This window comes from Tepidibacillus sp. LV47, assembly GCF_048381575.1.
Taxonomy (GTDB): domain Bacteria; phylum Bacillota; class Bacilli; order Tepidibacillales; family Tepidibacillaceae; genus Tepidibacillus.
The window spans coordinates 345,781-576,466 of record NZ_JBLWIF010000001.1; the positions used below are offsets into that span (position 1 = coordinate 345,781).

Genomic DNA, 230,686 nt, shown 5'->3' on the forward strand with positions numbered 1-230,686 from the left:
TTCCGTGTAAGTAATAATCATGCAATCCGTTGCTAATGAAATAATAGGTTCTGTACTTACTTTAAATTGCATAGTTTGGCACCTCCACATTGGTTTCTCTCTCTTCAAAAATATTATATAATTTTTAAATTCCAATTAAAACGTTTTCTTATCTAAAATATCCAAAATTTGAATTTATAGAATTTTCAGTAAAGTTTAGATATACTCCTTTTTTGAAATGCGAAGAAGGTTATGGTATATTGTGCTTAAATGAAAGGAGGGACAAGATGGAATTTCGAGGTTTTACTTCCGAAGATTTTGATGTTTTTACTATAAATGGTCTAGAACCAAGAATGGATGCGATTAAAAGTCGTATCCGGCCAAAATTAGAATTCATTGGAAAAGAATTAACGACTTACTTAAGTATATTAACCGCGGAAGAAATTTATTACCATGTTGCAAAACATGCAAGAAGAACAGTAAATCCTCCTGCAGATACTTGGGTGGCTTGGTCCGCAAATAAAAGAGGATATAAAGCAGAACCTCATTTTCAAGTAGGTTTGTGGCAAACTCACCTCTTCGTCTGGTTCGCAATGATATATGAAGCACCAAATAAAGAAGCATTTGGCAGTCGTCTAAAAGAACATGCAGATGAAATTATACGGATCATTCCCAAAAATTTCGTCTGGTCTTTAGACCATACAGAGCCTGATGTCATTCCTCATCAAGACGTTGATGTAAAGTACTTAATGAAGATGGCAGAACGTCTTGAAAAGGTGAAAAAAGCGGAAATTCTTTGTGGAATCAATATTGACCGAAACGATCCCATCTTGCAAAATGAAAAGCAATTAATGAAGAAAATTGAACAAACATTTGAGAAGGTACTCCCTTTATATCGGTTAGCAAAATCTAAATCATAAAAGAAGTCCACTGGGCTTCTTTTATGATTTTTCTTTAAGAAAGGTTAAATTTCATTTTCCTTTTTTGATTTTTTCTCCACCGATAGTAGATCAGTAAATAATAAATAAAAAAGTAGCTCACAAATGCAACAATTATTCCATTTACAGTACTGCCAATAAAAAATGCTATCCCATTCTCTTTGATCCCATCGATCGTGAAAAAGTGAGAAACTCCTACTGAAACTTGTTCATTAACCATTCTTTTTGTAATGATATTCCCTACAAAATAATTCCAATAGAGGAAGAATAACATAATGAATTTTCCCACAATATAACCAATCATCGCAGATGCAAAACTAGCTCTGAATATTTTCGAAAATGGATATAACAGGAAAAAAGCGATCCCTAAAGTTGGAAGAGTCAAAAATTCAAGAAATGTACCAATCGCATACCCACGAGCAATAATCGACGGGGCGCTTTTCATTCTTAACAACTTCAAATATTGTAATTTTAATTTCCGATATATACTCCCTTTTTTGTAACTCTTAGCTGCCACGTTTTATTCCCCTAAGTTTTTTTATTCTATTATAACGAAATGCAGCTCGCGGATTCAATCTAACTTTTTTCATTCATATCAATATGATAAGAGTATCGGGATTCAATCTTTTTCATACGATTTAAAATAGATCATTTTGTAAAAAGGGTGATTTTTATGGACAGTATTCATTTTCGATTGGCAGAATTAAAGGATTTAACATTAATATGTGAACTTTACCATATTAAACCCGGCCAAAAAAATTATAAACAAATCTTTGATTGGATTGAACAACAGTTAGGGATCTTTCATGTGGCAGAGTTAAACTCAAAAATTGTTGGCGGTGTAGCCATTCGTTTTCCTCAAAAAAATGAAGCTTGGTTATCCCACAAATTCATTGATTCAACGATTCGAAACAGCGGGATTGGTACGAAAATGGCCCTTTATGAAGAGAATTATGCCAAAAAAAATGGAGCAAAAATATTAAGACTCGCTACGAGAATAGATAATTATCCTGTTCATTGGATGATCGGTGAAAAACTAAAGTATCATCAATTATCAAGATGGCTGCGCCTAAGAAAATTAACACCAAAACCTCTTCTAAATTCTCAAGGGAAAAGGTATTTTCAAGTACTTCAATCTCCTATTTTATCTTGGAATCATGATATAGACGATTTAAAAAAATATATCGAACACCATATCGATTATTTTTCATCTGATAAACTCGTGCCCTTTGAAAAAGATTTAACAATCTATACTTCATTGAATATAGAAGATCAATCAACATTAAAAACTTTTAAAAACGTCACCATTTTAGAAGAAAATAAAATAAAAGGGACGGCACTCTACCATATACACCCATCCACAAACGAAGTCATTATCTATCAAATTTATTCGAATCAAAGAGCTTACACCTATTATCTGATCTATCATCTTCTTCAATTCGCCGCAAAGAATAAACTATATTTTTCGTTATTAGCAGCAAAACCAACCTATCCAATCGTGCCTATATTAAAAGAATGGACAAAAAAAACGAATAATGTGAGGTTTAAACCTGAGTGGCTTGTTTTGGGCAAAGTTTTAACCAATGATTAATTTTTATTTTTGTTGCAAAAAAGGAATCGGATCTATTCCCTTTTCTTTTAGAAATTTTTGGATAATGATCCGCTGAACAGGCCAATAATCTTCTTCTATTTGTTGCATGATTTCCCCAGCTATATGAAGGATTAAAAATTTAGGGATATGAAGAAATGATCCTCTCTCCATTAATCGGGCAATTAGAAATAATTCACTGAAATACTTTCCTTCTGACAAATAATCCATTGGCCATTTCGTTTGTTTTAACAGATCGACCCGATACATGCATGGTGTTGGAACACTTTTGTTCTGAAACAAACTTTGCAAATCAGTTATAGGATGATAAGTCTCATTTTTTATAAATTGAAAAATGGGTGACGATTGAAAGATTTTTTTATCTCCAAACGCTCCTGCTAATGGAGTTCCCGTTTCTTCCTTTTCCTTAAATGTTTGAACCCAGATTTCAATTGCCTCTGGATTTAATAATTCAAATGGAGAAAGAAAAAGGGCATAATTCCCATTTGCGAATTTTATTGCTTCATGGAATGCCCAGCCTTCACCAGTATGATCAACTAAGGTGATGACCCTAAATGGAATCAACTTGCCTAGTAAGAGAGATTGAATTTGCTCTGTAGAATCATCCACGGAATGATCATTGACAAAAATCAATTCAATGTTGGAATAGTTTTGATGGAAAATACTTTGCAGAAAATAAGGAATATATTTCTCATGATTTTGATAATGCACAATTAATGTTACCAATGGTTCTTGAACCATGTTTTTTGTTTTTTTCTTAATCTGTATGCTATTCTTACTACTCTCGTTAACGAGATAGGGTTCCTTCCATTCTTGTAAACCTCTAGCTAATAAATATTTATAAATAAATTTCCAGGCAAAACGGTTCGTATAGGTGATACTATCATAACGTCTTCTCACTACCATTGTCGTTTTTGGCAGGTAAGCCATTTGATATTGATTTAGAAGTTTGAATACAATGGCAACATCCTCGTACAACCTTCCATCAGATGGATAATCTGTCGGCCAACCTCCAATATCTATCAATGCCTCTTTACGGTAAAAACGAGGAGTAGGTACAAAAAATTCTTTTATCCAATCAATTCGATTCACAAAAGGACGGTTTATTACTATTTTTTTAACCTTTTTGTTGTTTGCTTTTTTAACAGTAATATAGTTCGAATATACAAGTGATACATTAGAAGAGAGTTTTTTCGTATACTCGATAAATGAAAGAAGAGCATCAGGAAATAACCAGTCATCTCCATCTAATTCCATAATAAATTCCCCATCTGCCAGCTTTAACCCATCATTTAATACCCTAGCTTTTCCACGATTATACTGAAAGCGTTTATAGATGATTCTCTTATCTTTTATTTTATTTTGTATCCTCCTTTGACTTCCATCTGTCGACCCATCGTCTAATAGAATGAGCTGCCAATTGGAGTATGATTGCCGCAAGACACTCTTAATTGCATCCATAATGTATTTTTTTTGATTATAAAAAGCTAAAAGTATCGTTACAAGGGGTCTCTGATTCATTAAGTATCTGCCCACCTCCTTTAAATTCCCAAATAGATAAGGTTAATTTGACTACTTTAGTATCCTATTCTCACGTAAGATTTGTTTTATATCTTGATAACGCTTCTTCCATGAATGGGAATAAAGCCAATCATTAAGTTCTTGTTGGTTTAAATCTATTTCTTTTGCCAGCAGTATTTCAATTTTCTGTATAAAGCTTGTTGAATCCTTGCCTATATAAACGTATGGAACATTCCTTACTTCTGGTAGATCTGTTGATACAACTGGTTTCCCTGCGGCTAAATATTCATACATCTTGATTGGATTGGTTGCAAGCGTGGTTCGATTGATTTTAAAGGGAATCAGACATACATCACAATAATATAAATATTGGGGTAATGATTCGTATGGCTTATGACCATGAAAGATAGCGTTTGGCAAGGATAGGTTATATTTTCGTCTAAATTCTGCTCCTATCAAAGAGATCATCGCTTGCGGAAATGCATTTGCAATTTCTTTTATTAAGTCCTCATCAATCCAAGGCGCCCAAGCACCAACATAACCAATAATTGGACCTTGATGTTCTTTATATTCCTCCGGTTTTTCCGGTGGACTTTCATTAAACTGTTGAAAATGTTCAAAGTCACATCCGTTTGGAATGAAATAAGATCTTTTTCGGGGATAATATTGTTCCATATGTTGTTGAATCATTTGAGAGGTTGTCAGCACAAGATTTGATTTCTTCACCATATAAGGAACATCCACAGACCATTCAGGAAAGTCATCGACGAAATCATAGACAATAAAGTCAGGAAAATATTGATCGAGATAGGGATGAAGTCGTGGCCATGTCACCCATACGATAATCTGTCCGTGCTTTTTCAATCGAGGAATGAATTGGCGGATAAATGCTTGATTGTTATTGACAAGATGTAAATTCGGGCTAATATCAGTAATGATTTTGCCTTTTTTTTGAGTTCGGTTGCAAAAATAAACGTTATGTCCATCTAAAGCAAATTGCTTCATGATCTGTTGTGGTCTTTGTGTCATCCATCCCCAATCTATGGTTGGAGGAAAAATAATAATCATCCGTTCGCCCTCCCCTCTCCCCGTCCTATTGATTCATATTCAAGATTAGTTTATTTTATTTAAAGGATTCATTTCTTGTAACGGCTAACGGTCCTACAAAGTATAAAACATAACAGGCTTACAACTAGAGCAACCCCTTTTTTTTTTCATATCATAATATTTATACAAGTTACGTTATGAGTTAAAGAGGTGGTGAATAAAATTGGCTAAAAGAGCGTTGATTCGTTTGGAAGATTTAGGTCCTTATGATTATTACACATCGGAAGAGAGTATTATTAAACTTAAGGTGATTGCAGATTATTTGTATTCGGAAAATGTGCATTTTCATGCCTCTGTTATTCCTCGCATAGTCTATCCAGCGAATAAATACAATAAATCCATTGGAGATGTAACAGACCCCGTAGTCGCTTCATTTAACGATACGATGCGTTACTTTTTATCACGTGGCGGAACGTTAAGTATTCACGGATACACTCACCAATATGGATTATCTATCAGTGGACTCGGATTTGAATTTTCTTCACATGACTGCTCTAAAAATTGCCCCCCCGATGATCAATCTGATGCTTGCACTAATGCATATGCCTTCCGTAATTCATATGCTTCGAGGCGAATGAGAATGGCTTTTGACACCTTTCGTATCTCCAGGCTACCATTATCCTACCTTTTCGTAACCCCTCATTATGCTGCATCTCCTACTCAAAGATGTATTATGGAAGCATGGACAGGAATTTTTTTTGAGGATGATCCTCTCAACCCTACAAAACGGACATTAACGATTCGTGATACTGATCATCCTTTTTACCGAGGTGTTGTCTATATACCTACACGCCTTGGCTATGTAAGAGGTTCTGATCCCAATTATGATGTAGAAAGAATCTGTCGAGAGGCACAAACCTTTACAGAACAAGATTTGGCGGGTCTATATTATCATCCTATTCTTGATTTTCCTTTTATCCACATCTCTGAAACTGGAGAAATTCAATACGATGAGAATTCATATTTGAAACGAATCATTCGTTGTATGAAAGAGCATGGATTCAAATTTGTTAGTGCCGATGAGGTTGTTCACTTTTCACCCAATGTAAGGCAAACCGACTTTTTTGGTGGTACGGAAAATGTATTTTTAACTGCAGATGTGAATGCAGACCATAAAACTGACTTTATTATTTGGCAACCTAAAAACGGAACATGGTTCTTCGGACTAAGTAACCTAGAGAATTACCCTAGTCGTCAGGATGTCGGCGGGTTCTCTTCTCATTTAGCTCTTACTAACTGGGCTATAAGTAATATATGGAAACCGCTTACAGGTGATTTTAACGGCGATAAGCAATCCGACGTTGTAGTGTGGAATTCGAATGATGGAGATTGGCAAGTCGCCTTAAGTAATGGTTCCCGTTTAATCCCTACCCCTGGAAAGGATGATTTTAGTTGGATTAAGTCATGGGGAATTGGAGAACATTGGATTCCATTTGTAGGTGATTTTAATGGGGATGGAAAAGATGATATCATGATACGAAATCCACATACAGGGGAATGGAAGGTTGCTTTAAGTAATGGACAGTATTTTATAGAGGATGGCAATTGGTTGCAAACATGGGCCAAAGGTGAGAATTGGGTTTCTGTAGTTGGTGATTTTAATGGAGACGGAAAAACAGATGTTGCGGTTTGGCTCCCTGAAAACGGTAATTGGCAGGTGGCCATAAGTGATGGAGCACGCTTTGTTCCACAAGGATCTTGGTTGAGGAATTATGCTTCAAGCCGCATATGGAAAGCTTATGTTGGCGACTTTAATGGAGATGGAAAAGATGATATTTTAGTCGTAGATACAGTCCGTGGTGATTGGCAAGTTGCTTTAAGTACTGGCAAAAGCTTCACACCGATTTGGGGTGCATTTGAACCCTGGGCAGCAGGAAAAGATACTCAACCTTTAGTTGGGGATTTTCACGGAACAGGCAAGACATGTATTTGTGCCCGTCAACCAAACCTTAGAAATGGTACCATTGATTTTGCAATCTCATTATTTCCGATGGACTCGTAACAGCAAAAAAGCTTATGGATCTTGCAAAATTATATTCACAAAGATTAACCAACCGGGCAGATCGCCAGGTTGGTTTTATTTAAATATCGACAATATAAGCTCTGTCCATTGTTTTTCCCATCTTTTCTTTGAAAAAGCAATTTTTGTAATCTCAGAGGCACGTTGACCATGATTTTTACGGTCCTCTGGAGAATGAATATATTCCTCAATTGCTTTCATCACTTCTTTAACAGTTGGATTTACAATCTTCCCATTTACATTAGGTAATATAAGATTCGATAAACCACCTACATTCGTTGCGATTGTTGCTTTTCCCATTGCCATTGATTCTAGTGCCGCAAGTGAAGTTCCCTCTGAGCAAATAGACGGAATCACAACGATATCTGCATCACGATAAGCGTTTGGCATTTCATCCATAGCATAATGTGCGTACCTGATCCGATCCTGATTTGGTTGTTTTTGCAGCCATTCCTTCCATTCGTCTATCAAATGTTTATGATTCTGATCAATAGCGAAGTTGAATCGAATATTAGGATAACGTCCAAGAAGCTCTGGAACAATTTCTTGCATCAGATAGATTCCTCGGTATTTATCATATCTCCTTGGATATAGAATCTCTATCATTCCATCTTCTTGACGGTTTTGAGGTTTGAAAATATCTGTATCCACATAATTGGGTATATAAATCATTTTATTGTTATCAGCAAAAGGGATAACAGACCGACAAAAATTCAAGAAGTTCAAATCAACTGTAACTAGTGCAGCTAATTGTTGTAATGCTGGCAGAACGTGCGACTTTGCAGCATTGATTCCCCATTTTCCATCTAGCCCTGGTTCATCAAACCAGATACCATGATTAATTGAGATAGAGTTAGGCTTATATTTGGTTTGAAATCCGATCCACATATATACGACATAATCAGCTTTTTCTAAATCACTTTTCATAATATTTTCTACACAATACTCTGCATTCTGTTTCCAGGGATATGCCTTAACAAGAAAACCTTCATAATTTTTTTGCCAATAACGATCCCCAAATTGGTGAATAGTCACATCAAAGTTTAAATCACGAAGCAAAAAAGCTAAATCCCTTGTATAACGTTCTAATCCGCCTAAAACCACCGTGCTGCCATCATGCGTATAAAGATTCGCGGTTACGATAGATACATTCTTTTTTTGGTTCTTCATTTCCCATCATCCCATGAAACCAAATTTGGTTTTTCATCTAAAATAGACAAATATTGCTCTATATTCCCTCTATATTCACCTTTTGGATCATACTTCATATATCTCTCATATTTCTTCTTTCGATCTTCAGGGTCTGCCCATCCATAATGTTTTATTTTCATTAACTCTGTACTTTTTGTTCTTAATGACCATAAATTACTAGGTAATCTACCACAATGAATGGGTGTCTCTCGCCATTCAGGTTGAAAACCTCGGATATTTCTCACAAGCATTAACGTAGAATATTCATGTGCTCTCCAATATTCGTCTGATCGATAGTGTGTTTCATCCCACATATCGTAGAGCTTGAATCCCCATACATCGACTTCATTTTGATTCATCAGTTTTTCAAATTTTTCACGACTTGCTTGATCAAAGATTTCATCTGCATCGACAATCATAAACCAATCTGGGTTCCTTGATAATACAAGTTGATATAATCTTTTTCGCAACTCAATCTCATTCTCATAAAAATTCCCATTATCTATAGAAGTTATATATGTTGGTATTGTAGACGTTTTTCGTATCACATCTACTGTATCATCAATACTTTTGTCATCTAGTACCACCAGCTCGTCAGCATAAGATGAAATATTTTCGATTACCCTTTTTAAATATCTATTTGCTTCATTTTTCACTAACATTCCTACCACTAATTTTTGTCTCATTCCATTGAATTTAAGGATAATTTCTTGCACACGTTTTTCCCAAGAATTGTTTTTTGCAATTTGAAGATACAAATGTTTCTCTTTTTTGGAATAATAGATAGCTTCTTCTATCTTTTTCACACTTCCCTTACCTGTTCTGGCTATTCTGACAATTGGAGATAATCGTTTGCATTCTTTAATCGGCGTTGCAACAACGGGAATTCCAGCAGCTAAATACTCATACATTTTTATGGGACTAGAGGAGTTGGTCATTTCTCTAACCTGAAATGGGATGATTCCCACATCAAAGTTTTTTACATAATGATGCAAGATACGGTACCTCTTGGGTCCCAAAAAATGGACATTAGGTATTCTTTTCAATATCGTTGCAGGAAAATACTCAGGGCCAATTAAAACAAATCCCCACTTCGGTCTTAATATTGCCATTTCTTTAATTAATTTGTAATCCACCCATGATTGAAGACTACCAATGAACCCTACAATCAATTTATACTTTCTCTTTAAGGGTCTTAAATCTTTAGGAAGAATGTACTTTTTTTGAAAGTATTTACGAATATCTGCAGCATTAGGAAGTAGATAGGTTTTTTGGGGATATTGGGCATGGGTTAAGTCATATAATTTTTTTGACGCAACAAAAATAATATCAGCAAGCTCCATACTTTCATCCAATTTGTATTTCCAAGCAGAGAATTCTTCTGTACTTTCATCAATATAATCAAAGACAATAATATCTGGGTGTACTAAATCCTTTAGATCAATTGTCTCTGGTAAAGTAACCCAAAGGACAACTTTTGTTTCCTTTACCTTTTCTTTTATCATTGGATGGTCGAGTGTGGCCTTTAAATCATTAGAGATACACAAGTTCTCTGAAGCAAACCAATAATCACCATGACCATCCGTTACTTTATTTGCAAAGATTGAAAAATGTCCTTGCCTAGCAAATTCTTTTAGAAGTTGATGCGGTCTTTGGAAAATAGGTTCATGCCAAGAAACAGTTGGAGGGTAAATAATTGTGTACCGTGGCACAAAATAACCTCCTTCTCAATAATCTAGCTAGTTTATTTTATAAACCTTTGAAAAATTTCGTTCTAGTCATTTCACTCGTTTATAACCCAAAAGGTTTTGGACGTTCTTTTCTGTAACTATAGAAATAAAGAATGGCTTCTGCTATTCGCATTGAAGCTAATCCGTCCCCATAAGGATTGGCCGTTTTTGCCATTTTGTCATATGCAGTTTGGTCTACTAATAATTCATTCGTCATGTTATAAATAGCTTCTTCCTGGACCGCCTGAACCGGTGAGGATGATAAATGATCTAGATTCGAAATTATGAAAATCGATCACATCTAATGGCTCAATTAAATGAATTCGAGGATGGCCTTCAAGAATATTTGTGGCTATTTCTTGTACCTTTGGATTGAGGTGCACAGGATAAAGAACTGAATATCATTGTGGATATCTGTGTTAGGTTATTAGCAAAAAGTCCTTGATCTTGTTAACGGGCAAGAACAAGGACTTAACTTTTAGAAGTTATCTAAGTGAATGTTTAATTTTTTCTATCTCTTCATTTGAAAGGGTCAAATCTAGCTTTACTGTCGGATCTTTTGTGGCTCCAATCATTGTTTCGTGATAGACAGGGCGTTCTTCTTGGTAAATCACTCCTGTTACGATACTTCCATGATCTTCAAGAACTTTTAGCGCTGCAAATTTATCTGTTGGGTCATAGTCATTCACTTCATCTAAGTTATAGATATTTTCCTTGAACCAATCATAAGTATTTACTTTGTTAAAAGTGACACAAGGACTAAAGGCGTTGATTAAGGAAAAACCTTTATGACGAATAGCTTCCTCCATGATTTTTGTCATTTGTTTGACATCTCCAGAAAAAGCCTGAGCCACAAAGCTAGCACCATTGATAATTGCCGTTTGCACAGGGCGCACTGGCTCTTCTGCTGAACCTGCAGGAGAAGTTTTGGATTTGAAACCGCGATGACTTGTCGGCGATGTTTGCCCAGTCGTTAAACCATATATATGGTTATCCATGACAATATAAGTCATGTCAATATTTCTTCTTAAGGCGTGCATAAAATGGCCAATCCCAATTCCGTAACCATCACCATCACCACCAGCCGCAACGACCACTAAGTCATGATTATTCAGTTGTACCCCTGTTGCAACAGGTAGTGTTCGTCCATGAAGGCTGTGAAAACCATAGGAACCAAAATGTTGACTGATTTTACCAGAACAGCCAATTCCAGATACCAAAACCATATTATATGGTTCTATCCCTAAATTCGCTGAAGCTGCTTGTAAAGCTGCTAAGACTGTAAAGTGACCGCAACCTGGACACCAAGTTGCTTTTTCACTGACTCGAAAATCTTTCAATGTTGCCATTTTACGCATTCACTCCTTTACCAAGAACTCCATTTACGATTTCTCTCACACTGAATGGATTCCCATCATATTTTAGAATGCTTGTTAATTTTTCGTGGTAACCCACCTCTTTTTGAATCAGTTGTCTTAACTGTCCTGTCGCATTATGATCGACTACAAATACCTTTGCAGCTTTTTGAATCTGCTCTTCCACGATTTTTCTTGGAAATGGATATACCACTTTCACCTGAAGATGTGCTACTTTTTCTCCTTTTTCTTTCAGTTCTTGGTATGCTTCATTGATTTGAGCAAAGGTTGAACCAAAGCCGATAAGCAAGGTATCAAACTGATCTTCTCCCGAAAAATAAATACCGATCTCTGATGGATCGAAATGTTTTAATTTTCTCATCCGTTTGTCCATCATTTTTACTCTTGTTTCAGGATCTTCGATTTCATAACCCGTTTCCTCATGTTCGTTTCCAAGTGCAACATATCTTCCATTCTTTTGCCCTGGAATGGAACGAGGTGAGATCCCTGTTTCGGTTTCTAGGTTGTATCGTTTGAACATTCCCTTTTCAATTTTCAGAAGTTCCTCGTCGCTAATCATCTCGCCACGATCAATCTTAACCTTGCCAAAATCAAGATCCGCTACCGATTTCTTTGACATTCCCATAAACATATCTGTTCCCACAATGACAGGGCATTGATATTTTTCAGCTAAATTAAACGCATGTTGAATGTAATAAAATGCCTCTTCTGCTGTTGTTGGTGTAATCACAATTCTTGGAATCTCACCATGGGATCCATAAATCATTTCATTCAAATCCGATTGTTCTGTTTTTGTTGGTAAACCAGTTGCTGGTCCGCCCCGTTGAACGTCCACAATAACTAAAGGAGTTTCAGACATCCCTGCTAATCCTAAAGCTTCCATCATTAAAGATAATCCTGGACCAGAGGTAGATGTCATTGATCTCACTCCTGCATAATTACCTCCAATTGCCATTAAACAAGCTGCAATTTCATCCTCAGCTTGAATGATTTTCCCTCCGAATCGTGGAAAGTGGGCTAATGCATTATACATAATCTCTGTTGCAGGTGTAATTGGATAAGCAGCCAAGAAACGACACCCTGCCGTTAATGCGCCTAAGCCGATCCCTTCATTTCCAGTCATAAAGAGATTTTTATTCATCTCACCTGTTTTCTCTGGAAGTTCAAGTTTAAAGTTAAAGTTTTCTTTGTAATAATCATATCCTTTTTGAATGGCCTCTTTATTCGCATTGATGATATTTTCCCCTTTTTTCTCAAAAATCCCCTCTATTACTTCATAGAATATCGATGGTTCTAGACCTACTGCTGCACAACTTGCTCCAGCAGCAACCATGTTTTTCATAATTGGATTCCCTAACTGTTGGGCAATATCGTAAATGGGGATTGGACAAACATTTACTTTTTTCCCTTGATCAGAAAGTTTGGCCTCCTTCAATTTGCTTGAATCGTAGATTAGGATCGAACCGTCTTTCAGTTCATGAAAGTTTTCATCTATGGTTCTTTGATCAAAAGCTAATAAAATATCAAGATCATCCCCATGGTAATGAACTGGTTGGGATGCAATCCGAACTTTATAATTGGTATGTCCCCCTTTAATTAAGGACATGAAATGACGATAGGCAAAAAGGTAGTACCCCATACGATTTAAAGTAATGGCAAAAATCTCGCCAGTACTGTCGATTCCTTCTCCTTGCGCTCCACCGACTTTCCATTTTAAATCCTTCAATTTTTTCACTCCTTTTTCATGGAATAATAAAAAAAAAATAAAAAACATATCTAATGATAATTTTGTCCTTTCTTTCCATAAAAAAACCTGGCATCTGCCAGGTAATCTCAACCATTTAAAATATTTGTTTCCACTTTTCATAAACTTCTTCTGCTTCACTTACAATACGAAGAATTAATTCTTTAACAGTTGGAATATCATGAATTAATCCCATCACTTGCCCTGCCCAAGCATGGCCTTCATCCATTTTCCCTTCATAAATGGCCTTTTTATTATTTTCTCCACTTATATAAGGTTTTAAGGTTTCAAAATCTGCCCCACTTTGTTCGAGGTGAAGAATTTTTTCTGTGATTTGATTGGCAATTGCTCTTGCAGGTGTACCTAAGGAACGTTTGATGACTACGGTATCCATTTCATCTTTTTCGACTAATGTTTTTTTATAGTTCTCATGTGCTAATTGACATTCTTTTGTAGCGATAAAACGAGTTCCCATTTCAATTCCCTCTGCACCAAGTGCCAATGCGGCCATTAATCCGCGACCATCACCAATACCTCCACTCGCGATCACTGGGATTTTAACCGCATCTACAACCCGAGGAATTAATACCATCGTACCTAAATCATCCCGACCAATATGCCCTCCACCTTCTTGTCCAACAGCCATAATCGCATCCATTCCTAATGCTTCAGCTTTTTTTGCTTGTTTCACAGTGGAGACCAAGGAGATTTTCTTTATAGGTAATCCTTTGATTCGTTCAAGTAATGGTGCAGGGTTACCCCCTGTAATGGTTACAACGGGAACTTTTTCTTCGATCGCAACTTCTAAGTAATTCTTCCATTTATCCCCATACATACTAATGGCAAAATTGACGCCAAAGGGTTTGTTTGTAAGCGTTCTCAATTTTTGAATCTCTTTCCGTAAATCCTCTGGTGAAGGTAAAGTAACCGCTGTGATTTGTCCCAATCCGCCAGCATTGGATACTGCGGCAGCTAAATTGGCATCGGCTAAGTATGCAAGTCCCCCTTGAATAATTGGATATTCAATATCGAGCAATTCCGTAATTCTTGTATTCATACCGTCTCCTCCTCTAAAATTTATACACCTTATTGCATACATCCTTTATTCTGTATGTTTTCAAAAAATTCCTTCCTGTTTTATTATATCGCTTAAACTTTGCAGAAAAAACATTTTTTTACTATTGCATCTTAAACTAAACATGTTATACTCTAATTTGTTTATTAATTCAATTAGAGAGGAAATGTTGAGAGTTGAATCATCAAGCAAGAACACCATTATTCACGGCTGTGATTGAACATGCAAAACGTAATCCAATCCAATTTCATATACCAGGACATAAAAAAGGTCAAGGGATGGATGAAGAATTTAAAAAATTCATCGGTGAAAATGCCTTATCCATCGATTTAATCAATATCGCCCCTTTAGATGATCTTCATCATCCCCATGGTATCATCAAAGAAGCTCAGGAGTTAGCAGCAGAAGCGTTTGGGGCCGATCATACTTTTTTCTCTGTACAAGGGACGAGTGGTGCTATCATGGCGATGATTATGTCTGTTGTTGGTCCTAACGATAAAATCATTGTACCTCGTAATGTTCACAAATCCGTCATGTCAGCGATCATTTTTGCGGGTGCAACTCCTATCTTTGTTCATCCTGAAATGGATCCAAAAATTGGAATCGCTCATGGTATTACCCCTAATTCTGTAAAAAAAGCATTGGAACAACATCCCGATGCAAAAGCGGTTTTAGTGATTAATCCTACTTATTATGGAATCGCTGGAAATCTTCGTAAAATTGTAGACATCGTTCATCAATACAATATTCCTGTTCTTGTTGACGAAGCGCATGGCGTTCACATTCATTTCCATGATGAGCTTCCCCTTTCAGCCATGCAAGCAGGTGCGGACATGGCTGCAACAAGTGTTCATAAATTAGGGGGATCTTTGACCCAAAGCTCCATTCTTAATATCCGTAATGGACTTGTAAATCCATCCCATGTTCAATCGGTTATGAGCATGCTCACAACAACTTCAACGTCTTATATCTTATTGGCTTCTTTAGATGCTGCAAGGAGAAACTTAGCCCTTAACGGCAAAAGGCTATTGGATGAAGCCATCCATCTTGCTCAAGATGCACGAAAAAGAATCAACGAAATTCCAGGGTTATATTGTGTTGGCGATGAGATCATCGGTACAGAAGCTGTTTATGATTATGACCCGACAAAATTACTGATTAGTGTAAAGGATTTAGGAATCACAGGTTATGATGTAGAAAAGTGGCTTCGTAAACATTATAATATTGAGGTTGAGTTAAGTGATTTATATAATATTTTAGTCATTATTACACCAGGGGATCGACCAAGTGACATCGACCTATTCATCTCTGCATTAAAGAAGCTATCCGAAGAACAAAGTCACCAAATTCAAAAAAAACATTTAAAAGTACGACTTCCTAAGATTCCTGCATTAGCTTTGTCCCCTCGAGATGCGTTTTACGCAGAGACCGACATCATCCCCTTAGATGAATCCGTTGGTCATGTGATTGCCGAATTCATCATGGTCTATCCCCCTGGAATACCCATATTACTTCCTGGTGAAATTATCACAGAAGATAATATCGAATATATTAAACAAAATCTTGCTGCTGGTTTACCTGTACAAGGTCCTGAAGACGAATCCCTAAAAATGATCAAAGTTATCAAAGAACTCAAACCAATTCCGATTTACTGATAGAAGAGCATCAATGAAATTGGCATTTGCATAAGGCCAATTTCTTTTTTTATGTAAAAAAGGGCTGACCTAAAAGTAAAGGGTCAGCCATCACAAATATAATCTATTCTACTCTTGATGATCATGTTGGCAATTGCAATCTGGACAAACGCCATATAATACTTCAGATTTTTCTGATGAAATTGGTGCAATAATCTTATCACATACTTGGCAAATTAGTGTACCCATGGTTCTATGCCACCATCCTTGTATTATTGAAACCGATTACTAGGATACCTTTATTTTAATATGTTATACTATTTATGTCAATAAACTTAATTGTGTTTTAATATTTTCCGCTAATACCTAATTAGTAGGACATATTTAACCACTATGGACATATTCTGTCCCGGAGATAAATTCAATTCCACAACTTTTTTAAGGTAGATTCTATTATAAGCTACGACTTTGTTAAGCGATTTCCTACTGACCTTATTTACGGAAAGCCGTAAGGTTAGGAGTAGCGTTAGAACATATAAGCCACAACAAAAAAAAGCCAAGGTTGCAACCTGGCTTATTCTAATCGCTTGAGTATCCAATCACTGATTATTTTTAGATATTTTTCTCGGTCGACTTCATTTAATACTTCGTGGTATAACCCAGGCAAAAAATAGAATTCAGTGACTTTCGGATCTAGTTGTTTTACAAATTCTTTCGAGGCTTCAGGATCAACTAAAGTATCTTCTCCTGCTTGTAAATATAATATCGGAAGATGAAGTAGTGAAATTCGATCGATTTTCTTCCATACCTCTTCCATTGCTTGCTGGAATTGAAAGAACCATTGGATTGTAACCTTTCCATAAACTAACGGATCTTTTTGATTTGCCTTAACAATTTCTAAATCATGTGTTAAGTCTTTAGCTTTTATCCCACTTTTTAACCGTAAAGTAGGCCATATATTCTTCACAAAACGCGCTAATGCAAGTTGCCATTTAGGAATCTTCATGCCTAAGCGGATCGCCGGTGAAGTAAGAATCACACCAGAAAGAGGATGTTGATTCTCGTATTCTTCAATATACCTTAAAGCAATCAACCCACCCATACTATGACCAAACAAGAAAATTGGTATATTGGTAAATTCCTCAATTGTATAAGCTAACCATTGGTCTACCTTTTTTAGATAATCATCAAAATGATGAATGTGACCTCGTCTTTCCTTTGATCTACCTAGTCCTGGCAGATCCCCTCCAATCATTGAAATCTGATTTTGGTTTAGCCATTCTGCGAAATGGCGGTACCGGCCAATATGTTCTCCTGCTCCATGAATGGTTAATACTATCGCCTTTGAAGGTTGCACCAAAAATTTTTGCAGTGTTTCCATATTAATCCCTCCATTCTCATTGAAAGAAAAAAAACCCCTAAAAAGGGGCTGCACTAAGTATAGTTTGGATATTTTTCATAAACTTTAATTCGTCCGTATCAACAAATTGAGAAGTCGTAATGATCATTTCACCCAATAAATGGTGTCCTCGATAGAAAGGAATATAGATTTTTTGTCCACCAGGAATAAATTCGCAAGAAATTTCGCCACGGGCGGCTACAATACTTAGCATTTCGTCACCAAAGTAAATTTTTTCTTGATATATTTCCTTTTCATCACTTAAGTGGGTGTAATAATAAAACGATGTTTCGTCTGTTAAATACACAAAAATCGACTGGTAATTGTCAATCCTTGATTTTAATAAATGAATGACAGTATCATACCATTCTTTTTTATCTTGAACATTTTTTAACAACAGGCCTAACTCACATCGGATTTCCTCAAGCAGTTCAGCCTTTTCCATAAAATATTGCCTCCAAAAAATTTACTATTTCTAGTTTGATTTTACCATATCTTGCAAAATTAATCGATCCTTAAGAATTTTAGAATTTTGGATATTCTTTGTTTGATTCGTTCATACTCATAAAAGGAGGTGTTTTCCCATGAAAAATGATCGACAAAACGATAAGCCTCAAAACAAAGAAAAAGCTTACGATAATAAATTCATGGTTAACTGGGCAGAAAATGAGGCCCCGGAACATTTTGCCGGCGATGAACAAACAGATGATTTTACAAACGATAATGATTATGATAAGAACTTAGATCTTCGAATGGCTTCTCCCATGGGCGGTCCATTTATGCATCCGATGCATGATGCCACATTAGATGTTTATAAAAATGACTTAGACTTCATTGTGAATCAACCTGAAGGGGAAAAAAAATCAAAGAAAAGAAAGTGAGATTTGCCTCCAATTGGAGGCTTTCTTTTCTTAATAAATTGAAGTTTTTCTTGTATTTTATTGTCAAATCTAATTCCTTAATGCTAAAATGAATGTAGTATTTGCAATTATATGGAATTAGGAGTGGATCGAAAATTGGGTAGAAGCGCATATATCAAATTAGTAGATGGTTCAATACAACAAGAGATTACGATTGAGGATGTAAAAAATCTATTAAACCAATATGTAACGAGGATGACAAAGCTTGGTGATCAGTTAGACTGGGAATACGAAAAAGCAGCTTTCCCCTATACTGTTCAGGAAAAAACGCAAGATGGAGAAAAATATTTACAATTAACTGCTACTGATCCCCTTTATACTTTCCTTCTCATTGGTGTTGGAAAAGAAGAAGTAGATGGCAAAACTCGTTATTATGTCCAAGTTACAATCCCTGATGAAGAACATCGTACACCCGGGGATGTCGCAAAAGGAAATGAATTTACCAAATATCTTGGACAATACCTAAAAGCAGAAACCCACCTTTTCAATGGACGTATTATATACTACAATCCTCGTAAGTAGCAATCATACATAAGTATATTTCATCTTCACTACACAAAATTTGAGATTTTAAGAGTGCATTAGCACTCTTTTTTATTATTGGTATGAAATTACATCGATGATATCATCGAATTTGATCCATGTATATTCATCTTGGTATGTGATCTTTAGTCTTCTTAATTGGGGATCGATTTTTAATATCTTTCCCGTTATCTTGATTTCCTTGTATCGATCAAAAAGGGTGATTGTTACTTTAAGATCATTGGCTATCGCTTCAGAAACTGATTGGGCGATCCATTCTTTTTGTTGTTCATCCAGGATTGGTTTTTCTTTTCTCTCGGCTTCTTTTAATCGTTCATTTAATAATTGACGATGTTCGGCTAACATCATCCGACTTCCTGTCCATAGCAAATTCCCTCGATTCATGCTTCATGACCTCCTATCTTGGTGGCACGATCAAACAATAACCCAGAAGACAATAGGGATGAGGCTCGAAAAATAGCAGTCTTGCCATAGCGTTCGCGGATCTCATCCATTACTTGTCCCAAACGAAGCTTCTTAAGGGGATCAGTAAATAGGCTTAATTGTACTTCCCGATCATCTTCCAGTTGAGTGATATTCACCCCAATACTTCGTACAGGTTTTCGATCCCAGAATCGGTGAAATAAATGCAAAACCCCTTTGTAGATTTCCATCGTATCATTGGTGGCTTCAGGAAGGGTAATTTGACGATGAAATCCTGTAGGATGGTCAAAATCCGCCCCTCTAAGGGATACATGAACCGTTCGCCCTTTTTGATGCATTGACCTTGCTCGTCTACACACTTCTTCTGTGATCTCAAGTAGGACCGTTTCAATCTCCTCTTGAAGATAATAATCCCGTGGCAGTGTGATACTATTGCCAATTCCTTTTTGAAGTTCTGTCGAATTACGTTCAACAGGAGAATAATCGATCCCTTGGGCACTTAACCACAAAACATGCCCCATAATTCCCCAACGTCTTTTCATTTCTTCTAAGGAACGGTTGGCCAAATCACCAATCGTATAAATCCCAATTCGTTCGAGATTTCGCTTCATTCGACTTCCTACACCAAATAGTTTGTCAATGGGAAGTTCTGCTGTGTATTGTCGATAATTTTGATAATTTAATTCAAAGATCCCTTCTTCGTTTTTTTTGGCAAAATTATCGCAAGCCATCTTGGCTTGGATTTTATTTTCACCTATACCCACTCTCGCAAAAACTCCTACCTCTTTCCAAATTCGCTCTTGGATCCGTTTGGCCATTTTAAGAGGGGGGCCAAAAAGAGATTGGCTGGCGGTTACATCTAAAAACTGTTCATCAATGGAATACACTTCAACTTGATCGGTAAATTGTTCTAAAATGTGGGTAATCTGAATCGATGTATCGATATATTTTTGCATATGGGGTTTGACAAATTGAACATTTGGACAGAGACTTTTTACTTGCCAAATGGGCATCGCCGTTTTTATTCCTCTTGCTTTTGCTTTAGGATTGGCAGCCAAGGTAATCCCATGCCGTTTAGCAGGATCACCAACAACAGCAACTGGTTTGCCCTTTAACTTCGGATCAGAAGCGATTTCAACGGATGCATAAAAGCTTTGCATATCTACCAAAAAAATCACTTTTTTCTTTGCTTTCATCGCGCCATCGTCCTTTTTTCTTTACGTTCATGATTGAAACAGAAACATTCGTTCCCCTTGTATTATACACCAATCTAGACAAAATTAGAACGCATGTTCTATATTCATACAAAAAAAATCCCCCCTAAACATGGGAGGATTTAAGTCACTTTCTTTACACAGGAATGGCTGATGAAATTAATCTAATTGGTCTTCTTCATATAGTTTTTCATAAACAGCTAAAACTTTATTCCATTCCTCATCATCTTCAATATCCACTAAAACTTCCTCACCGTCTTCTTCTTCAAGTCGTAAAATGATACCTTCTTCTTGATCGCCTTCAGAGGAAATTAATACAACATAATCCTTGGAATCCACTTCAAACCAAGTGACAATATCAAATTCCTTTTCCTGACCATTCTCATCTAAAAGAATCACCTTATGTTCGTGATGGTGATCATGGTCATGGTCGTGAAGATGTAAGTGAAGGTGATCGTGATCATGATGATGATCATGCTTTTTTTCGTTACTCATTTTATCAATCCTCATTTCTTCTTTATTATTTGCTTTATCGTATCATTAAAAAGTAATGCCGTCAAAATATTTTCCCCTTTTAATGATCGTTTGTGAGACTTTTTGTAATTTCAAAATCTCTGCTTTTTTCATTGATAATTGATATTTCGCTGCTAGATAAGTGGCTTCAGCAAAGTTTTTACCCGTATGACAGACAATTCCATCCGTCGAAAAGGGATTATCAAATAAAACTTGCCATTCCCCGTTACGTTCTTCCTTCGGAACCAGCTGATAAAATTCCTTTTTGTTTTGATAAATTTGCGAGATTTCATCCCAAAAAAATTCCCAAGATGGGCTAAACTGAGTCAAATCAGGGAATAACTTCCTCCCCAATTCTATCCATTCTTCCATCGTTTCAAACCCATTTTCCTCTAATTTTTTCAATTCATCGTAAAAAGATCGATTTAATTCATTGAAGGCAGCAAAACCTGCTTGTTCGACAGCCTTTTTAAAATCTTGCCGATCTTCCTCAGTCATTAAGCTCTTGAAGTCCTCAAACCATTTCCTCATCTAGTTCAATCATCCTTCCAAATGGTTTCCATATTACATTTTAAAATCAATAGAAATAATTATAAATAATCTTTAATAATAGTACCAGATGGATTGGTAATCTTTAATATTTTCTCCCCTTTTCTCTAATTCTTTTAAAAAAGTATAAATGGGTACATCGCGGTACAAGAACGTTTTTTGACGGAATAAATGAGCATCCGAAGGATAAAATTCATAGACTCGTGAACCATCGGCAAGGATCATGATCAATTCATGTTCTTGTGATGCTCTTAAATAATTTTTGCCAATACCCGGGATATTAAATACCGCCTCATCTTCGCGGTCAATACCTGGAGCAAGTCGCGACTCTTCATTTTGCTCTTGAATCATTCTAGCGATGGGAACCCGCTCCTGGGGGATATCTTTTTTAGCATTGAAAGAATAATAAGGATCGACGCCAATAAGTCGAAGTTGTTTTCGTAAGGCAGCCATTTCAAAACGTCTCGCATTATCGATGGTATAAATCGATTGGTTATAGACATGAACCCCTGCTTTTCTTAACTTTTGAACAGCCTCCATCGCTTCTAAGGTAACCTCAGAAGCATGTTCAAAATGAGTCATCAGCGAAATTTCCCTTCTGCCTGTAATTTGGTAGGAACTTAGAAGATGGACCAATGAATCTGTAATTCGACTCGGTAAAATGACAGGAATCCGAGTGGAAACACGAATTCGCTGAATATGAGGGATATCTGCTAAATGAGAAAGAATCTCTTCGATAATGTCATCATCAAAAATCACAATATCCCCTGCAATGAGTACTTCTGTTACTTCCGTATGTCGTTTAAACCAACGAACCGCTCGCTCGATCTTCTCCATTTGAACAGGTTTTTTCTTACCAAGTGCATCGTTCATTTCCCAATTTCGTTCCCCATATAAACAATATTGGGTATGGGTAGAAATCGGCTTAAAAATAGCGATCATTGGATAGCCTCTGCGAATCGAGATCTCTTCTGGTGTACGTTTGCTTTTTGTAAGCAACTCTGTATTTTGATGTTTCTTGATTTGAATTAACCTTTTAATATAATGAAGTGGAGGAAAAGCCTGATTTCGTATCGCATGATCATTTTTCGTCGAAGAATCACTTAGATCCAGTAATGATAAATAATAGGGTGTTATACCAAAAGGAATCTGATGTTCATTGGCTAACTGGATCGATTCTTTTTCTTTTTCAGTAAGTTTCGTAAATGACTCTAACTCTTTCAAGTCACGGATCACATGTTAACATTGCCAGTTCCAATCTCTCCATTCTTTATCGGTAATGCCAAATTTCGCTTTTATCATCTCTTGGTTTCGTCGTCTCTGTTTGATGACTTTATAGTCTAAGCCGCTTGGATATCGTTTCATCCAAGCCTTGACTTCTTGAGATAATTCATCCAGACGGCTCCACTCTGGATGTGTCGCTATTGGTTTTTCTTCTTCCTGCTGTTCTAAACCTGTTGTACCTTTTAATGCTCGTAAGAGAAAAAGAATCTCATAAGCAAAACTTAAGCTAACATCGGAATAACGATGTTCTATACATTTTCTAAGAGTTTGCAATACAGAAAAATGGGTCAGCGACTCATGACGCGGTGAAAAAAGATTTTTCAAAACATGCAAAGCCTGTTGAGAACGATGACGTTGAATGGGATCCATATAACAGGACTCTAAACAGTGAAGTTCGAAACGAAAAAAATATTGATAGATTTCTTCTCTGATTTGTTCTTCATCTATATCTTTCATAATAATCTGGCAAAACCCAGGATTTTCCTTTTGAATTAGTTGAATGACTTCTTCAATTTTATCAGAGTCAATGATGAGATCTTCTTTATCAATGTGGAAAATCACCTTTCTTCCCCCCCCTAAAACTTATTCACCGAAATCTCTGTTCACTTGATTGTACCAAATCTATACAAAAAAAGGAGAAGAATTCAGAAACATTCAAAGAATTGTTAAAAAGAAATGAAAAATAAAGAACAAAAAAAGACTTGCACTTTTTAAAATGATAGAACGTGCAAGCCCAAGTTTCCCATCAGACAGAAGCACGTATTTGGTTTTCATAATCAAGAATATCAATCAAAACATCAGTAACATTTAAGTAAAAGTCACTATTCCTCACCTTGCTAAGTTTTAGTCGAAAGTCGTTCAACCAATCAAAATGATCCATGAGCAACTGTTTCACTTGATCATCAGTTCCCTCTTTAATTAAAAAAGCAAGGAATTCTAATAATAAAGTAAGGTGATCAGGCATGTTGCTAAACTCTTCTGGGATCTCAAGTTGAAATTGTTCGTACAAGTATTTCAGATGCAATGCCGAATCTCCAAAAAAATACCCCTTGCTGTTTGCGATTGGTAAAGAGAATGTTGGATCGGTTGTCCACACTTTATATACCGATTCAACAGGTGGGGCGTAAGGTCGTTCTACCCCCATAAAACAACGAATAAACTCTTGTTTCATATCATAAAAACTATTGAACCTATTTTTAAAGGAAAACTTTGGTACGGGGTAACGAACAAATTGAGTCAATTCTGCTAATCTTTGATCGGTCAATCCTTCTGTTACTTCATAATAGAATTCTTCCGTTGGGTATTTAAAGAATTCTGCTAGTATAAGGTAGATTTCTTCTAGGGCTTTCTTGTGCTCCAATCCTTCGTTTGCCATTGTTCTTCCCCCTTATATAAAAAATCTCATGGGATCTTTCTCATTTTGTACTTTACAAATTGGACAGATTTCTCCATCTATTCTAGATCGAAATTCATCACCGCACTTTATGCAAATTTTTCGATCAAACATTTTTAATACACTTGGTTTTGCTGATAGGTATTCATTTAAGGCTATGGGTTTGATTTGAATACTATTTTCTGGACAAGACAAGCAATTTTGACAAGCTATACAATGCTCTGCAGTAAATAAGAGTTGACTTACATTTTCTTCATTTTCCCAATACAAAGCTTCAGTTGGACAAAGAGTTTCACAAATGTTACAGCCTACACAAGAATCATTGATTTCTAATTTCAGAAATTTTGTCTCTGGCAGAGTTGTTTCTCCATATCCATTTTTTTTATTATGTTGAAAAACAATCTGATTAAATAAGTTCCTCTTATAAAAGGTTTTTTCTTTTTTGGTTAATCGATCAACTTTTGATTCTTCTTTCTCTTCCTCCTCTTTTGGTAAGAATACCTCTCTTAAATTTTTAATAGAGAGTTTTTTCAATAGCTCCCTTCTTGTAATCCCATCAACAATTTCATCGTTTGGATCAGTTAACGGATCCATTGTTAGTTGAATTCTTAATGGTATAGAGAGAGAATATGACTTCAATTCTTCTCGCAATTTTTTTAAATGTTCTTTTGGATTATACCATTCTGCTTTTTCACAGTTTTGACATGGTTCAATGGTAAACGTTATCACTTCTTTTCCTTTTCCATAACTTAATAACAGAGGCAAATCTAAATAGAGATAACAAGGGATTTTGATCCCTTTTTGATAAGACTCCATTCGTTCACAAGTAATCTGTGCTTGGGGATGTTCTTCGATCTGTTTTTTTACGACTTGATAAGGTTTTTGCACATGATCGATCGCTAATACTGGACAAGCACTTACACATGCTCCGCAATTGATACATTTTGAATGTTGGATGACAGGAATTTGTGTTTGAAAGGATATTGCTTGAGTGGGACAATAATCAACACATTGCCTGCAGCCAATATCTTTTCGAAGATAATTCAAACAGATTTTTGGTTCAACTGAAATGGATTCACTAAGTAATCGCTGCAGTTCCTCTCTCATACACCCACGTCACCTCTAATCCCTTTCCAACCAGAACGAATTGCTAAGAAGCAAAGAATAGCACTATTTTTCTTCTTTCTTTTTGGTTTCTACTTCTTCATCGATTAAGTCTTTGGTTGCACTCTTGAATTCCTTCAACGTCCTCCCAGCAGCCCTTCCTAATTCAGGAAGCTTTTGCGGACCAAAAATAATCAAAGCAATGACTAAAATTAAGATCAATCCCGGAACTCCAATATTTGATAACATGTTCATCACTCCTTAATAAAGTTTGAGATAAATTTCACATTCTTTCTTACAATTCTTATTTTATATTATACAGGATAAATCATAAAAAAAGACTTTGGATTTTTGAAGATTTAACGACAAAAAACCAAGGGGTATTCATTCCTCCTTAGTTTTGTGAAGATCAAAACGAATTAAACTCGTTGTATAAGAATGTTTTTCTTCCTCTGGCTTACATATTTCACAACTAGATCTGCAATCGATTCTGGATTATCATAAGCCCCAACTTGTACACCATCTATGATTATGCGATGAACAATGCCATCCAATTGATCATTATGATCAGAATTTTGGTCATCATCATTATGACTTGGTTGGGGCTCTTTGTAAGGAACTCCAAAATAATTACAGATCCCTTTTGCCGTGTCTTTGGCCATTTGTTCCATGAAAGCTGAATTTTTCAGACGTCGAACATCGTTGATATTATCGATGAATGCATACTCTATAATCACTGCTGGAGCTTTGGTTTCGCGGATCATATGATAATAATCCCGTCCATTTTGTCCAACTCGCGTATAAATTCTACGAAAAACTTGATGTTTGGAAATTTCGGCTCGTAATTTTTCGGCTAATTCTTTTCCTTTTTCACCGATGATCGAATGGATAATTTCTGCACCTTCACCACCGCCGGCATTGTTATGGATGCTTACTACTATATTGGCACCACTTTTATTAGCCTTATTTGATCGTGCCTGTAGACTTACATAGGTATTTTCGTCGCCAGCTAGTTCAACGACTTGAATCCCGTTGAACTTGAGTAAGTCTCGAACTTGATATCCAATTTTACGATTTAGAACTTTTTCCACTAATCCATTCGCCATAGCTCCACTATCTGAACCACCGTGACCATAGTCAAGAGAAACAAGAAATGCCACTTTTATACACCTCCCTTTCTTTTTCTCTATTTCTCATTTTATGAGCAAAGAATATGAAAGAATCTAAGAAAAACATCTATCTTTCCACTTACTAATCTCTCGTCTATAAAAGAAAAGTATAAAGAATGGGATGAAAAGATGACATGAAAAGACTTGTCATCTTGAAAGATTTGGTGATCCTATAAAAAAAAAGACATTTGTCATTGACAAATGCCTTAGAGCTTTTACCCAAATTTAGCTTACTAATTTTAAGATGGATAATTTTTCCTCCTGTTCTCTATATAATTTTTGACTTTTTTGAACAGATATAGGTTTGAAAGAAAGGGTTTGTCCTGGGCGAAGTTGGGCGACAAGAGGAATATCCACTGATGCGATGACCCCGATTTTTGGATAACCACCAGTAGTTTGATGATCACTTAACAAAATAATTGGTAACCCATTGTTTGGAACTTGAATCGCTCCTAAAGGAATGGCGTCTGTGATGAGATTTTTATTTATTTGGTACTTAAGGGGTTCCCCATCTAAACGATATCCCATTCGATCCGATTGTCTAGAAATGGTATATACAGTTGAAAAGAATGTTTGAATACTTTCTTTGGTAAAATAATTGACTTGTGGGGAGATGACTACACGTGCTGTTACATGATTTGAATAGGTGGGAATCAATTCTTTTGCTAAACTTCGCTTTAGTAGCTTTTCAATATTGCCATTACTTTTCCCTAAAAGGATATCTCGATTCTTTAAAAGACGCCCATAACCACCAAAGTGTCCACGAAGATAAGTTGATTTGCTGTTCAAAAAAACTTCCCCATCAATTCCTCCTCGGATCGTTAGATAATTAATATATCCTTCTTCAGGAACACCAATTTCTAAATAATCTCCTTTTTCTACAGGGAATGCCCTCCACATCGAAACTGTTTTGCCATTTAACAATACTCTCGTTTTCGCACCTGTAATTGCAATATAGGACGAAGATAATACGCGAAAAGCGGTATTTCCATAAAACATTTCAATCGCCGCTTCACCTTCGCGATTCCCTACTAGATAGTTCCCTAGGCGTAATGCATAGGTATCCATTGCTCCACCTACAATAACACCATATTGTTGATAACCATACCTTCCAAGGTCCTGAATCGAGGTATGTAACCCTGCTTTAGTAATTTCTAGTATGGGATGATTCATCTCATTCACTCCACGATAGATTTGCCAATGGGGATGAGTTCGATTTGCTCTGCTATTAACCGATCATGTACAGCCTTAGCCAAAGTCAGGGCATGTTCGCCATCACCATGAATACATAATGTATCTGCATCCATTGGAACCCAAGTACCATCTGTTGCTTGAACTCTTTTTTCTTTGATAAGACGTACCACTCTTTCTGCAGCTTCATTAGGATCTTGAACATAAGCATTTGGTTTCATTCTTGGGGTAAGAGAGCCATCTGCTTGATATGTACGATCTACAAAAAATTCCCGAGCCACCTTTAATCCCTTTTCATTGGCTGCACGAAGCAATTCTCCTCCATCAATTCCAAATACAATGAGATTCTTATCAAAGTCATAGATGGCATTTACAATCGCTTGGGAAAGTTCAAAATCCTTGTGAGCCATATTATACAAAGCACCATGGGGTTTCACATGTTGCAAAGGAACTTGATGCAAATCTGTAAAAGCTTTAATCGCTCCTAATTGATAAAGTACATCATTATAGATTTCTTCAGGACTTACTTTCATTTCCTTACGACCAAACCCACGGATGTCATAAAGTCCTGGATGAGCCCCTACTGCAACTCCTATTTCTTTCGCAAACTGAATTGTCTGATGAATTGTCTTTGGATCCCCAGCATGAAAGCCACAAGCCACGTTGGCAGATGTGATATACTTCATCAACTCTTTGTCATTTCCCACTTTAAAATGGCCAAAACTCTCCCCCATATCGCTATTCATATCAATTCTCAATCTTAATCACCCTTCTATTTTTTCGATTTTTACTTGGTAGGTTTGGTTCTTAATTTCTTTTTCGATTTGTTCATATTGTTCCAAATCAATGGAGACAAAACGGATAAAATCGCCTGCACGTAATAGTATAGGATTGGGCTCTTGATTTTTATCAAAAAGAGGGACAGGGGTATGGCCGATAATTTGCCATCCCCCTGGAGTTGATAAAGGATAAACCCCAGTTTGTTTCCCTGCAATTCCTACTGATCCAGCTGGAATCTGAACCCTTGGCTTGTCTAATCGAGGAGTATGTAAGATCTCTGGCAATCCTCCTAAATAAGGGAATCCTGGAGCAAATCCAAGCATATAAACGCGATAATCAACAGAAGTGTGAATGCGAATGACCTCCTCCGGGTCGATTCCATGGTAATTAGCGACATAATCTAAATCAGGCCCATATTTGCCACCATAGAGAACAGGAAGATAGATTAAACGATAGTTCTTTATGTGATAAGTCAATTCTTGACTAAGCCACTCTTGTATAAGCCTTATGATTTTTTCATAAGACAAAATAACTGGATTATAGTAAATCGTGACATCTGTATACGTAGGTACCCACTCGATTATTCCTTTAACGACATATTTGGCTAAAAATTGAGCAAAGGCAATGACTTTTCCATTGATTTCCGGGGAAATCTCATCGCCGAACTTTAAGGTGATTGCGCTATCTCCCATGGGATATACCCTTACCCCATTGACCACCATTTTGATCCCCCCTCAGCCTTTACGCTACTTCCAAAGATCGGCAATTCCTTGTAAAGAAACCCATCCTGCATATGCAGTAATGATTACAGCAACAAAGCCAAAAATAATCATCCAAGTGGGATGTTGATAATTTTCTCCCACGATTTTTTTATTACGTGAAGCAAATAGAATCGATCCTAAGGTTAAGGGTAGAATCAATCCATTCAGTGAACCAGCCAATACTAATGTTTTAACAGGTTTTCCAACGAGGGCAAAGATCAGTGTTGAGATAAGAATAAAGGCCATAATGATATAATTGTTATATTTATCGAAGAAGGGATGTAATGAACGTAAGAATGAAACACTGGTATATGCTGCACCAATAACGGAAGTAATCGCAGCAGACCATAAAACAATTCCAAAGAATTTATATCCCAAATCCCCTAATGCAATTTTAAATACATCGGCAGCAGGATTGGCTGGATCCAATTTATGATTTGCTACAACAACTCCTAATACAGCAAGGAATAAAAGGACACGCATCACACCTGTAACAAGAATACCAAGGATTGAAGCTCGATTTACATAAGGAATATTTTCCTCTCCTGTAATTCCTGCATCTAATAAACGATGCCCACCAGCAAATGTGATATACCCTCCAACCGTTCCCCCAATTAAAGTAATCATCGGTAAGAATAAGATACTATAATCATCAGGGAATACACTTTTTATAATAACTTCTCCATAAGGCGGATTTGAGATAAGCGTAACATAACCAATCAAAATAATCATGATTCCACCTAAAATTTGGGCAATCAAATCCATCGCTTTCCCAGCTTCTTTTAAACTAAAGACGATAATGGCTAAAATAGCAGAGATGATCGCACCAGTTGTAGGCGAAACACCGAAAATCACATTTAAACCTAAACCTGCTCCGCCAACATTTCCTATATTAAATGCAAAACCACCAAATACAATTAAGATAGCAATAAAATAACCTAGACCAGGTACGACCATATTCGCAATATCTTGTCCTCGTTTTCTTGATACAGCAATAATCCTCCAAATATTTACTTGCGCACCAATATCAATAATAATCGAAGCTAAAATCGCAAAGGCAAAATTCGCGAGAAATTTTTCCGTAAAAACTGTCGTCTGTGTTAAAAAACCTGGCCCAATGGCAGATGTTGCCATGATAAAAATTGCACCAAGAATAATTCCTAACTTCCCTTTTTGCTTTTGTTGCTTTGATGTGTTTGTAATCATCGTATGATCTGCCATTCTTGATTCACTCCCTAATACGTTTTAAACATTTTCTTTTTCATGTAAGTTTTCATAACAATTGTAGAAGTTATGATAAAATATTAGTCTAAAACTCCCTCCTCCGTCAATAATTTAAAAAATAATTAAAAATTTTTCCTTAATAAGATAATATGAGCTTGTATGTTCTAACGCCCAAAAGATATGCTTATAGAAACATACAAGCCAAAAGCAAAAAAAAGAGGGTTTCCCCTCTAAAAATATAAGCTTTAAGCTTTTACGTTTTTATCATTAACCTTTATATCATATTCCTCTGAATTCGAGTTACCCATTCGACGAAAAATCGTAGCAACAATTGGACCAGAGATATTATGCCAAACGCTAAAAATGGCACTAGGTACAGCAGACAAAGGTGAGAAATGTGCTGCGGCAAGAGCAGCGCTTAAGCCGGAGTTTTGCATACCTACTTCAATAGATGTATTTCCCTAACCAGACAAATGAAGATGGAAAGAAGTAAGCTAAGACAGCAAAAAATAACACCCATACAGCAAACGTTCTTCCTACAAATGAACTCAATCTAGCTAGTGTATTCAGTTTAATCACTCCTCACAATGCAATATGAATAAATTCTTTTACTAATAAGAAATCTTGTAATATGATGGCAAATTTTCTTCATATGCTTTTATCTTTTCTTCATGTTCAAGGGTGATCCCAATATCATCAAGGCCATGAAGTAGTAAGTATTTGCGATAAGGATCCACTTCAAAGGTGAATTGTAAACCTTCATCATCTTGAATCGTTTGTTCCTTAAGATCAACCGTCAATTGGTATCCTTCTTTTTCTCTGACACGTTGAAAAATCTGATCCACTTCTTCTTCTGTTAAGCGAATGGGTAAAATGCCGTTTTTAAAACAGTTGTTATAAAAAATATCGGCAAACGAAGGTGCAATAATGACTTGAAATCCATAGTCAAGTAATGCCCATGGCGCATGTTCCCTTGAAGAACCACAACCAAAATTCGCCCTTGTAACAAGAATGTTAGCTCCTTGGTACCTCTTCTGGTTTAATTCAAACTCAGGATTGGGTCTACCTTGATGATCAAATCTCCACTCATAAAACAAAAATTGTCCAAACCCAGAACGTTCAATTCGTTTCAAAAACTGTTTCGGAATAATGGCGTCAGTATCCACATTCACCCGATCAAGAGGCGCAACGATACTGGTTAATCGATGAAAAGGCTTCATCAACACTTCTCCTCTCCTATTGATATTTCCATTTACGAATATCGGTAAAATGCCCTTTAATTGCTGCAGCAGCAGCCATAGCAGGACTTACTAAATGGGTTCTCCCATCTCTTCCTTGGCGTCCTTCAAAGTTCCGATTTGAAGTAGAAGCACAGCGTTCATAAGGTTTTAAAACATCGGGATTCATAGCTAAACACATACTGCATCCAGGTTCCCGCCATTCAAACCCAGCCTCGATGAAAATTTTGTCCAATCCCTCTTTTTCTGCTTGTTTTTTTACCCTTTGTGATCCAGGGACGACAATAGCATGAACATGCGGGGCCACTTTATACCCTTTAACCACTCTTGCTGCTGCACGTAGATCTTCTAATCGACCATTGGTACAAGAACCGATAAATACTTTGTCAATTTTCACTTCATTCATTGATGTTCCAGGGACAAGCCCCATATATTTCAATGCTGCTTCAGCTGCTTTCTGTTCATCTACGGTTTTAAAATCAGCAGGATCAGGAACTGTTTTCGTAATATCGGTCCCCATTCCTGGACTCGTTCCCCAAGTTACTTGGGGCTTAATCTCATTCGCATCGATTTCTACAACTCGATCAAAAACCGCTCCTGGATCTGTCACTAGTTGTTTCCACTCTTCTACCGCTTTGTCCCACTCTTCTCCTTTTGGAGCATAACGACGACCTTTTAAATATTGAAAGGTAGTCTCATCCGGAGCGATCATTCCCGCTCTCGCTCCTGCTTCAATCGACATATTACAAACGGTCATTCGTTCCTCCATACTCATTTGACGAATCGCTTCTCCGGTATATTCAATCACATAACCTGTTGCAAAATCTGTTCCATATTTTGCAATAATTGCAAGAATGAGATCTTTTGCCGTTATGCCTTCAGGCATTTCTCCGTTTACTCGGACCTCTAATGTCTTGGGTTTGGACTGCCAGAGGCATTGGGTCGCAAGAACATGTTCAACTTCACTTGTACCAATTCCAAAAGCTAGCGCCCCAAAGGCTCCATGTGTTGATGTATGACTATCTCCACAAACGATCGTTTTTCCTGGAAGGGTCAGCCCAAGTTCTGGTCCAATAATATGAACGATTCCTTGATCAGGACTATTCATATCGGCAAGAGGGACATTGAATTCTTTACAATTATTGGTTAACGTATCCATTTGTTGCTTGGCAATTGGGTCGGTGATGTTAAAACGGTCCTTTGTTGGAACATTATGATCCATCGTTGCAAAAGTTAAGTCTGGCCTTCTTACTCTTCTACCAGCTAAGCGCAACCCCTCAAATGCTTGAGGGGAAGTTACTTCATGGACAAGATGTAAGTCAATGTATAAAAGGCTTGGCTTCCCGTCCTCTTGATAAACAATATGCCGATCCCAAATCTTTTCAAACATTGTTCGTGGTTTCATTATTAAATCTCCTTTCCAATTCCCGGATTTGTTATTTTATTTTAAACATTTTCACATTATTAGGTCTAAGATATAATATCTATAAATGCGATAGTTTTTACCTATATTGAGGTGTCGACAATGGAACTAAGAGTCTTAGAATATGCGTTGGTTCTTTCTCAAGAAAAAAACTTCTCCAAAGCGGCGGAGAAGTTACATATTGCCCAACCATCGTTAAGTCAGCAGATTAAAAAATTGGAACAAGAAGTGGGGATTCAATTATTTGAACGAAGACCAGGGGAGATTGAACTGACCTACGCTGGAAAACGTTTTATCGATCAAGCTGCAAAAATACTGGATCAAGTAGAACAATTAAAAAAAGAGATGATGGATGTGGCCAATTTGAAAAAGGGACAACTAATTATTGGCAGTTTACCAATTACTGGCTCATATTTATTACCCTTAAGTTTACCCCTTTTTCAAAAACAATATCCGGGTATTGAAGTTAAATTAATTGAAGAAACGACTTCAAACCTTGAGGCAATAACAGCAAAAGGACAGACGGATATCAGTCTATTATCTCTCCCAATTCAACATCCTGGAGTAGAAGGAATCCCTTTTTTAGAAGAAGAGATTCTATTAGTTGTTCCACCTTCACACCCGTTGGCAAATCAAAAACAGGTCAATTTAGCCGATTTTCATCAAGAATCATTTATCCTATTAAAGAAAGGGCAAGGCTTTCGTCAAATTACCGAACAACTTTGTATGCAATTTGGCTTTCAGCCAAATGTAATTTTTGAAAGTATGAATATTGAGACTATTCAATCTTTGGTTTCTACAGGAATGGGTATCTCTTTCGTGCCAAAAATGGTCTCTAGATCTAACCGCCTACAAGAAGCGGCACCTGTTTATCTTCACCTCGGTAACCCTCCACCTACTCGGACTCTCGTAATCGGTTATAAAAAAGATCGCTATCTCTCCAAAGCTGCCTTAGCTTTTATCGATGTCATGAAAGAAGTGGCAAAACAATTCAATTAAAAATAGGTTTGTATATTCCAACGCACTTCGTTGTCCGTATACACTCCCAAAAGTCGCTGCTAATGGAATATACAAACCTAATAAGCATTTAAAGAAAGCCGTAAGGTTAGGAGCAGCGTTCGAACATACAAGCCATTTCATGTTTTGTAAGGGAGCTGTTGCTCCCAAAATCTTATACTTACTTATCTTTTAAAAAAAGAACCTTATGCAAGGCTCTTCTATCTCTAACTATACTTTTGATTTAACAATAAAGGGTTGGGATTTTTTTAGCGTGGTCGTGGAAAGGGTATAAATAATCAGTGCCGTCCAAATAAAGCCAAAACCGATGAGATGTGCTCTTGAGAACTGTTCATGAAAAATAAAGATTCCTAAAAGGAGAGTAATGGTTGGTGAAATATATTGTAGAAAACCAAGAGTCGATAATTCAATCTTTTCAGCGCTTTTAGCAAACCATAAAAGGGGTGTTGCTGTCGCAACTCCTGATAATAACAAAAGAATCGTCGTAAAAAATGATATATTTCCAAATGCACCAACTCCATTCCATTGTTTGAAAAAAATAAATCCTAAGGCAAAAGGGAGAATAATCGCCGTCTCTAGCGTCAAACCCGTAACTGAATCCACATGAGCTAATTTTTTAATCAGACCATAAAAACCAAAACTAAAGGCTAGGATTAAGGAGATCCATGGCGTTTTCCCATATTGAGTGGTCATCAACATGACCCCGATAAAAGCTAACCCTAAGGCCATTTTTTGACCATGATTAAATTTTTCCTTTAAAAAGATCATACCTAACAACACTGTGACTAAGGGGTTAATATAATAACCTAAACTGGTTTCAAGTACATGACCCGCATTGACGGCCCAAATGTATGTACCCCAATTTAATGTGATAATGAAGGCATTCATGGTAATAAGAATCATGCTTTTACGATTGAAAAAGGAACTTTTTACCGTATCCCAATTTTTCGTTATGTAAACAAGCATTAACACAAAGACAAAAGACCAAATAATTCGATGGGCTAGTATCTCATATGCTGAGATTTGTTTTAATAATTTCCAATATAAAGGAAGTAACCCCCAAGCTGTATAAGCCAGAATTCCATATAAAACTCCCGTTCCTTTACTACTCATTGTACCCCTACTCCTATGTTGTAACATAACAGTTCTCCTTCTGTGCTATATATTTTACATTACCTACAATATTATAGCATTCTCCGGCCACCTATTCCCGTAAATTTTATTGACCTTGACCAAAAGAAAAAGCACCAGCAGGAAATGAGCTGATGCTTAGTGATATAGGGGGATGAATAAGATAAATAATGACTGCTCATGTACCATAGGAATCCATTCAAACTCAATTCCGTAATAATGAAAACGAAAAGTTAACTCATGTAGACCTAGTTCATTTACATCTGGTTCTTGTCCTTGATACGGATCATATCGATGAAAGAATTGCAACACCCTTTGAATCGTTTTATTTCGTTTTTCTTTATCGTAAATATATTCCTCCCCTATAATTTCTAAGACGAGCGCCTCAAGTCCTTCATTTTCTCCTACTTTTATAAAACGTTGGAAAGTAGGAAGCGTATTTTGTAAGTTCTTTTCTAATGAAAGCGTTTCATCCCATTCATAGGAACCCCATACCTTCTTCAACGATTCATAAGGTGTTCCTTTTGCTAATTTTCGAAAATGATCAAGTGATGGTTCTGTGGTTGGGTCATGGGTAATGTCAAAACGGTTTTTATCACGTACAACATCACGATCTAATATTTTGTCAACATAGGTGAAAAGTGGAATATTATTGAAATTTGCTAGTGCAATCAAATCGATGTTGAATTTCGCAATCTCTTCACCCAATCTTCGTTTCTTCTCAGTTGGTTTCTTTTTCTTATCTCCCTCGTAATGGTTGAGAATTCTAGCGATCTGTCCCGCTCTTGTTACAAGTTTCATTAACCCTTCTTCTTTACTGGTCACTGGTTGAATACCTTGATAAACCTCATCTATTATAATTGGATAACCCATTAATGAAAATTCTTCATCCAAATCCGTACAATACTGATTTCCCACAGAAGCGGTAATGACAAATAAATCTGCAAGCTCACCACCTAATTTTTCTCTATCACTCTCTGATGTCATTATAAGCTCACTTAATTCGCCTAATTCTTCAATTACTCTTGCCAATCCTGAAAGTGGTCGCCAATAACCACCCAATTCTCGTACCGTTTTATCTACTTTTAGTTGGTAATCTCTAATAGTTTGACTCATCTATACTTTACCCCTTTATCCAACTAATATTCTTTTTATTTTTTCAATCGATATTTCATTTTTAGCAATTTTTTGATGAGCAAAATCTACTTCTACCTTTTGAAGCAATTGAGTAACCATTTGTTCATTTTGGCCAAAAAGATTTTTCATTTGTTCAAATTGTTTATCTACTTGCTCAAAGCGTTGGTTCATTTGCTTGTTCATTTGTTCAAAGCGCCTATCCACTTGCTCAAAACGTTTGTCCACTTGCTCAAGGATTTGTTGTAATTCCCTGAATTGATCTTCTGTATATTTTTCCTTTAATAAAAACAGCTGTAAAAATAATTGGTTTAATGTATATTTCATTTTCTCACTCATAACCCAAAACTCCTTCAAAAGCATTTGCAAAATCATCAAAACCTTGAATCTTATTACGTTTAGCGTATCATGTAGCGGAAATTGCACTTTGTTCACGAACACTCCGTAAATGTACTTCTATAGTTTTCTTCTAATGAATCAAAAGTAAACAAATAAATCTTTATACCTTGTTTAACAGCATATTCAACTGAATACAAATGAAGATGAAAGTGGTATATTAGATTACAAATTGAAATGACTAGGAGTGATCGATATGCGAGTAGTAAACAATATATCTGAACTGATTGGCCAAACTCCTCTTGTAAAAATTAACCGTTTGGCAGATCCTAAAGGGGCGGACGTTTACATAAAGTTAGAAATGTTTAATCCAAGTCGTAGTGTGAAAGATCGGGCAGCCTACAATATGATCATTCAAGCAGAAAAAGAAGGATTGCTTAAAAAAGGATCCACGATTATTGAACCGACTAGTGGAAATACAGGGATTGGTTTAGCAATGAATGCAGCTGCCCGTGGTTATCGGGCGATTCTTGTAATGCCTGATACAATGACGGTCGAACGCATCAACTTATTAAAAGCATATGGGGCAGAGGTTGTATTAACCCCTGGGGAAGAAAGAATGCCTGGAGCGATACGTAAGGCACAGGAACTAGCAAAACAAATTCCTGATAGCTTTATTCCCATGCAATTTGAAAACGCGGCAAATCCTGACGCCCATCGAACAACCACTGCAGTTGAAATAATTGAGGCTGTTGAGCAAACCGGAAAAACGTTTGCAGCCTTTGTTGCAACAGCAGGAACAGGGGGAACGATTACGGGAACAGGGGAAGAATTAAAAAAATATTGTCCTCATTTAACCGTGCATGTGGTAGAACCAGCTGGTTCCCCAGTACTATCTGGTGGGCAACCAGGAAAACACAAACTCGTAGGTACGAGCCCAGGGTTTATCCCACCGATTCTCAATCAAAACGTCTACGATGAAATTATCCAAGTCACCGATGAACAAGCGTATGAAACCACTCGACGCCTGGCAAGAGAGGAAGGAATTCTTGTTGGTCCATCTTCAGGTGCTTCATGTTTCGCTGCAATACAGGTAGCAAAACGCTTCTCACCTGAAGAAGTAGTCGTTTGCATTGCACCTGATACAGGAGAACGGTATTTGTCTAGTGATTTATTCCAATATGAGGAGTAGAGTAGAAAAACGGAGCTTTCCCATTAGTCATAAAAATGATTGAGGGTAAAGCTCCTTTTGTCATTAAAATACTCATAAAGATCCATGGTGGTTTTGTTGCTTCAATCCCCTCTACTGGTGGTGCCCCAAGGGATGGTGGAAATACCAATACAAGAAAGATCAGAACGCCGAAAATAATCAATCCATAACAAAATGCTCCTAACTCAAATAGTATCGTTTAAAAATGAAACTTTATTATTTTACACAATTTTGATAAGCAAACAATGGTCTGAGTTTAACACCGATAATTGAACCAATAAAAGCCGCTGCAAACCATAACCAACCATGTAAGCTAAAGGAAATGATTCCACTAAAATAAGCACCGATATTGCATCCAAATGAAATTCGAGCTCCATACCCCATTAAAATTCCTCCCAAAGAGGAACCTATGATGGATCGAAGTGGAAATTGCCACTGAATCGGTTTTGCAAATCGTGTAGCAAGCGCTCCAGCTAATAAAGCTCCTAATATGATCCCGATATCAAGTACAGATGCGACATCAGAAAAGATACTACCATTCAACGCATTAACCCTAGCAGGTGATTGCCAATATCCCCAACTTTCAACGGAAACTCCAAGTGACCTAGCCACTTTTGAACCCCATAAGGCAAAGGCAGAAGTAATCCCCCATGGTTTTCCTGAAAGGACAAATATGGCGAATTGAACCAATGTTAGAATAATAGCTCCTACTACTAATGACCATGGGCCTTGGTAAATTACTTTCCAGCCATTGTTAGGTCTTTGATAACTTTTCAATAACTGACCATGTCTTTTACGTTCTAAATAAATGGAAATCCCAACAACAATGACAGCTAAGATGATTTGTATGACTACCCCTTGCCAAATGCCAAAATCGTTAATAAAAGAAACAGGACCAATATTTGGTGTGTCCATCCACCACTGAAAATCTTTAGCTCCAAGTACGGAACCGACGATAAAGAAAATTAATGTGTTCAAAGAACGAAGATCACCACCACCTAAGTGGTATAAGGTTCCAGATGCACATCCATCCCCTAATTGCATCCCAATACCAAAAATAAATGCTCCAACTAAAAGAGAGGTTCCAACTGGACTTACATAACCGCTCACACTTTGCCCAAAAAATGACCCTTGAATCAACAATGGTAAAAATAGAAGACTTCCAAGCATCATCAGAAGCATTTGTACACGAATTCCTTCGCCACGACGGTCAAGGATAAAGTTCCGCCATGCAGAAGTAAAGCCAAAGTGAGAATGATATAAAGTGATTCCTGCAAGAATCCCAACAAGATATAAAGAGGCTTGGCGTAAAGAGACTGTTTGATACAAATAGATAATCCCTAGTATGGATACCAAAATAGTAGCAATGATAATTGAACGGTTATATATGAGCCGGATAGAAGCTGGATTACTAGAAACAGATACGTTTGATTTCATTTGTGACCACCCCTTAGTTTGTAGTAAATACCTAACCAATGCAATCGACGAGATAATGAAACTTTCAACATGATAATTTCCACCTTTAGAGTGAAAAGTTGACTAAATTAGTCAAGATTATAGAAATAATAAGAACAAAATATGTATTTGATAATACAGTGGTGTTTTTATATCGTCAATGGATTAATGTGCTGTAAACAAAATAAAAAGCTATTGAACTGTTAATACAAGCACAGTCAATAGCTTCCCAATTTCTTAATTCATAACGTTCCTTCTTTGTATTGGAACGGATACCTGCTTTTCTCATTAAACAAACTGAATATGGTCATAGCCTTTTTTAAGATCTCAATCTCCTCATGTGCAAAAATAATGTTAAAATTTGTCACCATATTACTCCACCCTGACACATTACCGTCAGAAAAAGGACATTCCTTATTCTTTTCTTAAATCAACCATCTTCTCCATCAAAACTTTCCGATACTCCTCGCTTAACAAGTCGCTTCCGTCTATAATAAGACCCATATATTCATCACTTGGGGCAATTTCCTTGTCGCTCTTATTCACCACTTCATACGTATAGACAGGAAGTTCGATTCCATCTATTTTGACATGAACGGTAATACGTTGGTATGCAAGATTTTTAGCGGTAGCTCCTTCTCTAGCATCAAGGTTCTTTAAGTATTCGGTAGGAACAAGGTATAATACTCCTTCCATTACGGATCCAGGTGTGTATAGGATATCAGCAACTCCACCTTTACGTTGGTCGGAATATCTCGTAAAGGCGACTTGGTAGTTTTCGAGTACTGCTCTTCCAATAACTTCAAATTCAGGGACATCTTCTCTAAATGAATTTCTGCTCATACAAGAACCATATGCGAAATAAAGGATATGGGTTTTTTGATTTCTTCGTTTCCAATCACCATTTACGATTAGTGGATATTTTCTTGTTAAATCTTCTTTCTCTCGTTCAGGAAAAACATAGACTTCACAATCTTCTTTTTTCCCTTCATCCGTGATTACGGTTGTTTTTATCCGCTCGTAGTAGTTTAACTTGGAATTTTTGCCGTAATATTCTTCTAATTCGTCCATCACTCTAAAGGCTTCTTCAGGATTTGTTAATTCAATCAGTTCACCTTTGACAATACCACTTCCTGTAACAACCGCAGGGTAATGCCCTACATTCACCATCCATCCTTTCATCGTGGCTTTTTTCACGGATTTTACATAGAGTTGAATAAGATCATGATTCACTTCCCCTTCTCGCAACGTTCCATAAACAAAAACTTTGTTTGTCATATATCCATTCACACCTTTTTCTTTTGTCGCTTAATTATCCTCGATGATAATTACCATGATTGGAACTTATAGCTAAAATAAATTTCTTTACCCAAAGTAGCTGCTTCTTCACCTAACAATTCTACGATGACATCGCCTTTTACAACAAAGATAACTCTACCATAACAATATTCTTCAAAGGTATCATAAATTCTCCCGGCGCTCCTGGTTCCTTTGGCAACGGTATGAGTACTATTCGCCACATAACCGACAGTTCCTATGGGGTCCAATACAACCTTTATCGCTTCATCATCATATGGATTGTCATAATCTTTGATCAATTTCACTTTTTGACCTACTTTGAATACTTCTGGTCCAAAAAAATATTTGCTACCGACAACGGTCACATAAATCGGTTTCACATCCATCTCAATTCCCCCCACGCTACAATTGGCGATTTGTGAGTATAAGATCACTTTGAAAAAATCCCCTACATTTCATAGTAGGGGGCCCTTTTTACTGTCATTATATTAGGGGAATTTGACATTTATTTGTCAGGGAACGAAAGTTCTCCCAACATCCGCATTATTTTTTCATTTTGTTCTTTTACTTCTCGTGTTTCCCGCAGAATCTCATTTAACAGTTGAAACATTTCTGTTATTTCATTTTCTTGAAAACGTCTTCTTCGAATCGATGTCGCTCTTCACTTCATCAATCGCTTCATCAATTAAGCTCGCATACCTAGATTCGAGCCAATCTCTCGCAAATTCGATTTCAGCTTCGATAATTAATTCTCTTTCATTTATCTTTCATATAATTGAGTCCATTTTCTAAGCATCTCTCTCATTTTTCCGCGATATTCCTTTGGCTCAAGAATCTCTGCCTCAGGACCATATTGATACAACCAATTGAGAAATTCCCGATCATGATTAACCGTGACTTCAAAAAGGAGATGACCGTCGTTAAGATCCGTCAATTTCGGGGTGACAAAGAGCTCTTCTTCTTTTACATAGCGAGCGACATTGGGGCTGAATTTCACTTTGAACGTAATTTTCTTTCCCCCTCGTTCGATGGACCAAGTGTTTTTTAGATAGTTTTGAATGTTGAAGTCTTTCATATCAAAAGGTTTGTCTGTAATTTGAACATCAAGAAAACGACTGATGCGAAAGGTTCGAACATCTTTTTTCGAGTGACAATAACCGATGAGATAAAACCGTTGTTCTCGTGGTACTAGATAGTAAGGATCGATTTCTCTTTTAGAAGTTTTATCACGACTTTGGGTATGATAAACCGTCTTGATCGTTTTCTTAGCTAAAATGGCTTGAATGATCGGTAGCATAAAATTGGTTTTATCTTCGCGATACGCTGGTGTTCCCATCTGAATAATGTCAGTAACTTTTTGCAAGAGATCGTCATTTTGTTTTTTCTCCTTTTTGTATGTGGCCATCACCTTTTCATAAGCGGTATCAAAGCCTTGAGGGAGCATAGATCTTACAGACTCTAGAATTGAAGGCAACATCGAAAAAGATAGCGCTTCTTGTTCATCCCAATTGAGAGGATAAAGAGAGAAATTGCCAATAAACTGATAACCTTTCCCATGACCTAAGTTGGTAATGGGTGCAATTAAGCTTAAGGTTTCAAGGTCACGATATATCGTCCGTTCTGAAGTCTCACATTTTTCAGCTAATTCCCTAGCTAGAATCCCCGGTTTGGCTTGAATGAGAGTTAAGATTCGCAATAAACGAATGATTTTATCATTCATCGTGGTGGAACCTCCATCTAACCCATCATCTTTGTCTATAAATTTTCGATAAATCAATTGCTGAAACCTTCTTATGGATGTGAAAATTCACCTTTTCACATATAATAGTGAATGAGACATGTTTCTATATTAAGGTGATCCTTATGATTTATATCGTGACGGCTTTATATCCAGAAGCCAAACCATTGATTGAGGATTTTCAACTCAAGAAAATTTCGCAAGTCTCGAAGATGCAAATCTATGAAAATGAAGAGATCGTATTAGCCATTAGTAGCGTTGGTCCCTTATCTGCTGCTATTGCAACGACATACTTGCTGACAAAATATCATGCCAATGCTACAGATACAATCTTAAACATTGGGATTGCTGGAGCAGTCAATCCAAAACTAAAAACAGGTGAAACCATCTATTGTCATAAAATTGTTCATCATGATACCCATCGAAGTTTCTACCCTGATCTTTTAGTGGAACATTCTTTTCTGGAAGGAGTATTAGAAACTTTTTCTTTACCGATTGATGAAGCAATGAATCAGGAAATCGTCAGTGATCTTGTGGATATGGAAGGGGCAGGATTCTTTGAAGCAGCGTCTACCTTTTTACCACCCCATCAAATTCATGTGTTAAAAATCGTTTCCGATCGTTTAAAGCCATCGTTAGTTACACCTGAACTGGTGACACAACTTGTTAAGAATCAGCGGGAATCGATCAGTGCATTTATCAAAAAACTGCAAGGGATTTCTTTTACCGATCCAGAGGTGCTGACTAAAGCAGATCTACAATTAATAAAACAAATTCGAGAAAATCTTCATCTGACAACGACCATGTCTCATCAATTGATACATATGGCAAAACAATATAAAATTCGTACCAAGGAATCTTTAGATCTTTTGAACTCCTATCGTAATATCGAAGTCAAAACCAAGTCTGAAGGGAAGATCTATTTTGACCAAATCAGAAAACAACTTTTATACTCCTAAGTTCTCCCATATCTATGTGGAGAAAAAAGTCAAAGATCATCCCATAACAAAGAAGATCCTTTCTCGTTTCCCTCATGCTAAGTTCATCGAAATCGACCAATATCAAGAAGTGTTTCATCGTCCGAAACAAAACTTTTTCCTGCAAAAAAACACGCAAAAGCTCATTTTAGCGGAAAAAAAGGACAATTATTTCTATCCCGGAGCAGAAGTATGCCATGACTTTGGCAACTCCCATTTCTATTACACGACCAATATTTTAAATTGTATTTACAACTGTGATTACTGCTATCTCCAAGGAATGTTTTCTTCTGCTAATGTGGTGTTATTTGTCAATATTGAGGATTATTTTGCTGAATTGGACAAGATGTTAGAACTTCATCCCGTATATTTACCCATTTCCTATGATACAGATCTCTTAGCGTTTGAAAACATCGCTCCTTTTACATCCCAATGGATAGAATATGCGAAGAAACATCCAAATTTAACCATTGAGATCCGAACGAAAAGTGTCAATTACCCTGCTATTCGTCACTTTGAACCACTAGAAAATGTCATATTAGGATGGACCGTTTCTCCAGATGATATCGTAAAACGTTATGAACGAGGGACACCTGCTTTAGAAGCAAGGCTTAAAGCCATAAAACAAACGATAGATGATGGCTGGAAAGTTCGTTTAAGTTTTGACCCTCTTTTGCATATTGATCATTGGCGGGAACATTATCAAGAATGTGTAGATCAAACCTTTACCATATTACCTGCAGATAAGATTTTAGATATTAGCGTAGGCGTTTTTCGCATGCCTAAGGATTATTTGAAAAATATACGTAAATATCGAAATGATTCTGATCTCATTTACTATCCTTATGAAAATATCGAAGGTGTTTATACGTACTCGCAAGAAATTCGTGAAAAGCTCATTCAGGAAGTTACACGGATGATTGAAAAATATGTACCGAAAGAGAAAATTTATATGTAAAAAAAAGGAGATTGCGATGAAAAGTGCAATTGTTACAGGTGCATCCTCAGGGATTGGTCTAGCAATAACCAAAAAATTGAATCAAATGGGATTTCAAGTGTATGGGTTAGCAAGGGATTTTTCCAAAACTGATTATGAACATGATTCCTTTTATAAAATCGCTTGCGATATAACCAACACAAAACAACTCGTTGAAGTCATCAAACAAATCAAAGAACAAGCGAAAGAAATTTTCATATTGATCAATAACGCGGGGGTGGGTTATTTTGGCCCTCATGAAACCTTAAGTATTAAGGAAATCGAAACAATGGTTGCAACAAACCTGCAAGCTCCACTAATTCTAAGCAATTTGCTATTGCGGGATCTTCGCCAGAGCAAAGGATATGTCATCAACATTTCCTCCATTACCGCGAAAAAGTCAAGCACTTTTGGTTGCGCTTATTCTGCAACAAAAGCAGGTCTTTCCCATTTTGGGATCAGCCTCTTTGAAGAAGTTCGTAAATCTGGAGTGAAGGTTGTCACTATACATCCCGACATAACCCAAACTCCTTTCTACGAATATTTAGACTTTAAAGAAGGGGATCTCCCTGAAAGTTATATTACAGTAGATTGTGTTGCGAATGCAGTTGAGACGATCCTTTCCCAACGAGGAGGAACGGTAATCACCGAACTAACCATCCAACCACAACGGCACATGATCACGAAAAAAAACAAACAAAAAAAAGAAACGAAATAAATCAATGGTAAAAGGAAACATACAAAAATGCTTGAGCATAAAGTATGTAAATTCTAAAATAAAAAGAAAAGATTTTTTATTAATTTTTTTGGAGGAATTTAATGGTTGAGCCGTCAACAACTCTATTTCAAGAAGATTTTCATAGTTTACAAGAATTTATCGATCGATTAAATGAAATATTGCGATTTCCAATTACACTTGAAGATGCTAATCATCGCCTATTAGCTTATAGTACTCATGATATCGAAACAGACCCGGCGAGAATCGCAACAATCGTAAGTCGTCGAGTGCCTGATCAAGTGATTCGTCACTTATGGGAAAAAGGGATTATTCCCACATTGTTAAATAGCGATGAACCTTTACATATCGATAAAATCAATGAAATTGGTCTAGGAAACCGCGTTGCCATTTCGATTCGTAACAAACAAGAAGTGCTTGGGTTTATTTGGGTCATCGAAGTTGAACGACCCTTGAATCAAGAAGAACTAGAAATTCTTAAAGAAGCAGCAAAAGCAGCAAAACATCTACTCATTCAACACCAACTTCGCCGAAACAAAAAGAAAGAAGATTATCAATCGTTTTTCTTAGAACTTCTTTCTGGCATGGTGAAATCAGAACAGGAGATTATAAAAAAGTTTTCCCAATTAAAATTGACACCTCCTTCTCTCTTTACTGTTCTCACATTGAAATTAGAGAAACCGACTAATCCTAGTATAGAGAAACAAATTTCCTATATGTTAAAAACTTCTAGTCGTTATCCGATCGTTCTTAAAGCCATTCTGGATCAACAATTAATCTTGTTACTTTCATTAGCAAAACATGATGAAAAATATGAATTAGATCAATATATTTCTCAAATGATTCACGAAATGAAAGAACGATTTAGCATGTCAACGATCTTCGGCGGTTATGGCAGGATCTATGATCAATTCGCGAATATAGAAAAAAGCTATAAAGAAGCATTAACTGTTTTATCGCTGAAAGAACGGTATAAAGAAGAGATCAAAACGGTTTATGGTTATCAAGACTTAGGAATCTATCAATTCTTTGATATCCTCTATGAACAAAGAAAAAAGGAAGGTTTTTTGCATCCTGGTTTACAGAAACTTCGTGATTATGATCAGCGTTATCATCATTCTTTGATCGAAACCCTTGAAGTCTACCTAGATAAAGATTGTAATGTGAATGAAACGGCACAAATACTTCATATTCATGTCAATACATTAACCTATCGTTTAAGGCGCATCACAGAAATCGCCAACATTAATTTAAAAGATCCGAATCAAAAAATATCCCTTTACCTTGACTTAAAACTTGAAAAAATGGGGAAATAACGGATTTGTGAAAATCCACAAATATTTCTCTATTTTTTCTCTTTTCTAAACGATGAAAAAAAGAAACTCCCGAATTATACTTTTGTTAAAACCAAGAAATACTAACTTAAAAAAGGTGGAGGGATACGGAATGATTATCGGAGTACCAAAAGAGATTAAAAACAACGAAAATCGTGTAGCTTTAACACCTGGTGGAGTGATCGCATTCAAAAAAGCAGGTCATGAGGTACTCATTGAAAAGGATGCCGGGATTGGAAGCGGTTTCAATAATCAAGATTATATCGCTGCAGGTGCAACGATCTTAGAAAAAGCAGAAGAAGTATGGGCCCGTGCAGAAATGATTATGAAAGTGAAGGAACCATTGCCATCTGAATATCCATACTTCCGTAAGGGATTAATTTTATTTACTTATTTACATTTAGCCCCAGTACCAGAATTAACTCGCGCATTAAAAGACAGTGGAGTCATTGCCATCGCTTACGAAACAGTGGAAGTGAATCGCTCCTTACCACTCTTAACACCGATGAGTGAAGTAGCGGGACGCATGGCTGTTCAAATCGGAGCCCAATTCTTAGAAAAAACAAAAGGTGGCAAAGGAGTTCTTCTTTCTGGAGTTCCAGGCGTACAACGGGGAAAAGTGACCATTATCGGTGGTGGTGTTGTTGGAACCAATGCTGCAAAATTAGCAGTTGGACTTGGGGCGAATGTAACCATTCTTGATGTGAATGCGGATCGTTTACGTCAATTGGATGATATTTTTGGTGAAAAAGTAAATACCATCATGTCTAATCCAATGAATATTGCAAATGCTGTAGCTGAAGCAGACCTTGTGATTGGTGCAGTATTAATCCCAGGTGCCAAAGCGCCAAAACTCGTTACTGAAGAAATGGTGAAAACAATGCAACCAGGTTCTGTCATTGTTGATGTTGCCATTGACCAAGGTGGTATCTTTGAAACAGTGGATCGTACTACTTCTCATGACAACCCAACTTTTGAAAAACATGGGGTTCTCCATTATGCGGTTCCAAACATCCCTGGTGCTGTACCAAGAACATCTACCCTTGCATTAACTAATGTAACTCTTCCTTATGCACTTGAAATTGCCAATAAAGGAGTAAAACGAGCTATCGCTGAGAATCCCGCTCTTGAAAAAGGCTTAAACGTAGCAAATGGATTTATAACTTATGAAGCTGTCGCAAAAGATCTTGGATATGAATATGTATCTCCGAAAAAAGCTCTTGAATTAGAAACGGTGTCCATCTAATCCCCTTTCTTCCTAAATCAATCTTCATATTTGGGGCTGTCCAAAAAGTAGTATTTAACCCCGAAATCTAAAAAAAGCAACCCCAAAGAATGCTGTAAAATCAACATTCTTTGGGGTTTAATTTTGGCGGATTTTCAACTTAAATGGACTTTTTAGACCGCTCCATTTTATTATTTTTAGCATTATATTCCTTTTCCCAAAATATAAATTAAACAAATTAAAATAGTATAGTTTCTAAAAAATTAATGATATAATTTGCATCGATATATTCTTTATACTCATGAAAAAGGGGGTAAATGAATGGTTATTTTTTCGGTAATCGTATACATGGTACTCATGCTTTATATTGGGTATTATGCCTATAAACGGACGGCAGATTTATCTGATTACATGCTTGGTGGACGAACATTAGGACCAGCTGTTACTGCACTTAGTGCAGGGGCTTCTGACATGAGCGGTTGGCTGATGATGGGATTACCAGGGGCTATGTTTGCAAGCGGAGTTAGTGCATCTTGGATTGTAATCGGTCTAACTCTTGGAGCTTGGGCAAACTGGCTGTATGTAGCACCCCGTTTAAGAGCTTTTACAGAGATGAATAATTCGATTACCATTCCTGGATATTTGGAAAAACGTTTTGAAGATCATGCGAAAATTTTACGTTTCGTTTCAGGCCTAGTTATTATGTTGTTTTTCACTTTTTACGTATCCGCTGGAATGGTATCTGGGGGCGTATTATTCCATAGTATCTTCGGTATTGATTACCATACTGGCTTGTGGATTATTGCTATTGTAGTCATGGCTTATACTTTATTTGGTGGATTCCTTGCAGTGAGTTGGACTGATTTCGTTCAAGGACTAATTATGATTACTGCATTAATTATGGTTCCTGTTGTAACGATTTATCATACAGGAAGTATTAACGATACGTTTCGTATTATTCATTCAATCGATCCTTCCTTATTAGATATTTTTAAAGGAACGAGCTTTGTTGGCATCATCTCCCTTTTCGCTTGGGGATTAGGATATTTTGGCCAACCACATATTATTGTTCGTTTTATGGCGATTACATCTGTTAAAGAAATTAAAAAAGCCCGTCGAATTGGCATGGGGTGGATGATTTTTTCTACAGTAGGAGCAATGTTTACCGGTCTTGTTGGTATTGCTTATTTCCACATTCATGGGCTTAAATTAGACGATCCTGAAACGGTATTTATTAAATTAGGACAACTCTTATTTCACCCATTTCTTACTGGTTTCTTAATTTCTGCGATTCTCGCAGCGATTATGAGTACAATCTCTTCCCAGCTTCTTGTCACTTCCAGTTCTTTAACGGAAGACTTATATAAATCGTTTTTTCGACGCAACGCTTCAGATAAGGAGCTTGTTTTCTTAGGTCGCTTTTTCGTTTTCCTTGTCGCCATTATTGCCTTAGCTTTAGCATGGACGAAAAACAATACAATTCTTAATCTTGTTGGTTATGCTTGGGCTGGTTTTGGTGCTTCATTTGGCCCAGTCATCTTACTCAGCCTATATTGGAAGCGGATGACCAAATGGGGGGCTTTAGCGGGGATGGTTATTGGAGCCCTTACCGTTGTTATTTGGCCAAAACTTCCCGTGGTGAATCAGCTTTATGAAATGATTCCAGGATTTGCGTTAAGCTTGCTTGCAATAACAATTGTAAGTTTATTAACCTCAAAACCATCTACTCAAATCGAAAAACAACTTGAATCGATTCGTCAAACAATATAATAAACGAAAATTAGGCAGGTAGAGCAATATCTGCCTTTGCTTTATTTCTTAATTCATCTTCTGATAAAAAAGAAAAAATATTCTTTCGTTAACGGATTCCGCTTACCGAAAGAAGGCATGTTCGTTCGTAAATCGTACACCCATACTTCTTTTGTTGCCGACGTCGGTTTTCCCGCGAGTGAAGAATAAGATGGTTTTCACCCGTTGTGCAGTCCCACACTGATTGAGTAACGGATAAGTAAAAAGTATAATAAAAGTATCAAATGGATGTTTGGGAAATGAGGGGAAACAAAATGGATAATTTAAAGAATTTATTACGGGAAGTGCTGAAAGAAGAATTACAACCAATTCATGAGCGAATTAATCAGTTACATGAACAAAATAGTCAGTTACAGGAGCAAATTAATCAGTTAAAATATGAGACAAATCAACAGTTTGAAAATATCAAGACCGAATTAAAAGAAATCATGGCTACTGTTCAACGTATTGAACAAAATCAACCAGAAGATATTATGGCTATGTTGCAAACAATTAACAATAAATTAGACCAACGAGATGCGGAGCTTCAAGTGCTTAACAGACGTGTATTTAAACTTGAGTCTGATGTAGAAAGAATGGCACGTCTATAATAAAAGGCGCGGTCTCTAAGTTAAGAGAAACCGCGCCATTATTGGCTTTATGTATGGTGACCCCGACTGGGCTCGAACCAGCGACCCCCACCCTGTCAAGATGGTGCTCTCCCAGCTGAGCTACGGAGTCACATCTAGTATTCGTATAAATGGTGCCGAGGACCGGACTTGAACCGGTACGGTAGTCAACCCACCGCAGGATTTTAAGTCCTGTGCGTCTGCCAATTCCGCCACCCCGGCATGACAATTAAATGGTGGGCCCAACAGGACTCGAACCTGTGACCAATCGGTTATGAGCCGACCGCTCTACCAACTGAGCTATAGGCCCTTAATGGCGGAGCTGACGGGATTCGAACCCGCGATCTCCTGCGTGACAGGCAGGCATGTTAGGCCTCTACACCACAGCTCCCTATTCATTGGTTGCGGGGGCAGGATTTGAACCTGCGACCTTCGGGTTATGAGCCCGACGAGCTACCAGCTGCTCCACCCCGCGGTGTTTAAAAACGACGACAAATTATATTATATATAATTTCAAACACTTTTGCAATTTTTTTTCACAATTTATATTTTAGATATTCGTATCATCTAATCGACAAGTGATATTGTACATAGAGAAGAAACATTTGTCAATAATGAATTCTTCTTGATTTTATCATACTAATATTGTCAGTGCTCTGACAGATCACTTGGTTAAGGGGGTTTATTCTTTGCCAAAAACAATGAAAGATAAGCAAATTGCTCACCAATCTCCAAAAGCAAATCAAATCAAGCAACAACTTACAGAGCAAATCAATGCATCACAAACTGCTTCTTTGCAACAAGCAAAAAACCAACAACAATCCGCTAATCCTCAACTCATTCAATATTTTAATCCACCAGCGAATGTGATGCAAAATATGGCAACACAATCACAACAAATCAACCAACTCTTTACGCAACAAACGGTTCAACAAAAACTTCAAGAATTACAACAATTAACCAATCAATTACAGCTTGAAATTGGTAAAATGAATACAGAATATAATCAGTTGAGCAATGCAAACATGAATCAAACTCAGATTCAACAAACATTACAACAAAAAGCAAAAGCCCTTCAACAATTTACAAATGAAATTTCTCAAAAATTAATAAACCTGTAACCTTAACCAGCACATTAAAAGCTGTGGATCCTACTTCCACAGCTTTTATTAACAATTATAAACGTATAGCGTATTTCCCCATTTCGTTATCTAAAAATTCTCTATTTCCTTGGTACCGATATCCGTTTCGTTATCAATCTTCATTGATCCTTGTTGTCCATTTACTAGGCTTACTCATCGTAATAAGTTCGTGGATAGTAGTTATTTCCACCTTTTGCATCAGGTTTACCAGGAACAATAACTTTATAGTAATTGTTATCGGTTTGAAAATCAGCTTCTTCTGGTGTCGATTTTTGAACAATATTCGTATTAAAATTAATCATATGTAACGCAAGAATATCTGCAGCCTTGTTAAATGCCTCTATGGTATCAAAAATAAAAAAATCTTTGTGCTCATGGTTAATAAACTTATCATAAACATTGGTTTCTCCCTGAACAGTCCAGTATGCAGATTCAATGATATTGGATATGGCATGATCTCCAAGAGATAAGTCGATGGTTCTGCCATCTGGTTGATCATACACTGGTTGAATCATATAATAGTGCATGATGATCACTCCTTTGCTATCATTTTTGACAGGAGTGGCCACTTTTTATTCCTTATTTTAAAAATATGTTTTTATAATACGATTGTACTTAACACCATCCTTTGTAAATATTGATTGATAAAGTTCTAATGCATTTACTGTCCAAGGAGTAGTCTTTAATATAATCTCTTCCGTTTTAGATGAGGGTTGAATTATTACTTTTCTTGCAAGTGTTAAATGAGGCGTAAAAATAGGTTTTGCATCAAAGTTAATTTTTAGAGGTCGAATTGCCTTTATTAATTGTTGATATAATTGATGTAGCGGCTGTAAATCCCCTTGAACTCCCGCCCATAAAATATTAGGTTTTGCCATTGACGGAAAAGCACCAATCCCCTCAACCCATAATTGAAACGGCACCATTTTCTTCACCGCTTCTTTCATTGCCTGTTCAATTAGGGGAATTTTTCCTTCTTCGACCTCTCCTAAAAATAAAGTTGTGATATGCCAATTTTCTATTGGAACAAATCGCCCTTTATATCTATTTTTTAAAGAAGGCAAAATGCTGCCAACTTGATCCTTTATCGAGTGCTCCATGTTAATCGCAATAAATAATCGCATCATATCCTCCTCCGCTTAAAAAGAAAACTTGGCTCATTTTTGCCAAGCATGTTAACCAACGTTTTTCTGATTTTCCAAAAGATCAACTTCTTCCATATCTCTTAAACGATGGGCAAGACGACCAGATGCTGATGCTGCAATTCCAGCAACAAGGTCATCTAAAAAAGTATGTATACCTTTCCCCGTTTTGGTATCTAGTTTTTTAATAATTCCCATTTTTTGTTTATCTAAATGACCAAATGTAGTAACGGCAATACTGCCATAACCAAAAACCGAACCCAAAGCTAATGTTTCGTCGATACCAAATAAACCTTCATCTGATTCAATTAATGATTGCAATGGTTCTTGTAATAAATGTTTTTCTGCCAATCGATCCAACTCAATTCCAACTAATAAAGCATGTTGAACTTCTCTTTTTTCCAAGACCTTATAAACGCTTTCAACACACAGGTCTAGAGTAAGCTCCGAATTATATGGTGCCTGCATTTCATAAACAATCTTCGCAATATCTTCGATCGTTACTCCCCGCTCTTGCAACCATTGTAATGCTGCTGATTTTACTTCTTTACTTGGTACTTTTCTTTTCAAAAAAACACCCCCTTGTTTTCATCTTAACATGTTTTATCAACACAGAACATAGGGAATTTATCGATCATTTTCCATGCTTTATAATGGAAAATTCTCTACTTACTCGTTTTCTAAACTGTGATTAATCCGTTGAATAAGGTAAGCAGTTCCATAACTAAGCCCTACGAGAAACATCACAGGCAAGATAAAAAATAGAAAAATAAGCAAATGATTTCCCTCCATGACAAAAGGTATTGCTTATTATTAGCTTATAGAAAAATAATTATTTATATGCACTGCGAATGTTTCGCAATTCTTATTTTTTTGATAATATATTCTTATATCGTTAATAAGAAAGGTACACTTTCTTTTTATATAAAAGGGGGGCTTGATAATGAAATATAGTATTGTGATCTATCCACCAAGAGAAGTACAGGATCGAGCGAATGCTTTGCGAAAGCGTTATGATTCCCATTACACACTGATTCCTCCTCATATCAAACTCGTTGATGCATTTGAATGGGAAAATGTTTTAGAACTAACTGAACGCATAGAAAAGGTAGCACAAACGATTCCTCCTTTTACATTAAGGATAAATAAAGTTGGAACATTTCTTCCGATCTCTCCTGTCGTTTATTTTGGTTTTGAGAAAAATGAAGTAATCTATGACTTTCATGAAAAATTAATTCATCAAGTTCTTAATCAGGAACCTAAATTTAAATTTACTCCCCATATAACAATTGCTCAAGATCTTCCTGAACAAGAATTACACGACATACTTGGTCGTTTAAAAATGAAAGAATATGATATGAAATTTCCTGTTGATCGAGTGCATCTTTGTTATCAACTGGAAAATGAATCTTGGAATGTTCATCAAACCTTTTTATTAAAAGGAACAAAGTAAATATATTAGTCACAAATCAAAAAGAATTAGATGATGCTTTTTCCATCAGAGATATTGAACATATAGCCATGGAGAAAAAAGTGGAGGCCAACTAAAGCGTCGCTTTCATTTTTTCAACAATATCATAGGAAACGGTCTTAGTACCAATTGGCGCATGAAACATTATGCCTCCTCTAGAACCATGAAAATCAGACCCAGCAGTAGCTAGGATACCATATTGGTCTGCCATTTGTTGATATTTTTTCTCATCTTCTTCACTGTGATCTGGATGATAGACTTCAATGCCTTTGATTCCGTAGCGGATTAAACGTACGACCATTTCGTCGTTATCATATATACCAGGGTGTGCTAATATGGGAACTCCCCCTGCTTCTTTGATAATATCGACCCCTTCTTCTGGAGATATACGAATGGGATTAACGTATGCTTGACCATTTTTCCCAAGATATAAATCAAAAGCCTCTTCCATCGTCTGAACGATACCTTTATCAATTAATACTTCGGCGATATGGGGACGTCCTACATTGGCATCTTCTCGTCTAATTTTAGCCAAAACCTCTTCCATTTTAATATCAATGCCAAGTTCATTTAGTTTTTCAATCATCATCGCGTTTCGACGATCTCTGAATTTTTCTAATTCCTTAAGTTGTTTTAAAAACCTTTGATCTTTATATTGGATAAAATATCCCAACACATGGACGTCCTGACCTTGTTCAACAGTACTAATTTCAATACCTGGAATTGCCTCAATTCCCATTATATTCGCCATCTGAATCGCTTCATCGATACCTGCCACCGAATCATGATCGGTGATTCCAAGAGCAATCAAACCAGCCTCTTTTGCTAATTTTATATTTTCTGAAGGAGGATTCAGACCGTCAGAGACTGTACTATGGGTATGTAAATCTGCTCTTAACTGTTCCAGCTTTACCACTTCCTTTTTGTGAACATTTCATAAAAAACACGAATGTTGCCAAGTTCCCCTACATAGAAGTCATATAGGAACAAAATTTAACAAAACTGAATTTAAGGGGGATAAAGTGTGCATATTCATGTAAAATCGCTTCCCAAAATTATCAAACCTTCTTCAATCGTTGATAGGGTTTTTAAGTCTCAAGGTTTTCGCCGAAAGGGAAAGAAGGATTCACCTTATTATCAGTTGCGAATAGAAGATGTATCCACGAAAACCCAATATGAAGTGCAAATTCCCATTAAAGAGATTCATCAGCATCAACAAGAGCCTTTTTATAAATGCCAAGAGTTTCAAATTAAAATGATCTCCCCAAGAAGAAAGAATCAACAAATCCCCGATGCCATTATCTTAGCGGCAAAAGAAAAAGTTCAGGAAGCCTTCTCTTACCTGTTAGTTAAATAATCCAATTAGCCTTCTCCATATTCTCGATTCATGATCCGTTTTAATTGTGCTTGAATGGTATAGTTGCGAATGACTTGATAACTAGGGGAACTTCGATCGTAAAACTTCCCTCCATAATAGAACCTTCGGCTAATTGTAGGGTACTTACTTTGAACGATTTCCATTTCTAGATACACCTTTTGATCCAATAGTTGAAAATAAATTTGTGCCAATGATCCTTCACGAAGATAATTGCTACTAGAAAAACCGATTCCACCTTCACTGATATCATGAATATGTACAATGTAAGGTTTCACTAGTTCGACTAAAGGTTTTTTGCCTGAAAAAGAAACCGCAGAAATTTTTCCTTTAATATCAATTGGGAAGCGAAGACTTTCTCTTGTGATCATCCAACGTTCACGTATCTCTGGCGGGGCTGTCAGGATAATATGATGGTTATCCTTCCCAACTGCTGTCGTTTGGAAGGAATGAGAGCTTTGATATTCAATAATTTGGCAACGTAAAGGTTGCCCAAGTTGAATTTTCTCTACGAATGGGGTTTCAACAACGATAAAATGCCCTTCAGCATATTTTACGATTCCTTCAGTTTTAAAAGATTTTCCTTCACAAATAATACGGCTTCCCAGCAAAATCTCTTTCCTCCAAACCAGATATTATGACCACCCTGAAATTAGGATGCCTCAAACTATTTACTTAAAATTCTTGGGATGTTCACCCATTTTCCCTTGTAAAATATCAAGGGCATGAGGGATGACTTGAATAATCGCCTCAAGATTCTCACGAACTCCTTTGGGGCTTCCAGGCAGATTCACAATGAGACAATTTCCCCTTGAGCCAACAACGGCACGGGAAAGCATCGCATGAGGAGTTTTTTGTCTTGATACTCTTCTCATTTCTTCTGCCATACCCGGAATCTCTTTATCGATCACGGCAAGTGTGGCTTCAGGTGTAACATCTCGCTTTGCTAGACCCGTGCCTCCCGTCGTTAAGACGAGGTCTAATTGATATTCATCCGCATAGCGTATCAGATATTTTTCAATTAATTTTTGTTCATCAGGGATAATATCATATTGTTTCACTTCACCATTGATTGTCGCTACCATTTCATGAATCACTTTGCCGCTGATATCTTCCCGTTCGCCTCTTGCTCCTTTATCGCTGAGAGTTAGGATTCCAACCTTTATCGTCATACTAATCCTCCATTTTCCTTAAATAATCTCCACTTTTCCCACCAGTCTTGGATACAAGGTAAGTATCTTTTAGTACCATTTCTTTATCCACTGCTTTACACATATCATAGATGGTTAACATCGCCACGCTCACTGCAGTTAAAGCTTCCATCTCTACGCCTGTTACATTGGTCGTCTTAACAGTGGCTTCCACTTGAATGGTATCTTCTCCTTTCTCCTCAAAGAAGATATCTACTCCTGTTAAAGGAATCGGATGGCACATCGGGATGATTTCAGATGTTTTTTTCGCTGCCATAATCCCAGCCACTTGAGCCACAGCAAGAACATCCCCTTTCCCAATTTTCCCTTCGCGAATCAATTGAAGAGTTTGTGGTTTCATCTGAATCGTTCCCCTTGCTACTGCCGTCCGTTTTGTTACTTGTTTTTCACTGACATCGACCATTTTGGCCCGACCTTGTGTATTAAAATGGGTGAGTTCGCTCATCTTAACCTCCTATTTGGGACATTCGTCTTATCGTTGGCATTTTCGTCTGTTTTTCATTATGTAAAACTTTCGCCATCTCATGATTTTCCGGTTTGATATTCAATGCCCGAAAAAAGACTTGTTTTAGTTCTTCTTCATCGTCTAGATATGGTTTAACATTAAGTTCATCTTCCCAATATAGGCATGGCTTGATATTTCCATCCGATGTTAACCGTAGACGGTTACAATTTGTACAGAAATGATCACTTACAGGATGAATAAATCCGATTGATCCTTTGGATCCTTTAACCCTAAAGTTTTCTGAAGGACCATTGCCAAATACCCCTTCTGATTCTTCTAATTCAAAACCAAGTTCTTTTGCCTTTTCTTTGACAAAATTCAATGATAAATAGCCATTTTTCCAAGTCTCATCGGCATGACCGATTGGCATATATTCAATAAAGCGAACTTGAAGGGGTTGATCGATGGTTAATCTCAGAAAATCACCGATCTCATCATCGTTAAAGCCCCTCATCAGTACGGTGTTAATCTTAATCGGTTGAAAGCCAACGCGGAAAGCAGCGTCAATTCCCTCTAAGACTCTTTCTAGTTGGCCACCTCTGGTAATTTCCTTAAATCGCTCAGGACGTAAAGAATCTAAACTGATATTCACACGGGTTAATCCAGCATTTTTGAGAGCTTGTGCTTTTTGCGACAAAAAAATCGCATTCGTTGTTAAGGCTATATCTTCAATTCCTTCAATTTTACTTAACTTTTCAACAAGAATCTCTATGTCTTTTCGGACTAATGGCTCTCCGCCAGTGAGCCGAATTTTTCGTATTCCTAATTTGGCAGCTACTTTCACTACTTTTTCGATGTCCTCATAGGTTAATAATTCACTATGGGGAATGAATTGAACCCCTTCAGGCGGCATGCAATAGACGCAACGAAGGTTACAGCGATCGGTCACCGAGATCCGTAAGTAATCATGTATTCGCCCAAAACGATCAATTAATTGACTCATGATTGTTCTTCCTCTCGCTTTTTCTTCTATTTTACAATAAATTCATGTTAAAAACGATTAAAAAAACGTTTCTCCTGCAATAAACTTTTTGGTCAATTCATTTTTTGGCTGTTCAAATAGCATTTGGGTTTGATTGGCTTCAATCAAGTGGCCACTATGAAAAAATAACGTCTCATCAGCAATCCGTTTGGCTTGAAACATATTATGTGTCACTAAGATGACCGTCATCTTAAGCTGCCTAGAAAACGTTTGAATGATTTGCTCAATTTCATAAACATTTTGCGGATCCATACTTGCAGTTGGTTCATCAAGAATCAAAACTTCTGGCGATGTAATGATCGCTCTAGCAAGGGCGACTTTTGCTGTTTCCCCTCCTGACAGATAAGTTGCTTTTTGCATCGCTAAATGTTCTAATTGAAACTTTTGTAAGATCTCTTTCACCTTTGTTTTGATCTTGTTCTTATTCATATGTCTTACTTTTAATCCATAGGCCACATTTTGATAAACCGTCGTTTGAAACAGATATGGCTTTTGCCAAACGACAGAAATCTTCGGATCTGGCTTTATTAAGCGTTTTCCTAGAAAATAAATCGTCCCATGAGTAGGGGGCAAAAAACCAGAAATAACTTTTAAAAACGTACTCTTCCCTGCGCCATTTGGCCCGATGATTCCATAAATTTTCCCCTTTTTGAAAAAAAAGTTCGTCGGTTTTAAAATCATTTTATTACCAATTTGGACAGAGATATTTTCCACTTCGATCATTTACTTTTCCCTCCTTGCTGCCAAGAGAATAAGAGGGAGTTAATGATAAAGGATACAAATAATAAAATAAGGCCTAATGCGATCGCTAGATCAAAATTTCCTTTCCTCGTTTCAATCACAATCGAAGTGGTAAGAACCCGGGTTTTCCCCTCGATATCACCACCAACGAGCATCACCGCACCCACTTCAGCAATGACGCGACCAAAGGCAGATACCAATGCTGTAATTGCTGGAAAGCGAATCTCTTTCATTAAGGTAGTCAGCGTTTGAAGTCGGGTGGCTCCTAATCCCTTCGCTGTCATGATAACCACCGGAGCCTTTTCCTCTGCCACCACATAGACAAGACCAATCACAATTGGCAAGGATAACATCAGTTGAGCTAAGATCATGGCTGTTGGGGTGTACAAGAGATAAACATATTTGGCGATTGGACCACTTCGAGACAAAAGTAAAAAAAGTATTAATCCTGCAAGAACAGGTGGTAATCCCATAAAAACATAGATCAATCGAATGAATAGATTTTTCCATAAAACGGGACGAAGTGTTCCTAACCATGTCCCGATAGGAACCCCAATTATCCCAGCAATGATAACTGCCGTACTCGATACAAAAAGCGAACGAAAGGTAATCTCAACTAATTCTTTGTCACCGGATAAAATTAAAGTAATCGCTCTTTCCAATCCTTGGAGGTAGACATTCATTCAAGATTCAATCCTTTATTTATCATAGGTGAAAAATAATTGATTGCCATTCACTTTGTAATCTTTAATCAGTTGCTGTCCTTCTTTAGAAAGAATAAAATCAATAAATTTTTGGGCGTCTTTGTAGTTGACACCAGGGTGTTTATCAGGATTTACAGCAATGACACCATAGGGATTTAATAAGTCTTTATCTCCTTCAACAAGAATCTCGAGGTTTAATTTATCTTTCATAAATGAATAGGTGGCACGATCAGTTAAGGTATAGCCTTGTTCCTCACTAGTCATGGTTAATGTGTCACCCATTCCTTTTCCAACCGCTTGATACCAATCTCCCTTCGGCGTAATTCCAAGCTTTTTCCAAATATCTAATTCTTTTTTATTCGTACCTGAATCATCGCCTCTAGAAACAAAAGGTGCTTTTCCTTTTGTCAAAGCTTTAAAGGCATCTACTACAGACTTTCCTTTTATTTGATCAGGGTCGTTTTTAGGTCCAACAATGACAAAGTCATTGTACATGACATCATAACGTTTGATCCCATGTCCTTCTGCAACAAACTTTTCTTCTGCTTTTTTTGCGTGGACAAGGATGACATCAGCGTCTCCTCTAGAAGCGGTTTCAATTGCTTGTCCTGTCCCTTGAGCCAATACTTCCACTTTTACATTGTATTTCTTTTCAAATACAGGTAAAAGATAATCAAGTAATCCAGAATCCTGAGTACTTGTCGTTGTTGCTAACCTTAAAGTTGTTGGTTCTGTTGGTTTCGCATTGGTAGAGTTGGTTTGTCCCCCGCAACCTACGACTAAAAACATCATCGATACTACAAGTAATAGAACGAATACTGAACTTTTCTTTTTCATCAGTTTCTTCCTCCCCGCTTTGAACGCTTCATTGTATGCTAAAATCGCACTGATCGAAACATACAAACGTTGCGTCGATGTTTATTTACAATTTCATTTATCCTAGTAGTAATTTTCCTGTATCCCTGCAACTATAACCGCCCATGGATTCTACTTCATTTTTAAATGATTCTGATGTGATCACTTGCATGAGAAGTTGCCCCAGTTCACTTTGATAGAATTCTTTGGTCATTAAGAGATCGTAACGTTCTTCTGCAACTGGAATGAAATCTAAGTCAAGCACTTTTGCAGCCGAATAGATTCCTAATCCTACATCGGCGTTGCTACCTTTTATCGCTGCGGCCAAACTTAAGTGGGAAAAATCCTCTCTTGTATAGCCATAAATTTGCTCTGGTGTAATCCCTGCTTGTTTTAATAGATAGTCAAAAAGGATTCTTGTACCTGCGCCTCGTTGACGATTAATATAACGTACTTCTTTTTTAGTTAAATCTTCAATAGAATGGATTCCTTTTGGGTTGCCTTTTTGCACGATCCATCCTTGCTGGCGATATACAAGGTTGACAAGGACAACTTCTTGATTGCCAATGTATTGCTTGATAAAGGGAATATTGTATTCTCCTGTCTTTTCATCGAATAAATGTGTTCCTGCTACATGGCTTTCCTCTTTACGAATGGCTAAGATTCCTGCCAAACTACCTACATGAGCAGAACTTAGAGAATACTTTGCATCCACTCTCTTGACTGCAGAAGCTAATAGGTCAAGAGTCAAATCATGGCTTCCTGCGAAGACAATAGTACGATCAATTTGCTCAAGGGGTTTGTATAATTCCACTTCCACCTCTTCCCCTTGTTCATACCCTTGGCTATGAATGGGAATTCTTAAAAGGCCATCTGCTCGAACCATTGACATGGTTACACCAGCTGAACGAGTTAAGGGATTGGCCACATATTGACCATTTACTTTGCCAATATTCAGGCGGATGAAATCTTCAGCTCCCATCTTGGATGTAATTCTTCTTCCTAATTTCACTTTAATTTTCCTCCGTTCTGGCATGGCAATCCCTTGGAACTGATGCATGAGAGGTTTGACAAACCAATCCATCGCAAGGTAAGCAGAAACAGGGTATCCAGGTACGCCGATAATCGGCTTGCCGTTATATCCTCTACCAAGCACGACGGGTTTTCCAGGACGCGTAGCTACACCATGTACAATGACTTCGCCAACCGATTCAATGACAGAAGAAGTGAAGTCTTCTCTTCCTGCTGAAGATCCTGCGTTCATTAAGACCATATCCGCTTCTTCTAACGCTTCTAGAACCGCTTGTCTAATCAATTCAAAATCATCAATGACGATCCCTTTATAAATAGGTTCGCCGCCCCATTCTTTGACAAAACCTGAAAATACCGTTCCGTTAAACTCAATGAGGTCACCAGCTTTTAGATCAACCGTTGGTTTTACTAATTCGCTTCCCGTTGGAATAATCGCAATCTTGGGTTTAGCAATCACAGGTACTTCCAAGATTCCCCCTGCTAATAATGCCCCTTGGTCGACTGGGCGAATTTTGTGATGAATGGGTAAAATCATTTCCCCTGCGACAATATCCTCACCGATTTGGCGAATATGTTTCCAGGGGCTTGCCGGTTCGATAATCTCCACTGTCTCCTCATCGATTTGATGGAGATATTCAACCATAATCACCGCATCAAATTGTTCTGGGATAGGGTCCCCTGTATCTACGACTTCGTAATCTTGATGCAGTTTTAAACGAAGAGGTGAATGTTCGTTGGCAGAATAGGTTTTTTCTGCTTTCACTGCAATCCCATCCATGGCTGAAGCATGGAAATTGGGGTTAGACACTTTGGCAAAGATGGGCTCTGCCGTAATCCGTCCAAGACTTTCTGTTGTGGGTATCATTTCTACTTTGGGTTGAAATTGAAACAACTTGAAATACTTTTCCTGTGCTTCATGGAGTGGTGTATCTTCTAAGTAGATTTTTCTCATCTTGATTTCTCCCTTTTTTTTAATCAAAATCTTAGAATCAATCGTTTTCGTTTCTTGTTTTCTATTCTAGCACGTGAAATCCTGTTTTCCTAAACTCTTTTATGAAAATAATAGGACATTCACCCATTCCCCTTCAACAATTCCTTCTTTAAATTCAGGAATCTCTATCATTCCATCGCTTTTTACGAGGTTGGTAATTAACCCTGATTTTCCAAAAACGGGGATTGCCCAAAGTTCATCATTTCGAATTTCTAACTTTACCCGCACATAATCTGTTCTTCCGACCTGAGAAGCTACATTTCGTGAAATTTTTGCTTTTAACTGTTTGGCAAATCGATTTGTTATCACTCCATGAAGTTGATTTAGGATTTGTGTTGCAAATAGATCAAATAGAACCATCGCAGACACTGGATGTCCTGGTAACCCCATCACTGGTTTACCATCACAGTTGGCAATGATGGTTGGTTTCCCTGGTTTAATCGCAACTCCATGAACGAAAACACCAGGTTGCCCCAATTCGTTCATCACTCGATTGGTATAGTCTTTGGTACCCATGGAACTTCCGCCAGATAAGATCAAAAAATCAACTTGCTCAAATAATTCTTTTGCCCTTTTTAAATATTCTTCGTATTCATCGGTTACGATTCCACCATAGATCGCTTCTCCGCCAAGGGCTTGTACCGCAGCGCTTATGGAGATGCCATTAATATCCCGAATTTGACCTGTTAATAACTCTTTCGTATCAGGGGGAACCAATTCATCACCTGTAGAGAGAATCCCCACTTTTATTTTACGATAGACGGTAACTTCTGTAATACCAATCGCTGCTAACCCACCTAGATCCTGTGGACGCAAACGATGCCCTTTTTTAAGGATCACTTCGTTTAATTTTACATCTTCTCCTTGTAAAATCACATTTTCCCTTGGAGCCACTTGTTCAAAGACATTTAATAAATCGCCAATCACTTCCACATCCTCAATCATCACGACAGCATCTGCCCCTTTTGGCAACATCCCACCTGTTGGGACATACATCGCTTCGCCATCGCGAATCTCTTGAGTAACCTCTTTGCCCATCTCCACCGAGCCGATGATCTTGAAAAAGGTTGGCATCGATTCGGAGGAACCATATGTATTCCTTGCTATTACCGCATAACCGTCCACGGTTGAACGGTTAAATCCAGGAACATCTTCGCTCGATACAATGTCACTTGCCAATACTCGTCCAACTGCTTCCATAATTCCTACAGTTTCTACATCATGGATCGCCTCAAACTGTTGTTGAATCTTTTCAGCTACTTCCTTTACCTGTTGAACGTCGAATAGTTCAACTTTTGATCCATCTTTGTGAAGATTTAGTAGTTCCAACTTATGTTCCCCCTTTTTTTCGATTATAATATGAATGAGGAGGTGACCCTATGCAAATCCAATTATTTGCCACTTATCGGGATCTTGTGAATGCAAAAGTTGTTGATATCCCTGTTCCAGATTTATTAACTGTGAAACAACTCTTACAATCATTAATCAACCATTATCCTGATTTTCAAGATGAATTATTTGTTGATAAGACGCAAGAACAATTAAAGCCCCATGTGAATATCTTTGTAAACGGCCGAAACATCATTTATTTACATGGATTAGACACTTTGATTTCGACAAAAGATGAAATTGCTTTATTTCCACCAGTTGGAGGTGGTTGATTTGTATGAAGAAACCCTTGAATTTCGTGGACTATCCCGATCATTACTCCTTGAATATTTACTAAATATTACACAATTAACATCTTCTTCTATTATAACAAATATAACAAATGAAGATGGAAGCGTAACCATACAAGCTGAAGATTGGGTGATCAACCTTTCCAAAGAAGAATCGTTTTCTATTATTTCTACGATCGTGATACCAAGAGTTTTTATTACCTTCCGTGGTGACAAGTTGAAGATTCAAGAGATGATTCAAAAATTAAAAATTCGAACCCTTCGAACAGGAGGGTAGTTGACCTTAATAAAAAAAACTTCTTTCGAAGTCTTTTCGAAGACGTAGTCGAGTTCTTCTTTATGAGGTAGTTTTTATGCCAATCGTTCAAGTTTAACTTCGATTTATTTCTTTAATGAAGTTAAACTTTCCGATGCGGTTAGAAAATCCAGCTATCAATCGATAGCTGGATTTCGTCTATTGATGAAACAAAAAGTTTGCCTCTTAATTTAGATAATCTCTAATTCTCTTAATTTCTCTTCTGGAACAACGCCATTGACCCAACCACGGCTTTGATAGTATTCTTCTAACATTTCTGATAGGTTGGAAACGACTCCTTCACTATGCTTGCTTCCACCTTCTGTTAAGAAACGTTTTGGTAATGTATCATCTTTACCATCAAAACCATTGAGGTTGTTATAATAACGCTCTAGGTTAACAATTCTCTCTCCTGTTTTCATCACATCTTCTGCGGTCATGTTACGGCCGATTAAAGTGGCCAACTGAGCTGCATATTCTTCTGCCCCTTCAGCAAACGAAGAGAATTTACAAATATCCATGGAGTCTCCAAAGGCCGCAAGATCTTGGAATATACGAGAGAGTGTACCTTTTCCTTTGCTTTCTAAACGGTCAGTTGGCTGAGGAATACCAAGAATTTCACTCGCAATTGTGTATCCGTTTACATGGCAAGCACCACGGTTACTGGTTGCATAAGTGACGCCAATCCCTTGAACACCACGTGGGTCGTAAGCTGGAATCCCTTGATCTTTTACTGTCATCGCAAGATCAGGAGCACCAATTTTCTTCGCTGCTTTTCCCGCGCCTTCTGCTAAAAGATCACCAATTCCTTCACGGCGAGCGATTTTATCAATAAGTTCGATCATCTTATCGGCATCGCCCCATTTAATCTCTTCTTCAATCAGACCTTTTTCTGAAGCTTCCATCGCAAAAGCAATGGCTACCCCTGCATCGATTGTATCGATACCATAACGGTTACATTGATCTAACATATATGCGGATGCTTCTTTATTATCATTTCCACACATCGCACCAAGAGACCAAGCGGTTTCATATTCCATTGATTCAACCTTTGTCTTATACTTCCCGTTCTTTACTTCCACTTCTTTCTTACATGCAACAGGACAAGCATGACAAGTTGGTTCAGAGACTAATAACTCTTTTCGATAAGATTCACCGCTAATATTATCTGCTTGATCAAAATGTGAATATTTTCCGTTATAAGCGGGTAAAGAACTTACGGCATTTAATGTATTCATCAATACGTTTGTACCATATACAGATAGTCCGCCTTTACCTGGTGAAGTAATTGGACTATCCATGATAAGTTTCAATGCTTTTTTCCTTGCTTCCTTATGTTCTTCTTCTTGAACGGGTTTTAGCATATTCTTTTGAGAACCGCGGATCACAATTGCTTTTAGGTTCTTGCTACCAGCAACAGCGCCAACTCCCCCACGTCCAGCGGCACGGTTTTTCTCATTGATAATACTTGCAATTTTTACTAGATTTTCGCCCGCTTGTCCTATGGCCATCACACTTAGGTCTTGCTCTCCATAACGGTCAACCATTGCTCTAACCGTCTCATAAACATCTTTTCCCCAAAGGTCACTGGCATCATGGATTTCTACCTTACCATCTTCTACAAAAAGGTACACAGGTTTGTCTGCTTTGCCCTTGATCGCAAAGCCATCAAACCCAGCCCAACGAATTCGAGCACCTGTCCATCCGCCCATATGGGAGTTTGTAATGGTTCCCGTTAATGGAGACTTGGTAACAACAGCCACACGATTTCCCATCGTAACTTGGGTACCCGTGGTTGGACCTGTTAAAATGGTAAGTAAGTTGTCTGGTGATAATGGATCAACTAGGGGACCATTATCGAAAACATATTTTACTCCAAGTCCTCTACCGCCGATGTACTTTCTAGCATCTTCTTCGTCAATCTCTTTGTACTCAATCGTCCCGTCTGTTAAATTAATCCAAGCGACTTTATTCAAATACCCATCTAACTTCAACCGATTTTACCTCCCTTTTTCTATTATTTTATCCCCAAAAATTGACTGGTAAAGTTTAAAAAGTACCAGTCTAATTATTATAATATCATGACTTGGAAGAAAATAAAATCTTTCTAAAAATTTTATAATCTTAAATCAATTGTATCAATTACTAAAAATTCTTCATGGATTTTTGCTTTTCCAGAAAAGAAAGTTAATGATACAATAGGTCATGAAATGATTTTTCTAGTGAAAGGGCGAATTCTATGAAGATAACCGTAAAATTTTTTGCAGGTATTGCTGAAATCACTGGAAAACGAGAACACGAATTACATTTCGATCACTCCCCTCGCGTTGAAGATCTCGTCAATGCTCTTGTGCTTGATTTTCCTCAAGCTGCTGAAATGATTAAAAGAGCAATGGTATCTATTAACCATGATTATGCAAAACCTGAACAAAACATTACTGAAAACGATGAAGTTGCTTTAATACCCCCAGTAAGTGGTGGAGAAGAACCCCTTTTTGAAGTAACGACAGAACCATTATCTGCTGATCGACTCATTGCAAAAGTTTCTAATCCTTATGCTGGAGCGATTTTGACTTTTGTTGGCACTGTACGAGAATTCACTCACGGGAAGAGAACCGTGTACCTCGAATATGAAGCATATCCGGAAATGGCGGTAAAGAAAATGGAAGAGATCGCCAATGAAATAAAGGAAAAATGGCCAGGAACAAAAGTAGCCATGTCCCACCGCGTTGGGAAACTTGCTATTGAAGAGATCAGTGTTATTATTGCTGTTGCCACACCCCATCGAGATGCTGGTTTTGAAGCAGGGCGTTATGCGATAGAACGTTTGAAACAAATTGTTCCTGTGTGGAAAAAAGAAATCTGGGAAGATGGCGAAGAGTGGATTGGACATCAAGAAGGACCTTGGAAAATACAAAACGAAGAGGATGGTCAGAATGGATCAAAATGAATTACGATACTCAAGGCAGCACCTTTTCCCTTATATTGGAAAAGAGGGGCAAGAAAAATTAAAAAATAGTCGGGTAGCAATCGTTGGAATGGGTGCTTTAGGGACAGCCTTAGCTAATCATATGGTTCGTTCTGGTATAGGTTATGTTCGTATTATGGATCGGGACTTTGTGGAATATAGTAACTTGCAACGACAAATGTTATATGACGAAAAGGATGCAAAACAAGGTCTTCCGAAAGCGATCGCAGCAAAAAAGAAACTAAATGCCATTAATTCTGATGTCATCGTTGATGCTCATGTAACGGATCTCACATGGAAGAACGCTGAAGAATTACTTTCTGATGTCGACCTCATTCTCGATGGAACCGATAATTTTGCTGTTCGCTATCTGATTAATGATGTGGCAGTTAAACATGGAATCCCTTGGATTTATGGTGGTGCGGTGAGTTCCAGAGGAATGACGATTACCATCATTCCAGAAAAAACTCCCTGTTTCCGTTGTCTTTTTCCTGAAGCTCCAGCACCAGGTACGACCCAAACTTGTGATACCGCTGGGGTTATTGGACCCATTATTCAATTGGTAGCTGCTTACCAAGCAACAGAAGCGCTCAAATTGTTAGTTGGTGATCATGAACATTTGAGCACTTCCTTACGTAACTTTGAACTATGGCAAAATGATTATTCCGAAATCAATGTAAAAAATGCGCGAAATCAGGACTGTCCCACATGTGGTCATCATCATTATGAATACCTTGATCCAAAAGATAAATCGGAACGAGTCGTATCCTTATGCGGTCGTGACACGATCCAAGTCACTCCGTCCCAAGAAACAAAACTGGATCTAAAGAAATTGGCACAAACCTTACAACCTATTGGTCGTGTGGAAGAGACACCTTTTCTCCTTCGCTTTTATGTAGAAGATTATAAGTTGACGATTTTTCCAGATGGAAGAACTTTGGTTCAAGGGACAGATGATTTAGTAATCGCCAAAAATCTATTTGCGAAATATATTGGAAGTTAAGGAAAACAGGTATGAATGTTTTTGCCTAGCAAAGAGTAAGCTAATGGTCTTACTCTTTTTTCATGCTATAAAACAGCAGGAAATCTCATAACAAAAAAGTGAAGTCCAACAGTTGCCCACCACAAAGACCAATAAGGATTGGATAAACTTGTGAATATACCAATCACTTCAGGTGACAGGGAGAAAGTGGAAGAGGTCACTGCTAACTCAAGTTTTTCCCGATTGAATAGGCTATTACGAGCGATTCCCCATCCCATCCAAAGCAAAAACAATCCACCAATCGTCGCGATGATGCCTTTCACTGTTGATAATAAGAGAAACTCCCCCAACCCCATCATTAAACCAATGATGAGAATTAACTCTAAAATACCATGACCCAAAATTAATCTTGGCCCAGCGATCGTGCCTCGATGATAACTTTCGTTAATTGTAGCCGTTAGTAACGGTCCTGGCATCATCGCACCAGAGAACCCGATTATCAATGCCGTTATAAATAATGAACCAACTCCCATCTCTCCTCCACCACTCTTCACTGTTCTTAATCTAATTACTGATCTTATCTCTTTGCTCTTTCATATGGTTTTGGCCACTCTATGTCAACATTTAATTTTTTCGCTGCATGTAATGGCCAGTATGGATCCCTTAAAAGCTCTCTACCCAATGCAACGAAATCAGCCCGATCGTTAAAAAGGATCTCTTCAGCTAATTCAGGTTCTGTGATTAAACCTACTGTAATGGTGGGGATTCCTACTTCCTCTTTAATGCGCTCTGCAAATTTTACTTGATAACCGGCCCCAACTTCAATTCTTGCTGGAACGAGTCCACCTGAACTGACATCAATCACATCGATTCCCCATGTTTTTACGATTTTCAGCATCTCGATCATTTCTTGAAGATCAATTCCCCCATCCGCATAATCCGTCGCTGATACACGGAGTAAAATGGGTTTATGACTCGGCCATACTTTTTTAACAGCTTTAACAATTTCTTGTAAAAACTTTAACCGACCTTCTCTCGATCCACCGTAAGCATCGTTTCGTTGATTGGATAATGGGGATAAGAATTCATGAATCAAATATCCATGAGCACCATGTAATTCAATAATATCAAATCCTGCTTGATCTGCGCGTCTTGCTGCATCAGCAAAGGCTTGAACAACCTCTTCAATCTCTTTTTCTGTCATTTTCTTTGGAATAACAAAACCTTGATCAAAAGGAATTGGACTTGGTGCAATCACCGATTCACGATCACTAATTTCTGCTTTTCTTCCAGCATGGGCTAGTTGAATTCCTATGACACTCCCCTGTTTATGAGCGAAATCAACGATTTCTTTTAAACCGGGAATTTGATCATCATTCCAGATCCCTAAGTCCTGATCAGTAATTCTCCCTCTTGCTTCTACAGCGGTTGCTTCTACGATGATCAAGCCAACCTTGCCAACTGCTCTCGCTCCATAGTGAACTTTGTGCCAGTCTGTCACTTTTCCATCTTGCTTTGCTACATATTGACACATTGGCGACATGACAATTCGATTTGGAATCATAATCTCTTTTAATTGAGTGGACTGGAATAATTTTGACATTCATGGTCCTCCCTTTGTACATGAAAAGACTTCCTATTTTATTTTGCTTTTTATTTTGCTTAACCATAGTTTACCACATATTGATAGAACTTTCTTTACATTCTTCTTCAAAAAATTGGGTCCTTTCCTCGTTTTTTCTGTCAGTCATAAGGCCCATGGCCTTATTTCTCCAAATAGCAAGAGGATAAAAGCTGTACCGCTGTTGATTAATAAAGTATCCATAAAAACGCTATGAGCAAAGTAATTTTTGAACTAATTTTAATTCAGTTTATTTTTTCCGTTTTTTGTGATTAAATTAGAACTAGAAATCAAATCTGGAGGTTACTACTTCATGAAATTTTCAGTTGTACACCGTGGAGACGAACAATCGATATCCATCACTGAGCAATTCTATCATTTAGCTAAACAATACCATTTAATTGAAGATAATCATAACCCACATTTAATTATATCGATCGGTGGAGACGGGACGATGTTAGAAGCCTTTCATTCGAATAAACATCGTCTTAACGAAGTTGCTTTTTTAGGCATTCATACAGGGCATTTGGGGTTTTATGCTGATTGGCAACCTAATCAGTTGGAAACCATTGTTTCATTAATTGCCACTCAATCGATGAAGACCATCGAATACCCTCTATTAAAGATAAAGATTCAAACCCATGATCAAAAAATTTATGAGTACCTTGCACTTAATGAATTTACTGTGAAAAATTTGGAGAAAACATTGGTCATGAAGATCAAGATTAATCATGAGGACTTTGAAATGTTTCGAGGAGATGGGTTATGTATTTCGACCCCATCAGGAAGTACAGGTTATAACAAAAGTTTGGGAGGAGCGTTGATCCATCCTTCTCTTGAGTCCATTCAGGTGAGTGAAATGGCATCAATTAATAACCGCGTCTATCGAACGATTGGATCACCCCTTGTTTTGCCAAAACACCATTATATTGACTTATATCCCCAACACCAGGGAGAAATTCGCTTTACCCTTGATCATTTGAGTATGCAAATGAAAAATGTTTATTCCATTCAAGGTTTTGTGGCTGACGAAAAAATTCGTTTTGCAAGGTATCGTCCATTTCCTTTTTGGAGTCGGGTACGTGAAGCTTTTATTGGCAATCAGCATTTGGAATAAGATGTTCAAGAATCATGTTGACGATGACTCCTAAAATGAGTCCATTACCAAGTAAATAACTAAACACCGGATGTAAATGAGCAAGGGTCTCTTTTGGAATAAACATAACTCCAATCCCGATTATCATCGTTAGTCCAATAATGGTTAAATTTCTTTGATTAAATGGGATTTGCTCATAATCTTTTAAGCCAAAACCAAGCAATTGTCCAAATGCTGTGAAAAGTACCGCATAACCAACTGGCGATGGTAAGGCAGCAAAGAATAATCCTACTGAAGGAATAAAGCCAATTACCATCATGATTACAGTCGATAAAATGAAGGGAATACGCGAGGCATTTCCCGTCATCTTAATCAGTCCTGCAGCAATTGCCAACGGGACAAGTCCCACAATAGCCCCTACCCCTGATAAAATATGAGCAATTCCCGTAATAATTCCCCCGCGGTTAAAATGCTTTTCTTCGACGGGTATCTCGCAAACTGCACCGGTAACCGAGATGCTGGTAATTAGATTGGATAACAAAATAAATCCCGTTAATAAAGAGATTAAAGTAATACCCAAATCAAAGACCGGCTTTCCAAAAGCGAATAACGTTGGTATCGTAAAAAATGAATTTGTTACTGAAACAGGTTGACTCGCCATACCGAAGATCGCATAAACGATCCATCCAACTGCAATTCCAATGAGAATGGAAAAACTTCGAAGAAGGAGAATTCGAGATTTAGACAAATAGAGAATAAAGGAAACTAATAGAATCGAAATCAGTGCGACTTGCCATTGTACCTCATCCCCTTGAAAGCCAATTCCTAACATTCCCTTAATTAAAGAACCGCTCATCGATACAGTAAGTAAGATCATATAAGTACCTGTAATCATAGGAGTGAATAACTTTTGGATCTTACTGATAACTCCTGTCACTCCGAGTATGAAAAAGACAATTCCCGTAATCATTAAACCCATTTCGAGATTTTGCCCCATTTCAGTTGAGGTTTTATGCAGGACTGGCGCCAAATTCAACAAAATCAGAAAGATCCCCCACCACATCCCTGCAGGGCCTTCTATAATGGGAAGGCGATGTCCTATCATCACTTGCAGAAATGAAGCTAGCCCAACGAAAAGAAAGGTTCGCCTTACAAATTCCCCTGTCTCCATTGCTGAAAGTCCAAAAGCTTGACCGATTATAACAGGTACAACCAAAGAACTAGCCAATGTCATTACAAACCACTGTACAGCAGACAACACTGAAATCCATAACGGTGGACGATCATCAAGGTAAAACGTCAACTTTTGTTCCATCTCTCCCTACTCCTCTATGACTAGTGTAGAAAAAAGGTCCAATAAGAATTATACTCCTATTGGACGAAATGACAAAAGATCAATCGTTCATTGAGCGAATGGAGCCCACGATTTGAGCGTTCGTGTTTGATTTTCCAAGTGCCAATACTCGATTGCGAACCCCATCTAAAACCATGTAAGCAACTGGCACAATAACCAAAGTTAAAAGCGTTGATGTCGTTAATCCTGCAATCACAACGACCGCCATTGAGCGAGAAATTAATCCACCTTCCGTGGAAATGGCTAATGGTAGCAATGCTCCAACTGTCGCTAATGCAGTCATCAAAATTGGACGAAGTCGAGTAACACCTGCTTCAATCAATGCTTCACGTAACTTCATACCTAAACCCCGGTTTTGAATGACACGATCCATATAGACGATTGCATTGGTAACCACAATTCCAATTAACATGAGAAAACCAACCATTGCTGGCATTCCTAATGCATCACCAGAAAAGTATAGGCCCCAAAGTCCCCCAACGAAGATAAAAGGTAGTGAGAATAAAATTCCAATCGGTGCGATCATTTCACCAAATCCAATCAACATCACGAGATAGACCAACAAAATCGCGACAACGATGGCAATTCCCATATTTTTAAATCCTGTAGAAATCTCTTTACTTTCTCCTTCAAAACGAATTGTGACCCCTTCTGGTAATTGGATTTTCTCTATTCGTTTTTCAATTTCATCTTGAATCGCAGAGGAATTATCTGTGGTAAATCGTCCTTGTATGGAGACGTATTCTTGTTGGTTTAAACGTTGAATCGAAGTTGGACCTGGTTTTTGTTCAATTGTGGCAACATCTGACAACTTCACTTGTTTTCCTGTCATTGATGTAATCGTTTGGTTACGAATCGATTCAAGTGAATTCAAATCATCCACTTTTAACCCAAGATTCACATCTGTGGTTTTTCCGTTTAGGTTCACATTCATGACCGGATCACCACTAATCATTTCTCTTACCGCTATAGCAACCATAGCAGGGTTCAAGCCATTCTCTGCTGCTTTCTTCGGATCAACCTGAACCGAAATTTGCGGTTGAACAGCCGATACATTGGAACTCACATCGGCTAAACCTGGGACATCTTTGATTTGATTTACAATCATTGCCCCTGCTTCTTTTAAAGAAGCCATATCCGTACCATTCACCACAATATATAGGCCACCGTAACCTGAAGCTAAACCTAAAGGTGTTAATGCTGTTGTTACACCTTGATCTAAGTTAGCCGTATTTTTTCGGATGTATTGTTCAAAAGCTTTGGTCTGTTCTTGCGTTAGATCATCTTTTAATTCAATCTGTATTTCAATTTTTTCACCGATAATATTCGTTTGAAAGTGTTTAACATCGTTTCGTTTTGCTAATAAGTTCTCAATCTTCTTCGCCATTTGATCTGCTCTTTCATCTGTCGTTCCTAATGGAAGAGCGACACCAAGATTATAGGAAACCGTCTTTTCCGTTGGCATAAAGTTTTTAGGAATATGAGGAACTAACGCAACTGCACTCCCAAACAATAAGGAAGCAACAAGTAAAACGATGAATTTATGTTGCAAAGACCAACCAAGTAATCGGCGATACCCTCGTTGTAAGACGTTATCTTTTGGTTCATGGTGTCTCATGTTCATTAAGAATAAACGAGACAATAACGGAACAACAGTAATTGCTACAATTAACGAGAAAAGTAAGGCAATAACGACGGTAACAGCAAATGGGACGAAAAATTTGCCGACGATTCCAGGCACAAATGATAACGGTACAAAAACTGCAATTGTCGTGAAAGTAGAGAATGTGACTGCTTTTCCTACTTCTTTAGTTGCATCAATAATGAGCTCTGGATCGCGTTCTTTGCTAGCACTCAAACGCCGATAGATGTTTTCAATAACGACAATCGAGTCATCGACGACACGGCCAACTGCAATCGCCATCCCGGCAAGGGTCATAATATTTAAGCTATAACCAAACCAGTATAAAGCAATCATTGATGCGAAGATCGATAATGGAATCGATAATATGGCAACAATCGTGGACCGCCAGTTCCGTAGAAAGATAAAAGTCACAATAACAGCAAATAACGCACCTAATAGAGATTCTCTTAACATTCCATTTACCGATTTTTTCACTTGAATGGAACTATCACGAAGTTTCGTTAATTGATAGCCTTTTGGTAACTTGATCTCTTTTAATTTTTTTTCTACCTTTTTTACAAGTTCAACCGTATTCGTACCTGGTTGTGCTTTAATATCGGTTACGACAGCAGGTTTCCCGTTAAGGCGTGTAAGAACGATACCATCTTCAGATTTATAAGTAATTTCTGCAATATCCGTTAAAGGAATCACATCAATTTTTAACGATGGATTCATCGTCGAATGATTCTGAATTGTTGGCGTTTTTGGGTTAGAGGCCATTCCTTTTAATTCATTGGCTAACTGGGTTCCAGAAGATTTAACTTGTTTTTGAAGCTCAGTCAGTTTCGATTGTAAGCTTGTGATTTGCGCTTGTTCTATTTGAATTTTTTTCTGTAATTCCTCAATTTGTGGTTGAAGTACTTGAGCTTGTTCGGGAGTTTTCTGTAACTGCTGCATCAACCCATTCAGTTGTGCTTGATCCTGTAACATCATCGATGAAAGTCCAAAGATTCCATTCATGATTTCAATCTGCCCTTGAATCATCAATTGGTTTCCTGTTAATGTTCCCACTCCTTGACCAAGCTGCCCCATCGTAGAACCAACGACATTAAATCCTTCGCCAACAGATTTAAAAGCATTTGAAAATCCACTTAAATCTTGCTGTATCGAGATTAATTGCACCTTTTTCAGATCATCAATCGAGTGAATTTTGTTGCCCACTTCCACATTTAAGCTTTTATTGTCTGCTGTCACTTCTCCAGCAGGAAAAGAGATATTATTGGCAAGAAGTATCTGTTTTACTTGATCCAAGGTCAAATTTTTATCTTTCAGTTTTTGGGGATCAACCCGGATAAAAATCTTTTTCTCTGCCAAACCTTTTACATCAACGGAAGAAACCCCCTCAATTGTCGCTAAACTAGGTTGGATGTGATCTTTGATATATTGCTGAATCGTTGCTTGATCCTCATTTGCTGTGACACTGAATGAATAGATAGGTGCAGCTGTTGGCCCCTCCTTACGGATCTGAGGTTTCTGTGCCCCTTCTGGCAACTTGATTGTTGCTAAAGCACTGTTTACATCCTTTTCCGCTTGATCCATTGAATGATCCAAGTTGAATTCTAGCGTCGCTGCTGTATAATTTGTGCCTGCAGTGATATAGAGGTTTTCGATATTTTTCAAGCCTGAAAATGCTTGCTCCATTGGTTTACCAATGTCTTCTAATGACTGTTCTGGCGTAGCTCCGGGATAGGCTACAATAACGGTCAAATAGGGTATATCAACATTCGGCATTTCTTCTAACTTCATGTTGGATGCCGAATACACTCCTCCTAAAAGAATCAGGATCATGGCCATAAAGATGACACCCACGTTTTTCATCGAAAAACGAATCCATGAATTCATGTTTTTCCCTCCAAACTTCCTCCATTCAATCATCCTTTCCTATTCTAGCACATTTCACTGACCCGCGAGTCAATTATTTTCGTGGACAATATACTAATTTTACTTAGATGGCAAAAAAACAAAAAAGGTGCAAGATAAATTCGCACCTTAAAGTTCGATTTTTTATTTAGTATAATTCCTTTTTCTTTTTTAGTGAGACTCGTAGACGACTGATTAGTACGAGTAATGTCACCACTGCCAAACCGCTGCCAAATAAAAATACAAACGAGACACTTTCGACATATTGATGAACTGTATCACTTGCTCCCATCATCCATTGGAATAAAAAAACAACAACTGCAACACCACTTACTCGTCCAAAGTTACGCACCGTTGCAATAATTCCACCTGTAACCCCTGTTTGACCGACAGGTACACTTTCTAGGATCGCCACATTATTCGGAGATTGAAACATACCTACGCCAATTCCAAACAGGCTTAAGGCAAGCACAACATGAAAAGGCTGTGTTGTCGTATCATACTGCCCCATCATCCACAAGGAAATGGCAGTTACTCCCATTCCAATTACTGAAGGTAGGTCATGACCAACCCGATCAGACAACCATCCAGCAATCGGTGCAGCAATCATCATCGCAATCGCCTGAGCAGTCATCAAGAAACCAATTTGGTCTACGCTAACATGAACCACATGATGTAAATAAAGCGGCAATAGAATGGATGGAAACATGATTAACACATAGGATACATAACCCGCAAAATTCCCAATCGTAAAAGTAGGGTTTTTAAAGAAGGACAAATCAATAAGTGGTATTTTTACTCGATTCTCCCAATAAACAAATCCGATCCAAGCAACAATCGCAATGATAAGTGAAGTCAAACTCGCCACACTACGAAATCCCCATTCCTGTGATTGAGAAACATAAAGTAACAAGGCCGTCATTGCTACGAAAAAGATCGCTGAACCAGCATAGTCTAATCGTTCCTGTTGATCGTCAAGTTGGTCGGGTGGGAGAAGAATATAAGTTCCTACAATTCCTAGAATACCAATAGGAACGTTCACCCAAAAGATCGCTGGCCATCCGAAATGATGAATAAGAAATCCACCAAGTGCTGGTCCAACAATGGTTCCCGCTGCAACAACACTCCCAATTGCACCTAAAGCCTTCCCTCTTCGTCCAGGCGGAAACGTATAGGCAACGATGGACATCACATTTCCTTGCATAATCGCACCACCAACGCCTTGAATAATGCGAAACGCCACAAGCTGCCAGACTGTTGCAGATAATGCAGAGAGAAACGATCCGAAAGTAAAGATAGAAAGTCCAATCATAAACATTTTTTTTCGCCCTTTGATATCGGACAGTTTCCCTACGGCTGGTAGAATACTTGTAATCACCAATAGGTAACCAGAGATCACCCACTGTAAGGTTTGGGGTCCGGCGGAAAAGTAATCTTCTAAAACAGGTAATGCAACATTTAAAATACTTGCATCTACATTGGTCATAAAGGTTCCTGTTGTGACTGCAATAAATATTAACCAAGGGTAAAAATGATAGTGTGAGAGCTTGTCCCGGAATTGTTGATGCATCGTTTATCGACTCCTTTCATAAGTGACAAAAAGATCATTATTTTTCCCTTGATAAGCTTGATTTTAAGCCAAGAAGAGAAAGAAGAAATCTCTGCTTTATTCCATGAACTCAATACTGAGATTCAATAAGATAATTTTGAAACATGTGTTATGAAAAAGGATTTTGGTAACTCCATACTGGAACTTGCATTACAAGATGGAAACCACCTTCTTCACGATAAGATATAACCGATCCTCCAATTTGCCCAATACGCTCATAAAGTTGGCCAAATGTTTCTTTCGTTGATAGGATGGAACGATTACTTTTAAATTCTATCAGAAGATAATTTCCTTCACGCCCGATACTGACATTCGTTTGATCATCTTTATTTTGATTCAGTATCGTAAAAATTACTTCCATATTATAAATAAGCGTTTGCTGTACATCATTCGTAATCTCTACAATCGATTGGTCTAAAACTTCAAACTCGATCTTCCCTTTTTTCTCTTTATTTGACTCCTTTTGTTTTCGTAGCAAATATTGAATAAAATCATTTTGATACAATTGTTGATCTAAAGATTGAGTTTTGTCTAAATCAGCCTCATGAAGAATACGGTCATAAATGTTTGCCCTCTCTAGTTCTTTTGCAATTTCCTGCCCTACGTTCTTCGTTTCTTGTTCATCAATATCTTCAAATACTCTTTCCGTTCTTTGACCAATTAAGAGAACACCATAGATTTTTTGCTGAAATGACACGGGTACAGCCAAAACACTTCGAAGATGTTCGATTAAAATGATCGGATATTCGATTGGATAGCCAATCGTATCATAGGGGAAATTTTCAATCTTAACTGTCCGATTCAATTGAACCACTTCACCAGCAATTCCTTTCCCCATTCGAATGACAATTCGTTTATACCGTTCATTACTAGCTCCAATAGCTAAACGCCAACGTATCTCATCGGTCATGACATCATAAATAGCTAAAGCCACAAAATCCACATTTGTCTTTTGTTGTAATTGTTCCATTTTGGCTATGATGATATCTCGTAAGCTTCGATTCGTATTTTCAACTTCTTTTATGCTTTGCTTATTCCTCAAGGAAACTTCAAAATTATTTTGTTCACGATTAAGATTTTTCCCAAAACGAAAACCAAGAAGAAAACCAATGATAAGGGTCAAAATAAAAGCAAACACAATAAAAATCAATTGATAAATGTTCAATTTTCTTCTCTCTCTTTCACAAAAGTTTAAATCTATTTTACTTGAAAATAGGAAAAACTTAAAATTAGAAAATTCCCCTATATCTAGTCATTTTCTTAGAAAAAAAACTTTCTTCATTTACTCCATCCTATTAACCTAATTCTAAACTTTTCCCCAACCTACCTCCAAAAGAGATTGAGGCGGAGGATGAATCGCCTAATCAAATCACATCGGTATAATACATGCAAAATTATACCAATCTATACTTTAATAAAAAACCCGAATCTTAGACTCTTTTTTTTTGTGTCTAAAATTCGGGGTTATCGTTCAAATGATATGCTCCCCTTAAGGTAGACAGGTTAAAAAACAAAAATCTGTTTAATCTTAAGGGGAGTTTTTCTATGGGGAAACAATCGTACTCTACTCAATTCAAGCAGGAAGTGGTGCTTGCTTATCATATTGGAAATTACACCTTGAAAGAAATTTGTTGTCAATATCAAATCACGAAATACTCCGTAATAGAATGGGTAAAGAGGTTTGAGTTATATGGAATAGAAGGTTTAGAAAAATCAACAACCAGAAAGCGTTACACGAAAGGAACCAAAGATGCAGCTGTAAGGGATTATTTATCGGGTCAATATTCTCAATATGAGATTGTCAGAATCTATGAAATCTCCAGTCGATCCGTTCTCCAACGATGGGTGGAGCGTTATAATCGTCATAGGGAATTAAAGGATACGTCGAAAGGAAGGACGAGCTCTATGGCAAAAGGAAGAAAAACCACGTGGGAAGAACGGATTCAGATTGTCGAATATTGTTTGGAGAACAATAGAAATTTTCAAATGGGCTGAAACATATAAAGTTTCCTACCAACAAGTTTATCAATGGGTAAAGAAATATGAAGATGGTGGAGAAGAAGCACTGAGAGATAGACGAGGAAGGAAAAAAGAAGAACAAGAGCTCACACCAGAAGAAAAGCTCAAATTAGAAATGAAGAAGCTTGAACGAGAGAATGAACGGTTACGAGCAGAAAACGCATTCTTAAAAAAGTTAGAGGAACTCGAAAGGATGCGGGAATAAGCCAGGTACGATTTCCCGATACATATATAGCTATTCAAGAGTTACATGAGGAAGAAGGCTTTTCTATTACTCTACTTTGTGAAATCGCTGGGATCGCGCGGTCCTCTTACTATAAATGGTTAAATCGAACCCCCTCCAGAGAACAACCTTTCATTCATAGTGATCGTGGATTTCAATATACTTCACTTGGATTTAAGAGGAGAATTGATGAGGCAAAGATGACTCATAGTATGTCACGTGTTGGTAGGTGTATTGATAATGCACCAATGGAATCTTTGATGAACGACTTCAAAAACGACTAAACGGCCTCAGCCCTATGGAATATAGGACCCAAGCCGCTTAGCTGATTTTAATTATTTCCACTGTCTACTTGACAGGGGGCAGTTCATACCCCCATAACAGGAACCATATACCTTTCCATATTTTTTTTGAATAATTAACTCCTTTATACATTACGGCTCCTACTAATATTGTAGCAGTACCCCATACTTCCACTTCAAGTATTCCGTCAGGTATATGCATATTTCCCCCTACTTTCTAAATGTTAAATTGCCATTTTCCTCGGTATTGGTCATTTCTTCTAATAATCGTTCATATATTTTGTAAGCAAATTCAACACTTTTTAGAGCGCTATGAAAAACTCCTGCACCTGACAAATCCGCAGAAATTAATTCCGGGTCATATGGCATTATTCCTAAAATAGGTATAAAGTCTAAGGATTTTTTAATGATTTCTTCATCACCGGAACGAACCTTGTTTGCGACTGCATAAACTTTTGTAACTCCTAAGTCTTGAGCTAATTTCACTACCGCCCTGGCTGTCTGAAAACTCCTTTGCCCCGGTTCAACCACAACAATAAATGCATCCACTCCTTCAGCGGTTCCGCGTCCTAGATGTTCTAAGCCTGCTTCCATATCTACAATCACGGTTTCATCAGCCTTAACAACAAGATGACGAAGTAACTGTTTTAGAAGACTATTTTCCGGACACGCACATCCGGCACCACCTGTCACTACATTCCCCATTCGCATTAGCTTTATTCCGTTATGCTCTACTGCATATTTTTCCGGAATATCACTAACAAGGGGATTAAGTGAAAATACCTGACCGGTTTTCCCCGGTTCTGCTCCGGTACGCTCTTTAATTAATTTTTTATCTTCAGCAATAGTAGTCAATTTATCCAGTATATCTTGCGGAAAACCCAATGCTGTCCCGAAATTGGCATCCGGGTCGGCATCAACTGCTAAAACCTGCTTTCCCTCTTGCGCAAAGATATGTGCAAGGAGGGAGGAAAGAGAAGTCTTTCCTACTCCGCCTTTACCCGATACAGCAATTTTCATTCCTTTATCTGACAATGATATCAGCCCCTATAATTTTTAATTTGTATTTATCTTTTAAATATGGGACTAAGTCCCCATTTCTTTAAGTGGGATTTTAATCAGGTGGAGTGGACTCTCCACCTGATTCCCCGATGTTCAGCTTTAGCTGAACGAGTTCACTCTCCTAATAGTTCAGCTCTTTTTTTCTTTATTCTTTCTATTACCACATGCGCTGCTTCGATAGGATCCTTCTCGTAGATTACTTTTCCTCCAAATAGACCATCAGTTGTTAATTCATGTTCTTCTTTACTTCCCGTTAAAAAATTAGTAACCAACTCTGATCCGCCGATAGGCGGCATAATCCCAACATGGACGTCTACACCATGAGCAAGGAAATAAACACCAATGGCTAATGCTTTAGGATTCATTATTTCAGGAGTTGAACCCGCAACAGGTAAATCCTTTGCTTCTACACCGATATAATCAGCTAAAGCACTTACCAAGTCAGCTATGCGTGAATTATCAACGCAGCTACCCATATGCAGAACAGGAGGTAGAGCTTCCATACCATTAGCCTGACCAACAGCTGTAAGAACCTGTTTTAATCCATCACCACAGTACTCCAATCCTTCAGGTGATAATAATCCGAATTTACCTAAAGAATGGGCGGAACAACCTGTAGCCACAACCATCACATTATGCTTTAGCAGTTCCTTTGCCATTTCTACATTTGCCCAATCCTGCTTAACCCTTGGATTTGTACAGCCTACCAACGCTACAACACCTAAAATATTACCGGCCTTAATATTGTCTACTAATGGCTTTAACGGATCTTCCGGGTTTACATTTTTGAGAGCCTCGACGATTTGTTCAGTAGAAAATCCGGCATAAGCATCAACAATTTCCGGTGGAATTTGCATTTTTTCCGGATCTCTTTTCCCAAAATTAGCTATAGCTTTACGGACAATGGCTTGTGCCACCTCGTCAGCCTTTGCCGGAGTAAATTCAATATGAGAAGCCCCCGGGATTTTGGAGTAGGGGAGAGAAGTAATTACCTCTGTATGGTAATCATTTGACACAGTAGGTAAACTAGGCATTACACATTGAATGTCAACTGCCATAGCTTCAACAGCGCCTGTTAAAATGGGGGCTTCTTGACTGGCAAAATTAGTTGCTACAGGTATACCTTTGCGCATTAAGACTTCATTGGCTGAACAGCAGATTCCAAATACGTTAATCCCTTCAGCGCCAACAGCTTTAGCTTCATCTTCAAGCTTTTCTGCCCACTCAACCACCTTATCTGCAAGCATAGGTATATGACCATGTACAGAAATATTCACCATTTTTTCTTTAATTACGCCTAAACGATATTTGGACTTCACTAGACCAGGAGTACCGAACAGAACATCCTGTAAATCAGTAGACAGATGTAATCCGGCATATCCGTCAGTTATACCTAATCTCATAACACCGAGTAACAGGTTGACCGGATCGGCATCGGAGCCCATGGTTACACGATTAATAGCAACTGTTAACTCATGATGGGCATTTGCCGGTATTATATTTAACTCTTTCCATCTTGCCAGAGTTTTTTGATTAGCATTCATTTCTAACCAAGGTAGTATTCCATACTGCTGTTGAAAGCTTTCCAAAGCTTTTAAAGCAACATCTTTAGCCACTTCCTCAATTTCTTTGCCATCTACTGTTAATCCTAATTTTGAGGCAATATTGATTAATTTTTCCGGGTTTTTAATCTCATATGGTGCTTTCCCTTCTGCTGTTTCTAACAGGGTCAATGCAACTTCTCTAGCATGCTCAATGTGAGGAGCCATTCCTTGGGCCACCATCTCCAAAAAGTTCCTTGCTACTATCTGGTCAGCAGTAGCACCGCACACTCCTGTTTGAGGACCTTTACCTCCGGGTAAAATGCGGCACGGTCCGGCAAGACAGCGCTTACAACAAACCCCCAATTCTCCAAACGTACAGCGTGCACCGATTTCCGAGTTGCGATCAAAGGCAGTTTTAACGCCTTCATCACGTGACTTGAGGATCATTTGCTGTACACCTGTATCAATGGTTAAATCTTCCACTGATAATAATTTCTCCTTCATTCTTTAACCTCCCGTTATATATCACTGTGATATTTATCACATTCATTGTAGCAAGCACAGAAAAAAAATACTGTCGGGTAACCGACAGTATTCGATAAAAATAAAGATTATTCTAAAATTTGTTTTTATTCCATTGCCAACTGCTCAAGCTTTGGTAAATTTTGAATGAGGAAAGATCGCCGATCAATTTTTTTAAGGATATCCGATTTACGAAAGTCATTTAAAAGCATAGATACTGTTTGTCGGGTAGAGCCTATAATCATAGCCAATTCTTCAGTAGTTAACCCTATTTCTACCCTGATGCCGTCTGCTGTTTGCTTTCCCTTATCCTCTACAGCTTTAATAATAAATTCTGCCAATCTCATGCGAGCTTCTTTAAAAGCCAAACCATTAATAATAGTGATGGAATTTTTCAGTAAATCGCCAAGCACATGAACCATAATTAATGCTACATCAGGTATTTCTGCGATTATCTTTCTTAAAACCTGAATATCAGCAACTAATATTGTAGTATTTTCTAAGGCTTGACAAAATGCTCTGGTATGAGTACTAAAAATATCACCCGGTTCTAAAATAGATAACGTAAATTCTTTGTCTCCACTTACCAGATAAACCCGTACCCGACCGGTCTTTATAAAAAAAATAAGGTTACTGTGCTCATTAGGAGTAAAAATTACTTCTTTTTTAAAAAACTGTTTTTCCCGAAACTTCTTGAAATAATCACTCAAGTCTGGAGAACTTAAAACATTGATCAAATCAATATCAGTTAATTTCATCCTTGTTGGCATCCAGCTTCCCCCTCACCTATGAAAAAATTGTGGTAGCCTACCACAATATTAACCAGTTTACCCGGTACAGCAATCTTTTTCCGAATTGTTTTTCCTTCGATCGCTGCTTTTACTTTTTCCAGATCAAGTGCCATTTCAATCATTGCATCCTTGTCCATATCGGTTGGAATATTTGCCCGTTCCATAATTTTACCGTTTACTTGGACAACTATTTCTACTTCGTTTTCAATAGTTAGCTCTTCATCGTATTCCGGCCAAGATTGGTAAGTTATCGTTTCCGTGTTGCCGAGATTCTGCCATAGCTCTTCAGCAATGTGCGGTGCTATTGGAGAAAGCATCTGCACAAAATGTTCCTGCTTTATATGCCTCATTCACAAATATCATCATTTGACTGATTGCTGTATTAAAACGAAGGTTTTCGTAGTCTTCTGTTATTTTTTTAATCGTTTTATGCCAAGTACGCTTAAAGCTTTCTGTGCCCTCACAAGAAGTGATTTTCGGATTTAATTGGCCTTCTTCGGTAACAAACAAGCGCCATATCCGATTCAAAAAGCGATAAGATCCTTCTACACCATTTGTATTCCAAGGCTTGGTTGCCTCGAGCGGACCCATGAACATTTCATACATTCTAAGAGTATCTGCTCCATATGTGTTAACAATCTCATCTGGATTTATCACGTTTCCACGGGATTTACTCATTTTTTCCATATTTTCGCCTAAAATCATACCTTGGTTGACTAGTTTATAAAAAGGTTCCTTTGTACTGACAATGCCGATATCATACAGTATTTTATGCCAAAACCGTGCATAAAGCAGATGGAGTACGGCATGCTCAGCTCCTCCAATATACAAATCAACAGGCAACCATTTTTCGTTTGTGTCAAGTTATTCTCGATCAACCTTTAACACTAGCAGTTACAGCATTCTATTTTTGTACACTTTCCATAGCTACCGCGCTATCGCTTGGTGGCCTGGGTTAATTAGTAAGCTCTAAAGACCCTAACTAATTAACCTAGGTATTTCGAATACTCTTCATAAGATTTCCTATTGCCGTTTAGTGAGAAGTATACAAGATAATGGAGCCTTGCTTTACTCCAATCGATGGACGAGTGCTCTCCCGTAGAATTTGTGCTAATCTTACGGTTTTCTTCACGTCACGTTGTTTTCTTTCACTTCTTCGTTGTTGCGCCAGATAAGTAGTTCTTAATGTTTTATTTAAGATTCCTTGTTTCACTTTTACCATCGCTTCTGCACCTTCTAAACTCCAATGCATTCCTCGCTTTTTCATCCGGTAGGATACATGACGTTGATTGGATTCCATTGCCCCTAAACTCCTTGCATCCTTTGGTGGGTTTTTTACTTTTTCTCTCCAATCAAACATACGGCTCCAGTTATTTTGTATGTATGAGCGAAAAGCCTTTACTTTTTCTATTTGTTTCTGTTCATCGAGTGTACTTTCATATGTATCCAACCATAACGTAAAATCATCTAGATTGTGTTCTTTTAAAGCTTTTCTAATGGAATCCTTGTACTCGCTCTTCCCACCACCTATTGCCTTATTTAATGCCTGTGCAATATGATAGGGGTCTAACTGATTTAAAACAGCATAGCGAGACTGTGAAAAGGCTTCTTGAAACTTCTCCGCAGTATAGCCTTGCCCTCCATCGCTATTTGAAACAATCTGTGTATTTTCTAATGAATATTGATGGGCGGTAAATGCCTGAACTTCTTTCCAAAAATCTGCTGTTAATTGAGTCGTCATAATCACTTTTGGTTCGCGCAAAGCTACCCGTTTCCCGTTCTTTTCCCATCCTTCATGTACAACGGCATGGCGAACTTCTAAACTTTTTTTCTTCTTTGTTCCTTTAATAAATACGCCATCTGCCTCCACGTATAAATAATCTACTTTTTTACCTTCTGGTAAAGATGCAGCTTCATCTAACTCGATAGCCATTTCTTTATCCGCCTTAGCTTGTGCTTTTCCTACACGTTACGATACTTCCTATGGTTTGATGACTAATGTTAACTGCTGTCCATTCCTGTAATATACGTGCGGATTCACGATAGGTACTCTCACTTGCTAGTTCTGCTACTTTCACTTCAACTAAAGGACTATATCGCTGGTATTTCCGTATTCCTATCCACTCATCAAAAGGATAGTGAGAGTCCCCCTTTTTGTCACCTATTAATGTATGTTGGAAACGTACAACGCCAAACGTAAATTGAATCGTTTTCCAATCTTCCCTTTTTACGAACCAACCTTTTTCTTGTTGTTTTTCCTTAATGACTTGGTTTAGCTGCGTAAAAATCTCCCCTAACAAAGAAGCGAATACCTCATGCATATAATTTTGAATGTTTTCCTCTAACTCAATTAAATTATTTGTATTCTTTATTAACTGATATAATCTTGTTATAATATTCTCCATGAGAAGGCCTCTTTCTAAAATGTATTTGCGTGGAAGCATACATTTATGATAGAACGCCTTCTCTTTTTTTGGCTAGTATTTTCTATTAAGATCCTCGAGAAATATTTTACACATAGTCTTATGTTAATACAGACGGTAAAAGAAAATCTATCTTTGTCCGACAGAGTATTTGAGCGCAAATTTGGTAACATATTAGACAGAGGTATAAGGCTCATCGCCATTTAGTATTGGTAGCTAAAAATCAAAATAGATTAATAGGAAAATTTCCCTTCCAGTTTTTCATAGTTTCTCTCTTAAGAATGGATAACCTTTCTGCAGCAGTTGTATCCGTAGAAAAAGGAGAGAATCGAGTATATACCGATGCATCTTTAGCCTTTCAAGCTCTTGATTTTACCGCACAGCCTTCGGTGGATGAGCGCCGGATTCGAGAGCTGCTTACCCTGTCGTTTATTGATCGAAAGGAGAATATTTTTTTTCTCGGTCCGCCGGGGATTGGAAAGACACACCTAGCTATTTCGACTGGAATGGAGGCGATCGCAAGAGGGTATAAAACGTATTTTATTACCGCTCACGATTTGGTCACTCAGTTAAGAAGAGCCGCCCAGGAAGAAAAGTTGGAGAAAAAGCTTCGTGTCTTTGTGAAGCCAACCGTTCTCATTATTGATGAAATGGGGTACTTAAAACTGGACCCAAACAGCGCTCATTTCTTATTTCAGGTGATCGCCCGGCGGTACGAGCATGCCCCGATTATCCTCACTTCCAACAAAAGCTTTGGGGAATGGGGAGAAATTGTGGGAGACTCGGTGTTGGCGACAGCGATGTTAGATCGATTACTGCATCATTCCATTATTTTTAATCTGAAGGGGGAAAGCTATCGATTACGGGAAAAGAGACTCCAACAAGAAAAACAGAAGGATCAATGAGGTCCTTCTTTGGTTATATCTCTCACAGTTCAGCCATTATCACTACATGGGTTACTATTTCAAATTTAATTTCCATAGTGTATCTGTCAGACCTCCTCAGGTAAGAGCGCAAACTTTCCCTCCATATATCTGCTACATCTACTCTCCTTGTTTCGGGTAGTTATTGAGCTTTGTTTTTTTACGCAAACTCCCCCACAACGTTAAGCCTCCAATTGGGTTCTTGTACCCAGGCGCACACAAAAACTAAAGCCAACGTCATAATGACGCTGGCTTTATTACCTACTTTTATTATAGTACATTTACGGACATGTCTTCACTTAACTCTCCTTCTGTAGCGGCAACCACAACTGCAGCAGAAGCATCACCAGTGATGTTAATCGTGGTACGAATCATATCTAAAATACGGTCAATACCTGCTATAAGACCAATACCTTCAATCGGTAGATTTACAGATTGTAAAACCATCGTCAGCATAATTAATCCTGCACCAGGTACTCCAGCTGTTCCAATTGAAGCCAATGTGGCTGTTAATACGATCGTGATTTGCTGAGATAGCGTTAAGTCAATCCCAAAAAATTGAGCGATAAACAAGGCGCTTACCCCTTGGTACAGTGCAGTACCATCCATGTTAATCGTTGCACCTAAAGGCAGAACAAAACTACTTACCCGCTTTGAAACTCCTAGATTTTCTTCTGTATTTTTGATGGTAACTGGCAATGTTCCTGCACTACTTGATGTACTAAAGGCAACAAGCATTGCTGGGGCGATCCCTTTAAAAAATTTCAAAGGGCTCATTTTCGCAAAGAACTTCACAGATGAGGAATAAACCAGTAAAGCGTGTAAGATCGAACCGATTAAAACAGCTAAGATGACTTTCGATAAGGGTAATAAAACATCTAATCCATATTTACCAACAACTGGTGCAACTAATCCCAAAATTCCAATGGGTGCGAATCTCATCACAATGCCCGTAATTTTGTACATAGTTTCTGCTAAATCATCAAAAAACTTGTACAATGTTTTCCCTTTTTCCCCAATAAGGGTCATACCAATTCCTAGAAAGAGAGCAAAGAAGATGATTTGTAACATTTCTCCATCAACAAGAGATTTAAACGGATTGATAGGAACAATATTCAGTAGTGTTTCCACAATGCTGGTTGGTTGCTTAACTTCTACCGCCTTTTGTACTCCACTTACATTGACTCCTTTACCAGGGTCAAAAAGATTCCCGAGAACTAAACCAATGGAAACAGCAATAGCGGTCGTTACAAGATAATAAGCGATGGTTTTTGTTCCCATTCGTCCAAGTTTTTTTACATCGCCAATACTTGCAACCCCTATAATTAAAGAAGATAAGACTAATGGTACAATGATAAATTTAATTAATCTTAAAAATAAATCTCCTAAAGGTTTAATCACTTCAATACTTGGACCAACGATCCAGCCTAATAAAATAGCAAGAATAAAAGCAATAAAAATTTGGGTTAATAAGTTCAGCTTCATCTAGTTCCCTCCCAATTTTTAATATCAAATACTTTAATATGAATATATATTGAGAATACAGTATTATAACCAAAAAATACAATCCCTTTTTTTTCACTTTCTCCAAAACGTTTTATTTTGCATGAATAGAAAAAAAGAGGGATAGTTTGTAAACCATCCCCTTTTTGATTTATTTATCAAATTTTAAATTTCTTTACCATTTCATTTAATTTTTCTGCCAGTTCAGCTTGAGCATTGGCCACTTTTGCCACTTCTTCAATCGCTGTAGTAATTTCTACCGAATTGCTAGAAATATCTTGCGAACTTGTCGTAGACTGTTCTACAGAAGAAGCGACAGATTCAATCGCAGCATTTATCTGTTCAATCGAGTTAGAGATTTGCTCCGACTTTTCTGTAAACTCTGCAAACATTTGGCCAATTAGGTTCGCATCTTGTTGGTATTGTTCTCCAGTCTCTAGAAGCATTTTGTAGTCCTTATTCACTTTATCATTGATAAATTGCAAGATATCATTTGCATGGTTTGATAAGTTTTGGAAACTTCCTTGTACCTGTTTTACCACTTGTTGTATTTCGGAAACGGTATTCGTCGATTGTTCTGCTAATTTCCTTACCTCATCGGCCACAACAGCAAAACCTCTGCCATGTTCTCCAGCTCTTGCTGCTTCAATTGCTGCATTTAAAGCAAGTAAATTGGTTTGATCTGCTATTTCAGCAATGACATCAGCCATTTTTCCAATTTCAGCAACTACTTTCCCCTCTTCAATAGCCTTCAAAATTCGCGCTTGTTTTTCTGCATACATCGTTTCTGCTAATGTACTCGATTGTTCCGCATTTTCTTTGATTTGTTCCGCTCTTTTTTCAATCTCTTTTACAATTACATTTCCTTCTTTAGCGCTTGCGACAAATTGTTTTGTCGTATTGGCTACTTCTTGACCTGATGCACTAATCTCCTCGGTAGCGGCACTTGTTTCTTCCATTCCTGCCGCAATTTGTTGTGTAGCAGCATTGATATTTTGGCTTTGAATGACAATCTCTTCAACTGAAGCAGATAATTGTTGACTTGAAGTTTCTATATCTCTAGCATTTACGATGATTTCTTTTATTAAGTCTTTAATATTAGCTACCATAATATTAAGTGCTTTACCAACTTTGCCAATCTCATCATTAGAATCAATTGCAATTTCATTCACCGAAAGATCCTTATTGGCTATTTTCTCTATATGATCAACGATCATTGAGATTCGCTTAGATAACTTATTGCTAAAAAGATAAACGATGATTCCCGTTATGAATAGTAGTGTTGTTATTACTACAAGTATAATCAAAATATTCCTTTGAATGTTTTGCCTGTATATCATTTCCTGTTGATTCACTATTCTATCAATTTCATCAATATAATTACCTGTACTTACAATAAAATTCCATGGTTCAAATAGTTTAGAATAGACTCTTTTTTTCGTTAACTTATTCGTTCCTACATCTTCTGGCTTTTCCCACATATATTCTGAATAACCATTATTTTCTCCATTTTTCGCTGCTTTAATAATATTTTGAATGATATAAACACCATTAGGATCTTTGAGATTTATTCGGTTAGTACCTTCTTCTTTCGGAATCATTGGATGTCCAACTAAAATTCCATCTGTTCGATCGATCCAAAAATATCCTGATTTTCCATAGCGTAGTTCTTTGACTAACTGAATTCCAAGCTTTTTTGCTTCATCTTCTGTCATACTTCCATTACGATATTGATTATATGCATAATTTAATAGAGAAACTGCGGTTTCGACTTGACCTTTTACCATCGTATCATAATCTTTTAACAGACTTTCTTTATACTGTTTTAATGTTTGGTGATTTTGATTGATTGTAGATATAATGCTATATCCACCTAAAAACCCTAAGATGATAAGTACAACAATGATATTAAAAACGATTAATTTAGATTTTATTGTTTTCATTTTTAACCTCCCTGCGACATTCCTAAATTTCCAAATATTCTTCTATCATTTCTATGATTACTATCGATAACTATTAGATTAAATCAAATACTATTTTCGACTTCAAAAAACTTTTTAACTTATTAAATGGAATAGGTTTGCTTAACAGATAACCCTGAATTTCCTGGCAGCGTTTATCAATTAAAAAGTTAAGTTGTTCCTTGGTTTCTACCCCTTCAGCAATAACCCTTAAATTTAATTTTTCTCCTAATGCAACCAATGTTTCAACGATAGTAGCATTCTTTTTATTCTTATGGACATTTTGTAAAAACAATCCATCAATTTTAACCGCATCAAAGGGCAAATCCCTAAGTTTACTCAATGAAGAATAGCCAGTCCCAAAATCATCCATAGAAATTTGAATTCCCATCGATTTTAATTCGGTAATTTTTTTAAGGATATTTTGATTTTGTTGAGTTTCTATGTTTTCAGTAATTTCCAGATCTAAATAATGTGGGTCTAATTGGGTTTCTTCTAATATTTGCTTTACCATCTCTACAAAGTTTGGTTCCTGTAATTGAAGTGGTGAAATATTTACCATAATCCTTAAGTCTGAAAATCCTTCATAATGAATCGATTTTATTTGTTCACTTGCTTTTCTTAATACCCACTTGCCTAATTCATTAATCACCCCCGTTTTCTCTGCCAAAGGGATAAATTCTACTGGTGGAATCATTCCTAAAGTAGGATGTTGCCAACGTATTAACGCTTCAACCCCCGTTATTTGCTTCGTTGTTACATTCATAAGAGGCTGGTAGTAAACCACAAATTCATCACGTTCAATGGCATGTAGCAGATCTGCCATAATAATGTGTTGCCTTTTAACAGCATCGTCTAAATAATGCTCCATATAAATCCCCACTTTACCTTTCGTTTTTTAGGGTCCTACGAATCATTCACTTTATATAAAATCGATAAGATTGCTTAAAAAATTTCAAGTTTTTTGATAGTAATTATTTTATAATAGATATTGCACCGTTATATATAGTAAATTTGTACTATAATTATATTACAATATTTACTGATGATCCGATCTACTATTAGGACAGCTTCTTTCTTGTCCTTATTCTTGAAAGCCTCTTGGTACCATTCACGGGTTGTTGGATCGTATCCATGAGGTAACAGCACTTTTGGGTAAATATAAAAATGTTTATGATTATTGCCATAAAAGATATATTTTCTTATCCATGCATTCCTCTCCCCATTTAAAAAGTTAATGAATAAGAATTTCAATTTCCTTCCAAGTTATTATTTTACAATAGTATTACATCGTGATATATAGTAAATTATTACTATAAGATGATAATATTTAAGGTTGTTTGCCTTTCTCATAGTTTATGATTATAGAAAAATGATTTTATATTAATCCTATTAAAAAAGGAAAAGGATACTATATTTAGTAATCCTTTTCCTATTTTTATATAAAGATAGGTTATGAAATAGCTATTATTATTTTTGTTGCAATTGTCTGAATTGCATAACTCTTTGTGCATTCCTACTACGGTAAAGAATCGTACTTCTTTTTAAATACTCTAACGGAAAACTCCACACGTGTACCAATCTTGTAAAAGGCCAGATGCCAAAGATCGCAAAGGCAAACAAGGTATGCAACTTAAAAAATAGGGGAACATCGATCATTAATGTAGGATCAGGCCGGAAAACAAGTAATCCCCGTAACCATGGCGCAAGCGTTTCTCGGTAGTCAAAACCGCCGACGAACAAGTTATAACCTAAGGTATTGTACATTCCCATAACAATCTCAATGAATAGTAGAATCGCAACCAGCATATCACTGAAACTGCTTGTCAAACGCACCCGTTTTACATTGACCCGGCGGAATAAGAGGATAAGGATTCCTGTAAATGTAATCAATCCAGCGATACCACCACCAAATATAGCACTTGCATGGTACATCTCTTCACTTATCCCCACTGCTTCTGTCCAAGCTTTTGGAATAAGTAATCCGACCAAATGGCCGCCAAGAACCATCAAAATTCCCACATGAAAGAGGATACTTCCCCATTTTAAGGTGTTCTTTTCCATAAATTCACTGGATTTTGCTGTCCAGCCGAGTTGATCTGTGTTATAGCGATAGATATGGCCAATGACAAAAATGGCAAGCATCAAATAGGGGAAGATAACCCACCAAAATTGATTCCAAAAGTTCATCTTTACACCTCCTTCAAAGTGTCATTTGGTAACATCTGATGAAGAATGAATAAACTAGCCTCTACTAGATTGGCGTAAGGACTATTAATCGCTAACAATTCATCCTTTAATGTTTCAATCGCTGGGAGAAAAGCTGCAAGGAGTTTCTTTATCTCCTCATCTTTTGCTACCGTAATAAATTCAAGGAAGAGGGGGAAGTAATCGGGTAATTCATCCGTCTCCATGATAAAACCAGCTTGTTCGTAGAATTGTTTTAATTCTGCTAAGACGACTCCCCGTTTTTTTTCCTCTTTCATCTTGGAATAAGTTAAATACAGATTGGTTTTTTCATTAAAATCAAAGGTTTGAACATAGAGGTCTTGTAACTTATCAATGGTTGTTTGCCGAATAAACTGGAAAAAACTTCTTAATTTCTCGTAGATTTCAGGATTTAAATCGGAGAGATCATTGATTCCCCTTTCTAAGTCGGCTTCAAACCACTCTGGATCAGGATACTGTAAAAGGATGGAGATCAGATGTAAGATTTCTCTATTTCCCATTTTTGTCCACCATCATCAGGAAGAAACTAGCGTTGTCTCCGTAGTAATCTCCTGTCATACAAGTGCTACAATCTCCACCATTAAAGTCAAATCCCGTACTTCCTTGCTCAGAATAGAGGTGCATGAATTCCTCTTTATGTGCTGTCGGAATCACAAAGCGATCTTCATATTTGGCAATTGCCAGTAAACGATACATTTCTTCAATGATCGTTTCATTTAATCCTAACCCTTGAAGGATATTGGTATCATATTCCTTGCCAAGATTTTTTGCACGCATAAACTGTCTCATCGCAGCCATCCGTTTTAAAACAGTTGTAATCACTTGCTCGTCCCCTGCTGAAAGTAAATTTGCCAAATATTGAACAGGAATTCTCATTTCATCAATAGCAGGGAAAATATCTAATGGGTCTAATGAAGAACCTTTTCCTTCGATCCGATTCATAATTGGACTTAATGGTGGCACATACCAAACCATAGGTAAAGTCCGATATTCAGGGTGTAAGGGTAGAGCAATCTTGTATTCAATCGCTAACTTGTATATTGGTGATTTTCGAGCTGCTTCTAACCAATCTTCGCTGATTCCATCACGACGTGCTTGCTCAATCACTTCTTTGACATTGGGATCAAGGAACAAGCTTAAATGGGCATGATATAATTCTTTTTCATCTGCAACAGATGCTGCTTCCGCTACACGATCTGCATCATAGAGAAGAACCCCAATATAGCGAATTCGTCCAGTACAGGTTTCGCTACATACGGTAGGTAACCCAGCTTCAATGCGCGGGAAACAGAAGGTACATTTTTCTGCTTTTTGGGTTTGCCAGTTGAAATAGACCTTTTTGTATGGGCAGCCCGTCATACAGAAACGCCAACCGCGGCAAGCCTCTTGATCCACTAAAACAATTCCATCCTCATCCCGTTTATACATCGCACCAGAAGGACAAGAAGCTACACAAGATGGGTTGAGACAATGCTCACAGATTCGTGGTAAATGCATCATAAAAGCTTGCTCAAATTCAAAGCGGATTTCTTCTTCGATTCCTTTTAGGTTGGGATCCCGTTTTCCAGTTTCATGAGCACCTGCTAAATCGTCTTCCCAGTTCGGACCCCATTTCAATTCCATATATTCACCAGTAATCTGGGATTTTGGCCGAGCTACGGGTTGAATCTCTTTTTGGGGACTATTGGTTAACTTATCATAATCATAAGTCCAAGGCTCGTAATATTCATCAATCGTAGGTAGGTCTGGGTTATAAAAGATATTTGCTAATTTGTTGACACGGTTTCCGGCTCTTAATTCTAATTTCCCGTTCTTAAGAACCCAACCCCCTTTATACTTTTCTTGGTTTTCCCATTCCATGGGATACCCAATACCTGGTTTGGTTTCTACATTGTTGAACCAAATGTATTCAGCACCTGGACGGTTGGTCCAGGTGTTCTTACAAGTCACACTGCAGGTGTGGCAACCAATGCATTTATCAAGATTCATCACCATGGCAACTTGTGCTTTAATCTTCAAGCCAATCCACCTCCTTAAGTTTGCGAATGACTACTTTTAAGTCACGTTGGTTTCCAGTAGGCCCATAATAGTTAAATCCGTAACTAAACTGTGCATATCCGCCAATTACATGGGTTGGTTTTAGATGGATCCGTGTTGGGCTGTTATGTGTACCTCCGCGTAAATGAGTAATCTCTGAACTTGGCACGTTGATGGTACGATCTTGCGCATGGTACATATAGGTAGTTCCTTTTGGCATCCGGTGAGTGACTACTGCACGAGCCACAACGACACCGTTTCGGTTGTATACTTCAATCCAATCGTTATCTTTGATTCCAACCTCCTCCGCATCTTCGTTATTCATCCAAACGGTTGGACCTCCACGGAAGAGGGTTAACATGGTTAAAGAATCGTAATACATACTGTGAATATTCCACTTACCATGTGGAGTTAAATAACGTAAGGTAATGGTTTTTCCTTCTCCATCTGGCATGTTTTCATGCTTCGCAAAGGCTTGTGTTGGTAAGGTTGGTTTAAATGTCGGCAAACCTTCTCCATATTCCAACATGATCTCATGATCTACATAGAAATGTTGACGACCCGTTAACGTTCGAAATGGGACAAGTCGTTCAATGTTGGTCGTAAATGGAGAGTAACGACGTCCTTTATTCGTTCCACTAAAGACTGGAGTTGGGATCACTTCTTTTGGCTGAGCAGTGATACTATTGAAATCGAATTTCTCATCTATCCGTCCTTCTATCAAGTCTTTCAATTGCAAACCCGTCTTCTTCTCTTCCGATTCCCATGCCTTCAAAGCCATTTTCCCATTTGTTGCACTAGATAAGGTCATGATCGTTTCTGCTGCTTGCCGAGCCGTTTCTAACTGTGGCATTCCCTGAGCAATTGAAGCTGACTTTACTGTACCATTAATCTTCTTTAATTCCTCGTACTCTTCTTTTGCTGACCAGGATACGCCATGGGCTCCAATTGGATTCATTTCTACTAATGGTCCAAGCGCTGTGAATTTGTCATAGATTTTGGTATAATCCCGTTCCACAATGACGAGTTTCGGCATGGTTTTTCCTGGAATCGGTTCAACTTCCCCTTTTCGCCAATCCTTTACTTTACCAAATGGTTGGGCGATCTCGTCAGGTGAATCGTGCTGCAATGGTGCAGCCACAATATCTTTTTGAACTTCAGGTAAATAGGTTTTTGCCATTTCCGAGAAAACTTTCGCTAATCCCTTAAAGATATCCCAATCCGATTTTGCCTCCCATGGAGGATTAATCGCAGGGTTGAACGGATGAATAAATGGATGCATATCCGTGCTGCTAATATCGTGTTTTTCATACCAAGTTGCTGCTGGTAAGACGATATCTGAATATAATGCGGTTCCAGACATTCTGAATTCTAGATTGACAAGCAGATCCAATTTCCCTTCTGGAGCTTTTTCATGCCATTTGATTTCGCTTGTACGTAATTCCTTGCTCTCTTCTCCTAACAAACCATGAGAAGTGCCAAGTAAATGTTTTAAGAAATAATCATGGCCTTTCCCTGAACTAGAGATCAAGTTGGCCCGCCACACGAATAAGGTACGTGGGAAGTTGACTGGATGATCTGGATCTTCTACTGCAAACTGCATTCGACCTTCTTTTAGCTCTTTCACCACATATGGGATTGGCTCTTCTCCTGCTTTCTTTGCTTCTTCTACTAATTGAAGGGAATTGCGATTAAATTGAGGGTAAGAAGGCAACCATCCTAATCGAGCCGCTAATGCGTTATAATCGGCTGCATGTTGGTATCTTGGCTTTTCAACATAAGCTGCACTAAGTTCATTCATCGGTAACTCTTCATACCGCCATTGATCAGTCGCAAAATAATAATAGGAAGTAGCGTTCTGCAACCTTGGTGGCATTTGCCAGTCGCGGGCAAAAGCAACGGTTTGCCATCCTTCTGCAGGACGGACTTTTTCTTGTCCAACATAATGGGCCCAACCACCGCCATTTACTCCTTGTGAACCCGTTAATAATACGAGGTTCAAAATCGTCCGATAGATGGTATCTGCATTATACCAGTGGTTAATTCCAGCACCCATGATAATCATCGAACGGCCTTTGGTATCGATTGCGTTTTGGGCGAATTCGCGGGCAATTTGAATCACTTGCTCCCTTGAAACACCGGTATATTCTTCTTGCCATGCCGGGGTATAAGCCTTTTTCTCATTATAATTTTTTGCATAATCACCAGGTAATCCACGATCAATGCCGTAGTTAGCAAGCATGAGATCATAAACAGTTGTTACAACCATTTCTTCCCCGTCTTTCTCAATTCGTTTTACAGGGACAAAGCGGAGAAGAACATCTCGTTTGGTATTATCAAAGTAAGGAAGTTCAAGAGATACAATCTCATCTTCTAATCCAAGTAAACTCATTTTTGGATCATAAGGATTCCCTTGTTCATCCTGCATCTTGAGATTCCATGTTCCCTTTCCTTCATGCCGGTGACCAATGCTGCCAATGGGTACGACAAATTGGTTGGTTTTTTCGTCAAGGACGACCGGTTTCCATTCTGCATTTTCTAATGGGTATCCGAGGTCACTAGCTACCAAGAAGCGATCGGTTACAAATGTATCACCTTTTTTCTTCAAGGTAATGAGGTAGGGAAGATCTGTGTATTTCTTAGCATATTCGATAAAATATGGGGTTTCTTTTTCTACATAAAACTCTTTGAGAATCACATGAGTCATCGCTTGTGCTAAAGCTCCGTCCGAACCAGGATTCACCGCTAACCATGTATCGGCAAATTTTACAGACTCAGCATAATCTGGACTGACAGAAACCACTTTGGTTCCTTTATAGCGAACTTCTGTCATAAAGTGAGCATCAGGTGTACGGGTCAACGGTACGTTGGATCCCCACATCATCAAATAACCTGCATTATACCAGTCACTACTCTCTGGTACATCTGTTTGTTCACCCCAAATTTGCGGTGAAGCGGGCGGTAGATCGGCATACCAATCGTAGAAACTAAGCATTGGTGCCCCTACCAATGTTAAGAAACGGGAACCTGCCGCATAACTCACCATCGACATTGCTGGAATGGGGGTAAAACCAGCGATGCGATCTGGGCCATACTTTTTAATCGTATAAATTAATTGCGCGGAGATGATTTGGTAAACCTCTTCCCAGGTTGAACGAACCATGCCGCCTTTTCCCCGAGCCGATTTATAGGCACGTGCTTTTTCTGGATCTTCGACGATACGCTTCCATGCTTCAACATGATCTCCATTTGCTTCTTTTAATGCTTCACGCCAAAATTGAAGCAATACGCCACGAACATATGGATATTTCACCCGAAGGTGGCTATAGGTATACCACGAAAAACTGGCTCCTCTTGGGCAGCCCCGTGGTTCAAATTCAGGCAGATCTGGCCCTGTTGATGGATAATCGATGGCCTGATTCTCCCAAGTAATAATCCCATCTTTGACGAAAACCTTCCAACTACATGAACCGGTACAGTTTACACCGTGCGTCGTACGAACAACTTTATCATGTTGCCATCTTTGACGATAGATCTTTTCCCATTCCCGATCCTGTGACGATAATTCGCTCCAACCATTGGAGTAACGTTCAATGGGACGAAAGAAACGAAGCTTCTTCATCAAAGGTGAAAGCTTTTTCTTCATGCGGTCTCTCCTCTCTTTCTTTATCAACCCATAATCTATTACTGTCATTGTAACCTTTCTATTTTTCTAGCCATATCAGGGAACTCCCCTATTTTGGCGCGGGAAGATTCCCTATCATAGCAGATCCTAAAAGGTGGAACCCTTAAGTTAGACTCGAAGAGATCCTATACATTGAAGTTAGGTGAACGATATAAAGTAAAAGTCCCAGTGATGATTCACTGAGACTTTTTCAGGGTTTACGAGAGAATAAAAGTCTAGTTTATCTATTTAGAGGGGAGGGTAAAGCGTATATACCGTCGAATCATTAAGCTTTTTTTGCATTCTTACCGTATTTGTTCATCAATACCAAAGAGATGATGATCGAAATTACAGCTAATACGGTATATACCGCAAAACCTTTTGCATAACCAGCTTTTCCATATGTATCAACGAAAACACCAAGAATCGGCGGTACGACAAACCCGCCAAACGCTCCAAGGCCGCCAACCCAACCGCTGGCACCACCTGGTGCATTAGGAACATATTTAGGTACAAGTTTAAATACTGCCGCATTAGCTACTCCCATACCAACACCCATAACAATTTCACCTAATAAGGAGATTCCAAAGCTATTTGAAAGAATGAGAATAACCGATCCGACAAGTACGATCATAAAACTAGCTATTGCTGTTTTTTCTCCACCGAATTTGTCACTAATATGTCCACCATAAACACGGATAAGCGAAGCAAGAATCGAGAACCCTAATGCCATTAATAGACCTGCTTGACGAACACCAATACCATAATATTGAATCCAATAAGTTGGGAACCAAGTTGTTAATGCTAAGAATCCACCGAATGATGTAAAGTAAAGGGCTACTAATCCCCAAGTACCAGGCACTTTTGCAGAGATTTTTAGCGCTTGTACAACAGTTCCTGAAGGGAATAATTCTTGTCCTAATTCTTTTGCCACCTTCTTCGCTTCATCTTGGTTTACACCTTTTTTAAGTAATTGAAAATAATAGGCATCTTGGGCAAATGTAGCATAAATTGCGGTCCCTACAACTAAGAAAACAAACCATATGGCGTAAGAACCTGGCAAGCCTAATCCTACTAATGCAAAAGGAAGTAATATTCCAAAAATCCCTGGAGCGGTGTTACCTAAACCGCCATATGCCCCAAGGGCAAAACCTTGTTTATTCTGCGGAAACCAATATGATGTCTGAGGAACGCCAACAGAAAACGTTGCAATTCCACTGCCACTAAGCAAACCAAATAAAAAGATGAGTGGATACATTTTTAATGTAAGATTGTCAGGATAGTATAAGTAAAGAATTGTTGTTAATCCGGCCATTCCGATGATGGATAAAAGGAATAAAGTTAAGAATGGCTTCTTTCCTCCTGCTTTGTCCACCCAAGCTCCAAAAGGAATTCGTAATAAAGAACCCGTTAAGTTCGGTGCCGCAACTAAAAAACCGAGCATAAGTCCTGGCATATGCATAACTTTATTAAAATTGGTTGCAACCGGGCCATATAATGAGACTGCAGCAAATCCAATAAAGAAACCAAAAGTTGCCATGATTAAACCTTTATTCGGGTTCCCTTTCAACTTATACTTTTGTAGTAATTCTTCCCTGTTCATCTCTATCATTCCTTTTTTGAATATTTTATTACCTACATATCATGCTAATTTCATTCTACTTCTTCGTTTGCTTTAGGAGTATGAGGGAACTCCCCTATTTTCTAGTAGTGATTTCCCTAGTCTTACGTAAATGTCGTTTTTATAAAATAAACCAGGGGGAGTTGAAGAACCCCTCACCTGATTTTTAAACTTGTACACAAACGTAACTTTGATCATTTAGGAAACAAATCTTGCCTTACTTTTTCGCTTTGCTAATCTTGAATGTCCTTAAAAAATTCAAACTCCGATAACTAATATAGTTTCGCTTCAAATATTCAAGCGGCAGGCTCCACAAATGAACCAAGCGTGTAAATGGCCACATTGCAAATAGCAAAAATGCCAAAAGAACATGAATTTGAAAACTTACAGGAACATCCTTCATCAAGGTTGGATCTGGTGAGAAGGTAAAAAGACTACGGAACCAAGGGCCAATAGTGTTTCTATAGTCAAATTCCCCAATAAGGAAGTTACGAATAACGGTTATATAAACCCCTTGAAAAACGACCAATAGTAGAACAAGCTCCGTAACCCAGTCCATTCGTTGTGTAAATAGACGGATTCTTGAAACCGTCATCCGACGAATCACGAGAATGACTAACCCCACTAGTGCAATAATTCCCACTAAACCTCCAATGACTACTGCTCCAAGATGATACAATTCATCTGGAATTCCTAAGGCTTCATAAACCCATTTAGGAATGAGAATTCCTGCCACATGTCCAAAAAAGGCGAAAATGATCCCATAATGAAAGAGTGGACTGCCGACACGTAATAAACGTTTTTCCATGATCTCGCTGGAACGTGCAGACCAGCCAATTTGATCACGATTATACTTGTAGATATGACCTAAAATAAAAATGGTCAGGGTCACATAGGGAAATATCACCCATAAAAATTGATCCAGTAATGTCATGATGAAACACCTCCCAACCTTTCTGACCGATTTGGCTGCATCATTGTTTGAATGGTCATTAAGCAAGCCTGAAGGATATACCGGTATGGATTTTGATTTTTTACTAATTCTTCATTTAATTTTTCCATGTTTGGCATTTGCTGGATCATCATTTCCTGAGCAATTTCAGTTGGTGCAATCGCTATAAACTCTAATATCATGGGCAGATAGTCTGGCAGCTCCGTGCTATTTATCTCCAACCCTGCCTTACTGTATATCTCTTTTATTTGAAGTAATGCCTGACCTCTCTCTTTTTGATCCTTTAATTGATAATAGGTCAGATAAAGCGTGGTTTTGTCATTCAAATCAAAGGTATTGACATAGTGTTCACAAAGTTGGTCGATAAGGTGTTCTGATAGATAACCATTAAAGGAAAGAAGTGATTCTTTGATTGGTCCATCTTCGATCAAGTCAAGCATTTCCTTGATTTCTTCACTTCTAACCCAACTTGAATCAGGATACTGCAAGAATAGGGAGCATAGTTTCATTATATATTGAAATTGTTCCTTCATTCTCTCACCTCAAGTCGAAATTGGTGGTCATCCATCTCAGGATTGTATTCTGTACTACACGTTTGACAACCTTCCATAAACGATAACCCTATAGAGCCTTGCTCCTCTTGCAAATCCCCTGTGTTTTCCCGATGTGCAGCCGGGATTACGAAGCGGTCCGAATATTTTGCAATCGCTAAAAGACGATACATCTCCTGCATTTTTCGATCAGTAAATCCGAAAGGTTTCAGTAATTCAGGATCCGGTTCTTTTCCGATATTTAATGCACGCATATATTGACGCATGGCCACCATCTTTTTCAGTACATTGCGGACAATTTCTGTGTCCCCTGCAGTAAGGAGATTGGCTAAGTATTCAATTGGAATGCGTAATTGATCAATCGCCGGGAAAAGAACGTTTTTCTCTTCCTCGCCTTTTCCTTGAAAAGCATTCATAATTGGGCTTAAAGGTGGAATATACCAAACCATCGGCAATGTACGAAATTCAGGATGCAAAGGCAGTGCCACTTTATACTCCACTGCTAATTTATAGATTGGTGAACGTTTTGCCGCCTCAATCCAATCCTTTGGAATCCCATCGTGAATTGCTTGTTCAATCACTTTTGGATCATTGGGATCTAAGAACATTCCTAACTGAGCCTCATATAGATCTTTTTCCTCTTTGACAGAGGCGACTTCTTTAATCCGGTCTGAATCATAAAGGACAATTCCAATATAACGGAGACGGCCTACACAAGTTTCCGAACATACAGTTGGAAGTCCAGCCTCAATTCTTGGATAGCAGAACGTGCATTTCTCCGCTTTTTGTGTATTCCAGTTAAAATAGGTCTTCTTATATGGACATCCGGAAACGCAGAATCGCCAGCTCCGGCATGCCTCCTGATCAACAAGGACAATTCCGTCCTCTTCTCGTTTATAAATGGCTCCTGATGGACAGGAAGCGAGACAGGAAGGATTGATACAATGCTCACAGATACGGGGCAAATACATCATGAAAGTTTGTTCAAACTTAAACCGGATCTTTTCTTCCAATCCCCGCATATTGTAATCTCGGTCACCTGTGAGGTAGACACCTGCTAGGTCATCCTCCCAGTTAGGCCCCCACTTTAATTCCATATACTCTCCTGTAAGTAAAGACTTAGGTCTAGCAACGGGTTGATGTTTTTGCAATGGACTTTTGGTTAATTCTTCATAATCATAGGTCCATGGTTCGTAATAATCATCAATTGGTGTAAGATTGGGGTTATAAAAGATTTGTGCCAGTTTTTTACTTCTTCCCCCTGCTCTCAGTTCCAGACGGTCATCAAGAAGAGTCCATCCCCCTTTATGTTTTTCTTGGTTCTCCCATTCTTTTGGGTAACCGATACCTGGTTTGGTCTCTACATTATTCCACCACATATATTCGGCACCTTTGCGGTTGGTCCACACATTGTTACAAGTTACGCTACATGTATGGCAACCAATACATTTATCCAAATTCATGATCATTCCAAACTGTGCTTTAATCGTCAAACCAAGTCACCTCCTCCAGTTTGCGGATGATCACTTTATCATCTCGTTGCGTTCCAACAGTTCCGTAATAATTGAACCCATAACTAAGTTGTGCATAACCCCCAATCATATGGGTGGGTTTTAAATGCAGACTTGTTAAACTGTTATGGGATCCACTCCGTTCTCCTGTCGTTGGCGATCCTGGGATATTGATAGTTCGATCCTGTGCATGGTACATATATGCCGTACCTTGCGGCATTCTGTGGCTTACTACAGCCCTTGCTGTTACCACCCCGTTTCGGTTGTACAATTCAATCCAATCATTATCCTTAATCCCTGCTTCTTCTGCATCCTTGATATTCATCCAGACATGCGGTCCCCCACGGAACAGCGTTAACATGGGTAAGGTATCATAAAAGGTAGTATGGTAAGACCATTTGTGATGAGGTGTCAGATAACGCAATGTAATCTCTTTCTCATTGGTTCTTGGACGATGGTCATTCGGATAAAATGGTTTCTTTGGCAACGTCGGTTTATAAAGGGGCAGATTCTCCCCAAATTCGAGGATCAATTCATGATCCAAATAAAAATGTTGCCGTCCAGTTAATGTTCGCCACGGTACAAGTCGTTCCACATTGACAGTAAAAGGAGAATATCGACGTTCTCCACTTATATTTCCACTAAATACAGCAGAAGAGATCACTTTTCTTGGTTGAGTCGAAATATCAAAGAAGGAAAAACGTTCTTCGGCCCTTTCCTTTGCGATATCACTTAACTGAACCCCTGTTTTCTTTTCTAATGCTTCCCATGATTTCATGGCCACTCTACCATTGGTCGTACTGGATAAAGCTAATATTGCTTCGGCTACATCTCTAGCGCTAAATAAGCTTGGACATTCGGAGAATTCTTCGTTGTCACTCGTTCCAAGTAAGTTTTGCAACCTGATATATTCATCTTCTCCTTTCCAAGCAATCCCATGAGCGCCGATCGATTCTTTTACCAATGGTCCTAAACTGATCATCTTATCGTAAACTTTGGTAAAGTCCCGATCCATAACATGAATCCGTGGCATGTTTTGACCAGGTACAGGCTCAAATTCTCCTGTTTTCCAATCGGGTACTCGTCCAAATGGCTGAGCAATCTCATCAGGAGAATCGTGAAGTAATGGGGTTGTTACAATATCCTTATAGGTTCCTGATAAGTATGTTTTTGCCAATTCCGAGAATGTCTTTGCGATTCCTTTGAAGATATCCCAGTCCGGCCTTGCTTCAAATGGCGGATCAATGGCCGGATTAAATGGATGGACAAATGGATGCATGTCCGTACTGCTAATGTCATATTTTTCATACCAAGTTGCTGCTGGCAGAATGATATCAGAGTAAAGGGGGGTACCCGCCATACGAAAATCTAAACTGACGATCAGATCTGCTTTGCCCTGTGGTGCTTCTTCTCGCCAGATGATTTCACTTGGTTTTAGGTTTGTGCTCTCTTCCCCTAAGACCCCATGATGAGTACCCAATAAGTGTTTTAAAAAAAATTCATGGCCTTTTCCTGAACTTTGTAAGAGATTTTCCCGCCATAAAAAGAATACTTTGGGGAAATTTTGCGGATCATCAGGGTCTTCTATGGCAAATTTCAATTTTCCTTGTTTCAATTGATCAACGATATACTGAACAATTTGTTCTTTTTCCGTTGCCCCTGCTTGTTTGGCCTGCTCTACTAATTTCAATGAATTCTGATTAAATTGAGGATAAGAAGGTAACCATCCCAAGCGTGCAGCCAATACGTTATAATCGGCTGGATGCTGGAAACGAGCCTTCTCAACCAATGGTGAAACTAAGTCATTGACTGGTATTTCATCATACCGCCATTGATCGGTAGCAAAATACCAATACGACGTTCCGTTTTGCAGTCTTGGCGGTCCTCCCCAGTCTCTAGCCATTGCAATCGTTTGCCAACCCTCAAATGTGCGAATCTTCTCTTGACCTACATAGTGAGCCCATCCACCGCCATTTTTTCCTTGGGACCCTGTTAACATCACTAGATTCAAAATCGAACGATAAATGATATCCGAATGGTACCAGTGATTAATTCCAGCACCCATAATGATCATGGAACGGCCTTTGGTATCGATGGCATTTTGGGCGAATTCTCGTGCAATCTGAATCACAAGATTACGATCCACACCTGTAATCGCTTCTTGCCACGCAGGTGTGTATGGAGCTGGATCATCATAATCCTTTGGATAATCTCCAGGTAATCCCCGATCGATTCCCGTGTTAGCCAACAACAAATCAAAGACCGTCGTAATATAGACGTTTTCCCCTTTTTGCTCAATTTTCTTAACAGGGACGGCACGATGCAGGATTTCCTTTTTCTCTTCACCAAAATAAGGAAAATCAACCATGACTACTTCATCATGATTTCCTAATAACGTTAATAATGGATCAATATTGGAAATACCATTTTCTGTATCTTCTAATTTGAGATTCCAATTGTCTTTTCCATCCCAACGATGACCGATTGTGCCATTTGGTACAACAAAATGGTTAGAGTTCTTATCAAACATCACCGTTTTCCATTCTGCTTTCACAAATGGCAATCCCAACTCACTAGCCACTAAGAAGCGATCAGCCACATAGTTTTCTCCCCGTTTTTTCAATTTGATTAAGAATGGGAGATCGGTGTATTTTTTTACATAATCTGTGAAGAATTCGGTTTCTTTTTCAACATAGAATTCCTTGAGTACCACATGTGTCATCGCCATTCCTAAAGCGGCATCGGTTCCAGGATTGACAGCTAGCCAGTTATCAGCAAACTTGATATACTCGGCATAGTCTGGACTAATTCCTACTACCTTTGCCCCACGATAACGAGCTTCAACCATAAAATGGGCATCAGGTGTTCTCGTTTGCGGAACATTTGAACCCCAAATAAGAATATACCCCGAGTTATACCAATCACTGCTTTCAGGTACATCCGTTTGTTCTCCCCATATTTGCGGAGATGACGGAGGTAAATCAGCATACCAATCATAAAAACTTAAGATAGGGGCTCCGACTAGATTAAGGAATCTTGCACCTGCTGCATAGCTAACCATGGACATCGCTGGTATCGGAGAAAATCCAACGATTCGATCAGGCCCATATTCTTGGATGGTATGAATCATTGAGGAGGCAACCATCAAGTTAACTTCATCCCAAGTCGCTCGTACAAATCCCCCTTTCCCCCGAACTTGTTTGTATGCCTTACTCTGATCCGGATCACTTAGTATGCTTTTCCATGCTTCAACTGGATTGTGGCCATTTTTCTCCATCGCTTCACGCCAAAGTTTTAAAAGAACACTGCGAACATAAGGGTACTTAATTCTCAACGGACTATAGGTATACCATGAGAATGTGGCCCCTCTTGGGCATCCTCTTGGTTCAAATTCTGGCATATCAGGTCCTGTTGAGGGATAATCAAGGTATTGGTTTTCCCAGGTAATAATCCCATCTTTCACAAACACTTTCCAACTACAAGAACCTGTACAATTCACTCCATGAGTGGTACGGACAAACTTGTCATATTGCCAACGCCGGCGATAGATTTTCTCCATATCGCGATCATAAGGTGTAACTTCGCTCCAACCATCTTTTGAGCGAATTTTTTCGTGTTGAAAGAAGGTCCACTTTTTTAATAGTGGCGGTACTTTTTTCTTTGTCATACTTCATTCTCCTTTGTTGGAAAATACACATTTTTTGGTTAGTATTCTTTTCCTCACAAAGAAATATGTACTTTTTTTACGAGGATCGAGTAGGAGCTAAATAATTATTTTATTCAGCATCCTCTCACACCACCGTACGTACCGTTTTGTATACGGCGGTTCATTAAGAATTATGCATTAGTTGATATATTTTAGGTTTTGTATCTAAGATTTCCGAGATATTTATTATTTAGAGTTGTGTGGTTTTGGAATGCCAGAAAAAAGAAGTATGCTTTTATTCCTGTCTACTTGACAGGGGTCACTTCACTAAAGTCGCAACTTTTTACTTGGAAGTTCTTTATGCCGATAATTCAAGTTTAACTTCGCATTATTACATTAATGTAGTTAAACTTTCCTATGCGTTAAAAAAGCTTCGATCGAGCTTAAGTTGCTCGTTCAAAGCTTTATATAAGTAACATGACTTTGAAATTAAACAATGATTGAATGCAAAAATAATCCTGTTTATTCTAGTAAGAAACAATTAGTTCTACCTCTCCTCTGATTTCATATTCACCAAATTGATAAGGCAAAATGAAATGATCACCTTTTGTAAAGGGATAATTCTTCTCTCCTTTGCTGATATACCCATTTCCCTTTAGAACGCTGAAAAGCATAAAAGATTGGTTTTGCGTCTTTCTTGCTTCTCTTTGAACCTCCCATTTTTCCACCGTAAAAATTTGATTGGAGATAAATGTTGTGATTTTAATCGCATCTTCTTCTATCTCTTTTGGTTGGAAAACAGGATCTTGATGGGGCACGGTAATCACATCAATTGCCTTGTCCAAATGCAATTCACGAAGCCTTCCTTTATCATCCCTTCGATCATAATCATAGATGCGATAAGTAGTATCTGAGCTTTGCTGAATCTCAATGACAACAGTTCCTTTTGTCAACGCATGAACCGTACCACTAGGAACGTAGATAAAATCACCCGAATGAATGGGAATCTTACGTAAAAACTTGTTCCACTCTTTCCTTTCGATCATTTCAATGAGTTCTTGCTTGTTTTTTGCGTGATGGCCATATATAAGCTTTGCATCTTGGGGGCAATCAATAACATACCAACATTCTGTTTTTCCAAATTCTCCGTTTTCATGTACGTTAGCATATTGATCATTAGGATGAACTTGAACAGACAAATCATCGTTAGCATCTAAAATTTTAATTAAAAGAGGAAATTTTTCATCTTTTAAATAACCAAAAAGTTCCCTATGTGCTTGATATAAATCTCCTAAGATCATTCCTTGAAACGCACCGTTTTTGACTATACTTTGTCCATTGGGATGAGCAGAAATGGCCCAACATTCTCCAGTTTTGCTGCTTGGAATGTCATAGCCAAACATGGTTTTTAATTTGGTTCCTCCCCAAATCCTTTCTTTAAAAACAGGCTGCAAAAAAATTGGTTCTAAAAGAGACTTATCCATAGAAGTACTCCTTTCGATTTCATTTTCATTTTAACAAAAAAAGGGGAGAGCTCCCCTTAGATTTGTTCCAACAGATCCATAATCTCTTCTTTTGTTTCGGCATGTAATAATTGTTCCCGAAATTCATCGTCAATTAATTTTCTAGACAACATTTGCAGGATCTTTAGATGCTCATCTCCTGCATTTGTCTTTGGAACACCAATTAAAAAGATGAGTTTTGCTTTTGTGTCATCGAAGCTATCCCAATCCACACCTATCATCTTTTTGCCAAAAACTACGGTAGGTTTTTTTATAGCATCAGATTTTCCATGGGGAATGGCAATATGAAAACCAATCCCCGTTGTCCCTTCTTTTTCTCGCTGAAAAACAGCTTCAGCAAATTGATCTTTATCGTTTAGAAGTCTTTTTTCGTCAAGTAATGACACCATTTCTAGGATAACTTCTTCTTTTGTCTCACCGTTTACATTTAATAGAATAAGATCTTCTGTAATAAGTTCTGTGATTTTCAAGCTTTTCACTCCTCAACGTTCTTTTTCAGACTATTTACCATAAACGCAGTCACTATGGCACCAACAATAATGGAAACAAAGAACATCAACGAGTTATCGACTGCACCTAATACGGCAACAATCGGACCTCCATGGGGAACATGATCTGCAACTTTAGTTACCATGGCAATAACAGCACCAACCATGGAGCCTACCATAATACTTGGGATCACGCGCAAAGGATCTTTTGCCGCAAAAGGAATAGCTCCTTCTGTAATTCCGACTAAACCCATTGCAAGGGCAGCCTTTCCCGCCTCTAATTCTTCCTTTTCATATTTCTTTTTCTTTAACAGGGTTGCCAATCCCATTCCAAGAGGTGGAACAGCAATAGCAACAGCAATTGGCCCCATAATATAAGGATTTCCTTGGGCAATCATAGCTGAACCAAATAGAAATGCCACTTTATTAACTGGGCCACCCATATCAAACGCAATCATTGCCCCTAAAATTAATGCTAAGATAATGGAACTTGCCCCTTGCATTCCATTTAACCATTGGGTGAGACCTTCCATGACTCCCGCAATGGGTTTACCAAGAATAGCGATGAAAATAAAGGCAACAAGGATCGTTGTAAGTAAGGGAATAACCAGAATGGGCATAATCGGTTGAATCATTTTTGGTACTTTCCAAGATTTGATCCATTTAACAACATATCCCGCAATAAAACCAGCGACAATTCCACCGATAAATCCAGCGCCTGCTGTACTACCATAAAAACTTCCCGTTGCTGCGATATAGCCCCCAACCATACCTGGAGCAAGACCAGGACGATCAGCAATACTTACTGCGATGAATCCAGATAAAATAGGCACCATAAACATAAACCCTGTAGCTCCAACATTAAGAATAGAATTCCAAATAGAGCCTTCCGGAATCTGTAGTCCTTTTGCAGTAGGTTCTCCTCCAATTGCAAGAGATAAAGCGATAAGTAAACCACCAATGACGACAAAAGGAATCATATAAGAAACTCCGTTCATTAAATGACGGTAAATAGGGTTTTGTTTTGCTTTTCTTTCATTTTTAAACTCCTCAACGGATTTCAATTTTTTACCATAAACTTCAACTTCACCATTTATAAATCGTTGAATGAGACCTTCTGGATTTTTAATAGCCTCAGCAACAGCAACCTCGATCAATTTTTTGCCTTCAAATCGTTTTTTATCCACCGTTTTATCAGCGGCGATAATAATCCCGTCTGCTTGTTTAATTTCTTCTTCTGTTAATTCATTTTCTACACCAATGGAACCTTGTGTTTCTACTTTGATTTCCACACCCATTTCTTCTGCTGTTTTCGCTAATTTTTCAGCAGCCATATAGGTGTGAGCGATTCCATTTGGACATGAAGTCACAGCAAGTAGTTTCATTTATACCCCTCCTATTTTTTGATGTAAGATGTTGTTGAAAACGTTTTCCTAATTCTTTTATACATCAAAAAAACAGGAAATAAGGACAATCTTTTTCCGGAATATACGGTAAAATCCAATTTAAAAAAAGTTTAGAAAATCTTCTGCCGTTTTTGCGCTTTTTAAACGTTTTAGATCTTCTTCGTTTTCAACAAGGGAAGCAATTTCGTGAAAAAGGGATTGGATTTGTTCTGTTTTTCCTAATTTTGTCGCCAGCATAAAGACCAATTTAACTTTTTCCCCATTCCAATTGACTCCCTCTTTTAATCTTCCCACTGCGATCACTGATTGGAAAACCTCATTTGGATCTCCGTGAGGAATGGCCATTTCCCCGCCAACAAAAGTTGAGCCAATTTGCTCTCTTTGGATTGCACTTTCTTTGTAGTTTGAAGTCACAAACCCTTTTTTTATCAATTGATCTGCCAAATATTCAATAATTTTTTCGGGAGTTTGTTCTTCCATCTGTAAAAAAAGAAGTTCTTTTTGAATGAACCTTTTTAAGGTAGAATATTTAGAAAGTTTGTTTTTATCTAATTGTAAGAGAAATTGTTCCAACTTCCTTTGCTCTGATTCAGATAATAGGGGACTTATCGTTATAATTGGCAGATCCATATGCGTTATGGGAACAGTGCTTATGATCAGATCAGGTTCCTTCACTTTTATCTTTTTTTGTAAATTGGAAACGGAAACAGCATCTACAATCTCCAAAAAATTAAATTTTCTTTCTAATTTTGTTTTTAATAATTGGGACATGCCTATGCCCATATGGCAGGCAATGATTGCTTTTTTTCTTTTTCCATTTTTCTGTTTGAGCCTTTCTAATGAAGCTTGAAAATGCAAAACGATGAAAGCGATTTCATCCTCAGGAATGTATAACTTGATTTTTTTCTCAATAGCAGATAAGACAGATAAAATTACCTCAAACATGTAACGATACATTTTTTTAATATCATGAAGCATGGGATTTGTAAGGGGCAAACGATATTTGATTCGGTTTAAAGCCGATTGCAAATGAAAAGCTAATCCCATAAATAATTCCCTGTCATTCAAAAAATTTTCTCCTGTCAGCTTTGCCACTTCTTCAATTAAAGATTTCGTAAATTGCAGGGTAATGGGATTGAGCCTGTTAATCCCTCCTTCTTTTTCCAATCCCTCGTAACGGATTTTTGCACCTGCGAGATGGGAAGCAATATAAGCAATTTCTGAAGGGGGAAAATCAACAACGAAGGACTTTTTTAAACATTCAGCTAATTCTTTGGCAAAGGGATATTCCTTCAACTTATAAATGTTGTTTAATTCTGTTTCCTCCATTTTTATGGTTTTTCCTAGTTTCATTCGCTTAATGACAAGCATAATATGAAGAGTGAGTTGTTCTAAAGCCTCATCGGTGAAAGAAAAAGGAAATGATTCTTCCAAGTTTGCAAGTTGATTTTTTACGAATGCAATTTCATAGGGTTCAAAAGAAGTCTCATCGATAATATTAGCTAAAGCAATCCGCTGTTCCCGTTCTTCTCCTTCTACTTTCACGCCAGCTTTTCTCTTTCGCATCAGATGCATACCGAAACGATGGAGCCATTTTTCAATATACTCCAAGTCTTCCCTAATCATCGCTTTACTCACATGAAAGTTTTTGGTTAAATCTTGAATGGTTATCTCTTTGTTGTGTAAAAGCAGTATTTTGATTATTTCTTTTTTTCTTTCATCATCAGTTAAAATATTCTCTTTTCCAATTTCATTTAGAATTCTTTTTCTTTCATCCTCATTTGCCAACAAATAAACACCGTAGTTTGGTTTTCTTATTAATTGAACTTCATATTTTGCAAGCCAGCGATCGATTTCTTTAAAATCGTTTCTAATGGTTTTTTCGGAACAGTGGTGAGTCTTTGCTAAATCTACTACAGAGACATAACGATCCTGTTTTAAAAGAAATATAAGGAGTTGTTTTTGCCTTTCGTTCATTCATTGCCTCCTTTCTTTGTTTTTAGGTATCACGTACAATCTTAATTTATTTTTGCTAGATTTTTCAATAGTAATCCCTATTCAATCGAAAGGGAATGAACATAGAAGGTTAAGCTTTGCTTCCAAGCCTTCTTGTGCTTTTACTTTTTCCTTATAGAAGGATATGAATCACTTTTATGTAATAAAAAAAGGTACCTCTCGTCTCACTTAAGACATCGGTACCTACATTTCATTTCAAGTTTGCATTCCGCTATACCCTTGTGAAAAACTTCTTTTTCATCACTTCAATCTCAGTTTCATGCTTGAATTGACGATTGGCAAGAAGTTCTAAACTAGCCTCGATACGATCTAAGCGTTCATTAATATTCTTGATGTCTCTTTTAATTTCTGAGACTTCACCTTTAATCCCTGTGATCTCTTCTCTCATTTCCTGTTGAAAACCTTTAATTTGCTTTTGAATGGCATAGATCCCTTCAAAAAGCTTGTCCAAATCCATTTCAACACCGCCCTTAAACTTAATCACTCTATTATATCACGAAACGCAATTGCACCATAATCTATTTTACTCATCTAATTCTAGTAACCCTTTTTTAATCGCAAATTTCACTAATTGTTGACGGATGGACTGAGATTTCTTAGACAAATTGTGGTACATCTGTTAGTTGATGAATATGGTTTATCTATACTGGCCAAATACAAGTATTAAGCTTTTTTAATAATGAATTGTAATTTCGTATATATATTCCCCTTGGTTTCATATACAGTAAACGATCCATTTAAACTTTTAGATATTTGTTCCAAAAACGAACGAATGATGTTCATATCATCTAAAATATTTTGGCTTTGATCATTTAAACTTTTATTGATGATGTCTGGTTCTTTTAACATAACCATTGAAAAAAAATCTAACCTTAGTGTTTGATGCAAATCTTCTATAGTCAAAGTAACCGGTAGTTCATTTGCAATATGATATTTAAGTAAATATCTATAAAAAGCAAATAAAATAAAGGTTAATAGTTTATAATTCCCTTGACATCTAAAATCACTCTTTCCTTCTAGCCTTATTTTGAGATGTTTAGTTTGGTCTTCGGTAGAAAAATAGTGATTTAATTCATTAACAAATTTATTTATATCAAAATCCATATTCTTGCTTGGTAGCGTTGTGACATAACCTCGATATAAACCTTCATAAATCTCTATCATATTAACAAATTTACTTTGTTGACCTATTTCCTCTATAGCTTTTTGTTTGATGTTTCTTAAAACATAGGTTCCAATCTCATCAATTTTCATTATATTTTCATGAAAAAGATCATATCGATTTCTAGTTAATTCAATAATTCTGCGATAAGAATCATTTTTTCTTTTTAAATCTTCACTCAATAAATCCTTCTTTTTCATTAAATTAAAGTATTCTATTGCTTCTCTAATAGTTGGAATCAAATCTTTGTCCAAATCCCATGGTTTTGTTATAAATTTATAAATATCTCCTTGATTAACCGCAGCTAAAACTTGAGGTAATTGGGTATAGCCGGAAAGAACAATTCTAATGATGTGGGGATGGGATTCTTTTACTTTCTTAAGTAAATCCAACCCATTTATCTCGGGCATTCTCATATCAGTGACAATAACACTAATATCCTCCTGATCTAATAATTTAAAAGCCTCCTTAGCATTATCGACGAACAAACATCTATAATTTTCGTCTATCAGCCCTCTTTTTAAAGAGTTTAATACGTTTACATCATCATCCACAAATAATACAGTATTTTGTTCCACAGTTTAACACCTTCCTACAAATACCCGATTTTGCAAAGAGGAAATTTTTTTTCATTTAACAATCCTTCTATAAACGTGTTAACAATATTCTCATCAAATTGCTTTCCAATTCCATTTTGTAAAATCTCAAGCACTTTTTTTTGTGACATTTCTTTCCGATAATTACGATCAGAAATCATAGCATCATAAGCATCAGCAACTGAAAGGATTTTAGATTCAAATAATATTTCGTCACCTGTTAGACCTAGGGGATATCCTAGACCATCAATTCTTTCATGGTGTTGAAGAACGACTTCTACAACTTCTTTCATAAAATCAATTTCATTTAAAATATATGAACTTATCAACGGGTGATATTTCATTTCTGTATATTCTTCTTCACTTAGTTTACCAGGTTTGAATAATATTTTATCCCTAATTGCTATTTTACCTATGTCATGAAACAAACCTGCATATTGAAGTGTCAATTTTTGCTTGTTGGACAGATTTAATAAGTCTGCAATATATAATGAATAACATGCTACATTTTTGGAATGTGTGAATAGTTTCATATCCCTTGCTTGCATTATTCTAAGTAAAGTATTTTTAACCTGCCTATTTGTTTTGCTAAGTTTATTTCTTAATTGGTGCACAATATTTTCATATTCTTTATTCTTTGATAACAACAGATTTAAGGCCGTATCTTTCTGATCCATTCTTTGTTTATAATCAATCGACTCTTCTATTATTTTTACAAGATCATCATTTTGCCATGGCTTTGATATATATCGGTAGATAGAACCTTCATTGATAGCGGAAATGACTACATCAAGATCAGCGTAACCTGTAATTAATATCGTAACCGTATTATGAGACACTTTTTTTGAATACTTTAATATGTCGATCCCTGATACTTTCGGCATTCTCTGATCCGATATAACAAGATCAAATTTATGGGTATCCAATAAATCATAAGCTTGTTCAGGATAGGTTGTAGAATATATATTATAATTTAAATTATCCAAAACACGCTTAATAGAATTAATCACACTGATCTCGTCATCAACTAAAAGGATCTTATATTTTCTCAATTGATCTCACCTACTTTTTCATTAGTTAACTCTATTAGATTGAGTTAACATTTTGACGAATAGGGAGTCTAATAATGAATTTAGTTCCCACTCCTTTCGTACTTTCAACAGATATTGTCCCATGATGTTTATTTACGATAATATCATAGGCAATACTTAGTCCTAACCCTGTCCCTTCCCCTATAGGTTTCGTTGTGAAAAAAGGATTAAATATTGAAGATATGTTTTTTTCCTCTATTCCTATTCCATTATCCTCTATCTCACAATACACATATCCATCTTCATAAAATGTTCGGATTTTTATCAAACCAATCTCTTTAGATTGTTTCTCTCTAATCGCATAGACGGCATTTAATAATAAATTGAGCAATACTTGATTAATCTCTCCTCCTATGGCATGAATGATCGGTATCTCTCCTAGATATTCTTCAACTTTTGCATGGTATTTTAATTCATTTCTCGCAACAACTACTGTACTTTTTATTCCTTCATTTAAATCATAATCTTCAAAGGTATCGAATTGCCCCTTTCTGGAGAATACCCTTAACCCTTTTATTATTTCATTTAATCGTTTGATTCCTTCATGTGAATCTCTAAATAATTCTTCTAAATCTTCGTTAATAAATGAAATATTGTTTTCCCGTTCAATCCTTTCAACTTCTTTTTTGATTAAATTGATATTCTCTAGTTGCACATCTACATTTAAACTATTCTTTAACGCCTGATAGGCTTCGATCACTTTTTTATATTTATAAAAATATTTCTCTAACACATCGAAGTTACTTTTAATAAAACCTAAAAGATTATTGATTTCATGAGCGATCCCAGCTGCTAACTGTCCGATCGCTGCGTGTTCCTCTTGATAAATAAGTTGAGATTGAAATTCTTTTAATTCTTCGATTTTCTGTTTTAATTCGAAGTCAATGCTTTTTAATTTCTCTTCCATCATCTTTCTAATTGTAACATCCTCAATCTCAGCAATGTAGTGGGTAATCTTATTCTCTTCATTTTTGATAGAGGAGATCGATACATACCCCCAAAATGATTCTCCATTTTTTTTCTTAATTTGTAATTCACCTTTCCAATCCTGACTAAGCGAAATTAGATCACGTAATTCCTTAGGAGAACCTATACCATCTATTTCAAAAAGATGAAAAGTACTATAATGTTTGCCTAACATTTCTTCATATGTATGTCCTGTTAGTTGGGTACATCTTGGGTTTACGTATTCTATATTTCCGTATTCATCCATAATCATAATACTAGTTGAACTCTGCTCAATTACCTTATATAACTTTTTAAGTTCTAATTCATCTTTTTTTAGTTTAAAACTATTTTTATAAATGAGCTGAAAAATAAATAACGAGCTAAATATAAGAGCAATTAGGTCTTTAAAATAATGAAAAGTTAAAATAGATTGTATCGTATGATCATTCTTAGATTGAAGTATAACGTTTGATAGCAAAAGGTAAATGCAAACTATTGCAAAATATATAAAAGTAATTTTAAATGAACCTTTTTTCTCCTTTCTATCGCTTGCTGGAAGTCCATTGCTAAAACTGATCGATTTATTTCGATTATTCAGTTTAATCATAAGCCCCACCTTTAATGCGCTATTATCGAAAGATTCTGGGTTATTTCGGTAGATTTGCCAAAAGATATCGTAATTTTTACTCCCCTAGATGATTCCTATGATGTTTATTAATCAAATACAGAATTCTTGCTTTTAATAGGCAGTTTTACAACAAATTTAGTTCCAATTCCTTCTTTACTTTCTACAAATATTTCCCCTTGATGTTTGTTTACAACGATATCATAGGAAATACTTAATCCTAAACCTGTTCCTGTTCCAACAGGCTTTGTAGTAAAAAACGGTTCAAAGATTCTATTAATAAGCTCTTCTTTTATTCCAATCCCATTATCTTCTATTTCAAAGCAAACATATTCCTCTTTCTGATAAGTTTTAATGGTAATGATCCCTTCATTACCATCCTCTTTTATTTCTATCGCATATGCTGCATTCAGAATTAAATTTAAAATCACTTGATTGATTTCGGCACCATTGGCAATAATATTAGGAATATCTGCCAGGTCTTCATAGATCATCGTATTATTGTTAATTCTACTCTTTGCCATAATTAATGCTGTTTTAATTCCTTCATTAAGATTATAATCACTGAATTCATCTAACTGATCAATACTTGAAAAAGATCTTAATGCATTTACTATATTTTTAATCCGTTCTAATCCTTCATTTGTATCATTTAAAAGTTCAAAAAGATCATCCATAACAAAGGCAATTTTGTGTTTTTTTTCATACTCCAGGATATCAGTCATTTTTCTTTCTATGTTCTCAGTTTGAAGTTCTGAGAAATTTAGCAAAACATCTTTATACTTTAGCAAAAGTTCCTTAATTTTTAATGCATATTTATTTAATGTATGATTATTACTTATGATGTAGCCTAAGGGGTTATTGATTTCATGAGCGATTCCTGCTGCTAATTGACCGATTCCAGCCATTTTTTCTTTTTGAATTAATTGGGATTGTGCCTCATTTAACTTCTTAAGGGTTTTCTGAAGCATTATATTTTGTTCTTCTATTTTTTTATAAAGTAACTTTTTCTCAGTAACATCCTCTCTTACTGATATAAAATATTTAATTGATCCGTCTTGATCCTTTAATGAGGAAACAGACGTCGATTCCCAATATAACTCTCCATTCTTTTTCTTATTGTAAAATTCACCAAACCATTCCTTACCAGAGAGTATCGTTTTCCAAAAAGCATCGTAAAATTCTTTTGGATGAATTCCTGATTTAAGGATACTTACATTTTTCCCTATCACTTCTTTATAGGTATAGCCACTTAATTGCGTAAATTTTGGATTAACGTATTGAATGTACCCATTTACATCTGTAATAATGACAGACGAAGGGCTATGCTCAATAGCACTAAGCAACTTATTAATCTCTTCATCAGCTTTTTTTCTTTTTGTGATTTCATCAGATATCGTTAATCTATTTTGTTCTAATAATTCTTCCATGTTTTTGTAGATCATGCTGTTTTCTATAGCGACTGCTGCTTGACCTGCCAAAGAATAAATCATCATCTCATCTTTGTCACTAAACGAAATTACCTTGTCAGCTTCCATTTTATTAATAAGTTGTATCACGCCTAATACACGATTTTGATGGTCTTTCATAGGTACCGTAAGGATTGACTTTGTTCTATAACCAGTAACTTGATCAAAAGCAGAATTAAACTGGTATTCAACATCACTAGGCAAATCATAAGCATCATCAATACGTAACGGTTGTCCGGTGATGACAGCATATCCGGAAATTCCGTGTTTTGTAATCGGAAACGTTTTTGATTCTAAATTTATCTTCAGACTATTATTTTTCGCTAATACAAACTTTAATAGTTTGTTTTTGGCATTTCTTTCATAAACAGACCATTCTAAGTTTTCTTGATCCACAACGATATAGATCGTTCCGGCATCAGCAGAAGTCATTTCTATTGATGAATCCATGATTAGATTTAGTAGCTTGTTAATATCCTTCTCAGCAGACAATTCTTTCCCAATACTATAGAACCGTTGTACTTCCCTTTCTAAGGAATCTAATTTTTGTTGACGCGTTAGATCATTTTTAAGCTTATAAAGAAATTTTCTCACTGCAAACTCATTCTTACATTCAAGGATATCGTAAAGGAAAGATCCCATTGAAATCAGATCTATACTATCTTTATATAAACCAATCGTTACGTATTGAGGCTTTTGTAGAACGTGGAATAGCTGCTCATTCATTTGATTTAAGAATGTATGATCCATAAAGATTATCGTATAATCCGACCCTTGGTTTAAACGCAATTCCGTTTCCAATTGGATTAAATCTGTAATAAGAACTACTGGTTTAAATTCTTCTTTGATTACTTCCAATAAAACCTCGTACTTTTTTATTGATTCTACACAGATGATTGTTCTCAAATTCGTCAACAAAATTGCACCTCATTCCTAAGTAGGGGCTCTTAGTGAAAAGTATATCTTAAAAACGAATGATAGTTAATAAACACAAAAAACCGATTATAGATATCAATACATCCATGGAAAGTTTTGCTATAAAATAGTTTAGGCTCATCCATTTACGCCAGCTAGTATTATAATAAATAATTAACCCTATGATCATAGCCAATAACCCGATTAAAGAATATTTAGAAAATGAAAAGCTTAGATAAAAAATAAAGAAAGAAAGAACCCTTGTTAATTCGCCAACACTCTTTTCATTTCCATTAAAAAATTTTTTCTGATTTGCAGGAAAAATAGCTTTAAGTATAAACTGAATCAAAATTGCGGAAAAAGATGAAACAAAGACCAGAATAATAAGAAACTTGATGATTTGTACATCAATAAGCAAAGGTGGAGAAATTTTAACAATTATGGTGGATAACCAATATAGAATCATGATGTGCACGACTTGATCGAAAATAAAATAGAGTAGTGACCCTAAAGAACTCTTAATGGATATTTTTGATTTAAATGAGTCGATAAAAAAATGGAGAATCCCGTTTAATAACACAATTCCTATCATGTAAAAATTCCAAGGAAATAGAAGAAACAAGATGCAAATCGTAATAATTGATACATGAAGTAGATTCCATTTCCAATCTTTTAGTTTATTTTCTGCAATTTTACCGGTTTGAAATGTAAAATCACCTAGCAGGTGGCCTAATAGTAAGTAATAGAACACATCATTTACCCCTCTGTCTTATTTTAATATGCGAATACATACTTTAAAAGATAGATGAAAACCCTCTTTAAATTTAAGAGGGTTTTCATGGATGATTATCAGTAAAAAGCATAACGTGAAAAATGCTCAGCTAGAATTTGTTGTTTCTTAACATGAACCTCAATATTTTCCCCTGTTGCCTGATCGTAAAGAAGTCCATCGTATTTATCGATGCGAATATGAACCTTTTTAAAGAAATTTGGTGTGTCTGGGGCAAATTCAACATATCCTACCCCATTCTCAGCATAAACCTTTACTTCAAAGGTAGCTGGCAGCTTCGCTGGATCGATAAAATCTTTTTTAAACTCAACATTGATAAAGCCAACTTGGTATCTGCCACCATCTTCTGTTACCGTAATCGTATCCGTATAAATCACTGGTTTATTCTCAGCTGCGACAACTGGTATGCTGGAAAGCAAGAGTACAAGTGTCATGATGACAAACATGATCCTTTTCATGCTTCTCACCTCCTTTCGACCCTTATCGCTAAAAGAAAAGGCACCTATGTGAACAAGCCATAGGCGCCAAGATGATTTGCTTATTAGGCAAATCAATGAATAACTCGAGTCATGCTATTTAAAACGAACAAACGTTAAGCACAACCCTAGTTAACTTATGTTTCGGCAACCTGGCAATCATAGAATAAACATTCCTTAGACCCATGGCTTTGCGTCCTTACCTTTCGATAAGTTTGCTATTATCGACATAATATTAAGTTTTTTACAAAAAACGACAAAATCGTTTCAATTCTTATCAATACCGTATATAATTAGATTTGGAATGATTTACTAATTTTCTTTAAGACAAATAAACCATAAACTTCACTTTTTGTCAATCTATAAACCTTTTGTCAATCTATAAACCTACTTTTTATAAAATCTTTTAAAGGAGGGATTCTTATTCTTTGTTTTAACTGCGGCTATCACTTGCCATCAAATCATCCAAAGGAATGCCCTTTATGTGGGATGAGATTTCCAATAAAATGTTCTTCCTGTGATTCGCCTAACCCAATGATGGCCAAGTTCTGCTTTAACTGCGGACATGAAATATCCCAATCAGAAATCGAAAGCTCTGTGCAAAATTATGAGATTCTTAGTGAAAACAGAAGAAATGTAGCTGTCGTGTTTGCCGATGTATCTGGTTTTACAGCATTGTCGGAAAAAATGGATCCAGAAGAAGTTCGGGAAATCATCAATGAAACTTTTGCTTATATCACCAAACCTGTATATGAATTGGAAGGAACCATCGACAAATACATCGGTGACTGTGTCATGATTCTTTTCGGTGCAAAATATCCTCATAGTGATGATCCTTATAGAGCCGTCAAGTGTGGCATGAAAATGATGGACTTAATCCAAGATTTCTCAAAAAAACGATTATCCAGTAAAGGTGTAACATTAAATCTTTCCATCGGAATCAATTACGGCCAAGTTGTGACTGGAAGCGTGGGAAACTATTTTGATAAAGACTTTACCGTTATGGGAGATGTGGTCAATACGGCTCAAAGACTGCAAACTCAAGCAGCAGCTGGGACGATCCTTGTATCAGAATCCGTCTATCAAGAAACAAAAGATCTAATTGATTATTCTCCTGAAAAAGAGATCATTGCCAAAAACAAAGAAAAACCAGTAAAATGCTTCACCCCTCTTCATTTAAAAAGCGAAGCATCGATTGATTCGCTGTTTTTAATCGAACGGGATGATGAAACGAATTTTCTCCATTCAATCTATAAGCGGCTGAATAAAACAGAATATGTCACCATTATCGGTGAGGCTGGAACCGGAAAAACCAGTCTTGTAAGAAAATTTACGTCAGAACTAGACAATGAACTTAAAAAACATTGGGTTGATATCAATATTGGTTACAAAAACAGAATATATTCTGTTATTTCGAACATGATCTACCAAATGCTGAATCTCCATCCTACTGAAAGTGAAAAGGTAAAAGAAAACCGCCTAAAGTCGTATCTTAATTATATCTTCCAACACTCAAACTTTGATGAGGAGGAGATTCAACGGAACTATCTTTTTTTAAGCTTGATTATGGGTTTAAAAAGAGACCATGAATCTCAGAATATCTTAAATGCGATGAACTATGAAGATATCAAAAGAGAAATATTCAATCAGGTTTCTCTATTTATCAGACAGGCCGCTGATAAAGAACCTTTTGTTCTTATCATTGAGAATATCCACTGGGCAGACGCAGGATCAATGGAAATTTTGACAAATCTGGTCAAAACGCTAACCGACGTAAAATCTCTTTTCATTTTTACATCGAGATATGAGATAAATGGGATAAGCGACATAAGCCAAGATAGACATCCTATTCTGAAGCTTAAACCGCTTAGTCCAACTGGAACAGAGAAACTAGCTTGCAAACTATTAAATTGCAGCCATCTTGATGAACATTTGCTTCAGGCGATTATTCAATTTACAAAAGGATATCCACTACATATCAAAGAATATTTGATGGCTCTTAAAAGAAGAAAAACATTCTCTATTCAAGACGGAACCGCATCGATCGATGTATCCGAACTTCAGACGATCCCTAACACCATCGAAAGCCTTATTTTAGCTAACTTATCTGATCTGGATGAACAGGCGAGAAACCTATTACAACTCGCTTCCGTTATCGGAAAAGAGTTTCATTTGTCCTGGTTGACTCATTTAATGAATTCAACATCCAGTGAAGATGTATTAGAACTACCTGTGAAAATGAATATTATTTCACTGCAATCGGTTCATACCTCTTTAGGGAGAGACAAAATCTATACATTCAATCAAGAAACAGTAAGAGAAGTCATTTATCATAGTATGCTAAACAAAACAAAAAGGGAATATCACAAAAAGATTGCAGAATGGCTTGAAATCAACTATGAAAAAGACCTTGAAAACTATTACGAACAATTAGCCGCTCATTTTGAAAAAGCTGGCAGCCTAAGTAAAGCAAAAGAGTATTACTATAAAGCGGCTTTCAGATTAAAAAAGGATTATCAATATACTAGTGCTTTAGACTTTTTTAAGAAATACCTTGAAATCAACGAGAAAACACAAAATAAAGATACAAATAAAACGGTTCTTTCTCTCATCGAGATGGGGAATATTTATACTATCCTTGCCCAATATGACAAGGCATTAGATCATCTTAAAAAAGCGCTTGAGATCGCCTATTTATCAGATGATATCTATCAGATTCAAATCATGATTGCGAATCTCTATAAAGAAAAGAGCCAATACGAAAAGGCATTGGCAATCTTAAATGAGATCCAGCCAAAAATCAGACAAAACAGCAATATCTATGGTAAATTACTGCAATTAAAATGCCATATTTTAAGAATCATAGGAAATCAGAAAGAAGCATTATCTTTTGCTGAAAAATCGGAGGAAATCTTATTAAAAACAAGGGATTATGAAAATCTAGCAGAAACGATGAGTCAAGCTGGTATTTTATATTTTCTAAATGGAGATACAGATAGCTCCCTTTATTATTTAAACAAAGCTTATGATTATGCTGAAAGAGTAAATAACCTAAGATCAATGATTAAAATATCAGGAAATTTAGGAATTATTTATCATGCATCTGGTATGGTATCCAAAGCGCTCAATCATTTTAACAAAGCGATCGAAATCGCAAAAAAAATATCAGATATTCAGACTTATATAGCAACTCTTGTAAATTTAGGAATTTTATATCTGGAAAAAGGCTTATTTGCTAAAGCAGAATTATTTTTGAAAGAAGCCATCACGAAAGCTCAAAATGGAGTATCTATCTATTTAATGGACATCGCATTATTGAACTTAGGTGACTTGATGTATGAAAAAGGAAAGATAGATCAAGCTTTTGACTACTACAAACAATCGCTGGAAATAGCCAAAACACATGGATTACCTGTTGAGGAAGGAATCAACTATATAGGGATAGCAAAGCTTTATTTTAAGCAAAAAGCCTATCAAAATATTCCTGAGCTCTTAGAAAAGGCCAAGCAAATTTTTAATGAAACAAATGAAATCTCCTATCTTAGCGACTATTATCGCTATATGAGCGTATATGAACTCAATCATCATCATCTTGATCTTGCTTTGGAACATTGTGACCAAGCGATTAACTTTGCCGTGAAAACAAAAAACGATTTGAAAAAATTAAAGGCTTTACGCCTTAAAGGAATTCTTTTAGTGAAGAAAAACATGTACAATGAAGCGATGACACAATATAATGAATCCATCCATTTAGCTGAACAATTAGAAACAGATTATGAAGCAGCAAAGGGATATTACAGACGATTTGAAACCCTTCTCTCTTCAGATCAACATGATGATGCGATAAAAGATTTGCAAAAGGCAAAGGAATTAATCGATAAAGTGGATGAGTCTAGATGGACGCCTATCATTCATCAAGCTTATGAACAATATAATAATAATCTAAGCAGTCTATAGAAATGAAAATGCAAAAGAGGCTGACTCATAAGGATCAACGCTCACCGTAGAATTGTAATGGCTGATCCTTACTTTTGGGTCAGTCTCTTTCTATCTTGGATGAATGAAACTTTCTTTAATACAGAGAAATTCATAATAAATGTAATCTTCTATTTCATTCTTCTAATTCTAGTAACCCTTTTTTAATCGCAAATTTCACTAATTGTGGGCGAGTCGTGAGCTGCAGCTTTTCCATGATCTTTGCCTTATGATTCTCTACCGTTTTTACACTAATAATCAGCTTATCTGCAATCTCTTTATTGGAATACCCTGTCGCTACATAAGATAAAATCTCTTTTTCTCTTGGTGATAATAACTCTAATGAATCCTCTTCTTCTTTTTCAGCAAACTTAAGATATCCCTCGATTAATCTCTTTGTCGCAGTTGGATAAAGATAAGCTTCCCCCTTGTAAACCGTTCGAATCGCTTGAAGCAACTCGTTTCCAGGTGCACTTTTCAGGACATATCCTGCGGCTCCCGCTTTTAAGGCTCGGAACAGATATTCATCATCATCATGCATGGTTAAAATCAGGACTTGTACATTTGACATCACTTTTTTTAATTCTGATGTAGCGGAAAAACCATCACGTCCATGTGGCATACTGAGATCCATTAGTACAACATCTGGCTGTAATTCTAAAGCCTTGGCAATTCCCTCATTTCCATCAGCAGCTTCCCCTACGACTTCCATATCAGGTTGGGAATTCATTAACATCATCAATCCCGATCGAACAACGGCATGATCATCCACCAATAAGATTCTGATTTTGTCCATTTTCTTCCTCCTTTTGCAAAGGAATATGAACCTCAATCTCTGTACCTTTCCCTAGTTGAGAAGTGATACGAAATGTCCCGCCTAACATCGATGCTCTTTCTTCCATCCCATAAAGACCGACGCCTTTATCATGCCGACGAAGATCATCCACCGAGAATCCTTTTCCATAATCGGTGACCTTTAAGATCACTTCATCCTTTTTTTTGCACATGGTTAAATCCACTCGATCACAATCCGCATACTTCGCTGCATTCGTTAATGCTTCTTGACTAATCCGGTATAATGCGGTTTCTACACTAGCTGGTAGACGTTCCTTATCTCCTGAATATTCAAAATTCACTTGAATTCCAAATGTATCACCAAAGGTTTTCATATATGACTTAAGAGCAGCAATTAATCCGAGATCATCAAGAGCAGAAGGTCTTAATTCGACAGCCATATGGCGTAATTCTTCTAAGGTTTGTTTGGTTGTCTTTCTTAAATTCTCTAAATGCTCACGAATCGATTCATTTTCGATTAAAGGCATTACATATTCAATTCCCAATAAAACACTAAAAATGGACTGGCCAATTCCATCATGCAACTCACGGGATAGTCTCTTTCTCTCCTCTTCTTGTGCTCGAATCATCGATGCTGTAATCATTTTCGTAATTCGACTATGCTCCCCTTTTCGCTGGTCACTTAGATTACGAATAGAGATGATCGTTAAAGTTTTTTGATCCGACCCTGTATATTGGGATATACTCACTGACACAGGAATTCTTGATCCATCTTCTCGTTTTAATTGTAACTCATAATAGGATAGTCGTTGTTGACTTAGAAAACATTTATCATATTCACAGATTTTCAATGTACCATGTGTGTCTTGGCAAATATCACAAAAACTATCGGGTTTTATGTTATTCCCCAATAAATCCTTTGCCGCTTGGTTCATTTCCACTACTTTCTTATTCTCATCCAAGATCATGATTCCATCTGAAACATGTTCAAAGATTGTGATCAATCGTTCCCTTTCTGCTTTTAACTCGTCATCTTTACGAAAAATAATATGAAATACAATGAAAGAAAAAATATAAGAAATAATAAATAAAATCAAGTATCGATAGATTCCATTATGATTCGGTTTACCAAATAAAATCATGACAACCAATACAAATAATAAAGAAATTCCCATCGACAATAGTATATTGATGAACCATTTTTGTTTCTTAATCTGCTGCAACATTTTTTTCTCCCCTAGTGAACAAAAATAAACTTTACGACTGTGATTTTCTTCATTGAAACGATGTATTGGTGTTGTTAAACTTTATTATATGTAATACACGGAAAACTGTCATCTCATAGATTTTTGTTAAAATTTCGGGAGGTTTAAAATGAAGCTGATCCTACCTAAAGAACATGGAGCCTGGGCGATGTGGATTGCTCCATTTGTCATCGGCGTTCTGGTTAGTAAATTTTACTGGTACCATTTTGTTCTTTTTATCTCTGTTTTCTTTGCCTATATTTCTATCTCCCCCTTCATTCAAGGGATCAAACGGCCAACCGAACGAAAGCAAATGTGGAAATTATCCTTTCAATATTTAGGCATTGCTTTACTCTTAGGACTGCCATTTTTATTCTTTTTCCCCCAGTTAATATGGGTCTTTGTTAGCATAATTCCTTTTTTCTTCATCAACCTTTACTACGCAAAGCAAAAAAAGGAACGAGCACTTCTTAATGACTTAAGTGCCATGATTGCTTTAACTTCAACTCTACTAGTCTCTTATCTAGTAGGAGCAGAAGCAATCGATCAATCAGCCATCACGTTATGGATAATTAATATTTTGTTCTTTTTTGGATCAGCACTTTATGTAAAAACCCTCTACCGCGAAAAACAGAATCTAACATTTCGTTGGTTTGCATATCTTTATATGATTGGGTTATCTATTCTATTTTATCTTATTTCAGGATTTTATTTAATGATGGCGTTTTTGTTTTCAACGATTCGGGGAATCTTTACCCCTAAAGATACACCAATTGATCCTAAAACCGTAGGTATGATTGAAATCTTAAATACGCTATGGTTTACCATCTTTCTTTCACTCGCTTATTAGCAAAAACCACTACTTTTTTCATAGGGGAATTCCCCTATTTTTTATAGGGGTTTTCCATATTTATATGTTGGCAATTGAATTAATACTCATAAATTACTAAAATTAAGTATAGATATTTTATATGTATGGGGAAAATCAAAGGAGTTGGTATACATGATCCCTTCACCATCGCCCACCAAAGAAATCATTAATCTCATACCACTATTAGCTGAATTATCCGATCAAAATAAAGAACTTTTACAAAATGCCTTAACCGTTAAACAGGTACGTAAAGGAACCATTTTATTTATAGAAAATGATCCTGCAGATGCAATCTATTTCTTACGGGAAGGAAAAGTTCGTCTGAGCAAATCTACCCCTGATGGTAAAGAAATCATTCTGAATATTCGTAAACCCGGTGATCTTTTTGCTGAAGCAGCTTTATTCCGTAAAACTACCTACCCTGCAACAGCTGAAATGCTTGAAGACGGTGAGGTGGTAATGATTCGAAATGAAGATTTGGAAAAGATCATTCACCGTTATCCAGAAATCGGGATCTCGGTTATTCAGATTATGGGACAGCGGTTACACGTTGCCCAGACCATACTTCGTGATGTTGCCCTTTATGGCAAATTTGGTGCCCTTGCTTCGGCATTGATTCGTTTAGCAGAAGATTACGGAATGCAAACGAAAGACGGGATTAAAATCCAATTATCATTAACCCACCAGGAATTAGCAAATTTTATTGGTGCTGCAAGAGAAAACGTGAATCGGATGATGTCGCAGTTAGAGAAAAATGGTATTTTAACGATGAAACGTGGAAAAATTTGTATTAAGAATCTAGAGGAATTGAAAAGTTATATTAATACCAAAGATTAAGGAGAGCCAATATCGTGGCTCTCCTTCTCTGTTTAGTCATCAATCTACTAAACCTTTTTCTTTTAATGCCTGCAATGCTTCTTGTTCTTTTTCTTCTTTAATCTGATATTCTAACTTTCCATCTACGATTTTGGCACAACGGCCACCATAAGGCTTTAACAGTTCTTTAATCGCTTTTAATTCTGCTGGGATTTTTAAGTCATAAACTACTTTCATTTCGTTACTCCTCCTTTTTTCATCCCATTATGCTGTACCTAACATACGTTTTGCCTCATCAACATTTTATCAGGTATCCATGGCGGATTCCAGACCACATTCACCCGAACATTTTTAACGCCTTCAACGCTTTTATCGCTGCTTCAGAGGGTGCTTTTGTCATGCGTAATCACTCCTTTCATGATATAGTTGTAGTAGGAAGTTGCTGTCTGTGATTTATATCATATGCATAGTGGAAAGTTTACTTTACAATAATGGCATCATCATTGTGAGGTGTATTGGATGAGAATCCCTGACTACAACCAATCTCCCTTTATTACCATTTGGGAAGTAACAAGAGCTTGCGCCTTACATTGTTTACATTGTCGCGCAGAGGCTCAATACCATAGGGATCCGCGAGAATTAACAACAGAGGAAGGAAAACAATTAATCGATCAAATCATCGATATGGGCAGTCCTCTCCTTGTTTTTACTGGTGGAGATCCTTTAATGAGACCCGATATTTTTGAATTGATGGATTATGCGATTAAAAAAGGTATTCGTACATCCATGACTCCAAGCGCAACACCAAAGGTAACCAAGGAAGCGATAAAAAAATCCTACGAGCTGGGACTTTCTCGTTGGGCTTTTAGTCTTGATGGATCAACAGCGGAAATTCATGACCACTTTCGTGGCACAAAAGGTTCTTACGATCTTACCATGAGAGCATTACGTTACTTACAGGAACTAAATATGCCCATTCAAATTAACACAACAGTTAGTCGCTATAATATTCATGATTTAGAAAACATTGCCAGAATGATAGAAGACTTTGGAGCAGAATTATGGAGTGTGTTCTTCCTTGTGCCAACAGGACGTGGCCAGATCAAAGATATGATCTCTCCTGTTCAACACGAACAGGTATTTGAATGGTTGTCCAATCTGAGTTTAAAGGTACCTTATGACATCAAAACGACTGCAGCTCCTCATTATCGTCGATATATTATGGAAAAACATCAAGGAAGAGAAATCGCTTCTGTTCCCAAATTAAAAGACCATATTGGGCGAGCAGCAGGGATTAATGATGGAAAAGGGTTTGTTTTCATTTCTCATATTGGTGAGGTCTATCCAAGTGGCTTCCTTCCTGTTTATGCTGGAAATGTACGAGAAATGCCATTAGCTGAGATTTATCGAAACTCTCCGATTTTCCAAGATTTACGTAATCCTGATAAATACAAAGGAAAATGTGGAATCTGCGAATACCGTGAATCATGTGGGGGATCAAGAGCTAGAGCATATGCCGTAACAGGAGATTATTTAGAAAGCGATCCATTTTGTATCTATCAACCGAAACAGTTATCATGAAAATCATCCCTTTTGGAACATTCTTAAAAGAAATAACATAGATTATATCAGAAATAGTTACTAGCCTAAAAAAAGCCTGCATCAAGCAGACTTTTAAGAGGAGGGTTTTTAAAAACATCATTGTTTTGAGAATCGACAAGAAGAACCACATAACAATTTTGTCATTTGTTATGTAAGAAGGGGGAAAAATTCCCCCTTGCACCTACCACCAAGTGCCGCCAATGAACCAGAAGAAGATAATCACGAGAAGAATGAATAAGAGTAATGTTCTGTAGCTCCAGAAATATCCTCCGCCGTATCCGCTTGCCATCTTCTTTCATCCCTCCATATTTTAATTTTTGAGGATTTTCATCCTCAATTTTAGAATATGTGATGATCTTAAAGTCTGACCTAGTTACATGCCCGATTTCTAAAGAATTAGGTCATTAATAGAATAGGGGGATATCCCCCCTTGCACCTACCACCAAGTTCCACCAATAAACCAGAAGAAAATACAACTTAGTAGTACCATGCTCCGGCAATGAACCAGAAGAAGATAATTACTAATAAGATAAATAGCAACAATGTTCTGTAGCTGCCAAAATATCCTCTGTAACTCATCAAAATCCCTCCTTTTTGATCTATCTACATTACTTTATGAAAAATCGCTAAAGTTTGTATAGGTACTTATCTACATTACGTAAACATCTTCTTTTACCAGTAATATCCATAACCATACCAACTACTGCCAAAGACACCCCAGAAAAGCCAAATAAATAATACAATAATAATGATCCAGAAGATCCAGGCCCAACCGCTAGTAAAAAAGCTTGTTTCTGCTGCCATCTTTTCACCTCCTTTCAAAAAGGCATGAGGATTAGATTCTACTATAAAAAAGGGAGGCAAAAAGTGAAAAAGAGGGGAAGGTATGGCCTTCCCCTTTTTGGCTTACCACCAAGTACCACCAATAAACCAGAAGAATATGATCACAAGAAGGATGAATAGTAATAATGTTCTGTATCCTCCGTACCAACCTTTAACTCCGTCTGCCATAAACAAACCCTCCTTTTTTTGTTTCTATAGGACTCAAATCCTTTGTACTATAACCTATGTAAATTTACTTTATTTTGTATAGTTGAAAAGCCCATTTTGCTAAAAAAAAACAGAAAAACAAAAAAAGAGCCATCAAAAGATGACTCTTCTTACTGAATTGAGCTCACTTATAAAATTGCAAAGAACCCCCAAAAAATCCAAATGAATATCACAATAATAATAATCCAAATGATCAATGAAAAACCGCCAAACCCGCTTATTCTAGCATTTGCCACAAAAATAACCTCCTTTCATCATTTCCTTATTGCTAGTTTATGAATCATCTCTTTTTCGAGCTTATACCTTTACCTACTTTTCAATAAAATCCGCTAATGAATAAATGATTCAGAACATTTTTCGCTTTACAAAAATCAAAGAAATGACTACTGACAGAACCGTGGAAATCAAAAAAATAATCATAAATGCATGGGGATTGTTCTCAAATGGTACATCGACATTCATTCCGAAAAAACTTGCAATCATAGTTGGAATGGATAATATAATCGTAATCGATGTTAAAAATTTCATTACAATATTGAGATTATTAGAAATGACTGATGCAAAAGCATCCATCGTTCCTGTTAGGATATTAATATGAATATTCGCCATTTCGATCGCCTGTTTATTTTCAATCAACACATCTTCTAGTAAATCGGTATCCTCTGGATATTTTTTAATTGAATCGAGCTTTAACATTTTTTCTAATACGATCTCATTACTTTTTAACGAGGTAGAGAAATAAACTAAAGATTTTTCTAAATCAAGAAGCTCGATTAACTCTTTATTCTTCATCGATTTATGCAATTCAAGTTCAATTCGATAACTTGTTTTTTCGATTTGTCGCAAATATTGTAAATAATACGTAGCATTTTTATATAAAAGTTGTAATATAAATCTTGTCCGTTTAAAGGTATAGAATGATTTTACTTTTCCTTCAATAAAGTCTTGAATAATTGAATTTTTTTTCAAAGAAACCGTTGTAATACTATCTTCTTTTAGAATAATTCCTAAAGGTAAAGTCGTATACATGCCAGCATGTTCTTCAACGGTTGGAATAGGAATATCCACAAGGATTAAAGTGCACCCATTACTTGTTTCAATCCGGGGCTTTTCTTCCTCATCCAATGCTGCTCGAATATGTTCCATTTGTAAGTCTAATTGTTGACTTACCCATAATATCTCCTCTTCTGTCGGGTTCGTTAAGTTTACCCATACCCCTTTTTCCAATTGTTCAAGTCTTTCTAAACGATCATCGATTGTTTTGAAAATTTCCATCATGACAATCACCTTCTTTTCGATCTTACATATTATTAAACACCTCATTAAATAATGTAACTCCAATATCATATACAAATATAAGACAAGCTGTAAAGCTTCTTTTCACTTTTATTCTCCTTCATATATAGTTTAAGATAGAGATAAAATTATATTGGAGGGAAAGAAATGACCACATTATGGCTTTATCAATATACTTGCCCTAGATGCAGCTATACATTATATTCAGAAAAAGATGATGAGGAACTCTACTGCAAAACAAAACATTGTTCATTTAAAGACCCGCTTCCAGCAAAAAAGGAAATCAAAGCTGTGGTTGAGGATGATTTCTATTATACGGTAAAAGAAACCTTCATGGTGGATCATGGTTGTTGTGAGGTACGTCCGATAAAAGCTGGAACTCGTGTGGAGATTTTGAAGATAAAGAAAGGTTGGTATCTCTGTGAAACAGAAGAAGGATTCAATTTTTATGTACCTAAAGAGAAATTAGAGCAAAAAAAAAAGCGATCTGAATAAGATCGCTGTTTTTTAATGCACCACAATCGTCTTCCACTTAAACAATCCTTCTAAATCGAGTTCATATTTCTTATCCTTTTTTAGAATAAATGGATCCCAATAGATGGTAATCCCATCTTGTTCCATGACTCGGTAGTAACCTTCTTCTTTGGGTTTCCCTAACTCAGCACCCACAAAAACAAAGTTTGTACAACACCCTGTTTGTGGTGCTTCAGCAATGGTAATTACCCCGCCACGATCCTTGATATATTCTTTTACCCTTTCAGTCATCTCTACCTTGATATCAAAAATAGGGATCATCGGCTTCATCCGAGTCTCACCTCTTTAAATTGTTTTTATTAAAGTCTTGTGATTACCGACTTTAATTCTTAATTTTCTAAAGCGATACTAGATTGCTTTTTCACCTTCATTGCCTTTACTGCAAAGAGTGCGGCGATCGCGAATGTAATTGCCAAACCTACAGGGTAGGAAATACTTGTTGGCAAACTGAATCCCTCAGGTGCTTGTAAGATATAAGTGAAAGATACAGCTGTCATAAATGTTGCTGGAATACTTGCAATCCAGTGATTTTTGCCTTCTTGAACTAAGAACATTGCTGCTGCCCAAAGCATAATCATTGCTGTAGTTTGATTAGCCCAAGAGAAATATCTCCAGAGGAAGTTGAAGTCGATTAATGTTAATAGATATCCAACTGTAAATAATGGAATTGTTATGAGTAAACGATTGCTAATTTTACGCTGACTCAGTTTGAAGAAATCTGCAATTAAAATTCTTGCGCCACGGAATGCCGTATCTCCAGATGTAATTGGTAATACGATTACCCCAATGATGGCCAATGTCCCACCGACAGCACCTAACATAGTAATAGAAATATGACGAACTACTCCGGCAGGTCCTCCAAATTGGGCGAGTGCATCTTGCAATCCATCTGTTCCATGGAATACAGCCATACCAGCTGCTGCCCAAATCATGGCGATCGCAGATTCAGCAATCATCATACCATAGAACACTTTGCGTCCATACTTTTCATTTTGAATCGTTCTTGCCACTAATGGCGATTGAGTTGCGTGGAACCCACTAATCGCACCACAAGCAATGGTGATAAACATTAATGGCCAAATCGGTAATCCTTTTGGATGTAGATTACTAAATGTTAACTCTGGGATTGAATAACCCTTAACAATGAGTCCACCACCCACTCCTAATGCCATGATAATCAAAAATGCACCGAAGATTGGGTAGATTTTTCCAATAATTTTATCAATCGGTAACAATGTGGCTAAGATGTAATATAAGAAAATAAATGCAGATACCACACCAATTGTAATCCAATCAGGAGTTAAAGTTGCAATAAGTCCAGCTGGACCTGTAACAAACACGACACCTACTAATACCAGCAGCACGAGTGAAAAAACATTAACAAATTGCTTCATGCCTTTACCTAGATATTTACCTACCATTTCTGGAAGTTGAGCACCGTTGTTTCTTACAGATAACATTCCAGAGAAATAATCATGAACGGCTCCAGCGAAGATACCACCGAGCACTATCCAGAGAAAAGCTACTGGTCCCCATAAAGCTCCCAAGATTGGGCCGAAAATGGGTCCTAATCCAGCAATGTTTAACAACTGGATTAAACTATTCCGTGAAGTACTGATGGGAACAAAGTCAACACCGTCTTGATTGGCATACGCTGGTGTTGGGCGATTTTCATTTACACCAAAAACCTTTTCTACAAAACGGCCATAAAAGATATAACCTACAATCAGTGCAACAAAAGACAGGATAAAAGTAATCATAGATCTTCTCCTTTCTTCTCGTTTACAAATGAATGATTACGTTTCCATTTCCATTGTAATAAAAAAGAGGAGGTTGTGTGTCGAAATTGTGTCTAAAATGTTAAAAATCTTGTCTAAATGGCAAAAAGAAGTTCCTAATTTGCAGTTCATAAACCCAAAACATCTTTTAACATCTTTACATATTGCCGGCTAACCGGTACTTTTGAATGTTCAGGATCTTTCATCGTTAAGTTATAAGTGCCATTAAACCATGGAACAAGTTCTTCGATGTAATCGAGATTGACTAAGTAACTTCTGTGAGTTCGAAAAAAAGGGTACTTTTTTAACTTTTCTTCAAGTACTTGTAAAGTGAATTTTGTAAGGTAAGTATCTTTCACTGTTTTGATTCGGACATCTCTTCCTTCTCGATAAGCATACACAATTTCATTTGGATCGAGAAAAATCACCCGTTCATCTGTTTGTACCGCTAACTTCGATATATTTTTTTTCGTTTCTTTCTTTTTGCTTTCATCCATCATTTGATATAAGAGCTCTGTTATTTTTTCTTGATTGGGCTTTTCTATCCTCTTCTTGATTCTTTCTATGGTATTTGCTAATCTTTCTTCATCAAAAGGTTTTAATAAGTAATCAACGGCATTCATCTCAAATGCTTTGATTGCATGTTCATCAAAAGCCGTTGAAAAGACAATTAACGTTTTTATCCCTTCATCTATCAGCTTTTTGGCTACCATTAATCCATTCATTTCTGGCATTTGAATATCTAAAAAGACGACATCTGGTTTAAGTTCTACAATTTTTTGATAAGCTTCCAAACCATCTTCTGCCTCACCTACAATTTCAATTTCCTCCCACTGCCCCAATAGATAACTTAATTCATCTCTAGCTAGGATCTCATCATCAGCAATTACCACGCGAATCGTCATTTTATCACCTCTTGTTGTTCAATGGGAATGGTAAACCATACTTTTGTTCCTTTACCTGATTCACTTTCAATATGTAATCCCGATTCTTCTCCATATCTTCCAATTAATCGTTGATGAACATTATATAAACCAAACCCTGTTCCCTTTTCCGATTTTACTCTTTGGTTAAGTAATCGTTCGATCCGTTTTGCATCAATGCCAACTCCATTATCAATAACAGCTAAATAGACCCGCTTTTCTTGCTTCTTTGCGATGATGCGAATCTGACCATTTTTCATCCCTTTTAATCCATGTTTTATCCCATTCTCCACTAATGGCTGAAGGGTTAGGGGCGGAAGCAAAACGTCTTCTACTTCTTGATCAATCTGAAATTCCACTTGCAATCGGTCAGAAAACCGTGCTTGTTCAATATCTAAGTAAGACTTCGTATGATTGATTTCTTGCTTAATGCTCACCAATTCATGTAAAGAAGCATTGAGATTCTGACGGAAGAAATGGCCTAATTGGATGAGAAGTTTTCTTGCCATATCTGGTTTTGTTCGGATTAAAGCTACAATCGTATTTAAAGAATTAAATAAAAAATGGGGATTTACCTGGGCTTGAAGAGCTTTAATTTCGGCTTCTGATACCAGCTTCGCCTGCTTTTCCGCCTCAACCGCTTCAATTTGGTGGGACAAAAGTCCAGCTAACCCTAGGGCAAGTTCACGATCAACAGGTCGAATCTGTTTTGGGTTTGCAAAATAAAACTTTAGCACCCCTATCACTTCATCCCCTTTTTTGATGGGGACAATGATTGCTGCTTGCAGTGGACATTTTGGTTGTTCACAGCGAATATCCTCATTTGATTTGGCAACATAGCTCTTACCAGATTTCAGTACTTGTCTCGTTGCTTTTGTAAGTAGCGAGTGTCCGGGTGTGTGATGATCATCTCCTAACCCAACATGGGATAAGATTTTCTCTTGATTTGTGATCGATACAGCAGAAGCATTGGTCGTTTTCAGCAATAATTTTGAAATCTCTGTTGCCGATCCCTCGTCAAGCCCTTTTCTTAAATAAAATAAAGTACGATCAACCACATGCAAAACTTTTTGTGCTTGATCTGCTTCAATTCGGTCTTCCTCTTGAACAACACTGCGTATAATCGCAATAAAGATCGCAATCCCAATACTATTGGCAATAATCATCGGTAAACCGATAACCTGTACGAGTGCTAAAGCTTTTTCAAAGGGCTTAGCTATAAGCAAAATAATGAGCATTTGCAGGGACTCAGCAACAACCCCTGTAAGAAAGGCTGTTCCCAGCGATACGATCCGACGATGGCCGATTTTTTTATAAACCACACCCGCAAGGAAACCCTCTGTTATTGTAGAAATCCCGCAGGCAAGTCCAGTAAATCCACCGAGTAACATGCGGTGAATAGCAGCAATCAATCCAGCACTAAGTCCAACGATTGGCCCTCCTAAAAGTCCAGCAATGGCAACACCAATGACCCTTGAGTTGGCAATGGCTTCATCAAACTCGATGGAAAAAACATTGGAAACCCTTAATGTGGTTCCTTCATTCGGTTGCACTGCAATCCCGGTATAAGTCCCAATAATGCCAAAAAAACCAAAGAGAATGGCCAATTTCATTTTCGTCGAATAATCTGGCTTGTGATCAATTAAGTTGCGAAAAATAGCAGAACGAGTAAGAATGAAGGCAATCGTAACAATAATCCCTATTCTTTCAATCATTAAAAATAATAACTGAAACATAATCTTTACTCCTTATTCTCCTTGGCAAAGGTTTTTAAAGGCACAGAAATAACAATGGTTTTTATTTTTGGGGAAATCTTCGATTTGCTTTGAATGGTTTATCTTTAGTAATATCTTTTCCAATTTTTCTTCCCAAGCCTCTAAAGTGTTTAAATCAATAGGGATGGTTTCAATTTTATTATGGCGAATATAATAAAGTTTTCCTTCTTTTGGGATTTTATTTAAATGTTTATTCATCGCCAAAGCATAAGTTAAAATTTGTGCTCGATAAAGTTCAATATCGATATTTTTGTCGGTTTTGTAATCGACAATAGTAACTGTTCCATCTATATTGAATTCCAATCGATCGATGGTACCCGTAACTTGACCATTTTTAAGTGAGAAGCAAAAATCATACTCTGTCCAAATTTCTCCATCCTTTTTTCCATAAAAAGGACTATTCTGAAAAGAGTGGACATAATCCTTCATTTGTATTAAAAATGATTCCCATTCCTCTTTTTTAACTTTTGATCCTTCATAACCCTGAGTTGTCAAGGCTGCTTCCGTAATCTGTTGCCAATCGTGAATTAGGTTAGGAAATAGAGTTAATTGTTCGAAGACATAATGTACAATCGTACCTTTTAAACTGGACGTGAGGGATACTGATTGAATCTCTTCTACCTTTTCTTCTTCATACCACACATCTGTCTCCTGATCTGTCAACCAACCCATTACTCGGTGAAGGGATAACCGATCTGTAAAATAATAATATCGGGGACATTGTTCATATCGTTTAATGGCAGAAACAGAATACACATTTAAATCTGGTGATAACGTTAATGGTTTGGTATAATCAACCAATTCTTCTTGTTCTGCTATTGCTTCTTGTTCCAGCTCTAACCCTTCAATATTCGCTTCATCTTTCGTTTCAACTACAGTAAGATTTTCTTCCGCATCCTTTTTAAGATGTTGGTTCATCACCTGGATGTGGGCTGTTTCTCCATTGTTTAGTACATATGGCCATTTTTTTTCTTCAATTGAGATGTTCTCAAAATGAAATACAACATCAAGCCATTTATTCCAAGTCGTTTCCTTAAAGACAATATCCATAAGATCCTCTTTATTTTTCGCTTCTTCCACTTTTCCCGATAAGAAAAGTTTCTTTTTAGCCCGGGTCATGGCGACATAAAGAACTCTTGCTGATTCTTCCCGTTCTAATTTTTTTTCTTTTTCGCGTATGGCATAATAGTGAATCGATTCAGTAAAGCCTTGGTCTTCAATGGGAACTTTCGTTGTTAAACCAAACTCTGTATCAAAGTGAATGAGGGAGTCATCAGCTTTTGGTTTTCTAGCCAAATCAGGAACGAAAACAAAGGGAAATTCAAGTCCTTTTGCTTGATGAATGGTCATCAATTTCACCGTATTTCCCTTTTCCGATTCAATAGCAGCTTCTGTTTCTTCATCCCCATCTTCCAAGAGACGATCGAACCTCGTTAAAAATAGATCAAGGGAATAAGGGTTTTCACCTTTAAAATCCTCAATAAAACGAATGAATTTGTCTATGTTTGCTACTCTTTGTCTCCCTTGAGGAAATGAGAGAAGAATTGCCTTATAATAGGTTTCATCGATGATCTGACGAACCAACTCGGAAACCTTGATTCTGTAGGCCTTCCCCTTAATTCGCTGGAACCAATCGATGAAATGCTTCAGCTTTTCTTTTTCTTTTTCTTCGATTTCATCGAAAAATTGAGGCCAACTGGAGATGGGCTTAGGATCTAATCGGGTCATAACCCAATATAATGTCTCATCCTTAATCCCTACCATTGGTGAACGCAAAATTCCAGCAAAAGCGATTTTATTTGATGGATCGTGAAGATATTGCAATACATGAATAAGATCATGAATCTCTTGCTTTTGGTAAAAACCGCGCCCTCCCACCACATAGTAGGGAATCCTTCGCTTTAACAACGCTTGTTCATAGGTTTTAATATCTGACATTGCCCGAAATAAAATCGTGATCTCCCCAGCTTGAACTCCTTGACTTAATAACTGTTCAATCCGCAAGGAAACGGCGTCTGCTTCTTTTTCCCTTACTGATTCCTCATCTTCTTGATCATGATAGATGGGAATAAATTCGATGGGGTTTTCTATCCACTCTACTTTTCCTTTGGCAATTGCATCTTTGTAATAGTTAGGAGAATCAGGATCGTTTGACATAATCTTTTGAAAAAAGTGGTTCACAAATTGGATAATCTCTGGATGAGAGCGAAAATTATATTGCAAGGGTGCAACCCGTCCGTTCATCTCCTTGATCTCTTTTTCCATCTCCTTAAATACATGAACGTCCGCACCACGAAAACGATAAATGGACTGTTTTGGATCCCCTACCACAAATAATCGACCAGGTTCAATTTTGCCTTTTTCATTTTTTAATAATAGATCAATCAATGTTTTTTGAACTTGATTGTTATCTTGAAACTCATCGATCATGAAATAAGTATAGCGTTTGTAAAGTTTCCTTCTTATTTCTTCATTTTCTGACAAAAGCTTGACCACCTTTAATTGCAGATCATCAAAGTCAAGTCCATTTAACCGTTCTTTTTCCTCATTGATCTTTTGCTCGATTCGTTCTAATAAGGGATAAAAGTGTTCAAGAACGTCTTTTTCTATTTCCAAATATTTAACTCTTTGTAATTGTTCAAGCATATCCTTTGCCAATTGATTGGCTAGACTTCTTCGCTCTTTTATTTCCCCTTTTCCTAGATTTCCTTTGGTTAATTGAACCATATCCTCTACGAAAGACTCGAGGTTTTTTCCTTGATCCTTTGCCTGAAGTAACGACTCTTTTAAATGAGGCCATTTATCTTGAAAGATGTTAAAATTTTTGTTTCCTCTTTCTGAATCCCCATAATAAAGAGCTTCTCCTGCCTGAATCATTCTTTCAAACCCTATTAACCAATCATAAGGAGACTTTTGCCATTGTTCTTCTGTTAATTGACGAATCTGTTGAAGGGAGTGACCAGAGTTTTTTACTTGTTGGTAAACCTTTGCAATTTGTTTGACCCCTCGATCAAATCCTGCTGCCATAACCCATTGGTAAAGAGGAGAGATGCCTTTTTGATGTTCTTCTTCCAATTGTTTCTTTAGTTCTTTTTTCACAATATCAACTAGTAACCATCTTATTTGGGTTTCATCTAAAACTTGGAATTCGGGATCAATCTTGGCCTCAATAGGAAACTCACGCAAAATCTTGGCAGAAAAAGAATGGATCGTGGAAATGTTCGCCCGTTCTAAACGCTGGATATTTTCTTGCCAAAGATCTGCTTGTTGAAAATCTTGGTGATGAAGAGCATCATCTCTTCTATCGATCAATTCCTTACGAATCCGTTCTTTCATTTCTTTTGCAGCTTTTTCCGTAAACGTAATGGCCACGATTCTTTCAAGCATATGGGGAATATGTTGAAAATCTTCGAGAATCTTGACATATCGTTCTACTAGAACTCTTGTCTTACCCGATCCTGCTCCTGCTGGAACAATACAATTCACATTTAAGGTATCGACTGCATAAGCTTGTTCTTCGGTTAAAGGAAACATTACGATGAATCCCCCTCTCTTGCAAGAAGTTTGCGCTTGATTCGCTCATGATCTTTTCGGCAAATATATTGATAAGGGCAATAAAGAGGACATTCCATGCTGGGCAATACAGCAAAGTCTCCCTTTTCTAATTGGTTAAGGAGTTCTTCGATTCGTTCTTTCACCTCTTCAAGCCATATTTTCCATTCCTTTTCTTCTACATGTGACTTCATTTGTTTGGATAAACCCAAATGTTCAAGCCATTCCCTTTTCCACAAACCTTTGTTCCGATTATCGGTTGGCTTTTCCCCTAAACGTTTTTCACCTTTTGTATAAAAGGCTGCACCTACAGCTTGATCGAGATTTAACCCTAATAATGTTTCTAACACGAATAAATATAGAGGCAATTGCAGATGATTAGCTTCTTTTATTTCTTTAGGGTTTGGAACTTGCCCTGATTTATAGTCATAAACGACAAACTGACCATCTTCATTCATATCCACCCGGTCAATTTTTCCCCTTAATAACAAATTTCGTTCCCGCAGCTTTACTTTTGCATAATCAGGAATCGAAGCAGAGTCGACTTCCCCTTGTCGTAACATTTCATCCTTAAGAGGCATACCAAAAGAGAACTCTAAGAATTGAGGATAAAAATAAGAACTGCTTTTTGCCCGCCACTGGATTTCATGTTCTAGGATTTGCTTCACATCTTGCAGAATTCGTTTGCGGTCTAATTCCGTCAGAACAGGGTCAAGAAAACGTAAGTCTTGCTTCTTTAACCTTTGCCATTCTTCTTCAGCAATATCCAACAACCATTGCTGATACATGTATTCATGTTCAGGTAAAAATTTTTCTTCTTTTTCTTTGCGGAAACGCTCGAAAAACTGTTGCAAAATCCGATGAAATAAATCCCCTTTTTCGATGGCTGTGAGGCTTTCTTCTTGTTCTTCCCACTGGGATAGTTTTAAAAGATGGGTAGCAAAATAAGAAAAACGACAAAGATTGGCTTCATTTAATTGGGTCGTACTCCAAATCTTCTTCGTCAACTGTTCTTTCACTTCACTAAGCAACTTAGGGTTTTGCAAAATCCCATCATAAGGAGAATTCAGTTCATCTCTGGCATATTCCCCTTGAATGCCCCGGTCAATCGCTTGAAAGACATGTGAATTTTTTTTGAGGTAGTGTTTTTTCCTCAATCTTGCTTCTTTACGAGAAGGTTCTAATCCTTGGTAAAGTTCGTAATAAATTTTATCCACCATTTGTTTAAAAGACGTACAATTTTCCCAACTACTTGGAATTACTTCGGAAAGATCTTGTTGTCTAAAATCGATGGTCTCTTTTTGAAAAAGCTCCAGCACCTCATCGATAAAAAAGGATCGTAATTGTTCTTTTCCTTCTTCTGTTTTTGCCGAATAAACCAAATAAATTTGCTCGGTTGCAGCAGTGATACTTTGGAAAAACTGATATCTTTGTTGTTTCTCATACTCATGAGATAAGGTTAAATAAACACCATATTGGCGTAATTCTCGTCTTTTGTCATCAGGCATCAGCCAGTCATTTTTGATCGCCCTTGGAAATTCCCCTTCAACAAGTCCTACAATAAAAACAACTTGAAATTGTCTGCCCCGGATCTGACTAGGCTTCAAAATATGAATTCCCGCTGTTTTTCCTTGACTGTAATCATAGATGTTATGTTCACAAGCCAAAATTAAGGATTGAAGCCAATCCCAAAATGGGATTTTTTCGTCAGAATCTAAAAATTGATCCATCTCGGCGATTTCATCGAGAACAACGTTAAGCTGCTCATAGGCAATAAGATCACGAAAAGCTGCTTCTTCTGTAGGGTTTTGAATGAAAAATTCTTTGATCTTTTCTCTAATCCCCAGTGTTCGCTCGATCTTTTGCAAATATTGAACAAATTGTTGATTTGATCCTTTCTTCGGAAGATGCTCTTGTAGATCAAAGATCTCTTGCATCACTTCATCGTAAATGATTAGCTTCTCCCGTTTTTCTTCATTTCGTTCTAGATATTTTGCAAAACGTTCATTCCAAGAAGCACGATTCATGGGATACCCACATTCGCGAAAGAGCATCATCCATTGATAGGGATTCATTTTGGTTCTCCATTTGAAATAAGGACTTAACATAAAAGTAAGCCAATTTTCTTTTTGTCCATTTAATGCTTTCAACAAGGAAATGATTGCTTGGATGATTGGATTTTGAATTAAGGGTTCTTTTTTGTAAAGGCGAATAGGAATACCTGAATCTTTCATCACTCGTTTTAATGAGTCTTCATACCGTTCAAGTTGGGGAATGATGATGGCGATCTCTTCAATAGGTATATGTTGCTTCCAAACCAGCGATTTTATCTCCGATGCAATCATCTCTAATTCTTTCTGGATTCCTGTAACTTCAAACAAATGAATGTTGAAATGGGCACTTTCCTTCTTCGGAAACTTCGAAAAGAGAGATTGATGCAATTGTTGAATCGTTTGGTTTAAGGGTTTTTCCTTTTCTTTAATCAATACTTTCTCAAGCTCAAAGTTTAAATCCTGCAAATAACGGATCGTATTGTTTGTTAACTGAAATAAATCAGGTCGTTTCTCATCAATGGCAAGATGGATCAGAATATCCAATCCTAAATCGCCTATTTTATTCAGAACATTCATTTGTAATGGTGAAAAATCATAAAATTGATCGGTTACAATTCCCTGATAATGAACCAATCGAGTCTCTTCGATCCTTTGATAAAGGAATTTAAAATAAGGCTCTTCATGATCGATTAATGAAAAATGTTGTAATAAATCATGATAGGCTTGATAAATCCAAACTAATTCTTGGTATTTTTGCGGATGATCCTGCCAAAAAAGAGCCAGTTGATCGGGTGTAACACTTGCCCGCCTGATTTCCCCTAACCAAATTTCTACTTGGTTCAACCAGCCATTTTTATGTATGGAATCACGAAAGTATTGAAAACCCTTTTCTTTATTTACTTTTGCAACGGCTTTTTTTACTATTAACTCTTGTTTAGACGGAGTTAACATTTTTTTTGTATGATGGGAAGTAAACATTCTCATCATCTGATCAAATGTCATTACGTCAATCATCCGTACAAAACGGGGTTTAAATTGATCGATGACTTCTTTTACATGAAAAAATAAGGAATGGCTTGGGATAAGGTAAATCCACTTTTTATTCGTATTTGTCAACGGTAAGGAATAAAATCCGGTTCCTAAGGGAATATATGTATCATATTGAAAAACCTTCTTCATTCTAATCCCTTCTTTAATCGATACTCTCTTTTTATGCTATCATAACTATTCCTATATGGGGAATGATAAAAAAACAGGAAAGGCAGTGGAATCAACCACTGCCTTGTCATAGACCAATGATTTAGTTTTGCTGTAAATTAGCGTGTCATACCTGTTTGTCCTGCTAATTGTTGTTCAGCCATTTGAACGAGACGGCGGGTAATATGACCTCCAATCGCACCGTTATCACGGGAAGCGATGAAGCCCATGTATCCATCAGCAGGGATTTGGATACCTAACTCTTGAGCGATTTCGAATTTCATTTGATCAAGAGCTTGAGCTGCTTGAGGAACTACTAACCAGTTGCTAGAACGTTCTTGTCCTTTTGCCATCTGCTATCACCTCCTTGAGTGGTGTATGTATAATATTTGTAGAAAAGATGACATCCATACACCAATTGAGTTGGTAATTTTTACTTTCCGATTTGCAATAACTCTTTGGTAAATGTGGTCAAAACGTGAACACCATTGTCCGTAACCACAACATCATCTTCGATTCGGACTCCCCCGATTTGTGGCAGATAGATCCCTGGTTCAATCGTAAAAACCATCCCTTGTTTTATGATTTCTTCATTTTTCTCGTGTATGGAAGGAGATTCATGAATATCTAGCCCTAAACCATGACCTGTTCGATGGATAAAATACTCCCCGTAACCTGCTTTAGAAATATATTCTCTTGCTGTTAGATCAACTTGTTTAATTGGGATATTGGGTTTAACGGTTTCAATAGCAAGCTGCTGTGCTTGTCTAACAATTGTATAAATTTTCCTTTGTTCTTCGGATGGATTTCCCATTATGACTGTACGGGAAATATCTGAACAATATCCATTAACAACAACTCCTAAATCAAATAAAACAAAATCTCCTTCCTGAATCTTATCTTTCCCCGGTTTTCCATGAGGTAATGCAGATTTTTTTCCTGTAAGAACCATTGTGTCAAAGGACATTCGTTCAATTCCTTGCTTTTTTAATTGATATTCGATTTCTGCAATAATTTCCAATTCACTTTTGCCACTTTGCAGAGATTGAATGCCAATTTCCACAGCCCGATCAGCAAAATAAGCAGCTTCTTGAAGGGATTTTATCTCTGTTTCATCTTTAATCAATCGTAATTCGTTAAAACCTGATTCTAAATTGAGAAAGTTTTCGATCTGAAGCAGTCTTTGCAACCATAAAACAGTTTTGTAATTGATATTTCCTTGTTCAATTCCCAAGCGAGTGTTGTGACTGACTTGAATATGTTTACGTATGATTCCATCTGGTCCTTCAGCATCAGAAAAACCGAACACATGAGTCAAATTACTTTTTTCTATTGCTTGCTTTTGATCCAATTCTGGTACAATCAATAACAAATCTCCCGTTAGTGATAAAAACAATCCCATAAAACGTTCATGGGGATTGGAATAAAAGCCAGTTAGATAATAAATATTGGTTGGTGATGTAACAAGAGCCAGATCGATTTGCTCTCTTTTCATCCAATTCATAAAGCGCTCGATTCTTTTATCCAATCTTTTATCCATTGAATCTAATTCCTCCTCTTTTCATTTTAATCCTGCTCAATTTTGGTAAATTGAAAGAGCAACTATTTCCATTATAAAGCTTTAAAAACATGTAACAAACTAATAAAAAGCAATAGGATCCAACTAATACTTTTAAAAACTTTTCTTGCTGCTTTATCTTCAATTCCCTTATTTTCACCTGCACCAATAAAAGTAAAAATTAATCCAAAAAATAAAATCCCTGAAATTAAGGACCGAGATAAAGAAATTGGTTCTAAAGACCTCCACTTTGCAAACCCATGAATCAGTGCAGAAATCAATAAAGACCAGTTTAAGATTTGTTTAAAATTTGCGTGGATGTGTATTTTTTTAAACGGATTATCAAGCACCAGTAAAATGAGAAACAAACAATACACCAAATAAGCCATGATTTCACTCCTAAATTTCATTTTTGACTTTTGCAAAATCAGACAAAAAAACAACCCATCTTTAGAAATATGACTTTTTCCTACAAGGAATTCATGAAATTGAGTCGATATTCATGTTTATTTTTGCAAAAAGACGTGGTAATATAATTCTTGCACGAGTCAAAGAGGGGGGTAAAGAAATGGCATTTAGTTCTCAATCCATTCCAGCCTATCTTGATGAGTTCCGATCGATGAAATTAGATAACATGATTCGCGATGTAAAAAAAATGACTCCAGAAGAACTGATAAAGATTAAAAAAGAAATTGAAAAACTATTAGTGCTAGAGGAAAGCAATGAATGAGTTGATTCTGAAGTCATTGATACATATTTATAAACAATTAGACGAGACAAAATTATTATTAGAAGACGTGATTAATCAGCTTGGAGTGGAGCAAATTAATCATAAACCCCTGCCGCAAGATATTCAGCATTTGGTCGATGTCGCACTAGAGTTAACACCTGAGCAGCGAAAAACACTGATGAGATTTATCGAATCATTAAAATAGATAAACACCAGCCTAATAATAGGCTGGTTTATTTATTTCAATTCTATTTATTTATAGACTACTCCTTTATTCCGAATAAAAACTTGCTTACGAAAAATAGATATTTGCCATATTTCAACCCGAAAGTACAATGCATACTTTAATATTGAACTTTAAAAGCTAAAGGAGGTTACATTTTGGCCAGAAATCATTTTTTTGATATGTTACGACAATTAGGACAAAATAAAGGCCGAGTTGGAAGACCAAGAGGACCTATGTCAAAAAGAAGGGGAAGAAGGCCACGGGGAGGCGGCCCTGGTGGTCCCGGTGGTCCTAGTCCTGGATTTGGTCCTCCTCCTGGTGCCCCTGGTGAGTTCGGCCCCGACGGTCCTGGTCCCGGATTTGGCCCTCCTCTAGATGGACCTGGTGGTTTCGGTCCCGGTGGTCCTGGTCCTGGATTTGGTCCTCCTCCTGGTGGCCCTGGTGAATTCGGCCCCGGTGGTCCTGGTCCTGGATTTGGTCCACGGGGGCCTGGAGGTTTTGGTCCTGGACCTGGTGGCTTTGGTCCTCATCCTGAAGGCTTTGATCCTGCTTCAAGTGGTCCAAGACCTTACCCTCATGATTTTGGCCCCGATCCTAGTGTTCTTGGTCCTTATCCTGATGGATTTCCTCCTGGCCCTAATGGTTTTGGCCCTGGCGATCCAGACGGACATTCACTTATGGGATTCCCACCAAAACCAGATGATGAAGACGATGAAAGGTAAAGAAAATCCCTCTCCAATTTTTGGAGAGGGATTTTCCTTATAATAAGAGGGGGTTTTTAAAAGCTTGCTTATTTTTTCCTTTTCTATTTATCACTATAATTATCGATTATTAAAAAAGAATTAGAGGAATGTAAATTTTTTGTAAAAAGTCCGATCGTGAGGAATAAATTATTGTTTGCATTTTGTTTAGTAAATAATGTAGGAGAAAAATAACATAATTGAATTACACCATCTATTGTGCTAATTTAAAACCAACGAAAAATTAAAAAGAGATCATCTAGCAATGAGAAAGGAGTGGATCATTTGAGCGAGAAAATGAATGTGGAAAGTTTTAACCTGGATCACACAAAAGTTAAAGCCCCTTATGTTCGTTTAGCCGATGTAAAAAAAGGGATACACGGTGATGAAATCTACAAATATGACTTACGTTTTTGCCAACCAAACAAAGAGTTTATGGATATGCCCTCCCTTCATTCATTAGAACATTTACTCGCCGAAAACATACGAAATCACTTAGATTCAGTTATTGATTTAAGCCCAATGGGTTGCCAAACAGGATTTTATTTAACGGTACTCAATCATTCCAATTATGAAGAAATTTTGGATGCTTTAGAGAAAACATTACAAGATGTTTTACATGCGACAGAAGTACCTGCAGCCAATGAAATTCAATGTGGAAACGCAAAAAGCCATAGTCTTGAAGGGGCTAAAAAAATAGCAAGGAAAGTCCTTGCCCAAAGGGAAAAATGGGATCAAGTTTTTGCATGAATTTTCATCGTATAAGAAAGCGACTGTATGCAGACACAGTCGCTTTTTTATGCAGATATATTTACCTCTTTATTCTTTTCAGTCTGCTTAGAATTGCTTTTTAATGTAAAAATATAAACTCCAGTAATCACGAATAACGTTCCAATCATTTGTACAAAAGAAAAATGTTCATTTAATAACACATATGCAAAGATAGCGGTAAAGATCGGATTAAAATTTAAAAACATTCCTGATGTCGTTCCGCCAACCTTTTGCACACCAAGATTCCAAAAGACCATCCCAAGCACTGTCGCCCCTATACTTACATACCCTGTTGCCAACCAAAAAGAAACGTTTGGATTGGTAACTTTAAACGTAAACAAATTAAAGGGCAGCAAGATAAGAACCCCGAATATTCCTGCCCATAAGGTGGACATAAAGGGAGTAACTTGATTCATCACCTTTTTCCCAACAACTGAATAAAGGCCCCAAGCGCCAACCGCAGCTAGCATAAATAAATCTCCCGTATTAAAATAGAAGTTTTGAATTCTTTGCCAGTCTCCTTGAGAAATCACGACTAAGACACCGAGAAATGAAAGAACCATCCCTATTACCTGACGAAGACTCATTTTCTCTTTCAAAATAAAAAAAGAGGTAATAGCAATCGCGATTGGATTTAGGGCGGAAATCAGCCCTACATTATCTGCACTGGTTCTTTCCAATGCTAGAAACATAAAAATATTAAATAGATCAACCCCAGTCATTCCCATTAAGAACAATAAAAAAAGACTTTTTTTTGGCGGGAATAATCTTTTTTCTTTTACCCAAACAAAAGGAAGAAGAAAAAGAACAGCAATCATCCAACGAATCGACGTTAAAGTTAAAAATGAAGCATGACCGATTAGAAATTTTCCAGCTACAAAATTACCTGCCCATAACATACTTGTGAAAAGCAGTAGAACATAATAGATTTGTTTCATCTTAATCCCCTATCTATGTCTTCGTTGATATTGGAATATAGATTACACTATTTTTCATGATTTTAAAAGACTGGGATAGTATGAAATTTACTCATATAAAAAAGCGGCCTATTCGGCCACTTTATCAAGATTTTGCTATCATAGTTGGAAGTTGTTACTATTGGAAGATCCAACAGTTCCATGCATGCTTTCATAATGTTCTTTTAATTGTTCAATTGTTAAGTCAGGATGCATCTGTCACATGAGATAGCAATGCGGGAGCTAGAATTCCAATCAAAAGTTTCTTTTTCATTATCTTTTTTCCCCTTCTCGGGTTTTTAAATTAAAGTAAATTCTTCCTAATATTTTCATATTCTTCCGTTGTAATCTCACCTTTGGCAAGTCGTATTTTTGCGATCTCTAATGCTTCAGAGTTTGGAACGCTTTTTTGTACATATTGATGATGATTATTTTGACCTTTTACGATGAAATAGATAATCAAACCGATAATGATCAAACCTAAGAACATCATGCCAAATCCACCTCCTATTCCACAGCCTCCAATATAGCCAAATCCTGGACCCATAATGAACTCCTCCTTCTTATTTGATAGTTTGTACTTCCTTCTGGTTAATAATTTACAACTGATTTATGAAATTTTTATGGAGAAGAGAAAAAATCGCTTTTTATTCCTTGCATTCTAAAAATAAATGATGTATACTTTTGTATACAAAAGTATATTTTTATTTTTAAAGGAGGACATAACATGTTTCATCAAAAATGGGGAAGAGGGCCTTTTCATGGATTTGGTTATAGGATGATGATGCCGTTTGAACGAGGAGGTGGAATGAGACATCATTATTATTGTGGCCGTGAAGAAATGCCTGAGATATTCCGTAAGCGTACAATGGCGCAAACGTTTCGTAGAGGGAAAATCTTAAACTTCTTAGAAAGAATGTTCATTCGCAGAAATACATTGAAGCGCCAATTAGAACAAGAAGAATATAAAGCGATTCATCCAGAAATTCGCGGCGAGTTAAAAGCTCTTGAAATGGTGATTGATGAATTTATTCAAGAATTTGATTTAGAAGAGGTTTATGGGTCGATGACTTCTCAAAAAAGCGTTGATGATAAAGAAAAACAAAGAGATAGCGAGTAAAATGGTAAAAGCCAGCACACATTTAGTGCTGGCTTAAAAATCTTTATTTCATTAAATCTGGATATAGCGCTTTTGCAATGCTTTCTAATCCATCAATGATCCGTGGCCCTGGGCGATTCACAAGATCACTATCAAGGTCAATCACTCGTTTATTTTTGATCGCATCAATGTTTTGCCAACCTTCTTTTTTCATGATGTTTGCTGCGGCATTCTTGTCATAATATCCATAAGTAGTAAGGATCACTTGCGGGTTGCTTTTAATGATTTTTTCTTCATTATATTGTACCCAACCTTGGTCTTCAACAATATTGATCCCACCAGCTTTTGTAATGAGTTCATCCATAAACGTACCTTTTCCCGGTGTGTATAAATCTGGAGAAACCGCTACAAACACACGTACTTTTTGCTCTGGTTTCAAAGCCGCTAGTTTCTCTTTTATCGATTTTTCCTTTTCCTTCATTTGCGAGATTACTTCTTTTGCTTGTTGTTGAGTATTGGTCACTAGACCTACTTTTTCAATCGTTTGATAGACTGCATCTAAACTTTGCGGATCAAATTGTAGAACAGGTATCTTTAATTCTCGAATTTTAGCTGTCAATTCTTTTTTGTTAAGAGACCCTAATAAAATTAAATCTGGTTTTAATTTGATAATTTGCTCAACGTTTGGATTTAAACCATCTTGAAAAACATATTCGACTTTTTTCTGAACATCTTTCGGATAGTTATCATACTTCGTAACCGCAACAACTTTCCCCTCTAACCCTAAAGCAAACAATGTTTCGGTCTGACTAGGTATTAAGGAGATAATCCGTCTCGGTTCTTTTGTGATCGTAACCTTTGTTCCTGTATCATCTGTAATGGTTAATGGGTAGGTTGTTTTTAATGTTTCTTCTTGTTTTTGAGCTTGATTTTGAATCGTTTGTTCTTGTGGTTTTGCAGCTTGTTGCCCACAGCCTGTAAGAACACCCAATAATAGTACAAATACACTTAACCAAAGCAAACTTTTTTTCATCAAACTTTTTTTCATCAAACTTTTTTTCAACATGTTCCACCTCTCCTTTGTTGATTAATTTATATATTTTGGAAAATCATATCGTTATCAAAGAATTGAATATGTTCTTTTCGAAGAGAATGGATGAACCACTCCTCTAAATTTGCAAACATCTCTTCTTTTCTTTTGGAAAAAGAGACTCTATCTTTTCTTGGTGGTAATCCATATTTCTCTCGTAGTCGTTCTAACCACTCATGTCGAAAATGATCGGAATCAAAGATTCCATGAATAAAAGTTCCCCAAACTGGCAAGTTCGGATGATGAAACCCTTCAAGAGTTCCATTTTCTAATAAAAACATTCCTTCTTGTTTTTCAGTCCATTCCACCATTCCCATATGAATTTCATAACCAAAAATAGGTAGCTTAGAATGAACCGTTTCTCCTTTTACCCGAATGGTTTTCTTTTCCTTCTCAAATCTTGTAACCATTGGGAAAAAGGCAAGCCCTTCTCGTGATAAAACATTTGATTCGATCAACTCTGGATCCAACAATTTCTCACCAAGCATTTGGTATCCGCCACATATGCCGACTAATTCTCGATTTTGTGCTACATGATCCAAAATTTTTTGTTGAAATCCAGATCTTTTTAAAAATTGAAGGTCTTCCATTGTATTTTTTGTCCCTGGCAAAATCACGACATGGGGATTACCAAACTCTTTCACATCGTTTATATAGCGAATTTGGACATCCTCTTCCAGTTCTAAGGGAATAAAATCGGTGTAATTCGATATATACGGGTACTTCACAACGACGATGTCTAAGTCCGCGTTTTCTTTTTCCTTTGGTTTTTGCTGTAAAGCCACCGAATCCTCTTCTTCCCATTCTGGTAATGGATGAAAGGGAAAAACAGCAAGGACTGGGATACCTGTGTACTTTTCAATCCACTCGATTCCCGATTGAAACAACTGAAGATCTCCACGAAATTTATTAATAAAGATTCCTTTCACCCTTTTTCGCTCTTCTTCTGTTAACAATTGCAGCGTTCCTACGATTTGAGCAAAAACACCTCCGCGATCAATATCAGCAACCAAAATCACATCTGCATTGGCCCACTCGGCGACCTTCATATTCACAATGTCCCGATCTTTTAAATTCATCTCAACAGGACTGCCTGCACCTTCAATGATGATCAAATCGTACTCCGCTTGTAGCTTCGCTAATGATTCCTGAACCACTTTTTTCAATTCTTCGTGTTTTGTCTCTCGATATTCTCGAAAATTCATTTGAGCGATCGGTTTGCCGCGAACAATGACTTGTGATGCATATGGATTGCTTGGTTTCAGTAGAATCGGATTCATATGTTCTGAGGCAACAATTCCAGCCGCATCGGCTTGCAAACCTTGGGCTCGGCCTATTTCTTTCCCATCTACTGTGATATAGGAATTTAAGGCCATATTTTGCGCTTTAAAGGGAGCAACAGAAACATTTCTTTGCGAAAAGTAACGACATAACGCTGTGACAATCCTACTTTTCCCGACATCAGAACCTGTACCCACAATCATTAAAGCCTTAGCCATCTTCAATTTCCCCTTCACCGACTTCTCTCATTTCTTTGTTCTGCCAATTCAGATAAAAAAGAGCTCCAGGTCGAACGTTTATTTCATAAAAAGACGTATGATGAATCATTGAATAAAGAGCTCGAATCGGACCTCCATGGGTGATGACAAGCATAGATTGACCAAGATTTTTCCCAACCCATTCATCAAGGAAAGAAACGATCCGTGTTTTTAACTGATGTAAGGTTTCTCCGTTTGGCGGTGAATTTTGCTCTGGATCATGAAGCCATTTAATAAACAACTCTTGTTGATTCTGGTACAACCAATCATAATCTTTCAATTCCCAATCGCCAAAATTCAGTTCTTTCAGCCGCTCATCCTGCATAATAGGAATATTCGTATTCAGTTGTTTACGAATGATCTGCATCGTCTCTATTGTCCTTTTCATTCCACTATGCACCATCATATCAACCCGGTGTTGTTGCAAGAAAGGAACCCATTTTCGGATCTCAACATCGTTATGATCTGACAACGACGGATCACTGTTTCCAAGCAATATTCCTTTTTCATTCCATTTTGTCCGTCCATGTCGGAGTAAATAAAAGTCCATGTTTCACCTCGATAACAGAACAAACATGAGCCAAAGCACCGTTTCTCCGCCTTCGATTAACCACCCATATACATCCCCTGTTAATCCCCCTAATTTTTTTGTAAAATATACGCCAAATAGAAAGACAAACCCCGTAATAAGGAGAAACATATATATCCCATAAGAGGTCAGCCAGAATAATGGCAGAATCCATAACAAAGTAAATAAGAAGGTTTTAAGAGTTAGGGCTTCTTTTAGCATCCTTCCCAACCCTTCCTTTCGCGCATAGGGAAAGAAAAAAACTGCCAATACGACACCAAAGCGAGCTAGTAAAGGGGAAACAAGGAGAACCTCCATAAAAAAGTTAGAATTGATACTATTCAAACTCGACGTTTTTAATGCAAATAAAATAACAAATCCGATTACCCCCATTGCCCCAACACGGCTATCTTTCATAATCGCAAGCATTTTTTCTTTATCTCGGCTACTCCCAATCCCATCAAAAACATCCATCCAACCATCTGCATGTAACCCTCCTGTTATCCATAAAAGGAAAGAAACCAATAGGATCGAATGGAAGTTCCTAGGAAACAAATCAGCCGTCATTTGATAAAAGAGGAAAAGGAAAAACCCAATGATCCAACCGACAGCTGGAAGGAAGAGAATCGAACGTTTCATCCTCTCTTGATCATAATGTATGGCATATGGAACAGGAATCCGGCTAAAATATTGGATTGCCATCCAAAACGAATCAATTTCATTGATTAATCGCCTAATTTTTGCATCACCCCTTTCTCATCGTCTTTGATCAACATTGGGATTCCCGCTACCACTAAATAAACTTGGTCCGCTACCTTTGCTAATTTTTGATTGGTCCAACCTAGCAAATCCTGATAGATTCGGCCTAAAACATTCATTTCAATCCCGCCAAAACCCACCTCATTCGTGACGAGGATCGCTTTGTGGTTCGTTTCTCTGAGGGCATGAATAAAGCGTTCGATTTGCTCTTCAACTTTTTTTACACCTTTTTCCGATTCCCACATTTCTTTTCCCATTGGATCTTTTTGCAAAAGAAGATTAGAAACCCACACCGTAACACAATCGAGTAAAGTGACAGTATCAGCTGAAGCCTTTTCATTTGGGGCGAAGTATTGATCAATCCATATTGGCTCTTCGATAACTTTCCAATTCGTTGGGCGATTTTTTTGATGATGGAGAATTCTTTTTCTCATTTCTTCATCTTTAGCTTCGGCAGTTGCAATATAACGAACTTGTCTTTCATATTGGCTGGCAAGAGATTGAGCAAAACTCGACTTACCACTTCTTACTCCGCCCGTAACCAAGATAATTTTAGCTTGAGGAAAGGACAAACTGTTTCAACTCCTTTAAAAGCTCAAGGTTTTCTTCCCGTGTTTTGATGGCCAGACGAATAAAATGATCATCTAGTCCTGGAAAAGAATGAGCCAAACGAATAGCGATTCTTTTTTTCTTCAACTCTTGTTCAAGTACACGTGCAGGAAAGGCAGTACGCACTAAATAGAAATTTGCAGAAGTTGGATAAATATGATACTTATCCATTTGTTTCATTTCTTGATAAAGCCATTCTCGTTCCTGTTGAACCCACGTTCGGGTTTCTTCGATAAATGAAATGTCATCAAGTAAAAGAATACCTATCTGTTGTGCTAAGGCGTTGACCGTCCATGGGTCTCGTATCAACTCCAGCGATTGAATCAACCACGAAGGCCCTACTGCATACCCTAAGCGAATTCCAGGAATGGAGTAAAATTTTGTCAAAGACCGTACTAAGATAAGTGGAGCTTCTTCGTGAAAAAGCTCTATCAGTCCTAACGGCTCATTTGTAAACTCAATAAACGACTCATCGACGACTAAAAAGGCCTGCCTATCTTTAACGAAGCGAATGACTTCTACCATTTCCTCTAAAGAAACCATTTGGCCTGTTGGGTTGTTCGGACGACAAATGTACAGTAAATCCCCTTTGGATATGATCTCTTTTAATTTTTCCAAGGGAAATAAAAACCGATCTCCCTCTCTCTGATAAAAGACACGTTCAATCAGAATGTTTGCTGCTTGTAATGATGCTTCATATTCGGAAAAAGTAGGATGAACAATGACCCCTCGGTTGACACGAAGAACTCTTGATAAGAGAAAGAAAAGTTCTGCTGCTCCATTTCCAATCACAACTTGTTCTTGATTCACTTTTAACTTTTTCGCGATTTGTTCCTTAAGATAATAGGCTTGTTCTACTGGGTATTTATGAATCCATGAATGATCTGATTTGTGAAAGAAATCCATAACGGAAGCTGGTGGTCCTAACGGATTGGTATTGATACTAAAATCCAATTCTGCCCAAGATTTACTTCCATGCTCCCTTTTACTCAATAAACGGATATGTTCCTGTATCCATTCTTTCACATCATCACCAACCTAACCGATAAATAAAGCGACCAGAAGATCAAAGTATACAAGCCAATGAAAATTCCACTTGCACCATATAACAACTGAATCGTTTGTTGAATATGCTCTACCTGAAGTGGTCTAAGGTTGTCACCCATATACGCCCTTTTTTTAGGTTGGCCAAAATAAACATTGACCCCTCCTAAGCGGATATGTAAAGCTCCTGCAACGCATGCTTCCGGTATTCCGCTGTTCGGACTTGGATGTAAATGTGCATCTCGCTGCCAAATAGAAAGGGACTTTTTCGCATCCAATTGTAACAACCAAGCCGCGAAGACGATGAGAACACCGGTGATCCTCGCTGGAATATAATTAAGTAGATCATCAAATCTTGCGGAAGCAAAGCCAAAATCACGATAACGTTGATTTTTATACCCGCACATCGAATCGAGTGTATTGGCCGCTCGATACGCCATCGCCAATGCAGGTCCTCCCAAAATCGCATAAAATAATGGAGAGATCACTGCATCCACAATATTTTCCGCTATGGTTTCAACGGTTGCCCGAATCACTTCCGATTCATCCATATGATCAGTATCCCGACTAACGATATAACCTACCTGTTTTTTCGCTTCTTCTAGTTCTTTTGTCTTTAATAAGGAGATCAGTTTTTTCCCTTCATCTGCCAATCCTTTCGTAGCAACTGTGGTTGAAATCATCCAAGCGCCAACCAGCCATGATAACCAATGATGAACCTGATTCATTACAAATAAAATGAGCCAAGCCAATCCATAACTACTGCCAACAATGAGAATGACTAAAATAATCCCTAATAATCGTTCTGAGAGATATGAACTAAACTGGCGTAAAAATGTTTCCATGTGGCTAATGGCATTGCCAATCAACACCACGGGATGTGTCAATCGCTTTGGATCACCAATCCACAAATCAATGAGAAATGCAATTATCACTTGCCAATAAAGATATTGGTCCATACTCGATCCTCTGGCGTTAGTTTTGAGAAACGATTTTATTTGCTACGTTTGCCTCTTCAAAGGTAGCCATTTCTTGAAATAGATGCTGAGCAGAACGAAGTATTGGAAGAGCTAGGATTGCACCTGTTCCTTCCCCTAATCGCAGGTTCAATTGTAATAATGGATAGATTTGCAACGCTTGTAGCATATGTCGATGTCCTGGTTCCTCAGATTGATGGGAAGCGATCATATAAAGTACACTCTTTGGTTCAATCTTTGCTGCAATCAATGCCGAAGCACCCGTATTAAAACCATCGAGCAGAATGGGAACTCGCTTATAAGCAGCAGCTAAAATCATCCCTGTCATCGCTGCAATTTCATATCCACCAAACGTAGCAAGAATCTCAATTGGATCATTAGATTGTAGGTTATGGAATTGTAATGCTTGTCGTATGATCTCTTTTTTATGTTGCCACTGATCTAAATTCAACCCAGTCCCCCGACCAACGACTTCATCAAGGGGTCTTTTTAATAATGAAGCTGCAATCGCTGCGCTCGATGTGGTATTTCCTATCCCCATTTCTCCAATTGCTAATCCTTTTGCGCCGTTTTCAACTTCCATCACTCCTAAATCAAATCCCACTTGGATCGCCTCTATTGCGTCTTGTTTGGTCATCGCTTTTTCTTTGAGAAAATTCCGTGTTCCTTGTCCAATTTTCTTCTGGATTAAGTGAGGATTATCGACGAAATCTTTCATTCCAACATCGACCACTTTTAACGATACATCGTGATGGCGTGTTAATACATTGATGGCTGCTCCACCGTGAAGAAAATTATGAACCATTTGCGTCGTCACTTCGGAAGGAAAAGCGGAAATCCCTTCTTCTGTTATTCCATGATCCCCTACAAAAACATAACTTGTAACTGGGTCTATATCAAAATGAATCGTCCGATATATTCCTGCTAATTGGATCGCTAAATCTTCTAACATTCCCAGACTACCCTGTGGTTTTGTTAATTGATCCAAATGGTTCTTTGCTTCTTTCATCACATTCGCATCTAATTGTTGTATCTGATCCATTGCTGTTTGCCAATTCATGTTCTTTCCTCCTTAATATTCAATCCCTTTGACTGCTGGAATTCTTTCATTATAATAATGTTTTACTTCCTGAATTTCAGAAACAAGATCGGCTTGGTTGATGAGTTCAGGTTTGGCATTTCGCCCTGTAATCACTACATGTAACTCTTTCGGTTTTTGTTGAAGAAATTGAATCACTTCTTCTAATGGAAGAACATCATCAATGGAAAAATCAGTGATTGCTAAAGCATTATTCAACTCGTCTAATACAATCAGATCATACAAGCCGGACATTGCTTTCTCTTTTACAAATTCCCAACCTCTTTTTAACGCCTGCCGATGTTCTTCTGGAGTTTTCGTCCAGGTAAAGCCGATACCCAATTGGACGATCTCAATTCCTAACTTCTCTAATGTTTTCTTTTCACCATAGTCTCTTTCAGGTGATTTAATAAATTGAAAGATGCCTACCCTTAGACCTTGACCGAATGCTCGAACCGCTAGTCCAATTGCAGCTGTCGTTTTTCCTTTCCCATTTCCTGTATAAATGATGGTCAATCCTTTTTTATTTCCTTTCATCGTTTTCACTCCTTTCCTCAAATAAATTTAACCTTTTTTTCTGATATTCAGCTGCTTTTGCTAACCAATTGATAACCATATTTGGATTTGAAGGAAAGTAGAGATGTGTATAACCTGCTACAAGATTTTCATTATGGTAACCATCGAAAAATTCTCCTCTTGATCCCTTCACCTGATAAGCGTAGGGATAGTTTTCTATTGTCGGAATAAGTGTAGAATAGTGAAATTCGTGTCCTCTTGCTGTCTCTCCTTTGTTTAGTAACACTTGTTGAGAGATCGCTGTGATTTCCCGATATCCTAATGCAGCCAAACGTTGTTGCATTTGAACTTTTGCAGGAATGATTCCGACCATCTCATACGAATTTCCATTGTGATCAATAATCTCCTCAGTTAAAAACATATAGCCACCACATTCGGCAAGTGTTGGCATTCCCTGACTGATCTTTTCCCGAAAATCAGCAATTACCTTTTTCTGGGCTGTTAATTGAGCAGCAAATTCTTCCGGAAATCCTCCTCCGATATACAATCCATCTGCATCAACTGGAATGGTTTCTCCGGCCAAGGGGCTAAAGTATTGAATTCTTGCCCCATACTGTTCTAGTAGCTCTAAATTCTCAGGATAATAGAAATGAAAAGCTTGATCTTTTGCCACCGCTATTGTTACAGGATAACGTCGCTCAGAAAATGGCTGAAAGATAGAGGGGGGTTTGACGACTACTTCTTCTACTTTTTTGGCAATCTGTAAAAATTGATCGAGATCAATGTGCACTTCTATCAATTCGGCTAATTGCTGAAATAATGGATTAAGTTCCCCTCGTTCAATTGCTGGAACAAGTCCTAGATGTCTTTCCGGTATACTCATGATTTGGTTTTTATTTAAATAACCAATCACTGGAATTCCAGTCACATCTTCGATCGCTTTTTTGACCAATTCATAATGTCGATATCCTCCTACTTGATTGACAACCACTCCGGCAATATTTATCCGGGGATCCATTTGCTGAAACCCAAGAACCATCGCTGCTGCACTTCGGGCTACTCCCTCTGCATTAATAACCAAAACGACTGGAGCGTTTAATAATCGGCTTATTTCCGCAGTACTTCCTTTGTCGCTTAGAGGGTCTTTGCCATCATAAAAACCCATCACACCCTCAATTACTGCAAGATCTGCACCAAGTGAGCCGCGGATAAAAATCTCCTTCATGATTTCTGAATCAACCATCCAGGTATCAAGATTCCTTGACTCCCTTTTTGTCACTGCAGTGTGATATGTAGGATCAATATAATCGGGCCCTACTTTAAACCCTTGAACAGTGATTCCTCTTTTTGCTAGAGCAGCCATCATACCAATCGTTAACGTCGTTTTCCCTACTCCACTTCCTGTCCCAGCAATGACAACCCTTGGAATCTGTGTTTTCATTAATTCCCTCCTTTCTCCAATCTACCAATGGAAATCGTAACATTCCCTGCTTTCTTCTTTTGAAATAGAAGTTGATTCGTTCTAGCAGATAAACAAGCAGCAGGTTCACTCACCCCATAAACCCCTATATGACGATAAACCGTTTCTGAAGGATGTTGAATGGATACCTGATTTAATTCATCTTTTGTGTAGAAAACGATTGGCCATTGGTACTTTTGATGAATCTCTAATAATCCTAATTCATCCCTTTTTAAATCAATGGTTGCGAGATGGTCAATACTCTTCCAGGATAACCCTTCCTCTTCTAACGTAGAAAAGATCACAGACTCGATTTCCGATGCTGATGTACCACGATTACATCCGATTCCAACCACTAATGTTTTTGGACGGTAGAGAATGGTCTTCTCAGGGAGATTATTCCATTCTTGTTGATGAAGCAATCGATCGGTAATGACAATTGCCCCTTGATAATCTTCCTTTATTCTACTTTCACTTGATATCGACGAATAAAACGAAAATTGTTCAGAAAGAGGAATCGAAGAAGGCCACCAATCCCTTTCTCCAACTTCTTGAATAATCGCAATTTTTTCGTCATTCACAACCGCTGCACTTACCGCTGTAACATGTTGTACAGAGTCTAGCTGCCAACCATATTGAACTCCTAACAAATCAACAGCTAATTTTTGGTTGACATCAGACGATGTCGTAATAACTGGAATCGCCCCCATTAAATTGGCTACTAGATTGGCTAAATGGTTAGCCCCGCCTAAGTGTCCAGACAAGACACTAATGGCATACCGGCCATTGTCATCTAAGACAACAACTGCCGGATCTGTCCTTTTGTCCTTGATAAGTGGAGCAATGATTCGCACAACAGCACCAAGTGCCATAAATAAGATCAATCCTCGATAGGATAAAAATAAGGAAGATAAGAGCGTTGCCATACTACCATCAGTCACATAAATATCCTTTTCTTCTTCATCTCCGAAAACCCATTTTTTTGGATAATAGAGATCACTATCAGGTAGTCGCTCATGTAAGGATCGAGCTTGATACACTCCTTTTTTTGTAATTGCCACAATCGCATATGCTTTTTTCACCATTTACTCCCCTTTTCGATATCCATGGCTAAATCGCCCATCATACAATTTGGAACGATTTTTATCGATATCCAGATGATTTTGAAAAACGTTGCCGGCCAAAATCATCGCATGGGAGTGAATATTCTCTTTCTTTAATTCCTCTACCACTTTTGCCAATGTACTTTGGATAATTTTTTGATCCTCCCAAGTCGCACGATATACAACCACAATCGGTGTATCTTCTGCCCATCCAGCGAATCTTAATTCCTCTACGACTTTTCCAATCAATGAAGAACTTAGGAATAATGCAAGAGTACTATGGTGAAGCGCTAATTCTCTTAATTTCTCCTTTTCTGGTACAGGGGTTCTTCCTTCTATTCTTGTAATGATTAACGTTTGAGTTAGTTCGGGAATGGTAAGCTCCGCTTTGATTTGTGCAGCAGCCGCAAAAACGGAACTTACACCAGGGATGATCTCATAATCGATACCTTCCCGTTGCAATCGTCTCATTTGTTCAAATGTCGTACTAAAAATTGAAGGATCTCCAGTATGTAAGCGAACAACAAGACTTCCTTTTTGAATTTCTTCAACGATCATCTCTATTTGTTGTTCCAAGGTGATCCCTGATGTTTTAATCGTTTTTGCTCCTTTTTTTACCCTTTCTAATAAAGAAGGATGGATTAAAGAATCGGTATAAAGAATCACATCTGCTTGTTGCAGTAGTTTTAACCCTTTTACGGTGATAAGATCAGGGTCTCCAGGTCCTGCTCCAACGAAATAAACTTTATTTTCTTTCATCATGTTCTCTTCACCACCATTAATGACAAATAGGATAAATCTTTTCCTTTTAAATCTAAAACGTTTTTATAGATTATTTCTTCGTTTGAAGTTGCTTTTGTGACTATTGCAGCTTTTTCTAAGGTATTGGTTTCAATTAAAACATCGATTAATAAATCAAGGACTTTTGCTATTTTTAAGAAAATAATTGTCTCATGTTGTTCGATCGCTTTTTTCATGTGATCTTTATTTCTCGTAGCTGGAATAATTCCGACCTGTGCATCGCCATCAGCTAATGGTAAATGTAATGAAGCTGCGGCACCAAAAATTGAAGAAATTCCTGGAATCGATTGTACGGTAACCTCTGGATGAATGATTTCCATGTATCGGCAAAGATGAATAAATGTACTATAAAATAAAGGGTCTCCTTCTGTAAGGAAGGCAACATCCTTTCCCTGTTGTAAATAGCGAAATACTGCTTCTGTTGCTTCTTTCCATTGCTGTTTGATGATTTCTTTATTCTTGGTCATCGGGAAAAGTAAAGGAAGTAATTGCTGCCTTTCCATGTCAATAAAATCTCTTACAATCGACAAAGCATAACTCGTCTCATTTACCGCCTTTATTGGAAAAGCAATCACCGGTGAATTTTTGATCACCCGTAATGCTTTTAATGTGAGAAGTTCGGGATCGCCAGGGCCAAGGCCAATACCAAAAAATTGTCCGATTTTATGTTCTTCCATCCGCTTCTTCCTCTCTTCACCCTTTTGAATTCGTTGCTGTAACAATATAAATTGGATTTAAACTCTCAAATCCTGTTTTATTGACAATCGGCTTACTTCGGGCAATCTGCACAAGTGTAATTTTCGGTGAACATCCCTTATTTTCAAAAAAATGCAAAGTATCCATCAACGTTTCCATCGTTATGGCGTTCACGATCACTCTTCCGTTTTGCTTCAGCCGATGACAGCCTAGCTGAAGGATTTCTTCTAACCTCCCATTACTCCCTCCGACAAAAATCACATCTGGATCGGGAAGATCGTTTAAACAATCTGGGGCCTCCCCATGGATAACTGTAAAATCCGTACGAAACTTCTTCATATTTTTTTTGATAAAATCTATATTCTCAATGTCTTTTTCAATCGCATAAACTGTAGCATTTGGTTGGTATTTAGACGCCTCAATCGAAACAGAACCTGAACCAGCTCCAATATCCCAGAGAATATCTCCTGATCTTAATTTCATTTCTACTAAACTTAATACCCGTACCTCTTTTTTGGTTATTAATCCTTTTTTGGGCTTTTTTTGATAAAATTCTTCGTCTTCGATTCCCAAATTCCAACTTTGAACGGCTGGAATTTCTTTTCGTTTCCGCAATATGACGATATTTAACGGTGCGAAAGTTTGAACAGCCGCTTCTTCTAGAGATAATAGATAAACCCTTTCATTTTTCCCGCCAAGATATTCACCAATAAACATTTCATACTCATCAAATCCATAGTTTAATAGATACTTAGCAATCGCTGTGGGAGAATGAACAGTATCGGTTAACAGAGCAATCTTTGCTTTACCATCGATTCTTTGTGCTAGACCTGCTAGTGACCGTCCATGTAAACTTTCTATATAAGTGTCCTGCCAAGTATCTCCCAACCTAGCAAATGCTAATTGAAGTGAACTAAGGTGGGGATAGATGGATAGATTTTCACTTCCTACGATGTCAAGAAATAAACGGGCAATTCCATAGAAAAGTGGATCACCTGAAGCAAGAACAACCACCTTTTTGTTGATTGCTTCCTCCTTTAAACGGTGTAGGATAAATGGAAGATCTCCTTTTAAGACCCATTTTTCTTTTTGAAAATGAGGAAAATAGGAAAGGTGTCTTTCCCCGCCGACTAAAATATCTGCTTCATCGATCCATTTTCGATAGTGAGGGAAAATCCCATTTTCTCCATCGTTACCGATGCCAATGATCTTTATTTTCCCAATCATCTATCTCCACCCTCCCAAGAACTCTTCCCGATTTTGAAACAAGAATGACCTCTAGGATCAATCCTCCCTGAATATAAGAAAGACTCTCTAAAGCGACCAAACGGCAAATTTCTGCAAAAAAAGATGGTCTATTTTCTTCGATGATGATTTTCTCAACCCATGCAGCCGTATTGGCTTGTTTAATTTTTTCTTGAACTGAATTGGAAATGTAAAGCCGGTTTGCAATATTAGCTAGAAATTGAAAATCAATACTCGACTCTTTTGAATGAACCATCATCTTCCCTTGCGCAACCTTGGATAGTTTTCCAATCATCCCTAAGATGGTTACCTTTTTTGCTCCTAGTCTTTTCGCGTGTTTTAAAGCAAAGCCAACAAATTCGCCCATTTGGATAAAAGCCATTTCCTCTTTTTCCTTAAAGATGTTCTGCGCAATCTTTTCACTTGTACTCCCAGTCGTTAAAATAAAATGGTCGATCCCATTGATTCTGGCAACACGAATCGCTTGAACAATACTTGCCTGGTAAGCATCATGAGAGTAAGGGATCACCGTACCTCTTGATCCTAAAATGGAAATCCCACCAATAATCCCCAATCTAGGATTTAATGTCTTTTTCGCTAACTCTTCACCATTGGGTACCGAAATGACCACTTTTACACCTTTTGTAAGTTGATAAAATTCTAAAAGCTGTTTTACTTCTTTTTCGATCATGCGTCTTGGAACAGGATTGATTGCTGCTTCGCCAATAGGGACTGGTAATCCAGGTTTGGTTACTCGACCAACCCCTTTTCCACCGTCTATCTCAATCCTTTCTTCATCAAGCCATGAAACGGTTGACAGAATCAACGCTCCGTGAGTGACATCGGGATCATCGCCTGCATCTTTGATCACACCTGCCGTTGCTGTGGTTAGGCTATACGTAGAGTTTTGAATGGGAAATCTAACCCTCTCACCAATCGGCAACTGGATTTCGATATCATAAATCTGGCTCTGCTCAATTAACATAAGTAGAGCTGCTTTTGTTGCGGCAGTTGCACAAGCTCCTGTTGTATATCCGCTTCGCAATCCTTTTTTCTTACTCATTTTCATCCCGATTCACTTGTTGAGCCATCAGTGAGAGAGCATTCACAATTGCTGCAGCCACTGGGCTTCCACCTTTTCTTCCTTGATTAGTAATATAGGGAACATCTAATTTCTGTAATTCTTCTTTTGCTTCTTTTGCAGAGACAAAGCCAACAGGAACACCGATGATGAGATCGGGCTTTGCTTTTCCCAATTTTATCAGCCGAATCAGTTCTAAAAGTGCTGTTGGTGCATTTCCGATAGCAAAAATACCCCCCTCGATTTGGCTTGTTGCCTTTTGCATGGCAAGAATCGAACGAGTTATGTTTTGTTCTTTCGCTTCCTTGACTATATCCTCATCCCGTATATGACAAATGATTTGTCCACCAAAATGAGTGATGCGAGATTGATGGATTCCTGCCTTTACCATTTCCACATCCGTCACAATTTTTTTTCCTTGGCGAATTGCGAAGATACCCGCTTTCACTGCTTCTGGATGAAATCGTAAACTTTTCCCTAATTCAAAATCAGCGGTCGTATGAATCACTCTTTTGACAATTGGAAATTGTTCTTCGGAAAAAGAATGATTACCGATTTCTTCTTCTATCATTTCAAAACTTTTTAACTCAATCTCCTGAGGTTGAATCGTTATTGGCGAAAATTCTACGAAAAAATCCATATCCCTCACCTTTCGTTGATTCCATTTACAACTCATTTACTAGTGTTTCTCTAGGTATTTCAACAAATCTTCAAACTGATGAAACACGATAGGATACTGGAGTTTGGGCCTTTGTATCACGATCGTCTCAATTCCCATTTGGATGGCACTCTCTACCTTTTCTAAAAATCCTCCTTCTTTCCCACTTTCCTTTGTAATTAGAAGATTGATTCCATATTCTTTATAGATGGCTTGGTTCAATTCAGCTGAAAATGTTCCTTGCATGGCAATGATATTTTCCTTTGGAATTCCCAATGATTCGCACTTTTTTAGGTTTTCTACCGTAGGTAAAATGCGAAAAATGAGTCGAATATTGGGCTCCCCTAATAAAGACTTTGCAAATAGATCAATTTTAGTGATTCCTGTAGTTACGAATACAACACCTTTCTTTTCTCTTATCCATTTAATGGCTTCTAAATAGGAAGATACGAAATGAAGATATTGGTTCTCACTTAGAACTGTTGACGGCCGCTCATACCGTAAATAAGGTATGTTTGCTTCTTTTGCTACTTCCATCGCATACTTTGAAACGAGTTCTGCATAAGGATGGGTCGCATCAATAATGGCTTTAAATTTCTTTGCAAGAACCATTTCTAGCATTTGTTCTTTCGTTAACCTTCCAATATAAATGGGGATGTTTAAAGATTTATATTTTTGGGCAGCTTGTTTTGTTACCACACTTACAGATACCTTCTTATTATGTTGCCGTAAAAAAGCAGTTAGTTCTCTTGCATCTTTTGTTCCTGCTAATAATAACATTTTATCTAACCTCTGCTTATGGTTCTTGTTCACTTATTCATGATGTTGAAGATGAGTATGCTTTTCGTATTGATGATTATGGTGATGATGACCATGATGGTGATGTACGTGATCATGGTGATCATGATGATGAGAATGATGTATAAAGTTTAAACGATACTTACATAGGTCACAATTAAGGGCTGGTTTCCCCTCTAATGCTTCAAAGGCACGGTCAGTGAGAACATCGATTAATTTGTGATCAAGCCCTAGATATGGGGCTCTTTTGATCTTTCGGTTTGGATATAATTGTTGATAATGTTCAATCATTTGATCCATTCGTTTGATCAATATCCCTGTAAATAAGAAAAAAGGTAAAATATAAATGTTTTTTGCCCCTGTCGCAATACATCTTTCGATCCCTTCTGTAAACGTCGGCTCTGTTATTCCCATGAAGGCTGGTTCAACCCACTTAACCGGAGTCCGTTCCCACAATAACCGCATGATTTTGTAAAGATCGCTGTTTGCGTCGGGATCACTACTTCCCCTTCCCACAAGTAAAATCGCTTCATTTTTCCTTTGTTCCCCACTTTCTCCTTGAAAACCTATTTCTTTTAAACGATCTGAGAGAATTTGTAACGTTACTTCATGAATTGCGATGGGCCTTCCATATGTAAAAGTAACGTCTGGATATTTCCCTTTTGCTTGATCAATCTCATAGGGAATATGTATTTTAGCATGACCAGCGGAAAAAAGAATAATCGGAACGAGAGCGACTTTTGTTGCCCCTTGCCGAATACATTGATCAATTCCTTCAGCAACTGTGGGTGTCGTTAATTCTAAAAAACATGTTTCAATAATCGGTACCGACTTTATTTCTCTGATTTTTTGTGCTACTTTTTCTGTGAAACCAAATACTTCTTCATTTCCTTCCGCATCGCGACTCCCATGTGCAACAAATAAAATGGCTTCCATTTCTTCTCCCCCAAAATTTATCATTTTTTGTTAGCGTTCTGTTAAACTGTATTTATTTTGATAACCACGTGGTGTCACGATTTTTTGATCAAATTGAAAAGTGGCCTGATTACCGACAATAATGGTGGTTACCATATTCATCTCATGATGAAGCATTTCACCTAAAGTCGTCACGATCACTTCTTGGTCGTCTCGATACGCATTCTTTACAATGCCTACTGGTGTATCAGCCGAACGGTATTGCAATAAAATTTCTTGCGTTTTTTGGATCGGCAGAATTCTTTTCTTACTTTTAGGATTATAAAGAGCAATGACAAAATCTGCTTCTGCAGCCAGACGAATTCTTTTTTCAATTTGTTCCCATGGTGTTAAAAGGTCGCTCAAACTGATCGTACAATAATCATTCATAAGGGGCGCACCGAGTAAAGCGGCTGCTGCGTTAACCGCTGATATTCCAGGGATGACTTCAATTTGAACAGATATTTTTCTTTCTCTTGCTGCGATCATTTCGTAAATAAGCCCAGCCATTCCATATACCCCGGCATCTCCGCTAGAGATAACGGCTACTTTTTTCCCCTTTTTTGCTAGATCAATTGCAATTTCTGCTCTTTCAATCTCTTTTGTCATTCCTGTGGCAACCACTTCTTTTCCCTTTATATATGGTAGAATAAGATCGATATAAGTCCGATAACCTACGATGATTTCGCTTTTATTAATAGCTAGTTGTGCTTGTTTTGTCATTAATTCCTCACTTCCAGGTCCAATTCCGACAATAAAAATAGAGCCCTTTGTTTCCATTTTGTCCATAGTTCCCTTCTCTTTTTATTTACAGATGTTATGTAATAATGATAATAATTCAGTAAATGAAGTTGGTGGTTTTATCGAAGAATCGATTTGTTTCAGTTTTAATAACTCTTGGTATACTTCCCAAAAAACTGGCGGTTTTAAGCCAGAATCCCTTACGAATGTTTCGTCTGAAAAAATCTCCAAAGGTGTTCCTTCTTTCATTTTTTGTCCATTTTTCAAGACAATAACGTACTCCGCCCATTGATAAGCCAGTTCCAAATCATGAGTAGATAAAAGGATTAACTTGGAGCTTGATTTTTGCTCTAAAAACTGAATCAATCGTTCGATGGCCTTTGATTCAAGATAGGCGGTTGGTTCATCTAATAATAAAATCTCCGGTTCCATCACCAAGACTCCAGCTAAAGCTACTAATTTTTTCTCACCTAAACTAAGATAATGGATTGGCCTCTGTACTAAATGAGTGATATGTAAATATTCCATGATGAACTGAACTTTTTCTTGAATCATTTTTTCGGGAAGGTTCAAATTCTTGAGTCCATAGGCTATATCCTCCCAAACATTTGATGAGAAAAGTTGCTGTTCTGGATCTTGAAAAACTATACCAACCTTCCTTCTTAATCGATTTAATTCCCTAGGAGAATACTTAAGTTCCTTTTGATTGACGATCACTTTACCTGACTTTGGTCGGAAAATGCCATTAATATGACCTAAAAGTGTTGATTTCCCGGCGCCATTATGGCCAATTAGCGCCACCTTTTTGCTATTCGGGATCTTTAAGGTAAGGTGATCAAGTGCTACCGTCCCATTCGAATATTGATAAATCACATTTTCAAATTCAATCATTGGTGGTTCCATAATTCTTTCCGTCCTTCTATACTTCGATTTTGGCTTGATCAGCTACAATAGAACTTTCAATCACTCCTCTGCTTTCTAAACCGATCGCCCATTTTCGATAACGCTCTAAAGAATTTATAAAAAGTTGTGATAATAAAGCAGAAAATGAATAAAGTGAACGAGTAAAGTTTTTATAGCCAAGCCGTGAAGTTTGTGCCATTTTCATCTGATAGGCTGTATCTAACAAAACAAATAGAAAACGATAGATAAGTTTCGCAATTTCGAGAAGATCAACAGGAATTTTCAATTTTTCCATTACTTTTATTAAGTCATGAAAAGGAGTGGTCAGTATAAGAAAAAGTAAGCTTGCCGTGTTAGACAGCGATTGAAAAAATATACTTCCTGCTGTTTCTATTCCTTGTTTCGTAATCCCAATATAATAAGGGCCGATGGAAAGAAAGCCCAACATCATTTTTGGTGATGGAGAAATGGATAGCATAATGCTCATAAGGCTTACTCCTAGAAAAAGACCCATCCCTAGCAATAATGTTAGATAATCCTTCCATGGCACTTTGGCAAAACCAATAGTGATCGTGACAGTAATAACCCAGATCATAAGATCGCCAATCCAATGAAACAAAAAAGATAGGATAAAACTTACAAACACAAATATCAATTTGATGAAAGGATCAAGTCGAATAAAACGATTGGTATACGCAATTTGATCAATTTTCAACATTTAATTTCTCACCTGTCATTATCCTTCCTCTGATAAAAACCAATTCCATAAATGAGAACACCGAATCCTAAAATTGCTTGAACGGAAAAAAGGATCTTTTCCATTGTCTCATTAGGTTCAAAAAATAAATTTGTAATCCATGGCTGATAATCTCGATCTATCGTTGAAATTACTCCTTGTGCTTGATCATCCGTCCCAGTAAATTCAAGATTTCCTAAAAAATTTTGTAAAAAGAGAATAAGGAACAAAACGAATACACTAAGTAGTATTTTTTTATTTACCCCAAGTAAAAAACCTCCTTTCTTTTTGTAAAAGAATTTGCAGTTCTTGCTGATGATTTTGCTTTAAGAGTTGAACAACAATAACTGTAATGATTCCTTCGATCATCGCTAACGGCACCTGAGTAACAGCAAAGATCGTAAAAAATTTCTGAAATGATTCCATCACTCCTCCAATTTGTGAAGGAAACGCAAGAGCTAATTGAAATGAAGTCACAACATAAGTCATTAGATCCCCTAAACTTGCGGCGAAAAAGATTGCAAGCTTATCTTTATGGAACAAACGTCTAAATAAATGATACGTACCTACTGCAAATATTGGCCCTATAATCGCCATCGAAAAAAGATTAGCACCTAAAGTGGTAATTCCACCATGAGCGAGTAAAAGAGCCTGAAAAAGTAAAACAATTCCCCCAATTACACTCATAATCGCTGGACCGAATAAGATCGCACCTAATCCTACCCCTGTCATATGACTACTACTTCCCGTAACTGATGGTAGCTTTAGAGCAGATAAGGCAAAAGTAAACGCCCCTATTACACCAAGGAGTAATTTAAATTGAGGATTTTCTTTGATAACGATACGAATCCTTTTCACTCCAAATACGAAAAACGGAGTAGAAATCACCCACCAAAAAGCAGCCCATTTAACCGGCAAAAAGCCTTCCATAATATGCATCGCATAAGCAGGTTGTGGAATGAACAAAAAATAAATCGTTAATAACAAAACCTCAACACTAAATGATCGATATTGCAAATCAATTCCTCCCTCCAATAAAATAAGCACCCCTACCCTAAAGATAGAAGTGCTTGATAGACTAACGAATATTCCGCCATACCACCTGTTTCACGAAAAAAACACTTCACTCCGTTTTACAAGGAAAGCGTTGAAGTGCTTATGTTTAACAATGTTGATATGGCAATGAAACGACAAACACTCCCCTATCTCCCGTAGGGTTATGTGTTTTGAAAATAGGCAGGTCTCCTGACTTCGATTCACCGTCTGTATAAGGCCTTCCCAATTTTGCAATCAGTGGCATTGATTTATACAGACTCCTCGTTACAGTGGCGGGACCGTGTCGGATTTTCACCGACTTCCCTTTTAATCCAAGTTATGATTGCATAACTTGGAACCTATTTCCATTCATATTTAATTTTATTAACTTAATATATACCTCATGACTGATAGCATGTCAATAAACTTTTTCATTTTGTTACTGTATAAAAAATAATCATTGCAAAAAAGCAAAATTTGTTATTTAATATCAAATAAGGAATACAACATATAGAAGGAATCGTTCTAAAAAAAAACAATATATAGTGTTTTATACAAAAAAGTAAGGTGTTTTAAAACTTAAAAGGGAATCTGGTGAAAGTCCAGAACTGTCCCCGCAACTGTAAGTGTGGACGAAATGAGTAAAAGCCACTGTACAAGAATGCTTCATGGCTCTTGTACGGGAAGGATTCAAAGTAGGAAGAAGCACAAGTCAGGAGACCTGCCTTACTTTTCAAGTTTCATTTTCTTCGGGAGTTGAGAGGATGGAACGATTGTATAAACAGGTATATTTTCTATAATTGCCTTTTTATGCCATCGTTCAATCCGCTCAAAATTGAGCGGATTTTTTTTATCAAATATACAAGGAGGCTTTTTTATGTTTAACAGTTCAAGTGAAATTATCAGGTCATTTACATCAGAAGTAGAAAACAAAAAGACAGATTTTTTAAAAAGGGAAAACAGCAATTATGTATATTCTTTGCCATTATTAAGACACCACTTAACCAATTTTGCAGAAGAAGAATTCCTATTAAATGAAATTTTACCTAAAGAATTAAAAGATTTATATGATCAAGGAATAGTCTACATCCATGATAAACAACTAAGTCCCTATTGTGTTAGTGTTGGGTGTAGAGATATCGCCACTTTTGGAATCCCTACCCTTGCCAAAAATATGCTGTCTTCTAAACCAACGAAGAGACTAGATACGCTCTTACGTCATTTTAGTAATGTGGTTGTTTTAATGTCTCAACAAGTTTCTGGAGCGGTTATGCTGTCGCAAATGACAACTGTCGCTGCATCGTATTTATATTTTGAAGAAACAGAAACACAAAAGAAGTATTCCCAAAACGATTTAAAACAATTATTCCAAAGCTTAATTTGGGAAATGAATATGCCTCTTCGAAGCGGTTCCCAATCTGCCTTTTCCAATATAACGATGGAATTTGGCAAACCTTCCGAAGAAATCAAAGATGAATACATAGTCATTGGTGGAGAAGCAAGAAATATGAAATATAAAGAAATTCCCTCTGAATATTTTGATCGGATTAATCAAGCGATTATCGATGTGATGGCTGAAGGAACAGGAAATGGCATTCCTTTTACCTTTCCTTTGATCACTGTTCCGATTGATGATCATTTTAACTTTGATAATGATTTATTCTTATATTTGTTAGACAAAATGTATAATTGGGGCGGCGTTTATTTTGAAAATTTTCGTACATTCCCCTTTGATAATGATTATTATAAAAAATTAAATCCTTACATAAAGGCCCGGGATCCAGAAGCCAGCAGAAGTTTATGCTGTCGTTTACAGATCGATTTAAGCTTGCTCTCTAAAGTGGGGAGTGGTATTTTTGGAAGTTCCACGGGGTCAACTGGTGCCGTGCAAGTACTTAATTTAAACGCCAATCGCCTTCTAATGGAATTTGGCCATGACAAAGATTTATTAAAACAAAAAATGCGCGAATACCTAGAAATCATGCAAAAAGGTCATCAAGCGAAAAGAAAATGGATTGAAGCAAATAAAGAATTATATCCCACTTTCTTTGCATTTAATAAAGACCTTAAAAATTATTTTAATGTTTTTGCCATCACTGGTATGCATGAAGGATTGATCAATATTGGTTTTAAAGATGGAATCAAAGATGAACAAGGAAAAAAACTTGCCCATGAAATTATGCAATATATGACTGAAGTGATAAATGAATTCATCGTTCGTGACCAAGTTGCTTGCGGAATAGAATATGCTCCTGCTGAAAATGCCGGAATCAAACTGGCTCGCCATGATATGAAATGGGCAAAAGAACATAACCGAGAAATTTTTGTTCAAGGAAAAGGAGAAGATGTTTATTTAACTTCTGGTTGTATGCTTCCCTTTAGTGAAGAAGACTTTTCAGCCCAGATAGAGAATGCTGCAGAATTTCAAGCTTATGCTACCTCAGGAAGTATTCTTCATCATTTTCTAGAAACAAAGGTTGAGCCTAATCTATTAGCAGATTATATCGACAAGTTATTTCAAAAGCCGATCAATTATATTACTTTAACACCCACCATCACAAGTTGCATGACTTGTGGTCAGCAATTATTGGCCGAAGATGGGAAAAACATTGAATTATGCCCGGTTTGTGGTAGTGATGATATCGCCACATTTAGTCGAGTGATTGGATATGTTCGCATGATCGCTCGAAAGAAGATAAAAGTAGATCAAGAGGGTTTTTATAATGGTGAACAAAATTTTTGGAGTAAAGCTAGACGATTTGATTGGAATACACGAAAACGTATAAAATCTGAACATTTAAAGGAATTACACCACGAGGATATTTTAACAGAGGTATTTTAAAGAGGGATGGCGTATGAAGTTTTATAAACAAGTGATGAGAACATTTGTTGATCTACCAGGCCACCATTCTCTACTTATCCATTCCCTCGTTGGTTGTAACATGCACTGTTTTGGTTGTCATAATTATGATGAAATCGTAGCAAAAAAACATGAAGAATTTTTTACAGAAGAAGACATTATCCAGCAAATTCAGTTGAACGGCTATTTTTTTGATGCAATTATTTTCAGTGGTGGAGAATTTTTATTAGAAAAGATTGAACCCATAATCAACTTCTTAAATAGAATCCGAAGTATATTTCATGGATTGATTATTATCAATACCAACGGTACTTCCCCAGATAAAATGAAGACATTAATCAATCAAAAATTAGTTGATGGTTTTCATATTGATATGAAATTGCCCTATCATTTATTAGATATCAATGAAGACAAAGAGATTTTTCAAGCCATTATGGGTATTGAACCAACTCAACATTTTTTAGAAAAACTACTCACATCTATTGAACTCGTCATTCAACAAAATAGCCCTTATAGCCAAATCAGAACAGTAAAATATCCTATTTTAAGCGATGAATTTTTTGAAGAAATTGAGTATTACATAAAAACACTCAATCAAAAATATCAAACACAAGTGGAATATAGAATTAATGAGTTTCTAGACATCTCTCATTCCAAAATCTAGAAAGCTCAAGCCATTGGATACCTAAAATAAACGGGTATCCTTTTTATTAGGGAATCTTTGATAATTGTTAAGTGCATACTATTGGATGGAGGTGATAACAATGAAATATAAAATTGCTGATTTACAAAGAAATCCTGAATTCATTCAAGAAATTACTGAACTTGAGCAAAAACTAAATAAAGTACTTGGGGGCAATCATGTACTTATAGCATACAATTCCATAGAGAATAATTCCATTGAAGAAGAGAACAAGTAAATGTGGAACGAACATGTAAATAGGGATTTTATCGAGTAGAACACGTTTCATTCCTCGTTTGTCTGAATACCTGTTTACTGTCAACATTGCAATGTAATTATATCTTGATACATCGATATTCCCCATTAGGAATAATACCTATCTTCTCAGCTTGGTATTTTTCAAAGATCCATTTGATGACACTTCCATGGGTGATTAGCAAAAGGGTTTCATTTGGGTGGGTTACTTTTAATTCTTTGAGTCCTGTATGGATTCGATCAAGTAAACTCTGGACCGGTTCGATACCAAATCGGTCGTCTTCCAGTTCTTCAATATCGCTAATTTTATATTGCAAGCGAATCTCCTGCAATGTTTTCCCTTCTAATTCACCAAATGAACGTTCCCGAAAATAATCAAGCTCAACTATTGGAAGATTTAATATACGTTGACAAATACTTGCCGATTCTTTTGCTCGATGTAATGGGCTGGTTATAATTTTGGTTATTTGTAAATTTTTGTTTGCCAGTAATTCGAAACAAGCTTTTTCAATCTGTTTTTTCCCTTTATCGGTTAAAGAAACTTGTTTTGTTCCCTGAATTCGGTTAAACAGATTCCATACCGATTCTCCATGCCGCATTAAGATTATTTTTCGCATACATTCCCTCTATTCCAATTTATTCATTAGTATAATTCTAGAAATCCCTCCCATACTAGTTCTAAGGAGGGATATTAATGAATTACCATTTTACAAATCTAAATAACCATCCCGAACTATTAAAAGAGATCACCCAACTTGAAGAAAAAATGAATCAAGTATTAGGTGATCAAGTTGTCCTTATTGCTTATTCTGAGGATAAAAAGAAATAAGTAATGATGGCTTGAAGGTCGTTGTTGCCACTTTTCGGTATCTTCAATTTATAACATCGTGCTATATTACTGATCAAGATGGTGAGTTTTTTGAACCTAGAATTTTCTCAATGAACTTACCAATTTCACAGTGCATACCACTTTTATACAACTTAATAATCTCTTCTTCAAGTTACTTATCTCGTGTTTGATAAGGTTTAAAAAAATTGCGGTGTGAAACGCCCATGTGATCACGTAGAACCGCTAGGTTCTCAATACGACCAATGAATTCATTAATTTGAATTGAGAACACGGAATTCGATAACCTAGATGACATAGTAGGGTATCTCCTCTCTTTTATGGAATGTCGGTAATTCCAAGGATACACTACTTTTTTTGTACTAAGAAAACCTTACACAAATTAATTTACATCATCCTGTAATGATTTCAAAAATAGGACTCTAATTTTTATAATTATCTCTAATGGAAATATTATATTCCTTTATTTTCCTATAAATCGAACTTCTAGCAATACCTAATTTTTTTGCTGCTTCAGTAATACTATGAGAGTTTTTGATCACCTGTTCAATCAAAACCTTTTCGTTCTCCTTAATAGATAAAGAATTAGCTAACAATTCTCTATTCGTTTTTATCTCTATTTTTTTATTAAAATTTTTTATTTCATCTGGCAAATGGTTTATTGTTAATTCTTCTTCATTCAATGATAGAATAAAAGCACGCTCAATCACATTCCTAAGTTCCCGAATATTCCCTGGCCAATAATACGATTTAAGAGCTGAGACTACTTCCTTATCTATCCTATTTGGTCCATTTTTGTATTGGTTATAAAATTGTTTTAGATAATCTAAGACAATTAATTCAATATCATCACTTCGATCACGCAATGGGGGGATTGTAATAGTAAATACATTTAATCGATAATAAAGATCAGAACGAAAAGAGCCATTATATGCAATCTCTTCTTTCAAATTTCGATTAGTTGCAGCTATAATTCTAACGTCAATCGGTCGTTCGATATGATCCCCAACTCGAATAATTTTTCTTGTTTCTACTGCTCTTAACAAATTCACTTGTATGTCTATAGGCATATCACCGATTTCATCCAAAAATAAAGTTCCCTTATTTGCAGCCTCAAACTTTCCTATGGCTCCTCCTTTTCTAGCCCCAGTATAAGCTCCTTCAACATAGCCAAATAGTTCACTTGCTACTAACTCCCTTGGTATAGCCGCAGCATTAACCGTAATAAAAGGTCCTTCTCTTCGCTTACTTTTTTCATGAATGGCTCGAGCTAAGACTTCTTTACCTGTCCCTGTTTCTCCTAAGATTAGAATATTGACATCAGATGTTGCAGCAATTTCTGCTATTTTTAATTGATCAATAAATTTCTTATTTTTTGTTTTAATACGATGAAAAGTATATACCTCTTCATCATTTAATTGTTTCGCCATTTTATCATCCATTTTTTTCAACAATATTAAATAGGCATTCTTATTTGTTACTATTTTTTGTTTTGTAATTTTGTAAGATTTTTTTAACTGTTCAAAGTAGATTTCATCTAGTAACATTTTTTCACCGATTATTTCCTTTGCTTTTTCATTTTTAAATAGTATGGATCCAGAATGATTGACTACGATAATCGCTTCATTATTGTCTTTTCCACATTCTTCTATCATTGTTTGCCAACTGCTTTCTTCTTTATTTAAAACATTTATTTCATTTGAGTATGGGCTTGGAGATATTAATTCGTCTGATTTCCATACAATTGTAAATTGACCATTTTCGTTTGCTTTTCCAATATACATTTTACGTGAAATATGTTGATTCTGAATGTCAATCTTTACTTTTCCACTAGGTCCTTCGAAAGTTTTACCTTTTAAATAATTGATTAGTTCCGTATATTCTAATGTCTTTATATTGATAATTGCGTCCAATAACATTTTTACTCCTAGGTATGTATTAGTCATATTAGAAGAGATAACAATATCATCCCCGTACAATCTTTTAAACTTTTTAACATATTCACGATTAGTTACCGTATCAATGGATTGAAAATAACCAGCACAACTATAATGTCCAGTAAAAATTTTTGTAAAAGTCCCATTGATTTCAGTTTCTGTCGTGATTGGACTAAAAATAGGCAATTTTTGAGGCTCAATTCCCATCTCGTAGTAAGTACGATAAAAGGGGATGATACTAGTGCCAACAATTGTTGATAATATAACATTTGGCTTATTTTCAATAATTTCTTGGAATATATTTGTAAATTGAGCATAACCAAACGGCACATAATGTTCACCAACTACTTCTCCATTTAACTGATTTAAATAATCATGAACTTGCTGATTAGTGAGATGTGGATAAATATAATTGGTTCCTATTAAAAAAAACTTTTTCCCAAAATGAGAAATTATGTAACTTAACATCAATAATATTTGTTGATTAGGTACCTCTCCTGTATAAAAAACATTTGGGTGAATTTCATATCCTTCATAAAGTGAGGGATAAATTAAAAGACATTGATATTCCTCTAAGATAGGTAAAACAGCTTTTCGACAGGCTGAAGTATAGCAGCCTATCATTAACTTCACACCCTTCTCTGCCAAATTTTTTGCTTCTTTCTTTGTTACATTTGGATCTGATTGAATATCTCTGACCTCAATCTCTAAATCAAAAGGTAAATGTGAATTTTTTTGTTTATACTCCTCAAATGCATAAAGGGCAGCCAGATATTGCCCATATTCAGTGTTTGCCGTTGTCCCACTTAATGAAAAAAGCAACCCAATTTTAATCTTCTCCATTTCCATCCCCCCAAAATGTCTTATTTTTAGACATTGTTTGAAATTGAGACTGTAAACTTTATTTAAATTATAACACAATATATATTTATTATTTTTAATTTTCATAATTTTCAATATATTATTTCTTCTCTATTTTTAAAGACAAGTTGGCACAAATTTTGCATATATAAAAAGCGAGATCATTAAAAGGGGGTGCTTAGTCTTACTTACTATAAACATAGTGAATATCATTCACTAAATCTAAATAAAAGAAAGGGGAAATAAAAAATGAGACATGGTGATATTGGAAATAGCCGTGATACTGTTGGAGTGGCTGTAGTCAATTATAAAATGCCAAGACTTCATACAAAAGAAGATGTTTTAGAGAATAGCCGTAAAATTGCTGATATGGTAGTAGGAATGAAATCTGGTCTCCCTGGATTAGACTTAGTTGTTTTTCCAGAGTATAGTACCATGGGAATCATGTACGACCCAGAGGAAATGTATGCTACAGCTACAGACGTTCCTGGACCAGAAACGGAAATTTTTTCGGAAGCATGTAGAAAAGCAAATGTATGGGGTGTTTTTTCAATTACCGGCGAAAAGCATAAAGATCATCCAAATAAAACACCTTACAATACATTGATACTAATTAACAACAAAGGTGAAATTGTTCAAAAATACCGAAAAATTATTCCGTGGAATCCTATTGAACCATGGTATCCCGGGGAACAAACATATGTAGTAGAAGGTCCGAAAGGATTAAAAGTTGGTCTCATTATCTGTGATGATGGAAACTATCCTGAAATTTGGAGAGACCTTGCTATGAAAGGTGCAGAATTAATCGTCAGAAGTCAAGGGTACATGTACCCAGCAAAAGAGCAACAAATCATGGTTGCAAAAACAATGGCATGGATGAATAACGTCTATGTAGCTGTGGCCAATGCAACAGGCTTTGATGGTGTATACTCCTACTTTGGACATTCGGCAATTGTCGGTTTTGATGGAAGAACGTTAGGCGAATGTGGGACAGAGGAGAATAGTTTTCAATATGCCGAGTTATCAATATCCCAAATTCGAGATGCCAGAGCCAATTGGCAATCCCAAAATCATCTCTTCAAGTTACTTCATAGAGGATATACAGGTACTATATTATCAGGTGACGGAGATAAAGGGGTTGCAGAATGTCCATTTGAATTTTATAGAACATGGGTATTAGATGCAAAAAAAGCTCAAGAAAATGTTGAAAAGATTACTAGACAAGAAGTTGGTACAGCTGAATGTCCAATTGCGGGAATCCCACACAAACCATTAAATAAAGAAGCAGGAGCTAATTGATCATTTAACCGGATCTTTTATAGATAAGAGTCAGATCATTAAGTATTGAATTTAGTGTCTGACTCTTATTCTTACATTTTTTAAGAAAGGAAGGTGAAGGTTATGCCTTTTATCACCGATATGTTAACTGATATTGAGAAGAGTAAACAAAATTCTTCTATGAATATCTTGGCCCAATCATCTCAAAAAATGTTATCAAAATCTCGATTTCGTTTTGATATAGAAAACGTCATGAAAGAAATAAGATCTAAAATTTTTGGACAAGACGAAATTATTCAAAAAATAAAAAGTATGTTGGAGGTGGTATTGGCGGATATCACTGAACCTAACCGTCCTCTATTTATTGCCCTATTATTAGGACCAACAGGTGTAGGAAAAACAGAAATTGTTAAAACAATTGCTAATGCTATACATGGAAATGATGACTATTTTAGTCGGATAGATATGAATACATTATCCCAAGAACATTATGCAGCCGCTTTAACTGGTGCTCCTCCAGGATATGTTGGAAGCAAAGAAGGTTCCTCTATTTTAGATAAACAAAAAGTTGAGGGAACCTTTAGTAAACCTGGGATTGTTCTTTTTGATGAAATCGAAAAAGCCAGTTCTCAAGTAATTCAATCACTTCTTAATGTTTTTGATAACGGAAAAATGGTAATGGCATCAGGAGAGAAAATTATAGACTTCCGTAATTCACTTATCTTTATGACGAGTAATTTAGGTTCTAAACAGATCTTTGAGTTTGCTGATCGCAATTTTTCAAATCTATTCAGAAGGTTTTTATATTACTTAAATCCTAAGCATTTCGGTAAAGATAATCGAGTTATTATTCAAAAGATCGTTATGGAACAATTAGAAAAAAATTTTGCACCAGAATTCATAAATAGATTGGACGATATCTATATCTTTAATTGGTTAAACAAAGATACTTTATTTCAAATAGTTGATATTCAAATCAAAGAATTGAATCAACGTCTTCAAAAACACCAATGTCATATTAAGCTTGAAGCATCCGCAATTGAATATTTAGTAGAACAAGGATTTGATAAACATTATGGTGCTCGTGCTTTAAAACGTTCAATACGAAAAAATTTAGAAATTCCTATTGCAACTTTTTTAAATCATTCTTTACATCGAGGGGAATTTCAACATTTAGTTGTTAGAAAGAGAAATAATCAATTAGAAATAACAGAAGGTAATTAGTATAAAGTGAAGGAGTGAAAATCATGGGAAATGTTGGATTGTTCTATGTTGGCGCTGTATTATTTTTGAACAGTTTTTTGCTTTTAGGAAAGATTCATGCTAAAAGTGCTGCAATATTCAACTTATTTATTGGTTTCATGCAAGTTGTTTTCCCTATTTTAATTCTTATTGAAGCAAATGGTGATAAATGGTTAATATTTAATACAGCAGGTACTTTTCTCTTTGGTTTAACCTACTTATACGTAGGATTTACTAATTTATTGCAATTAGATTCTACAGGAGTAGGATTATATTCTTTGTGGGTTGCCATTATTGCTATTGCATACTCATTAATAGATTTCTTGTATTTTCACGATATAAAGTTTGGAATAATATGGTTAATGTGGTCCTTTTTATGGGGACTATTCTATGTTCTTTTAGGTTTAAAAAAAGAAATTAGTATTTTTACAGGATGGGTAACATTTATAGAATCTTGGATCACAGCAACTATTCCTGCATTTTTATCTATGATTGGCATTTGGCAAAATGTTAGTGATAATTTGGCTATTACTATTGCGATACTATTTTCCTTAATCGTAATTTTCCTATTTAGAAAGACACGTAACAATTAGTAAGAATAAAACTAGATCTAATTTTTCTTAAAAGTAATAAATTTTTTTAATTGAGATAATGTTGTCCCCAATTAAATTTGGACTATTTTTCGCATACATTCCCTCTATTCCCATTTATTCATTAGTATAATTCTAGAAATCCCTCCCATACTAGTTCTAGGGAGGGATATTAATGAATTACCATTTTACAAATCTAAATAACCATCCCGAACTATTAAAAGAGATCACCCAACTTGAAGAAAAAATGAATCAAGTATTAGGTGATCAAGTTGTCCTTATTGCTTATTCTGAGGATAAAAAGAAATAAGTAATGATGGCTTGAAAAAGATAGGACCTATTTTCCTATCTTTTTCTTGATGTTGATGAATTTTTATTTTCTTTTCTACTCTTCATTTTACAAAGTTGATCCAAGTGTAAAGCCAACAAATGCAACGAATACACCCAAAATATAACTTAAACCCAAATACCAAAACATGATCTTTCTCTCTTTATTACGATACAAGTTGATATTCTCTACTTTAAAGGTGGAAAACGTGGTAAAAGCGCCCATAAACCCTGTACCAAAAAATAGTGTTGCATTTTCACCCATTTGGCTACCAATGATGAGGCCCAATAAAAAAGAACCAATCAAATTTACCGTAAAAGTCCCATAAGGAAAAGCAGATTTCGTACGACTGGAAATCCACTTGCTCATCCCAAATCGAGCCATGGCACCAAAAAAACCACCAACAGCCACCAACATAGCGCTAGACATCATGCAGTTTCCACCTCTTTTTCTCCGTGCTTCAAACCAAGATTAGCCATACGATACCCTGCATAAGCAAAAAATAGACCTCCAAAGAGACTTAGAAGTACATACGAAAATGCAATACCCCATAATCGTAGGCGAATCAAAGTGACCGTTTCTACACTTAATGTAGAAAAGGTAGTGAAAGAACCAACAAGCCCTGTACCAAAACCAAGACGTAACCATTCAGGAACTGAATAAGTGTGTGCCACTTTTTCATTAAACCATGCTAAGACAAATGCACCAATATAGTTAATCATCAAAGTACCTAATGGTAATGGGGATATCCACCAGTGATGAAAAGATAGACCTAAATAGTATCGTAACAATGCTCCAATTACACCTGCTAACCCCACTGCAAAATAATTCATCATTTTACTCACCCACTTCTATTTGATAATACTCAGGATCCACCTTTTCAAGTAAAGAATACTGTTTTCCGCGATATTAAGCAAACAATGATATAGAGGTCAGGTCTAGCAAATGACAACTTCTTTACAAAAGAAAACCCCTACCAGAAAGAAATTCTTCTAGTAGGAGTCATTAGCTAGATAATAGCGGTTAAAGGCGAACTCCATCGCCAATTATGTAAATTTTTTAATTTATTATATACCAAATCGTTACTTGCGGTCAATGATATTAATCTGCCTCAATTCTTTCTCATCTACCTTTATTTTTTAAAATTAATTATTAGAAATTATTAACTTACTTTATGTAAGTAATAATATAATTTTAAAGGAGGTTGGAGTACATGAAAAAGAAGCGACACTTCGTCGCTTCATTAAATGGGAGGGCAAATTATCCTCAATTTTCCGTTAAAAAATCCTTCTCATCTTTTCAAATTCACTATCACTGATTTCGCCTTTCGCATAGCGAATTTTTAGAATCTCAATCGGGTTAACTGCTTGCTGTGTTTGCGTCACTGTTGCTGATTCAGTTTCTTTTTTAAGAGAAACGAAGAGATCTACGATGAACTTTTTTGCTAGTTTAATCAATTTAAACAAATCACCTGTTTTAACAAGGTAATACGCAACAATAACCGTCAGAATTAAATTTAACATGCAACCATTCCCTTTCTTATGAGCCGATTACTTTCACGATTTCTTGGTATTCTTCAAAGGAAATTTCGCCACGAACATATCTTAACTTTGCAATCTCTATTGCTTCTGAAGGTGAAGCTTGTCCATTCGCAATATTGACTAAACCTTGGCCTTGCCCAACATGATTCTGCTTACTTCTTTTAATGAGTAAATAAACCACAAATCCAATGAGCAATAGGAATAGGAGCCCTGATAAATTCCAACCGGACATCATTCCATAACCAAATCCATTACCATACCCAAAATTGTTAGGGATGTTACCCCAACTATTACCAAAACCATTTCCATAGCCACCATATCCTGGGCGGAAGAATCCACCCATGTGTCCACCAAACATCATTTGTTTTCCTCCTTTTTATATTGTTCTTATTAAAAGATCCACCTAAAGGATTCATTACTAATTACCATTAAATCTTATAAAAGATTTTTTAACTTGCTGTATTCCTCAGCAGTAATTTCACCTTTTGCAAAACGAATGTCAATAATTCGTCTTGCTTCATTTGAGTTACTATTGCTATTGCTTCCAAGGGTTTGAACTTTATTTAGTAGTCGCCCTAGCTCACCTGTTTTATAAAGATAAAATCCTATTGCTAAAATCAATATCAACATCATGTTACATTTCCTCCTTTATTTTTACATTCATTTTTTAATACTGTTCCTTTAGGTGTGATCTTCTTTATGTTTCTAGATTATCGAATAAAAATGGAGAAAGAATGAAGATTAAATAAATTTCGTCCCGTAATGGAAATTAAAAATTTTCCATATAAAAACAGCAAAAGCGGCTAATATTTAACCGCTTTTAAATATCCATTATTTAAGATTTCCCATCCCTTGAAAATTACTACTGTTTGATGATCCACCTGTTCCATGCATGCTTTCATAAAGGCCTTTTAGTTGATCCGTACTTAAATCAGGGTGCATTTGTTTAGCATAAGGTAACATTTGCCCGAAGTTGATATTTTGGTTTTGCATGAATTTTTGCATCTCATCGAAATTACCAGAATTCATAATTTGATACATTTCATCAACATTGATTCCTTGATCTTTCATGAATTGTTCTGCCTGTTCAACGTTAACTCCCCTTTGCTGCATATGAGCTCGAGGGTCTGGATTATTTCCCTTTGCATAGCTTACATAGGCCGTAGTCCCAACGCCTAAGAACATTGCGGTTGCTAAAATACCCATTATGATTTTCTTTTTCATTTCCTTCTCTCCCTCCTGAAGCTTAAAAAGATTAAAGTAAGTTTTCCTTAATTGTTTCAAATTCTTCTGTTGTAATTTCACCTTTAGCTAATCGACTTTTTGCGATTTCTAATGCTTCTGTACTTGATGCGGTTTGTGATGCTACATATCCATTAACGTTTTGCCCTTTGAGCAAAAAATAGATAATCAAACCGATGATTAGAATACCAAAAAACATCATTCCTGATCCACCTCCCATTCCATAGCTTCCATAACCAAATCCTTGTCCCATCATTTTAGCTATCACCTCTTCATCTTTTTATATAACTTGTCTACATGTATAATGTAGCCTTTAATCATGAAGAAAATATGAAGAAACAAAAAAAGCGAATACTCAAAATAACATATGTTGTAGTAAGCTAAATTGAGAGGAGTTGCCTGTATTACCACACTAACCGAAGAAATAACCTAAAACTGATGATCGATACCGTTAAAAAGGCAATAAAAAAAGAGAGACCAAAAAAATTAAAAAAACCTGAGCCCTTATCAATACAGAACTCAGGTTGCAAAAATATGCTTTTTTATTCCTATTTACTTGACAGGGGTCACTTCAATATGAGGGGCTGTTTTTTTTGTTTAAATAACACAATTTGGTAAACAACCTTTAAAAATACAGGTTTCTTTGGCATGCCCAAAGACAGTTTATAAAGCGGTAACCAAATACAAAGTGCCAAAGTTAGACGCATAGGATATACCTAAATTAGGATTATAATACAAATCATTTAGTTATCCACATTCCAATTTCATGTTCAATCCTCACCCAGCCTGTCGGCTGGGTGCAACTTCTTTATCAGCGTCCCATATTTGTAGTTCCATCGGTTTCAATCCTCACCCAGCCTGTCGGCTGGGTGCAACATAACAAGGGAAACGGTTTATCAAAGCAAACGAGAGGTTTCAATCCTCACCCAGCCTGTCGGCTGGGTGCAACAGTTATAGTTACCCTCAGTGTTTACAGCAGGACTGTTTCAATCCTCACCCAGCCTGTCGGCTGGGTGCAACTGATTTTACGCCAAAGGCAATGCGAATGTCTGAGTTGTTTCAATCCTCACCCAGCCTGTCGGCTGGGTGCAACAATAAGCGAGGGGACATTAAGTGCAATTGTAAATGTTTCAATCCTCACCCAGCCTGTCGGCTGGGTGCAACTACTGTTGGTTTACAAAAAGGAGAACTGCATCTTTGGGTTTCAATCCTCACCCAGCCTGTCGGCTGGGTGCAACATCGAAAAGTGGAAAAAGGGCGTGATGTCCTAAGATGTTTCAATCCTCACCCAGCCTGTCGGCTGGGTGCAACCGCTGCGCCTCAAACCCTTTACTGCATCTTGGATTTACGGGATAAAAACGCGAACCCCGATTTACTACTCATAAAATCGCTAACATATAAACTGGGATATCTGTTATAAATCGCTTGATCACTGATACTCTGCACCATTGCGACCCCCCCCTTGTTTTTCTCAGTGCTCCATGTTCGCGCAAAAGGTGACATCTCATCCCCCGCCAATATCCTCTGCATTTTTAGGATTACAAAATCATCGGATCATCATAATTAATGTAATCATCTCTGCCATATACACGCACAACCCTGTCCCGGTCCCCATATAGCAGATATATCCGCAAACTATCTCTCTCTTTATCAATGACACGCGATAATTGATGCTCCATTTCTTCAAGTTGCTGTTGTGTCACCCGGCATTCAAACACTGATTTTTGAACCCTTTGCCCAAAGTTTTGGCAGATGGTCGCCACTTTCCGAAGCCTTTTCTGGCCACTTTTTTCCTGGGTTTCAACATCATAAGTAACCAGAATATCCAAAGAAAATCACCTCATGATAAAAGGTACATAATCCTCTATATCCCCTCGTAAATACCTGGCAAGCAAGCGGGCATGAACATGAGGTAGAAGTCCCAAGGGTACTCTTTGATTGATTATAGGATGCTGAATTTCCTCTTGTTTGCGCTTTTGATAAGAAGCCAAAAATGTTCGCCTGCCCTTTTCATTTAAAAGAACAGCACCTCCAGGCCGCATATCGAAATCACTTTTGGACAATTGCTTTCGATTGATCAAAGTAAGAACAAATCGATCTGCCAGGTACGGTCGAAATTCTTCAATCAAATCCAAGGCCAGAGCCGGCCTTCCTGGGCGTAACGTATGCAGATACCCAATCTGTGGATCCAACCCCACCCCTTCCAAGGCAGAAATGCAATCCTGGGTTAACATGCTATAAGCAAAAGACAAACAAGCATTAATTGGATCGCGTGGTGGTCGTCGCGAACGCAGTTCAAACGCAAAAAAATCATCATCGGTTCTTAACAATGAGGTGAAGGCTTTAAAATATACCGAAGAGGCGTACCCTTCCAGCCCCCGTAATTCGTTCAACGTGACCTGCTTATCCACATCGCGTATACTTTGGTCTAACTGCTTGACAGCCTTCTCTAACGAAGGGCGACATTCCGGATAATCCCGGATCGCTCGTTGCAATACAGCCCTGCTGTTTCGAAGTTTACCTGCTACAAAACGTGATGCGATTTGCAGAACCCGTTTCTCATCTGTCAAAACATGATGCTGTGCTCGTCTTAACAATACGTTCCCACTGGTTCTCCCAACCGCACGCGCCAAAAACCGGCCATATGCATCATACCAGATCACTGCAATGCCTTGGGTGATACATTTCCCAAGTAAATATGGGCTAATCAAAACATTTCCGAACACCACAATCGTACCGATATGATGAAGAGGCACTTGCAGCACTTTTTCTCCTTCGTGTTCGACAATTACAGTTTCATGATCCAGACGCAAGTAGGAACCTTGCGTCTGGACATACAAGGTGTTGAGTAGTGTTTTGATCATTGTCCATCCTCACTCAACCAAGCAGAGATATTCAACGAAGCGGATACTTGCGGCAGACACGCTTCTTGAAGCGAACAGTCACGACACCTGACATCAGCCACTGGGGATGGAAGATGCTGCTTCTGCAACATCTCCCGCACGTGGTTGACTGTCTGCTCTACCAAGTTTCGAAGAGATTTTGTCATTTCTACTTCCAGTCGCCGCCGCGACTGGTAATAATACAGTGCGCCTTTTGGAACGGGTACTCCAAACATCTCCTCCAAACAAAGAGCTTGGGCACATAGTTGTACCTTATCCGCTTGTTTGGATTTTCGTTTCCCTACTTTGTACTCAACCGGATACGGTGTACCATCCGAAAGAAATTCGACACAGTCAGCCCGGCCGATAATCCCTAACCGTTCAGACCAAATCGGCAACGCGCGCTCAACCCTCCTGTCAGGCAGCTGTTCACCGTCTGGCGTATCTACCCGTTCATGTACTCGGTTACCCCGCAATGTAAAAACGTTTTCTTCAAATGTTTGTTCCAAGTGGATCAAAGCACACTGCCGTGGGCAATATACATAATGCTGCAAAGCAGAAAGCATGATCCACCCATCATCTGCCCAATCCATTCCTTTCTCTCCTTCTGATTACGCTATACCAATCGGGTCACTATCACGTTAGGAAATCCTTCAAGAGGGACATCAGTCTCTCTTTTGGATACAGGCCCCTGAATCACGTAATCCTCAAAAGAACGTGGCACTTGCACACCCGCACGACGCTCTACCTTGACCAGTTCAAACAATTGGTGTGCCGGGGCAACACCTTTTCCATTCTCATGCGTAAAGATAAACAACCCGCGCACATTCATCTCCCCGCGCGCCGCCGAACGGTCATAGTCAAACAAGTTTGTCAATGCATCCCACAAGTCTGCCAAGTCTTCCGATGTGACGCCAGTTTTCTCCGCCAAAAATGGATTGAAAAAGCCATGGGCGCGGTACAACCCGTATGGGATCAAGGGCTTTCGCCCCATCTCCGTTTGCTTTTTGCGCCGATCCGACTCTTTCGTAATGGCGACCCTGGTAATCGTCAAATCCCAAGGAAAAACCGGATCGATTGAACGGGAAAAAGTCAATTGCACAGGTCCCCGGACTTGCCCCGCGTTGAGACCTGTTGACATGACAGCCCCAAACATGCGGATGTCAAAGTAATTTTTACACAAAGCATGTTGTGCATTTTGGCGCATTTCATCGTCAATTTTCATGTTTTTGGCCGCCTGTGCCAATCGTTTCGCTATATTTTTCAAAGGTGCTTCTAACTCTGTTTTAAGATCTGCCTCTTCCAGTCCTTCCAGTAACTTATCCCGGATATCTTTTTCTTTGACATCTTCAGCCGCATAAATCAATTTATCCTCTTCTAATGTTATTCCATCTTCTTCTAATTCAGATAACCAGTCTATGAGCGTCGAGTTTTCTCTTTCTTCCCCGCTAAGGGTAATCTCCGCCAATTGTACCCCAATTTCTTTATAGGCCTGAAAAATGAGAGAATTGAGTGCTGTTTGACTTTGGATAAAGATCTTTCTGTTAAGGACATTAGCCACATAGTCTCGAATTTTCCGCTTGATTGCCACATCAGTGACAATGCCATGCATCGTTTCGGGATCTACGCGCGGCAGGTTCCCCGCGTCAGGATCGCCATTCGGGTTACCATCCTTGACATCGTAAAGCAAGACAAATTCATGCCGCTTTTTCGGATCCAGATAATGTTTCGTCATTGCAAATCCTCCATTCCTTGAATTTATTTTTTCCGTTTGCTGCTGAATACTGCCCGTTGGTGATAAAAACCAAGCCCAAATTCCGCCTGTTGCTTCAAGCTGAGGGTGGAAGGAAAGCCTCCTGCTTCATCCAGATGTTTGATCACCTCTTCCAACAGCCGCGCCATTTCGGGAGACACCTTCGGCAAATGCGCCGTTGTCGCAAGCCGCAAAAGGGGACCAAAAGTGGACGCCGGTGCGGTAGACGCTGCTCCATAAAAACGTTGAACGACGGTGGAGCCGACTTTAAATCCAGAAGCCCGCTGTTGAATTTCCTCCAGAACAGCCAGCAGGCGGCCGCAAAGATAGGATGGTTTCAAATATCCAGGGTTGAGATTTTCCATTGTTTTTGCCTCCTCCTTTCCGTATGTGAGCGCCAGTTTGAGCACACTGGCCAAAGCATGGTATCTCCAAGTTTCCGTTGCATCCGTCAAGACTTGAGGCAAACGAAAACGCTGGAGAGCGGCAACCAACAGTTGATTCGGCGGGGCGTATCCCTGATAGATGGTGCGCAAAAATTGTCTGACCAGGTTGGCATCAGAGACCTCAATCGCCTGAAGAATTAAAGGCAACGGTTGTACCTCGTCCTGTTCCCCCCGTGGATGAACGATGCATATCGCATCCAAGTATTGGCCCAGGTTGTTTAACAACCGTGAGACCGATGTATGAATCCATTCTCTGACCACAAGACGGCCCTTGTTGGCAGAGAGGATAGCCATATAAAAAGAGGCTTCATCAATTCGTAATGCTTGCTCACGGCTTGTCCAAGGAATTTTGACCAACTCTTGCAATTGGCCAAGTTCCGGTGGGGGAACCCGCCGCTTCGCTTCTTCGTCAAAAATCAGGTTTTGGATGGGGGCTGCCAACAACTGCTGGTCCACGGCAATCCCGTTCCATCCAATCTTTACAGGTTGGTTCAACCAATACACCGCGATCTGCGATCGCAAAGGATCTCTTTCATTGAATAGTACAACCGTGTGATGCCGTGACTCTCGCAACAAATAATTCAACGTATCCACGGTTAAAGTGGCACAAGAAAAACAGACCGGCACATTGTTCGTCTGGCTTTTTCCCATCGATTCAAAGGAAGGGGCGTTAAATGATGTTAATTTGCATTTTTGCCCAAATACCATTACTGGATTTGGCAAATAGCGCACATATGTTTTTTTCATGCCACAAATGGAACACTCGGACTCATTATCAGACAGAAGATTCTCTGCCAAATATTCCGACCAAAATCGTTGTATCTCCGGCCTTTCAAAAGGAAGCATCTCTTGGTCAATTTGAAAAGTAACGGTATCTTTTGCCTTGATCTTTTGTCGGAACTCCTCTGGAAGCGGCTGGTTTAAAAACTCCAAGATCTTGGCCAGCTCCCCGACACCGGTTTTGGCGTACGCCTCCTGTAGAAGCTGAACAAATCCTTGGTTCATCAATGCCGCTTCATCCACTTTTGCTTCATTTTCCGGAATCCCCAACACGTACCGGGCATCGTCTAATAACAAGTACGGTTTCAAATTATATGTTGAAACCTTTCCTTGACGATCCCGGTCAGGCGCCTCAACGCTCCGATACTCCCCTTTTTTAAACGGCCCTTTAAGGTAAGGATTGTCCCCGCTCAAATCAATCACCCAGGTCACAGATTTGGGTTTATAGGAAGCGGGCGGCAACTTTTTATCCTTCTGCAGTTTTGTCGCCAAATCAATCAGTTCATGAAGCATCTTCTCCCTCCAATCGGTACAACTCCATATATTTTTCCTGCGGCACATTCAGCCAGCCATTTTCAACCCGCGCCTCAAAAAACAACGGTTGCGCAAACCCGGAAGCTACTCGCGTTCCTGTTCCGTCATGCCGTAGGAAATCCACCTCCTTTCGCGATTCATCCTCAATGAAAGCAAAATCAAACAGCATGGTACCTACATCGATGTCGACTGATTGCGTTTCGGCATCAGTCTCCACCGGAGAAAAATAGGCTGCAAATTCGCGTGTTCCCAAATAGGGCGTGTGATGGTACTGCCCCCGCTCCACCCTGCGGTTGAACTGATCCCGGTATTTAAATACAGGATCGACCGCTCGCGGTTTGAGGACAATATCCGCTGTGATCAGATAGGCCACATCCTTGAGAATCAGGCTTGTCCTCTGCGCGCGGTCATTTTCGATCATAATCGGGTTTCTGCTTTGCTTGCTCATCAACTCATTGCGCAAGATGGCATCCTGTTTTCCAAGTTGGATCACGCCGATTTTACGGATTTCATAACGAAACTCGGGCTTCCAAAAGATGGCTTCCAGCACCCCCCTTGCGGCGCTGGGCGTGATCAGTGGATAACTGATCCGTTCCACCTTAAACTCAGGCCGGGTAAAACAGGCATATTCTCCCCAAACCTTAACCTGCACTCGTGCGCGTTGTTGTTGCATCTTTTTTCTCTCCTTTCCCTGCATACTCATCTGTTTATCCCATCAAATCATATGGATCATGAAGTTCTTCTGTCATCCCTACCAACTCGTCATATCCCCCCAGCCACTGATACAAATTCCCTGACACCAATCGCATCCATCCCTCTTGTTCCTTTCTCTGCACTTCCCATTGGTACAATTGGATGATATATGGTTGCAATTGGCGAAGGTTCTTTCGCGAAGGCTCCTCTTCCCAGGTACGCAGGTGCACCTGGCTATCTTCATACGGAACCACAACCGAAACCGTATCTTGATCAATCAACCGGTACTTCTCAGCCACATTGGGATAATCGAGCGCTTCCCGGTCAGCCTGAATCTTCCTCTGATCCAGATCGACCGAAGCGAACATTTGTTTGAAATAATTTCGAAAAAGATCGGGTCTGTGCAAATCCTCCGACTGCATACGCGCTAGCATGGCCCGGGCCACTTCCATCGCCACCCTGTATGGCCCTCGCGGGCTTCCGCCCTCCTGCGTTTCAAAAATAATCACTCGGCCACGGTTCAAGCCTTCCCGGTTGCAGCGTCCAGCCGCCTGAACAATGCGATCCAGCGGCCCGTTTTGCCGCATGACAAGCGGGAAATCCAGATCCACGCCGGCCTCCACCACTTGTGTGCTGATCAAACGGATCGGACGGTTTTTGGTCAGGCGCGAACGCACCTCGGTAAGAATCTTGCGCCGATGAGCACCGCAAAGAAGGGATGAAAGATGCAATACGTCCCCATCTTCCTTGAGAAGTTGGACGCATTCTTGCGCTTCCTTCCGCGTGTTAAACACCACCAAAACCTGGCGCTGCTCACGAATAAAGTCCACCAGTTCCTCCAATGGAACAGGTTCTTTCCATATCTCATAATCCACCCGCCGCAGTTGTCTAAAGTGATCGTCCACCAGCGCCGGGGAAAGAATCTCTTCCACCGCCAAACCGGAGAATGCTTCAAGGAAACGGCTTTCTTCAAAAACCGGTTGTGTGGCGGTCGACAAAACCACCGTGGACCTACAGTGCTTCACCAACATCGCAAGCGCATCCAGCGTCGGTCTTAACAGTTCAGGGGGTAATGTTTGGACTTCATCCAACAAGATGACACTCCGGGATAGATTGTGCAATTTACGCACTTTTCCGGGCCGATTGCTGAACAGGCTGTCAAATAATTGCACCGTTGTGGTGACGATAAGCGGCGCATCCCAGTTTTCGGTCGCAAGACGCTTTCTGATCACATGTTCGTTTTGCTCCTCGTCATTTTCCACATCCACCTGGCTGTGATGCTCCAACACCGCTTCATCGCCGAAAATCTCACGGTACACATCTGCCGTCTGTTCAATAATGCTTGTGTACGGGATTGCCACGATCACGCGATCCAATTGGTGCTCTGTGGCATGCTTGAGTGCAAAGGCCAGGCCGCTTCGCGTCTTTCCCCCACCGGTTGGCACCGTCAATCTGAACACGCCCTGTGGCTTTGCTGCCGCTTCGACGCACACCTCATAGACCTGCTTTCTTATCCGGTTGACGAGCGTATTGTCCGCTTTGTTGATTAACTGTTGCTGGTCAGCCGCAAGGCGGTTCCATAAATCTTCCACAGAAATTTCTTGTCGTCGCGCCAGAGCAAGCGTGGGCTGAAAATGTTGTTCCGTATCCAAATAATCTGCATCGACAAGTGCTGAAAACACCATACGGATCCACATCTCCCGTTCCGTTTCGGCCAATAGCGGCAGCTTCCATTCCTTTTGCATATGTGGAAACACAACTTCGCGCAAAAAAGGCTCGGCATGTTGTAATACTTCGAGAAAATGCGACTTCTGGTTCTCGATCCGCTCTTCCAAAATGAGAGATAAGCTGCCCGATGAGTTTAATCCAGCATGATGACCGGCAACGGGAAGCCCAAACGGTTTCCATAACTCGGGATGCCCCATCTTTTTCCAATAGATTTGATACGCCAAAGCGGCTCCCCAGATGGCATGAGGGACACTTTTTCCATTCTCTCCCTTGGCTTGTTTCTCCAAATACTCCTGAAACTGGGGATGAAACTTGCCAAGGTCGTGCAAAAACCCACACAAATACGCTACATCTCCACCTTGAAAGGGGGTGGCAAAATCCCGCGCCAATCTGGCCACGTTCTGCAAATGTTCGTTGAGGTCATGCCACAGTCGTCCCCCCTCTTCCGAAGGCGTATGGGCATAGTAGGAACTCATTTGTTCAACTCACCCCATTCAATGAAAGATCCCTATGTACATACTACAACAAAGATTATGACAGCTTGCTTGTCAGCGAACAAATATTCTTATCCTTCTTAATTCTATCTTCTAGACTGATGTAGACTGTGTAAAGTTTTGGAGATCTTACCAAGCTTGTTTAGGTTCTGCTGAAATACTAAAAAAATTTGATACATAAAAAAAATTTTTAATGTCGAATACAAGTTCAAGGATTTTTAAGTATTCATTTATATCGTTTGATTTCACGTCTTATTTTCCATTTGCCGATCAACCACAATATAATTCTCATATAACCCGCAATCAAATAAAAAGGGTCAAACTCGTTTCCCTGTAACCATTCAACAATAACTAAGAAGGCAAGCTCACCAAAACAAATATACGCTAATACTACAAGAGTAGATCCACGACTTAAAACTGTTTCATTCCATTCTTTCCTTTTATGTAGTTATATTTTCCTATTTCGACATATAGCTAATTTTTCCTCCTTTTTCCTACAAAAGTTTCAATACAGTTTTTCATCAACAAGATGTTCTTCGGAAAGACATCGCTTCAGTATTCATAATTGTGATGGGAACAAAAGTAAATGGTATAAAAAATTGGACCAACTGTGTAGCACAGCAGGGAAGTTACTCGATCACTTGATCGATTGCTTCCTTCTCGGTTACACACGCTTTTAGCATATAAATGCCTTACAATTGGTTGACAGTTTCTTACCAACCTTACATGCAACATAGGTGAGCTCTATTAATCTCGCATCAACTGATATGATCCCCTTATATTGACAGAAAAAGAAAGCTGTGGATTTATATTTGAAAGAGGGCATGGGCTATAAAACTGTAGCCAAAAAATTAGGAATTTATGACTCCATAGTACGTCTATGGGTTAAACATTATAAAGACGAGGGAATGAATGACGTACCAGCACATAAAAAGTTTACTATCATTCAAAAAATGGCTGGAGAATACGGTTCTATTCAACAATTATGTGAGATTGCAAGAGTGGCTCGTAGTGGATATTACAAGTAGGTTAAACGACAGGAGTGTCCATCTGAAAAGCAGTTGGAAGATGAAAAAATTAAGAAAAAAATCCTAGAATGATTCCAAAAAAAATTAAAAAAACCTGAGCCCTTATCAATACAGAACTCAGGTTGCAAAAATATGCTTTTTTATTCCTATTTACTTGACAGGGGTCACTTCAATATGAGGGGCTGAACATTTATCTATTAATCTTCGTCACTTGAAGTAAAGATCATAATATACTTGGTTAATTCTAAGACTGCGATTAGTGCAGCTGCTACATAGGTAAGTGCTGCTGCTCCAAGTACCTTATTTACCCCTTCTTCTTCTTGTCTTTGTAAAATTCCACCAGAGATCATTAATTTCTTGGCCCTCGAGCTTGCATTAAATTCAACAGGAAGGGTAATCAATTGAAAGGCAACGGCAACGGAAAATAGCAGTATTCCTAGCCCAATTAATGAAGCCCATTGAAACACAAAACCAAGAATTAATAATAATGGGGCTGCACCTGAACTAAAGTTCACTAATGGAAATAATTTATGCCTTAATACTAATGCACTATATCCTTCTTTATGTTGAATCGCATGCCCTACTTCGTGGGCTGCAACCGATACAGAAGCGATTGACGTACCATAATAGACCGGCTCTGACAAGCGAACCTCTCTCGCTATTGGATCATAATGGTCTGTTAATGTTCCTGGTACTACTCTTACAGGAACATGCATTAAGTTATTATCATCAAGAATCTTTCGTGCGACCTGTGCACCAGTCATCCCTACCATCGATTCAACTTCTGACCATTTGGCAAAATTCCCTTTTACTTTAAATTGTGCCCATAGTGAGATACCAAATGCAATAAAGATCAAAAAATCCATTGGATGGAAGAACATAGTATTCATCTCTCCTTTTCTATAGACTACTTAACAGAATCATAAAAACTTGAATAAAGGACAATCCTTGGTTTGATAAGTGTTTTAATGCAATTTTTGCTTGTTGGTCGTTTAATCCTTTTAAATAAGGTCTGATTTTTAATATTTCAGATTCTAAATCCTTTATTTGTGAAGTCAATTGATCTACTTTTTCTAATAATTCCTCAATTTGTATCGAATCTTGATTCATTAATTGTAACCGCTCTTTGATTTCTTCTAAAGACATTTGCTGCTTTTTATACTGTTCGATTAATTTTAATTGTTCTAAAGCTTTTTCCGAGTAGTAACGGTAGTTTGACTCAGAACGGGTTACCTCTAGCAACCCAAGTTGTGTATAATAATCCACTGTTCGTTTTGATACGTTGGCTAAAGAGGCTAATTCGCCTATTCGGTATAATTTCCCAAGTGAAAACACCTCTTTTCTCTATAAATTTATTTTATCATATCAAACGAAAACTATACAGTCAAACGTTGTACTTTTCGATTCTCTCTTGCGCATTTACAATCATCAAATTTCATATAGATGAATTAGCTTGGTTAAAAAGTGACAAGGAGAAGATCAATATGCTCTCTTTACATAAAGGGTTGTTAATTATTGTAGGCAGTTTCATCCTAGCCATTGGCATTAACTTCTTTCTTGTACCTTATCACATATTAGACGGGGGAGTTATCGGACTCGCTTTGGTTGTCAATTACCTAACAGGTTTCAAAGTAGGTTTGATGATCATCCTTTTAAGTTTTCCCATCTATTTATTAGCTTGGTTTAAATCAAGAGCATTCTTTTACAATAGTCTACATGGACTACTCATCTCTTCCTTTTTTATTGATATAGTCTATCCATACACATATTATTTTCATTATTATATCCATATTACACCGCTAGAAAGTTCCATTATAGGCGGATTATTAGTAGGTATTGGCATCGGTATCATGTTACGAGCTGGAGCAAGTACAGGTGGACTCGATTTATTGGCTCAATTTTTGGCAAAACGTTTTTCGTTCAATGTAGGTATGATCATTTTTTGTATGGATGCAACAATTATTTCAATTGGCGGATTATTCATTGCAAAAAATAATTTACTCTTATCTTTTATAACCGTACTATCTGTTGGTATTGCTACAACTCTAATCACTTGGAAGAATAATAAGCAGCATTCTTCATAGAATTGAGGGAATTCATAAAAAATAATATCCACCAACCTGGTGGATATTATGTTTCACGTTCATTTTTGAATGGTTACAAGATAATAATCTTCTTTTATCTCATAATGAGCTGTAATGTCTTTAATTTTGCAATACCCCACAATATTCTTTGCTGATTGCTCTCTTTCAACAATCATTTGAAAGGTTCCATTAAATTGATTAAGTGCTTGTTTTAACTGATGTACAGGATCAGGTACATCCATTCCTCGATAATCATCCTTAGGGACATTTCGAGTATCTACAATATTCCCTTGTATATGTAACGGGATTCGATACTCCTTCATAATTCTTTTCTCTTGTTCCTTCCATTCATCAGCTGTTAAATCGGCGCGACCAAAGAGATTGCAATGGCAAGTTCCATGAACTTCAATATCATGAGCAGCATACGTACATGGACAAGTTAACTGACGGTCGATTTTTTTATCCCCTGTTGCTTCAAAACAGGGACAAATCCTTTGGCCATAGATTTCTTCGTTTTCAGCTAACCAGATTTTTAAATTCGTCAAGTACATTTTATGAGGATTGACGGATAAACCTTTAACCTCTGCGTATTTGTTAATCCACTGATCTGCTTTTTTGATCTTATCTCGGTATTTAATATATCCACCAATAAAATCTTTGTACATGCGAAGATTTGCTTTCAGTTTTCCCATATGTTTCACCTCCTTTCTAACAGACAGCTAAAATTCTAGCAAAATAAAAAATACCCCGCAAGGTATTTTTTTTAACCCTTTTGCAATTTTTTGGGTCGTACTCCCTTCTGGAAAAATATTAAGAGCACCAGTTTTGGTGCTCTTTACCAAATTAAATTCATATAATGATAATGATACTACAGGATTGGAAGGATAAAAATGAATTCTCCTATTATTCTCATGATCGTGACGTTAACCATTTCTCTGGTCTTATTTTTCCTAGCTCTACTACTGCCCCGATTCATTGGTCAGATGATTCGCTTGCCCAAATTACAAACCCCAGCAGTTTTAATTTACAAAGGGATACGTTATAGCGATAAAGGTTTCTATTTATATATTCTGATCTTCGAGCTTCCTACTGGAAAACGATTAACTTTTCATGTGAAAGAAAACCAATTCATTAATTCCCAATTAGGAGATCATGGTATTCTCATTTATCGAGGCGATCAATTCCTCAAATTTAAAATAAAGTATTAACAAAAACAAGATTGGTCCGTTTTTTTCGCTTGAGCAACCTGCTCATCTGCATGATAGGAAGAACGAACAAGTGGGCCTGATTCACAATGTTTAAAACCTTTGCTTAAAGCAATCTCCTTTAACTCAGCAAACTCATCAGGATGATAGTATTTTTCTACTTTTAAGTGTTCCTTTGTCGGTGCAAGATATTGTCCAATGGTTAAAATATCTACATAGTTGGCACGGAGATCATCCATTGCTTCTAAAATCTCTTCTTTGGTTTCTCCCAAGCCAACCATAATACCGGATTTCGTTGGAATGTCTGGTTGTAGCTCCTTCGCTCTTCGTAAAAACTCAAGGGATCGCTCATATTTTGCTTTTGCTCTTACTCGATCTGATAAGCGTCTTACCGTTTCAATATTATGGTTCAAAATATCCGGACGAGCATCCATCAATATTTTAAGGTTTTCATATACTCCTCCTAAATCTGAAGGTAATACCTCTATTGTCGTTAATGGATTTAAACGACGGATTGCGCGAATAGTTTCCGCAAAAATGAACGCTCCCCCATCTTTTAAATCATCCCTTGCCACAGAAGTGACAACGACATGTTGAAGTCCCATTTGCTTAACAGATTCGGCAACACGCATAGGTTCTTGCAAATCCAGTTCCGTTGGCATACCTGTTTTTACAGCGCAAAAACGGCACGCTCTTGTACAAATATCGCCAAGAATCATAAAAGTTGCCGTTTTTCGTACTGCCCAACATTCATGGAGATTAGGGCATCGTGCTTCTTCACATACAGTATGTAATTTTTTTTCTCGAATCATTTTCTTAAGACCGCGATAGTTTTCATTTGTATTTAATTTAATCTTTAGCCATTCATGTGGCTTGCGTTCTGTTTTTGCCATTCTCTAATCACTCCGTTTCTTTTGGCGTACTATTTCTAACGGCTCAATGTCCAAGCATCATTTTCATATTTATTCTTTGCTAGTTGTTCCACATATTGTATCTCATCTTTCGTCAATGTATAAGGTTCTAATTGAATGTTTAGTCCTTGTTCAAAACCTTTTTTAAAAGCTTCTCTGACCTCTTCTAATGTGACCTTTCGTTTAGCAACCTCTTGAATAGTTACAGCTTTATTCGCAAAATTGCGTTGCATCCGCCTCCGAACTTGTTCATTGGGATAAAGAAATAAGTCAAATAGTTTGTCTTCATCCAGATCAATGAGGATCGATCCGTGCTGAAGAATGACACCTTTTTGCCTTGTCTGAGCACTCCCTGCTACCTTTTTCCCTTCTAGAACCAGCTCATACCATGAAGGGGCATCAAAACAAACAGATGATCTTGGTCTCTTTAGATTTTCTTTTTCTTCCTCGGTTTCTGGTATGGAAAAATAAGCATTTAGCCCTAATTCTTGAAAACCGTATAATAGTCCTTTACTAATCTCACGATAAGCCTCGGTCACTGTTTTTGGCATTTTCGGATGGTCTTCTGATACAATCACACTATAGGTTAACTCCTGATCATGAAGAACAGCTCTCCCTCCAGTTAAACGACGAACAAGTCCAAGTCCGTGTTCCTTTACTTTCTCTATATTGATCTCCTGATATATCTTTTGAAAATATCCGATCGATAGCGTCGCAGGGTCCCATCCATAGAATCGAATTGTAGGTGGAAATAATTTTTGACTATGCCACTCCAACAACGCTTCATCTAACGCCATATTAAATCCGGGTGTATGGTATTCAAAATCAATAAAGCGCCATATCTCTTTCATGAAGTTCTACTCCTCTATTATAAATATATAATTCATGTTCATTTTAACATAAAAACAAACTCGTTCTATCGTTCTATCATAAAAAACTTCTATCTTTCTTCGCTTTATTACTTTAATGAAGTAACTTCCATTCAGTAAAAAAGAGAGCTATTTTTTAGCTCCCCTTTAAGTCTTATATTTAGTATTCGTCAGGTTCAGTAACTTTTGTTAAAAGTTCCATTGGATTTTCTTGTTCAGGGTGAATCTTGATTTTTTGATGAAAAAAGTATGCCTAGAGAGAGGATGTATAAGAATTAAAAATCAGGAAAGGCTTCGCTGATTTTACGAACTGTAGTCGCAATAGACTGAACATCAAAAGGATTAAGTGTGTCCATCATATCCAAAGCTTTATCATTTGTAAACAATGATAATTCATCAATGGCATAGGTTTCTTTTACATCACGCCATTGTAATTTATATCCCTTATCACATTTAATAATGAAAATATTCATATCTTTATCCTTCGCTAATACTCTTGCCTCGATGGAATTAGGGGTTTGGCCTTTAATTTCGATCGTGACTGGCCACTCATCCTCGTATTCGTAAACAGGTGTTCCCGCTTCTTCCATTTTCTTTAACCATGATTCGCTTGCTTGACATCTTGCTTCTAAGATCATTTTTTGCCTCCTGCTAAATCGTAATATGGTTATTATAGCTCATTTTACCATAAGATTACGCAAGTAAAGATTAACGAAAAAACCCCAATAACACATTGGGGTTCACTATTACTCATTCTTAATAATTTCTTTCATCTTCTTATATTCTTCTTCGGTGATTTCACCTTTCGCAAAGCGTGCTTTCAAAATTTCGAGTGCTTCTTGGTTTGGGCTTTTTGGTTGAACGGGATCACTATAATATTCATTGTAATGATGATTACGGTGATAACAATTCCCCATGAAATATCTTCTTCTACGGAATAGGAACATTAGAATCACGACAAGGATGATAATCCCGATCATCCATAAAAAACCATACCCACCATAATAACCCATTCCATAACCAAATCCTCTTCCTGGTCCAAAACCACCAAACATATTTTTCCCTCCTTATAATGATGTTTACAACTTATAGTATAGACTTTAAATTTAAAGAACTTGTGAAGATGACAAAAAAAACGCCTTGATGTTATACATCAAAGCGTCGATGGATATCCCTTTAAAAGAGAGTGATTGTCATTGCTGCGGCCAAAACTAAATAGCGGAGAATAAAACCACCGATTAGAACAGCTGACTCTGTAATCAATGTCGGTACAAAACTTGGATTAGAGGAAGTGGCTGATATTTCAAGATATTTTGGTTTTGTTGCTAAACCATGTTGATAAATTTCTACCCCTTCGATGAGGAATGGAATGACTAACCCTACTACAATTAAACCGATCCAAAATAAGCTAGAGTATTCCCCGACTAAAAGAGACATCACCGATTGGTAGGCTACTTCATTTGCACTTCCTGTAATATATAGCATGATAAAAATAAGTAACAACTCAATCCCGATCAATGAGACATGAATTTTTTTCACTGTAAGAAGGTTATAACAAGCTTGGCGATTAAAGAATGTTGACACCAAGACTGTTGCCGCAATACCTGTAGAAAGGGCAGAAACGATGAACAAAACAGGCAATATCGATGTATTCCATAGTGGAATCGACTTTACAACGCCAATCAATAATCCTGTATAAGCAGCAGTTCCTATTGCGAAGATGACGCCAAGTCTTGTAATCCAGCGATTCACGCTTTTCCCTAGATATTCCATAACCCCTTGATATGTGTTAAGGATCAAAAAGATAGAGATAATATAAGTTCCGACAGTCATCATTGATGTAGGAAAATTCTTCAATAGATAGATGAAACGAAGAGGATGCTTTAATCCCGCTTCGGCATCAAAAACGAGAAGCAATGTGCCGATCGCAAGTAGCGGTGGTGCTAAGAAATATCCTGTTTTTCGAATGGTTTGTGCAAACGGAAACTTTTTACCGACATAAGTCGCGGTGAGATAAGCCCCTGCACTTACGCCAGCTAAAAATAAATACCATGCAATAATCGCTCCCCAAGCCATCTTGAATCACCTCACATAATAAATTTTAGGTTTTGTTCCTAAATCAGCGCGTAAAGGTACAGCTTTGCGTTTGATGATTTCTCTTGATATTTCACTATTTGTATCATCTAAATCTCCAAAAATTCTTGCATTGCCAACACATGTAGCAACACAAATCGGTTCTCTTCCCGCTTCAACTTCTTCTACACAGAATCTGCATTTTTCAACGACGCCCGTTTTATGATTGGGTACTCTAGCTTGATATGGACAAGAAACGACACAGTATTTACAACCAATACATTTGTTTTCATCAACGAGGACAATTCCATCTTTCGTTTTATAGGTCGCACCTGTAGGACAGTTTGCCATACATGGTGGATTCTCACAATGTTGACATTGTACCGGTAATATCTGAATATTTACATTTGGAAACGTCCCTGTCTCTTTTTCATAGAAACGAATAAATGCTTCTTCTGGTGGCAATCCATTTTGCATCTGACAGGCAACTCGGCAGCCAAAACATTCAACACATCTTTTAGTATCAATCAGCATTCCATAACGTGCCATCTAGACCCCCACCTTTCTGATTTTTACGATACATTCATGGATCATTGGAGTTCCGCCGATGGGATCCATATGGAAAGGAAGGTGATCCAAGTAGCTAAAACCAACACCATTTGCGTTAGTTAGATATTTTGAGAATCTTCCATATCCAGATGGAACGAATACACATTCTGGATGAATCCGATCCGTCACTTTAATTCTAATTTTACTTTTTGTAAGTTCAGAAATCACTTCTACTAAATCCCCATCTTTTAAACCCATTTGATTCGCACGAGTTCGATTGATCCAAAGACGTTCTGAGTTATACTCTTTTGTAATCTGTAATAAATAAGGTATATTCACTGTAAAAGTATGAGAATGATAACTTTGTTTACCTGTGATCAGACGGAATGAATTCGAATCAGGTTTTACCAATGGTTCCATCCATTGTACCACTGGAGAAAAACCTGCTTTCTTGAAACTTTCATTATAAAATTCAACTTTTCCTGATGCAGTTTTGAGTTTAGGTACAACCCCTAATTCAACAGGATCATCAATAATAATCGTTCCTTTTTTCTTTAATTCTGATAGGGTAATTCCTAGAGGAGCAATCATCGCTTGATTTAATTGATCTACAGAGAAATTAAAATAATCACCTAAGCCCATTTCCTTTGCGATTTCTGTAAAAATGCGATCAGCAGGCACTGTATTTGCATGAACCTTTTCAATTACTTTCTGACGTATAGAGATCGCTGGTTTGACGCCAGGAATAACTTCAATCACATCATCTCGTTCTAAATAAGTAGGTTCTGGAAGTACATAATCAGCAATTGAAGCAGTTTCAGACATTTGAATATCAATAACCACCATTAATTCTAAACTCTTCAATCCTTCGATCATATATTTAGGGTTGGCATAATTACGGACAGGATTGGTTTGAATAATCAGCGCTGCTTTTACGATTCCCTCTTTTGCCTTTTGAGGGATAATAGCTGCAACACCAGTATGAGGTGAAACTAATGGGTATTCTGCGTCCACCCTAGGAATCGTTGCTTCAGGTGGTTCTGGATGGATGGACTCATCTAATTTACCTAACTTCGGGGATTTTCCAAATATATAGCCACCTTTTTGCTGAATATTCCCTAATAAGGCATTAAATAATGCAACCGCACGACCTGTCTCAGCACCATTCGCATATGTAGAACCAAAAGCGCCACGCCAAGATTGTTCAATCATCGCTTTTGGTTTTACTTTTGCCATATCGCGGGCAATACGAATGATCGTTTCTTTTGGTATACCGGTAATTTTTTCTGCCCATTCAGGCGTATACTTCACAATGGTCTTTTTATACTCTTCAAATCCAACGGAATAATTCGCAATAAATTCTTTGTCATAAAGCTCTTCTGTGACTAATACATTAGACATAGCCAGAACCAATGCCAAATCTGTGCCTGGCCGAATGGGTAACCATTCATCAGCAAGAGGAGCCGTATTGTTTAATCTTGGATCTACGATGACAACATGTGCTCCATTTTCCTTTGCTTTTACTAAGGCTTGCACAGATGCTGGCCTTACTCCATCACCATAACTCCGACCAATGAAGACAATATATTTCGAGTTCGCCACATCACCACTTGGTACTCCTCCAATTGTATGATTAAATCCTGTGTCTCGAGCATTAGAGCATACCGTTTCATGGCCAAAATAATTGGATGAACCTATTGCATTTAAGAAACGGTGACCGTAAAACTTCCCTGTTGGTCGTGGATCATTGATGAACACAAAAGATCCTGGGCCATTTTTTTCAATAATTTGTTTTAATTTTGTTCCAATTTCTTTATAAGCCTGTTCCCAAGTAATAGGTTCATATTTACCTTCTGCTATTTTTTTCATCGGTTGTGTTAAACGATCTGATGAATAAGGAATACTCGCTAGTGCATGGCCTCTAGCACAAACTTTTCCTTTTCCAAAAGGATGATCAGGTTGACCAGATACTTTCCATATCCTCCCGTTTTTTACATGAACAAGCAATCCACATTTACTTGAACATGCATTGCAGAAAGAAGGAGTAACCGTGATGTTTTCTTTTTCTTCAGCATAAGATTTTTGCCAACTTTTGAATTCAAAAGTCCCTAAAGAAACTAAAGCAGTTGTCGCCGCGGTGGCTTTTAGGAACGTCCTTCGAGATACTTGAGCCATAGATCCCCCTCCTTATGGATTAAAAATAAAATGATGAAGATTTGATGAAAACTTTTTGAAATATTTGTGAACAATTGAACAAATTATTGTAAAAAAAAATGATCTCTCACGCTCCTCTTCTTAATATAAATATAAATAATCAGATAATATATAAAAAATATAATAAATTACTTATTTTAATTGTATGTTAATTCAACTTGTTGGTGGAAATGAAACATTTTTATACCCCCTATAACAAATCTTTTGAATGTGTTAAAATAAAATAGAATTCAGTTAATTTATGCAAAGAATTTCACATTTTACTAGAAACAGTGGATTTAGTAACAGATTTTAGAAAAATTATAGGAGGATCCTTCTATGCACATCTCAAACTTGGAGGTTTTTCTCCTTGCTGCTGAATTAAAGAGTTTATCGAAAGCAGCTAAAATATTACATCTGACTCAACCTGCTGTCAGTAACAAAATTCAAATGATTGAAGAGCAATTAAATATCTCTTTGTTTGAACGTTCTCCTAATGGAGTAACCCTTACAGAAGCAGGCCAAACATTTTACCAATATGCCAAAGATATCTTACATGTCTATCGAGAAATGGTAGAGAACTTACATAAGCTGGAACATGGAAACCAAAAAATTATCATTGGAGCAGAATCGGTAATTGGAAGTTATTTTATCCCTTGTAAAATTACCCACTTTCGTGAAAAGTTCCCTTCTATTGATATAAAAATCTTGACATTAGACCGTCCTACTCTACTTGAGCAATTAAAAAACGGGGATATCCACATCGGCTGTATCGACGGAACTCTCCCTAATGATTCTTCTTTCCACAGCGAGTTAATCTCTACAGATACAATTTATATAGCCGTTCCTAACCACGAAAAATGGAGTAATATAGAAGAATTAACGATTGAAGAGCTGTATCAACTTCCCATTATCTTACCTGATGAAAAAATGGGACTTCGCCAATCAATTGAAGAAACCTTTCAAAAACAAGGGATTGATATGAATCGATTACATGTGGCAGCGGAAATCAGTAGTGTTAGCGCAATTAAATCCTTAGTCGAATCAGGGTTTGGCGTTTCCTTTCTTTGTGATATCGCCATACGAAAAGAGAAACTTTCTGGAAGTATGAAGTTATTAAAAATCAGTTCCTTACCCCTTCAATTGAACTATCACATCGTTTATCAGCCTGATAAAATCGATCATGTAACAAAACAGTTGATTCACTATTTACTTTCATAAACAGAAAAAAGGTTTGAATATACAATCAACCCTTCGAGAAATAGAAAAATTTGCAAAAAAATCCCCCCTACTCAAGTTAAATAATTTGAGTAGGGGGTTTAAATGGAAAAGGAGTTTTTTGCATAATCTATCAAGGTAATGTTAAGAAAGCAAACTTAATTGGAAGTTTGTAACGCTTTGATTCTTTTATTCACGGCTATGTGTGTCCAGATTCCATTTAATAGTAAAAGAATTGCCGTTACAAAAAATACACCATTTAAGCCAATATGCCCTGCTAAAAACCCTCCGGTGATCGGTCCTATCATATTTCCCAGGAAAGTGGCACTATTGCTATATCCAAAGGTAGTGCTCTCCAATCCTTTTGGCGCAAACCGGTGGGTTAAGGCGTTAACAGATGGGAGTAACCCACCAACGGTTAATCCTAATAAAAATCTCCAAAGTAGTAATTGCCAAATATTCGTTGAGAATCCTTGAGGTAAAAAGAGTAATGCTGCCCCAATCATGGTATAGAAGAGTACCTTTTGGGGACCAATTTTGTCACCAAGTTTCCCCAATCTAGGTGCTGCCATCATTTCGGCAAAACCGGCCATCGCTGCGACTAACCCTGCAAAGAAGGATACTCTACCACCTGGTGGATCTAATTGTTGAACAAATAAGGGTAAAACTGGATTTACATTTAGCGTCGCAAACTGAATCATAAAAGCAACAACAAATAATTGGATCAATGGTTGAGTTCCCACAATTAATTTAAAATCCTTCACAAAGTTTCCTGACTCTTCGGTCTCCCTTGGCGTAAAATCTTCCTTCACCATAAATAAAACAATAATCGCTGCGATAAGAATCAATACGCCCGTATAAAAGAAAATATGACGAAACCCAATGTAATCGGCCAAAAATCCGCCTAAAAATGGCCCAATAATCGATCCTGCCACAGCACCTGAGCGCAGCATTCCCAGCGCATACCCTACTCTCTCTTTCGGTGTATTGGTTGCTACCAAAGTAATGGCAGCTGGATTGAAACCTGCAATCATCCCATTTAAAAGCCGAAGTAATAGAAGATGATAAACATTCGTTGCTAAACCCATTAATGAGATGACGATTGACATCCCAAAACCAGAGCGAAGAATCATGATTTTACGTCCATATTTATCCGACAATTTTCCCCATAAAGGCGAAAAGAGAAATGCAGTTAAAAAATTTGCACCAAAAATCAACCCTGACCACATTGCCACTTGCTCTTCCGACTGTATCCCCATGTCTTGGTGAATATATAAAGGTAAAAAGGGCATGATCGAACTCATCGCTGCCATTAGTAAGAACACCGCACCCCATAAAATATACAAGTTTCTCCTCCAAAGTTGCATAACAAAGACCCCTTATTCTTTATTGATCATTTATTGAGTATATAGTAAATTATTACTTTACTCATTAATTAGAGATAGTTCTATTATATATTTCGAGAAACGAAAATTAAAGTAGTTAAATAATATGGACAAAAGAAAAACTTCTATCAACTCGAAGGCAATCGAGTTGATAGAAGTAAAAAATAACCAGATTTAAGCATTCCGAGAAAAATCCATTTGAACAATCTCTGAACGATAAGAGCGTTCTACTTTCTCAACAAATGGAAGTCGTTGTAAATACGACATGGTTTTTCTTAAATCTTTCTCATTGATATATAATATCACATATTTTAACCTTCTAGAAATGAAATGAATATTGCCGATTCGTTCTAAGTTTCTTGCTGCTCGTAAGTCATTTATCCAGACCACTAAACCTGTTCGTTTTGGTATCATCATGATCTTCTCCTTTTTTTAACCATTACCATTATACTACCATGATTTTTGCGAATATTCAAGAAACCTTGATGGCACAACTTCTTTGTAGGCTGCAACTTTGGCAGCCGCCTGTTGTACAAGACATTCCTTCATTCTTAAAGAACGGGGCATTCTTAGAAACGATTATAGAGGGCGAAATGGCTTGGGCCAACGTTTTGGCGACAAGATATAATAATTCATCTAATTCTTGTTCTGCTTGTTTAAATTTTTGAACTAATCGGTTTTGATTAATCTCTGCAAGGATTTGATAAACTTTTTTCTTTGCTTCATGGTAGTCAGGATGATATTCTCCATAACGGCTATATTCTTCATATCGCTCTTTCGCTTTCGCAAGTTTTTTCTTTAGCTCATTGACTTGTAAATCTTGCTCGATTGCTTCTTTATATCGTAAATAGTCTCGTATCTCTTCGGATTGAAGGATCATATCGACTAATTTATACGTTTCTGTGATGATTTTATTATCTAAATACACAATATCCCCTCCATTTCTTATTATAGCAGTTTTCACTATCAAAATGTAGTTTTATGGTTTTGTGATGGCAGGGAATGATTCTAATTCTAGTACTAGTTCGTAATCGGGATGCTTAAATAAGATAAATTCATCCTCTTCTTCAAATACATCTGATGTAGAATCTTCCCTATAGATTTCTTTTTCTGTCAAAATCCTTTTTGTCGGAATGTAGCCTAGATCCTTTAATTGTTTGATCGCTTGCTCAAAATGTTTCTCTTTTTTCACGATGAAATGAAGGGGTGTAATTTCATCGATAATCCAATCTTGTAGTTCTTGTTTTAAATGGGAAGCAATCTCTTTATTTTCACATTTTAAAATCCGCACATCATAAAATTGAATGGCACCATAACCCTTCGCCCAATCGATCAAGATTGTTTTCATATTTTGATGAATGGGTATGGCACTGTATCGTTCTAAGAAATCGAGAATCTCTTCAATGCTTTTCCCCATTTCTAATCCTTTGATTAACGAGGCTTTGGTGATCTTATAAAGGCAAAGTTGATCTCTTCTTTCTAAATCTGCAAAATGTTCCAGTTCAAGTCGAAGAGAATAAGCAAGATGACTAGGTACCAAGACCTCGAAATTCGGTTGAACATAAAATTGCTCAATCTCTTCATTGACCTGTTCCTTCATTTTAAGGAAGAGTTCCTTTCGCCAATCTCCAGTATACGTCAAAAATCCTAGTTCTTCCATAGGTTTTAGAACCTCTTGTTCAATTCGATAATAAAAAGATTCATCAATCGATCGATGAAGTTGATTAGATAGTTCCTCAATGAGTTGATGAGCATGAAACCATTTTCCTTTAGACAAAGAGAATAAACGGTGAAAAAAATGATTTATTAATAAGTCGCTTGATTGAAAAGAAAAGCGAATCATCCCCTCAATCAGTTCGTGTCTTGTAAAAGGTGACAATTGTAGCCAATCATGTATTTTCTTTGAATTGATGCTGAATTGATTCTGTTTAAATTGAATTAGCCCTAAACCTTTGGCTAAATAGATCAAAAGAGAGATCGTTTTTGTCAACCCCTCTATTTCATAATGGATTGGGAAATACTCTAATTTCGATTCTTCAAGTTGAATTCGTTTTAATAACTTGTTCAGTTGCTGTTTGTTCAGCTTCCCGATTTCTCCCTCAGGACTTAACAAAAAATATAACCCAGACAAAAATTGATAGAATTCTTCATCGATGTTTTTCCCTTGTTCCTGAAGATGTTCAATAAATTGCACCTTTTTAGATAAAGGATTCAGCCTTTTTGCAAAAATGATTTGGTGAAAAAGTTGAAACAGATCATGAGGAATGGTAAAGCCGATATCCCCATAGTTTCGTTTAAGCTGAAAAAGGAGTCCTTTGGCCATTAATTGATGAATTCCTTTTTCAAATCGATCTCTGTGAATGGAGTCAAATTTTTGGTTTAAACTACGATAAGAAAACATTTGATTTGGGCGATGAATAATAAAAAAATCAATTACTTCTTTTTCTTCTAGTGATAATCCTTGATAAAGTTGTTTTAAGTAATGGACATCTAATAATAAATGAAGTAGGTGATTCAACAATTTAGAAGGGGACTTTTCCTTTGTTCTTATTCCATGTCCCTCTAAAATTTTTTTTAAGGTTGAAGCCTTAAAATGCTCCAGATAATAGATCAACTTCATCTTATATCACCTACAATGGATAATTTTGAATCTCGTATTCGTATCCCTGTTCCAGCAAAAAAAGCTGACGTTTTAATGCATAATCTTGATCAACGGTTTGCTGAGTAATTAAAGAATAAAAATAGGCCTCATTTTCTCCTTTTTTTGGTCTTAAGATTCTTCCGAGTCGTTGAGCTTCTTCTTGTCTAGAGCCGAAGGTTCCAGAGACTTGAATCGCTACTTTAGCATCAGGTAAATCAATGGCAAAATTAGCCACTTTCGAGACAACAAGGACTTTGATTCTACCTGTTCGAAATGCTTGATAGATCTGATCCCGTTCTTGTTGTTTCACTTTTCCTGTAATGAGTGGAGCGTCTAATTCTTGTGCGATCTCTTTTAATTGGTTCAGATATTGGCCAATAATTAAAATGGGATCATTTTGATGTTGTTTCACCAGTTGCTTTACGACCTTGATTTTTAATGGGTTTGTCGATGCTATTTTGTATTTTTGTTTTTTTGGTGCCTCGATATATTGCCTTTGCCACTTCTTTGGTAAAGGAATTTGGATATCAGTACATTTCGCTTTTGCAATCCATCCGCGATCTTCCATTTGTAACCATGGAACTTCATATTTTTTTGGCCCGATTAAAGAAAACACCTCATCTTCTTTGCCATCTTCACGTACCAATGTTGCCGTTAAACCTAATCGTCTTTTGGCTTGGATATTGGCTGTATAACGAAATATCGGGGCAGGCAATAAATGAACTTCATCATAAATGATTAACCCCCAATTTCGTTGTTGAAATAACTTCATATGTTCAAATTCCAATTCAGCTTTTGATCGGTAAGTTAATATTTGATAAGTGGCAACAGTGACGGGTTTTACCTCTTTTTTTTGTCCACTATATTCGCCAATCATCTCCTCTGTTAAAGAAGTCTTATCGATCAATTCATCAATCCATTGGCGCACTGATGAGGTATTCGTTGTAAGAATTAATGTTTCTGCTTGTAAAAGTTCCATGATTCCTATACCTACGATGGTTTTCCCTGATCCACAAGGTAAAACGATTACTCCGCTTCCACCAGTGACTGCACCTTTCTCATAAAAAATATCGATGGCTTTTCTTTGGTAATCTCGTAGTTGGAAACTTTTCCCTGATTTCGTTTTTGCAAGTAGGGAAAATGATAGATATTCTCCCTCTTGATAACCAGCTAAATCTCTTACAGGATAACCCAGCTTGATCAGCTCTTGTTTAAGAAATCCTCGATCGTGTTCATCAATGACGACAGTATGTTCATTTAATCGCTCTCTAAAGTAGGGTTGTAAAGAAGCAAACGAGAGAAATTCATCGAGTACTTTTGGATCTTTACTCTTACAGTGAATTTGATTTCCTTCCCGTTCAAAAGAAAGAATTCCATAACGTTCCATATAAAGACGAATTTCATCTTTAATGAAAGTAGGGACATGAAACTTACTATATTGATCTAATATCCCAATCACTTGTTTCCATGAATAACCATTTGCTGCTGCATTCCACAAAGTAACAGGGGTCATTCGATAGATGTGAAAATATCCTGGGCTTTTAAGCAGTTCAGCAAAGGGGGAGATTTCTTCCCTCGCTTTTTTAAATTTGGGGTGATTCACTTCAAGAAGTAATGTTCGATCGTTTTGGATCATGATCGGTCGGTCCATTGATTGTTTCATAGGAATTCTTCCTCTCTATCCATGTGCAACCTAACAATCACTATTTTTTAGGATAAGCAGTTAAAGCCTGCTTTATTCTTCACCCAAATTTATGTTCCTGCATAAAGTAAAGTAAGGCATTAGCCTAGTAAAAAGGAGGAGGCTTCCTATGGAAATTCAATTGTCGGCTATCCATTGGGTCTATCTTATCTTTATCTTTCTTATCATTGGTGTGATGGTAATGAGGAAGGATACGACCCTTGTTAGCATTCTTGGCATCTTAACCATCAGTATGTTGGTAACGAAATCAATACCAAGTTCAATTCTCTCTTTATTTAATAGTTTGATCTTTGCGATCAAAGAGTTATTAGGAACGATCCTGATCATTAGCTTAATCGTAGCGATGAGTAAAGTGTTAACCCATTCAGGTATCAATGAATTGATGGTTCGTCCTATAACTCGCATGATCAAATCTCCATTGATCGCATATTGGGTCATCGGAATTGCGATGATGATCATTTCGTGGTTCTTTTGGCCTTCTCCTGCGGTTGCGTTAATCGGTGCTGTCTTTCTTCCTGTAGCTGTTCGTGTTGGTCTACCCGCATTAGGTGTTGCAATGGCCATGAACCTTTTTGGGCATGGTATTGCCTTATCAGGGGATTTTGTGATCCAAGGAGCACCAACGATTACTTCTGGTGCAGCTGGTATTCCAGTTGGTAATGTAGTATCTGCCAGTATTCCATTAGTAATGGTAATGGGAATTGTAACCACGGCAGTTGCTTTTTATTTCTTACACCGCGACCTAAAAAATGGAACTCTAAATGTTACAAGTAATCAATTGGCTGAAATTGAAACACAGGAAGTGAAGATCAACTCATTTGATAAAAGAAAATATAAACTGATTTTAGCATTCTTAATTCCTTTTCTTTTTCTCTTGGACGTGGTAGGGATGTTCGCCTTAAATCTAACTGGTGGAGACGCAACTGCATTAGTTGGTGGAACGGCAATCCTCATTCTCATTTTAACCAGTTTGCTTCATCATAGAAAAAACCGTATGGGTAGAATAACGGAGTATATAGTCGAAGGTTTTCAATTCGGTTTTAAAGTGTTTGGCCCTGTCATTCCCATCGCTGCATTCTTTTATCTAGGGGATGCAGGAATTCTTACTATTCTTGGAAAACACGCTCTTCCTCAAGGATCAAATGGCATTGTCAATGATTTAGGTGTGGCTCTTGCTTCTGTTGTTCCTCTAACAAAACATATCGCAGCAGTAACCTTAGCAATTGTTGGTTCAATTACAGGCTTAGATGGTTCTGGTTTTTCTGGTATTTCTCTAGCTGGATCAGTGGCCAAATTATTTGGTTCTGCCATACATGTGGACACGGCCACTCTTACGGCTTTAGGACAAATCGCAGGGATCTGGGTTGGTGGTGGAACGCTAATTCCTTGGGCTTTAATCCCGGCCGCAGCGATCACTGGGGTTGATCCATTTGAATTGGCTAGGCGGAATCTGATTCCTGTCACAATCGGCTTAGTGGTTACAACGATTGTAGCTATGTTCTTATTATGAATCAAAAAACCGACTCAACTAGAGTCGGTTTTTAATTACAATGTAATGGTTTATGGTTCGTTTTTGAATTTTCAATTTGGATAGTTGTATGTTCAATCTGAAATTTATCCTTCAATAAATCAATGGAAGACTGCAAAATACATATTTGGTCTTCTCCATCTTCAATCACCAAATGGCAACTTAAAGAATCTTTTCCTGATGAAATAGACCAAATATGAAGATCATGGACTCCTATCACCCCTTTTAATCCCATTAACGCTTGTTTAATTTGTTCATAGTTTATATTGCTTGGGGTTCCTTCCATGAGAATATTCACAGAATCCTTCAGTACTCTCCAAGCACTAACGAGAATTAAAACGGAAACAAGCACACTGATGATAGGATCAGCATGATACCACTTAAACCATCTCATGAGCAAACCGGCAACAATGACACCAATTGAACCTAACGCATCGCCAACAACATGCAGGTATGCACTTTTAAGATTTAAGTTTTTCTCATGTTCCCCTCTCATTAAAATAAAAGCACTTGCCAAATTGGCCACTAGCCCAATGATTGCAACAATCATCATCAGTTCACTATTCACTTTAGGCGGAGTGATGATTCTTTGGATCGCTTCAACAAAAATATATATAGCAATCACAAACAGGGTAATCCCATTTATAAGTGCCGCTAGTATTTCAAAACGATAATATCCATAAGTCTTTGATGGTGATGGTGGTTTTTTCGCAAAGTAAACGGCAACAAGACTTAGAACTAATGCCCCAGCATCTGAAAGCATGTGTCCTGCATCAGACAATAATGCCAAACTATTGGTGATCCATCCGCCAATCAATTCTATGATCATAAAACCAAAGGTGATGAAAACGGCGGTGGCTAATACCTTTTGGTTTTGGTTTGTATATTTGTGATGATGATGACCGTGATGGTCATGATGGTTACTCATCTTCTTCATCTTCCTCATCATAAGTCACATAAGTGATTTTCACATTCATACTTTCTAACAAACGAATTACTTCGTCATTTAGCTTTGGATCATGAAGAAGACCAATTTGTTCAACAAGTTCTAATTCCTCCAAGTCACCATTTTCTGCATCTTCAATCAGTTCAATCATATCTGTTAAGTCTCTCATCTCTAATTCTTTTATGATTTCTTCTTTTGTCATGATTTCAACTCCTTTGTAGCGTCATGATTTTCTTTCCTACAATATGTATTCTCCATTGTCTTTGTATGTCCTTTTTCACTCTGACCATATTCCTATTTTATTTTCCCTTGCCTTTTTTTGGATCTCCCGAAAACGATCAATGTATTTTACATTAGGCGGAAAAACAACAACTTGGGCTAGACCTTTTTCTAAGAGAAGCTCATTTAACATCTTTCCATCAGGTAAATAAACATAGGCAAGTAAACGTCCGTATTTATCTCTTTCTTGAACATCAAATTCTAATCCTACTGTCTGATTTTTGAGTTTCTCTTTGGTAAATTGGGAGGCTTCTTTTCCAAATGGCTCCACAGGTTTTTGCGGATGAACCGTTTCCGGGGTGTCGATCAATAATAGACGAACTCTTTCTTCTTTTCCTTCTACTTTCGCAACAAACGTATCGCCATCAACCACCCGAATCACTTTGGCTTGAATCAGTTGAGGAGACTGTATAGCAAATTGACAACCAAATAAAATCAAAGATAATAGGATGATCATGAAAAACAATCTATTACTTTTTCTCATTTTGATCCTCTACCCTTTTCTTAATATTTTTTTTATTTTTGATCATAATGATCTTCGAAAAGCCCCTAATACCTCAACGGTTTCTGTAATGTTGACAAACGCATGGGGGTCAACTTCAAAGATATAAGGTTTGATTAAAATCAAATCATAACGTGTGATCACAGTAAAGAGAATTTTTCGTTTTTCCTTAGTATATGCTCCTTCACCATCAACAATCGTAATCCCTCTTACAATATGTTCCATTAACATGTTTTTCATTTCTTCTCCACGACTCGTAATAATCATTAAAGTAAGTTTCACATGACGGGTATGTATCGCATCAATCACTCTTCCGGATGTATAAATCGATAACATCGTATAAAGGGCTAAATCAAAATTAAATAGAAAACCAGAGACAAGTACAACAACTGCATTCATCCCAAAAATAATAGCTCCCAATGGGAGATCCCGCTTTCTTGTAAGTAACAATCCTATAATATCAAATCCACCCGTTGAACCACCAACTCGAAAAATCAAACCAATACCCATACCACTAATGACTCCACCAAAAACAGACGATAATATGGGATCAATGACGATTGCTTTTTGGGGTATGTAATGCATGGCCAATGAAGTGATACTAACCGAAAATAGACTATAAATGATAAACCTTTTTCCTATTTTAAGAAATCCTAGAATCAAAATCGGGATATTTAATAGAAAAATGACAGTTCCAGTATTAAGTGGAGTTAACAGTCCAATGATCATTGCAATCCCTGTTATTCCTCCACTTAAAACCTTATGAGGCAATAAGAAAAGATTATAGGAAACAGCAATCAATACAGATGAAAAGAAAATGGTTATGATTCGAAGCATGAAAAACCACCTGATTCATTGACACTTGAAGTTAATTTTCCCCTCTCATTTTGAGGAAATACATAAGATTTAAACACCTGTTCACTTTCTGCTTGTAAGAGATAATTCATAAATCGGTGTGTATAGATAAAGCCCCGAAACTTCGATTCAACGATTCGAACGGTGGGTTTTTGTTCTTCTCTAATAATCATACCACCTAATCGTTTCATTTGTCGTTTAACTTCAACCAGATCTTTTTCGATGAGCCATTGTACTTGACTTAACAATTCATCGTAAGCTCGTGCCAGTTTAAACGAAGATTGTTTTCCAATCTTTCGATCATATTGTAATACTTTTAATAAGATATGATAAACCACATATTTTTTTACTAAGTTTGAGAATTCTTGATATTCTTTGGGATACATCAGCATTTCATGTCCCTCCAATCGATTGGTGTTCTACAATCTTATTATATACAAACATACGTTCGTTTTAAAGTGGATAAAAATAGGTTTGTATATTCCAGCTGGAATATACAAACCTACACCTTCGTATCACTGACTTGTATGATTCTTTTTTATTTATTTTCCTTCGTTTGCCGGCTCAGAAATTTTGCTTAATGCTTGTCCTGCTTCATCAGCCGATTCATTTCTTACGGCTAAGTCACCAATGGAAACAATACCAACAAGTTTACCATTTTCAACAACTGGTAAACGACGAATTTGTTTTTCTGCCATAAGTCTCGCTGCTTCATCAACAGACATATCAGGGGTCCCAATGACAACATCTTTTGTCATCAACCCCTCAATAGCAGTAGAACCAGAACGTTTTTGTGCATATCCGCGAAGGACAAGATCCCGGTCAGTAATCATTCCGATCACATTTTGCCCTTCAACAACTGGAATGGCACCTACATTGTATTTCTCCATTTTTTCTGCCACTTCAAAAGCATTATCTTGAAGTGAAACAGTTGCCACATCTGTAGTCATAATATCGCGTAAAGTGGTCATTACATTCCCTCCTTTTCTTTTTTTATCTTTTCCCCAAATGGCCAAAAACCATTCATTATTTTATTTACTAAAACATACTAGAAAAAATATGAATTAGCAGGAATAATCGAATTTGAAATTGAAATATATTGATGAGATGAAAGAAAGGAGAGACAGCATGAAACCCAGACGTGGGACACCAGATTTTTTATTACTTTTTCTCACCCTTGGTATGGTGGGGTTTGGCATTGTGATGGTTTTTAGTGCGAGTTTCACCATTTCTTATTGGAACATGGGTAATCGCTTTTTTTTTACTGAGCGACAACTTTTATGGGCGGGAATTGGTTTTATTACCATGTCCATCGCGATGAATATACCGTTTCGCTTTTATAAAGAAAAATTTGTTTACTTCCTTCTTGGATCTATTTTTCTTTTGGCGTTAGTATTTGTTCCTGGAATAGGTCAAATACGAAATGGGGCACGTAGTTGGATTGGAATTGGTTCTTTTACCATTCAACCCTCCGAATTTGCTAAATTAGGTTTGATTGTATATCTAGCAGGGCTTATGGCCAAAAAAGGAGAGAAAATACGCTCATTTAAACACGGATTACTTCCTTCACTAATTGTAACGTTATTCATTTTTGGGTTGATTGCCTTGCAGCCTGATTTAGGAACGGGAGTAATTCTTGTAGTGACTGCTGGAGTTATGATCATCGCTGCAGGAGCCAATCTTAAACATATTTTGTATTTAGGTCTTGTTGGAATAGTTGCGCTGACCCCATTTGTAATCGCAAAAAGTTACCGTATTAGCCGATTTACTTCATACATGGATCCATGGAAAGATCCATGGGGAAGTGGTTACCAATTAATTCAATCCTTAATTGCTATAGGTAATGGCGGCATATTTGGGACAGGATTTGGCAAAGGAATTCAAAAGTTTTTCTATCTTCCTTATCCCCAATCTGATTTTATCTTTTCTGTCATGGGAGAAGAATTAGGACTTATTGGTGTTACACTTTTTTTGCTCATTTACCTCTTATTATTATGGCGAGCATTGGTTGTATCATTGCGAACAAAAGATCCTTTTGGTGCCTTGGTTGGAGTTGGAATCGTGACATTATTAGGGATTCAAGCATTTATTAATATTGGTGGAGTAACAGGGGCAATCCCAATTACAGGGGTACCCTTACCCTTTATTAGTGCAGGGGGATCAGCATTGATTATGTCAATGACTGCTATAGGAATTGTTCTAAGTTTATCGAGGGAAAATAATAAAAACATATAAAAATATCGCCTGGGTTTTCCCAGGCGTCTTTACATTTTTAAGATTATCTCAAGCGAACACTTTCTTCTTGTTCAGGTTCATCTTTTTGTAATTCTACTCCTTCAACATAAACATTGACTTCAACAACACGTAACCCTGTCATCGATTCTACTGCTTCTTTCACATTTTGCTGAAGTTTTCTAGCTACTTCATGGATCTTAAAACCATATTTAATGACAACACGTAAATCGATCGCGGTTTCTGTTTCACCAACTTCTACCCGCACTCCTTTTGTAACGTTTTTCCCACTTACCCTTTTTGCTAATCCTTCAGTAATTCCAGCGGACATACTAGCAATACCTTCCGTGTCAGTAGCAGCAAGTCCAGCAATCATAGCGACAACATCGCTTTCAATTTTGATTTTTCCTGTTTCTCTTTCCTCTGTCATCATTTGATCATCTCCTATTCATTTTTTTGTTTATAAAGCCTGAACCATTCCTCCATCAATCATAATGGTAGAACCAGTAATATAGGAATTGGCATCAGATGCTAGAAATACGACTGCTTTTGCAAATTCCTCTGGGTCTCCATATCTTCTTAACGGAATGGTCTGTACGAATTCTTCTTTTACTTGTTCAACAGACTTTCCTAATTTATTCGCTCTTACTTGATCTAATTCCTTCAAGCGATCGGTGGCAATTCGTCCTGGTCCAACCACATTCACTAAAATATTATCTTGAGCTAGTTCAATGGATAAGGTTTTCATTAAACCAGCAATTCCTGCTCGAAAGGTATTGGATAAAACTAATCCAGGTATTGGAACTTTTACCGATGAAGAAGCAATGGTGATAATTTTGCCACCACCATTTTTACGCATATAAGGAACTACTTCCCGAACCATACGAACGACGCTCATTAAATTGGTTTGAAACGCTTTTTCCCAAGTTTCATCATCAAACTGCATGAATTCGCCGCTTGGTGGGCCACCCGCATTTAAGATTAAAATATCTACTTTTCCTAATCGTTCGATCATCGTATGTACAAATTGTTTGATATCCTCTGGTTTACTGACATCTGCAACCATCGATTCGACCCGTGTCCCTGTTGCTTGACGGATTTCTTCTGCTGTTTTTGTGATTTGTTCTTCATTCCGGCTTGAAATGGCCAACTCTACCCCTTCTTTAGCTAGCTCCATTGCAATCGCTTTCCCTAGCCCTTTACTAGCAGCTGTTATAAAAGCAACTTTCCCTTTTAAGCCTAATTCCATGAACCAAGCCCTCCTTATGTTTATTATGGTATTACTCATTTTATTATAACAAAAATTAGGAAAAGAATGAAAAGAAGACAACACTCTGCTGTGTTGCCTTCGCTTTGAATCTAACAACGTTTGATGGATGAAATACTATTGGTTAATTCGGAAATAGAGTTTGTTAAGACTTCCAATTTCCCTTCGATTCGAATGAGTAGGTACATGGTAATCACGATGGGAAAACCTACTTCTCCAATGACAGGAATCCATTGTTCCATGATGATCATCTCCGACTTCATCTAAATTAAGCGATGAGATCAGTGACTGTTTTTTCAATAACTCTCGCATCGACTGCCGCAACTAATTCACCACTAGAGAATTGGAAGATGTTTTTGGATACGATCAGGTCCATTACTTGTTGCACTTTTACAGTGTCAACAGGTTCAATGGGATCTGCTAATACAATTCGAGCCGTTTTTCCTTCTGTGGTTTGGAATAACAATTCAAGGGTTTTCGTTGTCATTAATCATCCCTCCTTCATCAATTTCATTTTATTAGGCTTGAATAATTTCTTCACGATCAATGCGTTCAACACGGTAGACTGGATTTTTTTGCAACGATCCAAGGGCTTGTGCGACGTCAAAGACATCTTGGTCTAAAGCCGCTGCTTTTACCCCGTTATATGTTTTTGACTTTAAGATCGGCTGACCCTGTGGATCGGTTCCGATTTGATAAGTAATCACTAATTTTGAAAGGTCTGGGATACGACTTACTGCCATTTTACATCCTCTCCTTCATTCGTTTTTTGTTCCCGGCCGGTTACATCTCATATAGTGCTTCTAGTTGTCCTATTGGGTGACAAGTGCAGTTCTTAACTTTCTCATTGCTCGTTTCTTCCAAGTCTTTACTGTATTGATGAAGATGTTGTAATGATCTGCGATTTCTGAAATGTTAACCTACATCCTTCTTGCACTGTTTGTAAGAATTATAGAAAAAAATCCCACGCTTAAAGGTGGGATTGTCGTTATCGAACAACACGAAAAATATCATCTACTGCTAAATCAAATCGACCTAGACATTTTAAAGTCATTCCTCTTGTATAGGTATTTACAGACATGAACTCCCCGTTAACGTTACTATTGTAGACAATAATTTTATTTTTATTAATGTCCACAATCCAATATTCCTTCACACCAAACCTCTGATAAACATCTAGCTTTAAACCTTTATCTCTATGCTCTGTACTATAGGATAAGATTTCAACAATTAATGAGGGGACTCCTTTATATTTTGCCCCTTTAAATTTTTCTGGATCACAAGTAATCATGATATCAGGAGCAAACTCATATTTTTCATTTTCATTTTCAAAAACGACAGCCACGTCACTTGTGAAAACTTCACATTTGTGATCAAATCCTAAGTGATTGATCAATGTATTCGCAATCTTATTCTTTACCCGATCATGATTGGGATAAACAGGTGTCATATAGTAGATATAGCCATTGTCATACTCTAATCGAAAGTTCGGTTCATCGTTCTGAATTTTTTCAAATTCCTCATAAGTAAAATACTCATAATTCTTCGCATTTCTGCTCATTTAAAACCACCCTATCCCCGTAATATGATATCACCGATCTACTTTATATATTACTGCAATTATATCTCTATTCTTGCCAATTTAGCAATTTTATTCGCCTACTGGGTAATAAGAGCTGTTCTTAACTTTTTTATCGCTCGTTTTTTCCAAGTCTTTGCAGTATTCACAGAGACTTGAAAACGATCAGCAATCTCAGCGATCGTGTAACCTTGAATCCAGTGTAATTCAAGAAATTGTTTTTCCCGTTCAGATAAAAGACTTTCCAATTGTTCCTTCCAAACGGTAAAATCAAGATCAACATGATCAACGAGTATCCTGTGTCCTTCACCTTGCCAACCCTCAAAAAGGGAAGCCTCCTGCCATTTCTGTTCTTTCTTTAGTAGCGAAGACAAATGTTGCCAGATTTTTTGTTTCATATAGTGGCCAAAAAACACACCATAGCTTGGGTCATATTGCTTAACTGCAAGAATAAAAGCAAGACGGGCCTCTTGTAGGGTATCTTCAAAACTATTATAAATATACCGTTTGTTGGCAAACGTAACCAGTAAAGGATGATATTTTTCAAGCAAGATGGATAAGGATTCTCGGTCTCCTTGCTGTGCTTTATTCACTAACTCTTCCACAACTTTCACCTTCATCATGAAGGCCGGCCTTCGGAATTTGTGCACAGCTTTACCTTATCCGCATCTGTTTTCTTCGTCATATCATCTATCTTAATAATAGAACGCACGTTCACGATTTGTTCACAAATAAAAAATCACGGTTTTTCATTGAACTTTTTCCTAAAAATGCACGTCAATTGACAATAAAGAGATAAACTAAGAATATTCGCTTTTTACCTTATCCCGCTATGTATGGAGTGTCTTTCATGGATCTGGAACTATTTCAACTCATTTCTGAAGCAAAAGAGGGAAAACAAGATGCATTTGAACAATTAATGACAAGATATAAAGGGGTTGTTTACCGCCAAGCCTATGCGATGCTTGGTGATCATATGGAAGCCGAAGATGTAACGCAAGAGGTATTCTTAAAAATTTACAACTCGTTATCTTCCTTAGAAAGCCCTTATGCATTTACATCCTGGGTAACGAAGATCACCCTCAATCTCTGTTATGATCAAATTGAAAAACGGAAGAAAAAAATGGCTGTGACAAGTGAGAACTTAGATCAACTCGCTCGTTCTCCATCAGGAGGGCTAATAGAAAGGAAGGAGCTTTTGTTAACCCTTCAGAAGACCATGCAAAAGTTATCCTTAGAACATCGAGAAGTCATTATTTTACGTGACATTCAGGGGTATTCTTATAATGAAATCGCAAAGATATTACAGGTTCCTGTTGGAACTGTCAAATCCCGTTTATATCATGCACGATTAGCATTGAAAAATGAGCTTTCAAAATGAGGTGATAAAAAATGAATCATCCAGAAGAAGAAAGGATTTCTGCTTATGTTGACGGAGAGTTAACTGAATCTGAAAAGAGCATAATGGAAGAACATTTACAAGTTTGTGATCGTTGTCAAAATTTATTTCAAGAATTAACAGAGATAAAGAACCTAGTCTTTTATGCTTATCAAAATATAGAGGTACCTCAAGCAATAGAACAACAAGTAATGACCAAAATCGAACTAACAAAGATGGAAAATCTATTCGCGATCAATAAAATCCCATGGTTTCAAGTCGTATTACCTGTTCTTCTTGTTGCACTTTTACTTACCTCTCAACCCTTATTTTTAAGTTTTGGAATCTTTTCGTCTATAATGAAAGTGATATTTAGTATAATTCCAGTTATCGTAACAATTGTTCCTTATTTACTTGGAGTGATCGTCATGATTTCTCTATTTGCCATTTTCTTATCCCTTTGGTTATTACGTCGGTTCATTGTTAGCAAAGTAATCCAGTAAGGAGTTGTAACATATGGTAACACGCAAACAATTGGTTTATCTTTTGGTATTCGTCATTCTAATGACAACCTCTTTTCCTGTTCATGCCGCTAATCAAAACATCATAGACAACAATCAAACAAATATAGCAAAAGATCAATCGGTAGAGAATGTTGTGGTGATTGGAAATGATCTGGTCATAGAAGGAACTGTAAAGGATGCCGTTATTGTTATAAATGGAGATTTAACAGTGAAACAAACCGCACAAATCCAAGGAGTAGTGGTCGTACTGGGTGGAGGAATTCAAGAGGAACAAGGTGCAAAAATTACAGATAATGTACTCAATCTCTCCTTCCGACATGAAGTCCTAAATAGCCTCTTACTTGGTCTGTCGGTCATAATTGGGATCTGGATTGCTAAATTTGGATTAAGTATCTTACTCATACTCTTGTTATTTTTAACGGTATTGCTGGCAAAGAAACGATTGAAGCCGATACAAGATCAAATCGCTAAATCCCCAAAAAGGCTCATTTTCATCGGGATCGCAGCAAGTATCTTACTCTTTGCTGTAAGTATTTTGCTAACAATTACGGTAATCGGGATTCCAATCGTTATGATTTTGTTGGCCATAATACTCGGATTTTTAGTCTTAAGTCTAGCTACACTAAGTAAAATGGTAGGTGCGTATCTATTACGAAATAAGGAAGATCATTGGAAGATTCCCTTGGTAGGTGCGATTACTCTTGTTGCAGGGATCAACTTTCCATTCTTCGGTGGTGTGCTATTCTTGATTCTGGTATGGATTTCAATGGGGATAATGACCTTATGGATTTCTGATTGGATGAAACGAATAAGAAAACCATCCAGTTCTGAGTGAATTGATTTATTTTTGACCTTGGAGGACACTAATTTACATGTTTACTTGGATTGCAATAATTTTCACAAAATACGGTTATATTGTATTAATTTCATCACTTTTTTTAGAGATGATTGCCCTTCCTTTACCCGGGGAAGCTCTGATGAGTTACACAGGCTTTCTAGCATATCAAGGTCAATTTTCTTGGAGATTAAGCATTATTGCTGCAAGTTTAGGAGCTATTTTGGGGATGACCCTATCCTATTGGATTGGGTATTGGTTAGGTAATCGCTTCTTTGAAAAATACGGGAAATATATCCATATGGGGCCTGAACGCTTGAGAAAAACATCGATATGGTTTAAGAAATATGGAAATAAGTTATTAATCATCGCTTATTTTATTCCTGGGGTTCGCCATATTACAGGCTATTTCTCTGGAATTACACAGATTCCTTTTCGAACCTTTGCAACTTACGCATATACTGGTGCAATTATATGGGTAAGTACTTTTATTTCCTTAGGAAAAATATTAGGCCCTCAATGGGAACAATTTCACAATTCAATAAAAAGATATTTAATTATTGGTGGAATTACCCTGGCAATTGGTATTGCAATTATCTATATTTATCGCACCTACAAATTAAGATTAAAAGAACGCTTAGAATCAAAATTGCAACAAGCAATTGCTACCTTCCATACTTTAGGACATGTTAAGATCCTTATAACGATAGCAAGTATTGTTTTTCTGGGATTATTTATGCTTATGATTGGATTAATTCAAGACTTCATTAGTAATGAGTTTGTTCAATTTAATGAAATCACTATCTTATTAGTTAATCTAATATTTAAACCCAACTGGGATAACTGGATGAGTGGTTTTAGAGTTCTGGTTTTGTTTCCTATCCTCATTCCCTTAATCCTTATTACATGGTTATGGATAATGATAAAAAGCAACGACAGAAAACTGGAATCACTTTTCCTTGCAATTGTCGTTATCGGAGGCGAGGTCTTAAATGAAAGTCTTCGTTTCATTTTTCATCGCCTTTCTCCTATTCCAATTGATAAGTCCATGAATACATTCCCTAGTGAACAATCCTTAATGGCCATTGTGATCTATGGATTTACCGTCTTCTTATTACTACGCCATACTAAAAATATATGGTTGCATAACATCTCTATCTTCATTGTTTTTATCATCTTGATTCTGATTGGTATTAGTAGTATCTACTTCCAAATTGAAGCCCCGAGTGATGTTGTCGGTGGATACGTATTTGGTGGGGTATGGTTAAGTTTAAATGTAATTTTGCTTGAGGTGTATAGATTGTTAAGGAAAATGAGCAAAAAAAATCAGTAGAAAATTATGATGACTGCCCATTATTAGAAATATAGAGGTGAATACTAATGTTTAAACAGATGTATCAAAAATTTTTCCATGTCGTTCATACCTCCGTTTTAAGAATTGGGAAGCACTTCGTTTGGGGGCTTGCCATTGGAATTTTGCTTCTGTTTGTATTTGCTAAACTTGTAGAAGACTTACTTTTTAATGAACTTGGTATGTTTGATACCATTGTTACACAGTACATTCAAAGTTTTGCCTCCCCTAATGTTACAAAATTGATGGTTTTCATCACCCAGCTGGGATCAGGGCCAATATTAACATTATTCTTATTGATTGTTGGAGGAATATTTTACTTTCGTTATAAAAAAAGAAGGGATGTTATTTTATTAGCTGGCGGGTTAATTGGAGGGGCTCTATTAAATGTAGCGTTAAAAGATCTATTTCGCCGATCAAGACCGGACATTACGCATCTTGTTGAGGCAGGTGGTTATAGTTTCCCTAGTGGTCATTCTATGGTTTCAACAACGTTTTATGGCATCCTTAGTTATTTGCTATGGATTCATCTCAAGGAAAGAAAAAAATCAACTTGGTATGTACCAATTCTCACTATAATTCTAATTCTGTCTATTGGGATTAGCCGAATCTATCTTGGTGTCCATTTCCCTAGTGATGTAATTGCTGGATTTTCAGCTGGTGGTATTTTAGTGATAGCAGGGATTATAGGATATGAATCTATAAAAAACGCAGAAAAAATTTAAGTGGCTGCATGATATCAGCCTCTTTTTTTTTGTTTTATCCTCTATAGAGCAATTTGATTCTTCTGAAAGTAAAGCACATTTTGAATCATTTGCTCAACAGTTTTTTTCCCGAAATTAGAATCGGAGTTAATCTGAAAATGAGATAATACATAAGAAGGGTTTACTATATACTGTTCAAGCAAACTTTTTAATTCATGAATATCCTGAATAGCAATACCAAGTTTTCTTTGTTGGATGAAATCTAAATTTTCCTGTTCATGACCAGGTATAGCATTGAATAAGATCATTGGAATCTTTTTAGCGATCGCTTCAGCTGTAGTCATACCACCTGGTTTCGTAACAATAAAATTAGAAGCGTCCATCAATTCATCAATATTTTCTACAAAAGAATAAATCCGAATGTTGGGGTGCTGAGATAAAGGATGCAATTGGAGTTGGTGGTATAATTTTGTATTTTTACCCGTTACGATTAAAAATTGAAATTCATCTCGATAATCCGAAAGGGCATCAAGGATTCCTCGCTCCAAGCCTATTCCTAATCCTCCCCCCATAAACAGGATCGTCGGCTTATTTGCTAGACCTAGTTTTTCTCGAATGAAACTCTGATCCCCTCTTTTCCAAAAAAACGGATGTGTAGGAAGACCTGTAACAAATATGCGTTCTTTTGGTACTCCTAAACTTACATAATATTTTTTTGCTTCCCAAGTAGATAAATAATAATAATCTACACCTTCACTAATCCATGTTCCATGAGCACCATAATCGGTAGGAACAACATGTAATGGAATCTTTAGTCCCATCCGTTTTAATCTAGAAATTACCGCACTTGGAAAAGGATGAGTCGCTACGATCAAGTCTGGCCGTTTCTCTCTAACTAATTGCATGACCTTCGTATAAATGAAATGCAATAAAAGCTCAAAATGGGGTTTAACTGTACGATTTTGAACTTTTTTATACAATATACCCCAAAGTTTAGGGGAATATTTGATCGTTTTTAAATAAATTTGATTGATCCAATGGCTTAATGTAGGCCTTAACCAAGTTCCTAATTCTATAATTTCAACTTGCCAAGTCGGTTGATAAATTTTTATTCCTTCTTTAATTGCTTCAGCCGCCTTGGTATGTCCTGCTCCAAAAGCCTCCGATAGAATTAGAATACGTTTCATTTTGCTTTCCCCTTTTATTTGATTAATAATCTCTATGACTTCTTTCATGGCTATTAAAAAGGACGAATCCTTATTGAAAAAGTTCATTATTTCCCCCTAACTTGGTGAACTTTTTTAACGTACGTTATGTCTTTTTTATTGTCATTTGAAATGCCCAAAAAACTAAAAATTAAACTTTAGGAGGATTCATTTATGCACAATTATTTGATTTCAGTCATTCAAGGAATTGTCGAAGGATTGACAGAATTTTTGCCTATTTCCTCAACTGGACATTTAATTTTAGCTGGGGAACTCCTTCATTTTACTGGGGAAAAAGCAGAAACGTTTGAAATTGTCATTCAATTAGGGGCAATCCTAGCCGTAGCAATTCTCTACTGGCAAAGAGTTCTTGGCTTACTAGGATGGAAGAAAGGATTAGAGTCAGAGAATCATGAGGGTACATTAAGGCGATTAAATTTGATCCATATCTTTGTTGCCATCTTTCCAGCGATGCTGATGGGACTTCTTCTTCATAAAGTAATAAAAACTTATCTTTTCTCTTCTTATACCGTTTTAATTGGTTTAGTCATTGGCGGACTTTTTATGATTTACGCTGAGAAACGAAAAACAAGAGTTACTGCTACCACTATAGATGAAATTACTTATAAACAAGCCTTTTTGATTGGCCTTTCGCAAATTCTCGCGCTTTGGCCAGGTTTTTCTCGTTCAGGAGCTACCATTGCAGGAGGATTGTTGGTTGGAACGAACCATAAAGCAGCAGCAGAATTCTCCTTTATCATTGCAATTCCTATGATGATTGCAGCTAGTGGTTATGATTTATTAAAAAGCTATCAGTATTTATCGGCAAATGACATTGGTTTCTTCGCCATCGGTTTTATTGTTTCATTTATCGTCGCATGGTTAGCTGTCGTCTCTTTTCTTAAATTATTACAAAAAGTCAAATTAACCCCATTTGCTTATTACCGTTTTATCCTAGCAGCCTTATTTTGGTTCTTTATTTAGTCAGGAAAAAAGAGAACCAACGATCTAGTCAGATCATTGGTTCTCTCTCTCTAGATATTTGGTATATGCTAAATCTTTATTTTCATCACTTCATTTACAAGAAATAAGAGAGACGTCCTTCTTTTAGTTGTAAATTTCCCTTTCCATGTAATAACCGATAGCGGTGCTGAACGAGAGCCGCATGCCGAATTTGTTGGTTACAAAAAGAAATACGATGACCACAATAGATCTTATGATTACCCTCTAAAAATAATTTCGTGATGGACTTATTTTCCTCTTCCATATGAACCATCGACTGAGCAACTACGAAACCCAGAAAAAACTCCCCATTTAGCTGATTTGAAAGTTTTAACGGAATCAAAATCCAATCCTCTAATAAAGGAAGTGGAACCATTTGTCGTTTGCCAATGGCTTGTCCATACTGCTTGCGCAGCGCAACCAAGTCGTAACCGAAAAACTGAATGATCTGATTTAGAAATGATTGTGCTGTTGTTGAAAGAATTTCCTCAGTACCATCTTGAAACAACACCTTAAGTAATAATCCCCGATTGACAATTGGCTCTGGAAAAAACGCACTTCCTTTTAGCATAAAAGGATAGAACTGGTTCTTGTTCATCCAAGACCTCTCTCCCTCCCATTTTTTCTTTATTATAAACGAACATATATTCGCATTTCAAGTTTTTGGCAGAAACTTCTTTAATAGAAATAAAAAAAGGTTTATTTCATTGGATTTGTCGTAACAATTCTTTTGCTTCTTTAAACTGAGGGTTAATTTCCAAAGCTTTTTTTAGATAAGGAATCGCTTCTCTTTCTTTATGTTGCAAAAGTAAAATTCGCGCAATATTATAATGGGCTTGATAAATCGTTGGATCCAATTCAATTGCCTTTTGATAATGTTCCTTGGCCCTATTTAAATTTCCTAATTGGTCTAGAGTATAGGCATAATAGAAATGATAATTGGCGTCTTTTGGCTTAGCTCCCATCAGATGTTGAAAGATTTTCAAGGCTTTTTCATAGTCTCCTTGTTTTAAGGCATTCTCTCCTACAATAACTAATGCTTGACTCCCTTTTACTTCTTTATTCTGAATCGCCCACCAAGTAGAGGTAAAGGTAAAAACGAGGAACAATGTTGCAATGATCACCATTCCAAAGCGCTTTCTTTTTTGTCGCGGCAAACCCACTAATGCGGAGACAAAAAATCCCCCAATCAGTCCCCCAATATGAGCATAGTTATCGATATTAGCCACTGTTAATCCAAAAATGAGATTAACCGCAATAATGGTCAAAATATCCTTACCCATCGTTTTAAAAAACAAACTTGGATGGACATAACCAAAATAAAGTAAAGCACCAAACAAACCAAAAATAGCTCCTGATGCCCCTGCACCAATCGAATTTGGGGAGAAAAGAAAACTGATCATATTGCCAATAATTCCTGCCATTAGGTAGATGACAAAAAAGCGAAACGAACCGTAGATTCTTTCCGTAATTTGCCCAAGATAATGAAGGGCGGTGCTATTTAAAGCAAAATGAATAAACCCGATATGAAGAAAGATGGGAGCAATTAATCGCCAATACTCCCCTTGGGTAATAAGATAGGATTCCTTTGCGCCAAACTGAAGCAAAATTCTCGGATCGGTACTTCCCCCTTTCATCTCCATAAGCAAATAAATGAGGGTATTAATCCCGATCAAAATATAAGTAAAATAGGGTTTTCCATAATGAAAGATTCCTTTAATCTCTTCTCTTCTTCGCTTTTCAATTTGTTCCATTTCATCGATGACCGCAATAGGATCGAGAAGGCTTTTATCAGAAAAATAATAAAGGAAGGAGTCTTTTCTTATTTTCATCTTTTGAAAGACATCTTCAGGAACGCCGATTTCTTCTCTTTCTAAATCAGCAAAGCCAAAATAGATCTCTATATTTCCATCATAAATCTTCCTTGAATATTCTTGAATTTTGACCTTTGTTTCTATTGATGGGCTGAATGGAAAAACGTATAACTGAAAATAATGTAGATTTCTAGCTTGTGATTTAGATAAAATCGTTCTCGCATGGGCAATCAACTCATCCATTTTCATCTCATCAAAAATAAATCCTCTTTCTTGAACGGGAACTAAATGGATAAAAAAAAGATCCATTTTTTCATTCTTCATCAGTCCTAGAGCAGGAAAGGGTTGATCCATATTTGATTCCCTAAAAGGAAGGAAAGAAAAATGTTCGGTTTTGACTAATTGATAGGCAACGGATAAGAGATAATCTTTTAACACTAGATTTCTCCTTTCTAACTTTCATTACCCTAATTGTAACAGACACTGATTGAAAAAGGAAAAGTTTGGCTAAAAAAATGAAGTCCTCTTCACTCGCAAGAGTTCAAGAGGACTTTTTCCTTGTTTTATTGATAAACCATACGAATATAGCGATGAATAACAAGCCAATAGTCCATAAGTATTTCGAATTTATGTTTCCTCTTTTTCCGTCTTTCTGAACTTGTTGTGGTGGCTCAGGTATTTTCGGGGAATCTTTTTCTTTTTTTTCTTTCTCTTTTATCGAAGCAACAATATCTTTACTAATCCCCTTTGTTAATTGAATAAAGGCTTGGTCTACCGCTCCGATTTTGACAGCTGGAACAAAGTATTGTTCAATTTCTTTTTGAAAAAATGAATCATCTAACCCTTTTTTTTGTAATGCTTCGCCCGTGATAATTTGAATTTTTCGTTGATCAACAATTGCAAGAATCAAAATCGTATCTTCAGGCAATTGTTTTTCCATGAATAATTCTTTTGCTTTGACATCAATTGCCGAATCAATCCTAGGTAAAAAAATAATTCGAAATACTTCAGGCAAATGATTCATTTCCTTTTCAATGGCTTCTTTTTGTTCCTTTGTTAAAAAATTAGAATGATCTTCAACGACGGATTTTTGAGGTTGATCTTTTGCAAAGATCGTATACGAGAAAGCAAATAAAAATAATAACATAAAGATCATGAGCAAATTTTGACGAACTCTCAAATCTTCCTTATCAACCAACCCGTTTCTTCCTTTCAGTTCATAGTCCCAATTTACTAATCTGATTATAACATAGGTAAGGTTGATTGGAAGGAAAATCGCCCTTAATTTAGCTCCGTTAATTCAGATTCGATATGCCCAATTTCTTTTGTACTTTTTCTTAGGGGAACTTCTTTTAAGAAGAAAACAAACACAATATTGACTAACATAATTAAAAAACCATAGAAAAATACATCCTTAATTGCACTTGCAAGAGAAACGCGAATGGCTTCAAGTACTTGATTGAATATGTGTATGGCTTTAGCTGGAATCATTGCTTTTAATTGTGTAATGCGTTCGGGATCAAATAAGACCTGTGGATTTTTCACATGATCTAAACCTATTGTTTCCATAAGATGCTTTGCTTGTGGAGGAATCTCTT

General features: G+C 37.2%; 220 protein-coding genes, 5 tRNA genes, 9 pseudogenes, 1 CRISPR repeat array and 4 riboswitches (2 of these 239 running past the window's edge). Of the genes and pseudogenes, 55 read left to right on the forward strand and 179 right to left on the reverse strand.

Going from position 1 to position 230,686, the window contains the following annotated elements:
* Positions 1-72 carry the 5' end (the start) of a leucyl aminopeptidase gene (locus tag ACMW72_RS01705; protein WP_418367105.1) on the reverse strand. The gene continues 1,428 nt to the left of window position 1, outside the view, so the window shows 72 of its 1,500 coding nt (coding positions 1-72); its start codon is at positions 70-72; the stop codon falls past the left edge of the window.
* A gap of 194 nt (positions 73-266) precedes the next feature.
* Between ACMW72_RS01705 and ACMW72_RS01710 the strand changes: the two genes are divergently transcribed.
* Complete coding sequence (locus ACMW72_RS01710; protein ID WP_418367106.1) at positions 267-899, forward strand: YktB family protein; 633 nt, start codon at positions 267-269, stop codon at positions 897-899.
* A 34-nt stretch (positions 900-933) separates the two neighbouring features.
* Here ACMW72_RS01710 and ACMW72_RS01715 read toward each other — a convergent pair whose 3' ends face one another.
* A complete protein-coding gene (locus tag ACMW72_RS01715; protein ID WP_418367107.1) occupies positions 934-1,434 on the reverse strand; it encodes a DUF2062 domain-containing protein in 501 nt (166 codons plus the stop codon).
* A 156-nt stretch (positions 1,435-1,590) separates the two neighbouring features.
* Between ACMW72_RS01715 and ACMW72_RS01720 the strand changes: the two genes are divergently transcribed.
* Positions 1,591-2,508 (forward strand): GNAT family N-acetyltransferase, encoded by a 918-nt coding sequence (locus ACMW72_RS01720; protein ID WP_418367108.1) that lies wholly within the window; start codon positions 1,591-1,593, stop codon positions 2,506-2,508.
* A gap of 3 nt (positions 2,509-2,511) precedes the next feature.
* Here the strand turns inward: ACMW72_RS01720 and ACMW72_RS01725 are convergent, their stop codons facing one another.
* Together ACMW72_RS01725 and ACMW72_RS01730 are read right to left on the reverse strand one after the other, a co-directional pair.
* Positions 2,512-4,047, reverse strand: coding sequence for a glycosyltransferase family 2 protein (locus ACMW72_RS01725; protein ID WP_418367109.1), 1,536 nt, complete (start codon positions 4,045-4,047; stop codon positions 2,512-2,514).
* A 51-nt stretch (positions 4,048-4,098) separates the two neighbouring features.
* Positions 4,099-5,115 (reverse strand): glycosyltransferase, encoded by a 1,017-nt coding sequence (locus ACMW72_RS01730; RefSeq protein WP_418367110.1) that lies wholly within the window; start codon positions 5,113-5,115, stop codon positions 4,099-4,101.
* 202 nt (positions 5,116-5,317) lie between these two features.
* Here ACMW72_RS01730 and ACMW72_RS01735 point away from each other — a divergent pair, with 202 nt between their 5' ends.
* Positions 5,318-7,156 (forward strand): DUF2334 domain-containing protein, encoded by a 1,839-nt coding sequence (locus ACMW72_RS01735; protein ID WP_418367111.1) that lies wholly within the window; start codon positions 5,318-5,320, stop codon positions 7,154-7,156.
* Positions 7,157-7,231: 75 nt separating this feature from the next.
* Here ACMW72_RS01735 and ACMW72_RS01740 read toward each other — a convergent pair whose 3' ends face one another.
* The 6 genes and pseudogenes from ACMW72_RS01740 to ACMW72_RS01765 all read right to left on the reverse strand — a co-directional run bounded on the left by ACMW72_RS01740 (position 7,232) and on the right by ACMW72_RS01765 (position 14,272).
* Entirely contained in the window at positions 7,232-8,344 is a 1,113-nt protein-coding gene (locus tag ACMW72_RS01740; protein WP_418367112.1) for a glycosyltransferase family 4 protein, read from the reverse strand.
* Positions 8,341-10,077, reverse strand: coding sequence for a glycosyltransferase (locus ACMW72_RS01745; RefSeq protein ID WP_418367113.1), 1,737 nt, complete (start codon positions 10,075-10,077; stop codon positions 8,341-8,343). The genes ACMW72_RS01740 and ACMW72_RS01745 overlap by 4 nt, the downstream gene beginning before the upstream one ends.
* Before the next feature lie 79 nt (positions 10,078-10,156).
* Positions 10,157-10,490: pseudogene (locus ACMW72_RS01750) on the reverse strand (UDP-N-acetylglucosamine 2-epimerase); the annotation flags it as partial.
* A 90-nt stretch (positions 10,491-10,580) separates the two neighbouring features.
* On the reverse strand, positions 10,581-11,444 hold the full coding sequence (locus ACMW72_RS01755) for a 2-oxoacid:ferredoxin oxidoreductase subunit beta (protein ID WP_418367114.1): 864 nt from the start codon (positions 11,442-11,444) through the stop codon (positions 10,581-10,583).
* Between the two features lies 1 nt (position 11,445).
* Positions 11,446-13,197, reverse strand: a complete 1,752-nt coding sequence (locus ACMW72_RS01760; protein ID WP_418367115.1) for a 2-oxoacid:acceptor oxidoreductase subunit alpha — start codon at positions 13,195-13,197, stop codon at positions 11,446-11,448.
* Positions 13,198-13,312: 115 nt separating this feature from the next.
* A complete protein-coding gene (locus ACMW72_RS01765) occupies positions 13,313-14,272 on the reverse strand; it encodes an NAD(P)H-dependent flavin oxidoreductase (RefSeq protein ID WP_418367116.1) in 960 nt (319 codons plus the stop codon).
* A gap of 194 nt (positions 14,273-14,466) precedes the next feature.
* Here ACMW72_RS01765 and ACMW72_RS01770 point away from each other — a divergent pair, with 194 nt between their 5' ends.
* Positions 14,467-15,945: an aminotransferase class I/II-fold pyridoxal phosphate-dependent enzyme gene (locus ACMW72_RS01770; RefSeq protein WP_418367117.1), complete on the forward strand. Its 1,479-nt coding sequence runs from the start codon at positions 14,467-14,469 to the stop codon at positions 15,943-15,945.
* A 108-nt stretch (positions 15,946-16,053) separates the two neighbouring features.
* On the opposite strand, the gene ACMW72_RS01775 is transcribed toward ACMW72_RS01770, so the two are convergent.
* The 3 genes from ACMW72_RS01775 to ACMW72_RS01785 form a co-directional block, all read right to left on the reverse strand.
* Positions 16,054-16,173: a GapA-binding peptide SR1P gene (locus ACMW72_RS01775; protein WP_418367118.1), complete on the reverse strand. Its 120-nt coding sequence runs from the start codon at positions 16,171-16,173 to the stop codon at positions 16,054-16,056.
* Positions 16,174-16,498: 325 nt separating this feature from the next.
* Positions 16,499-17,305, reverse strand: coding sequence for a lysophospholipase (locus tag ACMW72_RS01780; protein WP_418367119.1), 807 nt, complete (start codon positions 17,303-17,305; stop codon positions 16,499-16,501).
* A gap of 37 nt (positions 17,306-17,342) precedes the next feature.
* Positions 17,343-17,768 carry a hypothetical protein gene (locus tag ACMW72_RS01785; RefSeq protein ID WP_418367120.1) on the reverse strand — a complete coding sequence of 142 codons (426 nt, stop codon included), beginning with the start codon at positions 17,766-17,768 and terminating at the stop codon, positions 17,343-17,345.
* A 139-nt stretch (positions 17,769-17,907) separates the two neighbouring features.
* Between ACMW72_RS01785 and ACMW72_RS01790 the strand changes: the two genes are divergently transcribed.
* Positions 17,908-18,204, forward strand: a complete 297-nt coding sequence (locus tag ACMW72_RS01790) for a hypothetical protein (RefSeq protein WP_418367121.1) — start codon at positions 17,908-17,910, stop codon at positions 18,202-18,204.
* A gap of 135 nt (positions 18,205-18,339) precedes the next feature.
* Positions 18,340-18,765, forward strand: a complete 426-nt coding sequence (locus ACMW72_RS01795; RefSeq protein ID WP_418367122.1) for a DUF1885 family protein — start codon at positions 18,340-18,342, stop codon at positions 18,763-18,765.
* Between the two features lie 75 nt (positions 18,766-18,840).
* Here ACMW72_RS01795 and ACMW72_RS01800 read toward each other — a convergent pair whose 3' ends face one another.
* From ACMW72_RS01800 to leuC, 17 genes and pseudogenes are all read right to left on the reverse strand, one after another.
* Positions 18,841-19,170, reverse strand: a complete 330-nt coding sequence (locus ACMW72_RS01800; RefSeq protein WP_418367123.1) for a YolD-like family protein — start codon at positions 19,168-19,170, stop codon at positions 18,841-18,843.
* Entirely contained in the window at positions 19,167-20,405 is a 1,239-nt protein-coding gene (locus tag ACMW72_RS01805; RefSeq protein ID WP_418367124.1) for a DNA polymerase IV, read from the reverse strand. The genes ACMW72_RS01800 and ACMW72_RS01805 overlap by 4 nt, the downstream gene beginning before the upstream one ends.
* A gap of 177 nt (positions 20,406-20,582) precedes the next feature.
* On the reverse strand, positions 20,583-20,918 hold the full coding sequence (locus ACMW72_RS01810; protein ID WP_418367125.1) for a DUF1292 domain-containing protein: 336 nt from the start codon (positions 20,916-20,918) through the stop codon (positions 20,583-20,585).
* Between the two features lie 45 nt (positions 20,919-20,963).
* The gene (locus ACMW72_RS01815; RefSeq protein ID WP_418367126.1) at positions 20,964-21,467 is read right to left on the reverse strand and encodes a hypothetical protein; all 504 of its coding nucleotides are present in this window, start codon (positions 21,465-21,467) and stop codon (positions 20,964-20,966) included.
* 72 nt (positions 21,468-21,539) lie between these two features.
* Positions 21,540-22,721 (reverse strand): KamA family radical SAM protein, encoded by a 1,182-nt coding sequence (locus tag ACMW72_RS01820; RefSeq protein ID WP_418367127.1) that lies wholly within the window; start codon positions 22,719-22,721, stop codon positions 21,540-21,542.
* Positions 22,722-22,724: 3 nt separating this feature from the next.
* The gene (locus tag ACMW72_RS01825; RefSeq protein WP_418367128.1) at positions 22,725-23,330 is read right to left on the reverse strand and encodes a hypothetical protein; all 606 of its coding nucleotides are present in this window, start codon (positions 23,328-23,330) and stop codon (positions 22,725-22,727) included.
* Positions 23,331-23,514: 184 nt separating this feature from the next.
* Complete coding sequence (locus ACMW72_RS01830) at positions 23,515-24,144, reverse strand: TorD/DmsD family molecular chaperone (protein WP_418367129.1); 630 nt, start codon at positions 24,142-24,144, stop codon at positions 23,515-23,517.
* 12 nt (positions 24,145-24,156) lie between these two features.
* Positions 24,157-25,269 (reverse strand): 4Fe-4S dicluster domain-containing protein, encoded by a 1,113-nt coding sequence (locus ACMW72_RS01835; RefSeq protein ID WP_418367130.1) that lies wholly within the window; start codon positions 25,267-25,269, stop codon positions 24,157-24,159.
* Positions 25,270-25,332: 63 nt separating this feature from the next.
* Positions 25,333-25,515, reverse strand: a complete 183-nt coding sequence (gene tatA, locus ACMW72_RS01840) for a twin-arginine translocase TatA/TatE family subunit (protein ID WP_418367131.1) — start codon at positions 25,513-25,515, stop codon at positions 25,333-25,335.
* 170 nt (positions 25,516-25,685) lie between these two features.
* A complete protein-coding gene (locus ACMW72_RS01845) occupies positions 25,686-26,426 on the reverse strand; it encodes an N-acetylmuramoyl-L-alanine amidase family protein (protein WP_418367132.1) in 741 nt (246 codons plus the stop codon).
* 234 nt (positions 26,427-26,660) lie between these two features.
* On the reverse strand, positions 26,661-27,608 hold the full coding sequence (locus ACMW72_RS01850) for a biotin-dependent carboxyltransferase family protein (protein WP_418367133.1): 948 nt from the start codon (positions 27,606-27,608) through the stop codon (positions 26,661-26,663).
* A 5-nt stretch (positions 27,609-27,613) separates the two neighbouring features.
* A complete protein-coding gene (locus ACMW72_RS01855; protein ID WP_418367379.1) occupies positions 27,614-28,372 on the reverse strand; it encodes a LamB/YcsF family protein in 759 nt (252 codons plus the stop codon).
* Between the two features lie 18 nt (positions 28,373-28,390).
* Positions 28,391-29,128, reverse strand: a complete 738-nt coding sequence (pxpB, locus tag ACMW72_RS01860; protein WP_418367134.1) for a 5-oxoprolinase subunit PxpB — start codon at positions 29,126-29,128, stop codon at positions 28,391-28,393.
* Between the two features lie 24 nt (positions 29,129-29,152).
* Positions 29,153-30,388: an NRAMP family divalent metal transporter gene (locus ACMW72_RS01865; protein WP_418367135.1), complete on the reverse strand. Its 1,236-nt coding sequence runs from the start codon at positions 30,386-30,388 to the stop codon at positions 29,153-29,155.
* Positions 30,389-30,636: 248 nt separating this feature from the next.
* Positions 30,637-30,843: pseudogene (locus ACMW72_RS01870) on the reverse strand (hypothetical protein); the annotation flags it as partial.
* Positions 30,844-31,002: 159 nt separating this feature from the next.
* On the reverse strand, positions 31,003-31,611 hold the full coding sequence (leuD, locus tag ACMW72_RS01875) for a 3-isopropylmalate dehydratase small subunit (protein ID WP_418367136.1): 609 nt from the start codon (positions 31,609-31,611) through the stop codon (positions 31,003-31,005).
* Positions 31,612-31,627: 16 nt separating this feature from the next.
* Positions 31,628-33,034: a 3-isopropylmalate dehydratase large subunit gene (leuC, locus tag ACMW72_RS01880; RefSeq protein WP_418367137.1), complete on the reverse strand. Its 1,407-nt coding sequence runs from the start codon at positions 33,032-33,034 to the stop codon at positions 31,628-31,630.
* 120 nt (positions 33,035-33,154) lie between these two features.
* On the opposite strand from leuC, the gene ACMW72_RS01885 reads away from it, so the two are divergent.
* Entirely contained in the window at positions 33,155-34,051 is an 897-nt protein-coding gene (locus ACMW72_RS01885; RefSeq protein ID WP_418367138.1) for a LysR family transcriptional regulator, read from the forward strand.
* 228 nt (positions 34,052-34,279) lie between these two features.
* On the opposite strand, the gene rarD is transcribed toward ACMW72_RS01885, so the two are convergent.
* The 3 genes from rarD to ACMW72_RS01900 form a co-directional block, all read right to left on the reverse strand.
* Positions 34,280-35,182, reverse strand: a complete 903-nt coding sequence (gene rarD, locus ACMW72_RS01890) for an EamA family transporter RarD (RefSeq protein WP_418367139.1) — start codon at positions 35,180-35,182, stop codon at positions 34,280-34,282.
* Between the two features lie 156 nt (positions 35,183-35,338).
* On the reverse strand, positions 35,339-36,316 hold the full coding sequence (locus tag ACMW72_RS01895) for a hypothetical protein (protein ID WP_418367140.1): 978 nt from the start codon (positions 36,314-36,316) through the stop codon (positions 35,339-35,341).
* Between the two features lie 15 nt (positions 36,317-36,331).
* Positions 36,332-36,673, reverse strand: a complete 342-nt coding sequence (locus ACMW72_RS01900) for a hypothetical protein (protein ID WP_418367141.1) — start codon at positions 36,671-36,673, stop codon at positions 36,332-36,334.
* 253 nt (positions 36,674-36,926) lie between these two features.
* On the opposite strand from ACMW72_RS01900, the gene cysK reads away from it, so the two are divergent.
* Positions 36,927-37,862: a cysteine synthase A gene (gene cysK / locus ACMW72_RS01905; RefSeq protein ID WP_418367142.1), complete on the forward strand. Its 936-nt coding sequence runs from the start codon at positions 36,927-36,929 to the stop codon at positions 37,860-37,862.
* Positions 37,863-38,096: 234 nt separating this feature from the next.
* Here the strand turns inward: cysK and ACMW72_RS01910 are convergent, their stop codons facing one another.
* The 5 genes from ACMW72_RS01910 to ACMW72_RS01930 form a co-directional block, all read right to left on the reverse strand.
* The gene (locus ACMW72_RS01910) at positions 38,097-39,317 is read right to left on the reverse strand and encodes a YeeE/YedE family protein (RefSeq protein WP_418367143.1); all 1,221 of its coding nucleotides are present in this window, start codon (positions 39,315-39,317) and stop codon (positions 38,097-38,099) included.
* A 432-nt stretch (positions 39,318-39,749) separates the two neighbouring features.
* The gene (locus ACMW72_RS01915; protein ID WP_418367144.1) at positions 39,750-40,613 is read right to left on the reverse strand and encodes a gamma-glutamylcyclotransferase; all 864 of its coding nucleotides are present in this window, start codon (positions 40,611-40,613) and stop codon (positions 39,750-39,752) included.
* Positions 40,614-40,663: 50 nt separating this feature from the next.
* Positions 40,664-41,020, reverse strand: coding sequence for an HIRAN domain-containing protein (locus tag ACMW72_RS01920; RefSeq protein WP_418367145.1), 357 nt, complete (start codon positions 41,018-41,020; stop codon positions 40,664-40,666).
* A 234-nt stretch (positions 41,021-41,254) separates the two neighbouring features.
* On the reverse strand, positions 41,255-41,398 hold the full coding sequence (locus ACMW72_RS01925) for a DnaA N-terminal domain-containing protein (protein ID WP_418367380.1): 144 nt from the start codon (positions 41,396-41,398) through the stop codon (positions 41,255-41,257).
* Positions 41,395-42,354 carry a helix-turn-helix transcriptional regulator gene (locus tag ACMW72_RS01930; RefSeq protein WP_418367146.1) on the reverse strand — a complete coding sequence of 320 codons (960 nt, stop codon included), beginning with the start codon at positions 42,352-42,354 and terminating at the stop codon, positions 41,395-41,397. The genes ACMW72_RS01925 and ACMW72_RS01930 overlap by 4 nt, the downstream gene beginning before the upstream one ends.
* 143 nt (positions 42,355-42,497) lie before the next feature.
* Between ACMW72_RS01930 and ACMW72_RS01935 the strand changes: the two genes are divergently transcribed.
* The 6 genes from ACMW72_RS01935 (at position 42,498) to putP (ending at position 49,390) form a co-directional block, all read left to right on the forward strand.
* Positions 42,498-43,331, forward strand: coding sequence for a hypothetical protein (locus ACMW72_RS01935; protein ID WP_418367147.1), 834 nt, complete (start codon positions 42,498-42,500; stop codon positions 43,329-43,331).
* Complete coding sequence (locus tag ACMW72_RS01940) at positions 43,297-44,307, forward strand: SPL family radical SAM protein (protein WP_418367148.1); 1,011 nt, start codon at positions 43,297-43,299, stop codon at positions 44,305-44,307. Before ACMW72_RS01935 ends, ACMW72_RS01940 begins: the two co-directional genes overlap by 35 nt.
* Positions 44,308-44,323: 16 nt before the next feature.
* Positions 44,324-45,043, forward strand: coding sequence for an SDR family oxidoreductase (locus tag ACMW72_RS01945; RefSeq protein WP_418367149.1), 720 nt, complete (start codon positions 44,324-44,326; stop codon positions 45,041-45,043).
* Between the two features lie 101 nt (positions 45,044-45,144).
* Positions 45,145-46,377 (forward strand): PucR family transcriptional regulator, encoded by a 1,233-nt coding sequence (locus ACMW72_RS01950; protein ID WP_418367150.1) that lies wholly within the window; start codon positions 45,145-45,147, stop codon positions 46,375-46,377.
* Positions 46,378-46,507: 130 nt separating this feature from the next.
* Positions 46,508-47,641 (forward strand): alanine dehydrogenase, encoded by a 1,134-nt coding sequence (gene ald / locus ACMW72_RS01955; RefSeq protein ID WP_418367151.1) that lies wholly within the window; start codon positions 46,508-46,510, stop codon positions 47,639-47,641.
* A 300-nt stretch (positions 47,642-47,941) separates the two neighbouring features.
* On the forward strand, positions 47,942-49,390 hold the full coding sequence (putP, locus tag ACMW72_RS01960) for a sodium/proline symporter PutP (RefSeq protein ID WP_418367152.1): 1,449 nt from the start codon (positions 47,942-47,944) through the stop codon (positions 49,388-49,390).
* A gap of 59 nt (positions 49,391-49,449) precedes the next feature.
* Here the strand turns inward: putP and ACMW72_RS01965 are convergent.
* Positions 49,450-49,600 (reverse strand): annotated as a pseudogene (locus tag ACMW72_RS01965) (SAM-dependent methyltransferase); the annotation flags it as partial.
* Between the two features lie 68 nt (positions 49,601-49,668).
* On the opposite strand from ACMW72_RS01965, the gene ACMW72_RS01970 reads away from it, so the two are divergent.
* Positions 49,669-50,019, forward strand: coding sequence for a hypothetical protein (locus ACMW72_RS01970; protein WP_418367389.1), 351 nt, complete (start codon positions 49,669-49,671; stop codon positions 50,017-50,019).
* 54 nt (positions 50,020-50,073) lie between these two features.
* Here the strand turns inward: ACMW72_RS01970 and ACMW72_RS01975 are convergent.
* The 5 genes from ACMW72_RS01975 to ACMW72_RS01995 all read right to left on the reverse strand — a co-directional run bounded on the left by ACMW72_RS01975 (position 50,074) and on the right by ACMW72_RS01995 (position 50,512).
* Positions 50,074-50,149 (reverse strand) — tRNA-Val (locus ACMW72_RS01975).
* A 20-nt stretch (positions 50,150-50,169) separates the two neighbouring features.
* A tRNA-Leu gene (locus ACMW72_RS01980) sits at positions 50,170-50,259 on the reverse strand.
* Between the two features lie 12 nt (positions 50,260-50,271).
* Positions 50,272-50,347, reverse strand: a tRNA-Ile gene (locus tag ACMW72_RS01985).
* Between the two features lie 4 nt (positions 50,348-50,351).
* Positions 50,352-50,428 (reverse strand) — tRNA-Asp (locus ACMW72_RS01990).
* 8 nt (positions 50,429-50,436) lie between these two features.
* A tRNA-Met gene (locus ACMW72_RS01995) sits at positions 50,437-50,512 on the reverse strand.
* A 214-nt stretch (positions 50,513-50,726) separates the two neighbouring features.
* Between ACMW72_RS01995 and ACMW72_RS02000 the strand changes: the two genes are divergently transcribed.
* Positions 50,727-51,158, forward strand: a complete 432-nt coding sequence (locus ACMW72_RS02000) for a hypothetical protein (protein ID WP_418367153.1) — start codon at positions 50,727-50,729, stop codon at positions 51,156-51,158.
* Between the two features lie 170 nt (positions 51,159-51,328).
* Here the strand turns inward: ACMW72_RS02000 and ACMW72_RS02005 are convergent, their stop codons facing one another.
* The 3 genes from ACMW72_RS02005 to ACMW72_RS02015 are packed head-to-tail and all read right to left on the reverse strand — an operon-like array spanning position 51,329 to position 52,891.
* Complete coding sequence (locus ACMW72_RS02005) at positions 51,329-51,706, reverse strand: hypothetical protein (RefSeq protein ID WP_418367154.1); 378 nt, start codon at positions 51,704-51,706, stop codon at positions 51,329-51,331.
* Positions 51,707-51,763: 57 nt separating this feature from the next.
* A complete protein-coding gene (gene thpR, locus ACMW72_RS02010; RefSeq protein WP_418367155.1) occupies positions 51,764-52,303 on the reverse strand; it encodes an RNA 2',3'-cyclic phosphodiesterase in 540 nt (179 codons plus the stop codon).
* A 51-nt stretch (positions 52,304-52,354) separates the two neighbouring features.
* Positions 52,355-52,891, reverse strand: coding sequence for a phosphatidylglycerophosphatase A (locus tag ACMW72_RS02015; RefSeq protein WP_418367156.1), 537 nt, complete (start codon positions 52,889-52,891; stop codon positions 52,355-52,357).
* A 373-nt stretch (positions 52,892-53,264) separates the two neighbouring features.
* Between ACMW72_RS02015 and ACMW72_RS02020 the strand changes: the two genes are divergently transcribed.
* A complete protein-coding gene (locus ACMW72_RS02020; RefSeq protein WP_418367157.1) occupies positions 53,265-53,774 on the forward strand; it encodes a 2'-5' RNA ligase family protein in 510 nt (169 codons plus the stop codon).
* 91 nt (positions 53,775-53,865) lie between these two features.
* Here ACMW72_RS02020 and ACMW72_RS02025 read toward each other — a convergent pair whose 3' ends face one another.
* Complete coding sequence (locus tag ACMW72_RS02025; RefSeq protein ID WP_418367158.1) at positions 53,866-54,708, reverse strand: PHP domain-containing protein; 843 nt, start codon at positions 54,706-54,708, stop codon at positions 53,866-53,868.
* 108 nt (positions 54,709-54,816) lie between these two features.
* On the opposite strand from ACMW72_RS02025, the gene ACMW72_RS02030 reads away from it, so the two are divergent.
* On the forward strand, positions 54,817-55,149 hold the full coding sequence (locus ACMW72_RS02030; protein WP_418367159.1) for a hypothetical protein: 333 nt from the start codon (positions 54,817-54,819) through the stop codon (positions 55,147-55,149).
* Between the two features lie 5 nt (positions 55,150-55,154).
* Here the strand turns inward: ACMW72_RS02030 and ACMW72_RS02035 are convergent, their stop codons facing one another.
* From ACMW72_RS02035 to glp, 9 genes are all read right to left on the reverse strand, one after another.
* A complete protein-coding gene (locus ACMW72_RS02035) occupies positions 55,155-55,778 on the reverse strand; it encodes a PilZ domain-containing protein (RefSeq protein ID WP_418367160.1) in 624 nt (207 codons plus the stop codon).
* A 60-nt stretch (positions 55,779-55,838) separates the two neighbouring features.
* The gene (mog, locus tag ACMW72_RS02040; protein ID WP_418367161.1) at positions 55,839-56,339 is read right to left on the reverse strand and encodes a molybdopterin adenylyltransferase; all 501 of its coding nucleotides are present in this window, start codon (positions 56,337-56,339) and stop codon (positions 55,839-55,841) included.
* Position 56,340: 1 nt separating this feature from the next.
* Complete coding sequence (gene moaC, locus ACMW72_RS02045) at positions 56,341-56,823, reverse strand: cyclic pyranopterin monophosphate synthase MoaC (protein ID WP_418367162.1); 483 nt, start codon at positions 56,821-56,823, stop codon at positions 56,341-56,343.
* 1 nt (position 56,824) lies between these two features.
* On the reverse strand, positions 56,825-57,826 hold the full coding sequence (gene moaA / locus ACMW72_RS02050; RefSeq protein WP_418367163.1) for a GTP 3',8-cyclase MoaA: 1,002 nt from the start codon (positions 57,824-57,826) through the stop codon (positions 56,825-56,827).
* A gap of 57 nt (positions 57,827-57,883) precedes the next feature.
* Entirely contained in the window at positions 57,884-58,588 is a 705-nt protein-coding gene (locus ACMW72_RS02055; protein WP_418367164.1) for an ATP-binding cassette domain-containing protein, read from the reverse strand.
* Positions 58,585-59,289 carry an ABC transporter permease gene (locus ACMW72_RS02060; RefSeq protein ID WP_418367165.1) on the reverse strand — a complete coding sequence of 235 codons (705 nt, stop codon included), beginning with the start codon at positions 59,287-59,289 and terminating at the stop codon, positions 58,585-58,587. Before ACMW72_RS02060 ends, ACMW72_RS02055 begins: the two co-directional genes overlap by 4 nt.
* 15 nt (positions 59,290-59,304) lie before the next feature.
* Positions 59,305-60,147 (reverse strand): substrate-binding domain-containing protein, encoded by an 843-nt coding sequence (locus tag ACMW72_RS02065; protein ID WP_418367166.1) that lies wholly within the window; start codon positions 60,145-60,147, stop codon positions 59,305-59,307.
* A 97-nt stretch (positions 60,148-60,244) separates the two neighbouring features.
* Positions 60,245-62,149, reverse strand: coding sequence for a molybdopterin biosynthesis protein (locus ACMW72_RS02070; RefSeq protein ID WP_418367167.1), 1,905 nt, complete (start codon positions 62,147-62,149; stop codon positions 60,245-60,247).
* A 99-nt stretch (positions 62,150-62,248) separates the two neighbouring features.
* Positions 62,249-63,517 (reverse strand): gephyrin-like molybdotransferase Glp, encoded by a 1,269-nt coding sequence (gene glp, locus ACMW72_RS02075; protein WP_418367168.1) that lies wholly within the window; start codon positions 63,515-63,517, stop codon positions 62,249-62,251.
* Positions 63,518-63,567: 50 nt separating this feature from the next.
* Here glp and ACMW72_RS02080 point away from each other — a divergent pair, with 50 nt between their 5' ends.
* A complete protein-coding gene (locus tag ACMW72_RS02080; RefSeq protein WP_418367169.1) occupies positions 63,568-63,849 on the forward strand; it encodes a ubiquitin-like small modifier protein 1 in 282 nt (93 codons plus the stop codon).
* Position 63,850: 1 nt separating this feature from the next.
* Complete coding sequence (locus ACMW72_RS02085) at positions 63,851-64,144, forward strand: hypothetical protein (protein ID WP_418367170.1); 294 nt, start codon at positions 63,851-63,853, stop codon at positions 64,142-64,144.
* Between the two features lie 209 nt (positions 64,145-64,353).
* On the opposite strand, the gene ACMW72_RS02090 is transcribed toward ACMW72_RS02085, so the two are convergent.
* Complete coding sequence (locus ACMW72_RS02090) at positions 64,354-66,156, reverse strand: aldehyde ferredoxin oxidoreductase family protein (protein WP_418367171.1); 1,803 nt, start codon at positions 66,154-66,156, stop codon at positions 64,354-64,356.
* Positions 66,157-66,401: 245 nt separating this feature from the next.
* On the opposite strand from ACMW72_RS02090, the gene ACMW72_RS02095 reads away from it, so the two are divergent.
* Together ACMW72_RS02095 and ACMW72_RS02100 are read left to right on the forward strand one after the other, a co-directional pair.
* Complete coding sequence (locus ACMW72_RS02095; RefSeq protein WP_418367172.1) at positions 66,402-67,112, forward strand: molybdenum cofactor biosynthesis protein; 711 nt, start codon at positions 66,402-66,404, stop codon at positions 67,110-67,112.
* Positions 67,099-68,133 (forward strand): ThiF family adenylyltransferase, encoded by a 1,035-nt coding sequence (locus tag ACMW72_RS02100; RefSeq protein ID WP_418367173.1) that lies wholly within the window; start codon positions 67,099-67,101, stop codon positions 68,131-68,133. The genes ACMW72_RS02095 and ACMW72_RS02100 overlap by 14 nt, the downstream gene beginning before the upstream one ends.
* Positions 68,134-68,198: 65 nt before the next feature.
* On the opposite strand, the gene ACMW72_RS02105 is transcribed toward ACMW72_RS02100, so the two are convergent.
* Entirely contained in the window at positions 68,199-68,645 is a 447-nt protein-coding gene (locus tag ACMW72_RS02105) for a LysE family transporter (protein ID WP_418367174.1), read from the reverse strand.
* 44 nt (positions 68,646-68,689) lie between these two features.
* On the reverse strand, positions 68,690-69,715 hold the full coding sequence (namA, locus tag ACMW72_RS02110; RefSeq protein ID WP_418367175.1) for an NADPH dehydrogenase NamA: 1,026 nt from the start codon (positions 69,713-69,715) through the stop codon (positions 68,690-68,692).
* A gap of 331 nt (positions 69,716-70,046) precedes the next feature.
* On the opposite strand from namA, the gene ACMW72_RS02115 reads away from it, so the two are divergent.
* Complete coding sequence (locus ACMW72_RS02115) at positions 70,047-70,850, forward strand: NAD kinase (protein ID WP_418367176.1); 804 nt, start codon at positions 70,047-70,049, stop codon at positions 70,848-70,850.
* Here the strand turns inward: ACMW72_RS02115 and ACMW72_RS02120 are convergent.
* From ACMW72_RS02120 to ACMW72_RS02135, 4 genes are all read right to left on the reverse strand, one after another.
* The gene (locus ACMW72_RS02120; protein ID WP_418367177.1) at positions 70,825-72,144 is read right to left on the reverse strand and encodes a purine/pyrimidine permease; all 1,320 of its coding nucleotides are present in this window, start codon (positions 72,142-72,144) and stop codon (positions 70,825-70,827) included. The two genes, ACMW72_RS02115 and ACMW72_RS02120, sit on opposite strands and share 26 nt — an antisense overlap.
* A 79-nt stretch (positions 72,145-72,223) precedes the next feature.
* Positions 72,224-75,709, reverse strand: coding sequence for an efflux RND transporter permease subunit (locus ACMW72_RS02125; RefSeq protein ID WP_418367178.1), 3,486 nt, complete (start codon positions 75,707-75,709; stop codon positions 72,224-72,226).
* A gap of 166 nt (positions 75,710-75,875) precedes the next feature.
* Entirely contained in the window at positions 75,876-77,297 is a 1,422-nt protein-coding gene (locus tag ACMW72_RS02130) for an MFS transporter (protein WP_418367179.1), read from the reverse strand.
* Between the two features lie 148 nt (positions 77,298-77,445).
* Complete coding sequence (locus ACMW72_RS02135; RefSeq protein ID WP_418367180.1) at positions 77,446-78,501, reverse strand: GAF domain-containing protein; 1,056 nt, start codon at positions 78,499-78,501, stop codon at positions 77,446-77,448.
* A gap of 380 nt (positions 78,502-78,881) precedes the next feature.
* Between ACMW72_RS02135 and ACMW72_RS02140 the strand changes: the two are divergent.
* Positions 78,882-79,903 (forward strand): annotated as a pseudogene (locus tag ACMW72_RS02140) (helix-turn-helix domain-containing protein).
* 187 nt (positions 79,904-80,090) lie between these two features.
* Here the strand turns inward: ACMW72_RS02140 and ACMW72_RS02145 are convergent.
* From ACMW72_RS02145 to ACMW72_RS02165, 5 genes and pseudogenes are all read right to left on the reverse strand, one after another.
* Entirely contained in the window at positions 80,091-80,915 is an 825-nt protein-coding gene (locus ACMW72_RS02145; RefSeq protein ID WP_418367181.1) for an AAA family ATPase, read from the reverse strand.
* A 140-nt stretch (positions 80,916-81,055) separates the two neighbouring features.
* Positions 81,056-82,990 carry an anaerobic carbon-monoxide dehydrogenase catalytic subunit gene (cooS, locus tag ACMW72_RS02150; protein WP_418367182.1) on the reverse strand — a complete coding sequence of 645 codons (1,935 nt, stop codon included), beginning with the start codon at positions 82,988-82,990 and terminating at the stop codon, positions 81,056-81,058.
* A gap of 125 nt (positions 82,991-83,115) precedes the next feature.
* Positions 83,116-83,778, reverse strand: coding sequence for a Crp/Fnr family transcriptional regulator (locus ACMW72_RS02155; RefSeq protein ID WP_418367183.1), 663 nt, complete (start codon positions 83,776-83,778; stop codon positions 83,116-83,118).
* A pseudogene (locus ACMW72_RS02160) lies at positions 83,763-84,660 on the reverse strand (class I tRNA ligase family protein); the annotation flags it as partial. The pseudogene ACMW72_RS02160 and the gene ACMW72_RS02155, both read right to left, overlap by 16 nt.
* A 172-nt stretch (positions 84,661-84,832) precedes the next feature.
* Positions 84,833-86,204, reverse strand: a pseudogene (locus ACMW72_RS02165) (ISLre2 family transposase).
* Between the two features lie 191 nt (positions 86,205-86,395).
* On the opposite strand from ACMW72_RS02165, the gene istB reads away from it, so the two are divergent.
* Positions 86,396-87,127 (forward strand): IS21-like element helper ATPase IstB, encoded by a 732-nt coding sequence (gene istB / locus ACMW72_RS02170; RefSeq protein WP_418367381.1) that lies wholly within the window; start codon positions 86,396-86,398, stop codon positions 87,125-87,127.
* A gap of 288 nt (positions 87,128-87,415) precedes the next feature.
* Here the strand turns inward: istB and ACMW72_RS02175 are convergent, their stop codons facing one another.
* From ACMW72_RS02175 to ACMW72_RS02280, 22 genes and pseudogenes are all read right to left on the reverse strand, one after another.
* Positions 87,416-88,630, reverse strand: coding sequence for a dicarboxylate/amino acid:cation symporter (locus ACMW72_RS02175; protein WP_132766780.1), 1,215 nt, complete (start codon positions 88,628-88,630; stop codon positions 87,416-87,418).
* A gap of 176 nt (positions 88,631-88,806) precedes the next feature.
* On the reverse strand, positions 88,807-90,591 hold the full coding sequence (locus ACMW72_RS02180; RefSeq protein ID WP_418367184.1) for a methyl-accepting chemotaxis protein: 1,785 nt from the start codon (positions 90,589-90,591) through the stop codon (positions 88,807-88,809).
* A 73-nt stretch (positions 90,592-90,664) separates the two neighbouring features.
* Positions 90,665-91,480 carry a putative bifunctional diguanylate cyclase/phosphodiesterase gene (locus ACMW72_RS02185; protein WP_418367185.1) on the reverse strand — a complete coding sequence of 272 codons (816 nt, stop codon included), beginning with the start codon at positions 91,478-91,480 and terminating at the stop codon, positions 90,665-90,667.
* Positions 91,481-92,079: 599 nt separating this feature from the next.
* Complete coding sequence (narI, locus tag ACMW72_RS02190; protein ID WP_418367186.1) at positions 92,080-92,799, reverse strand: respiratory nitrate reductase subunit gamma; 720 nt, start codon at positions 92,797-92,799, stop codon at positions 92,080-92,082.
* A 2-nt stretch (positions 92,800-92,801) separates the two neighbouring features.
* On the reverse strand, positions 92,802-93,338 hold the full coding sequence (gene narJ, locus ACMW72_RS02195; protein ID WP_418367187.1) for a nitrate reductase molybdenum cofactor assembly chaperone: 537 nt from the start codon (positions 93,336-93,338) through the stop codon (positions 92,802-92,804).
* The gene (gene narH, locus ACMW72_RS02200; protein ID WP_418367188.1) at positions 93,328-94,857 is read right to left on the reverse strand and encodes a nitrate reductase subunit beta; all 1,530 of its coding nucleotides are present in this window, start codon (positions 94,855-94,857) and stop codon (positions 93,328-93,330) included. Before narH (ACMW72_RS02200) ends, narJ (ACMW72_RS02195) begins: the two co-directional genes overlap by 11 nt.
* Entirely contained in the window at positions 94,847-98,521 is a 3,675-nt protein-coding gene (locus ACMW72_RS02205; protein ID WP_418367189.1) for a nitrate reductase subunit alpha, read from the reverse strand. The genes narH (ACMW72_RS02200) and ACMW72_RS02205 overlap by 11 nt, the downstream gene beginning before the upstream one ends.
* A 304-nt stretch (positions 98,522-98,825) precedes the next feature.
* Positions 98,826-100,142, reverse strand: a complete 1,317-nt coding sequence (locus ACMW72_RS02210) for an MFS transporter (RefSeq protein WP_418367190.1) — start codon at positions 100,140-100,142, stop codon at positions 98,826-98,828.
* A gap of 235 nt (positions 100,143-100,377) precedes the next feature.
* A complete protein-coding gene (narI, locus tag ACMW72_RS02215; protein WP_418367191.1) occupies positions 100,378-101,094 on the reverse strand; it encodes a respiratory nitrate reductase subunit gamma in 717 nt (238 codons plus the stop codon).
* Entirely contained in the window at positions 101,091-101,645 is a 555-nt protein-coding gene (gene narJ, locus ACMW72_RS02220) for a nitrate reductase molybdenum cofactor assembly chaperone (protein ID WP_418367192.1), read from the reverse strand. The genes narI (ACMW72_RS02215) and narJ (ACMW72_RS02220) overlap by 4 nt, the downstream gene beginning before the upstream one ends.
* Positions 101,642-103,156, reverse strand: a complete 1,515-nt coding sequence (gene narH, locus ACMW72_RS02225) for a nitrate reductase subunit beta (RefSeq protein ID WP_418367193.1) — start codon at positions 103,154-103,156, stop codon at positions 101,642-101,644. The genes narJ (ACMW72_RS02220) and narH (ACMW72_RS02225) overlap by 4 nt, the downstream gene beginning before the upstream one ends.
* Positions 103,146-106,841: a nitrate reductase subunit alpha gene (locus tag ACMW72_RS02230; RefSeq protein WP_418367194.1), complete on the reverse strand. Its 3,696-nt coding sequence runs from the start codon at positions 106,839-106,841 to the stop codon at positions 103,146-103,148. The genes narH (ACMW72_RS02225) and ACMW72_RS02230 overlap by 11 nt, the downstream gene beginning before the upstream one ends.
* Positions 106,842-107,347: 506 nt before the next feature.
* Positions 107,348-108,304, reverse strand: a complete 957-nt coding sequence (gene manA / locus ACMW72_RS02235) for a mannose-6-phosphate isomerase, class I (protein ID WP_418367195.1) — start codon at positions 108,302-108,304, stop codon at positions 107,348-107,350.
* 56 nt (positions 108,305-108,360) lie between these two features.
* A pseudogene (locus ACMW72_RS02240) lies at positions 108,361-110,216 on the reverse strand (fructose-specific PTS transporter subunit EIIC).
* A 120-nt stretch (positions 110,217-110,336) separates the two neighbouring features.
* Positions 110,337-112,214, reverse strand: a complete 1,878-nt coding sequence (locus ACMW72_RS02245) for a BglG family transcription antiterminator (protein ID WP_418367196.1) — start codon at positions 112,212-112,214, stop codon at positions 110,337-110,339.
* Positions 112,215-112,464: 250 nt separating this feature from the next.
* Positions 112,465-112,710: a hypothetical protein gene (locus ACMW72_RS02250; protein ID WP_418367197.1), complete on the reverse strand. Its 246-nt coding sequence runs from the start codon at positions 112,708-112,710 to the stop codon at positions 112,465-112,467.
* A gap of 206 nt (positions 112,711-112,916) precedes the next feature.
* Positions 112,917-113,993: a response regulator gene (locus ACMW72_RS02255; RefSeq protein WP_418367198.1), complete on the reverse strand. Its 1,077-nt coding sequence runs from the start codon at positions 113,991-113,993 to the stop codon at positions 112,917-112,919.
* Positions 113,994-114,007: 14 nt separating this feature from the next.
* Positions 114,008-115,063, reverse strand: a complete 1,056-nt coding sequence (locus ACMW72_RS02260) for an HD domain-containing phosphohydrolase (RefSeq protein ID WP_418367199.1) — start codon at positions 115,061-115,063, stop codon at positions 114,008-114,010.
* Between the two features lie 34 nt (positions 115,064-115,097).
* On the reverse strand, positions 115,098-116,657 hold the full coding sequence (locus ACMW72_RS02265; protein WP_418367200.1) for a sensor histidine kinase: 1,560 nt from the start codon (positions 116,655-116,657) through the stop codon (positions 115,098-115,100).
* A gap of 107 nt (positions 116,658-116,764) precedes the next feature.
* Positions 116,765-119,059 carry an ATP-binding protein gene (locus tag ACMW72_RS02270; protein ID WP_418367201.1) on the reverse strand — a complete coding sequence of 765 codons (2,295 nt, stop codon included), beginning with the start codon at positions 119,057-119,059 and terminating at the stop codon, positions 116,765-116,767.
* Positions 119,060-119,108: 49 nt separating this feature from the next.
* Entirely contained in the window at positions 119,109-119,810 is a 702-nt protein-coding gene (locus ACMW72_RS02275) for a DUF3307 domain-containing protein (protein WP_418367202.1), read from the reverse strand.
* 98 nt (positions 119,811-119,908) lie between these two features.
* Complete coding sequence (locus tag ACMW72_RS02280; protein WP_418367203.1) at positions 119,909-120,307, reverse strand: hypothetical protein; 399 nt, start codon at positions 120,305-120,307, stop codon at positions 119,909-119,911.
* 161 nt (positions 120,308-120,468) lie between these two features.
* Positions 120,469-120,555: riboswitch (cyclic di-GMP riboswitch) on the reverse strand.
* A gap of 367 nt (positions 120,556-120,922) precedes the next feature.
* Between ACMW72_RS02280 and ACMW72_RS02285 the strand changes: the two genes are divergently transcribed.
* Positions 120,923-124,282, forward strand: a complete 3,360-nt coding sequence (locus ACMW72_RS02285) for a tetratricopeptide repeat protein (RefSeq protein ID WP_418367204.1) — start codon at positions 120,923-120,925, stop codon at positions 124,280-124,282.
* A 154-nt stretch (positions 124,283-124,436) separates the two neighbouring features.
* On the opposite strand, the gene ACMW72_RS02290 is transcribed toward ACMW72_RS02285, so the two are convergent.
* Positions 124,437-125,096 (reverse strand): response regulator, encoded by a 660-nt coding sequence (locus ACMW72_RS02290; protein ID WP_418367205.1) that lies wholly within the window; start codon positions 125,094-125,096, stop codon positions 124,437-124,439.
* Positions 125,065-126,321 (reverse strand): ATP-binding protein, encoded by a 1,257-nt coding sequence (locus ACMW72_RS02295; RefSeq protein ID WP_418367206.1) that lies wholly within the window; start codon positions 126,319-126,321, stop codon positions 125,065-125,067. The genes ACMW72_RS02290 and ACMW72_RS02295 overlap by 32 nt, the downstream gene beginning before the upstream one ends.
* 148 nt (positions 126,322-126,469) lie before the next feature.
* On the opposite strand from ACMW72_RS02295, the gene ACMW72_RS02300 reads away from it, so the two are divergent.
* Positions 126,470-127,189 carry a YwiC-like family protein gene (locus ACMW72_RS02300; RefSeq protein ID WP_418367207.1) on the forward strand — a complete coding sequence of 240 codons (720 nt, stop codon included), beginning with the start codon at positions 126,470-126,472 and terminating at the stop codon, positions 127,187-127,189.
* Positions 127,190-127,342: 153 nt separating this feature from the next.
* The gene (locus tag ACMW72_RS02305) at positions 127,343-128,047 is read left to right on the forward strand and encodes a Crp/Fnr family transcriptional regulator (RefSeq protein WP_418367208.1); all 705 of its coding nucleotides are present in this window, start codon (positions 127,343-127,345) and stop codon (positions 128,045-128,047) included.
* A 39-nt stretch (positions 128,048-128,086) separates the two neighbouring features.
* Here the strand turns inward: ACMW72_RS02305 and ACMW72_RS02310 are convergent, their stop codons facing one another.
* Positions 128,087-128,263 (reverse strand): hypothetical protein, encoded by a 177-nt coding sequence (locus ACMW72_RS02310; RefSeq protein WP_418367209.1) that lies wholly within the window; start codon positions 128,261-128,263, stop codon positions 128,087-128,089.
* A gap of 282 nt (positions 128,264-128,545) precedes the next feature.
* Between ACMW72_RS02310 and ACMW72_RS02315 the strand changes: the two genes are divergently transcribed.
* Positions 128,546-129,607, forward strand: coding sequence for a TIGR04053 family radical SAM/SPASM domain-containing protein (locus ACMW72_RS02315; RefSeq protein WP_418367210.1), 1,062 nt, complete (start codon positions 128,546-128,548; stop codon positions 129,605-129,607).
* Between the two features lie 693 nt (positions 129,608-130,300).
* Here ACMW72_RS02315 and ACMW72_RS02320 read toward each other — a convergent pair.
* Together ACMW72_RS02320 and ACMW72_RS02325 are read right to left on the reverse strand one after the other, a co-directional pair.
* On the reverse strand, positions 130,301-130,432 hold the full coding sequence (locus ACMW72_RS02320; protein WP_418367211.1) for a hypothetical protein: 132 nt from the start codon (positions 130,430-130,432) through the stop codon (positions 130,301-130,303).
* A 591-nt stretch (positions 130,433-131,023) separates the two neighbouring features.
* Positions 131,024-131,956, reverse strand: a complete 933-nt coding sequence (locus ACMW72_RS02325; RefSeq protein ID WP_418367212.1) for a magnesium transporter CorA family protein — start codon at positions 131,954-131,956, stop codon at positions 131,024-131,026.
* A 165-nt stretch (positions 131,957-132,121) separates the two neighbouring features.
* On the opposite strand from ACMW72_RS02325, the gene ACMW72_RS02330 reads away from it, so the two are divergent.
* Positions 132,122-132,469, forward strand: coding sequence for a hypothetical protein (locus ACMW72_RS02330; protein WP_418367213.1), 348 nt, complete (start codon positions 132,122-132,124; stop codon positions 132,467-132,469).
* A gap of 12 nt (positions 132,470-132,481) precedes the next feature.
* On the opposite strand, the gene ACMW72_RS02335 is transcribed toward ACMW72_RS02330, so the two are convergent.
* The 9 genes from ACMW72_RS02335 to ACMW72_RS02375 all read right to left on the reverse strand — a co-directional run bounded on the left by ACMW72_RS02335 (position 132,482) and on the right by ACMW72_RS02375 (position 145,734).
* Positions 132,482-132,778 (reverse strand): CC/Se motif family (seleno)protein, encoded by a 297-nt coding sequence (locus ACMW72_RS02335; RefSeq protein WP_418367214.1) that lies wholly within the window; start codon positions 132,776-132,778, stop codon positions 132,482-132,484.
* A gap of 59 nt (positions 132,779-132,837) precedes the next feature.
* The gene (locus ACMW72_RS02340) at positions 132,838-134,268 is read right to left on the reverse strand and encodes a carbon starvation protein A (RefSeq protein WP_418367215.1); all 1,431 of its coding nucleotides are present in this window, start codon (positions 134,266-134,268) and stop codon (positions 132,838-132,840) included.
* Between the two features lie 146 nt (positions 134,269-134,414).
* Positions 134,415-135,191, reverse strand: a complete 777-nt coding sequence (locus ACMW72_RS02345) for a LytR/AlgR family response regulator transcription factor (RefSeq protein ID WP_418367216.1) — start codon at positions 135,189-135,191, stop codon at positions 134,415-134,417.
* Entirely contained in the window at positions 135,188-136,945 is a 1,758-nt protein-coding gene (locus ACMW72_RS02350) for a LytS/YhcK type 5TM receptor domain-containing protein (RefSeq protein WP_418367217.1), read from the reverse strand. Before ACMW72_RS02350 ends, ACMW72_RS02345 begins: the two co-directional genes overlap by 4 nt.
* Before the next feature lie 12 nt (positions 136,946-136,957).
* On the reverse strand, positions 136,958-140,518 hold the full coding sequence (locus ACMW72_RS02355; protein WP_418367218.1) for a UvrD-helicase domain-containing protein: 3,561 nt from the start codon (positions 140,516-140,518) through the stop codon (positions 136,958-136,960).
* The gene (locus ACMW72_RS02360) at positions 140,518-143,769 is read right to left on the reverse strand and encodes a PD-(D/E)XK nuclease family protein (protein WP_418367219.1); all 3,252 of its coding nucleotides are present in this window, start codon (positions 143,767-143,769) and stop codon (positions 140,518-140,520) included. The genes ACMW72_RS02355 and ACMW72_RS02360 overlap by 1 nt, the downstream gene beginning before the upstream one ends.
* Positions 143,770-143,906: 137 nt before the next feature.
* The gene (locus ACMW72_RS02365) at positions 143,907-144,140 is read right to left on the reverse strand and encodes a small, acid-soluble spore protein, alpha/beta type (protein WP_418367220.1); all 234 of its coding nucleotides are present in this window, start codon (positions 144,138-144,140) and stop codon (positions 143,907-143,909) included.
* Positions 144,141-144,220: 80 nt separating this feature from the next.
* Positions 144,221-145,327, reverse strand: coding sequence for a M24 family metallopeptidase (locus ACMW72_RS02370; protein WP_418367221.1), 1,107 nt, complete (start codon positions 145,325-145,327; stop codon positions 144,221-144,223).
* Positions 145,328-145,398: 71 nt separating this feature from the next.
* Positions 145,399-145,734 carry a hypothetical protein gene (locus tag ACMW72_RS02375; RefSeq protein ID WP_418367222.1) on the reverse strand — a complete coding sequence of 112 codons (336 nt, stop codon included), beginning with the start codon at positions 145,732-145,734 and terminating at the stop codon, positions 145,399-145,401.
* Positions 145,735-145,913: 179 nt separating this feature from the next.
* Here ACMW72_RS02375 and ACMW72_RS02380 point away from each other — a divergent pair, with 179 nt between their 5' ends.
* The 4 genes from ACMW72_RS02380 to ACMW72_RS02395 all read left to right on the forward strand — a co-directional run bounded on the left by ACMW72_RS02380 (position 145,914) and on the right by ACMW72_RS02395 (position 147,791).
* Positions 145,914-146,075 carry a hypothetical protein gene (locus ACMW72_RS02380; protein ID WP_418367223.1) on the forward strand — a complete coding sequence of 54 codons (162 nt, stop codon included), beginning with the start codon at positions 145,914-145,916 and terminating at the stop codon, positions 146,073-146,075.
* Positions 146,068-146,280 (forward strand): hypothetical protein, encoded by a 213-nt coding sequence (locus ACMW72_RS02385; protein WP_418367224.1) that lies wholly within the window; start codon positions 146,068-146,070, stop codon positions 146,278-146,280. The genes ACMW72_RS02380 and ACMW72_RS02385 overlap by 8 nt, the downstream gene beginning before the upstream one ends.
* 176 nt (positions 146,281-146,456) lie before the next feature.
* The gene (locus ACMW72_RS02390) at positions 146,457-147,023 is read left to right on the forward strand and encodes a hypothetical protein (protein ID WP_418367225.1); all 567 of its coding nucleotides are present in this window, start codon (positions 146,457-146,459) and stop codon (positions 147,021-147,023) included.
* A 315-nt stretch (positions 147,024-147,338) separates the two neighbouring features.
* On the forward strand, positions 147,339-147,791 hold the full coding sequence (locus ACMW72_RS02395; protein ID WP_418367382.1) for an S-ribosylhomocysteine lyase: 453 nt from the start codon (positions 147,339-147,341) through the stop codon (positions 147,789-147,791).
* Between the two features lie 47 nt (positions 147,792-147,838).
* On the opposite strand, the gene ACMW72_RS02400 is transcribed toward ACMW72_RS02395, so the two are convergent.
* Both ACMW72_RS02400 and ACMW72_RS02405 read right to left on the reverse strand, forming a co-directional pair.
* Positions 147,839-148,750: a DMT family transporter gene (locus ACMW72_RS02400; RefSeq protein WP_418367226.1), complete on the reverse strand. Its 912-nt coding sequence runs from the start codon at positions 148,748-148,750 to the stop codon at positions 147,839-147,841.
* A gap of 322 nt (positions 148,751-149,072) precedes the next feature.
* Complete coding sequence (locus ACMW72_RS02405) at positions 149,073-149,315, reverse strand: SHOCT domain-containing protein (RefSeq protein WP_418367227.1); 243 nt, start codon at positions 149,313-149,315, stop codon at positions 149,073-149,075.
* 180 nt (positions 149,316-149,495) lie between these two features.
* Here ACMW72_RS02405 and ACMW72_RS02410 point away from each other — a divergent pair, with 180 nt between their 5' ends.
* On the forward strand, positions 149,496-149,888 hold the full coding sequence (locus ACMW72_RS02410; protein ID WP_418367228.1) for a hypothetical protein: 393 nt from the start codon (positions 149,496-149,498) through the stop codon (positions 149,886-149,888).
* 43 nt (positions 149,889-149,931) lie between these two features.
* Here the strand turns inward: ACMW72_RS02410 and ACMW72_RS02415 are convergent, their stop codons facing one another.
* Genes ACMW72_RS02415 through ACMW72_RS02525 form a run of 23 tightly spaced genes read right to left on the reverse strand, consistent with a single transcriptional unit; the run spans position 149,932 to position 170,238 of the window.
* Entirely contained in the window at positions 149,932-150,933 is a 1,002-nt protein-coding gene (locus ACMW72_RS02415) for an ABC transporter substrate-binding protein (protein ID WP_418367229.1), read from the reverse strand.
* A 26-nt stretch (positions 150,934-150,959) separates the two neighbouring features.
* The gene (locus ACMW72_RS02420) at positions 150,960-152,456 is read right to left on the reverse strand and encodes a cobyric acid synthase (RefSeq protein WP_418367230.1); all 1,497 of its coding nucleotides are present in this window, start codon (positions 152,454-152,456) and stop codon (positions 150,960-150,962) included.
* Complete coding sequence (locus tag ACMW72_RS02425; RefSeq protein ID WP_418367231.1) at positions 152,449-153,045, reverse strand: histidine phosphatase family protein; 597 nt, start codon at positions 153,043-153,045, stop codon at positions 152,449-152,451. The genes ACMW72_RS02420 and ACMW72_RS02425 overlap by 8 nt, the downstream gene beginning before the upstream one ends.
* A 3-nt stretch (positions 153,046-153,048) precedes the next feature.
* Positions 153,049-153,801, reverse strand: a complete 753-nt coding sequence (gene cobS / locus ACMW72_RS02430; protein ID WP_418367383.1) for an adenosylcobinamide-GDP ribazoletransferase — start codon at positions 153,799-153,801, stop codon at positions 153,049-153,051.
* The gene (gene cobU / locus ACMW72_RS02435; protein WP_418367232.1) at positions 153,789-154,394 is read right to left on the reverse strand and encodes a bifunctional adenosylcobinamide kinase/adenosylcobinamide-phosphate guanylyltransferase; all 606 of its coding nucleotides are present in this window, start codon (positions 154,392-154,394) and stop codon (positions 153,789-153,791) included. The genes cobS and cobU overlap by 13 nt, the downstream gene beginning before the upstream one ends.
* A complete protein-coding gene (locus ACMW72_RS02440) occupies positions 154,375-155,457 on the reverse strand; it encodes a pyridoxal phosphate-dependent aminotransferase (protein WP_418367233.1) in 1,083 nt (360 codons plus the stop codon). Before ACMW72_RS02440 ends, cobU begins: the two co-directional genes overlap by 20 nt.
* A complete protein-coding gene (locus ACMW72_RS02445) occupies positions 155,454-156,434 on the reverse strand; it encodes a cobalamin biosynthesis protein (RefSeq protein ID WP_418367234.1) in 981 nt (326 codons plus the stop codon). Before ACMW72_RS02445 ends, ACMW72_RS02440 begins: the two co-directional genes overlap by 4 nt.
* Before the next feature lie 16 nt (positions 156,435-156,450).
* A complete protein-coding gene (gene cobT, locus ACMW72_RS02450; RefSeq protein WP_418367235.1) occupies positions 156,451-157,512 on the reverse strand; it encodes a nicotinate-nucleotide--dimethylbenzimidazole phosphoribosyltransferase in 1,062 nt (353 codons plus the stop codon).
* A gap of 12 nt (positions 157,513-157,524) precedes the next feature.
* The gene (gene cobO / locus ACMW72_RS02455; protein ID WP_418367236.1) at positions 157,525-158,067 is read right to left on the reverse strand and encodes a cob(I)yrinic acid a,c-diamide adenosyltransferase; all 543 of its coding nucleotides are present in this window, start codon (positions 158,065-158,067) and stop codon (positions 157,525-157,527) included.
* Positions 158,054-159,487, reverse strand: a complete 1,434-nt coding sequence (locus ACMW72_RS02460) for a cobyrinate a,c-diamide synthase (RefSeq protein WP_418367237.1) — start codon at positions 159,485-159,487, stop codon at positions 158,054-158,056. Before ACMW72_RS02460 ends, cobO begins: the two co-directional genes overlap by 14 nt.
* Positions 159,487-160,590, reverse strand: a complete 1,104-nt coding sequence (locus ACMW72_RS02465) for a cobalt-precorrin 5A hydrolase (protein ID WP_418367238.1) — start codon at positions 160,588-160,590, stop codon at positions 159,487-159,489. The genes ACMW72_RS02460 and ACMW72_RS02465 overlap by 1 nt, the downstream gene beginning before the upstream one ends.
* Complete coding sequence (cobM, locus tag ACMW72_RS02470) at positions 160,591-161,370, reverse strand: precorrin-4 C(11)-methyltransferase (RefSeq protein ID WP_418367239.1); 780 nt, start codon at positions 161,368-161,370, stop codon at positions 160,591-160,593.
* A complete protein-coding gene (gene cobI / locus ACMW72_RS02475) occupies positions 161,367-162,086 on the reverse strand; it encodes a precorrin-2 C(20)-methyltransferase (RefSeq protein ID WP_418367240.1) in 720 nt (239 codons plus the stop codon). The genes cobM and cobI overlap by 4 nt, the downstream gene beginning before the upstream one ends.
* A 16-nt stretch (positions 162,087-162,102) precedes the next feature.
* A complete protein-coding gene (gene cbiE / locus ACMW72_RS02480; RefSeq protein WP_418367241.1) occupies positions 162,103-163,332 on the reverse strand; it encodes a precorrin-6y C5,15-methyltransferase (decarboxylating) subunit CbiE in 1,230 nt (409 codons plus the stop codon).
* Complete coding sequence (locus ACMW72_RS02485) at positions 163,298-164,413, reverse strand: cobalt-precorrin-5B (C(1))-methyltransferase (protein WP_418367242.1); 1,116 nt, start codon at positions 164,411-164,413, stop codon at positions 163,298-163,300. Before ACMW72_RS02485 ends, cbiE begins: the two co-directional genes overlap by 35 nt.
* Positions 164,406-165,071 (reverse strand): precorrin-8X methylmutase, encoded by a 666-nt coding sequence (locus tag ACMW72_RS02490; protein WP_418367243.1) that lies wholly within the window; start codon positions 165,069-165,071, stop codon positions 164,406-164,408. Before ACMW72_RS02490 ends, ACMW72_RS02485 begins: the two co-directional genes overlap by 8 nt.
* Positions 165,072-165,110: 39 nt before the next feature.
* Positions 165,111-165,869 carry a precorrin-6A reductase gene (gene cobK, locus ACMW72_RS02495; protein ID WP_418367244.1) on the reverse strand — a complete coding sequence of 253 codons (759 nt, stop codon included), beginning with the start codon at positions 165,867-165,869 and terminating at the stop codon, positions 165,111-165,113.
* Positions 165,870-165,902: 33 nt separating this feature from the next.
* Positions 165,903-166,823, reverse strand: a complete 921-nt coding sequence (locus ACMW72_RS02500; protein WP_418367245.1) for a sirohydrochlorin chelatase — start codon at positions 166,821-166,823, stop codon at positions 165,903-165,905.
* Between the two features lie 30 nt (positions 166,824-166,853).
* On the reverse strand, positions 166,854-167,630 hold the full coding sequence (gene cobJ / locus ACMW72_RS02505) for a precorrin-3B C(17)-methyltransferase (protein ID WP_418367246.1): 777 nt from the start codon (positions 167,628-167,630) through the stop codon (positions 166,854-166,856).
* A gap of 15 nt (positions 167,631-167,645) precedes the next feature.
* On the reverse strand, positions 167,646-168,485 hold the full coding sequence (locus tag ACMW72_RS02510) for an energy-coupling factor ABC transporter ATP-binding protein (protein ID WP_418367247.1): 840 nt from the start codon (positions 168,483-168,485) through the stop codon (positions 167,646-167,648).
* Positions 168,486-168,501: 16 nt separating this feature from the next.
* A complete protein-coding gene (cbiQ, locus tag ACMW72_RS02515; RefSeq protein WP_418367248.1) occupies positions 168,502-169,203 on the reverse strand; it encodes a cobalt ECF transporter T component CbiQ in 702 nt (233 codons plus the stop codon).
* Between the two features lie 8 nt (positions 169,204-169,211).
* A complete protein-coding gene (locus tag ACMW72_RS02520; RefSeq protein WP_418367384.1) occupies positions 169,212-169,541 on the reverse strand; it encodes an energy-coupling factor ABC transporter substrate-binding protein in 330 nt (109 codons plus the stop codon).
* A complete protein-coding gene (locus ACMW72_RS02525) occupies positions 169,477-170,238 on the reverse strand; it encodes an energy-coupling factor ABC transporter permease (RefSeq protein ID WP_418367249.1) in 762 nt (253 codons plus the stop codon). The genes ACMW72_RS02520 and ACMW72_RS02525 overlap by 65 nt, the downstream gene beginning before the upstream one ends.
* Before the next feature lie 200 nt (positions 170,239-170,438).
* Positions 170,439-170,634, reverse strand: a riboswitch (cobalamin riboswitch).
* Between the two features lie 170 nt (positions 170,635-170,804).
* A riboswitch (cobalamin riboswitch) is annotated at positions 170,805-171,000 on the forward strand.
* 133 nt (positions 171,001-171,133) lie between these two features.
* Between ACMW72_RS02525 and nrdD the strand changes: the two genes are divergently transcribed.
* From nrdD to ACMW72_RS02540, 3 genes are all read left to right on the forward strand, one after another.
* Positions 171,134-173,098 carry an anaerobic ribonucleoside-triphosphate reductase gene (nrdD, locus tag ACMW72_RS02530; RefSeq protein ID WP_418367250.1) on the forward strand — a complete coding sequence of 655 codons (1,965 nt, stop codon included), beginning with the start codon at positions 171,134-171,136 and terminating at the stop codon, positions 173,096-173,098.
* A 13-nt stretch (positions 173,099-173,111) separates the two neighbouring features.
* Positions 173,112-173,780, forward strand: a complete 669-nt coding sequence (locus tag ACMW72_RS02535) for a radical SAM protein (protein WP_132770012.1) — start codon at positions 173,112-173,114, stop codon at positions 173,778-173,780.
* 100 nt (positions 173,781-173,880) lie between these two features.
* On the forward strand, positions 173,881-174,036 hold the full coding sequence (locus ACMW72_RS02540) for a hypothetical protein (protein ID WP_418367251.1): 156 nt from the start codon (positions 173,881-173,883) through the stop codon (positions 174,034-174,036).
* Between the two features lie 97 nt (positions 174,037-174,133).
* On the opposite strand, the gene ACMW72_RS02545 is transcribed toward ACMW72_RS02540, so the two are convergent.
* A complete protein-coding gene (locus tag ACMW72_RS02545; RefSeq protein ID WP_418367252.1) occupies positions 174,134-174,670 on the reverse strand; it encodes a histidine phosphatase family protein in 537 nt (178 codons plus the stop codon).
* Positions 174,671-174,747: 77 nt separating this feature from the next.
* On the opposite strand from ACMW72_RS02545, the gene ACMW72_RS02550 reads away from it, so the two are divergent.
* The gene (locus tag ACMW72_RS02550; RefSeq protein WP_418367253.1) at positions 174,748-174,882 is read left to right on the forward strand and encodes a hypothetical protein; all 135 of its coding nucleotides are present in this window, start codon (positions 174,748-174,750) and stop codon (positions 174,880-174,882) included.
* A gap of 440 nt (positions 174,883-175,322) precedes the next feature.
* Here the strand turns inward: ACMW72_RS02550 and ACMW72_RS02555 are convergent, their stop codons facing one another.
* The gene (locus ACMW72_RS02555; RefSeq protein WP_418367254.1) at positions 175,323-177,680 is read right to left on the reverse strand and encodes a transporter substrate-binding protein; all 2,358 of its coding nucleotides are present in this window, start codon (positions 177,678-177,680) and stop codon (positions 175,323-175,325) included.
* 267 nt (positions 177,681-177,947) lie between these two features.
* On the opposite strand from ACMW72_RS02555, the gene ACMW72_RS02560 reads away from it, so the two are divergent.
* The 4 genes from ACMW72_RS02560 (at position 177,948) to ACMW72_RS02575 (ending at position 181,118) form a co-directional block, all read left to right on the forward strand.
* The gene (locus ACMW72_RS02560; RefSeq protein WP_418367255.1) at positions 177,948-178,997 is read left to right on the forward strand and encodes an aliphatic amidase; all 1,050 of its coding nucleotides are present in this window, start codon (positions 177,948-177,950) and stop codon (positions 178,995-178,997) included.
* A gap of 102 nt (positions 178,998-179,099) precedes the next feature.
* The gene (locus ACMW72_RS02565) at positions 179,100-180,200 is read left to right on the forward strand and encodes an AAA family ATPase (protein ID WP_418367256.1); all 1,101 of its coding nucleotides are present in this window, start codon (positions 179,100-179,102) and stop codon (positions 180,198-180,200) included.
* A 23-nt stretch (positions 180,201-180,223) separates the two neighbouring features.
* On the forward strand, positions 180,224-180,811 hold the full coding sequence (locus ACMW72_RS02570) for an AmiS/UreI family transporter (protein ID WP_418367257.1): 588 nt from the start codon (positions 180,224-180,226) through the stop codon (positions 180,809-180,811).
* A gap of 172 nt (positions 180,812-180,983) precedes the next feature.
* Positions 180,984-181,118, forward strand: coding sequence for a hypothetical protein (locus tag ACMW72_RS02575; RefSeq protein WP_418367253.1), 135 nt, complete (start codon positions 180,984-180,986; stop codon positions 181,116-181,118).
* An 87-nt stretch (positions 181,119-181,205) separates the two neighbouring features.
* Here the strand turns inward: ACMW72_RS02575 and crcB are convergent, their stop codons facing one another.
* The 14 genes from crcB to cas3 form a co-directional block, all read right to left on the reverse strand.
* A complete protein-coding gene (gene crcB / locus ACMW72_RS02580; protein WP_418367385.1) occupies positions 181,206-181,565 on the reverse strand; it encodes a fluoride efflux transporter CrcB in 360 nt (119 codons plus the stop codon).
* The gene (locus tag ACMW72_RS02585; RefSeq protein ID WP_418367258.1) at positions 181,565-181,969 is read right to left on the reverse strand and encodes a fluoride efflux transporter FluC; all 405 of its coding nucleotides are present in this window, start codon (positions 181,967-181,969) and stop codon (positions 181,565-181,567) included. Before ACMW72_RS02585 ends, crcB begins: the two co-directional genes overlap by 1 nt.
* A 156-nt stretch (positions 181,970-182,125) precedes the next feature.
* Positions 182,126-182,189: riboswitch (Fluoride riboswitch) on the reverse strand.
* 224 nt (positions 182,190-182,413) lie between these two features.
* On the reverse strand, positions 182,414-182,659 hold the full coding sequence (locus tag ACMW72_RS02590; RefSeq protein ID WP_418367259.1) for an SHOCT domain-containing protein: 246 nt from the start codon (positions 182,657-182,659) through the stop codon (positions 182,414-182,416).
* A gap of 16 nt (positions 182,660-182,675) precedes the next feature.
* Positions 182,676-183,038, reverse strand: coding sequence for a hypothetical protein (locus ACMW72_RS02595; protein WP_418367260.1), 363 nt, complete (start codon positions 183,036-183,038; stop codon positions 182,676-182,678).
* A 74-nt stretch (positions 183,039-183,112) separates the two neighbouring features.
* The gene (locus ACMW72_RS02600; RefSeq protein WP_418367261.1) at positions 183,113-183,310 is read right to left on the reverse strand and encodes a hypothetical protein; all 198 of its coding nucleotides are present in this window, start codon (positions 183,308-183,310) and stop codon (positions 183,113-183,115) included.
* A 198-nt stretch (positions 183,311-183,508) separates the two neighbouring features.
* A complete protein-coding gene (locus tag ACMW72_RS02605; protein WP_418367262.1) occupies positions 183,509-183,901 on the reverse strand; it encodes a hypothetical protein in 393 nt (130 codons plus the stop codon).
* Between the two features lie 31 nt (positions 183,902-183,932).
* Positions 183,933-184,175, reverse strand: coding sequence for an SHOCT domain-containing protein (locus ACMW72_RS02610; RefSeq protein ID WP_418367263.1), 243 nt, complete (start codon positions 184,173-184,175; stop codon positions 183,933-183,935).
* Positions 184,176-184,686: 511 nt separating this feature from the next.
* Positions 184,687-185,230: direct repeats of the CRISPR family, unit length 37 nt; unit sequence GTTTCAATCCTCACCCAGCCTGTCGGCTGGGTGCAAC.
* A 227-nt stretch (positions 185,231-185,457) separates the two neighbouring features.
* Complete coding sequence (gene cas2 / locus ACMW72_RS02615; RefSeq protein WP_418367264.1) at positions 185,458-185,748, reverse strand: CRISPR-associated endonuclease Cas2; 291 nt, start codon at positions 185,746-185,748, stop codon at positions 185,458-185,460.
* Positions 185,749-185,754: 6 nt separating this feature from the next.
* Positions 185,755-186,783, reverse strand: a complete 1,029-nt coding sequence (gene cas1c / locus ACMW72_RS02620) for a type I-C CRISPR-associated endonuclease Cas1c (protein ID WP_418367265.1) — start codon at positions 186,781-186,783, stop codon at positions 185,755-185,757.
* Positions 186,780-187,394, reverse strand: coding sequence for a CRISPR-associated protein Cas4 (gene cas4, locus ACMW72_RS02625; protein WP_418367266.1), 615 nt, complete (start codon positions 187,392-187,394; stop codon positions 186,780-186,782). Before cas4 ends, cas1c begins: the two co-directional genes overlap by 4 nt.
* A 23-nt stretch (positions 187,395-187,417) precedes the next feature.
* Positions 187,418-188,536 carry a type I-C CRISPR-associated protein Cas7/Csd2 gene (cas7c, locus tag ACMW72_RS02630; protein WP_418367267.1) on the reverse strand — a complete coding sequence of 373 codons (1,119 nt, stop codon included), beginning with the start codon at positions 188,534-188,536 and terminating at the stop codon, positions 187,418-187,420.
* 23 nt (positions 188,537-188,559) lie between these two features.
* Positions 188,560-190,293: a type I-C CRISPR-associated protein Cas8c/Csd1 gene (cas8c, locus tag ACMW72_RS02635; protein ID WP_418367268.1), complete on the reverse strand. Its 1,734-nt coding sequence runs from the start codon at positions 190,291-190,293 to the stop codon at positions 188,560-188,562.
* A complete protein-coding gene (cas5c, locus tag ACMW72_RS02640; RefSeq protein WP_418367269.1) occupies positions 190,283-190,987 on the reverse strand; it encodes a type I-C CRISPR-associated protein Cas5c in 705 nt (234 codons plus the stop codon). Before cas5c ends, cas8c begins: the two co-directional genes overlap by 11 nt.
* A gap of 34 nt (positions 190,988-191,021) precedes the next feature.
* Positions 191,022-193,211, reverse strand: coding sequence for a CRISPR-associated helicase Cas3' (cas3, locus tag ACMW72_RS02645; protein ID WP_418367270.1), 2,190 nt, complete (start codon positions 193,209-193,211; stop codon positions 191,022-191,024).
* An 815-nt stretch (positions 193,212-194,026) separates the two neighbouring features.
* Between cas3 and ACMW72_RS02650 the strand changes: the two are divergent.
* Positions 194,027-194,257, forward strand: a pseudogene (locus tag ACMW72_RS02650) (helix-turn-helix domain-containing protein); the annotation flags it as partial.
* A gap of 197 nt (positions 194,258-194,454) precedes the next feature.
* On the opposite strand, the gene ACMW72_RS02655 reads toward ACMW72_RS02650, so the two are convergent.
* A complete protein-coding gene (locus ACMW72_RS02655) occupies positions 194,455-195,138 on the reverse strand; it encodes a zinc metallopeptidase (protein ID WP_418367386.1) in 684 nt (227 codons plus the stop codon).
* Between the two features lie 19 nt (positions 195,139-195,157).
* Complete coding sequence (locus tag ACMW72_RS02660; protein WP_418367271.1) at positions 195,158-195,592, reverse strand: MerR family transcriptional regulator; 435 nt, start codon at positions 195,590-195,592, stop codon at positions 195,158-195,160.
* 149 nt (positions 195,593-195,741) lie between these two features.
* On the opposite strand from ACMW72_RS02660, the gene ACMW72_RS02665 reads away from it, so the two are divergent.
* Positions 195,742-196,341, forward strand: coding sequence for a YitT family protein (locus ACMW72_RS02665; RefSeq protein ID WP_418367272.1), 600 nt, complete (start codon positions 195,742-195,744; stop codon positions 196,339-196,341).
* Positions 196,342-196,400: 59 nt separating this feature from the next.
* On the opposite strand, the gene ACMW72_RS02670 is transcribed toward ACMW72_RS02665, so the two are convergent.
* Positions 196,401-197,033, reverse strand: a complete 633-nt coding sequence (locus ACMW72_RS02670) for a ferredoxin-thioredoxin reductase catalytic domain-containing protein (RefSeq protein WP_418367273.1) — start codon at positions 197,031-197,033, stop codon at positions 196,401-196,403.
* Between the two features lie 198 nt (positions 197,034-197,231).
* Between ACMW72_RS02670 and ACMW72_RS02675 the strand changes: the two genes are divergently transcribed.
* Positions 197,232-197,549: a hypothetical protein gene (locus tag ACMW72_RS02675; protein WP_418367274.1), complete on the forward strand. Its 318-nt coding sequence runs from the start codon at positions 197,232-197,234 to the stop codon at positions 197,547-197,549.
* Here ACMW72_RS02675 and lipA read toward each other — a convergent pair.
* The 7 genes from lipA to ACMW72_RS02710 form a co-directional block, all read right to left on the reverse strand.
* Positions 197,546-198,439 (reverse strand): lipoyl synthase, encoded by an 894-nt coding sequence (lipA, locus tag ACMW72_RS02680; protein WP_418367275.1) that lies wholly within the window; start codon positions 198,437-198,439, stop codon positions 197,546-197,548. The genes ACMW72_RS02675 and lipA overlap by 4 nt on opposite strands.
* Before the next feature lie 35 nt (positions 198,440-198,474).
* On the reverse strand, positions 198,475-199,308 hold the full coding sequence (locus tag ACMW72_RS02685; RefSeq protein ID WP_418367276.1) for a lipoate--protein ligase family protein: 834 nt from the start codon (positions 199,306-199,308) through the stop codon (positions 198,475-198,477).
* A 293-nt stretch (positions 199,309-199,601) separates the two neighbouring features.
* The gene (locus ACMW72_RS02690) at positions 199,602-199,964 is read right to left on the reverse strand and encodes a hypothetical protein (protein WP_418367277.1); all 363 of its coding nucleotides are present in this window, start codon (positions 199,962-199,964) and stop codon (positions 199,602-199,604) included.
* A 108-nt stretch (positions 199,965-200,072) separates the two neighbouring features.
* Positions 200,073-200,381, reverse strand: a complete 309-nt coding sequence (locus ACMW72_RS02695) for an SHOCT domain-containing protein (RefSeq protein ID WP_418367278.1) — start codon at positions 200,379-200,381, stop codon at positions 200,073-200,075.
* 121 nt (positions 200,382-200,502) lie between these two features.
* Positions 200,503-201,402, reverse strand: coding sequence for an NrfD/PsrC family molybdoenzyme membrane anchor subunit (gene nrfD, locus ACMW72_RS02700; protein WP_418367279.1), 900 nt, complete (start codon positions 201,400-201,402; stop codon positions 200,503-200,505).
* A 6-nt stretch (positions 201,403-201,408) separates the two neighbouring features.
* Positions 201,409-201,948, reverse strand: coding sequence for a 4Fe-4S dicluster domain-containing protein (locus tag ACMW72_RS02705; RefSeq protein ID WP_418367280.1), 540 nt, complete (start codon positions 201,946-201,948; stop codon positions 201,409-201,411).
* On the reverse strand, positions 201,949-204,123 hold the full coding sequence (locus ACMW72_RS02710; protein ID WP_418367281.1) for a molybdopterin-dependent oxidoreductase: 2,175 nt from the start codon (positions 204,121-204,123) through the stop codon (positions 201,949-201,951).
* 357 nt (positions 204,124-204,480) lie between these two features.
* Between ACMW72_RS02710 and ACMW72_RS02715 the strand changes: the two genes are divergently transcribed.
* A complete protein-coding gene (locus tag ACMW72_RS02715; RefSeq protein WP_418367282.1) occupies positions 204,481-205,362 on the forward strand; it encodes a LysR substrate-binding domain-containing protein in 882 nt (293 codons plus the stop codon).
* A gap of 155 nt (positions 205,363-205,517) precedes the next feature.
* Here ACMW72_RS02715 and ACMW72_RS02720 read toward each other — a convergent pair whose 3' ends face one another.
* From ACMW72_RS02720 to ACMW72_RS02740, 5 genes are all read right to left on the reverse strand, one after another.
* Positions 205,518-206,705, reverse strand: a complete 1,188-nt coding sequence (locus ACMW72_RS02720) for an MFS transporter (RefSeq protein WP_418367283.1) — start codon at positions 206,703-206,705, stop codon at positions 205,518-205,520.
* 213 nt (positions 206,706-206,918) lie between these two features.
* Complete coding sequence (locus tag ACMW72_RS02725) at positions 206,919-207,161, reverse strand: YlbG family protein (protein ID WP_418367284.1); 243 nt, start codon at positions 207,159-207,161, stop codon at positions 206,919-206,921.
* A gap of 55 nt (positions 207,162-207,216) precedes the next feature.
* The gene (locus ACMW72_RS02730) at positions 207,217-207,672 is read right to left on the reverse strand and encodes a YlbF family regulator (protein ID WP_418367285.1); all 456 of its coding nucleotides are present in this window, start codon (positions 207,670-207,672) and stop codon (positions 207,217-207,219) included.
* A 51-nt stretch (positions 207,673-207,723) separates the two neighbouring features.
* Entirely contained in the window at positions 207,724-209,364 is a 1,641-nt protein-coding gene (locus ACMW72_RS02735; protein ID WP_418367286.1) for a helicase-associated domain-containing protein, read from the reverse strand.
* Positions 209,365-209,374: 10 nt separating this feature from the next.
* Positions 209,375-211,048 carry a DNA repair helicase XPB gene (locus ACMW72_RS02740; protein WP_418367287.1) on the reverse strand — a complete coding sequence of 558 codons (1,674 nt, stop codon included), beginning with the start codon at positions 211,046-211,048 and terminating at the stop codon, positions 209,375-209,377.
* Positions 211,049-211,196: 148 nt separating this feature from the next.
* Here ACMW72_RS02740 and ACMW72_RS02745 point away from each other — a divergent pair, with 148 nt between their 5' ends.
* Complete coding sequence (locus ACMW72_RS02745; RefSeq protein WP_418367288.1) at positions 211,197-212,597, forward strand: hypothetical protein; 1,401 nt, start codon at positions 211,197-211,199, stop codon at positions 212,595-212,597.
* Between the two features lie 31 nt (positions 212,598-212,628).
* On the opposite strand, the gene ACMW72_RS02750 is transcribed toward ACMW72_RS02745, so the two are convergent.
* The 6 genes and pseudogenes from ACMW72_RS02750 to ACMW72_RS02775 all read right to left on the reverse strand — a co-directional run bounded on the left by ACMW72_RS02750 (position 212,629) and on the right by ACMW72_RS02775 (position 216,168).
* Positions 212,629-213,543 (reverse strand): cation diffusion facilitator family transporter, encoded by a 915-nt coding sequence (locus ACMW72_RS02750; protein WP_418367289.1) that lies wholly within the window; start codon positions 213,541-213,543, stop codon positions 212,629-212,631.
* On the reverse strand, positions 213,536-213,763 hold the full coding sequence (locus ACMW72_RS02755) for a hypothetical protein (RefSeq protein WP_418367290.1): 228 nt from the start codon (positions 213,761-213,763) through the stop codon (positions 213,536-213,538). The genes ACMW72_RS02750 and ACMW72_RS02755 overlap by 8 nt, the downstream gene beginning before the upstream one ends.
* A gap of 81 nt (positions 213,764-213,844) precedes the next feature.
* Positions 213,845-214,324, reverse strand: a pseudogene (locus ACMW72_RS02760) (thermonuclease family protein); the annotation flags it as partial.
* Positions 214,325-214,366: 42 nt separating this feature from the next.
* The gene (locus ACMW72_RS02765) at positions 214,367-215,179 is read right to left on the reverse strand and encodes a YitT family protein (RefSeq protein WP_418367291.1); all 813 of its coding nucleotides are present in this window, start codon (positions 215,177-215,179) and stop codon (positions 214,367-214,369) included.
* Positions 215,164-215,589 (reverse strand): hypothetical protein, encoded by a 426-nt coding sequence (locus ACMW72_RS02770; RefSeq protein WP_418367292.1) that lies wholly within the window; start codon positions 215,587-215,589, stop codon positions 215,164-215,166. Before ACMW72_RS02770 ends, ACMW72_RS02765 begins: the two co-directional genes overlap by 16 nt.
* A gap of 150 nt (positions 215,590-215,739) precedes the next feature.
* Positions 215,740-216,168, reverse strand: a complete 429-nt coding sequence (locus ACMW72_RS02775) for a CBS domain-containing protein (protein WP_418367293.1) — start codon at positions 216,166-216,168, stop codon at positions 215,740-215,742.
* 157 nt (positions 216,169-216,325) lie between these two features.
* On the opposite strand from ACMW72_RS02775, the gene ftsW reads away from it, so the two are divergent.
* On the forward strand, positions 216,326-217,432 hold the full coding sequence (gene ftsW / locus ACMW72_RS02780) for a putative lipid II flippase FtsW (RefSeq protein ID WP_418367294.1): 1,107 nt from the start codon (positions 216,326-216,328) through the stop codon (positions 217,430-217,432).
* 43 nt (positions 217,433-217,475) lie between these two features.
* On the opposite strand, the gene ACMW72_RS02785 is transcribed toward ftsW, so the two are convergent.
* The 7 genes from ACMW72_RS02785 to ACMW72_RS02815 form a co-directional block, all read right to left on the reverse strand.
* Complete coding sequence (locus tag ACMW72_RS02785) at positions 217,476-217,859, reverse strand: Asp23/Gls24 family envelope stress response protein (RefSeq protein WP_418367387.1); 384 nt, start codon at positions 217,857-217,859, stop codon at positions 217,476-217,478.
* Positions 217,860-217,889: 30 nt separating this feature from the next.
* Complete coding sequence (locus ACMW72_RS02790; RefSeq protein ID WP_418367295.1) at positions 217,890-218,678, reverse strand: SDR family oxidoreductase; 789 nt, start codon at positions 218,676-218,678, stop codon at positions 217,890-217,892.
* Positions 218,679-218,788: 110 nt separating this feature from the next.
* Positions 218,789-218,938 carry a YvrJ family protein gene (locus tag ACMW72_RS02795; protein WP_418367296.1) on the reverse strand — a complete coding sequence of 50 codons (150 nt, stop codon included), beginning with the start codon at positions 218,936-218,938 and terminating at the stop codon, positions 218,789-218,791.
* 26 nt (positions 218,939-218,964) lie between these two features.
* On the reverse strand, positions 218,965-219,183 hold the full coding sequence (locus ACMW72_RS02800) for a DUF2922 domain-containing protein (protein ID WP_418367297.1): 219 nt from the start codon (positions 219,181-219,183) through the stop codon (positions 218,965-218,967).
* Between the two features lie 31 nt (positions 219,184-219,214).
* Positions 219,215-219,439, reverse strand: a complete 225-nt coding sequence (locus tag ACMW72_RS02805; protein WP_418367298.1) for a DUF1659 domain-containing protein — start codon at positions 219,437-219,439, stop codon at positions 219,215-219,217.
* 245 nt (positions 219,440-219,684) lie between these two features.
* Positions 219,685-220,257 carry a Uma2 family endonuclease gene (locus ACMW72_RS02810; RefSeq protein ID WP_418367299.1) on the reverse strand — a complete coding sequence of 191 codons (573 nt, stop codon included), beginning with the start codon at positions 220,255-220,257 and terminating at the stop codon, positions 219,685-219,687.
* A 98-nt stretch (positions 220,258-220,355) separates the two neighbouring features.
* On the reverse strand, positions 220,356-220,898 hold the full coding sequence (locus ACMW72_RS02815) for an RNA polymerase sigma factor (RefSeq protein WP_418367300.1): 543 nt from the start codon (positions 220,896-220,898) through the stop codon (positions 220,356-220,358).
* Positions 220,899-221,125: 227 nt separating this feature from the next.
* Here ACMW72_RS02815 and ACMW72_RS02820 point away from each other — a divergent pair, with 227 nt between their 5' ends.
* Genes ACMW72_RS02820 through ACMW72_RS02840 form a run of 5 tightly spaced genes read left to right on the forward strand, consistent with a single transcriptional unit; the run spans position 221,126 to position 225,088 of the window.
* Entirely contained in the window at positions 221,126-221,656 is a 531-nt protein-coding gene (locus ACMW72_RS02820) for an RNA polymerase sigma factor (protein ID WP_418367301.1), read from the forward strand.
* Positions 221,657-221,667: 11 nt separating this feature from the next.
* On the forward strand, positions 221,668-222,156 hold the full coding sequence (locus ACMW72_RS02825; RefSeq protein WP_418367302.1) for an anti-sigma factor family protein: 489 nt from the start codon (positions 221,668-221,670) through the stop codon (positions 222,154-222,156).
* Between the two features lie 13 nt (positions 222,157-222,169).
* On the forward strand, positions 222,170-223,012 hold the full coding sequence (locus ACMW72_RS02830; protein WP_418367303.1) for a hypothetical protein: 843 nt from the start codon (positions 222,170-222,172) through the stop codon (positions 223,010-223,012).
* Between the two features lie 37 nt (positions 223,013-223,049).
* Entirely contained in the window at positions 223,050-224,345 is a 1,296-nt protein-coding gene (locus ACMW72_RS02835; protein ID WP_418367304.1) for a VTT domain-containing protein, read from the forward strand.
* Between the two features lie 47 nt (positions 224,346-224,392).
* Positions 224,393-225,088 carry a phosphatase PAP2 family protein gene (locus ACMW72_RS02840; RefSeq protein ID WP_418367305.1) on the forward strand — a complete coding sequence of 232 codons (696 nt, stop codon included), beginning with the start codon at positions 224,393-224,395 and terminating at the stop codon, positions 225,086-225,088.
* Between the two features lie 41 nt (positions 225,089-225,129).
* Here ACMW72_RS02840 and ACMW72_RS02845 read toward each other — a convergent pair whose 3' ends face one another.
* Positions 225,130-226,254, reverse strand: coding sequence for an MGDG synthase family glycosyltransferase (locus ACMW72_RS02845; protein WP_418367306.1), 1,125 nt, complete (start codon positions 226,252-226,254; stop codon positions 225,130-225,132).
* A gap of 192 nt (positions 226,255-226,446) precedes the next feature.
* Here ACMW72_RS02845 and bacA point away from each other — a divergent pair, with 192 nt between their 5' ends.
* Positions 226,447-227,256, forward strand: a complete 810-nt coding sequence (bacA, locus tag ACMW72_RS02850) for an undecaprenyl-diphosphate phosphatase (protein ID WP_418367307.1) — start codon at positions 226,447-226,449, stop codon at positions 227,254-227,256.
* A 94-nt stretch (positions 227,257-227,350) separates the two neighbouring features.
* On the opposite strand, the gene ACMW72_RS02855 is transcribed toward bacA, so the two are convergent.
* From ACMW72_RS02855 to ACMW72_RS02870, 4 genes are all read right to left on the reverse strand, one after another.
* A complete protein-coding gene (locus ACMW72_RS02855; protein WP_418367308.1) occupies positions 227,351-227,872 on the reverse strand; it encodes a hypothetical protein in 522 nt (173 codons plus the stop codon).
* Positions 227,873-227,978: 106 nt separating this feature from the next.
* Positions 227,979-229,526 (reverse strand): rhomboid family intramembrane serine protease, encoded by a 1,548-nt coding sequence (locus ACMW72_RS02860; RefSeq protein ID WP_418367309.1) that lies wholly within the window; start codon positions 229,524-229,526, stop codon positions 227,979-227,981.
* A gap of 103 nt (positions 229,527-229,629) precedes the next feature.
* Positions 229,630-230,286, reverse strand: a complete 657-nt coding sequence (locus ACMW72_RS02865; RefSeq protein WP_418367310.1) for a TPM domain-containing protein — start codon at positions 230,284-230,286, stop codon at positions 229,630-229,632.
* Between the two features lie 83 nt (positions 230,287-230,369).
* Positions 230,370-230,686, reverse strand: the 3' end of a protein-coding gene (locus tag ACMW72_RS02870; RefSeq protein WP_418367311.1) for an MDR family MFS transporter. 1,279 nt of this gene lie beyond the right edge of the window; the window shows 317 of its 1,596 coding nt (coding positions 1,280-1,596); its start codon lies beyond the right edge, outside the window; the stop codon is at positions 230,370-230,372.

Bases quoted from the DNA above. Each gene is read 5' to 3' on its own strand.
- ACMW72_RS01710 (WP_418367106.1), top strand. From the start codon at position 267: ATGGAATTTCGAGGTTTTACTTCCGAAGATTTTGATGTTTTTACTATA.
- ACMW72_RS01720 (WP_418367108.1), top strand. From the start codon at position 1,591: ATGGACAGTATTCATTTTCGATTGGCAGAATTAAAGGATTTAACATTA.
- ACMW72_RS01725 (WP_418367109.1), bottom strand. From the start codon at position 4,047: ATGAATCAGAGACCCCTTGTAACGATACTTTTAGCTTTTTATAATCAA.
- ACMW72_RS01730 (WP_418367110.1), bottom strand. From the start codon at position 5,115: ATGATTATTATTTTTCCTCCAACCATAGATTGGGGATGGATGACACAA.
- ACMW72_RS01740 (WP_418367112.1), bottom strand. From the start codon at position 8,344: ATGAAGAACCAAAAAAAGAATGTATCTATCGTAACCGCGAATCTTTAT.
- ACMW72_RS01755 (WP_418367114.1), bottom strand. From the start codon at position 11,444: ATGGCAACATTGAAAGATTTTCGAGTCAGTGAAAAAGCAACTTGGTGT.
- ACMW72_RS01765 (WP_418367116.1), bottom strand. From the start codon at position 14,272: ATGAATACAAGAATTACGGAATTGCTCGATATTGAATATCCAATTATT.
- ACMW72_RS01775 (WP_418367118.1), bottom strand. From the start codon at position 16,173: ATGGGTACACTAATTTGCCAAGTATGTGATAAGATTATTGCACCAATT.
- ACMW72_RS01780 (WP_418367119.1), bottom strand. From the start codon at position 17,305: ATGGAAACACTGCAAAAATTTTTGGTGCAACCTTCAAAGGCGATAGTA.
- ACMW72_RS01785 (WP_418367120.1), bottom strand. From the start codon at position 17,768: ATGGAAAAGGCTGAACTGCTTGAGGAAATCCGATGTGAGTTAGGCCTG.
- ACMW72_RS01790 (WP_418367121.1), top strand. From the start codon at position 17,908: ATGAAAAATGATCGACAAAACGATAAGCCTCAAAACAAAGAAAAAGCT.
- ACMW72_RS01800 (WP_418367123.1), bottom strand. From the start codon at position 19,170: ATGAATCGAGGGAATTTGCTATGGACAGGAAGTCGGATGATGTTAGCC.
- ACMW72_RS01805 (WP_418367124.1), bottom strand. From the start codon at position 20,405: ATGAAAGCAAAGAAAAAAGTGATTTTTTTGGTAGATATGCAAAGCTTT.
- ACMW72_RS01810 (WP_418367125.1), bottom strand. From the start codon at position 20,918: ATGAGTAACGAAAAAAAGCATGATCATCATCATGATCACGATCACCTT.
- ACMW72_RS01815 (WP_418367126.1), bottom strand. From the start codon at position 21,467: ATGAGGAAATGGTTTGAGGACTTCAAGAGCTTAATGACTGAGGAAGAT.
- ACMW72_RS01830 (WP_418367129.1), bottom strand. From the start codon at position 24,144: ATGGCAAACGAAGGATTGGAGCACAAGAAAGCCCTAGAAGAAATCTAC.
- ACMW72_RS01835 (WP_418367130.1), bottom strand. From the start codon at position 25,269: ATGAGAGAGGAACTGCAGCGATTACTTAGTGAATCCATTTCAGTTGAA.
- tatA (WP_418367131.1), bottom strand. From the start codon at position 25,515: ATGTTATCAAATATTGGAGTTCCGGGATTGATCTTAATTTTAGTCATT.
- ACMW72_RS01850 (WP_418367133.1), bottom strand. From the start codon at position 27,608: ATGAATCATCCCATACTAGAAATTACTAAAGCAGGGTTACATACCTCG.
- ACMW72_RS01855 (WP_418367379.1), bottom strand. From the start codon at position 28,372: ATGAATAGCGATATGGGGGAGAGTTTTGGCCATTTTAAAGTGGGAAAT.
- pxpB (WP_418367134.1), bottom strand. From the start codon at position 29,128: ATGGTGGTCAATGGGGTAAGGGTATATCCCATGGGAGATAGCGCAATC.
- ACMW72_RS01865 (WP_418367135.1), bottom strand. From the start codon at position 30,388: ATGGCAGATCATACGATGATTACAAACACATCAAAGCAACAAAAGCAA.
- leuD (WP_418367136.1), bottom strand. From the start codon at position 31,611: ATGAAGCCTTTTCATCGATTAACCAGTATCGTTGCGCCTCTTGATCGG.
- leuC (WP_418367137.1), bottom strand. From the start codon at position 33,034: ATGAAACCACGAACAATGTTTGAAAAGATTTGGGATCGGCATATTGTT.
- ACMW72_RS01885 (WP_418367138.1), top strand. From the start codon at position 33,155: ATGGAACTAAGAGTCTTAGAATATGCGTTGGTTCTTTCTCAAGAAAAA.
- rarD (WP_418367139.1), bottom strand. From the start codon at position 35,182: ATGAGTAGTAAAGGAACGGGAGTTTTATATGGAATTCTGGCTTATACA.
- ACMW72_RS01895 (WP_418367140.1), bottom strand. From the start codon at position 36,316: ATGAGTCAAACTATTAGAGATTACCAACTAAAAGTAGATAAAACGGTA.
- ACMW72_RS01900 (WP_418367141.1), bottom strand. From the start codon at position 36,673: ATGAGTGAGAAAATGAAATATACATTAAACCAATTATTTTTACAGCTG.
- cysK (WP_418367142.1), top strand. From the start codon at position 36,927: ATGCGAGTAGTAAACAATATATCTGAACTGATTGGCCAAACTCCTCTT.
- ACMW72_RS01910 (WP_418367143.1), bottom strand. From the start codon at position 39,317: ATGAAATCAAACGTATCTGTTTCTAGTAATCCAGCTTCTATCCGGCTC.
- ACMW72_RS01915 (WP_418367144.1), bottom strand. From the start codon at position 40,613: ATGACAAACAAAGTTTTTGTTTATGGAACGTTGCGAGAAGGGGAAGTG.
- ACMW72_RS01920 (WP_418367145.1), bottom strand. From the start codon at position 41,020: ATGGATGTGAAACCGATTTATGTGACCGTTGTCGGTAGCAAATATTTT.
- ACMW72_RS01930 (WP_418367146.1), bottom strand. From the start codon at position 42,354: ATGAATGATAAAATCATTCGTTTATTGCGAATCTTAACTCTCATTCAA.
- ACMW72_RS01935 (WP_418367147.1), top strand. From the start codon at position 42,498: ATGATTTATATCGTGACGGCTTTATATCCAGAAGCCAAACCATTGATT.
- ACMW72_RS01945 (WP_418367149.1), top strand. From the start codon at position 44,324: ATGAAAAGTGCAATTGTTACAGGTGCATCCTCAGGGATTGGTCTAGCA.
- ACMW72_RS01950 (WP_418367150.1), top strand. From the start codon at position 45,145: ATGGTTGAGCCGTCAACAACTCTATTTCAAGAAGATTTTCATAGTTTA.
- ald (WP_418367151.1), top strand. From the start codon at position 46,508: ATGATTATCGGAGTACCAAAAGAGATTAAAAACAACGAAAATCGTGTA.
- putP (WP_418367152.1), top strand. From the start codon at position 47,942: ATGGTTATTTTTTCGGTAATCGTATACATGGTACTCATGCTTTATATT.
- ACMW72_RS01970 (WP_418367389.1), top strand. From the start codon at position 49,669: ATGAGGGGAAACAAAATGGATAATTTAAAGAATTTATTACGGGAAGTG.
- ACMW72_RS02005 (WP_418367154.1), bottom strand. From the start codon at position 51,706: ATGCACTATTATATGATTCAACCAGTGTATGATCAACCAGATGGCAGA.
- thpR (WP_418367155.1), bottom strand. From the start codon at position 52,303: ATGCGATTATTTATTGCGATTAACATGGAGCACTCGATAAAGGATCAA.
- ACMW72_RS02020 (WP_418367157.1), top strand. From the start codon at position 53,265: ATGAAATATAGTATTGTGATCTATCCACCAAGAGAAGTACAGGATCGA.
- mog (WP_418367161.1), bottom strand. From the start codon at position 56,339: ATGACGATAAAGGTTGGAATCCTAACTCTCAGCGATAAAGGAGCAAGA.
- moaC (WP_418367162.1), bottom strand. From the start codon at position 56,823: ATGAGCGAACTCACCCATTTTAATACACAAGGTCGGGCCAAAATGGTC.
- moaA (WP_418367163.1), bottom strand. From the start codon at position 57,826: ATGAGTCAATTAATTGATCGTTTTGGGCGAATACATGATTACTTACGG.
- ACMW72_RS02055 (WP_418367164.1), bottom strand. From the start codon at position 58,588: ATGATCGAAGTGGAAAATATCTCTGTCCAAATTGGTAATAAAATGATT.
- ACMW72_RS02060 (WP_418367165.1), bottom strand. From the start codon at position 59,289: ATGAATGTCTACCTCCAAGGATTGGAAAGAGCGATTACTTTAATTTTA.
- ACMW72_RS02065 (WP_418367166.1), bottom strand. From the start codon at position 60,147: ATGAAAAAGAAAAGTTCAGTATTCGTTCTATTACTTGTAGTATCGATG.
- ACMW72_RS02070 (WP_418367167.1), bottom strand. From the start codon at position 62,149: ATGAGAAAAATCTACTTAGAAGATACACCACTCCATGAAGCACAGGAA.
- ACMW72_RS02080 (WP_418367169.1), top strand. From the start codon at position 63,568: ATGCAAATCCAATTATTTGCCACTTATCGGGATCTTGTGAATGCAAAA.
- ACMW72_RS02095 (WP_418367172.1), top strand. From the start codon at position 66,402: ATGAAGATAACCGTAAAATTTTTTGCAGGTATTGCTGAAATCACTGGA.
- ACMW72_RS02100 (WP_418367173.1), top strand. From the start codon at position 67,099: ATGGATCAAAATGAATTACGATACTCAAGGCAGCACCTTTTCCCTTAT.
- ACMW72_RS02105 (WP_418367174.1), bottom strand. From the start codon at position 68,645: ATGGGAGTTGGTTCATTATTTATAACGGCATTGATAATCGGGTTCTCT.
- namA (WP_418367175.1), bottom strand. From the start codon at position 69,715: ATGTCAAAATTATTCCAGTCCACTCAATTAAAAGAGATTATGATTCCA.
- ACMW72_RS02115 (WP_418367176.1), top strand. From the start codon at position 70,047: ATGAAATTTTCAGTTGTACACCGTGGAGACGAACAATCGATATCCATC.
- ACMW72_RS02120 (WP_418367177.1), bottom strand. From the start codon at position 72,144: ATGGAACAAAAGTTGACGTTTTACCTTGATGATCGTCCACCGTTATGG.
- ACMW72_RS02125 (WP_418367178.1), bottom strand. From the start codon at position 75,709: ATGAATTCATGGATTCGTTTTTCGATGAAAAACGTGGGTGTCATCTTT.
- ACMW72_RS02130 (WP_418367179.1), bottom strand. From the start codon at position 77,297: ATGCATCAACAATTCCGGGACAAGCTCTCACACTATCATTTTTACCCT.
- cooS (WP_418367182.1), bottom strand. From the start codon at position 82,990: ATGAAGGAGAAATTATTATCAGTGGAAGATTTAACCATTGATACAGGT.
- ACMW72_RS02155 (WP_418367183.1), bottom strand. From the start codon at position 83,778: ATGCCAACAAGGATGAAATTAACTGATATTGATTTGATCAATGTTTTA.
- ACMW72_RS02175 (WP_132766780.1), bottom strand. From the start codon at position 88,630: ATGAAGCTGAACTTATTAACCCAAATTTTTATTGCTTTTATTCTTGCT.
- ACMW72_RS02180 (WP_418367184.1), bottom strand. From the start codon at position 90,591: ATGAAAACAATAAAATCTAAATTAATCGTTTTTAATATCATTGTTGTA.
- ACMW72_RS02185 (WP_418367185.1), bottom strand. From the start codon at position 91,480: ATGGAGCATTATTTAGACGATGCTGTTAAAAGGCAACACATTATTATG.
- narI (WP_418367186.1), bottom strand. From the start codon at position 92,799: ATGAACTTTTGGAATCAATTTTGGTGGGTTATCTTCCCCTATTTGATG.
- narJ (WP_418367187.1), bottom strand. From the start codon at position 93,338: ATGGGAAATAGAGAAATCTTACATCTGATCTCCATCCTTTTACAGTAT.
- ACMW72_RS02205 (WP_418367189.1), bottom strand. From the start codon at position 98,521: ATGAAGAAAAAGCTTTCACCTTTGATGAAGAAGCTTCGTTTCTTTCGT.
- ACMW72_RS02210 (WP_418367190.1), bottom strand. From the start codon at position 100,142: ATGAACAGGGAAGAATTACTACAAAAGTATAAGTTGAAAGGGAACCCG.
- narI (WP_418367191.1), bottom strand. From the start codon at position 101,094: ATGACATTACTGGATCAATTTTTATGGGTGATATTTCCCTATGTGACC.
- narJ (WP_418367192.1), bottom strand. From the start codon at position 101,645: ATGAAGGAACAATTTCAATATATAATGAAACTATGCTCCCTATTCTTG.
- ACMW72_RS02230 (WP_418367194.1), bottom strand. From the start codon at position 106,841: ATGACAAAGAAAAAAGTACCGCCACTATTAAAAAAGTGGACCTTCTTT.
- manA (WP_418367195.1), bottom strand. From the start codon at position 108,304: ATGGATAAGTCTCTTTTAGAACCAATTTTTTTGCAGCCTGTTTTTAAA.
- ACMW72_RS02245 (WP_418367196.1), bottom strand. From the start codon at position 112,214: ATGAACGAAAGGCAAAAACAACTCCTTATATTTCTTTTAAAACAGGAT.
- ACMW72_RS02250 (WP_418367197.1), bottom strand. From the start codon at position 112,710: ATGGATTTGGACAAGCTTTTTGAAGGGATCTATGCCATTCAAAAGCAA.
- ACMW72_RS02265 (WP_418367200.1), bottom strand. From the start codon at position 116,657: ATGATTAAACTGAATAATCGAAATAAATCGATCAGTTTTAGCAATGGA.
- ACMW72_RS02280 (WP_418367203.1), bottom strand. From the start codon at position 120,307: ATGAAAAGGATCATGTTTGTCATCATGACACTTGTACTCTTGCTTTCC.
- ACMW72_RS02290 (WP_418367205.1), bottom strand. From the start codon at position 125,096: ATGGACAAAATCAGAATCTTATTGGTGGATGATCATGCCGTTGTTCGA.
- ACMW72_RS02295 (WP_418367206.1), bottom strand. From the start codon at position 126,321: ATGTTGCAGCAGATTAAGAAACAAAAATGGTTCATCAATATACTATTG.
- ACMW72_RS02300 (WP_418367207.1), top strand. From the start codon at position 126,470: ATGAAGCTGATCCTACCTAAAGAACATGGAGCCTGGGCGATGTGGATT.
- ACMW72_RS02305 (WP_418367208.1), top strand. From the start codon at position 127,343: ATGATCCCTTCACCATCGCCCACCAAAGAAATCATTAATCTCATACCA.
- ACMW72_RS02310 (WP_418367209.1), bottom strand. From the start codon at position 128,263: ATGAAAGTAGTTTATGACTTAAAAATCCCAGCAGAATTAAAAGCGATT.
- ACMW72_RS02315 (WP_418367210.1), top strand. From the start codon at position 128,546: ATGAGAATCCCTGACTACAACCAATCTCCCTTTATTACCATTTGGGAA.
- ACMW72_RS02320 (WP_418367211.1), bottom strand. From the start codon at position 130,432: ATGGCAGCAGAAACAAGCTTTTTTACTAGCGGTTGGGCCTGGATCTTC.
- ACMW72_RS02325 (WP_418367212.1), bottom strand. From the start codon at position 131,956: ATGATGGAAATTTTCAAAACAATCGATGATCGTTTAGAAAGACTTGAA.
- ACMW72_RS02330 (WP_418367213.1), top strand. From the start codon at position 132,122: ATGACCACATTATGGCTTTATCAATATACTTGCCCTAGATGCAGCTAT.
- ACMW72_RS02335 (WP_418367214.1), bottom strand. From the start codon at position 132,778: ATGAAGCCGATGATCCCTATTTTTGATATCAAGGTAGAGATGACTGAA.
- ACMW72_RS02340 (WP_418367215.1), bottom strand. From the start codon at position 134,268: ATGATTACTTTTATCCTGTCTTTTGTTGCACTGATTGTAGGTTATATC.
- ACMW72_RS02345 (WP_418367216.1), bottom strand. From the start codon at position 135,191: ATGACGATTCGCGTGGTAATTGCTGATGATGAGATCCTAGCTAGAGAT.
- ACMW72_RS02350 (WP_418367217.1), bottom strand. From the start codon at position 136,945: ATGTTTCAGTTATTATTTTTAATGATTGAAAGAATAGGGATTATTGTT.
- ACMW72_RS02355 (WP_418367218.1), bottom strand. From the start codon at position 140,518: ATGTTTCCTTTAACCGAAGAACAAGCTTATGCAGTCGATACCTTAAAT.
- ACMW72_RS02360 (WP_418367219.1), bottom strand. From the start codon at position 143,769: ATGAAGAAGGTTTTTCAATATGATACATATATTCCCTTAGGAACCGGA.
- ACMW72_RS02365 (WP_418367220.1), bottom strand. From the start codon at position 144,140: ATGGCAAAAGGACAAGAACGTTCTAGCAACTGGTTAGTAGTTCCTCAA.
- ACMW72_RS02370 (WP_418367221.1), bottom strand. From the start codon at position 145,327: ATGGATAAAAGATTGGATAAAAGAATCGAGCGCTTTATGAATTGGATG.
- ACMW72_RS02375 (WP_418367222.1), bottom strand. From the start codon at position 145,734: ATGGCTTATTTGGTGTATTGTTTGTTTCTCATTTTACTGGTGCTTGAT.
- ACMW72_RS02380 (WP_418367223.1), top strand. From the start codon at position 145,914: ATGGCATTTAGTTCTCAATCCATTCCAGCCTATCTTGATGAGTTCCGA.
- ACMW72_RS02385 (WP_418367224.1), top strand. From the start codon at position 146,068: ATGAATGAGTTGATTCTGAAGTCATTGATACATATTTATAAACAATTA.
- ACMW72_RS02395 (WP_418367382.1), top strand. From the start codon at position 147,339: ATGAATGTGGAAAGTTTTAACCTGGATCACACAAAAGTTAAAGCCCCT.
- ACMW72_RS02400 (WP_418367226.1), bottom strand. From the start codon at position 148,750: ATGAAACAAATCTATTATGTTCTACTGCTTTTCACAAGTATGTTATGG.
- ACMW72_RS02405 (WP_418367227.1), bottom strand. From the start codon at position 149,315: ATGGGTCCAGGATTTGGCTATATTGGAGGCTGTGGAATAGGAGGTGGA.
- ACMW72_RS02410 (WP_418367228.1), top strand. From the start codon at position 149,496: ATGTTTCATCAAAAATGGGGAAGAGGGCCTTTTCATGGATTTGGTTAT.
- ACMW72_RS02415 (WP_418367229.1), bottom strand. From the start codon at position 150,933: ATGTTGAAAAAAAGTTTGATGAAAAAAAGTTTGATGAAAAAAAGTTTG.
- ACMW72_RS02420 (WP_418367230.1), bottom strand. From the start codon at position 152,456: ATGGCTAAGGCTTTAATGATTGTGGGTACAGGTTCTGATGTCGGGAAA.
- ACMW72_RS02425 (WP_418367231.1), bottom strand. From the start codon at position 153,045: ATGGACTTTTATTTACTCCGACATGGACGGACAAAATGGAATGAAAAA.
- ACMW72_RS02445 (WP_418367234.1), bottom strand. From the start codon at position 156,434: ATGGACCAATATCTTTATTGGCAAGTGATAATTGCATTTCTCATTGAT.
- cobT (WP_418367235.1), bottom strand. From the start codon at position 157,512: ATGAATTGGCAAACAGCAATGGATCAGATACAACAATTAGATGCGAAT.
- cobO (WP_418367236.1), bottom strand. From the start codon at position 158,067: ATGAAAGGAAATAAAAAAGGATTGACCATCATTTATACAGGAAATGGG.
- ACMW72_RS02460 (WP_418367237.1), bottom strand. From the start codon at position 159,487: ATGAAAACACAGATTCCAAGGGTTGTCATTGCTGGGACAGGAAGTGGA.
- ACMW72_RS02465 (WP_418367238.1), bottom strand. From the start codon at position 160,590: ATGGTGAAAAAAGCATATGCGATTGTGGCAATTACAAAAAAAGGAGTG.
- cobM (WP_418367239.1), bottom strand. From the start codon at position 161,370: ATGATGAAAGAAAATAAAGTTTATTTCGTTGGAGCAGGACCTGGAGAC.
- cobI (WP_418367240.1), bottom strand. From the start codon at position 162,086: ATGGAAGAACATAAAATCGGACAATTTTTTGGTATTGGCCTTGGCCCT.
- cbiE (WP_418367241.1), bottom strand. From the start codon at position 163,332: ATGATTGGGAAAATAAAGATCATTGGCATCGGTAACGATGGAGAAAAT.
- ACMW72_RS02485 (WP_418367242.1), bottom strand. From the start codon at position 164,413: ATGAGTAAGAAAAAAGGATTGCGAAGCGGATATACAACAGGAGCTTGT.
- ACMW72_RS02490 (WP_418367243.1), bottom strand. From the start codon at position 165,071: ATGGATTTTTTCGTAGAATTTTCGCCAATAACGATTCAACCTCAGGAG.
- cobK (WP_418367244.1), bottom strand. From the start codon at position 165,869: ATGTTATTATTAGCAGGAACAAAAGATGCAAGAGAACTAACTGCTTTT.
- ACMW72_RS02500 (WP_418367245.1), bottom strand. From the start codon at position 166,823: ATGGAAGCCATTTTATTTGTTGCACATGGGAGTCGCGATGCGGAAGGA.
- cobJ (WP_418367246.1), bottom strand. From the start codon at position 167,630: ATGGACAAAATGGAAACAAAGGGCTCTATTTTTATTGTCGGAATTGGA.
- ACMW72_RS02510 (WP_418367247.1), bottom strand. From the start codon at position 168,485: ATGGAACCACCAATGATTGAATTTGAAAATGTGATTTATCAATATTCG.
- cbiQ (WP_418367248.1), bottom strand. From the start codon at position 169,203: ATGTTGAAAATTGATCAAATTGCGTATACCAATCGTTTTATTCGACTT.
- nrdD (WP_418367250.1), top strand. From the start codon at position 171,134: ATGTTTAACAGTTCAAGTGAAATTATCAGGTCATTTACATCAGAAGTA.
- ACMW72_RS02535 (WP_132770012.1), top strand. From the start codon at position 173,112: ATGAAGTTTTATAAACAAGTGATGAGAACATTTGTTGATCTACCAGGC.
- ACMW72_RS02540 (WP_418367251.1), top strand. From the start codon at position 173,881: ATGAAATATAAAATTGCTGATTTACAAAGAAATCCTGAATTCATTCAA.
- ACMW72_RS02545 (WP_418367252.1), bottom strand. From the start codon at position 174,670: ATGCGAAAAATAATCTTAATGCGGCATGGAGAATCGGTATGGAATCTG.
- ACMW72_RS02550 (WP_418367253.1), top strand. From the start codon at position 174,748: ATGAATTACCATTTTACAAATCTAAATAACCATCCCGAACTATTAAAA.
- ACMW72_RS02555 (WP_418367254.1), bottom strand. From the start codon at position 177,680: ATGGAGAAGATTAAAATTGGGTTGCTTTTTTCATTAAGTGGGACAACG.
- ACMW72_RS02560 (WP_418367255.1), top strand. From the start codon at position 177,948: ATGAGACATGGTGATATTGGAAATAGCCGTGATACTGTTGGAGTGGCT.
- ACMW72_RS02565 (WP_418367256.1), top strand. From the start codon at position 179,100: ATGCCTTTTATCACCGATATGTTAACTGATATTGAGAAGAGTAAACAA.
- ACMW72_RS02570 (WP_418367257.1), top strand. From the start codon at position 180,224: ATGGGAAATGTTGGATTGTTCTATGTTGGCGCTGTATTATTTTTGAAC.
- ACMW72_RS02575 (WP_418367253.1), top strand. From the start codon at position 180,984: ATGAATTACCATTTTACAAATCTAAATAACCATCCCGAACTATTAAAA.
- crcB (WP_418367385.1), bottom strand. From the start codon at position 181,565: ATGTCTAGCGCTATGTTGGTGGCTGTTGGTGGTTTTTTTGGTGCCATG.
- ACMW72_RS02585 (WP_418367258.1), bottom strand. From the start codon at position 181,969: ATGAATTATTTTGCAGTGGGGTTAGCAGGTGTAATTGGAGCATTGTTA.
- ACMW72_RS02590 (WP_418367259.1), bottom strand. From the start codon at position 182,659: ATGTTAAATTTAATTCTGACGGTTATTGTTGCGTATTACCTTGTTAAA.
- ACMW72_RS02595 (WP_418367260.1), bottom strand. From the start codon at position 183,038: ATGATGTTTGGTGGACACATGGGTGGATTCTTCCGCCCAGGATATGGT.
- ACMW72_RS02600 (WP_418367261.1), bottom strand. From the start codon at position 183,310: ATGATGTTGATATTGATTTTAGCAATAGGATTTTATCTTTATAAAACA.
- ACMW72_RS02605 (WP_418367262.1), bottom strand. From the start codon at position 183,901: ATGAAAAAGAAAATCATAATGGGTATTTTAGCAACCGCAATGTTCTTA.
- ACMW72_RS02610 (WP_418367263.1), bottom strand. From the start codon at position 184,175: ATGATGGGACAAGGATTTGGTTATGGAAGCTATGGAATGGGAGGTGGA.
- cas1c (WP_418367265.1), bottom strand. From the start codon at position 186,783: ATGATCAAAACACTACTCAACACCTTGTATGTCCAGACGCAAGGTTCC.
- cas4 (WP_418367266.1), bottom strand. From the start codon at position 187,394: ATGGATTGGGCAGATGATGGGTGGATCATGCTTTCTGCTTTGCAGCAT.
- cas7c (WP_418367267.1), bottom strand. From the start codon at position 188,536: ATGACGAAACATTATCTGGATCCGAAAAAGCGGCATGAATTTGTCTTG.
- cas8c (WP_418367268.1), bottom strand. From the start codon at position 190,293: ATGCTTCATGAACTGATTGATTTGGCGACAAAACTGCAGAAGGATAAA.
- cas5c (WP_418367269.1), bottom strand. From the start codon at position 190,987: ATGCAACAACAACGCGCACGAGTGCAGGTTAAGGTTTGGGGAGAATAT.
- cas3 (WP_418367270.1), bottom strand. From the start codon at position 193,211: ATGAGTTCCTACTATGCCCATACGCCTTCGGAAGAGGGGGGACGACTG.
- ACMW72_RS02655 (WP_418367386.1), bottom strand. From the start codon at position 195,138: ATGTTCTTCCATCCAATGGATTTTTTGATCTTTATTGCATTTGGTATC.
- ACMW72_RS02665 (WP_418367272.1), top strand. From the start codon at position 195,742: ATGCTCTCTTTACATAAAGGGTTGTTAATTATTGTAGGCAGTTTCATC.
- ACMW72_RS02670 (WP_418367273.1), bottom strand. From the start codon at position 197,033: ATGGGAAAACTGAAAGCAAATCTTCGCATGTACAAAGATTTTATTGGT.
- ACMW72_RS02675 (WP_418367274.1), top strand. From the start codon at position 197,232: ATGAATTCTCCTATTATTCTCATGATCGTGACGTTAACCATTTCTCTG.
- lipA (WP_418367275.1), bottom strand. From the start codon at position 198,439: ATGGCAAAAACAGAACGCAAGCCACATGAATGGCTAAAGATTAAATTA.
- ACMW72_RS02685 (WP_418367276.1), bottom strand. From the start codon at position 199,308: ATGAAAGAGATATGGCGCTTTATTGATTTTGAATACCATACACCCGGA.
- ACMW72_RS02690 (WP_418367277.1), bottom strand. From the start codon at position 199,964: ATGATCTTAGAAGCAAGATGTCAAGCAAGCGAATCATGGTTAAAGAAA.
- ACMW72_RS02695 (WP_418367278.1), bottom strand. From the start codon at position 200,381: ATGTTTGGTGGTTTTGGACCAGGAAGAGGATTTGGTTATGGAATGGGT.
- nrfD (WP_418367279.1), bottom strand. From the start codon at position 201,402: ATGGCTTGGGGAGCGATTATTGCATGGTATTTATTTTTAGCTGGCGTA.
- ACMW72_RS02705 (WP_418367280.1), bottom strand. From the start codon at position 201,948: ATGGCACGTTATGGAATGCTGATTGATACTAAAAGATGTGTTGAATGT.
- ACMW72_RS02710 (WP_418367281.1), bottom strand. From the start codon at position 204,123: ATGGCTCAAGTATCTCGAAGGACGTTCCTAAAAGCCACCGCGGCGACA.
- ACMW72_RS02715 (WP_418367282.1), top strand. From the start codon at position 204,481: ATGCACATCTCAAACTTGGAGGTTTTTCTCCTTGCTGCTGAATTAAAG.
- ACMW72_RS02725 (WP_418367284.1), bottom strand. From the start codon at position 207,161: ATGATGATACCAAAACGAACAGGTTTAGTGGTCTGGATAAATGACTTA.
- ACMW72_RS02735 (WP_418367286.1), bottom strand. From the start codon at position 209,364: ATGAAGTTGATCTATTATCTGGAGCATTTTAAGGCTTCAACCTTAAAA.
- ACMW72_RS02740 (WP_418367287.1), bottom strand. From the start codon at position 211,048: ATGAAACAATCAATGGACCGACCGATCATGATCCAAAACGATCGAACA.
- ACMW72_RS02745 (WP_418367288.1), top strand. From the start codon at position 211,197: ATGGAAATTCAATTGTCGGCTATCCATTGGGTCTATCTTATCTTTATC.
- ACMW72_RS02750 (WP_418367289.1), bottom strand. From the start codon at position 213,543: ATGAGTAACCATCATGACCATCACGGTCATCATCATCACAAATATACA.
- ACMW72_RS02755 (WP_418367290.1), bottom strand. From the start codon at position 213,763: ATGACAAAAGAAGAAATCATAAAAGAATTAGAGATGAGAGACTTAACA.
- ACMW72_RS02765 (WP_418367291.1), bottom strand. From the start codon at position 215,179: ATGCTTCGAATCATAACCATTTTCTTTTCATCTGTATTGATTGCTGTT.
- ACMW72_RS02770 (WP_418367292.1), bottom strand. From the start codon at position 215,589: ATGCTGATGTATCCCAAAGAATATCAAGAATTCTCAAACTTAGTAAAA.
- ACMW72_RS02775 (WP_418367293.1), bottom strand. From the start codon at position 216,168: ATGACCACTTTACGCGATATTATGACTACAGATGTGGCAACTGTTTCA.
- ftsW (WP_418367294.1), top strand. From the start codon at position 216,326: ATGAAACCCAGACGTGGGACACCAGATTTTTTATTACTTTTTCTCACC.
- ACMW72_RS02785 (WP_418367387.1), bottom strand. From the start codon at position 217,859: ATGACAGAGGAAAGAGAAACAGGAAAAATCAAAATTGAAAGCGATGTT.
- ACMW72_RS02790 (WP_418367295.1), bottom strand. From the start codon at position 218,678: ATGGAATTAGGCTTAAAAGGGAAAGTTGCTTTTATAACAGCTGCTAGT.
- ACMW72_RS02795 (WP_418367296.1), bottom strand. From the start codon at position 218,938: ATGGAACAATGGATTCCTGTCATTGGAGAAGTAGGTTTTCCCATCGTG.
- ACMW72_RS02800 (WP_418367297.1), bottom strand. From the start codon at position 219,183: ATGACAACGAAAACCCTTGAATTGTTATTCCAAACCACAGAAGGAAAA.
- ACMW72_RS02805 (WP_418367298.1), bottom strand. From the start codon at position 219,439: ATGGCAGTAAGTCGTATCCCAGACCTTTCAAAATTAGTGATTACTTAT.
- ACMW72_RS02810 (WP_418367299.1), bottom strand. From the start codon at position 220,257: ATGAGCAGAAATGCGAAGAATTATGAGTATTTTACTTATGAGGAATTT.
- ACMW72_RS02815 (WP_418367300.1), bottom strand. From the start codon at position 220,898: ATGATGAAGGTGAAAGTTGTGGAAGAGTTAGTGAATAAAGCACAGCAA.
- ACMW72_RS02820 (WP_418367301.1), top strand. From the start codon at position 221,126: ATGGATCTGGAACTATTTCAACTCATTTCTGAAGCAAAAGAGGGAAAA.
- ACMW72_RS02825 (WP_418367302.1), top strand. From the start codon at position 221,668: ATGAATCATCCAGAAGAAGAAAGGATTTCTGCTTATGTTGACGGAGAG.
- ACMW72_RS02830 (WP_418367303.1), top strand. From the start codon at position 222,170: ATGGTAACACGCAAACAATTGGTTTATCTTTTGGTATTCGTCATTCTA.
- ACMW72_RS02835 (WP_418367304.1), top strand. From the start codon at position 223,050: ATGTTTACTTGGATTGCAATAATTTTCACAAAATACGGTTATATTGTA.
- ACMW72_RS02840 (WP_418367305.1), top strand. From the start codon at position 224,393: ATGTTTAAACAGATGTATCAAAAATTTTTCCATGTCGTTCATACCTCC.
- ACMW72_RS02845 (WP_418367306.1), bottom strand. From the start codon at position 226,254: ATGAAACGTATTCTAATTCTATCGGAGGCTTTTGGAGCAGGACATACC.
- bacA (WP_418367307.1), top strand. From the start codon at position 226,447: ATGCACAATTATTTGATTTCAGTCATTCAAGGAATTGTCGAAGGATTG.
- ACMW72_RS02855 (WP_418367308.1), bottom strand. From the start codon at position 227,872: ATGAACAAGAACCAGTTCTATCCTTTTATGCTAAAAGGAAGTGCGTTT.